This is a genomic window from Dermacoccus nishinomiyaensis (assembly GCF_900447535.1).
Classification (GTDB): Bacteria; Actinomycetota; Actinomycetes; order Actinomycetales; family Dermatophilaceae; genus Dermacoccus; species Dermacoccus nishinomiyaensis.
The window spans coordinates 113,909-343,471 of sequence record NZ_UFXX01000002.1; the positions used below are offsets into that span (position 1 = coordinate 113,909).

203 protein-coding genes, 2 tRNA genes, 1 other RNA gene and 2 pseudogenes (2 of these 208 only partly in view) are annotated in these 229,563 nt (G+C 70.1%); 63 read left to right on the top strand and 145 right to left on the bottom strand.

From position 1 onward, the window contains the following. On the bottom strand, positions 1-234 hold the 5' end (the start) of the coding sequence (locus DYE07_RS12355) for a proline--tRNA ligase (protein ID WP_115297187.1). The gene continues 1,530 nt to the left of window position 1, outside the view; only the first 234 of its 1,764 coding nucleotides appear in the window; its start codon is at positions 232-234; the stop codon falls past the left edge of the window. Positions 235-459: 225 nt separating this feature from the next. Here DYE07_RS12355 and DYE07_RS15435 point away from each other — a divergent pair. Continuing rightward, a pseudogene (locus tag DYE07_RS15435) lies at positions 460-855 on the top strand (AIM24 family protein); the annotation flags it as partial. A 175-nt stretch (positions 856-1,030) separates the two neighbouring features. Here DYE07_RS15435 and DYE07_RS12365 read toward each other — a convergent pair. From DYE07_RS12365 to DYE07_RS12395, 7 genes are all read right to left on the bottom strand, one after another. Then, complete coding sequence (locus DYE07_RS12365) at positions 1,031-2,710, bottom strand: acyl-CoA dehydrogenase family protein (RefSeq protein ID WP_006944872.1); 1,680 nt, start codon at positions 2,708-2,710, stop codon at positions 1,031-1,033. Between the two features lie 174 nt (positions 2,711-2,884). Next, positions 2,885-3,289, bottom strand: coding sequence for a DoxX family protein (locus DYE07_RS12370; RefSeq protein WP_006944879.1), 405 nt, complete (start codon positions 3,287-3,289; stop codon positions 2,885-2,887). 120 nt (positions 3,290-3,409) lie between these two features. Further along, a complete protein-coding gene (locus tag DYE07_RS12375; protein ID WP_006944855.1) occupies positions 3,410-4,345 on the bottom strand; it encodes a GNAT family N-acetyltransferase in 936 nt (311 codons plus the stop codon). 7 nt (positions 4,346-4,352) lie between these two features. Further along, positions 4,353-5,510: a flavodoxin-dependent (E)-4-hydroxy-3-methylbut-2-enyl-diphosphate synthase gene (gene ispG / locus DYE07_RS12380; protein ID WP_062257398.1), complete on the bottom strand. Its 1,158-nt coding sequence runs from the start codon at positions 5,508-5,510 to the stop codon at positions 4,353-4,355. 47 nt (positions 5,511-5,557) lie between these two features. Beyond that, entirely contained in the window at positions 5,558-6,880 is a 1,323-nt protein-coding gene (locus DYE07_RS12385) for a M50 family metallopeptidase (protein WP_074039832.1), read from the bottom strand. Continuing rightward, a complete protein-coding gene (gene dxr / locus DYE07_RS12390; RefSeq protein ID WP_115297189.1) occupies positions 6,880-8,067 on the bottom strand; it encodes a 1-deoxy-D-xylulose-5-phosphate reductoisomerase in 1,188 nt (395 codons plus the stop codon). Before dxr ends, DYE07_RS12385 begins: the two co-directional genes overlap by 1 nt. Positions 8,068-8,196: 129 nt before the next feature. Next, entirely contained in the window at positions 8,197-9,576 is a 1,380-nt protein-coding gene (locus DYE07_RS12395) for an L-serine ammonia-lyase (RefSeq protein WP_115297190.1), read from the bottom strand. 112 nt (positions 9,577-9,688) lie between these two features. Between DYE07_RS12395 and DYE07_RS12400 the strand changes: the two genes are divergently transcribed. After that, entirely contained in the window at positions 9,689-10,939 is a 1,251-nt protein-coding gene (locus DYE07_RS12400) for a saccharopine dehydrogenase family protein (protein WP_115297191.1), read from the top strand. A gap of 168 nt (positions 10,940-11,107) precedes the next feature. Here DYE07_RS12400 and DYE07_RS12405 read toward each other — a convergent pair whose 3' ends face one another. Further along, on the bottom strand, positions 11,108-13,015 hold the full coding sequence (locus DYE07_RS12405) for an acetate--CoA ligase (RefSeq protein WP_115297388.1): 1,908 nt from the start codon (positions 13,013-13,015) through the stop codon (positions 11,108-11,110). Between the two features lie 88 nt (positions 13,016-13,103). On the opposite strand from DYE07_RS12405, the gene DYE07_RS12410 reads away from it, so the two are divergent. Continuing rightward, complete coding sequence (locus tag DYE07_RS12410) at positions 13,104-14,207, top strand: LOG family protein (RefSeq protein ID WP_006944873.1); 1,104 nt, start codon at positions 13,104-13,106, stop codon at positions 14,205-14,207. A 90-nt stretch (positions 14,208-14,297) separates the two neighbouring features. On the opposite strand, the gene rlmN is transcribed toward DYE07_RS12410, so the two are convergent. The 7 genes from rlmN to rpsB form a co-directional block, all read right to left on the bottom strand. Continuing rightward, positions 14,298-15,482, bottom strand: a complete 1,185-nt coding sequence (gene rlmN / locus DYE07_RS12415) for a dual-specificity RNA methyltransferase RlmN (protein ID WP_115297192.1) — start codon at positions 15,480-15,482, stop codon at positions 14,298-14,300. Between the two features lie 17 nt (positions 15,483-15,499). Continuing rightward, entirely contained in the window at positions 15,500-16,333 is an 834-nt protein-coding gene (locus DYE07_RS12420) for a phosphatidate cytidylyltransferase (protein WP_006944862.1), read from the bottom strand. Between the two features lie 81 nt (positions 16,334-16,414). Next, positions 16,415-16,975, bottom strand: a complete 561-nt coding sequence (frr, locus tag DYE07_RS12425; protein WP_006944866.1) for a ribosome recycling factor — start codon at positions 16,973-16,975, stop codon at positions 16,415-16,417. 54 nt (positions 16,976-17,029) lie between these two features. Further along, positions 17,030-17,788 (bottom strand): UMP kinase, encoded by a 759-nt coding sequence (gene pyrH / locus DYE07_RS12430; protein ID WP_006944885.1) that lies wholly within the window; start codon positions 17,786-17,788, stop codon positions 17,030-17,032. Between the two features lie 71 nt (positions 17,789-17,859). Continuing rightward, on the bottom strand, positions 17,860-18,765 hold the full coding sequence (locus DYE07_RS12435; RefSeq protein WP_082740566.1) for a D-hexose-6-phosphate mutarotase: 906 nt from the start codon (positions 18,763-18,765) through the stop codon (positions 17,860-17,862). Positions 18,766-18,984: 219 nt separating this feature from the next. Then, on the bottom strand, positions 18,985-19,812 hold the full coding sequence (gene tsf / locus DYE07_RS12440; RefSeq protein WP_038568786.1) for a translation elongation factor Ts: 828 nt from the start codon (positions 19,810-19,812) through the stop codon (positions 18,985-18,987). A 117-nt stretch (positions 19,813-19,929) separates the two neighbouring features. Continuing rightward, a complete protein-coding gene (gene rpsB, locus DYE07_RS12445; protein ID WP_062256714.1) occupies positions 19,930-20,856 on the bottom strand; it encodes a 30S ribosomal protein S2 in 927 nt (308 codons plus the stop codon). A 359-nt stretch (positions 20,857-21,215) separates the two neighbouring features. Between rpsB and DYE07_RS12455 the strand changes: the two genes are divergently transcribed. Both DYE07_RS12455 and DYE07_RS12460 read left to right on the top strand, forming a co-directional pair. Further along, the gene (locus DYE07_RS12455) at positions 21,216-22,445 is read left to right on the top strand and encodes an aminotransferase class I/II-fold pyridoxal phosphate-dependent enzyme (RefSeq protein WP_074039824.1); all 1,230 of its coding nucleotides are present in this window, start codon (positions 21,216-21,218) and stop codon (positions 22,443-22,445) included. 317 nt (positions 22,446-22,762) lie between these two features. Beyond that, entirely contained in the window at positions 22,763-23,302 is a 540-nt protein-coding gene (locus DYE07_RS12460; RefSeq protein ID WP_172463018.1) for a M23 family metallopeptidase, read from the top strand. 89 nt (positions 23,303-23,391) lie between these two features. Here the strand turns inward: DYE07_RS12460 and DYE07_RS15300 are convergent, their stop codons facing one another. From DYE07_RS15300 to DYE07_RS12525, 13 genes are all read right to left on the bottom strand, one after another. Next, the gene (locus tag DYE07_RS15300) at positions 23,392-24,450 is read right to left on the bottom strand and encodes a tyrosine recombinase XerC (protein WP_115297195.1); all 1,059 of its coding nucleotides are present in this window, start codon (positions 24,448-24,450) and stop codon (positions 23,392-23,394) included. A 191-nt stretch (positions 24,451-24,641) separates the two neighbouring features. Then, entirely contained in the window at positions 24,642-25,958 is a 1,317-nt protein-coding gene (gene dprA / locus DYE07_RS12470) for a DNA-processing protein DprA (RefSeq protein WP_237723748.1), read from the bottom strand. Next, positions 25,955-27,490 (bottom strand): YifB family Mg chelatase-like AAA ATPase, encoded by a 1,536-nt coding sequence (locus DYE07_RS12475; RefSeq protein WP_172463019.1) that lies wholly within the window; start codon positions 27,488-27,490, stop codon positions 25,955-25,957. Before DYE07_RS12475 ends, dprA begins: the two co-directional genes overlap by 4 nt. Next, entirely contained in the window at positions 27,487-27,984 is a 498-nt protein-coding gene (locus DYE07_RS12480; protein WP_006944876.1) for a YraN family protein, read from the bottom strand. The genes DYE07_RS12475 and DYE07_RS12480 overlap by 4 nt, the downstream gene beginning before the upstream one ends. 221 nt (positions 27,985-28,205) lie before the next feature. Continuing rightward, complete coding sequence (locus tag DYE07_RS12485; protein ID WP_006944864.1) at positions 28,206-28,529, bottom strand: DUF2469 domain-containing protein; 324 nt, start codon at positions 28,527-28,529, stop codon at positions 28,206-28,208. A gap of 7 nt (positions 28,530-28,536) precedes the next feature. After that, a complete protein-coding gene (gene rnhB, locus DYE07_RS12490; RefSeq protein ID WP_074039817.1) occupies positions 28,537-29,238 on the bottom strand; it encodes a ribonuclease HII in 702 nt (233 codons plus the stop codon). 30 nt (positions 29,239-29,268) lie between these two features. Continuing rightward, a complete protein-coding gene (lepB, locus tag DYE07_RS12495) occupies positions 29,269-29,946 on the bottom strand; it encodes a signal peptidase I (RefSeq protein WP_115297196.1) in 678 nt (225 codons plus the stop codon). A gap of 26 nt (positions 29,947-29,972) precedes the next feature. Then, entirely contained in the window at positions 29,973-30,338 is a 366-nt protein-coding gene (gene rplS, locus DYE07_RS12500; protein WP_038571206.1) for a 50S ribosomal protein L19, read from the bottom strand. A 335-nt stretch (positions 30,339-30,673) separates the two neighbouring features. Further along, entirely contained in the window at positions 30,674-31,858 is a 1,185-nt protein-coding gene (trmD, locus tag DYE07_RS12505; RefSeq protein ID WP_006944894.1) for a tRNA (guanosine(37)-N1)-methyltransferase TrmD, read from the bottom strand. A gap of 4 nt (positions 31,859-31,862) precedes the next feature. Then, on the bottom strand, positions 31,863-32,435 hold the full coding sequence (gene rimM, locus DYE07_RS12510) for a ribosome maturation factor RimM (protein WP_062256701.1): 573 nt from the start codon (positions 32,433-32,435) through the stop codon (positions 31,863-31,865). A gap of 196 nt (positions 32,436-32,631) precedes the next feature. Then, positions 32,632-32,874 (bottom strand): RNA-binding protein, encoded by a 243-nt coding sequence (locus DYE07_RS12515; RefSeq protein WP_006944891.1) that lies wholly within the window; start codon positions 32,872-32,874, stop codon positions 32,632-32,634. Between the two features lie 5 nt (positions 32,875-32,879). Beyond that, on the bottom strand, positions 32,880-33,359 hold the full coding sequence (gene rpsP / locus DYE07_RS12520) for a 30S ribosomal protein S16 (protein WP_062256699.1): 480 nt from the start codon (positions 33,357-33,359) through the stop codon (positions 32,880-32,882). Positions 33,360-33,618: 259 nt separating this feature from the next. Next, on the bottom strand, positions 33,619-35,133 hold the full coding sequence (locus DYE07_RS12525; protein WP_050786492.1) for a helix-turn-helix domain-containing protein: 1,515 nt from the start codon (positions 35,131-35,133) through the stop codon (positions 33,619-33,621). A 198-nt stretch (positions 35,134-35,331) separates the two neighbouring features. Between DYE07_RS12525 and aceA the strand changes: the two genes are divergently transcribed. The 4 genes from aceA (at position 35,332) to DYE07_RS12550 (ending at position 39,613) form a co-directional block, all read left to right on the top strand. Then, positions 35,332-36,615, top strand: a complete 1,284-nt coding sequence (gene aceA / locus DYE07_RS12530; protein WP_006944896.1) for an isocitrate lyase — start codon at positions 35,332-35,334, stop codon at positions 36,613-36,615. A 250-nt stretch (positions 36,616-36,865) separates the two neighbouring features. Beyond that, positions 36,866-38,503, top strand: coding sequence for a malate synthase A (aceB, locus tag DYE07_RS12535; RefSeq protein ID WP_115297197.1), 1,638 nt, complete (start codon positions 36,866-36,868; stop codon positions 38,501-38,503). 173 nt (positions 38,504-38,676) lie between these two features. After that, positions 38,677-38,997: a putative quinol monooxygenase gene (locus DYE07_RS12540; RefSeq protein WP_038568821.1), complete on the top strand. Its 321-nt coding sequence runs from the start codon at positions 38,677-38,679 to the stop codon at positions 38,995-38,997. Between the two features lie 178 nt (positions 38,998-39,175). Then, positions 39,176-39,613: a hypothetical protein gene (locus tag DYE07_RS12550; protein WP_115297198.1), complete on the top strand. Its 438-nt coding sequence runs from the start codon at positions 39,176-39,178 to the stop codon at positions 39,611-39,613. Positions 39,614-39,691: 78 nt separating this feature from the next. Here the strand turns inward: DYE07_RS12550 and DYE07_RS12555 are convergent, their stop codons facing one another. After that, positions 39,692-40,036, bottom strand: a complete 345-nt coding sequence (locus DYE07_RS12555) for a hypothetical protein (protein ID WP_136788072.1) — start codon at positions 40,034-40,036, stop codon at positions 39,692-39,694. On the opposite strand from DYE07_RS12555, the gene DYE07_RS12560 reads away from it, so the two are divergent. Further along, on the top strand, positions 40,017-40,394 hold the full coding sequence (locus DYE07_RS12560; protein WP_115297200.1) for a hypothetical protein: 378 nt from the start codon (positions 40,017-40,019) through the stop codon (positions 40,392-40,394). The genes DYE07_RS12555 and DYE07_RS12560 overlap by 20 nt on opposite strands. A 131-nt stretch (positions 40,395-40,525) precedes the next feature. On the opposite strand, the gene DYE07_RS12565 is transcribed toward DYE07_RS12560, so the two are convergent. The 10 genes from DYE07_RS12565 to map all read right to left on the bottom strand — a co-directional run bounded on the left by DYE07_RS12565 (position 40,526) and on the right by map (position 55,623). Further along, complete coding sequence (locus DYE07_RS12565; RefSeq protein WP_115297201.1) at positions 40,526-41,449, bottom strand: GNAT family N-acetyltransferase; 924 nt, start codon at positions 41,447-41,449, stop codon at positions 40,526-40,528. A gap of 10 nt (positions 41,450-41,459) precedes the next feature. After that, entirely contained in the window at positions 41,460-42,551 is a 1,092-nt protein-coding gene (locus DYE07_RS12570; RefSeq protein ID WP_115297202.1) for an amidohydrolase family protein, read from the bottom strand. A gap of 114 nt (positions 42,552-42,665) precedes the next feature. Beyond that, positions 42,666-44,282: a signal recognition particle protein gene (gene ffh / locus DYE07_RS12575; RefSeq protein ID WP_006944856.1), complete on the bottom strand. Its 1,617-nt coding sequence runs from the start codon at positions 44,280-44,282 to the stop codon at positions 42,666-42,668. Positions 44,283-44,577: 295 nt separating this feature from the next. After that, positions 44,578-47,181 carry a [protein-PII] uridylyltransferase family protein gene (locus DYE07_RS12580; RefSeq protein WP_115297203.1) on the bottom strand — a complete coding sequence of 868 codons (2,604 nt, stop codon included), beginning with the start codon at positions 47,179-47,181 and terminating at the stop codon, positions 44,578-44,580. 287 nt (positions 47,182-47,468) lie between these two features. After that, positions 47,469-47,807: a P-II family nitrogen regulator gene (locus DYE07_RS12585; RefSeq protein ID WP_006943278.1), complete on the bottom strand. Its 339-nt coding sequence runs from the start codon at positions 47,805-47,807 to the stop codon at positions 47,469-47,471. Continuing rightward, positions 47,804-49,225 carry an ammonium transporter gene (locus DYE07_RS12590; protein ID WP_074041203.1) on the bottom strand — a complete coding sequence of 474 codons (1,422 nt, stop codon included), beginning with the start codon at positions 49,223-49,225 and terminating at the stop codon, positions 47,804-47,806. Before DYE07_RS12590 ends, DYE07_RS12585 begins: the two co-directional genes overlap by 4 nt. A 203-nt stretch (positions 49,226-49,428) precedes the next feature. Continuing rightward, positions 49,429-50,697, bottom strand: a complete 1,269-nt coding sequence (gene ftsY / locus DYE07_RS12595) for a signal recognition particle-docking protein FtsY (RefSeq protein ID WP_006943279.1) — start codon at positions 50,695-50,697, stop codon at positions 49,429-49,431. A gap of 68 nt (positions 50,698-50,765) precedes the next feature. After that, positions 50,766-50,963, bottom strand: coding sequence for a hypothetical protein (locus tag DYE07_RS12600; RefSeq protein ID WP_139023495.1), 198 nt, complete (start codon positions 50,961-50,963; stop codon positions 50,766-50,768). Between the two features lie 177 nt (positions 50,964-51,140). Further along, positions 51,141-54,812, bottom strand: coding sequence for a chromosome segregation protein SMC (smc, locus tag DYE07_RS12605; protein ID WP_115297204.1), 3,672 nt, complete (start codon positions 54,810-54,812; stop codon positions 51,141-51,143). Between the two features lie 10 nt (positions 54,813-54,822). Beyond that, positions 54,823-55,623: a type I methionyl aminopeptidase gene (gene map / locus DYE07_RS12610; protein WP_062257681.1), complete on the bottom strand. Its 801-nt coding sequence runs from the start codon at positions 55,621-55,623 to the stop codon at positions 54,823-54,825. A gap of 389 nt (positions 55,624-56,012) precedes the next feature. Between map and DYE07_RS14825 the strand changes: the two genes are divergently transcribed. Continuing rightward, on the top strand, positions 56,013-56,186 hold the full coding sequence (locus DYE07_RS14825) for a hypothetical protein (RefSeq protein ID WP_160126215.1): 174 nt from the start codon (positions 56,013-56,015) through the stop codon (positions 56,184-56,186). A gap of 139 nt (positions 56,187-56,325) precedes the next feature. On the opposite strand, the gene DYE07_RS12615 is transcribed toward DYE07_RS14825, so the two are convergent. From DYE07_RS12615 to DYE07_RS12655, 9 genes are all read right to left on the bottom strand, one after another. Continuing rightward, positions 56,326-57,540 carry an IS110 family RNA-guided transposase gene (locus tag DYE07_RS12615; RefSeq protein ID WP_115297205.1) on the bottom strand — a complete coding sequence of 405 codons (1,215 nt, stop codon included), beginning with the start codon at positions 57,538-57,540 and terminating at the stop codon, positions 56,326-56,328. A gap of 948 nt (positions 57,541-58,488) precedes the next feature. Beyond that, positions 58,489-59,535 carry a bifunctional DNA-formamidopyrimidine glycosylase/DNA-(apurinic or apyrimidinic site) lyase gene (gene mutM, locus DYE07_RS12620; RefSeq protein WP_040014157.1) on the bottom strand — a complete coding sequence of 349 codons (1,047 nt, stop codon included), beginning with the start codon at positions 59,533-59,535 and terminating at the stop codon, positions 58,489-58,491. Beyond that, positions 59,528-60,310 (bottom strand): ribonuclease III, encoded by a 783-nt coding sequence (gene rnc, locus DYE07_RS12625; RefSeq protein WP_172463021.1) that lies wholly within the window; start codon positions 60,308-60,310, stop codon positions 59,528-59,530. The genes mutM and rnc overlap by 8 nt, the downstream gene beginning before the upstream one ends. Before the next feature lie 53 nt (positions 60,311-60,363). After that, the gene (rpmF, locus tag DYE07_RS12630) at positions 60,364-60,558 is read right to left on the bottom strand and encodes a 50S ribosomal protein L32 (protein ID WP_006943268.1); all 195 of its coding nucleotides are present in this window, start codon (positions 60,556-60,558) and stop codon (positions 60,364-60,366) included. Between the two features lies 1 nt (position 60,559). Further along, positions 60,560-61,141, bottom strand: a complete 582-nt coding sequence (locus DYE07_RS12635; RefSeq protein ID WP_006943286.1) for a YceD family protein — start codon at positions 61,139-61,141, stop codon at positions 60,560-60,562. Between the two features lie 129 nt (positions 61,142-61,270). Next, entirely contained in the window at positions 61,271-61,756 is a 486-nt protein-coding gene (gene coaD, locus DYE07_RS12640; protein WP_006943276.1) for a pantetheine-phosphate adenylyltransferase, read from the bottom strand. After that, positions 61,753-62,424, bottom strand: a complete 672-nt coding sequence (rsmD, locus tag DYE07_RS12645) for a 16S rRNA (guanine(966)-N(2))-methyltransferase RsmD (protein ID WP_006943265.1) — start codon at positions 62,422-62,424, stop codon at positions 61,753-61,755. The genes coaD and rsmD overlap by 4 nt, the downstream gene beginning before the upstream one ends. Further along, a complete protein-coding gene (locus DYE07_RS12650) occupies positions 62,424-64,613 on the bottom strand; it encodes an ATP-dependent DNA helicase RecG (protein ID WP_115297206.1) in 2,190 nt (729 codons plus the stop codon). The genes rsmD and DYE07_RS12650 overlap by 1 nt, the downstream gene beginning before the upstream one ends. Next, the gene (locus DYE07_RS12655; RefSeq protein WP_115297207.1) at positions 64,606-66,072 is read right to left on the bottom strand and encodes a DAK2 domain-containing protein; all 1,467 of its coding nucleotides are present in this window, start codon (positions 66,070-66,072) and stop codon (positions 64,606-64,608) included. The genes DYE07_RS12650 and DYE07_RS12655 overlap by 8 nt, the downstream gene beginning before the upstream one ends. A 409-nt stretch (positions 66,073-66,481) precedes the next feature. Here DYE07_RS12655 and rpmB point away from each other — a divergent pair, with 409 nt between their 5' ends. After that, the gene (gene rpmB / locus DYE07_RS12660) at positions 66,482-66,676 is read left to right on the top strand and encodes a 50S ribosomal protein L28 (protein ID WP_006943284.1); all 195 of its coding nucleotides are present in this window, start codon (positions 66,482-66,484) and stop codon (positions 66,674-66,676) included. A gap of 152 nt (positions 66,677-66,828) precedes the next feature. Here the strand turns inward: rpmB and DYE07_RS12665 are convergent, their stop codons facing one another. The 3 genes from DYE07_RS12665 to DYE07_RS12675 all read right to left on the bottom strand — a co-directional run bounded on the left by DYE07_RS12665 (position 66,829) and on the right by DYE07_RS12675 (position 70,413). Continuing rightward, positions 66,829-67,218 carry a hypothetical protein gene (locus DYE07_RS12665; RefSeq protein WP_231729491.1) on the bottom strand — a complete coding sequence of 130 codons (390 nt, stop codon included), beginning with the start codon at positions 67,216-67,218 and terminating at the stop codon, positions 66,829-66,831. 12 nt (positions 67,219-67,230) lie between these two features. Beyond that, the gene (locus tag DYE07_RS12670; RefSeq protein WP_074045547.1) at positions 67,231-68,910 is read right to left on the bottom strand and encodes a sodium:solute symporter family protein; all 1,680 of its coding nucleotides are present in this window, start codon (positions 68,908-68,910) and stop codon (positions 67,231-67,233) included. A 252-nt stretch (positions 68,911-69,162) separates the two neighbouring features. After that, positions 69,163-70,413, bottom strand: a complete 1,251-nt coding sequence (locus DYE07_RS12675) for a thiamine-phosphate kinase (RefSeq protein ID WP_083607197.1) — start codon at positions 70,411-70,413, stop codon at positions 69,163-69,165. Positions 70,414-70,616: 203 nt separating this feature from the next. On the opposite strand from DYE07_RS12675, the gene DYE07_RS12680 reads away from it, so the two are divergent. Together DYE07_RS12680 and DYE07_RS12685 are read left to right on the top strand one after the other, a co-directional pair. Then, entirely contained in the window at positions 70,617-71,687 is a 1,071-nt protein-coding gene (locus tag DYE07_RS12680; protein WP_074045546.1) for an ISL3 family transposase, read from the top strand. Between the two features lie 240 nt (positions 71,688-71,927). Next, positions 71,928-72,506 carry a hypothetical protein gene (locus DYE07_RS12685; RefSeq protein WP_074045545.1) on the top strand — a complete coding sequence of 193 codons (579 nt, stop codon included), beginning with the start codon at positions 71,928-71,930 and terminating at the stop codon, positions 72,504-72,506. Between the two features lie 87 nt (positions 72,507-72,593). On the opposite strand, the gene DYE07_RS12690 is transcribed toward DYE07_RS12685, so the two are convergent. Next, a complete protein-coding gene (locus tag DYE07_RS12690; protein WP_074045544.1) occupies positions 72,594-72,776 on the bottom strand; it encodes a hypothetical protein in 183 nt (60 codons plus the stop codon). A 733-nt stretch (positions 72,777-73,509) separates the two neighbouring features. Between DYE07_RS12690 and DYE07_RS12695 the strand changes: the two genes are divergently transcribed. Then, positions 73,510-73,968: a DUF3515 family protein gene (locus DYE07_RS12695; protein ID WP_006947505.1), complete on the top strand. Its 459-nt coding sequence runs from the start codon at positions 73,510-73,512 to the stop codon at positions 73,966-73,968. Positions 73,969-74,085: 117 nt separating this feature from the next. Here DYE07_RS12695 and DYE07_RS12700 read toward each other — a convergent pair whose 3' ends face one another. After that, entirely contained in the window at positions 74,086-75,207 is a 1,122-nt protein-coding gene (locus DYE07_RS12700) for a D-alanine--D-alanine ligase family protein (RefSeq protein ID WP_074045542.1), read from the bottom strand. Positions 75,208-75,286: 79 nt separating this feature from the next. Here DYE07_RS12700 and DYE07_RS12705 point away from each other — a divergent pair, with 79 nt between their 5' ends. Next, the gene (locus tag DYE07_RS12705; protein ID WP_170957148.1) at positions 75,287-76,402 is read left to right on the top strand and encodes a trans-sulfuration enzyme family protein; all 1,116 of its coding nucleotides are present in this window, start codon (positions 75,287-75,289) and stop codon (positions 76,400-76,402) included. A 72-nt stretch (positions 76,403-76,474) separates the two neighbouring features. Here the strand turns inward: DYE07_RS12705 and DYE07_RS12710 are convergent, their stop codons facing one another. After that, positions 76,475-77,476 carry an NAD(P)H-dependent glycerol-3-phosphate dehydrogenase gene (locus DYE07_RS12710; protein WP_074045540.1) on the bottom strand — a complete coding sequence of 334 codons (1,002 nt, stop codon included), beginning with the start codon at positions 77,474-77,476 and terminating at the stop codon, positions 76,475-76,477. 91 nt (positions 77,477-77,567) lie between these two features. Next, a complete protein-coding gene (locus DYE07_RS12715) occupies positions 77,568-78,338 on the bottom strand; it encodes a lysophospholipid acyltransferase family protein (protein ID WP_115297209.1) in 771 nt (256 codons plus the stop codon). Between the two features lie 171 nt (positions 78,339-78,509). Here DYE07_RS12715 and DYE07_RS12720 point away from each other — a divergent pair, with 171 nt between their 5' ends. Next, positions 78,510-78,734, top strand: coding sequence for a cold-shock protein (locus DYE07_RS12720; RefSeq protein ID WP_115297210.1), 225 nt, complete (start codon positions 78,510-78,512; stop codon positions 78,732-78,734). 21 nt (positions 78,735-78,755) lie between these two features. Here the strand turns inward: DYE07_RS12720 and DYE07_RS12725 are convergent, their stop codons facing one another. The 3 genes from DYE07_RS12725 to leuC form a co-directional block, all read right to left on the bottom strand. Further along, positions 78,756-79,082 carry an HU family DNA-binding protein gene (locus tag DYE07_RS12725; RefSeq protein WP_038568864.1) on the bottom strand — a complete coding sequence of 109 codons (327 nt, stop codon included), beginning with the start codon at positions 79,080-79,082 and terminating at the stop codon, positions 78,756-78,758. A gap of 292 nt (positions 79,083-79,374) precedes the next feature. Continuing rightward, entirely contained in the window at positions 79,375-79,968 is a 594-nt protein-coding gene (gene leuD, locus DYE07_RS12730; RefSeq protein ID WP_038568866.1) for a 3-isopropylmalate dehydratase small subunit, read from the bottom strand. 25 nt (positions 79,969-79,993) lie between these two features. Continuing rightward, the gene (gene leuC, locus DYE07_RS12735) at positions 79,994-81,385 is read right to left on the bottom strand and encodes a 3-isopropylmalate dehydratase large subunit (protein ID WP_006947513.1); all 1,392 of its coding nucleotides are present in this window, start codon (positions 81,383-81,385) and stop codon (positions 79,994-79,996) included. 119 nt (positions 81,386-81,504) lie between these two features. Here leuC and DYE07_RS12740 point away from each other — a divergent pair, with 119 nt between their 5' ends. Further along, positions 81,505-82,257, top strand: coding sequence for an IclR family transcriptional regulator (locus tag DYE07_RS12740; RefSeq protein ID WP_038568870.1), 753 nt, complete (start codon positions 81,505-81,507; stop codon positions 82,255-82,257). Between the two features lie 235 nt (positions 82,258-82,492). Here the strand turns inward: DYE07_RS12740 and DYE07_RS12745 are convergent. From DYE07_RS12745 to clpS, 5 genes are all read right to left on the bottom strand, one after another. Next, positions 82,493-82,565, bottom strand: a tRNA-Glu gene (locus DYE07_RS12745). Positions 82,566-82,691: 126 nt separating this feature from the next. Continuing rightward, positions 82,692-82,763: transfer RNA gene (locus DYE07_RS12750), tRNA-Gln, on the bottom strand. Positions 82,764-82,931: 168 nt separating this feature from the next. Beyond that, positions 82,932-84,494 (bottom strand): glutamate--tRNA ligase, encoded by a 1,563-nt coding sequence (gene gltX / locus DYE07_RS12755; RefSeq protein WP_062257662.1) that lies wholly within the window; start codon positions 84,492-84,494, stop codon positions 82,932-82,934. A gap of 35 nt (positions 84,495-84,529) precedes the next feature. Continuing rightward, on the bottom strand, positions 84,530-85,171 hold the full coding sequence (locus tag DYE07_RS12760; RefSeq protein ID WP_074041187.1) for a DUF2017 domain-containing protein: 642 nt from the start codon (positions 85,169-85,171) through the stop codon (positions 84,530-84,532). After that, positions 85,171-85,491 carry an ATP-dependent Clp protease adapter ClpS gene (gene clpS / locus DYE07_RS12765; RefSeq protein ID WP_006947542.1) on the bottom strand — a complete coding sequence of 107 codons (321 nt, stop codon included), beginning with the start codon at positions 85,489-85,491 and terminating at the stop codon, positions 85,171-85,173. Before clpS ends, DYE07_RS12760 begins: the two co-directional genes overlap by 1 nt. Before the next feature lie 15 nt (positions 85,492-85,506). Here clpS and DYE07_RS12770 point away from each other — a divergent pair, with 15 nt between their 5' ends. Then, positions 85,507-86,838 (top strand): nicotinate phosphoribosyltransferase, encoded by a 1,332-nt coding sequence (locus tag DYE07_RS12770; protein ID WP_115297211.1) that lies wholly within the window; start codon positions 85,507-85,509, stop codon positions 86,836-86,838. Continuing rightward, positions 86,835-87,440 carry an isochorismatase family protein gene (locus tag DYE07_RS12775; protein ID WP_115297212.1) on the top strand — a complete coding sequence of 202 codons (606 nt, stop codon included), beginning with the start codon at positions 86,835-86,837 and terminating at the stop codon, positions 87,438-87,440. Before DYE07_RS12770 ends, DYE07_RS12775 begins: the two co-directional genes overlap by 4 nt. Positions 87,441-87,534: 94 nt before the next feature. Here DYE07_RS12775 and DYE07_RS12780 read toward each other — a convergent pair whose 3' ends face one another. After that, the gene (locus DYE07_RS12780) at positions 87,535-88,377 is read right to left on the bottom strand and encodes an RDD family protein (protein ID WP_115297213.1); all 843 of its coding nucleotides are present in this window, start codon (positions 88,375-88,377) and stop codon (positions 87,535-87,537) included. Between the two features lie 142 nt (positions 88,378-88,519). Next, positions 88,520-90,292, bottom strand: a complete 1,773-nt coding sequence (locus tag DYE07_RS12785; RefSeq protein ID WP_062257651.1) for a DEAD/DEAH box helicase — start codon at positions 90,290-90,292, stop codon at positions 88,520-88,522. A gap of 209 nt (positions 90,293-90,501) precedes the next feature. On the opposite strand from DYE07_RS12785, the gene DYE07_RS12790 reads away from it, so the two are divergent. Then, a complete protein-coding gene (locus tag DYE07_RS12790; RefSeq protein WP_062257649.1) occupies positions 90,502-90,741 on the top strand; it encodes a hypothetical protein in 240 nt (79 codons plus the stop codon). Between the two features lie 184 nt (positions 90,742-90,925). Here the strand turns inward: DYE07_RS12790 and DYE07_RS14560 are convergent, their stop codons facing one another. Then, complete coding sequence (locus DYE07_RS14560) at positions 90,926-91,429, bottom strand: MFS transporter (RefSeq protein WP_147286940.1); 504 nt, start codon at positions 91,427-91,429, stop codon at positions 90,926-90,928. 168 nt (positions 91,430-91,597) lie between these two features. Between DYE07_RS14560 and DYE07_RS12800 the strand changes: the two genes are divergently transcribed. Beyond that, on the top strand, positions 91,598-91,963 hold the full coding sequence (locus DYE07_RS12800) for a hypothetical protein (protein ID WP_115297214.1): 366 nt from the start codon (positions 91,598-91,600) through the stop codon (positions 91,961-91,963). Positions 91,964-91,975: 12 nt separating this feature from the next. Here the strand turns inward: DYE07_RS12800 and DYE07_RS12805 are convergent, their stop codons facing one another. The 4 genes from DYE07_RS12805 to DYE07_RS12820 form a co-directional block, all read right to left on the bottom strand. Further along, on the bottom strand, positions 91,976-92,311 hold the full coding sequence (locus tag DYE07_RS12805) for a DUF3039 domain-containing protein (protein WP_050786634.1): 336 nt from the start codon (positions 92,309-92,311) through the stop codon (positions 91,976-91,978). A 68-nt stretch (positions 92,312-92,379) separates the two neighbouring features. Continuing rightward, positions 92,380-92,943 (bottom strand): YqgE/AlgH family protein, encoded by a 564-nt coding sequence (locus DYE07_RS12810; protein ID WP_237723749.1) that lies wholly within the window; start codon positions 92,941-92,943, stop codon positions 92,380-92,382. 102 nt (positions 92,944-93,045) lie between these two features. After that, entirely contained in the window at positions 93,046-95,937 is a 2,892-nt protein-coding gene (locus DYE07_RS12815; RefSeq protein ID WP_115297216.1) for a DEAD/DEAH box helicase, read from the bottom strand. 264 nt (positions 95,938-96,201) lie between these two features. Then, on the bottom strand, positions 96,202-96,555 hold the full coding sequence (locus DYE07_RS12820; protein WP_115297217.1) for a VanZ family protein: 354 nt from the start codon (positions 96,553-96,555) through the stop codon (positions 96,202-96,204). A 110-nt stretch (positions 96,556-96,665) separates the two neighbouring features. Here DYE07_RS12820 and DYE07_RS12825 point away from each other — a divergent pair, with 110 nt between their 5' ends. Beyond that, the gene (locus tag DYE07_RS12825; RefSeq protein WP_115297218.1) at positions 96,666-97,316 is read left to right on the top strand and encodes a hypothetical protein; all 651 of its coding nucleotides are present in this window, start codon (positions 96,666-96,668) and stop codon (positions 97,314-97,316) included. Between the two features lie 20 nt (positions 97,317-97,336). Here the strand turns inward: DYE07_RS12825 and DYE07_RS15490 are convergent, their stop codons facing one another. From DYE07_RS15490 to ssrA, 3 genes are all read right to left on the bottom strand, one after another. Beyond that, positions 97,337-97,699, bottom strand: coding sequence for a HipA domain-containing protein (locus tag DYE07_RS15490; protein WP_186322174.1), 363 nt, complete (start codon positions 97,697-97,699; stop codon positions 97,337-97,339). Continuing rightward, positions 97,608-98,375 carry a HipA N-terminal domain-containing protein gene (locus DYE07_RS15495; protein ID WP_115297219.1) on the bottom strand — a complete coding sequence of 256 codons (768 nt, stop codon included), beginning with the start codon at positions 98,373-98,375 and terminating at the stop codon, positions 97,608-97,610. The genes DYE07_RS15490 and DYE07_RS15495 overlap by 92 nt, the downstream gene beginning before the upstream one ends. A 352-nt stretch (positions 98,376-98,727) precedes the next feature. Continuing rightward, positions 98,728-99,094, bottom strand: a transfer-messenger RNA (tmRNA) gene (gene ssrA, locus DYE07_RS12835). Between the two features lie 407 nt (positions 99,095-99,501). Between ssrA and DYE07_RS12840 the strand changes: the two genes are divergently transcribed. Beyond that, positions 99,502-101,082 carry an MFS transporter gene (locus DYE07_RS12840; protein WP_115297220.1) on the top strand — a complete coding sequence of 527 codons (1,581 nt, stop codon included), beginning with the start codon at positions 99,502-99,504 and terminating at the stop codon, positions 101,080-101,082. Positions 101,083-101,310: 228 nt separating this feature from the next. Beyond that, the gene (locus DYE07_RS12845) at positions 101,311-104,691 is read left to right on the top strand and encodes a pyruvate carboxylase (RefSeq protein ID WP_115297392.1); all 3,381 of its coding nucleotides are present in this window, start codon (positions 101,311-101,313) and stop codon (positions 104,689-104,691) included. Between the two features lie 129 nt (positions 104,692-104,820). Here DYE07_RS12845 and DYE07_RS12850 read toward each other — a convergent pair whose 3' ends face one another. The 13 genes from DYE07_RS12850 to DYE07_RS12910 all read right to left on the bottom strand — a co-directional run bounded on the left by DYE07_RS12850 (position 104,821) and on the right by DYE07_RS12910 (position 116,304). Beyond that, entirely contained in the window at positions 104,821-106,695 is a 1,875-nt protein-coding gene (locus tag DYE07_RS12850; protein WP_006943850.1) for a DUF2207 domain-containing protein, read from the bottom strand. 68 nt (positions 106,696-106,763) lie between these two features. Further along, complete coding sequence (smpB, locus tag DYE07_RS12855) at positions 106,764-107,240, bottom strand: SsrA-binding protein SmpB (protein ID WP_006943848.1); 477 nt, start codon at positions 107,238-107,240, stop codon at positions 106,764-106,766. A gap of 94 nt (positions 107,241-107,334) precedes the next feature. Further along, positions 107,335-108,567 (bottom strand): M23 family metallopeptidase, encoded by a 1,233-nt coding sequence (locus DYE07_RS12860; RefSeq protein ID WP_115297221.1) that lies wholly within the window; start codon positions 108,565-108,567, stop codon positions 107,335-107,337. Between the two features lie 2 nt (positions 108,568-108,569). Then, entirely contained in the window at positions 108,570-109,481 is a 912-nt protein-coding gene (ftsX, locus tag DYE07_RS12865; protein ID WP_115297222.1) for a permease-like cell division protein FtsX, read from the bottom strand. Beyond that, entirely contained in the window at positions 109,478-110,329 is an 852-nt protein-coding gene (gene ftsE / locus DYE07_RS12870) for a cell division ATP-binding protein FtsE (RefSeq protein ID WP_115297223.1), read from the bottom strand. The genes ftsX and ftsE overlap by 4 nt, the downstream gene beginning before the upstream one ends. A 56-nt stretch (positions 110,330-110,385) precedes the next feature. Continuing rightward, positions 110,386-111,498: a peptide chain release factor 2 gene (gene prfB, locus DYE07_RS12875; protein ID WP_006943864.1), complete on the bottom strand. Its 1,113-nt coding sequence runs from the start codon at positions 111,496-111,498 to the stop codon at positions 110,386-110,388. Positions 111,499-111,551: 53 nt separating this feature from the next. Beyond that, entirely contained in the window at positions 111,552-111,995 is a 444-nt protein-coding gene (locus tag DYE07_RS14835) for a hypothetical protein (protein WP_156445003.1), read from the bottom strand. A gap of 95 nt (positions 111,996-112,090) precedes the next feature. Next, entirely contained in the window at positions 112,091-112,633 is a 543-nt protein-coding gene (locus DYE07_RS12885; RefSeq protein ID WP_136788093.1) for a pilus assembly protein, read from the bottom strand. After that, the gene (locus DYE07_RS12890; protein ID WP_006943860.1) at positions 112,630-113,022 is read right to left on the bottom strand and encodes a TadE/TadG family type IV pilus assembly protein; all 393 of its coding nucleotides are present in this window, start codon (positions 113,020-113,022) and stop codon (positions 112,630-112,632) included. Before DYE07_RS12890 ends, DYE07_RS12885 begins: the two co-directional genes overlap by 4 nt. 17 nt (positions 113,023-113,039) lie before the next feature. Next, on the bottom strand, positions 113,040-113,261 hold the full coding sequence (locus DYE07_RS12895; RefSeq protein WP_006943854.1) for a hypothetical protein: 222 nt from the start codon (positions 113,259-113,261) through the stop codon (positions 113,040-113,042). A gap of 60 nt (positions 113,262-113,321) precedes the next feature. Further along, the gene (locus DYE07_RS12900; RefSeq protein ID WP_006943844.1) at positions 113,322-114,209 is read right to left on the bottom strand and encodes a type II secretion system F family protein; all 888 of its coding nucleotides are present in this window, start codon (positions 114,207-114,209) and stop codon (positions 113,322-113,324) included. Further along, on the bottom strand, positions 114,206-115,078 hold the full coding sequence (locus tag DYE07_RS12905) for a type II secretion system F family protein (protein WP_006943852.1): 873 nt from the start codon (positions 115,076-115,078) through the stop codon (positions 114,206-114,208). The genes DYE07_RS12900 and DYE07_RS12905 overlap by 4 nt, the downstream gene beginning before the upstream one ends. Then, positions 115,075-116,304, bottom strand: a complete 1,230-nt coding sequence (locus DYE07_RS12910) for a TadA family conjugal transfer-associated ATPase (RefSeq protein ID WP_006943851.1) — start codon at positions 116,302-116,304, stop codon at positions 115,075-115,077. Before DYE07_RS12910 ends, DYE07_RS12905 begins: the two co-directional genes overlap by 4 nt. Before the next feature lie 183 nt (positions 116,305-116,487). Between DYE07_RS12910 and DYE07_RS12915 the strand changes: the two genes are divergently transcribed. Together DYE07_RS12915 and DYE07_RS12920 are read left to right on the top strand one after the other, a co-directional pair. Further along, positions 116,488-120,015: an FtsK/SpoIIIE domain-containing protein gene (locus DYE07_RS12915; RefSeq protein WP_170957152.1), complete on the top strand. Its 3,528-nt coding sequence runs from the start codon at positions 116,488-116,490 to the stop codon at positions 120,013-120,015. 12 nt (positions 120,016-120,027) lie between these two features. Beyond that, positions 120,028-120,888, top strand: a complete 861-nt coding sequence (locus DYE07_RS12920; protein WP_074040685.1) for a hypothetical protein — start codon at positions 120,028-120,030, stop codon at positions 120,886-120,888. Here DYE07_RS12920 and DYE07_RS12925 read toward each other — a convergent pair. Next, positions 120,852-121,283, bottom strand: a complete 432-nt coding sequence (locus DYE07_RS12925; protein WP_006943863.1) for a hypothetical protein — start codon at positions 121,281-121,283, stop codon at positions 120,852-120,854. The two genes, DYE07_RS12920 and DYE07_RS12925, sit on opposite strands and share 37 nt — an antisense overlap. A gap of 225 nt (positions 121,284-121,508) precedes the next feature. Between DYE07_RS12925 and DYE07_RS12935 the strand changes: the two genes are divergently transcribed. After that, positions 121,509-121,757: a WhiB family transcriptional regulator gene (locus DYE07_RS12935; protein ID WP_006943843.1), complete on the top strand. Its 249-nt coding sequence runs from the start codon at positions 121,509-121,511 to the stop codon at positions 121,755-121,757. A gap of 264 nt (positions 121,758-122,021) precedes the next feature. Here DYE07_RS12935 and DYE07_RS12940 read toward each other — a convergent pair whose 3' ends face one another. Both DYE07_RS12940 and DYE07_RS12945 read right to left on the bottom strand, forming a co-directional pair. Further along, the gene (locus DYE07_RS12940) at positions 122,022-123,701 is read right to left on the bottom strand and encodes a sensor histidine kinase (protein ID WP_074045524.1); all 1,680 of its coding nucleotides are present in this window, start codon (positions 123,699-123,701) and stop codon (positions 122,022-122,024) included. Between the two features lie 5 nt (positions 123,702-123,706). Continuing rightward, positions 123,707-128,617, bottom strand: a complete 4,911-nt coding sequence (locus DYE07_RS12945; protein WP_115297227.1) for an NAD-glutamate dehydrogenase — start codon at positions 128,615-128,617, stop codon at positions 123,707-123,709. Positions 128,618-128,826: 209 nt separating this feature from the next. Between DYE07_RS12945 and DYE07_RS12950 the strand changes: the two genes are divergently transcribed. Continuing rightward, positions 128,827-129,408, top strand: coding sequence for a hypothetical protein (locus DYE07_RS12950; protein WP_062258533.1), 582 nt, complete (start codon positions 128,827-128,829; stop codon positions 129,406-129,408). Between the two features lie 27 nt (positions 129,409-129,435). Here DYE07_RS12950 and DYE07_RS12955 read toward each other — a convergent pair whose 3' ends face one another. From DYE07_RS12955 to DYE07_RS12965, 3 genes are read right to left on the bottom strand one after another with little or no spacing between them, the layout of a single operon-like run. Further along, positions 129,436-129,843, bottom strand: a complete 408-nt coding sequence (locus DYE07_RS12955) for a DUF6912 family protein (protein ID WP_006945782.1) — start codon at positions 129,841-129,843, stop codon at positions 129,436-129,438. 37 nt (positions 129,844-129,880) lie between these two features. Then, positions 129,881-131,167, bottom strand: coding sequence for a CpaE/TadZ family protein (locus DYE07_RS12960; RefSeq protein WP_062258536.1), 1,287 nt, complete (start codon positions 131,165-131,167; stop codon positions 129,881-129,883). Further along, positions 131,164-131,844, bottom strand: coding sequence for an SAF domain-containing protein (locus DYE07_RS12965; protein WP_131941310.1), 681 nt, complete (start codon positions 131,842-131,844; stop codon positions 131,164-131,166). The genes DYE07_RS12960 and DYE07_RS12965 overlap by 4 nt, the downstream gene beginning before the upstream one ends. Before the next feature lie 118 nt (positions 131,845-131,962). Between DYE07_RS12965 and DYE07_RS12970 the strand changes: the two genes are divergently transcribed. Further along, complete coding sequence (locus tag DYE07_RS12970; RefSeq protein WP_006945776.1) at positions 131,963-132,178, top strand: helix-turn-helix domain-containing protein; 216 nt, start codon at positions 131,963-131,965, stop codon at positions 132,176-132,178. An 81-nt stretch (positions 132,179-132,259) separates the two neighbouring features. Here DYE07_RS12970 and DYE07_RS12975 read toward each other — a convergent pair whose 3' ends face one another. Next, positions 132,260-132,823, bottom strand: coding sequence for a hypothetical protein (locus DYE07_RS12975; RefSeq protein ID WP_131941312.1), 564 nt, complete (start codon positions 132,821-132,823; stop codon positions 132,260-132,262). Positions 132,824-133,023: 200 nt separating this feature from the next. Between DYE07_RS12975 and DYE07_RS12980 the strand changes: the two genes are divergently transcribed. Both DYE07_RS12980 and DYE07_RS12985 read left to right on the top strand, forming a co-directional pair. Next, on the top strand, positions 133,024-134,136 hold the full coding sequence (locus DYE07_RS12980) for a LysM peptidoglycan-binding domain-containing protein (protein WP_172463022.1): 1,113 nt from the start codon (positions 133,024-133,026) through the stop codon (positions 134,134-134,136). Beyond that, positions 134,133-134,684: an Rv3235 family protein gene (locus DYE07_RS12985; protein ID WP_074040679.1), complete on the top strand. Its 552-nt coding sequence runs from the start codon at positions 134,133-134,135 to the stop codon at positions 134,682-134,684. The genes DYE07_RS12980 and DYE07_RS12985 overlap by 4 nt, the downstream gene beginning before the upstream one ends. 13 nt (positions 134,685-134,697) lie before the next feature. On the opposite strand, the gene secA is transcribed toward DYE07_RS12985, so the two are convergent. The 8 genes from secA to mtrA form a co-directional block, all read right to left on the bottom strand. Continuing rightward, positions 134,698-137,421: a preprotein translocase subunit SecA gene (gene secA, locus DYE07_RS12990; protein WP_074040678.1), complete on the bottom strand. Its 2,724-nt coding sequence runs from the start codon at positions 137,419-137,421 to the stop codon at positions 134,698-134,700. Between the two features lie 97 nt (positions 137,422-137,518). Next, entirely contained in the window at positions 137,519-138,133 is a 615-nt protein-coding gene (locus DYE07_RS12995; protein ID WP_115297229.1) for a helix-turn-helix transcriptional regulator, read from the bottom strand. A 127-nt stretch (positions 138,134-138,260) separates the two neighbouring features. Next, positions 138,261-138,902, bottom strand: a complete 642-nt coding sequence (gene hpf / locus DYE07_RS13000) for a ribosome hibernation-promoting factor, HPF/YfiA family (protein WP_038568925.1) — start codon at positions 138,900-138,902, stop codon at positions 138,261-138,263. 223 nt (positions 138,903-139,125) lie between these two features. Beyond that, positions 139,126-139,911: a ComF family protein gene (locus DYE07_RS13005; protein ID WP_172463023.1), complete on the bottom strand. Its 786-nt coding sequence runs from the start codon at positions 139,909-139,911 to the stop codon at positions 139,126-139,128. 219 nt (positions 139,912-140,130) lie between these two features. Beyond that, positions 140,131-141,048, bottom strand: coding sequence for an LpqB family beta-propeller domain-containing protein (locus tag DYE07_RS13010; RefSeq protein WP_172463024.1), 918 nt, complete (start codon positions 141,046-141,048; stop codon positions 140,131-140,133). Next, positions 141,045-141,956 (bottom strand): LpqB family beta-propeller domain-containing protein, encoded by a 912-nt coding sequence (locus tag DYE07_RS13015; protein WP_147286941.1) that lies wholly within the window; start codon positions 141,954-141,956, stop codon positions 141,045-141,047. Before DYE07_RS13015 ends, DYE07_RS13010 begins: the two co-directional genes overlap by 4 nt. After that, entirely contained in the window at positions 141,953-143,611 is a 1,659-nt protein-coding gene (gene mtrB, locus DYE07_RS13020; protein WP_237723750.1) for an MtrAB system histidine kinase MtrB, read from the bottom strand. Before mtrB ends, DYE07_RS13015 begins: the two co-directional genes overlap by 4 nt. Positions 143,612-143,711: 100 nt before the next feature. Next, a complete protein-coding gene (gene mtrA / locus DYE07_RS13025; protein WP_115297234.1) occupies positions 143,712-144,398 on the bottom strand; it encodes an MtrAB system response regulator MtrA in 687 nt (228 codons plus the stop codon). Positions 144,399-144,635: 237 nt separating this feature from the next. Here mtrA and DYE07_RS13030 point away from each other — a divergent pair, with 237 nt between their 5' ends. Continuing rightward, positions 144,636-145,058 (top strand): hypothetical protein, encoded by a 423-nt coding sequence (locus tag DYE07_RS13030; RefSeq protein ID WP_074041356.1) that lies wholly within the window; start codon positions 144,636-144,638, stop codon positions 145,056-145,058. Positions 145,059-145,204: 146 nt separating this feature from the next. Continuing rightward, positions 145,205-146,074 (top strand): DDE-type integrase/transposase/recombinase, encoded by an 870-nt coding sequence (locus DYE07_RS13035; protein WP_131941356.1) that lies wholly within the window; start codon positions 145,205-145,207, stop codon positions 146,072-146,074. Between the two features lie 408 nt (positions 146,075-146,482). Here DYE07_RS13035 and ahcY read toward each other — a convergent pair whose 3' ends face one another. The 3 genes from ahcY to DYE07_RS13050 form a co-directional block, all read right to left on the bottom strand. Then, positions 146,483-147,943: an adenosylhomocysteinase gene (ahcY, locus tag DYE07_RS13040; protein WP_074040674.1), complete on the bottom strand. Its 1,461-nt coding sequence runs from the start codon at positions 147,941-147,943 to the stop codon at positions 146,483-146,485. 158 nt (positions 147,944-148,101) lie between these two features. Continuing rightward, positions 148,102-149,061 (bottom strand): DUF808 domain-containing protein, encoded by a 960-nt coding sequence (locus DYE07_RS13045; RefSeq protein WP_115297235.1) that lies wholly within the window; start codon positions 149,059-149,061, stop codon positions 148,102-148,104. A gap of 137 nt (positions 149,062-149,198) precedes the next feature. Continuing rightward, positions 149,199-150,278, bottom strand: a complete 1,080-nt coding sequence (locus DYE07_RS13050; protein WP_115297236.1) for a cation diffusion facilitator family transporter — start codon at positions 150,276-150,278, stop codon at positions 149,199-149,201. On the opposite strand from DYE07_RS13050, the gene DYE07_RS13055 reads away from it, so the two are divergent. After that, entirely contained in the window at positions 150,277-151,521 is a 1,245-nt protein-coding gene (locus tag DYE07_RS13055; RefSeq protein ID WP_115297237.1) for an ornithine cyclodeaminase family protein, read from the top strand. The genes DYE07_RS13050 and DYE07_RS13055 overlap by 2 nt on opposite strands. 111 nt (positions 151,522-151,632) lie before the next feature. Here DYE07_RS13055 and mtr read toward each other — a convergent pair whose 3' ends face one another. Further along, positions 151,633-153,006, bottom strand: a complete 1,374-nt coding sequence (mtr, locus tag DYE07_RS13060; RefSeq protein ID WP_006944436.1) for a mycothione reductase — start codon at positions 153,004-153,006, stop codon at positions 151,633-151,635. Between the two features lie 111 nt (positions 153,007-153,117). Then, positions 153,118-153,759 carry a response regulator gene (locus DYE07_RS13065; RefSeq protein WP_040014450.1) on the bottom strand — a complete coding sequence of 214 codons (642 nt, stop codon included), beginning with the start codon at positions 153,757-153,759 and terminating at the stop codon, positions 153,118-153,120. A 57-nt stretch (positions 153,760-153,816) separates the two neighbouring features. Between DYE07_RS13065 and DYE07_RS14570 the strand changes: the two genes are divergently transcribed. The 3 genes from DYE07_RS14570 to DYE07_RS13070 are packed head-to-tail and all read left to right on the top strand — an operon-like array spanning position 153,817 to position 156,078. Next, a complete protein-coding gene (locus DYE07_RS14570; RefSeq protein ID WP_131941318.1) occupies positions 153,817-154,128 on the top strand; it encodes a hypothetical protein in 312 nt (103 codons plus the stop codon). A gap of 20 nt (positions 154,129-154,148) precedes the next feature. Beyond that, positions 154,149-154,553 carry a hypothetical protein gene (locus DYE07_RS14840; protein WP_006944433.1) on the top strand — a complete coding sequence of 135 codons (405 nt, stop codon included), beginning with the start codon at positions 154,149-154,151 and terminating at the stop codon, positions 154,551-154,553. Next, the gene (locus tag DYE07_RS13070; RefSeq protein WP_172463025.1) at positions 154,501-156,078 is read left to right on the top strand and encodes a GAF domain-containing sensor histidine kinase; all 1,578 of its coding nucleotides are present in this window, start codon (positions 154,501-154,503) and stop codon (positions 156,076-156,078) included. Before DYE07_RS14840 ends, DYE07_RS13070 begins: the two co-directional genes overlap by 53 nt. A 104-nt stretch (positions 156,079-156,182) precedes the next feature. On the opposite strand, the gene deoC is transcribed toward DYE07_RS13070, so the two are convergent. The 5 genes and pseudogenes from deoC to DYE07_RS13095 form a co-directional block, all read right to left on the bottom strand. Beyond that, positions 156,183-156,905: a deoxyribose-phosphate aldolase gene (deoC, locus tag DYE07_RS13075; protein WP_006944421.1), complete on the bottom strand. Its 723-nt coding sequence runs from the start codon at positions 156,903-156,905 to the stop codon at positions 156,183-156,185. Between the two features lie 116 nt (positions 156,906-157,021). Further along, a complete protein-coding gene (locus tag DYE07_RS13080; protein WP_006944416.1) occupies positions 157,022-158,275 on the bottom strand; it encodes an SIS domain-containing protein in 1,254 nt (417 codons plus the stop codon). 114 nt (positions 158,276-158,389) lie between these two features. Beyond that, complete coding sequence (locus DYE07_RS13085) at positions 158,390-158,617, bottom strand: Trm112 family protein (protein ID WP_006944432.1); 228 nt, start codon at positions 158,615-158,617, stop codon at positions 158,390-158,392. Further along, entirely contained in the window at positions 158,614-160,065 is a 1,452-nt protein-coding gene (locus tag DYE07_RS13090; protein ID WP_050786465.1) for a phosphomannomutase/phosphoglucomutase, read from the bottom strand. The genes DYE07_RS13085 and DYE07_RS13090 overlap by 4 nt, the downstream gene beginning before the upstream one ends. A gap of 121 nt (positions 160,066-160,186) precedes the next feature. Further along, positions 160,187-160,567 (bottom strand): annotated as a pseudogene (locus DYE07_RS13095) (DUF3499 domain-containing protein); the annotation flags it as partial. A 46-nt stretch (positions 160,568-160,613) separates the two neighbouring features. Between DYE07_RS13095 and DYE07_RS13100 the strand changes: the two are divergent. Both DYE07_RS13100 and DYE07_RS13105 read left to right on the top strand, forming a co-directional pair. Continuing rightward, on the top strand, positions 160,614-161,045 hold the full coding sequence (locus DYE07_RS13100) for a metallopeptidase family protein (protein WP_006944419.1): 432 nt from the start codon (positions 160,614-160,616) through the stop codon (positions 161,043-161,045). After that, the gene (locus tag DYE07_RS13105; RefSeq protein ID WP_081873698.1) at positions 161,042-161,899 is read left to right on the top strand and encodes an SDR family oxidoreductase; all 858 of its coding nucleotides are present in this window, start codon (positions 161,042-161,044) and stop codon (positions 161,897-161,899) included. The genes DYE07_RS13100 and DYE07_RS13105 overlap by 4 nt, the downstream gene beginning before the upstream one ends. Positions 161,900-161,994: 95 nt before the next feature. Here the strand turns inward: DYE07_RS13105 and DYE07_RS13110 are convergent, their stop codons facing one another. Genes DYE07_RS13110 through DYE07_RS13120 form a run of 3 tightly spaced genes read right to left on the bottom strand, consistent with a single transcriptional unit; the run spans position 161,995 to position 166,939 of the window. Then, a complete protein-coding gene (locus DYE07_RS13110; protein WP_062258058.1) occupies positions 161,995-163,419 on the bottom strand; it encodes a DUF5719 family protein in 1,425 nt (474 codons plus the stop codon). Continuing rightward, positions 163,416-166,673 (bottom strand): glycosyltransferase, encoded by a 3,258-nt coding sequence (locus DYE07_RS13115; protein ID WP_172463026.1) that lies wholly within the window; start codon positions 166,671-166,673, stop codon positions 163,416-163,418. Before DYE07_RS13115 ends, DYE07_RS13110 begins: the two co-directional genes overlap by 4 nt. Before the next feature lie 5 nt (positions 166,674-166,678). Then, positions 166,679-166,939 carry a WhiB family transcriptional regulator gene (locus DYE07_RS13120; RefSeq protein WP_167539850.1) on the bottom strand — a complete coding sequence of 87 codons (261 nt, stop codon included), beginning with the start codon at positions 166,937-166,939 and terminating at the stop codon, positions 166,679-166,681. 487 nt (positions 166,940-167,426) lie between these two features. Between DYE07_RS13120 and DYE07_RS13125 the strand changes: the two genes are divergently transcribed. Beyond that, positions 167,427-168,290 carry a 2-phospho-L-lactate transferase CofD family protein gene (locus DYE07_RS13125; protein WP_062257254.1) on the top strand — a complete coding sequence of 288 codons (864 nt, stop codon included), beginning with the start codon at positions 167,427-167,429 and terminating at the stop codon, positions 168,288-168,290. A 25-nt stretch (positions 168,291-168,315) separates the two neighbouring features. On the opposite strand, the gene DYE07_RS13130 is transcribed toward DYE07_RS13125, so the two are convergent. From DYE07_RS13130 to DYE07_RS13160, 7 genes are read right to left on the bottom strand one after another with little or no spacing between them, the layout of a single operon-like run. Continuing rightward, positions 168,316-169,485 (bottom strand): DNA-3-methyladenine glycosylase family protein, encoded by a 1,170-nt coding sequence (locus tag DYE07_RS13130; RefSeq protein ID WP_115297241.1) that lies wholly within the window; start codon positions 169,483-169,485, stop codon positions 168,316-168,318. Then, a complete protein-coding gene (locus DYE07_RS13135; protein ID WP_115297242.1) occupies positions 169,472-170,575 on the bottom strand; it encodes a hypothetical protein in 1,104 nt (367 codons plus the stop codon). The genes DYE07_RS13130 and DYE07_RS13135 overlap by 14 nt, the downstream gene beginning before the upstream one ends. Continuing rightward, entirely contained in the window at positions 170,575-171,498 is a 924-nt protein-coding gene (locus tag DYE07_RS13140) for a glycosyltransferase family 2 protein (RefSeq protein ID WP_115297243.1), read from the bottom strand. Before DYE07_RS13140 ends, DYE07_RS13135 begins: the two co-directional genes overlap by 1 nt. A gap of 58 nt (positions 171,499-171,556) precedes the next feature. Continuing rightward, complete coding sequence (locus tag DYE07_RS13145; protein WP_115297244.1) at positions 171,557-172,015, bottom strand: hypothetical protein; 459 nt, start codon at positions 172,013-172,015, stop codon at positions 171,557-171,559. A 47-nt stretch (positions 172,016-172,062) separates the two neighbouring features. Further along, complete coding sequence (locus tag DYE07_RS13150) at positions 172,063-172,821, bottom strand: SDR family NAD(P)-dependent oxidoreductase (RefSeq protein WP_006943602.1); 759 nt, start codon at positions 172,819-172,821, stop codon at positions 172,063-172,065. Next, a complete protein-coding gene (locus DYE07_RS13155) occupies positions 172,814-174,100 on the bottom strand; it encodes an AMP-binding protein (protein ID WP_062258258.1) in 1,287 nt (428 codons plus the stop codon). The genes DYE07_RS13150 and DYE07_RS13155 overlap by 8 nt, the downstream gene beginning before the upstream one ends. Continuing rightward, a complete protein-coding gene (locus DYE07_RS13160; RefSeq protein ID WP_006943595.1) occupies positions 174,097-174,351 on the bottom strand; it encodes an acyl carrier protein in 255 nt (84 codons plus the stop codon). Before DYE07_RS13160 ends, DYE07_RS13155 begins: the two co-directional genes overlap by 4 nt. A gap of 173 nt (positions 174,352-174,524) precedes the next feature. Here DYE07_RS13160 and DYE07_RS13165 point away from each other — a divergent pair, with 173 nt between their 5' ends. After that, positions 174,525-175,043, top strand: a complete 519-nt coding sequence (locus tag DYE07_RS13165; RefSeq protein ID WP_006943601.1) for a GNAT family N-acetyltransferase — start codon at positions 174,525-174,527, stop codon at positions 175,041-175,043. After that, on the top strand, positions 175,040-176,104 hold the full coding sequence (gene pseI, locus DYE07_RS13170) for a pseudaminic acid synthase (RefSeq protein WP_062258250.1): 1,065 nt from the start codon (positions 175,040-175,042) through the stop codon (positions 176,102-176,104). The genes DYE07_RS13165 and pseI overlap by 4 nt, the downstream gene beginning before the upstream one ends. Before the next feature lie 27 nt (positions 176,105-176,131). Here the strand turns inward: pseI and DYE07_RS13175 are convergent, their stop codons facing one another. The 4 genes from DYE07_RS13175 to DYE07_RS13190 form a co-directional block, all read right to left on the bottom strand. Next, the gene (locus tag DYE07_RS13175) at positions 176,132-178,492 is read right to left on the bottom strand and encodes a glycoside hydrolase family 65 protein (RefSeq protein WP_115297245.1); all 2,361 of its coding nucleotides are present in this window, start codon (positions 178,490-178,492) and stop codon (positions 176,132-176,134) included. Continuing rightward, on the bottom strand, positions 178,489-179,223 hold the full coding sequence (locus DYE07_RS13180) for a beta-phosphoglucomutase family hydrolase (protein WP_115297246.1): 735 nt from the start codon (positions 179,221-179,223) through the stop codon (positions 178,489-178,491). The genes DYE07_RS13175 and DYE07_RS13180 overlap by 4 nt, the downstream gene beginning before the upstream one ends. A 106-nt stretch (positions 179,224-179,329) precedes the next feature. Beyond that, complete coding sequence (locus tag DYE07_RS13185; RefSeq protein ID WP_115297247.1) at positions 179,330-180,865, bottom strand: hypothetical protein; 1,536 nt, start codon at positions 180,863-180,865, stop codon at positions 179,330-179,332. Continuing rightward, on the bottom strand, positions 180,844-181,683 hold the full coding sequence (locus DYE07_RS13190; RefSeq protein WP_062258244.1) for a hypothetical protein: 840 nt from the start codon (positions 181,681-181,683) through the stop codon (positions 180,844-180,846). Before DYE07_RS13190 ends, DYE07_RS13185 begins: the two co-directional genes overlap by 22 nt. Before the next feature lie 154 nt (positions 181,684-181,837). Here DYE07_RS13190 and DYE07_RS13195 point away from each other — a divergent pair, with 154 nt between their 5' ends. Beyond that, positions 181,838-183,625 carry a glycosyltransferase family 2 protein gene (locus DYE07_RS13195; RefSeq protein ID WP_062258241.1) on the top strand — a complete coding sequence of 596 codons (1,788 nt, stop codon included), beginning with the start codon at positions 181,838-181,840 and terminating at the stop codon, positions 183,623-183,625. A 27-nt stretch (positions 183,626-183,652) separates the two neighbouring features. Next, positions 183,653-185,659 (top strand): glycosyltransferase family 2 protein, encoded by a 2,007-nt coding sequence (locus DYE07_RS13200; protein ID WP_172463027.1) that lies wholly within the window; start codon positions 183,653-183,655, stop codon positions 185,657-185,659. A gap of 92 nt (positions 185,660-185,751) precedes the next feature. On the opposite strand, the gene DYE07_RS13205 is transcribed toward DYE07_RS13200, so the two are convergent. Then, positions 185,752-186,882 carry a DegT/DnrJ/EryC1/StrS family aminotransferase gene (locus DYE07_RS13205; RefSeq protein ID WP_115297249.1) on the bottom strand — a complete coding sequence of 377 codons (1,131 nt, stop codon included), beginning with the start codon at positions 186,880-186,882 and terminating at the stop codon, positions 185,752-185,754. 10 nt (positions 186,883-186,892) lie between these two features. Further along, positions 186,893-187,882 (bottom strand): UDP-N-acetylglucosamine 4,6-dehydratase (inverting), encoded by a 990-nt coding sequence (gene pseB / locus DYE07_RS13210; protein ID WP_062258232.1) that lies wholly within the window; start codon positions 187,880-187,882, stop codon positions 186,893-186,895. Between the two features lie 150 nt (positions 187,883-188,032). On the opposite strand from pseB, the gene DYE07_RS13215 reads away from it, so the two are divergent. The 3 genes from DYE07_RS13215 (at position 188,033) to DYE07_RS13225 (ending at position 191,505) form a co-directional block, all read left to right on the top strand. Then, entirely contained in the window at positions 188,033-189,154 is a 1,122-nt protein-coding gene (locus DYE07_RS13215; RefSeq protein ID WP_147286942.1) for a PseG/SpsG family protein, read from the top strand. Between the two features lie 72 nt (positions 189,155-189,226). Continuing rightward, positions 189,227-190,759 (top strand): aldo/keto reductase, encoded by a 1,533-nt coding sequence (locus tag DYE07_RS13220; protein WP_074040658.1) that lies wholly within the window; start codon positions 189,227-189,229, stop codon positions 190,757-190,759. Then, positions 190,759-191,505: a TIGR03089 family protein gene (locus tag DYE07_RS13225; protein WP_115297251.1), complete on the top strand. Its 747-nt coding sequence runs from the start codon at positions 190,759-190,761 to the stop codon at positions 191,503-191,505. Before DYE07_RS13220 ends, DYE07_RS13225 begins: the two co-directional genes overlap by 1 nt. 124 nt (positions 191,506-191,629) lie before the next feature. On the opposite strand, the gene DYE07_RS13230 is transcribed toward DYE07_RS13225, so the two are convergent. The 3 genes from DYE07_RS13230 to DYE07_RS13240 all read right to left on the bottom strand — a co-directional run bounded on the left by DYE07_RS13230 (position 191,630) and on the right by DYE07_RS13240 (position 194,422). After that, positions 191,630-192,406: an ABC transporter ATP-binding protein gene (locus DYE07_RS13230; RefSeq protein WP_006943597.1), complete on the bottom strand. Its 777-nt coding sequence runs from the start codon at positions 192,404-192,406 to the stop codon at positions 191,630-191,632. A gap of 1 nt (position 192,407) precedes the next feature. After that, complete coding sequence (locus DYE07_RS13235; RefSeq protein WP_074040692.1) at positions 192,408-193,271, bottom strand: ABC transporter permease; 864 nt, start codon at positions 193,269-193,271, stop codon at positions 192,408-192,410. A 110-nt stretch (positions 193,272-193,381) separates the two neighbouring features. After that, positions 193,382-194,422 carry a glycosyltransferase family 2 protein gene (locus tag DYE07_RS13240; protein ID WP_006943585.1) on the bottom strand — a complete coding sequence of 347 codons (1,041 nt, stop codon included), beginning with the start codon at positions 194,420-194,422 and terminating at the stop codon, positions 193,382-193,384. Between the two features lie 541 nt (positions 194,423-194,963). Here DYE07_RS13240 and DYE07_RS15265 point away from each other — a divergent pair. Together DYE07_RS15265 and DYE07_RS13255 are read left to right on the top strand one after the other, a co-directional pair. After that, positions 194,964-196,700 carry an LCP family protein gene (locus DYE07_RS15265; protein ID WP_237723751.1) on the top strand — a complete coding sequence of 579 codons (1,737 nt, stop codon included), beginning with the start codon at positions 194,964-194,966 and terminating at the stop codon, positions 196,698-196,700. A 161-nt stretch (positions 196,701-196,861) separates the two neighbouring features. Beyond that, positions 196,862-197,455: an NAD(P)-dependent oxidoreductase gene (locus tag DYE07_RS13255; RefSeq protein ID WP_237723752.1), complete on the top strand. Its 594-nt coding sequence runs from the start codon at positions 196,862-196,864 to the stop codon at positions 197,453-197,455. 151 nt (positions 197,456-197,606) lie between these two features. Here the strand turns inward: DYE07_RS13255 and DYE07_RS13260 are convergent, their stop codons facing one another. From DYE07_RS13260 to DYE07_RS13285, 6 genes are all read right to left on the bottom strand, one after another. Beyond that, positions 197,607-198,776 (bottom strand): acyl-CoA dehydrogenase family protein, encoded by a 1,170-nt coding sequence (locus tag DYE07_RS13260; RefSeq protein WP_115297253.1) that lies wholly within the window; start codon positions 198,774-198,776, stop codon positions 197,607-197,609. Between the two features lie 105 nt (positions 198,777-198,881). Then, on the bottom strand, positions 198,882-199,499 hold the full coding sequence (purE, locus tag DYE07_RS13265) for a 5-(carboxyamino)imidazole ribonucleotide mutase (protein ID WP_038568991.1): 618 nt from the start codon (positions 199,497-199,499) through the stop codon (positions 198,882-198,884). Beyond that, positions 199,496-200,731, bottom strand: a complete 1,236-nt coding sequence (locus DYE07_RS13270; protein ID WP_038568993.1) for a 5-(carboxyamino)imidazole ribonucleotide synthase — start codon at positions 200,729-200,731, stop codon at positions 199,496-199,498. Before DYE07_RS13270 ends, purE begins: the two co-directional genes overlap by 4 nt. Positions 200,732-200,776: 45 nt before the next feature. Beyond that, a complete protein-coding gene (locus DYE07_RS13275) occupies positions 200,777-201,604 on the bottom strand; it encodes a winged helix-turn-helix domain-containing protein (protein ID WP_051806030.1) in 828 nt (275 codons plus the stop codon). A 201-nt stretch (positions 201,605-201,805) separates the two neighbouring features. After that, complete coding sequence (locus DYE07_RS13280; protein ID WP_006947388.1) at positions 201,806-202,807, bottom strand: adenylate/guanylate cyclase domain-containing protein; 1,002 nt, start codon at positions 202,805-202,807, stop codon at positions 201,806-201,808. 27 nt (positions 202,808-202,834) lie between these two features. Beyond that, positions 202,835-203,761: a biotin--[acetyl-CoA-carboxylase] ligase gene (locus DYE07_RS13285; RefSeq protein WP_147286943.1), complete on the bottom strand. Its 927-nt coding sequence runs from the start codon at positions 203,759-203,761 to the stop codon at positions 202,835-202,837. Positions 203,762-203,784: 23 nt separating this feature from the next. On the opposite strand from DYE07_RS13285, the gene DYE07_RS13290 reads away from it, so the two are divergent. Beyond that, positions 203,785-205,428, top strand: a complete 1,644-nt coding sequence (locus DYE07_RS13290) for an acyl-CoA carboxylase subunit beta (RefSeq protein ID WP_074041074.1) — start codon at positions 203,785-203,787, stop codon at positions 205,426-205,428. Then, complete coding sequence (locus tag DYE07_RS13295) at positions 205,425-205,643, top strand: acyl-CoA carboxylase epsilon subunit (RefSeq protein WP_198274712.1); 219 nt, start codon at positions 205,425-205,427, stop codon at positions 205,641-205,643. Before DYE07_RS13290 ends, DYE07_RS13295 begins: the two co-directional genes overlap by 4 nt. Positions 205,644-205,712: 69 nt before the next feature. On the opposite strand, the gene DYE07_RS13300 is transcribed toward DYE07_RS13295, so the two are convergent. Next, on the bottom strand, positions 205,713-206,414 hold the full coding sequence (locus tag DYE07_RS13300; protein WP_237723754.1) for an MOSC domain-containing protein: 702 nt from the start codon (positions 206,412-206,414) through the stop codon (positions 205,713-205,715). A 4-nt stretch (positions 206,415-206,418) separates the two neighbouring features. Here DYE07_RS13300 and DYE07_RS13305 point away from each other — a divergent pair, with 4 nt between their 5' ends. From DYE07_RS13305 to DYE07_RS13335, 7 genes are all read left to right on the top strand, one after another. Beyond that, positions 206,419-206,601: a hypothetical protein gene (locus tag DYE07_RS13305; RefSeq protein ID WP_147286944.1), complete on the top strand. Its 183-nt coding sequence runs from the start codon at positions 206,419-206,421 to the stop codon at positions 206,599-206,601. A gap of 76 nt (positions 206,602-206,677) precedes the next feature. Beyond that, entirely contained in the window at positions 206,678-208,366 is a 1,689-nt protein-coding gene (locus tag DYE07_RS13310; protein WP_006947330.1) for a DUF885 domain-containing protein, read from the top strand. 195 nt (positions 208,367-208,561) lie between these two features. Then, positions 208,562-210,973 carry a GNAT family N-acetyltransferase gene (locus tag DYE07_RS13315; RefSeq protein ID WP_115297257.1) on the top strand — a complete coding sequence of 804 codons (2,412 nt, stop codon included), beginning with the start codon at positions 208,562-208,564 and terminating at the stop codon, positions 210,971-210,973. Between the two features lie 230 nt (positions 210,974-211,203). After that, on the top strand, positions 211,204-212,868 hold the full coding sequence (locus DYE07_RS13320; RefSeq protein WP_006947397.1) for an L-lactate permease: 1,665 nt from the start codon (positions 211,204-211,206) through the stop codon (positions 212,866-212,868). A 77-nt stretch (positions 212,869-212,945) separates the two neighbouring features. Then, a complete protein-coding gene (locus tag DYE07_RS13325) occupies positions 212,946-214,826 on the top strand; it encodes a Na+/H+ antiporter (RefSeq protein WP_115297258.1) in 1,881 nt (626 codons plus the stop codon). A 42-nt stretch (positions 214,827-214,868) separates the two neighbouring features. Further along, entirely contained in the window at positions 214,869-215,552 is a 684-nt protein-coding gene (locus tag DYE07_RS13330; protein WP_115297259.1) for a Maf family protein, read from the top strand. A gap of 196 nt (positions 215,553-215,748) precedes the next feature. Next, positions 215,749-217,050, top strand: a complete 1,302-nt coding sequence (locus tag DYE07_RS13335) for a hypothetical protein (RefSeq protein ID WP_115297260.1) — start codon at positions 215,749-215,751, stop codon at positions 217,048-217,050. Between the two features lie 69 nt (positions 217,051-217,119). Here the strand turns inward: DYE07_RS13335 and DYE07_RS13340 are convergent, their stop codons facing one another. Together DYE07_RS13340 and DYE07_RS13345 are read right to left on the bottom strand one after the other, a co-directional pair. Then, positions 217,120-218,295, bottom strand: coding sequence for a serine/threonine-protein kinase (locus DYE07_RS13340; RefSeq protein WP_115297261.1), 1,176 nt, complete (start codon positions 218,293-218,295; stop codon positions 217,120-217,122). A gap of 191 nt (positions 218,296-218,486) precedes the next feature. After that, a complete protein-coding gene (locus tag DYE07_RS13345; RefSeq protein ID WP_115297262.1) occupies positions 218,487-219,344 on the bottom strand; it encodes an aldo/keto reductase in 858 nt (285 codons plus the stop codon). Positions 219,345-219,476: 132 nt separating this feature from the next. Here DYE07_RS13345 and DYE07_RS13350 point away from each other — a divergent pair, with 132 nt between their 5' ends. Continuing rightward, entirely contained in the window at positions 219,477-221,267 is a 1,791-nt protein-coding gene (locus DYE07_RS13350; RefSeq protein WP_062257026.1) for an acetyl/propionyl/methylcrotonyl-CoA carboxylase subunit alpha, read from the top strand. A gap of 130 nt (positions 221,268-221,397) precedes the next feature. Here the strand turns inward: DYE07_RS13350 and DYE07_RS13355 are convergent, their stop codons facing one another. Further along, positions 221,398-222,039: a TetR/AcrR family transcriptional regulator gene (locus tag DYE07_RS13355; protein ID WP_115297263.1), complete on the bottom strand. Its 642-nt coding sequence runs from the start codon at positions 222,037-222,039 to the stop codon at positions 221,398-221,400. Between the two features lie 16 nt (positions 222,040-222,055). After that, on the bottom strand, positions 222,056-223,462 hold the full coding sequence (locus DYE07_RS13360) for an NAD(P)H-quinone dehydrogenase (RefSeq protein ID WP_006947339.1): 1,407 nt from the start codon (positions 223,460-223,462) through the stop codon (positions 222,056-222,058). A gap of 175 nt (positions 223,463-223,637) precedes the next feature. Here DYE07_RS13360 and DYE07_RS13365 point away from each other — a divergent pair, with 175 nt between their 5' ends. From DYE07_RS13365 to DYE07_RS13375, 3 genes are all read left to right on the top strand, one after another. After that, the gene (locus tag DYE07_RS13365; RefSeq protein ID WP_006947398.1) at positions 223,638-224,474 is read left to right on the top strand and encodes a purine-nucleoside phosphorylase; all 837 of its coding nucleotides are present in this window, start codon (positions 223,638-223,640) and stop codon (positions 224,472-224,474) included. 46 nt (positions 224,475-224,520) lie between these two features. Next, positions 224,521-226,254 carry a phospho-sugar mutase gene (locus DYE07_RS13370; protein WP_115297264.1) on the top strand — a complete coding sequence of 578 codons (1,734 nt, stop codon included), beginning with the start codon at positions 224,521-224,523 and terminating at the stop codon, positions 226,252-226,254. Positions 226,255-226,361: 107 nt separating this feature from the next. Continuing rightward, positions 226,362-226,982 carry a uridine kinase family protein gene (locus DYE07_RS13375; protein ID WP_038571323.1) on the top strand — a complete coding sequence of 207 codons (621 nt, stop codon included), beginning with the start codon at positions 226,362-226,364 and terminating at the stop codon, positions 226,980-226,982. An 82-nt stretch (positions 226,983-227,064) separates the two neighbouring features. Here the strand turns inward: DYE07_RS13375 and DYE07_RS13380 are convergent, their stop codons facing one another. The 3 genes from DYE07_RS13380 to DYE07_RS13390 all read right to left on the bottom strand — a co-directional run. Beyond that, complete coding sequence (locus tag DYE07_RS13380; protein WP_074041065.1) at positions 227,065-228,258, bottom strand: adenosine deaminase; 1,194 nt, start codon at positions 228,256-228,258, stop codon at positions 227,065-227,067. A 107-nt stretch (positions 228,259-228,365) separates the two neighbouring features. Next, positions 228,366-229,235, bottom strand: a complete 870-nt coding sequence (locus DYE07_RS13385) for a DDE-type integrase/transposase/recombinase (protein ID WP_131941356.1) — start codon at positions 229,233-229,235, stop codon at positions 228,366-228,368. 146 nt (positions 229,236-229,381) lie between these two features. Continuing rightward, a protein-coding gene (locus tag DYE07_RS13390) for a hypothetical protein (RefSeq protein ID WP_074041356.1) crosses the window boundary here: on the bottom strand, positions 229,382-229,563 show its final stretch. 241 nt of this gene lie beyond the right edge of the window; only the last 182 of its 423 coding nucleotides appear in the window; its start codon lies beyond the right edge, outside the window — the gene reads right to left on this strand; the stop codon is at positions 229,382-229,384.

Below are 229,563 nucleotides of genomic sequence, written 5' to 3' on the forward strand. Positions count from 1 at the left end.
CGGCAGCAGCGCGGGGAAGCTCAGCTCCTGCGCGCCGATGGCCTCCATCTCCTCGCGGACGATGGTCTCGACGTTACGCAGCACCTTGAGCCCGAGCGGCAACCACGTGTACACGCCGGGCGCGGCGCGTCGGATGTAGCCGGCGCGCACGAGCAGCTTGTGGCCCGGCAGCTCAGCGTCCGCCGGATCCTCGCGAAGCGTTCGCAGGAACAGGTTGGACATGCGCTGGGCCACGGTCTCTCCTCGGGTCGTGTCGCGGTCGCTCCGCGTGACTCGGCCCCACACTATCCCGGCCCGCCCAGGGCGTGCACGGCCCGCATCCACCCGACGCTCGGGCCGCGAGGCCTTCCTGAGATCCATGCAGATTCGACTGCGTCACAATCCGTCCTTCGCCGTCTCCCGTCTCCTGCGCACTCGCCCGGCGTGCAGATCTCCAGCAAGGCCGCGAGCGGCGGCATCATGAAGGGGCTCAAGCGCTCCGTGCTCTGCGGTGAGTCCTTCTTCTCGACGACGTACACCGCCCCCGCCGAGGGCGGGTGGGTCGACATCGCCGGCGTCCTGCCCGGCGACATGTTGCCGCTCGAGACCCAGCCCGATCGCCCCTGCTTCGTCATCAGCGGCAACTGGATGGCCAGCAGTGAGGGCATGGAGGTCACCTCGCAGTTCGGTGGCATGAAGAACCTCTTCGGCGGCGAGGGCGGCTTCGGCCTCGAGGCCAGCGGTCAGGGCCTCAGCGTCTACGGCGCGGTCGACGTCATGGACCTCGCTCCGGGCGAGCGTGACGTCATCCACACCGGGCACGTCATCGCCTACGACCTGGGGATGCAGTTCACAACGCGTCGGGCGGTCGAAGGACGCTCGATCCAGTCGATGAAGTCCGGTGAAGGGCTCGTTTCAACTTCGTCGGGCCCGGGCGCGTGCTCCTGCAGTCACGCAACCCGCAGGCGTTCGCGGAGTGGGCCGCCAAGCTCATGCCCTCGACGAACGAGCAGGGCGGCCTCGGCGGGCTGTTCACCTGACCGCCAGGGCGTCAGGGCCGCGGCGTCGCGCGTCGGGCGATGGCGGCGCTCGCGGCCGACGTGCCGAGGGTGCCGAACACGCCGCCCCACTCCCCCTGCACGCGGCTCGCGATGAACGCGTCGCTGACGCTCGACGGCGCGCTGCGCAGCAGCAGGCTCGCCTGGAGGACGACGGCCATTCGAGCGCTGATGTCGCGGGCGCGGTACTCCGCGTCGTCGGGCGTCAACGACACGACGTCGGCGAGCACCTGTTTCGTCGCGACGTCGAGCCCGGGGTGGTCGCCGCGGGTCACGTCGAGCTCGCGGCTGAAGGCCTCGAACGCCTCCGGCGAACGCGTCAGGGCGCGCAGGACGTCGAGGGCGTTGACGCTGCCCGAGCCCTCCCAGATCGAGTTGAGCGGCGACTCGCGGAACAGCAGCGGCATGCCCGACTCCTCGACGTACCCGTTGCCGCCGAGGCATTCGAGGGCCTCGGCGACGTGCATCGGCGTGCGCTTGCACACCCAGAACTTTGCGAGCGGCAGTGCGAAGCGACGGAACGCGCGCTCGTGCTCGCTGCCGGGATCGCCTGATTCGATACGGTCGACGCTCGCCGCGAGGCGCATGCCGAGCGCCGTCGCGGCCTCCGACTCGATCGCGAGATCGGCGAGGACGTTCTGCATCGCGGGCTTGTCGGCGAGGACGCCGCCGAAGGCATGCCGACGCGCGGTGTACCAGGCCGCCTCGCTCGTCGCGCGACGCATGAGCCCGGCCGAGCCGAGGACGCAGTCGAGCCGCGTCGCGCTCACCATCTCGATGATCGTGCGCACGCCCGCACCCTCGTCACCGAGGCGAGTGGCGTAGGCGTCGTGGAACTCGAGTTCGCTGCTCGCGTTGGAGCGGTTGCCGAGCTTGTCCTTGAGCCGGACGATGCGCAGCGCGTTGCGAGTGCCGTCAGGGTGCACGCGCGGCACGACGAAGCAGGTCAGCCCGCCGGGAGCCTGCGCGAGGACGAGAAACAGATCGTTCGTCGGCGCGCTCGTGAACCACTTGTGCCCGCGCAGCGAATAGACGGCGGCGCCGTCGTCGTCGAAACCCGACGGGGTGGCCTCGGTGACGTTGGTGCGCACGTCGGAGCCGCCCTGTTTCTCCGTCATCCCCATCCCCGCGAGCAGCCCCTCCTTGCTCGCCGCGGGCAGATCGCCGGGCTCGTAGACGCTCGCCGCGAGGCCGTCGGCGTAACGCTGCGTCAGCGCCTCGTCCGCGCGCAGGGCGGGGACGGCGGCATGGGTCATCGTCAGCGGACAGACGTGCCCGGGCTCGACACCGGACCACGTGATGAAGCCCGCTGCCCGCCGCAGGTGAGCGTCCGCCGACGCGTCCTGCCAGGGCGCGCCCGCGAGACCGAACTCGACGCCGCGGCGCATGAGCCAGTGCCAGGACGGGTGGAACTCGACGGCGTCGGTACGCGCGCCGAACCGGTCGACGGCGCGATGCCGCGGCGTGAACGTGTTCGCAGCCATGCCGTGTTCGCGAGCCTCCTCGCTGCCGGCCATGACACCGAGCTCGCGCAGGGGGCCGAGAACGTCGGCATGCTCGTGCGAGGCGAACGCGCTCGCCGCGTCCTTGAGCGCCTCGTCGGCGTCGACGGCGTCAAACCCGGCCATGACGTCGGCCTGATTGGTTGGTGTGAGCGCGAACACGTCAGTCATGCCGCCACTGTAGATCGCCGGCCCGGTGCCCGGGCGGCGTCTGCGCGCAGGAGTCTACGCCGACCGCACGGCGCGGGCCCGCCAATGCGGCGCGGGCCCATCAGTCCGGCGCGAACCGTCACCCACAGTGACGGCGACCCACGCACGGCGCACGGTCGGCCTCGCGAGCCCTCGTCAGCGGCGAGCGATGTCGAGGCTCGCCTTGATGAGCGGCCACTGCGCCGGGACCCGCGCGAGCATGCCAGCGAGGCGCGCCTGCTTGCCCGGCGTGGAGCGGCGTCGGACACTCGCCTGCGCCTGACGCGCCATCTCGACGTTCGCGGGCAGCACGGCGACGAGCAGGGCGGCAGAGGCGTAACCCGCGGCTCGGCGCGTCGCAGGGTTGACGAGACCCGCGGCGCAGACGAGTTCGGCGACACCGCTGAGGTAGACGAGTTCGCGCGCCTTGGGTAGCTGCGGCGGAATGGTCGGCTCGAACACCTGCGGGCGCACGAGGTGCGTCACGCCGGAGACGACGTACGCGCCGACGAGCCCGCGCATCAGGGGCGGAAGTTCACGAAGACCGGTGACAGGATTCATGCCCCCACCCCATCACATCGCCCTGACAACGCCGTTGAAACGGGTCGAAGTGCGGGGGCAGGGCGCTCGTCCCATCGATAAGCGGTGCCACCGCGTCGCCTCTGCGACGGCGCCGCCGCATCAGAGGATGACGGTCGCGAACGTCCCGACGCGTTCGAACCCGGCGCGTTCGTACGCACGCAGCGCGGGGGTGTTGTACCCGTTGACGTAGAGGCTGACGGTGGGCGCGAGCTCCGCCTCGACCAGGTCGACGACGCGCGCCATGCACGGTGCGGCGAGCCCGCGGCCGCGCCAGGCGGGGTCGATCCACACACCCTGAATCTGTGCCACGCCCGAGGCGAGCGATCCGACGTCGGCCTTGAACCGTACGCGCGCACCGTCCATCAGGACGAAGGTGCGCCCACCCATGACGAGGCGCTGCACCCCGGCGCGGTAGGCCGCGGCACTGCCGACGTAGGGCGCGTAGCCGATCTCCTCGGTGAACATCGCCGCGGCCGCAGGCACGATGGCGTCGACCTCGTCGAGTCGGGCCAGGCGCACGCGCGGTTCGGGCTCGATGCCCTGACGCTCGCGCGCCTCCCGCGAGGCGACCATGAGCGGCTGCTCGGGGCGGAACGAGCGCGCCGGCGCGTACGAACGCGACACGAGCTGCCACAGCGGCAGCACCTGCTCGGCCGGCCCGAACAGCGAACTGACGCGGCGTCGCGCACACTTGACGCGGGCCGCGTAGCGTTCCAGATCGTCAGGGCTCGCCTCGACGGGGACGAGATTCGCCGACGCCCACAGCATCGAGCGCAGCGGCCGTTGACTGGACTCGAGCGAGCGAGCGCCGCCTCGACCCAGCCCGTCGGCATCGAACCCCGAAGAGTCCGCCCCTGCCGCGAGTGGCTGGCCAACGTCACCGTCGAGACCGAAGGCAGCGCTCGTCGAACCGAGCGCGCCCTCGTCGAGGCGGGCGGCGACGAAGACGTTCGTCACCGGGTCGAGGTCGCACAACGCCCGCGCGCCGGCGCGGTCGCCGGCGTCGAGGGCTCGCACCCCCGAACGTCGCAGCATGCCGGCGTCAGCCGACCGAGACGGTGGGGCCGGCGCCGTCGGCGCCCGCGTCCTCGCCCATCTCCTCGGCGATGCGCATCGCCTCCTCGATGAGCGTCTCGACGATCTGGCTCTCCGGCACCGTCTTGATGACCTCACCCTTGACGAAGATCTGGCCCTTGCCGTTGCCGGAGGCGACGCCGAGGTCGGCCTCGCGCGCCTCACCGGGGCCGTTGACGACGCAGCCCATCACGGCGACGCGCAGCGGCACCTCCATGCCCTCGAGGCCCTTCGTCACCTGCTCGGCGAGGGTGTAGACGTCGACCTGCGCGCGCCCGCAGCTCGGGCAGCTGACGATCTCGAGCTTGCGCGGCTTGAGGTTGAGCGACTGCAGGATCATGTTGCCGACCTTGACCTCCTCGACCGGCGGGGCCGAGAGGCTGACGCGGATCGTATCGCCGATGCCGCGGCTCAGCAGCGCGCCGAACGCGGTCGCCGACTTGATCGTGCCCTGGAACGCGGGCCCGGCCTCGGTCACACCGAGGTGCAGCGGCCAGTCGCCCCGCTCGGAGAGCATCTCGTAGGCGCGCACCATGACGACGGGGTCGTTGTGCTTGACGGAGATCTTGAAGTCGTGGAAGTCGTGCTCCTCGAACAGCGACGCCTCCCACACGGCCGACTCGACGAGCGCCTCGGCCGTCGGCTTGCCGTACTTCTCGAGCAGTCGCTTGTCGAGCGAACCGGCGTTGACACCGATGCGGATGGAGACCCCGGCGTCCTTCGCCTCCTTGGCGATCTGCTTGACCTGATCGTCGAACTTGCGGATGTTGCCCGGGTTGACGCGCACACCCGCACACCCCGCCTCGATCGCCGCGTAGACGTACTTCGGCTGGAAGTGGATGTCGGCGATGACGGGGATCTGCGCCTTGCGAGCGATGGCGGGCAGCGCCTCCGCGTCGTCCTGGCTCGGGCACGCGACACGGACGATGTCGCACCCGGTGGCCGTCAGCTCGGCGATCTGCTGGAGCGTGGCGTTGATGTCGGTCGTCGGCGTCGTCGTCATCGACTGCACCGAGATGGGGGCGTCTCCCCCGACCTCGACCTTGCCGACCTTGATCTTGCGCGTCTTGCGACGAGGAGCGATGACCGGCGCGGGCGCCGAGGGCATACCGAGAGAAACCGACATGAGCCCATCTTACGACTGCCGCGCGACGCCCTGGGCTGGGCCGAGACTCACTGGATGGTGATGGGTTTCACGACGTCGGCGTAGATGAGCAGCACCGACATCCCGATGAGGACGAGCGAGACGGCGTACGCGACCGGCAGCGCCTTCGTCACGTCGACGTAGACGGGGCCGGCGACGCCGCGCGCCCGCGCGATGGGCCGCTTGATCGCCTCCCACAGCGCACCCGCGATGTGGCCGCCGTCGAGGGGCAGCAGCGGGATGAGGTTGAACACGAACAACGCGAGGTTGAGGGAGGCGAGCAGGTTGAGCAGCAGCAGCACCTTCTGGCCGAGTTCGACCTTCGACGACTCGGCGACGTCGCCCGCGATGCGCGTCACCCCGACGACGGAGATCGGCCCGTTCGGATCGCGCGCCTCGTCGCTGAACGCCGCCTGCGCGACGCCCTTCATCTTCTCCGGTATGTGCAGCACGACGCCCGCCGTCTGCTTGATGCTCGTGCCGAGCATGCCGGGGACAGCACCCGGGCCCTGACGCTGCAACGTGTACTGACCGATCGACAGCCCGACGTACCCGGCGTCGATCATGACGTTCTGGCCACCCGCGTCGGTGACGGGGTTGCCGTCGGCGTCGAGTTTCGCCACCTTCGTCGTCCTCGGCGTGACCTGCAGCGTCTGCTGCCGGCCGTCACGCTCGACGACGAACGGGATCTTCTCGCCGCCGTGCGCGCGGATGACGCGGGTCGCCTCGAGGTTGCTGTTCACCTTCTGCCCCGCGACCGAGATGATGACGTCATCGAGCTTCAACCCGCTCGAGGCCGCCGGCGCCTCCTGCCCCGTCGGGCACTTCTGACCGGGTTCGACCTTCGTCAGGCACGTCGTCAGCGACGTCACCTTCGTGCCGGTGAGCTTCGGCAGGCCGACGCCGCACACCATGACGGTCATGACGACCGCAGCGATGACGAGGTTCATGAACGGCCCACCGAACATGACGGTGACCTTCTGCCACGTCTTGAGCTTGTAGAAGACGCGGTTCTCGTCACCGGGGCGCAGCTCCTCGAAGGTCTGCTCACGCACCTCGTCGGCGAGCTGGCTGAACCGACCGGTCGACGAGGCGCGCACGGAGCCGTCCGGGTCGCCCGCCTTCGGCGGGTACATGCCGATCATGCGCACGTAACCGCCGAGCGGGATGCCTTTGACGCCGTACTCGGTCTCGCCGCGCTTCTTCGACCACAGCGTCGGGCCGAAGCCGATCATGTACTGCGGCACGCGGACGCCGAACTTCTTCGCGGGCACCATGTGCCCCATCTCGTGCAGCGCGATCGAGGCAGCCACGCCGACGATCATGAACAGCACCCCGAGGACGAACAGCATCAGCGCAGCCCCTTCTCGATCAGCGTGTGCGCGGTGCGGCGCGCCCATGTCTCTGCGGCGAGGACGGCGTCGACGTCAGGTTCGCCGCTCTCGGGCGCGTGCTGGTCGACGACCTTCTCGACGGTTTCGACGATGTCGAGGAAGCCGATGCGCCCGTCGTGGAAGGCCTCGACGCACTCTTCGTTGGCCGCGTTGTAGACGGCCGGGTACGTCGAGCCGGCCTCACCCACCTGACGGGCGAGGCGAACGGCGGGGAACGCCTCGTCGTCGAGAGGTTCGAACCGCCAGTCCATCGCCTTCGTCCAGTCGATCGGTGTCTCCACGCCCGCGATGCGGTGCGGCCAGTCGAGGCCCATCGCGATCGGCACGAGCATCGTCGGCAGGCCGAGCTGCGCGACGACGGCGCCGTCGACGAACTCGACCATCGAGTGGATGTACTGCTGCGGGTGCACGACCGTCTCGACACGATCGATCGGGATGTCGAACAGCAGGTGCGCCTCGATCACCTCGAGGCCCTTGTTGACGAGCGTCGCCGAGTTGGTGGTGATGACCTTGCCCATCGCGAAGTTGGGGTGCTTCAGGGCTTGTGCGGGTGTGACGTCGGCCAGCGCGGCGCGGCTCATGCCGCGAAACGGCCCTCCACTGGCAGTGACGACGAGTTTGCGCACCTCGTCGTGCGTACCGGAGGTGAGCGCCTGCGCGATGGCCGAGTGCTCCGAGTCGACGGGCACGATCTGCCCGGGCCTTTCGAGACGCTTGACGATCGGGCCACCGACGATGAGCGACTCCTTGTTCGCGAGCGCCAGCGTGCTGCCCGCCTCGAGCGCTGCGATCGTCGGGCGCAGACCGATCGAACCGGTGATGCCGTTGAGCACGACGTCCGCGCCGACGCTCGCGACCTGCACCGACGCGTCGTCACCACTGACGACGCGGCTGACAACCTGCTTGCCTGCGCCCGACGCCGCATCGGCGATGAGCGTCTCGAGCCGTGCCGCGTCACCGGAGGCGATACCGACGAGCTCGACGTCGAACTCGACGGCCTGACGCGCGACGAGCTCGAGGTCACGCCCGCCGGAGCTGAGCGCGACGATGCGGAAGCGCTCGGGGTTGTTCCGCGCGATCTGGCACGCCTGGGTGCCGATCGAACCGGTGGAGCCGAGCAGGGAGACGGTGCGCTGGGTGGTCACGCCCCCATTGTGTACGAGACGTCTGACAACCGCCCCCGAGCCCGCTGCGACGAACCATCGCTCACGACGCGAGGCGTCGCCACTCAGCGCCTCAGTGAGACGCGGTGACGGCCGCCGCTCGCCCGGACGTCAGCACTCGATGACGTTGACAGCCAGCCCGCCGCGTGCCGTCTCCTTGTACTTGACGCTCATGTCGCGGCCGGTCTCGCGCATCGTCTTCATCGCCTGGTCGAGGCTGACGGTGTGCTTGCCGTCACCGCGACGCGACAGGCGAGCGGCGTTGATCGCCTTCATCGAGGCGATCGCGTTGCGTTCGATGCACGGGATCTGCACGAGCCCGCCGACGGGGTCGCACGTCAAGCCGAGGTTGTGCTCGATGCCGATCTCGGCGGCGTTCTCGACCTGCTCGGGGTTGCCGCCGATGACCTCGCACAACGCACCGGACGCCATCGCGCACGCCGAACCGACCTCGCCCTGGCAGCCGACCTCGGCGCCCGAGATGGAGGCGTTCTCCTTGAACAGGATGCCGATGGCCGCAGCCGTCAGCAGGAACCGGACGATGCCGTCCTCATCGGCGCCGGGGACGAACTTGACGTAGTACTTGAGGACGGCGGGGATGATGCCGGCCGCACCGTTCGTCGGCGCGGTGACGACGCGGCCGCCCGCGGCGTTCTCCTCGTTGACGGCCATGGCGAACAGGTTGACCCAGTCCATGACATCGAGCGGGTCGATCGGGTAGCCGGGCTCGACCTGCTGCTGCAGCGCACGGTGGATGGCGGGGGCGCGGCGCGGCACCTTGAGCCCGCCGGGGAGGGTGCCCTCGGTCGAGAAACCGTTGGTGATGCACTGATCCATGACCGACCACAGGTGCAGCATGCCCGAGCGCACCTCCTCCTCGGTGCGCCACGACAGCTCGTTGCGCATCATGACCTCGCTGATCGGCAGACCCGTGCGCGCACAGATCTCGAGCAGTTCCTTGCCCGTGTTGAACGGGAACTCGACGGGCGTCGTGTCCTGCACGACACGGTCGGCGCCGAGCGCGTCCTCGTCGACGACGAACCCGCCTCCGACGGAGTAGTAGACGCGCTCGAGAAGCACCGATCCGTCAGCGTCGAGCGCCCGAGCGATCATTCCGTTCGGGTGCCCGGGCAGCGTCTTGCGGCGGTGCAGGACGAGGTCGTCGTCGTCGAGGGGCACCTCGCGCAGGCCGCCGAGCAGGAGACGGCGGGTCTCCTTGACCGCGTGGAAACGCGCGTCCGCGGTGTCGGTGTCGACCGTCTCCGGGTCCTCACCCATCAGGCCGAGGACGACCGCCTTGTCGGAGCCGTGCCCGTGGCCGGTCTGCCCGAGCGACCCGCACAGTTCGACCTGGACGCGCGCGACGTCGTCGAACAGCCCTGCCTCGCGCAGAGATTCGAGGAACCGCCCCGCGGCTCGCATCGGACCGACGGTGTGGGACGACGAGGGTCCGATACCGATCGAGTACAGTTCGAATGCACTCAGCGCCATGCCACACCATCCATCATGCGGACAGATTCGCACACAATGTGGCCACACGAGTAATCGAGGCCCCCCTCAGGTATGTGGGCAGCGCAGGTGACTCACCGGTAGCCTGCGGAGCATGACTGATACGACGCGAGAATTCGACATCGTCCTCTACGGCGCGACCGGGTTCGTCGGCCGGCTCGTCGCGAAGCACCTCGCCGAGCACGCGCCGAATGACATCCGCATCGCCCTCGCCGGACGCACCGCCTCGAAGGTCGAGAAGGTGCGCGACGACCTGAGCACCGAGGCCGCAGCCGCCGCCGGTTGGGGCATCGTGACAGCCGACTCCGGCGACGAGGCGTCGCTGCACGCCCTCGCGAACCGGGCACGCGTCGTCATCTCCACCGTCGGCCCGTACGCGCGCCACGGCCTGCCGCTCGTCGGCGCCTGTGCCGAGGCCGGCACCCACTACGTCGACCTCACCGGCGAGGTGCTCTTCGCCCACGACTGCATCGACCGCTACGACGCGACGGCCCGCGCGAACGGCGCACGTATCGTCAACTCGTGCGGCTACGACTCGGTGCCCTCCGACCTCGGCGTCTTCCTGCTCGCCCAGACGGCGCGTGAGGCCGGTGACGGGGAACTCACGGCGACGACCGAGTACGCGTCGATGAAGGGCGGCATGAGCGGCGGGACGATCGCCTCGGCGATGCAGCAGGCCGACGACATCGCCGACGACCCCGCTCGCCGCAAGATCGCCGGCGACAAGTTCTCCCTCTCCCCCGACCGCTCGCGCGAGCCGAGCGGCGAGTTCAAGGACTCGCTGTCGGTGTGGTACTCCGACGACGTCGACGCGTGGGTCGCGCCGTTCCTCATGGCCTCCTACAACACGCGCATCGTGCGCCGCAGCAACGCGCTGCTCGGCCACGCGTACGGCTCGGGTTTCCGCTACCGCGAGGTGATGAAGGCCGGCAAGGGCGTCAAGGGTCGCGCGATGGCGTACGCCGTCGCGGGTGCGCTGGGGGCGGGCTTCGGCGCGATGGGCGTCAAGCGTCTGCGCCCGCTGCTCGAACGCCTCGTCCCCGCGCCGGGCAGCGGCCCGAGCGAGGAAGCGCGCGAGAAGGGCTTCTTCCGCATGGACATCCGCTCGACGACGACGAGCGGCGCCCGCTACCGCTCGATCGTCGCCTCGCAGGGCGACCCGGGCTACAAGGCGACGGCCGTCATGCTCGGCGAGGCGGCCGTGACGCTGGCGCTCGGCGACCTGCCGACGCTGCCCGGCGAGGCGGACGGCGGCGTCCTCACGCCCGCAGTCGCCCTCGGGGCGCCGTACGCCGAGCGCCTGCGTCAGCACGGCGTGACGCTCGAGGTGACGAAGCTCGGCTGATTTCGAAAGCTCGGCTGAGTTCGAGTGACGTAGCGTTCGTCCCCGGGACCGATGCGGTGCCGGGGACGAACCGTTCTCGGCATGCGCCGAGATCGGCAGCCGCCGCGCCGAGGTGCAGCACCAGCTCGTCATAGCCGGCGCGGACGACGCCGCGCGGCGTCGCGAACGTCACGAGTGGTGGCGCAGCACCTCACCGAGAGCGTCGAGGACGCTGGCATCCTCGATCGTGCCGGGCACCTGGGGCGTCTCACCGTCGGCCATCTGGCGCATCGTCTTGCGCAGGATCTTGCCCGATCGCGTCTTCGGCAGGGCCTGGACGACGTCGACGTCGCTGAGCGAGGCGAGCGCCCCGACCTCGGCGCGCACGCGCGCCTTGAGTTCGTCGCGGACGGTGAGCAACTCGTCGTCGGTGTACTCCCGCCCGGCCTCGAGCACGACGAGCGCCCGCGGCACCTGGCCCTTGAGCTGGTCGGCGACCCCGATGACGGCGCACTCGGCGACGGCGGGGTGCTCCCCGAGCGCGGCCTCGAGGGCGCCCGTCGACAGGCGATGCCCCACGACGTTGAGCACGTCGTCGGTGCGGCCCATGATCCACACGTACCCGTCGTCGTCGATGTAGCCGCCGTCACCGGTGAGGTAGTAGCCCTCGAACGCGGACAGGTAGGAGCTGACGTAGCGCTCGTCGCCACCCCACAGCGTCGCGAGCGTACCGGGCGGCAGCGGCAGCTTGAGGCACACGGCGCCCTCGACGCCTGGTTCGACGGGCGAGCCGCCGGTCGCGAGCACCTGCACGTCGTAGCCGGGCAGGGGCTTGGTCGCCGATCCGGGCTTCGGCGCGAACGACTCGATGCCGACCGGGTTCGCGACGATGGGCCACCCCGTCTCCGTCTGCCACCAGTTGTCGACGACCGGCACCCCGAGCTTGTCGTGCGCCCAGGCGTAGGTGTCGGGGTCGAGGCGCTCACCGGCGAGGAAGAGCGTCCGCAACGACGACAGGTCGTGCTCGGCGATCAACGAGCCGTCCGCATCCTCCTTCTTGATCGCGCGGATCGCCGTCGGCGCCGTGAACAGGCCCGCGACGCCGTACTGCTCGACGATGCGCCAGAACGCGCCGGCGTCCGGGGTGCCGACGGGCTTGCCCTCGTACAGCACCGTCGTCAGGCCCGCGAACAGCGGCGCGTAGACGATGTAGGAGTGGCCGACCACCCAGCCGACGTCGCTGGCCGTGAACCACACGTCACCCGCCTCCATGCCGTAGACGTGCTTCATCGACCACGTCAGGGCCACGGCGTGGCCACCGTTGTCACGCACGATGCCCTTCGGCCGCCCCGTCGTGCCGGAGGTGTAGAGGATGTAGAGCGGGTCGGTGGCCGCGACGGCGACGCAGCCGGCGGGCTGCACCGCACCAGGCGCCATGACCTGCGCCCAGTCGAAGTCCTTCTCCCCCAGGCTCGCCTCGCACTGCGGGCGCTGCACGATGACGCAGTGCCCCACCTCGTGCGACGCGCGGGCGAGTGCCGCGTCGAGCATCGGCTTGTACTCGATGACGCGGGTGCGCTCGACGCCGCAGCTCGCGGACAGCACGACCTTGGGCTGGGCGTCGTCGATGCGTGCGGCCAGCTCGGTGGGCGCAAAGCCGCCGAACACAACCGAGTGCACCGCCCCGATGCGCGCGCAGGCGAGCATCGAGATGACGGCCTCCGCGATCATCGGCATGTAGATGACGACCCGGTCGCCCTTCTCCACCCCGAGCGCCTGGAGCACCCCGGCGAGGCGGGCGACCTCGTCGAGCAGTTCGGCGTAGGTGTACGTGCGGCTCGTGCCGGTGACGGCGCTGTCGTGGATGAGCGCCGGCTGATCGGCGCGGCCGGCGATGACGTGCCGGTCGAGCGCGTTGTAGCAGGTGTTGAGCCGCGCGTCGGGAAACCAGCGGTACAGCGGGGCGCTCGAGGCGTCGAGCGCCCCCTTGGGTCGGGTGATCCAGTCGACGCCGCTGGCGGCCTCGAGCCAGAACCCCTCGGGGTCGTCGAGGCTGCGCACGTGGAGTGAGGCGTGGTCGAACGTGACGTCGGTCATACACCCATCTTGCCTCGTGATCGCGAGGTTCCGGGTGAGTTCGCCGCCGTGCTCGGCGACGAATCGCTCGTGTGCCACGCTTGGCCTCATGCTTCGTGAGATCCACTCGGCCGACGAGCTGCTCGCCCATCTGCAGGACGGCGGAACCGTCAGCGGTCTGCGGCTGCAGGGCGTCGACCTCGCCAGCGCTGCCGGCGAGGCGTTGATCGCTCTGCCGAACCGCTTCGACGGTCTCGTCGTGCTCGGCGGCCACGTGCCGGCGTCCACGGCTCGGACGTTGACCGACCGCGGCGCCATCCTGTTTCCCAGCGATCCGCACCTGCCGATCGACCCCTACCGCGCGCGTCTCTACTCCGCCGGCGAGCTCTATGCTGGCCTCGAGCGCGGCTACGAACACACCCCTGACGCGCAGGCGTATCGCTGGTCGCGTGACTGCCGCGTGGCGCATGACGCCTATGCGGGCGCCATGCGCGGGCTGCACGACGAGTCGATGCGCGACGCCCTGCACGAGAGCCTCGAGGGCCGACGAACCGTCGGCATCATGGGTGGTCACGCGATGGGACGCACGAGTACCGCGTACGCCGAGATCGCCCGGTTGGCGCGTGATCTCGCCGGCGGCGGCCACGTCGTCCTGACCGGCGGCGGGCCCGGCGCGATGGAGGCTGCGAACCTCGGCGCGGCTGACCGCGTCGGCGGCCTCGACACGGCGCTGGAGTGCCTGGCGAGCGTCGAGTCGTTCCGTCCGAGCATCGACGCCTGGGCGCACAGCGCTTTCGCGTCGCGCGAGCTGCTGGGCGTGGCTGATGGCGCGGGTGACGACGTGCGCAGCGTCGGCATCCCGACGTGGTTCTACGGCCACGAACCGCCCAACGTCTTCGGTGACGTCATCGCCAAGTTCTTCTCCAACGCCCTGCGCGAGGACGACCTGCTCGCCGGCGCCAGCGGCGGCATCATCGTCCTCGAGGGCGCCGCGGGCACCGTGCAGGAGATCTTCCAGAGCGTCACGCCGCTGTACTACGCCGCCGACGACGTGCCGCTGCCGCACCTCGTCCTCGTCGGGCGCGCACAGTGGACGGACGTCGTCCCCGTCTGGCCGGCGCTCACCGCGCTCGCGGCGGGGCGACGCTTCGCCGACCACCTCCACCTCGTCGAGACGCCCGCGGAGGCGTTCGCAGTGTTGACGGGCGCCTGAGCTCATCGCAGCCTCAGGCTTGACGCATCATCGGCCCAAACGCATCACGAATGACGCATTTGGGGCGACGATCGGGGCGAGCTGCTCGTGTCAGGCCGTCTTGGCGGCGAGCTGCCCGCACGCTCCGTCGATGTCGGAACCACGCGTGTCGCGCACCGTCGTCGGGATGCCGCCCGCGCGTAGGCGCTCGACGAAGTTCTGCTCGACGCCCTTGCGCGACGCCGTCCACTTCGAGCCCGGCGTCGGGTTGAGCGGGATCGGGTTGACGTGCACCCACCCCTTGCCACGCGCGTTGAGCTTCTTCGCGAGCAGATCCGCGCGCCAGCCCTGGTCGTTGATGTCCTTGATGAGCGCGTACTCGATGCTGACGCGACGCCCCGTCGCCTCGAAGTAGCGATGCGCCGCATCGAGGGCCTCGTCGACGCTCCAGCGCGTGTTGATGGGCACCAGCTCGTTGCGCAGTTCGTCGTCGGGCGCGTGCAGCGACAGCGCCAGCGTCACCGGAATGCCCTCGGCCGCGAGCTTGTCGATGGCCGGCACGAGACCGACCGTCGACATCGTCACGCCGCGAGCCGACATGCCGAGCCCCTCCGGGGCGGGCGAGACGAGCCGCTTGATCGCGTCGATCGCCTGGCGGTAGTTCGCAAGAGCCTCCCCCATGCCCATGAACACGACGTTGCTGACGCGCAGCGGCGTCTCGCGCTCGTCGTCGTCGAGGCCGGGCAGCTCGCCGGAGCGCAGCAACCGCGCGCCGGCGACGACCTGCTCGACGATCTCCGCCGTCGTGAGGTTGCGCGTCAGCCCTTCCTGCCCGGTCGCGCAGAACGGGCAGTTCATGCCGCAGCCGGCCTGGCTGGAGATGCACATCGTGACGCGGCCGGGGTAGCGCATGATGACGCTCTCGACGAGCGCGCCGTCGAACAGGCGGTGCACCTGCTTGAGCGTGTTGCCGCCGTCGGCGACGAGCGTCTTGATGCTCGTCAGCAGCGTCGGCATGAGCTGCGCGACCATCTCCTCGCGCCCGTTCTTCGGCAGGTCCGTCATCTCGGCAGGGTCGGCGACGAAGCGTTCGAAGTAGTGGTTCGACAGCTGCTTGGCGCGGAACGCGGGCAGCCCGAGCTCCTTCGCTAACGCCTGACGCCCGGCGAGGTCGAAGTCCGCCAGGTGCTTCGGCGGCTTGCCGCGCCGCGGCGCGGTGAACGTCAGCTGGCCCGGAACGGGACGCTTCGTCGTCGGCTCTGGCAGGTCGGTCGTGGTCGATTCGGTGGTGCTCAATGGAAGAACTCCTCGCCTCAGCTGGCGAACGCGGTGAGAACGGCCCAGGTGACGGGGGCCGCGAGAACGAGCGAGTCGAGGCGATCCATGAGACCGCCGTGACCCGGGATGAGGTTGCTCATGTCCTTGATGCCGAGATCGCGCTTGATCATCGACTCGCACAGATCGCCGACGGTGGCCGCGACGACGACGAGCGAGCCGAGCAGGATGCCGACCCAGAACGGCGCGTGCAGGATGAGGGTCACCGTCAGCACGCCGATGACGACGCAGCTCAGCCACGACCCGGCGAAGCCCTCCCACGACTTCTTGGGGCTGACGGTCGGCGCCATCGGGTGCTTGCCGAACAGCACGCCGGCGACGTAGCCGCCGATGTCGCTGCCGATCGTCACGAGGATGAACGTGATGATGCGGCTGACGCCGTCGTCAGCATGCAGGAGCATCATCGCGAACGACACGAGCGCCGGCACGTACAGCGCGATGAGCGCCGCCGACGCGGTGTCGGGCGCGAGGCGGTTGCTCGCCGCACCCCAGACGATGAAGACGAGGACGCTGCCGACGAGCGCCGCGAGCATCGCCGACGGCCCGAGCAGGTACGCCGCGACGGGGATGACGGCCGCCGAGGCGAGAGCGGGGATCCACGGCGGGCGGAACTTGGCCGGCGGCATCGCCATGAGCAGCTCGCGCGTGCCGACGACGGACGCGGCCGTCGCGAGGACGACGAACGCCTCCTTGCGGATGAGCAGAGACGCGAGGACGAGCACGCCGAGCACGAGTGCAGCCGTGATGGCGGCCTTGAGGTCGCGCCCGGCCTTGTTCTTCTTCGCGGGGGCGGGCGCGAGCGTCTCGGACACGACCTTCGAGCCCACCCCCGGCGGGGGTGGGCTCGAAGGCTGCGCCGAAGCGGGCATGCCGAATGCGAGCGTGCGTCGAGGTCAGACCTCGAGCAGCTCGGCCTCCTTGCCCTTGAGCAGCGCGTCGACGGTGTCGACGCGCTTCTTCGTCATGGCGTCGAGGTCCTTCTCGGCGCGGGCGCCGTCGTCCTCGCCGACCTCCTTGTCCTTGACCAGCTTGTCGATGTCCTGGTTCGCCTTGCGGCGCACGTTGCGCACGCTGACGCGGCCGTTCTCGGCCTTGTCCTTGGCCATCTTGATGTAGTCCTTGCGGCGCTCCTCGGTGAGGGCGGGCAGGATGCAGCGGATCTGGTTGCCGTCGTTGCTCGGGTTGACGCCGAGGTCGGAGTCGCGCAGCGTCTTCTCGATCTCGGAGATGGCCGACTTGTCGAACGGGATGATGAGGATCGTGCGCGCCTCGGGCGTCTGGAACGACGCGAGCTGCTGCAGCGGCGTCGGCGCACCGTAGTAGTCGACCGTCAGGCGGTTGAACATCGCCGCGTTCGCACGGCCGGTGCGGATCGAGGCGAAGTCCTCCTTCGTGGCCTCGATCGCCTTGTCCATCTTCTCCTCGGCCTCGAGGAGGATCTCGTCAATATCCATGGTTTCGCTCTCGTTTCTCGGACGTTCTCGGGAACAGCCACGTTCGGCCCCGCGTCAGGACGCGGAGACCACCGTGCCGATCTTCTCACCCTGCAGGGCGCGGGTGATGTTGCCTTCACCCTCCATGCCGAACACGACCATCGGCAGCTTGTTGTCCATGCACAGGCTGAACGCTGCGGCGTCGACGATCTTGAGCCCGCGCGCCAACGCGTCGGCGTGCGTGACGACATCCAGCTTCACCGCGTCGGGGTTCTTGCGCGGGTCATCGGAGTAGACGCCGTCGACACCGTTCTTCGCGACGAGCACGGCGTCGCACTTCGTCTCGAGCGCACGCTGCGCGGAGACGGTGTCGGTCGAGAAGTACGGCATGCCCGCGCCGGCACCGAAGATGACGACGCGGCCCTTCTCCATGTGACGGATCGCACGGCGCGGGATGTACGGCTCGGCGACCTGCGTCATCTCGATGGCCGACTGCACGCGCGTGTCGATGCCCTCCTTCTCGAGGAAGTCCTGCAGCGCCAGGCAGTTCATGACGGTACCGAGCATGCCGATGTAGTCGGCACGCGCACGATCCATGCCCTTCTGCTGCAGCTCGGCACCGCGGAAGAAGTTGCCGCCACCGACGACGACCGCGACCTGGATGCCGCTGCGCACGGCCGGCGCGATCTGGCGAGCGATGCCCCGCACGACGTCGGGGTCGACGCCGACGCTGCCGCCGCCGAAGACCTCACCGGAGAGCTTGAGCAGCACTCGGTCGTACCTGGGGATCGCCGGGGAGGCGTTCACCCTCTCGCTCGCGTCGGTGTCGCTCACTTCGCCTCCTGGCGCTTCGTCGGGCATGAGTCGGCCAATCTTTTCACACTGCTGAGGGCAGCCGAAAAACTTCAGTCTGCGAGCGGAGCGTACGTCGCGCCCAGTGCTGTGTCTTGCCCGGGGGTGAGGGTGACGGCGTCGTCCTTGATCGTGGCCGCCTCGACGCAGACGAACCGCGGCCACGCGTCGTCGGGCACGTCCGCGAGCGAGGCGGTCTTCTGCTGGGCGGGGTTCCACACGACCGCATCCGGCAGATTCTCGCGCTCGATGCGGTAGATCGGCGTCCGCCCCTCCGTCCGCCCCTGGACGACGGTGATGGGCTGTTTCGGCGCCGTGACGACGACGTCGACCTCGCCGTCGAACGTCAGGTCACCCTCGACGCGTGAGCGCTCCCCGCTGGCCTGATCGAGCATCGACGCACCCGTCAGCCCTTCGACACGCACCGTGCGCACGTCGTCGACCGCGAGATACGTGTGCAGCGCTGCCTCGAACGTCAGCGGGTCTGAGCCCTCGTTGCGCACGACGAGGCGCAGCCCGAGAGCATCGCCGAACGTGATCTCGAGGGTTGCGAACAGCCCCAGCGGCCAGTGCTCGGCGCCGTCGAGCTGCGCGACCGCCTCGGGAGTGACCACGAGCGAGACGATGACCGCCTCGCCCTCCTCGCGCACCGAGTGCAGCCTCCACCGCGCCCGACGCGCCAGGCCGTGCGACGGCGACAGCCCGCCGTCACGGCCCGCACCGAACCACGGGAGACACACCGGGACGCCGCCGCGGATCGCCGTCGACGGACCCGCCTGTGCCAACGGACTCAGCCACAACAGCTCACGCCCACCACGCGGCACGAAACTCGTCACCTGACCGCCGTGCAACTGCACGACACCCGACGACCGCGGCCCTAATACCTCCAGCGCCGGCAGGCCCGAGACCCCCTCGACGCGACGCACGCACTCCGGCAGATCCACCATGAAGCCACTCATGGACACACGCTAGTCCCTCCAGCGACGTGACGAGCCCCCACCTCACGCTGCGAGGCCCGGACGCGCTGCGCGCGATCCGGGCCTCGTCTGGCGCCATGCGGTGAGTTGAACGAGCGGTGCCAGACGCCATTCTTTCTGGCGTCTGACTTCGCGCTCACCTACGGCCGAGGCCCGGACGCGCTGCGCGCGTCTGGGCCTCAACCTCCGGTTCCCGCTCGGTCACACACCGACCTTGAACCGCGCAAAGCCCGAAACCTCCGCGCCTGCCTCATCAGCGACCTTCTTGACCGTCTTCTTCGCGTCCTTCGCGAACGGCTGCTCCAGCAGCACGTTCTCCTTGAAGTACCCGTTGACACGGCCCTCGATGATCTTCGGCAGAGCAGCCTCCGGCTTGCCCTCCTCCTTGGCCGTGGCCTCAGCGACACGACGCTCGTTCTCCACGACCTCGGCGTCGATCTCGTCGCGCGTCAGCACCGACGGGGAGAACGCGGCGATGTGCATCGCGATGTCACGAGCCGTCGCCTCGTCGCCACCCTTGAGTGCCACGAGAACACCGATCTGCGCCGGCAGGTCAGGGCTCGTCTTGTGCAGGTACGCCGTCACGTTCTCGCCCTCGAGACGCGCCACACGACGCACCTCGATCTTCTCGCCGATCGTCGCGTTGGCCTCGTCGAGAACCTCCGCGACCGTCTTGCCGCCCATGTTGCTCTTCAGCAGCGCATCGGCGTCAGCGGCCTCGACCGCGACAGCCTGGTCGAGAACCTGCTCGGCGAGGGCGATGAACTTGTCGCCCTTCGCGACGAAGTCGGTCTCGCAGTTGACCTCGACCAGCGTGCCGACTCCGTTCTCGACCTTCGCGGCGACGAGGCCGTTCGAAGCGGAACGACCCTCGCGCTTCGTCACGCCCTTGAGGCCCTTGACGCGCAGGATCTCGGTGGCCTTGGCCTTGTCGCCGTCAGCCTCGTCGAGTGCCTTCTTGACGTCCATCATGCCGGCGCCGGTAGCTTCGCGCAGCGCCTTGATGTCAGCGGCGGTGTAGTTCGCCATGAGTGTTTCGCTCCTCTGAGTCGAAAGAATGCAGGGGGTTTACGCTCCCCCGGCGCCGACACTGCCACGAGCAGTGCCGGCGCCGGGGGAAGACGTCATGAACGTCGAGCCAGTTTCTCAGGCCTGGGAGTCGGCGACCTCGGTCGCCGTCTTCTCGTCGACCTCGGCCACGGCAGCGGCCTCGTCAGCGTTCGTCGAGTCAGCGGCAGCCGTCTCGTCAGCAGCCTTCTTGATCGACGACGGACCCGTCTCGGTGTCCGTGTCAGCGGCGGCCTTCGCGCCGGCGTCGGAGGCGAGCAGCTCGCGCTCCCACTCGGCCATCGGCTCGGCGGCCGACTCGCCCGACTTGCCGGACGATCGGGCGACGAGGCCCTCGGCGACGGCGTCGGCGATCACGCGGGTGAGGATGCCGACCGAACGGATGGCGTCGTCGTTGCCCGGGATCTTGTAGTCGACCTCGTCGGGGTCGCAGTTCGTGTCGAGGATCGCGATGACCGGCAGGCCCAGCTTGCGCGCCTCGTCGACGGCGAGGTGCTCCTTCTTCGTGTCGACGATCCAGACGGCCGACGGGATCTTCGACATCTCACGGATGCCGCCGAGGACGAGCTCGAGCTTCGCCTTCTCACGCGACAGGAGCAGCAGCTCCTTCTTCGTGTAGCCGGAGCCGGCGACGTCGTCGAAGTCGAGAGCCTCGAGCTCCTTCAGGCGCGCGAGGCGCTTGCTGATCGTCTGGAAGTTCGTGAGCATGCCACCGAGCCAACGGTGGTTGATGTACGGCATGCCGACGCGGGTGGCCTGCTCGGCGATCGACTCCTGAGCCTGCTTCTTCGTGCCGACGAACAGGATCGTGCCGCCGTGGGCGACCGTCTGCTTGACGAACTCGTAGGCGTCGTTGATGTAGGTCAGCGACTGCTGGAGGTCGATGATGTAGATGCCGTTGCGCTCCGTCATGATGAAGCGCTTCATCTTCGGGTTCCAACGACGGGTCTGGTGTCCGAAGTGGACGCCGCTCTCGAGGAGCTGGCGCATGGTGACGACGGCCATGCCGAAGTCCCCTTTCATGTCGAGGTTTCAGTTCGTGCAGCCGGATTGCTGCCCTGGCGGCCCGACCATCACCCACCGTCGGCCATTCCCCTCACAGAGGTTCACGATCGACGGACCGAAGGGCGAGGGCCCGCGACGTACGCCCTGCGAGAGCAGGATGTACGAGGCGTGAGGCCACGCGAATTCGTCTCGCGGCCCGCCCACACATCACCTCTGCTCGACCCGGCTCTCGAGACGGAACTCGAAGCCGGAGGTGCGATCAGGTGGGCGACGCGCATCAGGGCACACAAGACGTGCCTCCATCCTACCGGCTCGAGGGGGCAACCCGAAATCGCCGCCAGGGGTCCTAGATTGGAGCGATGAGCGACTCGACGACGCCAGCACCGCAGACCTCGCCCGCGCCCCGTGCGGGCCGACGCAGCGCCATCCGCCCCGCCGGCGGGCAGACGATCTTCTCGCGCATGACGGCGCTCGCGGCCGAGACCGGCGCGCTCAACCTCGGCCAGGGCTTCCCCGACGCCGACGGCCCCGAGGCCGTGCTCGCAGCGGCCCGCCAGGCCATCGCCGACGGCGCGAACCAGTACCCGCCGGCGCGTGGTGAGCGGACGCTGCTCGAGGCGATAGCCGCGCACCAGCACCACTGGTACGGGCTGGAGGTCTCCCCCGACACCGACGTCCTCGTCACCGTCGGAGCGACGGAGGCGCTGGCGAGCGCGATCCTCGCGTTCGTCGAACTCGGCGACGAGGTCGTCGTGTTCGAACCCACCTACGACTCCTACGCCGCTGACATCGCGCGTGCCGGCGGCGTGCGGCGCACGGTGCCGCTACGTTTCCCCGACTTCGCGCTCGACGAGGACGCCCTCGCCGCGGCGTTCAGCGAGCGCACCGCGCTCGTCCTGCTCAACACGCCGCACAATCCGACCGGCAAGGTCTTCACCGCGGCGGAGTGCGCGACGATCGCCGAGCACGCCGCGCGCCACGACGCCGTCGTCATCAGCGACGAGGTGTACGAACACCTCGCGTTCGCGCCGCACGAGCACATGCCCTTCGCGAGCACCCCCGGCATGCCCGAGCGCACGCTGACGATCAGTTCGGGTGGCAAGACGTTCAGCACGACGGGGTGGAAGATCGGGTGGGTCAGTGGCCCTGCCGACCTCGTCGCCGCGGTGGCGAGCGTCAAGCAGTTCTTGACCTTTGCGAGCGGCACGCCGCTGCAGCACGGCATCGCGGCCGGGCTGTGCCTGCCCGACGCGTTCTTCGCCGAACAGCGCGCCGAGATGGCGGCCCGCAGTGCTCTGCTCGTCGACGGACTGACGCGCGCCGGGTTCGACGCCGTTGCGCCACAGGGCGGCTATTTCGTCCTTGCCGACGCGGCGCCCCTCGGCGTCGACGACGCAGCCGAGTTCGCGCTGCGCCTGCCGACGGAGGCGGGGGTCGTCGCGATTCCGGCGTCGGCGTTCTGCGACGATCCGGACGCCTCCGGCATGACGAGTGTGCTGCGCTTCGCGTTCTGCAAGCAGCGCTCCGTCATCGACGCTGCGATCGAGCGGCTTGTGGATACCTACGGCCGCAGCGCGCGAACGACGTGATCTGCAGGCCCGTCCACAGGGTCTCGGGCTGACGCCGCGGCCCCACGGCGTGTGCGCTGCAGACTGCCGACATGGCCATCCTGCGCATCGTCTCGTCCCTGCTCGCCGTGGGTTCCGCCGGCCTCGTGGGGTTCGCCGTGGTGAGCCCGTCGGTGGTGGGATCGTCGGTGGTGGGCCCCTCTGTGGTGGGCGGGGCTGAGAAACCGAGGGCCTCGATGCCCGTCCGGCCGCGGCTCACCCGGCCAAGGGTCGAACGCCCGGGCGTTGCGCCGCTGCCGCCACGACGTTCGGCACCACCGCAACCGTCGCTGGAGCCCATGGCGGTCGTCGGCACGCACCGCGGAGAGCCCATCACGCAGGCCCTCACTCAGGCGAGCGTCGACACGAGCCGGAAAGCAACCACCGCGCAAGCGCTCGCCCGACCCGGCGTCGGCGCGCTGGACGATGCGCCCAGTGCCGGGTTCGCCTGGCCGGTCACGCCGCACGAGGTCGTGCGTCGCTTCGACCCGCCGGAGGTCGTGTGGGGCGCCGGTCACCGCGGCGTCGACCTGCGCTCGTCACCGGGAGCACCCGTCGTCGCGCCCTCTGACGGGGTCGTCACCTTCAGCGGCAGTGTCGCCGGGCGCGGCGTGCTGACGATCCGTCACCCCCAGGGGTTCGACACGACCTACGAACCTGTCAGTCACCAGGTGTCCAAGGGGGCGAGCGTGCATCGCGGGGAGCACGTGGCCGATCTCGAACCCGGGCACTGCGAGCCGGCATGCCTGCACTGGGGTTACAAGGTGGGGCCGAAGAGCTACCGCGACCCGCTGACGCTCATCGCGCACCGACGCCCCGTACTTCTTCCGCCCCTGTGAGCATCTGGCCTCGTCGGCGGCGCCGACACGTCAGGGGGCTTGGGTTGGCCCCCGCGGCACCAGAGACGCGGTTTCTCGACACGCGCGCCTCACGCGCGTGGGTGGGCCTGTTCGAACCCGGCCCGGAGGCGTTCGGCGGAGACGTGGGTATAGATCTGCGTCGTCGCGAGCGAGGCATGGCCGAGGTATTCCTGGACGGTGCGCAGGTCGGCGCCGCCCTCGACGAGGTGCGTGGCGGCACTGTGTCGCAGAGCGTGCGGCGACAGCGTCGGCGCGCCGTCGACGGACGCTGTCGCGCGGTTGACGAGTTCCCGGACGATGCGTTGGTCGATCCGACGCCCCCGCACCCCGACGAACAGGGCTCGCTCCCCATCGGCCGCGAGCGCCCCACGGCACCTCAGCCACCGTTCCAGTGCCTCCCGCGCAGGCAGACCGTACGGCACCATCCGTTCCTTGCGGCCCTTGCCCATGACACGCACGAGCTGGTTCGCCTCGTCGAGCGCACTCACGTCGAGGGAGGCCAGCTCGCCCACGCGCATGCCGGAGGCGTAGAGCAGTTCGAGGACGGCGGCGTCCCGAGCCCTGACGGCGCGCTCTTCGGGACCGGCCGCAGGTGTCGGTGCTGACTGATGGGGCGAGACGGTCTCCGTCGGCGCTGCCCCTGCCTCACCCGCTTCGGAGCCGACGTCGACGGCCGCCTCAACCGACTGGCGTGTGGCGGAGCCGGCATCAGCGGCTGTTTCACCGCAGCCGCGTGCGGCGGGGACGGCCGCGGCCGCTGCCTCGTCCGCCGCATCGAGGATCGCGGCGGCCTGATCGACTCGCAACACCTCGGGCAGTGACGTCATGCGGCGCGGCGCGCTGAGTCGCACCGACGGGTCGGTCGCGATGACGCCCCTGCGGCGCGCCCAACGACAGAACGTCTTGACCGTCGACACCCGTCGAGCCAGGGTGCTGCGCGAGTTGCCCGCCTCGCTCTGCGCGGCCAGCCAGCTGCGCAGGTCGTTGAGGGTGAGGTCGGACCACGAGGCGACGTCGGCCCCCGTCAGGTGGAGGCGCAGGGACGCCAGGTCGACGGAGTAGGCACGCACCGTGTTGGTCGAACGGTCGCGTTCGGCGCTCAGGTGATCGAGGAACTGCTCGATCACCCGTTCACTCGGCCCACGTGGCTGGCTCGGTCCACTCACCCGACGAGAGTACGTCCCGCCGCGTCACACCGCTCGCAGCACACGTCGCAGGAAGCGCGCCTCGCCCCTGGTCCCGCGCCGGGGGCGTTCCCACGAACGACCGCGAAAGTGGCGTTCGCGATCCCCTGGTGCTGTGTGGGTGGGCGATCCGTTCACGCCTTGCGCCACCCTCCGTCCTCACGCGCTGCCAGACCGGCTGCGAGCAGCTCCCCGAGGGCTGAGACGACCTCGCGCTCCGGGCGTCCCGCGGTGCGCGCCACCCGTTCCAGGGAGGTCGGCTCACGCAGCGGCAGCGCGTCCCAGACCAGGCGCGCCCGCGGGCCGACGGCGTCCTCGGGCCGCGCGAGCACGGGCAGCGTGTCACGTGTCGTGGCGCGCGGGCCGTAGGAGCCGACGAGTTCCATGACGTCCTCCGCCCCGGTGACGAGCACGGCGACTCCGTCACGCACGAGCTCGTGGCAGCCGGCGCTCGCCGCTGACGTGACCGGGCCGGGCACCGCGCCGACGACGCGGTTGAGTTCCTCCGCTCGCCGGGCCGTGCTGAGCGATCCGGAACGCAGCCCCGCTTCGACGACGACCGTCCCGGGAGCTAGCGCGGCGATGAGCCGGTTGCGATGAAGGAAACGCTGGCGCATCGGCGCGAATCCCAGGGGCATCTCGCTGACGATGACGCCGCGCTCCCTGACGCGCGCGAACAGTTCTTCGTGCGCCGTGGGATACACGCGATCCACGCCTCCCGCGACGACGCAGACGGTGTCGGCGTCTCCGGCGAGCGCCCCGCGGTGCGCCGCGGCGTCGATGCCGAAGGCTCCCCCGGACACGACGCTCACCCCGTGCGCGCCGACGCCCAGCGCGATCTGCGCCGCGATCCGCTGCCCGTAGTGCGTCGCGGCGCGCGCCCCGACGAGCGCGACGGAACGTTCTGCGGCGCAGGCGAGATCCCCCTCCCCGATGACGAAGAGTGCGTGCGGCGTCTCGGGTAGCTCGTCGAGCCCGGTGGGCCACTCCTCGTCGCCGGGTACGAGCACCCGCGCTCCCACGACGTCGAGGCGCCGGCGTTGCTCGTCGAGGTCGAGGGCGCGTAGCCGCGTCGTGAAGTTCTCCCATTTGTCAGGGGATTCCTCGACGGCGGAGAGCGCCTCCTCGTGCCCGAGGGCGTCGACGAGGGCGTGAGCCTTGGGATCGCGCGGTTCCGCGATGTGGGCCCACACGAGGCGCGCCGCCCGCTCGCCCGCACTCATGGCCGGGGCCGGCGCATCGTCGCGCGCCCCCGCTCGATCCGCTCGCGCAGCCGCGTGGGCAGGGCCGGGATCGAGGCAGGCCCCCAGGGTTGTCGACTCGGTGACGGAGAACAACGCCCCGCCCAGGGGCGCTGCGCGCCGGGTTTGGGGATCGAGCATCGAGGCATCGAGCGTCGCAGCGCCGAACGCCGAGATGCCGTCGTCGGGAACAGGGTCGAGATCGGTCATGACTCGGGGTGTCCTTCTCTGAGGGTGAGGGCCGTGAAGACGTCCTCACGGGTGGGGCGGTTCGCTCCACGCAGGTCGCACAGCGTCCACGCGAGCCGCAGGATGCGGTCGTAGCCACGCAACGTCAGGGAACCGGTGTCGAGCGCCTGGTCGAGCACCGCGATGTCGCCCGCCTCGAGCGCCCAGGGTGACGAACGCAGCACGGCGCCCGGAACCTGAGCGTTGAGGCGGTGCCCGAGCGGCGCCCATCGGGCGGCGGATCGCTCGCGCACCTCGAGGACCCGGTCGGCGACGCTCGCGCTCGCTTCCCCCGGCCCGGCCGCGAGGTCGCTGCGGGTGACCGCGTTGACCTGGAGGTGGACGTCGACGCGATCGAGCAGCGGGCCGGACAGTCGTTTGAGGTAGGTGCGGCGCGCCTTCGACGTGCACGTGCAGGCCGCGCCGCGGCCGATGTAGTGCCCGCAGGGGCACGGGTTGCTCGCAAGCACGAGCTGGAAGCGGCACGGATAGCGCACGACCTGCTCCGACCGCGCGATCGTCACGCTGCCGCGTTCGAGTGGCTGGCGCAGGCTGTCGAGCACCTCGCGACGAAACTCGGGGGCCTCGTCGAGGAAGAGGACGCCGGCGTGTGCCTGCGTCACCGCCCCGGGCCGTGGGCGCCCTGGCCCACCGCCGATGAGGGCGGGCATCGTCGTGCCGTGGTGCGGCGCGACGAACGGAGGTTTCGCGACGAGCGGCCCGCCGCGGAAGACGCCCATGACGGACTGAATGCTCGTCACGGCCATCGCCTCCTCCCGCGTCAGGGGCGGCAGGATGCCCGGCAGCCGGCTCGCGAGCAGCGTCTTGCCAGCACCGGGCGGTCCGATGAGCGAGACGTTGTGCCCGCCGGCCGCCGCCACCTCGAGGGCGGTTCGCGCCTCGTACTGGCCGACGACGTCGCGCATGTCGTCGCTGGGCGGGGCCTCGACGTCGTCGTCGGCGGGCTCCGGCCAGGGCAGGTCGAGAGTGCGTCCTTCGGCCCTGACTCGGTGGAACGCCACGACGTCCGACAGCGAGCGCACCGGGTGGATTCTCAGCCCCCACACGAGAGCGGCCTCGGCCGCGTTCGCCGTCGGCACGATCACCTCCCGCTGCCCGGCCTCCAACGCCGCGAGGCAGGCCGGGAGCACACCGTGGACGGGCCGCACCGTGCCGTCCATCCCCAACTCACCGATGTGCATGACGCCGGCCGCCTCGGCAGGACCCACCTGCCGGGTCGCGGCGAGCACGGCCACACCGATCGCGAGGTCGAGCCCGGCACCGGCCTTGGGCAGCGACGCGGGCGCGAGGTTGATCGTCAGGCGCGTGTCCGGAAAGGCGAGCTCCGACTGGATCATCGCCGAGCGCAAACGGTTCGGCGACTGCGAGATCGCCGTGTCCGGCATCCCGGAGATGATGACGCGGGGCAACCCCTGCCCGACGCTCACCTCGACGTCGACGACGGTGCCCTCGATGCCGGAGACGACGACGCCCTTCGTCATCCCGAAGCTCACAGGATCACCCGCCGACGATGGTCGACGCGGACGCCGGTGGCCAGCACGTCGACGCCGATGACGTCGATGCGCACCGCGGCGGCGGACACCTCGCGCTCGCGGAGCCACAGGCAGGCCAGGCGGCGCAGACGCAGGTGCTTCTCGTGCGTCACCGCCTCGACCGCGGGCCCGAAGCGTTGCGAGCGTCGCGTCTTCACCTCGACGACGACGATCTCGCGCCCGTCACGCGCGACGACGTCGATCTCACCCTCGCTGCATCGCCAGTTCGTCTCGAGGATCTCGTAGCCGAGCGAGGCGAGGTAGGCACAGGCATGACGCTCGCCCTGCGCACCGAGCGTGCGCCGCGGGTCCGGCGGTGATGCGGCGCCCGTCGAGGGGGTCGAACGGGCCGCGGCCGGGGCCTCGCGCGTGGGTCGCGCCCGCCCGGCAGGTCGGGCGAGTTCGTGCTCAGTCGTGGTGCTCCCGGCGCGTGGCCGCGTCGAATTGTCGGTCATGGTGACCACCTCCGCACCCCAGCGAAGCGGGTGCGGGCACCTCAGCGCTCGTCGCCGGAGGCCACCCTGTGGAACAGGGGTGCAGCACGGTCCGATCAGCCCCTGCAGCCGTCACCGTCCCCAGGAGCGAGACGCGCCAGGCCGCCGACCCGCCCGTCGACACCGGCGCCACGCGAGCGGCGGCGCACAGCGCGAGCGCCACAGGGTCCAGGCCGGGCGGTTCAGTTCGTGAAGCCCGGCCCGTCGGGGATCTCGAGGTCGTTCTTGGCGAGTTCTTCGACGTTGACGTCCTTGAACGTCACGACGCGCACGTTCTTGACGAACCGCGCAGGGCGGTAGATGTCCCACACCCACGCGTCCTGCATCGTCACGTCGAAGAACACGTCGGCGCCCTCACCGCGCACCGTCATGTCGACGGCGTTGCAGAGGTAGAAACGTCGCTCGGTCTCCACGACGTAGCGGAACAGGCCGACGACGTCGCGATATTCGCGGTACAGCGCCAGTTCCTGCTCGTTCTCGTACTGTTCGAGATCCTCAGCACTCATCGGGATCTCACTCCTCGTCGCTCGTCGGGGCGGGCACCGCGCCCGTGTCGCGGAAAGTCTTCCACGAGCGTCGATGCAGGTCGCATGCGCCGTGCGCGGCGATGGCCGCGAGGTGGTCGGGCGCGGAGTATCCCTTGTTGATCCCCCAGCCGTACACCGGGTGGTCGCGGGCCGCGTCGACCATCATGGCATCACGCTCCACCTTGGCGAGCAAACTGGCTCCGGCCACCGACGAGCACCGCATGTCGGCCTTGATCTGGGTGACGACGTGCCACGTCGGGGCGCTCTCCGGCTCGAGCAGGCCCAGCAGTCCGACCGTCTCGGGCTCGCTCAGCCAGTCGTGCTTGCCGTCGAGGATGACGACGTCCGGGCGCACGCTCAGCTGCGCGAGGGCGCGGGTGCCGGCCAGGCGCAGCGCGCGCGTCATGCCGAGCGCGTCGATCTCGGCGGGCGAGGCGTGGCCGACGGCGCCGTCTAACGCCCAGCGCCGAACGCGGCGCGCGAGATCGGGGCGCCTCGGCTCGGGCACGAGCTTGGAGTCCTTGACACCCTGCGGCACCGTCGACGTCGCCGCATCGACGACGCTGACGCCCACGCTGACGGGGCCCGCGAGCGCACCGCGTCCTACCTCGTCCATGCCTGCGACAAGTGTGTACCCCGTGCGCAGCAGCTGACGTTCGAGGCGCAGGGTCGGGGTCGAACTCGTCATGCGTGCGTTCCCGTCATCGATCGTGCCGTCTCATCGTGCGCTCCAGTACGTGTCGGCGACGGTGCCGATCACGGATTCGAGTGGGACGAACCCTCCACCCGGGTCACCGAGGTGTCCGCGGGAGTCATCCGAGAAGTCGCGGTTGTCACCGAGGACGAACAGGTGATCGGCTGGGACCCGCACCGAGAACGGCTCCGCCGAGGCGCATCGCTGCCCCTGGGGCAGATACGGCTCGTCGACGACGCGCCCGTCGACGCGCAGCCTGCCGTCGTGGCCGACGCTCACCGTGTCTCCGCCGACCCCGATGACGCGCTTGAGGTAGTCCTGGTCGTTCGGGCGGAACCCCAGCCACCCCGCGGCGGTGTCGAGTGCGCCGAGCACCCCGTCGCGCGGTGTCTGCTCGTAGAACACGTCGGCACCGGAGAAGACGATGACGTCACCCCGCCGTGGATGATCGTGCAGCTTGTCCACCACGATGCGATCCCCCACCTGATACGACGGCTGCATCGAACGCGACGGCACGGTGAACGTCTCCGCGACGAACGCGTGGACGAGCAGCAGCGCGACGAGGACGCCCGACAACACCCACCCGAGCACGCGCCGCAGCGAACGAGGACGCAGCGAACGCGTGCGTCGGGATGCGCCGAAGGCGCGGCCCCGCGTGGGGGTCGCGCCTTCGGGGTGATGCTCGTCGTCCATGGACGTCATGAGCCGTCTGGGAGCTGTGCGCGTTCTCAGGCCTTCTTGGCGGGAACCGCGTCGCGCTTCTCCTTGATCTTGGCTGCCTTGCCGCGCAGGTCGCGCAGGTAGTACAGCTTGGCGCGGCGCACGTCACCGCGCGTCACGACCTCGATCTTCTCGATCACGGGCGTGTGGACGGGGAACGTGCGCTCCACACCGACGCCGAAGGACACCTTGCGGACGGTGAAGGTCTCGCCGACGCCGCCGCCGTGGCGACGGATGACGACGCCCTTGAACACCTGGACACGCGAACGCGTGCCTTCGATGACCTTGACGTGGACGTTGAGCGTGTCGCCGGCGCGGAATTCCGGGACGTCGGAGCGCAGGCTCGCCGCTTCGATCGCGTCGAACTTGTTCATGTCGATCTCTCGTATCTGTGGCACGCGCAGGTTGCCACGGTCAGTTCCGGCCATGGTGGCCGGAAAGCTGTTCGGAACGTGCGGCATGTCGAGTCTCATGACCCGCGTGATCGGCGAGGTGATGCCCGGGATGATCTACATCGAAACCCCGGGGGTACCTGCCGCACGAGTCACTCCCCCTGCGGCGGGGACTCATGGCGACATGACGCAAGGGTTCATCCTGCCAGGAACGGCTGCCATGAGGAAATCCGCAGCCCCGGCGCCCCGGCGAAAGATGCCCCCCTGCCCGCCGGGCAGGCAGGGACGTGGGTACATGGAGAGGCGCGGTACGACGCTCAGCGCCCCCGGCGACGCTTGGTGAACACGACCGTCGTGCCGTTCGGCTGCACGACACCGCGGAACCCGGCCTTCGTGTAGAGCTTGAGGTTGTGCTCGCTGCCCGTTCCGGTGAAGAGCTCGAACCGCGTCGCGTCGCTCGGGGCGACCTCCTGGATGAACTCCAGCAACGCGCGCCCCAGGCCGCGTCCGTGCAGGTCGGGCACCACCATGAGCCGGCCGATGTGCCAGGTGTCGTCGACGAGCTTGCCCCGCACCGAACCGATGAACCGGCCGTCATGACGCAGGACGTACGTGTCCCACTCATGGAGCGACGCCGTGAGCGATTCGACCGTCTCGTGCTGTGCGGGGATCGTCAGCGTGTCGTTGAGGATGCCCTCACGCAGCCAGCACGCGTGCGTGCACGTCAGCAGATCGCCGACGTCGGCGGGCGTCGCCTTCGCGATCAGGGCACCGCCCCAGCGATCGTCGACGCCACCGGGCGTCAGGGCCGAGGAGGCGTGCAGCAGGTCGGGACGACGCGCGGCCGTCCGCTCGAGGCGCTGCTGGTGTCGCCACGCGGCGACCTTGCCGTGATCGCCGGAGAGCAGCACCGGCGGCACCTCACGTCCCTGCCAGGTCGCGGGTTTCGTGTAGACGGGGTACTCGAGCAGACCGTCCTCGTGCGACTCCTCGACGAGCGACTCTGCGTTGCCCATGAACCCCGGCAGCAGCCGGGCCGCGGCCTCGATCATCGCGAGGACGGCGACCTCTCCCCCGTTGAGCACGTAGTCACCGAGGGAGATGACGCGCACCGGCATGACGTCGGCCGCAGCCTCGTAGACGCGTTCGTCGATACCCTCGTATCGGCCGCACGCGAAGATCAGCCAGTCCTCGTCTGCGAGTTCGCGCGCGAGCCGCTGCGTCAACACCTCACCACCGGGGCCGGGGACGATGAGCGTCGGCGTGCCGTCGCCCAGGGTGCGCACATGCTCGAGCGCTTCCCACCACGGCTGCGGCTTCATCACCATGCCGGCCCCACCGCCGTAGGGCGTGTCGTCGACGGTGCGGTGACGGTCGTGCGCGAAGTCGCGCAGGTCGTGCACGGCCACGTCGAGCAGGCCCTTGCGCTGCGCCTGACCGGGCAGGCTGAGCTTCAGCGGTTCGAGGTATTCAGGGAAGATCGAGATGATGTCGCAGCGCACGAGTTCAGTTCGCCTCCGCCGGATCGGTGGCCTCGAGCGCGGCGCTGTCGTCGGGGGCGTCGGGCGCATCGGGACGTGCGAGATCGAGCAGCCCCGGCGGGGGCGTGACGACGACGACGCGCGCGTCCTCGTCGATCTCGGGCACGATCTCCTCGACGAACGGCACGAGGATGTCGTAGCCCTCGACACCGTCGACGACGAGCAGATCCTGCACCTCGCGTGATTCGAGCGCCTTGACGACGCCGACCTTCTCACCGGCGACGACGACGTCGAACCCGAGCAGGTCCTCCTCGTACCAGGCGTCGTCCTCGTCGAGGTCGTCGGCCTCGGCGAGCAGCTTGATGCCGCGCAACCCTTCGGCGGCCGTGCGATCGGGCGCCTCGTCGAAGGCGAGCAGGTGGAGGCCGTTGTGAACGCGCGCCGAGCGCAGGGTCAGCGGGCCGCGTGAGGCCGGTTCCGTCTCGAACGTTTCGCCGGGCACGAACCGCTGCTCCGGCGAATCCGTGTGCAGCTGCACGGTCACCTCGCCCTTCAACCCGTGAGCCTTGCCGATCCGTGCCACGACGACGTCATCCATGCCGCCTATTGTCGCATCGCACCAGCACAGCCCTGGCGCCCGTGTCGCGGGCGCACCCCGCAGGTCCGCCACCGGCCCGACGCGCCCAAGCCCTTCGCGGCGCGACCACACCCCGGCCGCTCGCCCGGCCGACGCATCCGGCAATACGAAACCGCCCCCACCGTGACGGCGGAGGCGGTTTCGTCGGTGCGACAGCTCAGCGGGCGCGGTCGGTGTCGACGATGTCGACACGAACCGGGCGACCGCCGGCCAGCGCGGAGACCACGGTGCGAAGGGCGGAGGCGGTGCGACCGGAGCGGCCGATGACGCGCCCCAGGTCGTCGGGGTGCACGCGAACCTCGAGGAGTTCGCCGCGGCGCCCGTCCTTGTGACGCACGACGACGTCGCCGTCGTGGTCGACGATGCCCTTGACGAGGTGCTCCAGTGCTTCTTCGAGCACGAGGATCAGGCCTCTTCGGTCTTCTCGGCCTCGGCAGCCGGAGCGTCAGCGGCGGGGGCCTCGGCGGCGGGCGCCTCGGCCTTGGGGGCGTCAGCCTTCTTCTTGGCCGTGGTGGCGCCGTCCTTCGAGGAGTCCGTCGCGTTCTGCGCAGCCTTGAGAGCGGCCTCGTAGAGGGCCTTCTTGTCGGCCTTCGGCTCGGCCTTCTTCAGCGTGCCCTCGGCACCCGGCTCGCCCTTGAACTTCTGCCAGTCACCCGTGATCTTGAGCAGCGCGGCGACCTGCTCGGTCGGCTGCGCGCCGACGGAGAGCCAGTACTGCGCACGCTCGGAGTCGATCTCGATGAGGCTCGGCTCCTCCTTGGGGTGGTACTTGCCGATCTCCTCGATCGCGCGGCCGTCACGCTTCGTCCGGCTGTCCATGACGACGACGCGGTACTGGGGCTGACGGATCTTGCCGAGGCGCTTGAGGCGAATCTTGACTGCCATGGTGGCGGTCTCACTTTCTGTTCGTGTGAACCACGGCAAGACCGAAGGGGGTGTGACGGCGAGCGTTGTACGGACGCACACCGAACCTCGCGGGGAACCGTGACTCGGGGTAGGCGCGCATCTGCGGTGGCAGACACACGGGTACCCCGCCATTCTGCCAGAGGGCGCCAGCTACGCCCAATCGCCGCGTTCCCTCGTGATGTCGCCCGGGTTCTCGGGCGCGGGCGCCCGAGAACCCGGGCGACATCAGGAAGGGACGTCAGCTCTCGCGCGCGTGGCGTTCGAGGAACTGGTACACCTCGGTGTCGTCGACGCCCGGAAACGTGCCGGGCGGCATCGCGGCGAGCAGGTGCGAATGCACGCGAGCACTCGGCCAGGCGTGCCCGCCCCAGCGCGCCGTCAGCTCCCCCGGCGGCTGTGTGCAGCACGACGGGTCGGGGCATCGCGACTGCGAGCGCGACGTCGTCTCGCGCCCGCGGAACCACTTGACGTGCTGGTACGGAGTGCCGACGTTGACGCTGAACAAGCCCGACGAGGTGCGATCGACGGACGCCGAGCACCAGTACGTGCCCGAGCGCGTGTCCGTGTATTGCTGGTACGAGCGCGACAGATCGGGCTGGTCGAACACGACACGCGCCGTCCAGTGCTTGCACACCCGCTGGCCCTCGATGGCGCCTGTCGCGTCCGCCGGGAAGACGATGCCGTCGTTCTCGTACGCCTTGTAGATGACGCCGTCGGCGCTGATGCGCATGAAGTGGACGGGGATGTCGAGCACCTTCGTCGCGAGGTTCGTGAACCGGTGCGCGGCCGTCTCGTAGGAGACGCCGTACGCGTCGCGCAGGTCCTCGATAGAGATGTCCTTGGCCGCCTTGGCCTCGAGCAGCCGCGCCCCCAGCTCCTTCTCCGGCATGAGGACGGCCGCCGCGAAGTAGTTGATCTCGACGCGCTGGGAGAGGAACTCGGCGTAGTCGGCCGGCACCTCGTGGCCGAGGACGAGGTGCCCGAGCGCCTGCAGCGCGAGCGAACGCGCGTCGTGCTGGCCCGCCTCCGGCTGCGGCAGGTAGATCCGGCGATTGGCCAGATCGCTGACGGTGCGCGTCGAGTTCGGCAGATCCGAGGTGTGCACGAGCGAGAACCCGAGGTGCTCCGCCATCCGATCGACGGAGGTGCGCGAGACCGGCCCGCCCGCATGCCCGACGCCGGCGAGCAGGTCGGCGGCTGCCTGCTCGATGTCACCGAAGTAGTTGTCGGCCTCCCGCATGCGCGTGCGGAGTTCGGCGTTCGCACGCCGGGCGTGCTCGGGCGTCGCGGCGCGCTCGCTCTGCATCGACGCGAGCGCCTCGTGCATCCCGACGAGCGCCTCGAGCGCCTCCGTCGGCAATCGCGGCCCGACCCGAACCGTCGGCAGCCCGAGCGCCGAGTACTGCTCGGCGCGCTGCGCGCGTTCGAGTCGGATCTCCAGCGCGGCACGCCGTGACGGCGGCGCGGTCGCGAGCAGGTCGGCGAGGGGGACGTCGAGCACCTCGGCCAGCGACGTCAGCACCGATAGTCGCGGCTCGCGCTTGCCGTTCTCGATGAGCGAGAGCGCCGACGGGCTCATGCCGACGGCGGCCGCGACGTCTCCGAGCGTCCGCTCGGCGCCCTGACGTACGTGACGCAGGCGGCGTCCGATCGTCAGGGCGTCGGGTGCGGCGCGCTCGGGTCGGGTGGCCGTCTCGGTGGAGACGTGGGGGCGCGACAGCCGCCCCTCGCGCGGTGCGCTCGTGTCGCTCATACCGTTCACCTTCGCCCGCGCCATGCGTCACCTCGTGCTCACTCGGGGCCAAAGACCCCGAAAAACCTGTCGATGTGTCAATAATCGCAGATCTTTATCGGAAAACTCTTGTTACTTACCAGTTCGATCGGCCAGAGTGGACACATCGAGCCCCACCGCCACCCGGCTGAGGCTTCACCGAGGAAAGGACCAGGAGCCATGACTGGCGAGAACATCCAGGCACGCGCCGCCGAGATCCAGAAGGACTGGGACACCAACGAGCGCTGGAAGAACGTCAAGCGTGACTACAGCGCTGAGGACGTCGTCCGTCTCCAGGGCAGCATCCAGGAGGAGTTCACCCTCGCCAAGCACGGCGCCGAGAACCTCTGGGAGAAGCTGCACACCGAGGACTTCGTCAACGCCCTCGGCGCGCTGACGGGCAACCAGGCCGTCCAGCAGGTCAAGGCCGGCCTCAAGGCCATCTACCTGTCCGGTTGGCAGGTCGCCGGTGACGCGAACCTCGCCGCCCAGACGTACCCGGACCAGTCGCTCTACCCGGCCAACTCGGTGCCGCAGGTCGTCCGCCGCATCAACAACGCCCTGATGCGCGCCGACCAGATCGAGTTCTCCGAGGGCATCAAGAGCGTCGATGAGTGGCTCGTGCCGATCGTCGCCGACGCCGAGGCCGGCTTCGGTGGCCCGCTCAACGCGTACGAGCTCATGAAGTCGATGATCGCCGCCGGCGCCGCCGGCGTGCACTGGGAGGACCAGCTGGCCTCCGAGAAGAAGTGCGGCCACCTCGGTGGCAAGGTGCTCATCCCGACGAAGCAGCACGTTCGTACGCTGAACGCCGCCCGCCTCGCCACCGACGTGTCGAACACGCCGACCGTCGTCATCGCCCGTACGGACGCCGAGGCCGCGACGCTCATCACGTCCGACGTCGACGAGCGCGACCAGCAGTTCCTCACCGGCGAGCGCACGAACGAGGGCTTCTACAAGGTCAAGAACGGCATCGAGCCCTGCATCGAGCGTGCGAAGGCCTACGCGCCCTACGCCGACCTCATCTGGATGGAGACGGGCACGCCCGACCTCGAGCTCGCGAAGAAGTTCGCCGAGTCCGTCAAGGCCGAGTTCCCCGACCAGATGCTGGCGTACAACTGCTCGCCGTCGTTCAACTGGAAGAAGCACCTCGACGACGACACGATCGCCAAGTTCCAGCGCGAGCTGGGCGCGATGGGCTTCAAGTTCCAGTTCATCACCCTCGCCGGCTTCCACGCTCTCAACTACTCGATGTTCGACCTGGCCCACGGCTACGCCCGCGAGCAGATGAAGGCGTACGTCGAGCTGCAGGAGCGCGAGTTCGCCTCCGAGAGCCGCGGCTACACGGCCACGCGTCACCAGCGCGAGGTCGGCACGGGCTACTTCGACCTGGTCGCCACGACGCTCAACCCGGAGTCGTCGACGACCGCGCTGAAGGAGTCGACGGAGAGCGCTCAGTTCTGAGCTGCTCCCGCCACTGAACCGGCCCCCACCCCCGCGCGATCACCTGGCTCCGATCGCGTGGGGGTGGGGGCTCACCCCTACCCCCGTCGCGCCGCGCACCCTGATCGCCCGATCCCGCGACCATGCGTGCCGCGGCCGTGTCCGCGTCGCGAGCGCCGCCCGCCCGGGCGTCGCGATCGGTCATGATGGAGTCCAAGCCCAGCCCAGCCGTCGCCCCGACGACGCCCACAGCGCACCCGAAGGAGGGCTCATGAGCTCTTCCCCCACCGTCCGCGGTCAGCTGCACCCTCGGTTCGAGGAGATCCTGACGCCCGGCGCCCTCGCCTTCCTTGGCCGGCTCGACGGAGCGTTCGCCGGGCGTCGCGCCGAACTACTCGCTCAGCGTCGCGACCTGTCACGCCGCATCAACACGGGCACCGACCTCGACTTCGACCCCGCGACGCAGTCCGTGCGTGACGACGCGTCGTGGCAGGTCGCGCCCGCCGCGCCGGGGCTGCTCGATCGCCGCGTCGAGCTCGTCTCCCCCGTCACGCGCTCGATGACGCAGCACGCGATGGAGTCGAACGCCTCGACGTGGCTCGCGGACCTCGAGGACGCGACGTCACCGACGTGGTTCAACATGATCGAGGGCCAGATCGTGCTCGCCGACGCGGTGCGCGAGTACCGCGCGCACCCGGAGCGCAAGCGTCCAACGCTCATCATGCGCCCGCGCGCCTGGCACCTGTGCGAGAAGCACCTGACGGTCGACGGCCGCCCGATCTCGGCGACGCTCGTCGACTTCGGCCTGTTCTTCTTCCACAACGCGCAGACTCTCATCGACGCCGGGTTCGGCCCGTACTTCTACCTGCCGAAGATCGAGTCGGCGGCCGAGGCGCGCCTGTGGAACGACGTCTTCGTCGAGGCTCAGGACGCCCTCGGCATCGAGCGCGGCACGATCCGTGCGAGCATCCTCATCGAGACGCTGCCCGCCGCGTTCGCGATGGAGGAGATCCTCTACGAACTGCGCGAGCATGCCGCCGGTCTCAACGCGGGCCGCTGGGACTACATCTTCAGCTACGTGCGTACCTTCGCCCACCGCGGCGACGAGTACGTCCTGCCCGACCGCGAGCGCATCACGATGACGACGCCGTTCATGCGCGAGTTCACCGAACTGCTGGTCGCGACTTCGCACAAGCGCGGCACGCACGCGATCGCCGCGCCCGCCGCGAACAACCCGACGCTGCAGGACGACGACATGCGTCACCGCGTCCTCAACGTCGTCCACACCGAGAAGGAGCGCGAGGCCGAGGAGGGTTTCGACGGTTCGTGGGTCGCCCACCCCGCGATGGTCGACACGGTGCTGTCCGCCTTCACCCACGTCCTCGGCAACAAGCTCGACCAGATCGACGTCAAGCGCCCGCAGCGCTTCGACGCGGCGGCCCTCGTCAGCCTCGAGGGCACGATGCAGACGACGAGCCTGCAGGGCGTGCGCCACAACGTCAGCGTCGCGCTGCAGTACCTCGCGGCGTGGATCGACGGCAAGGGCGCCGTCGCCATCGGCAACTTCATGGAGGATGCGGCGACCGTCGAGATCTGCCGCGCCCAGCTATGGCAGTGGCTGCACCACTCGACGCAGCTCGCCGAGGGCCCGCAGGTGACGCGGGAGCTGCTCGGGCGCGTCATCGACGAGGAGATGACCAAGCTCAAGCGCACCGCCGACGCCGACGAGTCCGAGCGCCTCGACGAGGCCCGCGAGGTGCTCGAACGCAGCGCGCTCACCGACGAGCTGCCCGGATTCTTCTCCAACTACGCCTACGTCCGCTTCCTGCTCGACGAGGGGCTGCGCATGCCGCGCAGCATCGACTCCGACGACCTTCGTCAGTCGGAGAAGGTCGACGAGGTCGCCTGAGCTCGGCCGTGTGACGCAGACGGGTACGGCGAGCGATCTGCGTGCGCGTGAGCGCGTCGAGCCGTCGCCCGGGGGCGTTGTCGGTATGAGGTGATAGAAAGATGACGTGGCGTCGCGCAGGTGCACGCCACGTCATCGTCACGTCCAGCGGGCGCACTCGAGAGGTACTCACCATGATCTTCATCGTTGTCAAGTTCGACGTCCGCCCCGACAAGGTCGACGGGTGGATGGACCACGTCGCCGACTTCACCGCGGCCACGCGCGCCGAGGCGGGCAACCTGTGGTTCGAGTGGAGCCGCAGCGTCGAGAAGCCGAACGAGTTCGTGCTCGTCGAGGCGTTCCAGGACGACGCGGCCGTGGCGCACGTCTCCTCGGACCACTTCAAGGCCTTCACGTCGTCGACGGCTGAATGGCTCACGGCCACGCCCAAGATCGTCTCGCGTCAGGTCGAGGGCGACGGCTGGGACGAGATGGGCGAGATCAGCGTCGACTGACGCCGATCACGAGGGGGGCGACCTCGCCTGCGCGACCACGGTCAAACCGGGACGCAAGGTGAAGATGCGTGTGCTCAAGGACGGCGAGGAGCTGACGTAGCAGACCGGCGACGTCGGCAAGCCCGGTTCGGACGGCGAGGTCGCACTGAGCGGCGACATCGGCGTCGCTCCGCCCGCCATGCCCGCCAGCATCTACGCGTGCGAGTTCACCGTCGACGGCGCCAAGCCGGTGAGCGGCTCCGTCAAGGTCAAGGGCCCACAGGGCGCCGACGGCGCCAGCCAGGTGCGCATGCGCACCCAGATCAAGGACACCCCGGGGCACAAGAAGAAATCGCTCTCGTGCGCCGAGACCTCTGATGTGATCCAGCTCGAGCGCGGCAAGGGCCTGCAGTGCTCCGCCGTCGTCGCGGGGGCGAAGGGGTCGCCACTGCGCGTCCGGATCCGCAAGGGCACGCGGGTGTTCGACTTCCCGTTCGAGGCAGGGCGCGTCGACAAGAACCTCGGGGTGGTGACGGCGAGCATCACCGTCGCGGGCAGCGATGACGCCCGCTGCGAGGTCTACAAGGGCGAGAAGCTGCTCGTGCGGCGCGACTTCCGGGTCGTCGTGAACGGCTGAGACCAGGCCGCATTCAGGATCTATCGAGGCTTCATGAATTCTTTGCTCCGAGATGGAACCGGATCCGGGTCCAACGCATCAGAATGATGACACCGACAACCAGGAGGAAGCCATGAAGATCAGCCGAACCATCGTTCCGACGCTCGCACTGGCCTCGCTCACGCTTGCAGGATGCAGCACCGTCGAGAGCGGCGGCAGCTCATCGTCGGGCGCCGCTGTGCCGAGCAACCCCATGTCGTCGAGCCCCACGGCCGCCCAGTCGCAGGCCACGTCGGCTGCGCCCGAGACGTCGAGCGCCGCTGAATCGTCGCCCGAGTCGTCGCCCGCGACCTCGGAGACGAGCTCGTCAGCATCGACCGACTCGTCTTCGTCGCCCAGCTCGCAGGCAGCCAGTTCTGCAAAGGTGACGAAGAGCGACATCATCGGCTTCGCCTCGAGCCACGAGACGCGTTCGTGCCTCAGCAAGAACCTGGCTTACGTGTCGTCGGCTCAGTTCTGCAAGGAGGACGCGAGCAGCATCGACGCCTCGTACAAGGGCCAGCGGGTCTACTTCACGACAGCCGTGCAGTTCAAGTCCAGCGCGAAGTACAGCTATGAGATCTCGAACGGTTCACAGTCGAAGAAGGGCACGCTCGACTCCAAGGGCACCGCGAACGCTGACGGCCAGGCTGTCACGCTGACCGTCAAGGTACCGATGGAGCAGTCGGGCACCTACTCGATCAAGTTCCTCGAGAACGGCTCGCAGTTCGCTTCGGACTCGGTGAACGTCACCGTCAAGTGACGCGCTGACCGAGCATGCTGCCGGGCCCTCACCACACGCGTGGTGAGGGCCCGGCAGCATGCTCGGTGTGGCGCGACCTCAGCGTGGCTCGACGTCCGGTGTGGTTCGGCGGGGAACGCTCGAAGCGGTGGTCAGCTGAGACGCGGACGCAAGTTCAGCGCCTGCTGGACGAAGGCTCGCGCATCGTGGGGACTGTCGTTGAGTTTCCGCAGTTGCGCGGCAGTGACGTCATCGGGCCGCGCGGCGCGCACGCCGCGAGCCGTCAGATCGACGAGGGCGCGCTCAGCTGAGGAACCCGCGCACCACACGATCGGCGCACCGGCGTACGCAGCGACGTCGAGGGCCGCCGCGTAAGGCAGTCCGAACAGGGCCACCGCCGTCAGCTCACGCGCCAGCGCAACGGCGACCAGTTCACTGATCGCGTCGTCGAGGACGATGACGCCGGCCGGAGAGTCATGCTCGGCGTAGGCGCGTGCCGGCCATTCTTCGCGGGTGATCGCGTAGGAGTCGTGATCGCGCCAGGCGTTGGCGCCCGACGGGCCGTCGGCGAGCCACAACATGCGGCGGACGGTGCGTTCGCGTCTGAAACCGAGCGACCGCAGGACGCCCGCCGACGTCGCGTTGGCCGTGCGCACGTTCGCCTCGACGCGGTGCAGGCCCATGCCCGACGGGGTGGGGCGCAGAGCGATGTCGACGACGAGCGCGAGACCTTCGCGGAACAGCCCCCGCCCGACGTACGGGTCGAATGCGTTGTACCCCATCGTCGCGCTCATGAACCGCCCCTGCACGACGTTCGACACGTTGACGCAGCCGACGAGACCGGCCGTGTCGTGCGGGGCGCGCACGTCGTCATGGGCGCGGATGAGGAAGGTGCGGTGCTTCTCGGATTGCGCCGCGAGGTGGTGGACGAGATCGCCCGGATTGACGGGGTTCCACGAGCCGATGCGTGCCGCGGAGCGCGTCATCGCGCGTCGGTAGGGCTCGATGTCGGCTCGCCGGGCAACGCTGACGCTGACACGTTCGCCGTCGGCGTGGAGGAATTCGGCGCTGCTCATACGTTTGGCCTCACTCGACGATGCGTCCGCGCAGGACGACGTGGCGCGGCGCGGCGAGGACGCGCACGTCGTCGCGCGGGTCAGCGTCGAGCATCACGATGTCGGCCGGCGCACCCTCCGTCAGGCGTTCGTGGCCGAGCCATTCGCGCGCGCCCCACGTCGCCGTCGCGAGTGCTTCGCTGTTGCTCATCCCGGCGTTCGTCATCTCGGCGACCTCGCTCGCGATGAGGCCGTGCGGCAGTTGACCGCCCGCGTCGGTGCCGGCGTAGATGCGGATGCCGGCGTCGCGGGCCGCGCCGATCGTGGTGTACCGGCGGGCGTGCAGGTCGCGCATGTGCGCAGCGTAGGCGGGAAACGCGGCCTCGCCGGCAGCGGCGAACGTCGGGAAGTTGTCGAGGTTGACGAGGGTCGGGACGATCGAGATGTCGCGCTCGGCGAACAGTGCGATGGATTCCTCGGTGAGGCCGCTCGCGTGCTCGATGCAGTCGACGCCGGCGTCCGCGAAGTCGAACAATGACTGCTCGCCGAAGCAGTGCGCGGTGACGCGCGCGCCCTCGGCGTGGGCGGCGTCGATGGCGGGTTTCAGTGCCTCTGCGGGCCAGCACGGGGTGAGGTCGCCGGCGTCGCGATCGATCCAGTCGCCGACGAGCTTGACCCAGCCGTCACCGCGGCGCGCCTCCTGGCGCACGTACGCGACGAGATCTTCGGGCTCGATCTCGTGGGCGTAGTTGCGGATGTAGCGCTTGGTGCGGGCGATGTGGCGGCCGGCGCGGACGATGCGGGGCAGGTCGTCACGTTCGTCGATCCAGTGCGTGTCGACGGGTGAGCCGCAGTCGCGCAGCAGGAGCGCGCCGGCCGCGCGGTCGGCGAGGGCATGCTCTTCGGCGCGTTCGGGCGGCACTCCCCCATGCGACTCGAGCCCGACGTGGCAGTGCGCGTCGACGAGCCCCGGCAGGAACCAGCCGTCGAGCTCGACGGCGTCGTCGAGGTTCGTCTCGGGACGCGCGTAGGTGATGCGTCCGTCGACGACCCAGGCCTCCCCCACCTCATCGTCAGGCCCGGCCAGGATGCAGCCGGTGAGGTGAAGCACATCGTCATTCATGAACCGACACTATCGCGCGACGTCGGCGCTGATCGCCCGAGAGGTCGTGCATGTTCGCGATACCGGTCGCACGAACCTGCACAACTCCTCCGGGCCGAAGGACGACCGACGCGGTTAGTCCTTGTCCGCCCCCGGGCCGAGGAACTTCTCGAAGCCCTTCGGCAGCTTCATGTTCGAGTAGTCGGGCTCGTCGTTCATCTGGCCGAAGGCGTTCTCCATCGCGGCCGCACGCGCCGCTTCGGCCTTGGCCGCTGCGGCCGCCTCTTCCTGCGCACGCTTGGCGGGGTTGCCGCTCTTGCCCTTCTTCTTCGGCTGGCTCTTCGCCTTCTTGCCACCGCCGCCACCAGGCATCGCACCCATGCCCGGCATGCCCGGCATGCCGCCGCCACGCTTCAGCTGACGCATCATCTTCTGCGCCTCGCCGAAACGCTGCAGCAACTGGTTGACCTCGGAGACCGAGACGCCCGAACCTCGCGCGATGCGCGCGCGTCGCGAACCGTTGATCTGCTTCGGGTGCGTGCGTTCGAACGGCGTCATCGAGCGGACGATGGCCTCGACACGGTCGAACTCGCGCTCGTCGAGCGAGTTGAGCTGGTCACGCATCTGACCCATGCCCGGCATCATGCCGAGCAGGCCCTTGATGTTGCCCATCTTCTTGATGGCCGACATCTGCTGGAGGAAGTCGTCGAACGTGAAATCCTCCTCGTCCATGAACTTGCGCGCCATCTCGGCGGCCTGGCGCTTGTCGAACGCGCGCTCCGCCTGCTCGATGAGCGTCAGCACGTCACCCATGTCGAGGATGCGGCTCGCCATGCGATCGGGGTGGAAGACCTCGATGTCCTTCACGCCCTCGCCCGTCGAGGCGAACATGATCGGGCGACCCGTCACCGAGGCCACCGAGAGGGCGGCACCACCGCGGGCGTCACCGTCGAGCTTCGACAGGACGACACCCGTGAAGTCGACGCCGTCCTGGAACGCGATCGCCGTCTCGATGGCGGCCTGACCGATCATCGCGTCGATGACGAAGAGCACCTCGTTCGGCTGGATCGCCTCACGGATGTCGGCGGCCTGCTGCATGAGGTTCTCGTCGACAGCGAGACGACCCGCGGTGTCGACAATGACGACGTCGTACTGGCGTACCTTCGCCTGTGCGACACCGGCCTGGGCAACCCAGACGGGGTCGCCGTGGCTGCGTGTGCCCTCGCCCGTCTCCGAGACCGCGTCGTGGCCACCCTCGTTGCCACGCTCGGGCGCAAACACCGGCACGCCCGCACGCTCACCGACGACCTCGAGCTGACGCACGGCGTTCGGACGCTGCAGGTCGGCGGCGACGAGCACCGGGAAGTGACCCTCGTCGCGCAGCCGACGCGCGAGCTTGCCCGCGAACGTCGTCTTACCGGAACCCTGCAGACCGGCGAGCATGATGACGGTCGGGCCCGTCTTCGCGTACTGGATCGACCGCGTCTGGCCGCCGAGGATCGCGACGAGCTCCTCGTTGACGATCTTGACGACCTGCTGGCCGGGGTTCAGCGCCTGGCTGACCTCCGCACCGAGCGCACGCTCACGCACCCCCCGCGTGAACTGCTTGACGACGGGCAGCGCGACGTCGGCATCGAGCAACGCCATCCGGATGTCACGGATGGTCGCGTTGATGTCTGACTCGGTGAGACGCCCCTTGCCCTTGAGGTTGGCGAAGGTCGCTGTCAGGCGGTCTGAGAGGCTATTGAACACCGGCCCAGATTACCCGCTCCCATGCGGCCCCGTCAGATCGACCGTGCAGTGGCGCCGATGCCGAGCCCGTCGCGTCGGCGTTCGTCGATGTCGACGCTCGGTCTCGGCGGGAATGCCCTCGAGGAACGACGCATCGTGGCGACTGTCCCCATCTGCGATGCTCGTCCACATGGGCGTAGATGCAGATGTAGACGAAAATCGCAGAGGGGGACGGGATTCGCGGATGGGGATGCAGATCGTCGATGGGGACGGGTGCCGGAGTTCCTCGAGGTAGCGGTTCGAGCGAAGAGATGCGTCAGCCGGCGGTGCCGACGGCGTCGAGCACGGCGCCAATGACGCGCGCCGCGTGCGGTGGCGCCAGCGGCGAGCCCTGCTCGTCCGTGACGTAGAAGGTGTCGGCGCTGCGTCCCGCATATGTCGCGATGTGCGCGGAGCGCACGGAGACCCGCTCGGCGGCGAATGCCGACCCCACGTCGAACAACAATCCGAGACGGTCGGCGGCGCGCACCTCGATGACGGTCGCGTGCTGCGATGCACCCGGGACGACGAACGCGGACGCCCGCGGCATCGTCGCGCGTGACGGCCCCGCGGCGGCGCGACGGCGCGCGTCCGCCTCGAGGGCACGCAGCGGCAGGCGCTCGCCCTCGCGCAACGTTCGCAGCGACCGCGCCAGGTCGCTCGTGCGCGGCACGTCGCCGTGCGGCACCTCGACGACCCACGTGTCGACGGCGAGGCCGTCGATCGTCCGCAGGTTCGCCGACCGCACGGACGTGCGTCGCAGCCCGAGCACGCCCGCCATGTCGGCGAAGAGGCCGAGCCGGTCGACGTCGACGATGCGGACGGTCACAACGCCGCTCACGCCCTCCAGCGGCTCGATCTCGACGACCACCTCCCCCGCCGCGACGCTTCCCCGCTCGTCCGCGCTCACGATGCCCGACGGGCTGCCAGCGTCGACCTGCGCCTGCACCCCGTCGCCTTCCGCGACCGAATCGGTCTCGCCCAGGGCCTGGGCTGACGCCGCGGGGGCGCGACTTGAGGGTCGAGAGACCGCAGGAGGAGAACCGACGCGTCCGGTCGCCACGTCCTCGGACGGCCGCTGCTCGGCCGTCGCCCCGGGCGATGACCTGTCGGGGGACGAGGCACCCTCGAAGGTCGCGGCAGGTGCGGGCACGCCTGCGACCGTCTCCCCCGACGCGAAACGCCTGCGTGCTCGCGCGGCGAGGTCGCGCACGAGGCCGGCGCGCCACGTCGTCCATGCCTGTGGTCCCGCTGCTCGCGCGTCGGCCTCCGTCAGCGCGTCGAGCAGGTCGAGGCCTTCGGCGCTGCCGGCCGCCTCGCAGAGCATCCTGACGGTCGCAGGGTCGTCGGGGTCGCGTTTCGTCGCCAGATCGACGAGCGTGAGGTGTTCGCGCACGAGACGTTCGACGAGGTCGCAGTCGGCGCGATCGAAGCCCATGCGCTGGCAGATCGCGCGCGTGACGGGTGCGCCCTCCGCGCTGTGGTCACGCGCGCCTGCGACCTTGCCGATGTCGTGCAGCAGCGCGGTGACGAGGAGCAGGTCGGGCCGTGCCACGTGCTCGCGCAGGCCCGCCGCGATGACGACGGCCTCGATGCTGTGTCGGTCGACGGTGAACTGGTGGATCGCGTTTCGTTGCGGGCGCGAACGCACCGTCGACCACTCGGGCAGCCAGACGTCGACGATGCCGCTCAGATCGAGGCCCTCCCACACGTCGACGATGCCGGGCCCGCTCGCGAGGAACCCCACGAAACCCTCCCGGATCTCTCGCGGCCACGGGGCGGGCAGCGGCCCGCAGCTCGCGACGAGGTTCGCGAGGGTCGTCGGCCCGATGAGCGCACCCCGCGAGGCCGCCGCAGCGGCGGCGCGCAGCAACGTCAGGTGCCCGCCGTCGCGGCGCCCCGCGCCGAGGACGACCTCGCCGTCGTGCAGGTGCAACCCGTGCCCGAGCGACGTCAGCGACGGTCGGCGCGGCCCGACGCGCAACGCCCGGGCTCGCTGCGACTGGCCGGCCGCGCGCACGGCCGCGTCCGTCACGTACGTGATCGTGCGCGCCGCGTCGACGACGCGCGTCAGCAACTCGTCGCTGTCGGAGCACCCGAGCAGCGCCGCCACGGCGTCCTGATCCTGCAGGCTGAGCCGCTCCCGACCCCGCCCGGTGACGACGTGCAACGCGTCGCGCACGTCGAGCAATTGCGCTCGGGCGCGTTCTGCGCTGGCGCGGTGAGGGTCGGCGAGCCACGCCGTCGTCAGCGCGCCGACGAGGCTGAGGTCGCGCAGGCCTCCCCCGGATTCCTTGAGGTCCGGATCGAGCGTCGTCGCGATGTCACCGAAACGCGCGTGCCGCGCCCGCAACGACTCGACGACCTCCGGCAGCCGCTTGCGCGCGGCACCGCGCCAGTCGGCGGCGATCGCCTGGCGTACCCCGGCGACGAGGACGTCGTCACCGGCCACGGACGCGATGTCGAGCATGCCGACCGCAGCGGCGAGGTCTGACGACGCGGCCTGGCGGCACTGCGCCAGCGTGCGCACGGAGTGATCGAAGCGCACCCCTGCATCCCACAACGGGTACCACAGGGCGCCCGCGAGCTCGGTGATGCGTTTCGAGCCGACGCTGCGCCCGTCGTGCAGGAGGACGAGATCGTAATCGCTCAACGGCCCCGCATCGCCCCGGGCCTGCGAGCCGACGACGGCGAGCGCCACACCGCTCTGACGCTCGGGCAGCCCCGTCGCCGCACACGCATCGCGCCAGGCCTGCGCCATGAAGGCATGGGCCGACGCCGCGAGCCGCTCCCGACGTGCGGGGCCCGCGCCGGGTTGCTCGAACTCGCGCGTGCGCGCGAGGTCGAGACGTGCGGCGTAGTGGGCGGAGACGGCGCTCATGGCTGCATCGTCCTCTCTGGGAGGGCTGGGCGGGGGTTCTGCGCCGTCGATGGCTGGGGTTGTGCGTCTACGGCGACTACGACGGCGTGGCGCGCGGCGCGGTGCGCCTCACGAAGCGGGACGGACGCCGACGAACGCCGGGCCGGCGATCCTCGCGTAGCGACGGCGTTCGTCAGGGTCTCGACCGAACCGGGGCGGCCGACCGTCACCGTCGGCACTCGGACCACGAGGACTCGTACGCCACGTCGGCGAGGCTCACGTCGTCGAGGCTCACGTCCCAGGGGCGCTCAGACCGCGGCAGCGCCGGTCTCGCCGGTGCGCACGCGCACGATGTCGTCGACGGGAACGGTCCACACCTTGCCGTCACCGATGCGTCCCGTCTGAGCGGCACGCACGACGGCGTCGACGACGGCGGGCGCGTCGGCGTCGTCGATGACGACCTCGATGCGCAGCTTCGGCACGAAGTCGACGCTGTACTCGGCGCCGCGGTAAACCTCGCTGTGGCCGCGCTGGCGGCCGTAGCCGCTGACCTCGCTCACCGTCATCCCGGCGATGCCAAAGGCCTCGAGGGCTTCCTTGACGTCGTCGAGCTTGAACGGCTTGATGATGGCGGTGACGAGTTTCATGCCTGCACTCCTCGCGGGTCGTTGTGTTCTGCGCCGGTGGTGCTGCCACCGAGGGGGCCGTGGCCGGACGGCAGTAGGCCGTGGCCGACGCGGGTACCGGAGGCGAACCCACCGAAATCGTAGGCGGATTCGGCGTGCTCGGCGGAGTCGATGCCCGCGAGCTCGTCGTCGTGGTCGATGCGCCAGCCCATCGTCGCCTTGAGGGCGAGACCGATGACGGCGGTGAGCACGCCCGTGAACGCGACGCAACCGAGCGCGATGACGATCTGCACGACCGTCTGCTCGTAGCCCTTGCCGTAAAGCAGGCCGTTCGTCGTCGACAGCAGGCCGGCGCCGATCGTGCCCCACAGGCCGGAGACGAGGTGGACGCCGACGACGTCGAGCGAGTCGTCCAGGTTGAACTTGAACTTCAGGCTGACGGCCAGGGCGCTGAGGATGCCGGCGACCGCGCCGAGAATGAGCGAGCCGACGGGGCTGAGCGCACCACAGGCGGGGGTGATCGCGACGAGACCGGCTACGACGCCGGAGGCGGCACCGATCGACGTCGCCTCACCGTCCTTGATCTTCTCGACCGCGAGCCAACCGATCATCGCCGCACACGTCGCGGCGGCCGTGTTGACCCACACGAGGGCCGCCGAACCGTCTGCGGCGAGCTCGGAACCCGCGTTGAACCCGAACCAGCCGAACCAGAGCAGACCGGCGCCGAGCATGGTCAGCGGCACGTTGTGGGGGCGCATGGGCACGCGGCCGAAACCGGCGCGGCGCCCGACGATGAGAGCGAGGACGAGGCCCGCCATGCCCGCGTTGATGTGCACGACGGTGCCGCCCGCGAAGTCGATCGGTGCGAACGTGGCCTTGCCGTCGGTCGAACCGAACATCGTCGCGGCGACGCCCTGGTCGGTGCCGCCGAGGAACCCGCCGCCCCACACCATGTGCGCGATCGGGAAGTACACGATCGTCGCCCAGATCGCGGAGAAGACGAGCCACGTCGAGAACTTCACACGGTCGGCGATGGCGCCGGAGATGAGCGCGACCGTCAGGCCCGCGAAGGTGAGCTGGAAGCCCACGAACGCGAGCTCGGGGATGTTTCCGTAGCCCTCGTACCCGAACGAGTTGAACACGTCGGCGACGTTGTGCAGACCGAACTTGTCACCCGGGTTCGCGATCAGCCCGGCGATGTCGTGGGTGCCGAACGACATCGAGTAGCCGTAGAGCACATAGATGATGCCGACGACGCCGAGGGCGCCGAACGACATCATCATCATGTTGAGCACCGACTTGGAGCGCGTCATCCCGCCGTAGAACAACGCCAGCGCGGGCGTCATCATGAGCACGAGCGATGCGCACACGAGGACGAATGCGGTGGCCGCATAGTCGAGTTTCGGGGCGGCCTCTGCCGCCAGAAGGTGTGCGTTCATGCTCAGTGATCCTGCCCTCGCCACGTTTCAGCATGCGGCTCGCGATGTTTCGCCTATGTTTCGGATGCGGCGCTGACGTGAAATCGCGGTCACATCCTGAGGGTATGCACGCCATGTGAGACGTTTCGTGTCGAAGCGTGGACGCACGAGCGCCCACCGGCCGTGACGGCGGGTGGGCGCTGCGGGGCTCGAGCCCGGCCTGCTCAGTCGAGCACGGCGTTGACGTAGGCCTCCGGGTCGAACGGCGCGAGGTCGTCGGGGCCCTCGCCGAGCCCGACGAGCTTGACGGGCACGCCGAGCTCACGCTGGACGTTGACGACGATGCCGCCCTTGGCGGTGCCGTCGAGCTTCGTCAGTACGACACCCGTGACGTCGACCGCCTGGCCGAACACCTCGGCCTGACGCATGCCGTTCTGGCCGGTCGTCGCGTCGAGGACGAGCAGCACCTCGTCGATGGGGCTGCGCTTCTCGATGACGCGCTTCATCTTGGCGAGCTCGTCCATGAGACCGACCTTGTTGTGCAGGCGCCCCGCGGTGTCGAGCAGCACGACGTCGCACTCGTTCTCCTGACCGGCCTTGACAGCGTCGAACGCGACGGCGGCCGGGTCGGCGCCCTCCTTCTCGGAGCGAACGGTGGGCACGCCGACGCGGGCGCCCCACGTCTCGAGCTGGTCGGCTGCGGCGGCACGGAACGTGTCGGCCGCGCCGAGGATGACGTCCTTGTCCTCGGCGACGAGAACGCGCGCGAGCTTGCCGACGGTCGTCGTCTTGCCCGTGCCGTTGACGCCGACGACGAGGACGACAGCGGGTCGATCGCCCACACGGCTCGCCGCGATGCGGCGATCCATGTCGGGGCCGACCTGCGCGAGCAGTTCCTCGTGCAACCAGCCGGAGACGGTTTCCTCGTCCGTGGCACCGTGCACGGCGATGCGGCGTTTGAGGTTGTCGACGATCTGCGTCGTCGCCTCGACACCCAGGTCGGCCTGCAGCAACGTGTCCTCGACGTCCTCCCACGCCTCGTCGTCGAGGCTGCCGCCGGACAGCAAGGCGAGCAGGCCCTTGCCGAGCGCAGTGTTCGAGCGCGACAGTCGCTCACGCAGGCGCACCATGCGCCCACGGGCCGACTCGGGGCGCTCGAGCGCAGCCGGTTCGGGCGCGGGCGTCTCGTCGACGACGTCAGCGGGCTCGACGACCTCGGGGGCGGGCGCTTCATCGCGCGGTGCGTCGACGACGTCGGTCTGCGCGTGCTTCGCCGGGGTGGGCGCCGCCGACTTCGACGTGTCGATGCGCACACCCGAACTCGGCGTGTACTGCGTCTTCTTCGGTGGCGTGCGCGGAATCTCGACGGATTCCTCGCGCGCCGGAACCTTCGGAGCCTTGCGCGAACGGCTGCGGACGAAGGCCACGAGGCCCATGACAGCGGCGACGAGCGCTACGGCGACGACACCAAGAATTTCCCAGAGCTGATCCACGCCGCCATCATTGCAAACGGCACCGACAACCGCCCAACGAGGCGGCGACGGCACGCGTCAGCTGGGGATCAGGAGCGGCGGATCCGACCGCCGCGCTCGGCCGCGCGCTCGCCGTCCTTGACCGTCGCGGCGCGCGGGGCGGCTGGCGCGTGACCGACACGGAAGAGCTTCTCGCCACGCGTGGTGAGCACCGGACGGCCCGCCCGTCGCGCCGGCAGCGCGACGATGCCGACGACGAACGCCGCCAGAACGACGGTCAGCGTCATACCGAGCACGATCCAGAACACGAATCCTCCGAGGGGTGGGTGTGACGCGCGGATGGCACGTCGGGTGGGAGCGAGCGCATGAGGCCTGCTCCGCCACGATTGTTGCCGAACCGTCCTGACGGCGCCAGTCGACGCGCCTCAGGCGGCCCTCGCGTCGCACAACGGCCAGCGGCGCCGTCAGGACGCCTCGGCCGGCTCGGGTGCGACCCGCACGTCGGCGAGACGCTGTGAGACCACCGTCGTCACGCCGTCACCGCGCATCGTCACGCCGTAGAGGGCGTCGGCGACCTCCATCGTCCGCTTCTGGTGCGTGATGACGATGAGCTGGCTCGAGTCACGAAGCTCCTCGAACAGCGTGATGAGGCGGCCGAGGTTCGCGTCGTCTAGGGCCGCCTCGACCTCGTCCATGATGTAGAACGGGCTCGGGCGCGCCTTGAAGATCGACACGAGCAGCGCAACGGCGACGAGGGAGCGCTCGCCGCCGGAAAGCAGCGACAACCGCTTGATGCGTTTGCCCGGCGGGCGCGCTTCGACGTCGAGGCCCGTCGTCAGCATGTTCTCGGGGTCGGTCAGAACGAGCCGCCCTTCACCGCCGGGGAACAGGCGGGAGAAGACGCCTTCGAACTCGCGCGCCACGTCGTGGAACGCCTCGGTGAAGACCTGCTCGACGCGCGCGTCGACCTCGCTGACGATGGACAGCAGGTCCTTCTTCGAGCCGCGCAGGTCGGCGAGCTGCTCGCTGAGGAACGTGTGCCGTTCCTCCAGGGCCGCGTACTCCTCGAGGGCCAGCGGATTGACCTTGCCGAGCTGCTTGAGGTCGCGTTCGGCCGTGCGCAGCCGCTTCTCCTCCAGGGCCCGCTCGAACGGGCGGCTCGCGACGGGCTCAGGACCGCTCGGGGGGCCGCCGTCTGCGTCGTCGCCCTCGCTCCCCTGCCCTGACGGAGCGCGTCCCGACGATGCCTGGGTGTCGGCCTTTTCGCCGGCGGTCATACCGGCGCGGGCCTGGAACAGCGTCACCGGCAGATGCGGCCCGAATTCTTCGACGAGGACGTCAGGGTCGATGCCGAGTTCCTCGACCGCCCTCGTCTCCAGCGCCTCGATGCGCAGCCGCTGCTGAGCGCGCGCCATCTCGTCGCGGTGGACGGAGTCGGTGACCTCGCGCAGTTGGTCGCTGCATTCCTGCAGGCGGACGCGGGCGGCGCGCAACGCCCCGTCCCGAGTCGCCTTGCTTGCCTGCTCGGCGTCACGCGCCCGGGTCACCTCATCGCGCGCGCGATGCACCTGCTCGCGTGCCAGTTCGGCGGCCCGTTCGACGGCCTGCGCCAGGGCTGCGGCCTCCCGACGTCGGACGCGGCGCGCCTGCGCCCGTTCGCGCGCGGCGACCTCCGAGCGTGCGGCGGCCTCGAGGGATTCAGCGCGCCCAGCGATCGCGCGGACTCTTTCCTGAAGCGTGCGAAGCGTCAGACGTTGCTCGGTCTCCTGCTCGCGCGCCGTCGCGGCGAGCGTCGCCAGACGGTCTCGTTCGGCGACGGACGGTTCGCTCTCACCCGGTTCGGCCTGCGCCTCGTCGAGACGCATCTCGAGTTCCATGAGCTCTTCACGGTTCGCATCGAGCGCGACGCTCGCCTGCTCGATCGAGTCGTTGATGCGGTCACGCTCGCGGGAGGCCGCGGCGATCGCCTGATGGTGACGCGCGAGCGCCGCCATGAGTTCCTCGATGCGCGCGTCGTTCTCGGCGAGCGCCGCCGCAGCATCGTCCGCCGCGTCCTGCGCGGCCGCGAGTGGCTGCGTCAGGGCTTCCAGGGCGTTTTCCGCGTTCTGCTCGGCGTCGGCTGCGATCTCCGCGTCCCGGACGGCCTGCTCGTGCGCCGCGCGCACCTCGAGGCGGGAGCGCCCAGGGCGGCCCCCACCACGCACCGCGGTGGGTTCGTAGACGTCCCCGTCGAGGGTGACGGCCCGCGCACCGGCGTGGACGAGCGCGGGCGCGCCGTCGGCGTCGGGAACGATCGCGAGTCGGTCGACGAGGACGTCGAACGCGCTCTGCATCGTCGCCGGTACGCTCGCGACGTCGCGGCCCCAGACGCCACCCTCGGGAAGGGTCGGCCAGTCGTGGGTCGTGACGTCGTGCGGCGCGTCTCCCGCGACGAGGAGAGCGACGCGGCCGCCGTCCTGCGCTCGCAGGGCGGCGAGCAGAGCTGCGGCGTCGGTGTGGGAGTCGACGAGCAGGGCCTCGGCAGCCCACCCCAGAGCGAGCGAGACGCCGGCTTCGTGACCTGGCTCCACCTCGAGGCGGCTGACGACGTCGCCGAGCACGCCCGACGCTTCGGCGGGGAGGTTCTCGAGCCCCGCCGTGTCGGAACCGAGCGTCTCATCGAGCGCCTGCGCGCGTGCGGCTGAGGCGCTGCGGCGTTGGGCTGAAGTATTGCGCTCGTCGCGCAGCACGCGACGACGTTCGAGCAGGGCAGCGTGATCCGCCCTCAGCTTCTCCGCGGCATCATTGAGCGCCGCTTCGGCGGCTTCCGCGTCGCTCAGCGCCTCCTCGAGAGGCGCCAGCTCCTCCTGGGCCTCGGCCACTCGCGTCGCGGACTCCCCGATGCTGGCGCGCAACCGCGCGAGTTCGGCCTCGCCTGCTTCCACGCGTGAACGCCGAACCTCGACCTGACCGTGAAGCTTGGCCAGACCCTCGCGTCGATCTGCGGCTGCCCGCGCGATCCGCACGAGTCGCTGCTGCTCGACCTGATGTTCACGTTCAGTCTTCTCGCGCACCTCGACGGCGGCGTCGAGCGCCTCCTGGGCTCGCTCGACCTTGGCCTGCAGCTCCAGCTCTTCCCCCCGGACCCGCTCGGCCTGACGCCGCAGCTGCTCGGGATCCCGGCCCGAACCGGGCGTCTCGTCCTGCGCCGCCGTCAGCGAGGTGGCTCGTTCCGCGGCGAGCCGGCGCGTCGAATCGAGTTTCTCCTCCAGTGACGACAGCGCGTACCACTGCGACTGCAGCCGTTCGAGCACCGGAGCGCGGGCTGCCATCTCGGCCTCGATCTCCTCGACGCCGGCCTTCGCGGCGCGCACCGCGTCGTCGAGTTCGGCGCGACGCCGCACCATCGCCTGTTCGTCCGCGACGTCGGCCTCGAGCCGCGCGCGCTGCTGGACGAGGTCGTCGGCGAGCAGCCGCAGCCGTGCGTCACGCACCGTCATCTGGATGGCTTGCGCCCGACGCGCCGTCTCGGCCTGGCGTCCCAGCGGCCCGAGTTGGCGGCGAACCTCGGCCGTCAGGTCGGCGACGCGCGTGAGGTTGGCCTCCATGCCGTCGAGCTTGCGCAGCGCCTTCTCCTTGCGACGGCGGTGCTTGAGCACGCCGGCCGCTTCTTCGATGAACCCGCGACGTTCCTCGGGCGTCGCGCGCAGCACCGCGTCGAGCTGGCCCTGGCCGACGATGACGTGCATCTCCTTGCCGATGCCCGAGTCGCTCAGCAGCTCCTGGATGTCGAGCAGTCGGCACGGCGTGCGGTTGATCGCGTATTCGGAGCCGCCGCCGCGGAACATGGTGCGGCTGATCGTCACCTCGGTGTAGTCGATCGGCAGTGCGCCGTCGGAGTTGTCGATCGTCATCGTCACCTCGGCGCGCCCGAGCGGCTGGCGCCCGGAGGTGCCGGCGAAGATGACGTCGTCCATCTTGCCGCCGCGCAGGCTGCGAGCACTGCCCTCGCCCATGACCCAGGCGAGCGCGTCGACGACGTTGCTCTTGCCGGAACCGTTCGGACCGACGATGCAGGTGATGCCCGGTTCGAGGACGAGGTTCGTCGCCGACGCGAACGACTTGAACCCCTTGAGGGTCAGCGACTTGACGTACACGGCGTGCGGTTCAGGCCGTCGGCTGCGGCGCGCCGGCGGCAGCCGTGTCGCGCGCCGTGAGGACGAGCGGGCCCTCGGCGGTGATCGCGACGGTGTGCTCGGAGTGCGCGCCACGGGAACCGTCGACGCTGCGCAGCGTCCACCCGTCCCGGTCCTGGATGATCTGGTCGGTGCCCGCCATGAGCCAGGGCTCGATCGCGATGACGAGGCCAGGCTTGAGCTTGAGGCCGCGGCCTGCACGACCGTCGTTGGGCACGTGCGGTTCGCCGTGCATCGTGCGGCCGACGCCGTGGCCGCCGAACTGCGTGTTGACGCGGTATCCGGCGCCTGCGCAGACGTCGGCGATGGCGGCCGAGATGTCGCCGAGCTTGTTGCCGGGCTGCGCGGCCGCAATCCCTGCGGCGAGGGCTCGCTCGGTCGTGTCGATGAGGCGCAGGTCGGCCTCGCGCGGCGTGCCGACGACGAAGGAGATCGCCGAATCGCTCACCCAGCGGTCGAGTGATGCGGCGAAGTCGACGCTGAGCAGGTCGCCGTCCTTGAGGGCGTAGTCGTGCGGCAGGCCGTGCAGGACGGCGTCGTTGACGCTCGTGCACAGCACCTTGCCGAACGCGCTCGCGCCGAAGCTCGGGTGGTAGTCGATGTAGCACGACTCCGCACCGGCGTCGGTGATCATGCGGTGCGCCAGAGCGTCGAGTTCGAGCAGGTTGACGCCGACGTCGGCGGCCTCGCGCAGGGCGGTCAGGACGGATGCGACGAACGCCCCGGCGGGCTTCATCTCGTCGATCTCTCGGGGCGTACGCAGTTCGATCACCCGACTACGGTAGTGCAGCCCGCGCCCGGACACCGTCGAGCCTCGCGAAGCGTCAGCGGTAGATCGTGTCGCGACGGCCTGTCGCGACGACCAGGATGACGACTGCAGACGAACCCGCGTGCCGGTGGGGAGGGTGTGATCAGTGGTTCGTTTCATGGCCGGAGCTGAAACCGGAACGTCCACCACTCGCCTCCCCCGGTGGACCGGTGGGCGACTCTCACGGTCGGCAACCATGAGGTCGATCACCGCACCGTCAGCACGAACGAACCGATGGACAGGTGCGCGAACGTCGAGGGGCTCCTGGAGATCGAAGCCGATGCTCTGAACGGCTCGCGCGGCTTCGCCGCACGAAGAAACCCTGATCTCCACCACCAGCCACGGCTTCGAGCGTGTCGAAGGGGTCGCAGAGCACGAGCACGCTCCTCGATCGCGCGGCCGGCGGCGGCGCTCACGCGAGCGTCCCCGAGCAGATACGTGTCGATGAGTGTGCGCGCGATGCGATCATCGCGCACGGGTCGTTCGACCACCCCGACTTTCTCGTTCACGTCTACGCGCACATCTGAGGCGTACTCGAATTCATCGAGATCGACGACGCGACCGAAGCGCAGCCAGCTCCGCTTTCCGACGACACCGAACTGATGCAGGTCAGCACGACTCGGGCCGATCGGGTCGATGTCCAGGGGGGTGTCCCTATGGTCTTCGTCAAGCGGCGATCGGTGTGACGGGGCGGCCTGGTTGGTAGGTCGTGCCGTCGCGCAGCATGGCGTACAAGACGTCGCAGCGGCGGCGCGCGAGGCAGATCCGGGCGGCGTTGTGGCGTTTACCTTCAGCTCGTTTGCGGTCGTAGTACGCGCGTGAGGCGGGGTCTTTGAGCGCTGCGAACGCGGCGAGGAAGAACGCTCGTTTGAGGTTCTTGTTGCCCGACCTACTGGGATGCTCACCGCGGATCGAGGTGCCCGAGCGGCGCGTGACGGGCGCAAGCCCGGCGTAGGCCGCCAAGTGCCCTGGTGTGGCGAAAGAGGAGGCGTCGCCGACTTCGAGCAGGATGCGCGCACCGGTCCTGACACCCACGCCGGGCATGGACGTCAGGACCTGGGCAAGAGGGTGCGCATCGAGCATTTCCTCCACCTGCGTCGCTGCCTCCGCGCGCTGCGCGAGCAGGCCGGCGAGTTGATCGGCGAGTTTCGGTAGGACGAGGTCAGCAGCCCGCGTGCCCGGCACCGTGACTGTTTGCTCGTCCAAGGCAGTCATGATCGCGTCGACGAACGCTTGGTACTTGCGGGGCGCGCGGGGCTTCGCGACCGCGAGCAGGCGTCGGCGTCCGGCGGTGCGCAAGCCACTGGGCCCACCGAAGCGGGACAGCAACTCAAGGACCGCCGGGTGGTGCAGGCTCCCGCCGATCGCGCGTTCCAGGGCGGGGTGGATCTGGGTCAGCAGGCCGTGGACGCGGTTGGTGACGCGAGTGGTTTCGGTAGCGAGGTCGTCGTCGAACCCGACGATCACTTCGAGGTCGGCCAGCGCGTCGTCACCGACGTCGACACGGCGTAGCGCGTGGGGCAGGGTGCGTGCGGCATCAGCGATGACGTACGCGTCGCGGGCGTCAGTTTTCGCGCTGCCGGGGTGTAGGTCGGCGATTCGGCGCATCGCAAGGCCGGGCAGGTAGGCGACCTGAATATTCATCGAACGGGCGACGGCCACGGGGAGCGCACCGATCGAGGCGGGCTGGTCGACGACGACGAGGACGTCACCGTGCACACTGAGGTCAGTGAGTAGGTCACGGATGCGTTGCTCGTCTTGCGGCAGCGTCTTGTCGTGCAGTCGTTTTCCTGCTGGATCGAGGGCGCAGGCGTGGTGGTGTTCTTTGCCGACGTCGAGGCCGAGGTAGACCGCGTAGGTGCGCTCGGGTAGTCCGTTCATCAGGGCCCTCCTTCGAGGCGGTGCACGGTGTTCAACCCGTGCTGGCCGCGTGGCGGGCGAGGGGTGCCGGCAGCCACGTTACGAAGAGACCTTCATGCTTGAGGCCGTGTCCCTATGAGCGGTCATCCGACGCCACTAGCGCCCGGCGACAACACCCCCCGGATCATGCGTGCGACAGGGGCAGTCAGTCATACCGGGCCTAGCGGCCAGCATCCCCATCATCGGGGACACGAAGAAGGTAACGGACATCGGACCGATACCTCGCCCACGATCCGAGTCCCCCACTCGCATGGGCGATCTGACGCGCCGTCATCCGGCGGAGCCGAGCCGTCAATCGTGACCTCTCGGATCCGCGGAGCTCAGCGGTAGCGCCCGACGTGAGAAGGTCGAGCGCCGCATTTCGGCCCGCCTCGTTCCACGTGCGCCCCCGCGCGGCAGAGCGCTGCCAAGCTTGCGCTGCGAGATCATCGACGACGAGGGCACGTTCGACGCGGCGATGCGCAGAAAGGGACCCATCGACGACAGCAGCCTGCGCGGTTCGGATCGCGCATCCTTGACGGCGCGCCACGTCGGCCAGCGTCATCTCCATGACACATCTCTTCGCGTATGCGCATATTTGTGTCATCGGTTCACTTTGATGCAGATGCGCCATCCGGCGCGGAATTCGGTTGTCACCCGCGGGCACGAACTCGTGCTTCGTCCATGTCCTCAAAGCATCCGTGGCCGCGTCATGTCGGCGACGTCGTCCTGCGCGATCCCGTCGCGTGGGACGACGACATCATCGCCGGCTTCCGCAACGACCCCGCAGTCACACAATGGTTGATCGTGACGGAGGAAAGCCCGCAGAACTGGGACGCCGCTGGATGGGGGTCGCGGCGAGCGAGTCGGACTTCGCGCGCATCGCGGAGGTCGCCGGCATCGGAGCGCGTGCGGTGATCGACCCGTTGTTCAGGAACGGTTCATCGTCCGGGGCGGCTTCTGGCACGTCGGGCAGAAGTGCGACGAGCGGTTCATGAACTGCTCCCTGACGATCAGCGTGCCGCAGCGGCGGCACGGCTTGCCCTGCTGGCCGTAGGCGTCGAGAGAGCGATCGAAGTAGCCGCTCGCACCGTTGACGTTAACGTAGAGGGCGTCGAAGCTGGTGCCGCCATGATCGAGCGCAGAACGCATGACGTCCTGCGCCGCCGTGAGCACGCCGATGAGCTGCGTCTTCGTCAGCATGCGCCCCGGGCGTCGACCGTGCACCTGCGCGCGCCACAGCGCCTCGTCGGCGTAGATGTTGCCGATACCGCTGACGATGCCCTGATCGAGCAGCATCCGCTTGATCGCGACATCCTTGCTGCGCATGAGCCGCGCGGCGGCGCCCGCGTCGAACGCCTCCTCGAGCGGGTCAGGCGCGATGTGCGCGATCGACGCGGGCACCTCGCGCCCGTGCGCCACCGTCAGGTCGTCGAGGAACAACCCGCCGAACGTCCGTTGGTCGACGAAGCGCATCTGCTGGGCCGATGGTTCCGAGCGCGGCCTCTCCGATGCGTCAGTCACCCCCGGCGCATCCACCGCCTCACCCGAGCCAGCGCGCTCCCCCGACTTCCTGGGCGGCGAGAGCTTCACAGGCGCCGACAGGTCGAACACCGCATGCGCATGCTTCTCCAGCGGCGAGTCGGCGCTCTCGACGAGCACCTGTCCACTCATGCCGAGGTGGATGACGAGGGCGTCGTCGGCCACCGCACCCTCGCGCCGGTCCAGCGGCACCGTCGCGTCCGCCGAGCCATCAGAACCAGGCGCGGCGTCTTCGAACGTCATCCACAGGTACTTGCCGCGCCGTTGGGCCGACGCTACCCGTCGTCCGAGCAATGCGTCGGCCAGATGCTGCGGCCCCGGCAGGTGACGGCGTGCGACGCGCGAGCCCGTCACCCGGGACGTGACGAAGGCCCGGCCGACCACGTGGTCGTCCAGGCCTCGTCGTACGACTTCCACCTCGGGAAGCTCAGGCATGCGCACCGTCCGTGACGGCGACCGCGTCCGCCTCGTCGCATACGACGTCACCGCCGGCCGAACCGGCGTTCTTCGCCGCTTCGTCGCGCAGGCTCACCCACGCGTTCTCGGCGGCGATCATCTCGGCCGACTTCTTGTTGCGCCCCGTACCGGCACCGAGGGTGCGCCCGTCGACGAGGACGGTCGCGGTGAAGACCTTGTCGTGATCCGGCCCTTCACCCTCGACGACGTACGTCGGCGCACCGAGACCGGCCGCAGCGGTGGCCTCCTGCAGCGACGTCTTCCAGTCGAGCGCGGCACCCATCGTCGACGATCGGTTCATCAACGGATCGATGAGGTGGTGGACGATGCGTCGCCCCGCCTCGATGCCGCCCGAGAGGAACACCGTGCCGATGACGGCCTCCGTCGTGTCGGCGAGGATCGAATCCTTGTCGCGCCCACCCGTGGCGAGCTCGCCACGCCCGAGCAGCAGGTACTCCCCCAGCTCGAGACCGCGCGCGACCTCAGCGAGGGCCCGCGAGTTGACGACCGCCGCCCGCTGCTTCGCGAGGTGCCCCTCCGGCGCGTCGGGCTGATCCGTGTACAGCGTCTCGGTGACGACGAGGCCCAGCACGGCGTCGCCGAGGAACTCCTGGCGCTCGTTGTGCGGAATGCCGCCGTTCTCGTACGCGAACGAACGGTGGGTCAGGGCGCGACGAAGCAGCGACTCGTCGACGTCCACACCCGAAACCTCAGAGAGGATTCGGACGAGGTCGCCGACGGGCCGCTGCGACACGTCAGCAGCTGACCGCTTCGAAGACTTCTTGCCCACGGTCTGCGAACGGCCGATCAGGCCTGGTGCTCGGTGCGCTCCGCTGCACCGTAGTGGCGGCCGTTGTACGTACCGCACGCCGGGCACGCCATGTGCGACTGCTTGTTGGCACCACACGCGGGGCACGCCTGCACGGCGACGGGCGTCGCCTTCCAGTTGGCTCGGCGCGAGCGGGTGTTGGCGCGGGACATCTTCCGCTTCGGGACAGCCACGTCAGTTCCTCTTCTCGTCTTCTGCCGATCCAGCCTCGGTCAGGTTGACCAGGGCCGACCAGCGGGGGTCGATAGCTTCGTGATGGTGATCGGGGTCGTCATCGAGTCGTGCACCGCATTCGGAGCACAACCCGAGGCAGTCCTCGTGACACACCGGTTGGAACGGCAGGGTGGGCACCACAGCGTCCCGCAGCACGGGCTCGAGGTCGGCGTCGTCGCCATCGAGCTCGTGCAGTTCGTCCTCATCATCGCCGCCTGCCACCTCACGGTGGTGCGCAGCACGATCGGCGTAGACGAACAGCTCCTGAAAGTGGACGTCGACCGGGTAGGTCACGTCCTCCAGGCACCGCACGCACGCGCCGGTTGCCGTCGCCTCGACCTCACCGGTGATGAGGACTCCTTCCATCACCGATTCGAGACGCAGGTCGAGCCCGACGGGCTGACCCTCCTCGATGCCGATGACGTCGGTACCGAAATCTGCCGGAGCCTCGACGTCGCGGTGGAGGCGCAGCGAATTTCCGGGTCGACGACCGAGCTCCCTGGTGTCGAGCACCAGCGGGCGGCGGGAATCAGCCTGGGTCATTACCTTGCACTCTTCGTCGGTCGAGAACTTCGAACATCTTTCGGCCACAGCGATGGCGTAGGCCGACGTGCAAGTCTACGCCGCGGGCGCGCACTCTCCCAAATCCCAGAATGTGCGGGCCTGCGCAGGTCAACGCGACGCGCCGACACGCTCGAGCAGCGGGCCGATGACGGGCTCCGGAACCATGCCCGTGACGTCGCCGCCGAGGCCCGCGACCTGCTTGATGAGCGAGCTCGACAGGTGATCCATGCCCGGGTTTCCGGGGATGAACACCGTCTCGAGACCCGATAGCGCGCGGTTCATCGTCGCCATCGGGGTCTCGTAGCTGAAGTCGGTCTCCCCGCGGAGCCCCTTGACGACGAGCGGTGCGCCCAGCTCACGGCACACGTCGACGAGCAGCGTGTTGGCGTAGGCCGCGGCACGGACGTTGTCGAGATGCGCGACCGAGCGCTCGATGAGGTCGACGCGCTCGTCGGCGCTGAATGTCCCCTGCTTGTCGGGGTTGTGCAGCACCGTGACGACGACGTCGTCGAACAGCGCCGCGCACCGCTCGATGACGTCGAGGTGTCCCAGCGTCAGCGGGTCGAACGAGCCGGGGCAGACGCACGTCGTCATGATGTGACCTTCGCGATGTCCTCGGGCGTACCGGTGACGACGATCTCGGGCACGACCTGATCGAGCGTCGCGACGACGGCCTCGACGTCGTCGGGCTCGGGCGCGTCGTCCTGGGCGAGCTCGGCGAACCACATCGTCGTCTCCCCGTAGACGCGCGGCTCCCAGGCCTCCAGGCGCGGGTGCCACGTCGGCTGCGGCGAACGCGACGAGCGTTCGACGACGACGAGAGCGCGCTCGGCGAGCCACTCCCGCTCGACGAGCAGGTCGATGGCCTGCCGCAGCTGCTCCTCGCTCACGCTGTACGGCGGGTCCATGAGCACGAGCGCGGCCTTGACGCTCGGCGGGCCCTCGAGAAACTTCTCGACGGCCTGCGTCACGACACGCACCGGCGAGAACCCGAGGTTGCGCACGTTCGTGCGGATGACGGTCGCGACGCGGCGGTCGACCTCGACGAATGTCGCGGACGCGGCGCCGCGGCTGAACGCCTCCAGCCCGAGCGCGCCGGAGCCCGCGTACAGGTCGAGCACGTCCGCGCCGAGCATCGCACCGAGATGCTCCAGCCGGGAGAACAGCGCCTCACGGACGCGGTCGGACGTCGGGCGGGTGCCCGCTCCGGGGGGCGTGTCGAGCCTGCGGCCACCGGCGGAGCCGGCAATGATGCGCGTCATCAGCTTCTTTCCAGAAATTCGGCCTGCGACGCGTCCACGCGGGCATGCGCGGCCTGCGCCAGCAGGGGATGCTCGGTCAGAGACGGATCCGCTTCGACGATGGCGGCGGCCTCGGTGCGCGCGGCCTCGATGACGGCGAGATCGGACGCCTTCGTCAGCTCCAACCAGTCGAGAGACGATCGCCGTCCGCTCTGCGCGGCGCCGAGCACGTCTCCTTCCCGTCTCAAGTCTAGATCCAGATCGGCGATGGCGAATCCGTCGTTGGTCTCCGCGACGCGCCGCAGACGCTCGAGCGTGTCGGGGTTCTCGTTGCGTGTCACGAGCAGGCACAGCCCGCCGTGCTCGCCTCGCCCGACGCGTCCGCGCAGCTGGTGCAGCTGCGACAGGCCGAACCGGTCCGCGTCGACGATGACGATCATCGACGCGTTCGGCACGTCGACGCCCACCTCGATGACGGTCGTCGCGACGAGAACGTCGACCTCGCCGGCGCCGAAGCGGCGCATGACGTCGTCCTTCTCCTCGGCGGGCAGCCGGCCGTGCATGAGATGTATCCGCAGCCCAGCGAGCGCAGGCAGGCGGCGCATCTCGTCGATGAGGTCGACGACGCCGATGGGGCGCGCCGCGGCATCGCCCTCCCCGGCGCCATGAGCGTCGGGCCCGTCGACGAGGCCCGGCGCGACGGGCTCGCTGCCGTCACCGATGCGTCCGGCGACGACGTAGACCTGACGCCCGGCGCCGCACTCCTCCGCGATGCGCTCCCACACCCGGTTCATCCACGACGCGACGTGCGTCGGCACGACGTGCGAGACGATCGGCGCACGCCCACGCGGCAGCTGACGCAGCGTCGAGACGTCGAGGTCGCCGAACGCCGTCATCGCGACGGTGCGCGGGATCGGCGTGGCCGTCATGACGAGCACGTGCGGCGGGCGGTGCGCCTTCGAGCTGAGCGCCGCGCGCTGCTCGACGCCGAATCGGTGCTGCTCGTCGACGACGACGAGACCGAGGTCGGCGAACTCGACGTGCTTCTGCAGCAGCGCGTGCGTGCCGATGACGATGCCCGCCTCGCCCGAGACGATGTCGAGCAGCGCCTGCGTGCGCGCCGAGGCCGGCATCGAGCCGGTGAGCAGCGTGACGCGGGTGCCGTCGTCCGCGCCCCCGAGGCGTCCGCGTTCGGCGAGCGGGCCGAGCATCGCGCGCATCGAGGCGGCGTGCTGGGCAGCGAGCACCTCCGTCGGCGCGAGCAGTGCGGCCTGCGCGCCCGAGTCGACGACGGCGAGCATGGCGCGCAACGCGACGAGCGTCTTGCCCGAACCGACCTCACCCTGCAGCAAGCGGTGCATCGCGACAGGCTCGGCGAGATCGCGCGCGATCTGCTCCCCCACCTCGCGCTGGCCCTCGGTGAGCTCGAACGGCAACGTCGCATCGAAGCGTTCGAGCAGACCGCCGGGCTTCGCAACGCGCGGTGTCGACGGCTCGGAGCGCGCCTCGTGGCGCCGCTGGGCCAGCACGATCTGGGTGGTGAACGCCTCGTCGAACCGCAGCCGCTCACGCCCCGCCTGGACGTCGGCCATGCTCGCCGGCAGGTGCAGACCGCGGTAGGCGCGGGTCGTCGTGACGAGACCGTGACGCGCGCGCAGCGGCTCGTCGAGGGGGTCGGGAATCTCGCCGAGCGCGTCGAGGACGGTGCTGATCGACAGGGTGAGGTTGAGGTTTGTGATCTTCTCGACCTGCTTGTAGACCGGCACGAGGCTGCCCGGATACACGCTCATGTCGGCGTCGTCCATCAGCGTGTACTGCGGGTGCGACAGCTGAAGCTGCTTGTTGAACAGGCCGAGCTGGCCGCTGAACAGCGCGCGTTTGCCCGGGCGCAGGACGTTGTAGTGAGGCTGCGCACTGAAGAACGTGACGGCGGCGCGGCGGCCCTCGTCGTCGACGATGACGGCGTTCGCCATCGAACCCTTGCGCGTCTGCATGCGTCGTTGCGTCATCGTCTCGACGCGGGCGGTGAGCACGACGTGCTCGCCGAGTTCGAACTCGCCGAACGTGCTGCCTGCGTGCGCGTCGATGTAGCGGCGCGGGAAGTAGTCGAGCAGGTCGCGCACCGTCACGAGGTCACGCGCCTTCGCGAGCTTCTTCGCGCCGGATCCGAGGACGGCGAGCAGTGGCGACTCGAGCGTCACCTCACCCATGGGTCACCTCCATGAGGACGAGCGAACCGGCATCGAGACGCATGACGTCGATGCTGCCGCCGTCACCGACGCGCGTGCGAGCGAGCGACAGGAACTTCTGCGCGGCACTTTCGTCGGCGCCGGGCGCGAGGCACACGAGCACCGCCTCGGCGCCGGGGAGATGCAGACGGGCCAGGTCGCGCGCGGCCCGCCACGAGTCGGCCCGCAGGAATTCGACGTCGTCACCGGGGTCGTCGTCCTCCCGGACGGCCGCTTGCTCGCCCTCCCAGTCACCGAACGGCGAGGCTGCATCGTCGAGTCGTTCGAGCAGCGCGAGGAGGTTGCTCGAGCGCGCGCCGTCACCGGCGTCGACGTCCGCGAGAACGTCACCGGCTGCGTGGCCCCACGGCGCTCCCGGCTCCCGCGAATCGCGCGTCTGCGCACCGAGGGCGAGCGCGTAGGCGCGCACCGCCTCGTCGCGCGCGGCGACGAGCAGGGGTTCACACCCCGGCAGCGGGCCGTCGAAATGCGTCATCGTGACGGCGCTGATCGTCGCGCGCTCACGCATGACGGAAACGGCCGTCAAGGGCTCGTCCGTGTGCAGGTGGACGCGATGCAGCCGTTCCTCGCCCGCGACGACAACCGAGTCGCCCCACCGCGCAAGCCCGTCACCCAGCGCCGAGGCGCCCTCGTCGTCGAGGCCCTCGGCGACGCACACGACCTCGAAGGCCGGGCCACCCGCGGCGACGTGACAGCCCGCGTCCTCCTCCAACGACGTCGTCCGACGCGCGTCGAGCCACGAGCGGGTGTTCGTCCGGGGCAGGCCCCCCGCACCCGAGGCGACGCGGTCGAGGGCATCGAGGACGAGCAGCAGACCCGCACCCCCGGCGTCGACGACGCGCGAACGAACGAGCGCCTCCAACTGTGCGGGCGTCGCGTCCAACGCCTCCTGCGCAGCCTGGTGTGCCGCCCGCGCCACCTCGGCGGCATCGGCCTCGCGTCCTGCGCCCGCGGCCTCGTCGACGCATCGACGGGCGGCGAGGGCCGCGGCCTGCGCGACCGACAGGATCGTGCCCTCCACCGGTTCGCCCACCGCGCCGCGGGCGCAGGCCGAGGCGGACCCGAGCGCCTCCGCGAGGCCCGGACCGTCGAGGCCGACCTCGAGGACGGCGGGATCGGCCAGCAGCACGCGGACGAAACCGCGCACGTATTCGGAGAGGATGACGCCGGAGTTGCCCTGCGCCGCCCGCGTCATGCCGGTGACGAACGCCTTGGTGCGCCCACGCGGCGCGTCGTCCGAACCGGTCTGTGAGAGTGCGACGAAGCCCGCTTCGAGGCTGGCGCGCATGTTGGTGCCGGTGTCGCCGTCGGGCACGGGAAAGACGTTGAGCGCGTTGAGCGTCGACTCCGCCGACGACAGTTCGACGCGTGCGGAGACGAGGGCGCGGGCAAGGTCACGCGCACTCAGGCATTGCGTCATGCACCCTCCTGCCTCTCGCTCCGGCGACCGCCGCGGGCGTCTCCCGCGAGACGTGAATCGTCATCGCGGCATGTCACGAGTACCTTGGCACACGGGTCTGACAACCTCGGCAGGACGGGGTGAAAAGCCGTCCGCGCCACTCGGGCGGACGCCCCACGCACGGCGAACCGGCGACGCTCGGGCGGCTCCCCATGCGGCGCGCCGCGCTCGACCGGCCGGCCTCCAAGCACCCGACCGCGGCGCCGTTTTGATCCCACCCGCTGCCTCCGGCTATGCTGTGCAGGTTGCCCCCATGACATCACGCGCATCATCTCGACGCTGCGGATCGATGGGGGCGAGCGAGACCGTCAGGTCTTGCGCGAAGCAACCGAAGGGCATCCGCCCGAACACATCGACTTCAGGAGAAACCGTGGCTGCCACCTGCGACGTCTGCGGCAAGGGACCGGGCTTCGGTCACAACATCTCGCACTCCAACCGCCGCACGAAGCGTCGTTGGAACCCGAACATCCAGCGCGTTCGCGCCCTGGTCGGCGAGGCTGGCGTGACCCCGAAGCGTCTCAACGTCTGCACCTCCTGCCTCAAGGCAGGCAAGGTCAAGCGCTGATCTCGGCACTTGTTCGAAAAACCCGGCTTCGGCCGGGTTTTTTGTTGCCTGCTCGACGCCCGCGAATCGACGAATCCCCGGCCTCCTCGAAGGAGACCGGGGATTCGTCGAACCAGGCCACGCGGAAGCGCTCAGACCCCCGCGCGAGGCGTTCAGTGCGCGGTGGGCTTGCCCTGACGCTCGGCGGCGGCCTTGTCGGCCTCCAGCTCGCGCTCGTCGACGACGATGGGGCGCGTCACGGCCCACGCGATGAGCGCGGCGCCGATGACGATGAGGCCGATGCCCGTCCACAGGTTGAGGTTGACGCCGTCGGCCTTCGCCTTGTCGGCGGTGCTCGTCGTGAAGCTCGTGACGAGCAGGATGAGGCCGTAGAGCGCCATCAGCAGCCCGATGATGTTGCGGATGTCGAACAGGCCGGCGCCGTGACGGGCCGAGTTGCCGGCCTTGGTCGTCGTCACCTCGTCCGCGCCGTCACGCCCGGTGTGCACGGCGTCGTCACGCCCGCGCGGGGCGTCGTGCGCGTCGTTGATCGGTGTACTCATGATCGATGCCCCTTAGTGGAAGACGACGTTGAGGATGATGACGAGCAGCAGCGACAGGCCCGCGAGCTTCGTCGGCGACTTGAAGAACGACGTGTTCGTGTCTTCCTCGAAGTCCTCCTTCGGCGTCTCGCTGTAGACGAGACCGCGCAGGCTCTCCGCCGGTTTCGGCTGCGTCATGAGACTGACGATGACGCTTACGACGATGTCGACGACGAACGCCGTACCGGCCGCGACGAACGACGCGCCCTGACCACCGATGTGGATGACGTCCTGCGACAGATCGCCGAGCGCGTTCTCCGACAGGATGGCGACGACGAGCGCGCCGACCGTACCGGAGACGAGGCCGGCCCAGCCGGCCGTCGGCGTCATGCGCTTCCAGAACATGCCGAGGATGAACGTCGCGAACAGCGGCGCGTTGAAGAAGCCGAACAGCGTCTGCAGGTAGTCCATCGCGTTCGAGTAGCTTCGCGCCAGGAGGGACGTGCCGATCGCGATGATCGTCGCGACGACTGTCATGATGCGGCCGATCTTGATGTAGTACGCGTCGTCACGATCCTTGACGACGTACTCCTGCCAGATGTCGTAGCTGAACACCGTGTTGAACGCCGAGATGTTCGCGGCCATGCCGGCCATGAACGCGGCGAGCATGCCCGCGATGGCCACACCGAGAAGACCGTTCGGCAGCAGGTCGCTCATGAGGTACAGCAGGGAGTTGTTGTAGTCCGGGTTGCCGCCGCTGGCCTTCGCCTTCGCGATCTCCGGCACGAGCGCGCCGGCGATGATGCCCGGGATGATGATGATGAACGGGATGAACATCTTCGGGAACGTGCCGATGATCGGCGCGCGACGCGCGGAGTTCATGTCCTTCGAGGCCATGACGCGCTGCACCTCGACGAAGTTCGTCGTCCAGTAACCGAACGACAGCACGAAGCCGAGACCGAAGACGATGCCGATGACGGACCACACCGAATCGGTGAAGCCGGTCAGCGAGTTGCCCGGCCACGACGACAGCTCGCCGTCCGTGCCCGCGGCCTTCATCTTGGCCTGCAGCCCGTCCCAACCGCCGACCTTGTGCAGGGCGGCGAGCGTCAACGGCAGCAGCGCCGCCACGATGACGAAGAACTGCAGCACCTCGTTGTAGATCGCGGCCGAGAGGCCACCGAGGGTGATGTAGCTGAGGACGATGACAGCGGCGACGATCGTCGAGACCGTCATGTCCCAGCCGAGCAGCATGTTGACGATCTTGGCGAGCAGGAACAGGTTGACGCCGGCGATGAGCACCTGCGCGAGCGCGAACGAGATCGCGTTGACGAGGTGGGCGCCCGTGCCGAAGCGACGCTTCATGAACTCAGGCACCGAGCGCACGCCCGAGCCATAGTAGAACGGCATCATGACGATGGCGAGGAACAACATCGCCGGGATCGCGCCGATCCAGTAGTAGTGGAACGTTGGCATGCCCATCTTGGCGCCCGACGCGGACATGCCCATGATCTCCACCGCACCGAGGTTCGCGGAGATGAAGGCGAGGCCGGTGACCCAGGCGGGCAGGGATCGGCCGGACATGAAGAAGTCGATGCTGGAGCTCACCTGTCGGCGGGCCAACAGGCCGATGCCGAGCACGAACACGAAGTACAACGCGATGAGCACGTAGTCGACCGGCCCTGCGTCGAGGCGCAGAGCTGAGGAATCCATAGGCAGCAAGGCTGGCTCCCGGACAGTCGTGGAGGAAAGTGACCCCCGACGGTAACGCCAGACTCGCACCGCGCGCCATGGTGAAGGGGCTCACACTCGGAATCGAGACCCGTTTGCAATGTTCGGCGCCGCGCCCGGGTGGCGTCTCGCGGCTACGGCACGCGCGCTGCGCCGGCGCTGAGGTGCTGGAGCGGCATGGGGCCCTCGACCCGGACGGCCGGCGCACGGCGCCCGCGTGACGAGCCAACGCCGTCAGTCGGACGACGGGGGGCGCGCCCGTTCGTAGTGCGACCAGCCGCGTTCGACGACGTCGACGCTGTCGAGCGTCACCGCGGCCCGCCGGCCGGACGTGCTTGCTGCGGGTGCGACGACGCGACCGATGACGTGCCAGCCCGGCGGCACCGCGTCGGCGTCGCAGGTGCCGAGCAGCGCGTGCTCCTCGCCGCTCGCGAGGACGCAGTCGAGCGCTCGATTCCCCAGCAGCGGCCGCAGCGGCGCCGCCATGCGTTCCAGCGCGGCGCGATCGAGTTCGATGCCGACGCCGGACGCCGCGGCCAGACGCGCCGCGTCCCGCCCCAACCCGTCGGAGACGTCCATCGCGACGCCGATCCCCGCGCTCACGGCCTCGTCGCCTGCATAACGCGGCCGGGGTGCGCGATGGAACGTCACACACTCGCGTGCGACGGCTTCGGCCGCCCCGTTCGCGGCTGCGGGGGGCCCTGCACCCACGGCTGCGCGGGACGCGGCCTCGCCGTCTGTGGGGGGCGCTTGGCGATCGTCTGCGCATGTGCGGAGCGCTTGGTTCGCGTCTGCGTCTGCGTAGGGAAATTCGTCAGCGACGGACGGGCCGGGATCACGACGGGCCGTCGCCCCCGCATCTCGTGGCGGCCAGGCCACCTCGCCGCTGAGAACGAGCAGACCGGCTTGCGAGCGTCCCAGCCGGTCGGAGACCACGACCACCTGGCCGGGCCGGGCGGCGGAGCGTGTCAGCGCCGGCGCGCCGGGGGCGAGTTCGCCGAGCGCGGTGACGGTGATGACGGCGGTGCCTGCGGGCGCGCCCGACAGGTCGCCGCCGAGGGATCCGCAACCCGCGCGACGCAGTTCGTCAGCCATGCCGTCGGTGAGCTCGACGAGCCAGTCGACACGCGTGCGCTCCTCCGTCGCGAGCGCCACGACGACGCCGGTGGGCCGCGCGCCCATCGCGACGACGTCGGCGAGGTTCTGGGCGATCACCTTGACCCCGACGTCGTGGGCGCTCGACCAGTCGTCGCGCCAGTCGAGATCGAGCACCATCGAGTCGGTCGTGACGACGGTACGGCCCGTCGCGAGGGGCAGGACGGCCGCGTCGTCACCGGGCCCGATCTCGGCGTCGGCCGCCGCGAGGTGGGGGGTGATCGCCGCGAGCACGCAGGCCTCCCCGACGTCGGCGACGGTCGCCGCGTCGCCGCCGACCCGCGGTGTCCAGGTCGGTCTGAGCCACGAGGGGGTCGCGAGGTCGGTCACCACGCCATTCAATCAGCCGCTGCATCCTGACGACGGCGCGAGCACCCCGCGCAGCACATGGAGATCTTCGAAGCTGAAACCGGCTCTTCACAGATGAGGGTGTAGCGCGTAGTCAAGGATCGAACGGCGTGGCGCTGCCCGGGTAGGCGTCGAGGCCTTCCGATGATGGAAGTTCTCACACTGCCCATCTGGAAGACCTCGACGTGCCTGACGCTACCTTCACCGACCCTGACCTGACCATGTTCTGCCGCTTGAATGAGCTCGGCCTTGAGGCCACCGGTCAGCGCCTCGAGCCCGCCGGTGCGGTCCTGGCCTGTCGAGTCGTCGAACCCGACCGCTGGTGCCGACGCTGTGGCTGTGAAGGAACCGCGCGCGGCACGGTTGTCCGCCGGCTGGCCCACGAGCCGTTGGGGTGGCGTCCGACGACGTTGAAGGTCACGGTCCGCCGCTACCGGTGCACCGGCTGCGGCCACGTCTGGCGGCACACACGCAAAGGCGACAAATACGTGACCGCGATCATCGACCTGACCCCGATCCGCGACCGCAGCGGCCCAGCACGACTGCTGGACATGGTCGAGGGCCGCTCCAAGCGAGTCTTCAAGGAGTGGCTCGCCGCTCGCCCTCAGGCATGGCGTGAGGCCATCGAAGTCGTCGCGATGGATGGCTTCACCGGGTTCAAGAGCGCCACCGCCGAGGAACTGCCCGACGCGGCTGCGGTGATGGATCCCTTCCACGTCGTGCGCCTTGCCGGTGATGCCCTCGACCAGTGCCGACGCCGAGTCCAGCAGGAACTGCACGGGCACCGCGGCCGCAAAGACGACCCGCTCTACCGTGCGCGTAGAACGTTGCACACCGGCGCGGGCCTGCTCACCGACAAGCAGCAGACCCGCCTGCAGGAGCTGTTCGTGCTCGAGGAGCACGTGCCCGTCGAGGCGACCTGGGGGATCTACCAGCGGATGATCGCGGCCTACCGCGAGAAGGACCGATCCCTCGGCCGCGCGGCGATGGAGGCGCTCATCGAAGCCGTCAGCCAAGACGTCCCCGCCGGGCTGGACGAGTTGCGCAAGCTCGGTCGGACCCTGAAGGCTCGCGCCACCGACGTGCTGACCTACTTCGAGCGGCCTGGCACCAGCAATGGCCCCACAGAGGCGATCAACGGACGCCTGGAGCACCTGCGCGGCTCGGCCCTGGGCTTCCGCAACCTGACCAACTACATCGCCAGATCCCTGCTCGAGTCCGGCGGATTCAGACCTCAACTACACCCTCATCTGTGAAGAGCCAGTCATCATTCGGCGATGGGTCGTCTTGCCTGGGATAGCACAGGCCCCCTATGCTGCCTAACGTAAAGACCTACTCAATCCTTTACTAGACGGGGGAATTTCATGACTGAGCGCAGCGGGGCCTTAGACCGACGGACCATTGCAAAGGGGGCCGCTTGGGCGGTACCCGCCGTTACTATCGCAGCAGCTGCACCCAGCTTGGCGGCGTCTGTCCCGGTCCGTAAGGACCCAGGCGTGAACGGGTGGGTCGCAAACACGGCAAGGTCCAGCGGCAGCTGCAGGTGGACGCTCGAAGTCGACTCAACGGCGACCGGCGCCACCCCCGACGGCGCACCCTACGGCCTTTACCTCTACGACATCACCCCGGAGTCGACCGTGGCCGACGCGGCCCTGATCTACTGGATCATCGGAAAGCAGAGCGCCACCTGGGCGAACCTGAGTGGTCACTCCACCTGCTGGTCCGGCCCCACCCGCGGTGTGGCGCAGACGAAGTCGGACGGCTTGGACTACACGCCTTACACGTGGAAATACACCTGCCCGATCCTCGCCGCCGACGTCAAATCCGACGGCCGCCTGTATTTGGGTGGCTTCCATGTCCGTGCGTCCTTCACGCAGAGCCAGGACTACTGCAACGACGTCACCTACTGGACCCAACGCTCAGTCATAGTCGATCCTGACGGCGCCGGCTCACAAGCCGCGCAAACATTGACCTTCGAGCGACGCAACGGTACCCGAGGCCCGGCGACCAGCGCCCAGATCGGCGCGCGCTCGCGCTCGGCAACAGTCTCCGGCGAGAGTGCTCAGTTGACCTGAGTCGCAACCCCGAATGACAAGACAGCCCCCCTTGGCCACCTCGTAAGAGGCGAGCGAAGGGGGCTGTTGGTGCAGCACCGGATGGAATCAGGCGGTGTCGTCGTCGGGCTCACCCGGGTCGGCCGGCGGGAGCGGGGCGGGCAGCGCAGACCCGTCGATCTTGAGCCGCATGAGCCATGACGCGAGGACGGTCAGGGCGGTCTTGCCGACGGACACGCCGAGCACGAGCCACGACTCGCCGGCGGTGAGGGTGGCATCAGGCAACCACATGGCCAGGGCGGTGCCGACGGCGATGAGGACGTCAATGGCGAGGCCTTGCAGGAGGGTGCGGGCGGCGCGGTTCTTCGCGTCAGCCTTGAGTGCGCGGGTGGGTCATGATGCTCCGATCGATCGGGTCAGTCGCAGCCCGGCCCACGCGAGGACCAGACAGCCGGACAAGATGAGGCCCAGGCAGCGGGCGAGGACGCTGGGCTGGGTGCGGTAGATGTGGTCAGCGACGGCGTGGCCGATGGTGGTCACGGCAGCTTGAACTTTCCCGCGAGCACGCCACGGTTGAGGTAGCGCTGGAGTGCACGGATCGAGTTGGGGCCGAAGTCGCCGTCAGCAGGGGACTTGACGATCCGCTGGAGGGCGCGGCTGGTGGGAACTGCTGCACGGAGAGGTGACAGTCGGTAGTCACGCAGCCTGATCGGCTCGTGTGGTCATGGTGGGCGCGGCTCCGCCCTGGGCTTCCGCAACCTGACCAACTACATCGCCAGATCCCTGCTCGAGTCCGGCGGCTTCAGACCCCAGCTGCACCCTCATTTGTGAAGAGCTCTGAAACCCCGTCAGGCAGGATCGCAGCTCGCAAGCACGCTCCCGGGAGCTGAAACTCTGTTAGGCGGGATCGCAGCTCCCAAGCATCTTGGGTCCCCCGATCAGCCCCGGGCGCCGGTGCGAGTTGGATGGTTGCGGGCCGGGCAGGCGCGGGGTGGGCAGACGAGGGTTGGATAGCCTATGGGTCATGTCAGCACGCGTCGCTCTCACTCTCGCTGGTGCCGCAACGCTGGCGCTCACCGCATGCGGTGACTCGCCCGTCGCTGCGAAGCCTGCTGCGCAGGCGTCATCGTCCGAGTGCGCGGCTGTCGCGAAATCGTGGCCGAAGACGGTCTCGGGGCTCGATTCCTACCCCGACTCGGCCGACTCGCCGACCGTCCACGCCTGGGGCAAGAACGCTGACGACGTCCTCATCGCGCGCTGCGGCGTCACCTCACCCGGCCCGACGAGCGACGCCTGCTTCTCCGCGAACGACGTCGACTGGGTGCAGATCCCGGTCTCGGGCGGCACGCGGTACGTCACCTACGGTCGTGAGCCGGCGATCGAGGTGCTCGTCCCGTCGTCGGCGAACCTCGACGGCACGCTGCTCGCCGCGTTCGCCCCCGCGGCGAAGAAGATCGCTCAGGGTCCACACCGCTGTTCCTGACAGGCGGCGCCGATTCGGTTCGGCTCCGGTTCACCCCCGACCCGGCCATCGTCGCCGCGTCACCACCCACAAGCCCCCCGGACTCCCCCAGGGGACCCCGCGGACGCGGGGCTGCCGTCAGCGCAGACCGGTCTTGCGCTCGCGCGCCAACTCGATCAGGTCGGTGATGAGGTCGGTGTAGTCGAGGCCGCTCTCGCGCCACACGGCCGGGAACATCGACACGGGCGTGAAGCCGGGCAGGGTGTTGATCTCGTTGAGGAAGAGCGTGCCGTCGGCGGTGTAGAACCAGTCGACGCGCGCGAGGCCCTCGCAGCCGGCGGCGTCGAACGCCTTGATCGACAGCTCCTTGATGCGCGCGGTGTCCTCGGCGCTGACATCGGCGGGGCACGCGAGGCGCAGCCCGTCGTCGTTGAGATACTTGGCCTCGAAGTCGTAGAAGGCGTGCTCGCCGATCTCCTCGATCTCACCGAGTTCGGACGCGCGCGGCAGGTCGCTGCCGTGGCCTTCGAGCACACCGCATTCGACCTCGCGGCCCACGATGCCGGCCTCGATGACAACCTTCGGGTCGCTCTCGCGCGCCAGTTCGATGGCGGCCTCGAGCTGGTCGCGCGAATCGACCTTCGAGATGCCGACCGACGAACCCGCGCGTGCCGGTTTGACGAAGACGGGGTAGCGCAGCGGTGTGAGGCTGGCCATCGCGGCGTCCTTGTCGCGGCGCCACTGCTTGTCGGTGATGACGACGTAGGGGCCGACGGGCAGCCCGGCGGCCTCGAACACGATCTTCATCATGTGCTTGTCCATCATGACGGCCGACGCCGTGACGCCCGAGCCGACGTAGCGCAGGTCGGCGAGTTCGAGCAGGCCCTGCAGGGTGCCGTCCTCACCGAACGGCCCGTGCAGCAGCGGCAGGACGACGTCGACGGACGTCAGTGCCTGCGGGGTCTGCCCCGCATCGAGCACGAGGATGTCGTGCTGGTCGGGCGACGGCGCGATGACGACCTCGCGGCCGGCGTCGTTCGTCACCTCCGGCAGCTTCTTGCCCTGGATCGCGAGCGCCGACGGGTCGTCGGGCATGAGCACCCACTGGCCGGCCTTGCTGATGCCGATCGGCACGACGTCGTAGCGCTCACGGTCGATCGCGGCGAGAACGCCGGCGGCGGTGGCGCACGAGATGGCGTGCTCGGAGGAGCGCCCACCGAAGACGACGGCGACGCGGGTGCGGGGCTGCGAAGTGCTCATCGCGGCCAACAATAGCGCCCGCGCGGTCAGTCGCCGGACGCCACGGCGCGCGGTGGCGCCGCCGTGCCAGGGTGTTCGCATGGTTGCGCACGCCGATCGTCCCGCCCGCCCGCTCGCTGCTGCGACGCGCCTCGTCGGCGGTGGACGCCCTGCCCGCGCGCCGGGCGCGAGCGTCAGCCCGGAGCTCACGCTCACCTCGACCTACGTGGCCGGCGCCGACCTCAACTACGCGCGGGTCGGCAACCCGACGTGGAGCGCGTTCGAGACGACCCTTGCCTCCCTCGAAGGTGACGCCTCGACGACCGCGCTCGCCTTTGCCAGCGGCATGGGCGCCATCTCGGCCGCGCTGTCCCTCCTGCCGCACGGCGGCGGCCGTGTCATCGCGCCGCGACACTTCTACAACGGCACCTCCGCCGTCCTCGACACCTGGCACGAGGCCGGCCGCGCGCACCTCACGCGCGTCGACCTCGCCGACGACGGCGCCCTCGACGCCGCCCTAGCTGCCGGGTGCGATCTCGTCTGGGTCGAGTCGCCGAGCAACCCGATGCTCGAGACGTGCGACGTCGCCGCCGTGACGCGCCGCGCCCACGCGGCGGGCGCGCTCGTCGTCGAGGACAACACGTTCAACACGCCGCTCGGGCGCCGCCCCCTCGACGACGGCGTCGACGTCGTCGTGCATTCGGTGACGAAGTACCTCGCGGGCCACAGCGACGTCCTGCTGGGCGCGGCGGTGACGAACGACGCCGACCTCGCCGCGCGGCTGCTCACAGCACGCACGCTGGGCGGCGCCATCCCCGGCCCGCAGGAGACGTGGCTCGCGCTGCGAGGCATGCGGACGCTGCACCTGCGCTGGGAGCGCGCCTGCGCGAACGCGGCGACGCTCGCTGCGAGATTGCGCGAGCACGACGACGTCGCGCGCGTGCGCCACCCGGGAACGGGCGCAATGATCGCGCTCGAACTGCGCGGTGACGCAGACGCCGCACGCGCCGTCGAACAGCTCGTCGAGGTGTGGTTGCCCGCCACGAGCCTCGGTGGCGTCGAGTCGATGCTGGAGCGCCGCCGTCGACATGCGCTCGAACCGGCCAGTGTTCCGGAGAACCTGCTGCGTCTGTCGGTCGGGGTCGAGGACGTCGAGGATCTGTGGACGGACCTCGACGACGCCCTGCGCCGGGCGCACGCCGCGTCAGCCGACTGACCCGGTCACACGACTGCCCCGCCCAGGCTGCCCCGGCCGACGCCCGAAACAACGGGCGCGCCTGGCCGGCCGTCAGACGCGTTCGCTCTTGCGCGAACGCGACATGAGGGCGCGCACCATCTCCTGCGGGCCCCACCCTTCGTAGAGGATGGCGTGCACGCCGTCGCAGATCGGCATGTCGACGTCGACGCTGCGTGCGAGTTCGACGATGGAGCGGCACGACTTGACGCCCTCGGCCGTCTGGCTGACCTGTGCGGTCACCTCTTCGAGCGTCTGCCCCTCGCCGAGGGCCAGCCCGAAGGCATGGTTGCGCGACAGGCGCGAACTGCACGTCGCGGCCATGTCGCCCACACCGGCGAGACCGAGGAACGTCTGCGGGTCGGCGCCGAGCGCCGCACCGAGGCGGGCCGTCTCCGCGAGACCGCGCGTCAGGAGCGTCGCCGTCGTGTTCTCGCCGAGGCCCAGGCCATGGGCCATGCCGACGGCGAGCGCGATGACGTTCTTCACCGCGCCCGCGATCTCCGTGCCGACGACGTCCGCGTTCGTGTAGGGGCGGAAGTACGGGGCGGCGCAGGCCTCTGCCACCTTGGCGCGCAGCCCGTGATGCGGCGCTGCGACGACGGCGGCGGCCGGCTGCTTCTGCGCGATCTCCTTCGCGAGGTTCGGCCCGGAGACGACGGCGACCTGCGCGAGCGGCACGCCGGCGACCTCCGCGATGACGTCGCTCATCCGCAGGTGCGTGCCGAGTTCGATGCCCTTCATGAGCGACACGAGCGGCGCGCCCTGCGGCAGCACGTCGCGCCACTGCTCGAGGTTGCCGCGCAGCGACTGCGACGGGACGGCGAGGACGACGAGGTCGGCGCCCTCGAGCGCCTGCGCGGCGTCCGCCGTCGCGCTGATGCGCTCGTCGAGCTGCAGCTCGGGCAGGTAGGCGACGTTGCGGCGCTCGGTGTTGATCGCGTCAGCAGCCTCCGCACGGCGCGCCCACAGCGTGACGTCGGTGCCTGCGTCGGCCATGACGGCGGCGAACGCCGTGCCCCAGCTTCCGGCCCCCATGATTGCGGCGCGTGTCATCGTCTCGTCCTTTCGTGGAGTTCGGTGCGGTCGGACAGATCGGCGCTGTGAGGCAGGTCGGCGCGGAGGCCACTGGGCCAGGTCGGCGCGTTCATCGCGAGCCTCGCGCGTCGGTCGGGCGCGAGACGGTGCGCGGGTTGTCGAGCGGCGGCGCGCCGGGTCGCTCGCCGCGGATCTCGCACAGCAGCTCGAGGATGGCGGCCATGAGGCGCCTGGTGGCCTCCGTCAGCACCTCGGTGTCGAGGTCGCGCCCGCGCAGATCGTCGAGGTCGACCGGCTCGCCCGCGACGACGGTGACGTCATGACGGCGCGTCAGCAGGTGCGGCACGACGTGGCGGGCGCGACTGGTCGGCGGGATGATTCGTTCGGGCCCCCACATCGCGACGGGGACGAGCGGGACGCCCGTCGTCAGCGCGATGCGCGCGGCGCCGGACTTGCCCGTCATCGGCCAGAACGCGCGATCCCGCGTCAGTGTGCCCTCCGGCAGCAGGCAGACGAGGCGGCCGGCCGCGACGGCGTCGACGGCTTCGACGAAGCTGTCCTTGGCCCGTGCGGTGCCGCGGTGGACGGGGATCTGCCCGGCGCGGCGCAGCAGCGGCCCGAGGACGGGGACGGCGAAGACCTCGGCCTTGCCGAGGAAGTGCGGCAGGCGACCCGCGCCGTAGAGGAGGAAGCGGCCGATGACGAACGGGTCGGAGTAGCTGAGGTGGTTCGCGGCGATGACGGCGCCGCCGGTGGCGGGAACGTGCTCGGCGCCTCGCCACGTCTCACGCAGCCACGGCGCCACCGCCGGGCCGACGGCTTTCGTGATGACGGAGACGACGGCGTTGCGCTCTCCCGCATCGAGCGAGATCTTCGCCATGGGCACCTCCTGTTCGTCTCGCACTCTAGTGGCACGACACGTCCAGGGCATTCGTCGCAGCGTTGCGATCCATGAGGCCGGGGCATCTGGCAGCATGGGAGGGATCGCTGTGAGAGGGTACGAGACCCGCGCACCTCGCCGTCACCGGTCCGAGCCGCCGAAGGAGCCGCCATGACCCATCACACGCAGGCCAGCGTCCACCGCTTCGACGAGGCGACGTTCACGGGTGAGCTCATCACCGACGCCGGCCGGGTGCTGCCGTTCGACGCCGACGCCTTCGCGCGCAGCGGCCTGCGCACCCTGCGCGTGGGGCAGCGTCTCAATGTCGATCACGGGCCAGGCGGAATCCGCCGGTTGTGGATCGAGGGCATCGGGACGGGCCAGCAGATCCGCTGACGCCGCCCGACGCGGTGCGTCTCAGCGCTCGACGCGCGCGCGACCACCGGCGTTGCCGGAGCGGGGCAGCTTCGACGGGTCGGCCGTGACGGCCTTGAAGTTCGTACCAGGGGTGAACTTGGGCACGGAGGTCGCACCGATGCGCACCGCTTCGCCCGTGCGCGGGTTGCGGCCCGTGCGGGCGGCGCGGTCGACGCGCTCGAACGTGCCGAATCCGGTGATCCCTACCTTGTTGCCGGCAGCGACCTCTCGGATGATCACGTCGACGACGGCCTCCACGGCCTCCAGTGCGGCCTTCTTGCTGCCGAGGCGCACCTCGAGGCGATCGACCAGGTCTGCCTTGTTCATCTTTCGTCCTACCCCTTTTCGTCCGTCCGTCACGGCTCGATCCCGTCCTGCGTCTCGACGTGGGCCAACGGTACCGAGTGGTTGCATCCCCGTCCATTGGGTGAAGTCTTCGTCGTCCGCCGTGCGGCGCCCACGCACCGAACACGCGTAGGCCGATCGTCATAGATCAGCATGACGGTCGCCGACCATGTTGCGGCCGTAAGCGATTCGCAGACACCTCCCCGGGCGCCGCACCTCACACACGCGCGCCACGAGCGCGAGGCCTCCCGCGCGGCGGTCAGCGCGATCTCACCTATCGGACGAGCGTCGACGGCTTCCAACTCGGACGAGCGTCTTCGAACGCTTCGATGTCGTCCTCGTGACGCAGCGTCAGCGAGATGTCGTCGAGGCCCTCCATGAGGCGCCAGCGGATGTAGTCGTCGACAGCGAACGGCACGACGAGCTCCCCCGCGTGGATCGTGCGCGAGCCCAGGTCGACCGTGATCTGCGCGCCCGGTTCGTTGTCGAGGTACTTCCACAGCAGTTCGACGTCGCCCTGCTCGACCTGCGCGGTGAGCAGGCCGGCCTTGCCCGAGTTGCCGCGGAAGATGTCGGCGAAGCGCGAGCTGATGACGACGCGGAAGCCGTAGTCCATGAGGGCCCAGACGGCATGCTCGCGCGAGGAGCCCGTCCCGAAGTCGGGGCCTGCGACCAGGACCGAACCGTCGCGGTAGGCCTCGGTGTTGAGTACGAACGACGGGTCCTTGCGCCATGCGGAGAACAGCCCGTCCTCGAAGCCCGTGCGGGTGACGCGCTTGAGGTAGACGGCTGGAATGATCTGGTCGGTGTCGACGTTGCTGCGGCGCAGCGGCACCCCGACGCCGGTGTGGGTGGTGAACTTGTCCATCGATGTCTCCTGATGGCTCAGCGGGTCACAGATCGGCCGGCGAGGCAAGCGTGCCGGTGACGGCGGTCGCGGCGGCGACCTGTGGGCTGACGAGGTGCGTGCGTCCGCCCTTGCCCTGGCGCCCTTCGAAGTTGCGGTTCGAGGTCGACGCGCTGCGCTCCCCCGGCTCGAGCTGATCGGGGTTCATGCCGAGGCACATCGAGCAGCCGGGCAGGCGCCACTCGGCGCCGGCGTCGGTGAAGACGGCGTCGAGCCCCTCCGCCTCGGCGTCGAGACGCACCTTCGCCGAACCGGGCACGACGAGCATGCGCACGCTGTCGGCGACCTTGCGCCCGCGCAGCACGTCCGCCGCGGCGCGCAGATCCTCGAGACGCCCATTGGTGCAGGAACCGAGGAAGACGGTGTCGATCGCGATCTCCTTGAGCGGCTGACCGACGCTCAGCCCCATGTACTCGATGGCGCTCGCGGCGGCATCCTTCTCCGAGTCGTCGCCCATCTGCTCGGGGTCGGGCACGGCCGCCGTCAGCGGCAGGCCCTGGCCCGGGTTGGTGCCCCAGGTGACGAACGGCGCGAGCTTCGTCGCGTCGATGACGACCTCGGCGTCGAACACCGCGTCGTCGTCGGTGCGCAGCTGCTTCCACGCCTCGACCGCGTCATCCCACTCGGCGCCCTGCGGCGCATGGGGGCGGCCTTCCAGGTAGTCGAACGTCGTCTGGTCGGGCGCCACCATGCCGGCGCGGGCGCCCGCCTCGATCGACATGTTGCAGATCGTCATGCGCGCTTCCATCGACAGCGCTTCGATCGCCTTGCCGCGGTACTCGAGGACGTAGCCCTGGCCGCCGCCGGTGCCGATCTCGGCGATGACGGCGAGGATGATGTCCTTCGCGCTGACGCCGTCCGGCAGGTCGCCCTCCAGGGTGATCGCCATCGTCTTGAACGGCTTGAGCGGCAGCGTCTGCGTCGCGAGGACGTGCTCGACCTCGCTCGTGCCGATGCCGAACGCGAGCGCGCCGAACGCACCGTGCGTCGAGGTGTGGCTGTCGCCGCAGACGATCGTCGCGCCGGGCTGGGTGAGGCCCAGCTGCGGGCCGATGATGTGGACGATGCCCTGCTCGGCGTCGCCCATCGGGAACAGGCGGATGCCGAACTCCTCGCAGTTGCGGCGCAGCGTCTCGACCTGGGTGCGGCTGACGAGGTCGGTGATCGGGCCCGGCGTCGTCGGGACGTTGTGGTCCTCGGTGGCGAGCGTGAGGTCGGTGCGACGCACGGTGCGCCCCGCGAGCCGCAGCCCGTCGAACGCCTGCGGGCTCGTGACCTCGTGGAGCAGGTGAAGGTCGATGTAGAGCAGGTCGGGCTCGCCCTCCGCGCTTCGCACGACATGCTGCTGCCACACCTTCTCGGCCAACGTGGAACCCACGTCATCCTCCTTCGATCGACGGGTCGTCCGACCCACGAGACACCGTTCTGCGACAAGCGTTACCCTTTTACCGGCGGACCGGACTTGCGTCTCGGTTCATGAGACTGCAATATCAGTACATGGACAATTCAAGTGGCGTCGGAGTCCTCGACAAGGCTGCAGTCGTGCTCTCCGCCCTCGAGGCAGGGCCCTCCACCCTCGCCCAGCTCGTCGCAGCCACCGGCCTCGCTCGCCCGACCGCCCACCGCCTCGCGGTCGCGCTGGAGCATCACCGCCTCGTGGCCCGTGACATGCAGGGACGCTTCGTCCTCGGCCCCCGACTCGTCGAGCTCGCCTCCGCCGCCGGTGAGGACCGCCTGCTCGCCGCCGCCGGGCCCGTCCTCGGCGCGCTGCGCGACCACACGAACGAGAGCGCCCAGCTCTTCCGCCGCCAGGGCGACCAGCGCATCTGCGTGGCGGCCGCCGATCGCCCGATGGGTCTGCGCGATTCCATCCCCGTCGGCGCGACGCTGTCGATGCAGGCCGGCTCCGCGGCCCAGGTGCTGCTCGCCTGGGAGGAGCCCGACCGTCTGCACCGTGGCCTGCAGGGCTCCAAGTTCACCGCGACGATGCTCTCCGGCGTGCGCCGCCGCGGATGGGCTCAGTCGGTGAGCGAGCGCGAGCAGGGCGTCGCGTCAGTCTCCGCGCCGGTGCGCTCGCCCAGCGGCCGCGTCATCGCCGCCGTCTCGATCTCCGGCCCCGTCGAGCGCGTCTCCCGTCAGCCCGGGCGGCTGCACGCCGCAACGGTCGTCGCCGGCGCCAACAAGCTGACGGAGGTGCTCGCGCGCGCCGCCGCGCAGCAGAAAAGCGTCGCGCCACCCACGACGCGCTGATCCACCCCTGACGACGATGCCCTGCCGCCCCAGACGGGGCGGCAGGGCATCGTCGTGTGCTTGGGCAGGTGCACGTGACCTGCGGCCGTCCGGTGGCGATTCCTGGATCCCGCATTCGAGCGCACGAATGATCAGGACCCGAAAAAGGTCGGTCTGAGCCGAGACGGCGACAGAAAGAGAAGGCAAACAAGAAATCCCCACCGCATTTCTACGGTGAGGATTTCTTGTCTCGATGTAGCCCCGACGGGATTCGAACCCGCGCTACCGCCTTGAGAGGGCGGCGTGCTAGGCCACTACACAACGGGGCCATGGCCTGCTTCGTCAACCTTTCGGCCCTTCAGCAGCGAGGAAAACTTTAACTCATGTCATCGTTTTCCCGAAATCACTCTGTGAGCGCGTGACGCGGGCGTCACCTTCTGCACAAGCGATCTGCGCTGGGGTACCAGGACTCGAACCTAGAACAAATGAACCAGAATCATCCGTGTTGCCAATTACACCATACCCCAATGGGGGTTGCAGTGATCGAACAGCGCGCCTCGCGAGGCCTTCCGTTCGTTCCCCGAACCGAGTGAAAACTTTACCGGAGGTTTCCCGGGACGACAAATCGACCGGCGCCCTGCCGCGCCGGCCCTGACGCATCCGTCAGGGCCGACAGGCAGGCGCGCCCCGGTCGATCACAGGCTCGCGCGCAGGTTCTTCAAGCGTTCCATCGTCGAGTGCTTGCCGAGGATCTCCATCGACTCGAACAGCGGCGGTGAGATGCGCTGACCGGACACGGCGGTGCGCAGCGGGCCGAAGGCGAACTTCGGCTTGATGCCCAGGCCGTCGACGACGGCCTCGCGCAACGCGGCCTCGATGCGCTCGTGCACCCACTCGATGCCCGTGCCGTCAGGCTTGCCGAGCGAACCCGAGATGGGCTCCAGGGCCGCGATGGCGGCGTCTAGCACCTGCGGGGCCGTCTCCTTGAGCTGCGCACGGGCGTCGTCCGCGATGGGCAGCTCGGCGTCGTCGGTGAAGAACGGTGCGACGAGCGGCGTCGCCTCCGACAGCAGGTTGATGCGAGTCTGGATCAGCTCGGCGACGAGGTTGAGGCGACCCAGCTGCGGCAGCGACGGCTGCTCCGGCAGCACGCCGTCCGCGACGAGGAACGGCAGGATACGCGCGGCGAAGTCGCGAGGCTCGAGCTCGCGGATGTAGTGACCGTTGAGCCAGTTCAGCTTGTCGAGGTTGAAGATCGGGCCGACGGTGTTGACCTTGCTCCACTCGAAGTTCTCGCTGAACTCCTCGAAGGTGAACACCTCGCGCTCGGTGCCGTCCGCCTCGATGATCGGCGGGTAGCCGAGCAGCGCGAGGAAGTTGAGCAGCGCCTCCGGCAGGTAACCCTGCTCCTTGAACCACGTGAGGCGCGCCCACGGGCTCTTGCGCTTGGAGATCTTCGCCTTCTTCTCATCGCGCAGCAGCGGCATGTGCGCGAACTTCGGCGGCTCGAGGCCGAGGCCCTGGTAGAGCAGGATGTGCTTCGGCGTCGAGCTGATCCACTCCTCACCGCGCACGACGTGCGTGATGCCCATCTCGTGGTCGTCGACGACGACGGCGAGGTGGTACGTCGGGAAACCGTCGGCCTTCATGATGACCTGATCGTCCGGGCGGGGCGCCTTGACCTCGCCTCGGATGAGGTCGTCGAACACGAGCGGCGCGTCGTCGGGGATGAACATGCGCACGACGGGGTTCTCGCTGAAGCCGGGCTCGGCGGCGCGCTCCTCACGCGACTTGCCGTAGCACATGCGGTCGTAGCCGGTCGGCAGCTTCTGCTTCTGCTGGAGCTCGCGCATCTCGGCGAGCCGCTCGCTCGTGCAGTAGCAGTAGTAGGCCTTGCCCTCGTCGATGAGCTTGTCGACGTACGGCTTGTACGTGTCGAGCCGCTCACTCTGACGGTACGGCGCGTACGGGCCGCCGACGTCGGGGCCCTCGTCCCAGTTCAGGTCGAGCCAGTGCAGCGTGTCGAAGATCTGCTGCTCGGAATCGGCCTGGAAGCGCGCCCGGTCGGTGTCCTCGATGCGCAGGACGAACTTTCCGCCCTGCTGACGCGCGAACGCAAGGTCGAACATCGCCATGTAGGCGGTGCCGACGTGCGGGTCACCCGTCGGCGACGGCGCGACGCGCAGACGGACGGCGCCGGGGCTCGTCTCGCCGGGCGTCGAGGGGGTGGGGGCTGAGGTGGCAGTCGAGTCGCTCATGATGTCTCCATCGTAGACGGCCGTTGCGCTGCGCCTCAGGCCTCGCGCATCACCGCGAGCGTCACCGATTCGGCGAGCCAGGTGAGGAAGTCGTAGTAGGCGGCCATGAGCTGTTCCTCGTCGCTCGGCACCTGCCCACGCTCGACCTGTTCGACGAGTGCGTCGGCATCCGCATCGGTGCGCACGCCGAGGCGCTCGGCGAGCACGAGCCGCACGTCCGTCAGCGCCATCATCGTCGCGCGCGCCTCGGCCTCGTCGAGGACGACGTCGCGGGGTTCGCCGGCGCTCATCGTCTGCGCGAGGTCGACGTTCGCACCCGCGCGCTCGAACGCCGTCATCGCCGTAGCGAGGTTACGCAGCTTGCGATCGCGCAAGGAGGCCTCGGTGAGGCGGCGGAACTCGGCGGCCGCGCCGTCATCGTCCTTGACACCGTCGGGCAGCAGCCGACGAAGCGCCGGGTCGCGTGGAGCCTCCCGGGCGCTCATAGAGCGTCCGAGCGCCGCGAACAGCTCGTCCTCGTCGGTGCCGCGCGGCGCGTCGGGTGCGTCGTCACTACCGTCGGAGAGCAGGACGCTCGTCTGGTGCATGAGATCGACGACGACGGCGCGTTCGACGTCGTCGAGACGTCCGACGATGCGCCGCTCGTCGGACGGGTCACGCCGGAATGCCTCGGCCATCAGCCCTCCTGCTCGTAGGTCGCCCACAGGCTGTAGCCGTGCATGGCGATCGTGTCGGCCTCGGCCTTCTCGCGGCTGCCCTTGCTGACGACGGCGCGGCCCTCGGTGTGCACCTGCATCATGAGCCGCTCGGCCTCCTCGCGGGAGTAGCCGAAGTAGTCCTGGAACACGAAGCTGACGTAGCTCATGAGGTTGACGGGGTCGTTCCACACGAGCGTCACCCACGCCCGCTCCCCCACGTCCTGGGGGTCGGGGTCGGCGAGCTGCTTGGCCAGTTGCTCGAAATCGATGTCTGGAGGCGCGATCGACACGTCAACCACCTTAGAGTTCGATACGTGACTTCCACCATCTCGGCCTCGACGGCCCTGCTTACCGACCACTACGAGCTCACGATGCTCCAGGCGGCGTTGCGCTCCGGTGCGGCCCACCGCAAGAGCGTCTTCGAGGTCTTCGCCCGCCGCCTGCCCGACGGCCGCCGCTTCGGCGTCGTCGCGGGCACGGGTCGTTTTCTCGAGGCGTTGAAAGAGTTCCGGTTCACCGAGGCCGAGATCGACGACCTGCGTCGACGCGCCGTCGTCGATGAGCCGACGCTCGAGTGGCTCGCCAACTACCGCTTCTCCGGTGACATCCACGGCTACGCCGAGGGTGAGTGCTACTTCCCGGGCTCGCCGCTCGTCGTCGTCGAGTCGACGTTCGCCGAGGGCGTGATCCTCGAGACGTTGATCCTGTCGATCCTCAACCACGACTCAGCCGTCGCCGCCGCTGCGTCGCGCATGGTGCTCGCCGCCGACGGCCGTCCGTGCATCGAGATGGGCTCGCGTCGCACGCACGAGGAGGCAGCGGTCGCAGCCGCGCGCGCCGCGTACATCACGGGGTTCGCGGCCTCCTCCAACCTCGAGGCGGGACGTCGCTACGACGTGCCGACGACGGGCACGTCGGCGCACGCGTTCACGCTGCTGCACGACGACGAGCGCGCCGCGTTCACCGCGCAGGTCGACTCGCTCGGCAAGGACACGACGCTGCTCGTCGACACCTACGACGTGAAGAACGCCGTCAAGATCGCCGTCGAGGTCGCGGGCCCCGAACTCGGTGGGGTGCGTCTGGATTCCGGCGACCTGCTCGTGCAGGCCCGCGAGGTGCGCGAGCAGCTCGACTCACTCGGTGCCACAAGCACGAAGATCGTCGTGACGAGCGACCTCGACGAGTACGCCATCGCCGCCCTCGCAGCCGGGCCGGTCGACGCGTACGGCGTCGGCACCTCCCTCGTCACCGGCTCCGGCGCGCCGACGGCCGGCATGGTCTACAAGCTCGTCCAGCACGCGAGCGACGACGGCCAGATGATCGACGTCGCGAAGAAGAGCAAGGACAAGATCTCCGTCGGCGGACGCAAGTGGGCGCTGCGTCGCCGAAACGCACAGGGAGTGGCCGAGGCCGAGATCATCGGCATCGGCGAGCAGCCGGTCGACGACGGCGACGACCGTGCGCTGCTCGTCCCGCTCGTCAGGAACGGCGAGGTCGTCGCGCCGACGGACGCCGCGAGCGCCCGCGCGGTGTACGAGCGTTCCCGCGCGGAATTGCCGGCGAAGGCGCGTCAGATGTCGCGCGGTGAGCCCGTCATCCCGACCCGGTACGAGGGTCCCGGTTTGGGCGGGGTGACGCAGCGATGAGCGCGCCGAACGTTGATGCCGGCACGCGCCGGGCACTCGTCGTCGTCGACGTGCAGAACGACTTCTGCGAGGGCGGTTCGCTCGCCGTGGCCGGGGGCGCCCAGGTCGCCGCGGCGATCGCCGACTACGTCGCGCTCGCCGATTACGACGTCGTCGTCGCGACGCAGGACTGGCACGTCGACCCCGGCGAGCACTGGAGCGAGACCCCCGACTACCGCGACTCGTGGCCCGTGCACTGCCGCGCCGAGTCCGACGGCGCGGCGTTCCACGACGGATTCGCGCCCGCCGTCGATCGGCTCGACGCGATCTTCCCCAAGGGCAGGTACGCCGCGGCCTACTCAGGATTCGAGGGGTCTTTCGCCGGTGGCGATGAGTCGCTCGCCTCCTGGTTGCGTGACGCGGGCGTCGGCAGCGTCGACGTCGTCGGCATCGCGACCGACCACTGCGTCCGCGCGACCGCGCTCGACGCCGTCAGCGAAGGTTTCGCCACGCGCGTGCTGCTCGGCATGACGGTCGGCGTCGCAGCCGACAGCACCGACGCGGCGCTCACGACCATGCGCGACGCGGGCGTCGAGCTCGTCGGTCAACCCGTCGTCGGCTGAGAACGCGGCCTGCGTGCCGGGCACGAAGATGGACGAGAATCGCCGATGTGGACGCCATTAGCGAAGGTGGACGAAAATCGCAGGTGGGGCGGGGTCAGCGGGTGCGGCGCACGACGCTGCGGGCCGCGAGGTCGTCGAGGCCCTGACGGAGGCGGTTGCTCAGCGCCCACAGCAGGATCGCGATCTGCAGCAGGCCCGCGATGCCGGCGAGCACGGCGACGAGCGACATCAGATCCGGCACGTACTTGATGAGAGCGCGCACGGCGCTGCGTGCCATCGGCAACTTCTGCGGCGAGCGGGGGTCGCCCTCCTCGATGGGCGCCACGCGGATGCCGAGCGCCGACTTGCCGAGCGTCGCACCACGCAGTGACGTCATCAGGGTGTCGTAGACGAATCCGGCGACGAACAGCGCGAGCGCCAACGCGAGCGGCGGCGACGTCAGGTCGTCCGGGAAGGCCGGCATCTGCCCACCGTTGCTCGCGGCGGTGCTCGCCTCGTCGATGAAGTCGCGGAACTCGTCGATCCACGAGTGCAGGAACGGCAGCATCGCGAGGGTGACGGGCACCCCGAAGATGATGCGGTCGAGGAAGTAGGCGAAGAAGCGGCGCCACACCCCCGACGGCTCCCCCGCGCTCGTTCCGAACGCCGTCGGGCGCTGATCATGAGCCCGCGGCTGCGGGGCACCGAAGCGATGCTGCTGCTCCCCGCTGCCCTCGGGGCCCCAGTGAGCCGGATAGGTGCGCGGCTCGCCGTCACGGCGCGGCGGTGCGTCGAGGTGCTGGACCGGGTGAGCCTCCCCGACGTGGTCGAGGCCCGGGCGCAGCTTCGGCATGGTGCGCTCGGTCCACAGGATGCCGTCCCAGTACCTCAGCTGGGTGGCGTCGCGGGGGTCGTCGTACCAGCCCGACGAAACGGGCGCGTGCGGCTGCTCAGTCATGCGTCTACCCTATCCGCCCCGGCATGACGCGCCGGGCGCGATGAGCCGTGCGGATGAGCCAGGCAGGCAGTGCCTCGTACCGCACTGCATCCCACATGACACCCGCATGCTGAGGGCCTCGCGGGCTGAGGGCCTCGCAGGCTCAGCGCCGACCGACGAACCAGCGACGGATCAACTCGATGCGTTCGCCGACCTGTTCGGAGGAGGCCTTGTCGAGCGTCGGCCCCCCGCACTGCTGACGCAGATCGTTGTGGATGACGGCATGCGGCTGGCCGCTCTTGCGCGCGTACTGCGCGACGAGGCCGTTGAGCTCCTTGCGCTGCTTGGCGAGGGCACGGTGTGCGGCGACGGGTTCGTCGTCGTCGGTGCGTCGCGTGCGCCCGGCCTTGGCCTGCTTGGCCTGGCGTTCACGCAGCAGGCTCGCCATCTGATCGGGTTCGAGCAGACCGGGCAAGCCGAGGTATTCCTGCTCGTCCTCGCTGCCGACGTCACCGCCCATGCCCCACTGCTGCGCGTCGAACAGGACGTGGTCGAACTCGGCCTGCGACTCGAGCGCCTCGAAGGTGCCGTCGTCGGCGAGCATCCCGGAGGCCTTCTCCTCACGGTTGGCCTCGGCGAGCAGCCCCTCCTCCTCCGACCACATGTTGTCCTCGGGGTTCTCCCCCGCGCGCTGCGGACGGTCGAGGGCGTGGTCGCGCTGCTCCTCGAGACGCGAGGCGTGCTCGAGGATGATCGGCACGGTCGGCAGGAACACCGACGCCGTCTCGCCGCGCTTGCGGGCGCGCACGAAGCGTCCGACGGCCTGGGCGAAGAACAGCGGCGTCGACGTCGACGTCGCGTAGACGCCGACGCAAAGACGCGGCACGTCGACACCCTCGGAGACCATGCGGACGGCGACCATCCACCGCTCGCTGCTCTTGGCGAAGTCCTCGATCCGGGAGCTCGCGCCGGCGTCGTCGGAGAGCACGACGGTCGGTTTGGTGCCAGTGATCGCCTCGAGCGTGCGCGCGTAGGCGCGCGCGGCCGTCTGGTTCGAGGCGATGACGAGGCCGCCCGCGTCGGGCACGTGACGTCGCACCTCCGACAGGCGCTTGTCGGCGGCCTGAAGCACGGACGGGATCCACGCGCCGTTCGGGTCGAGCGCGGTGCGCCAGGCGCCTGCAATGGCGTCCTTCGTCATCGGTGTGCCGAGACGCGCCGCGATCTCGTCGCCGGCCCGGGTGCGCCATCGCATGTTGCCGCCGTAGGCCATGAACAGCACGGGCCGGACGACGCCGTCGGCGAGCGCCTCGGCGTAGCCGTACGCGTAGTCGCTCGCCGAGCGACGGATGCCGGCGTCGTCGACCTCGTAGCGCACGAAGGGGATGGGGCTCGTGTCGCTGCGGAACGGGGTACCGGTGAGGCAGACGCGTCGCGCGGCGCCGTCGAATGCAGTGCGCAGCGCCTCGCCCCAGCTCTTGTTGTCGCCGCCGTGGTGCACCTCGTCGAGGATGACGAGCGTCGGCGTGCGCTCGGTGCGGATGCGGTGCACCTCGGGGTTGCTCGCGACGCCCTGGTAGGTGAGGGCGACCCCGTCGTAGTCGGACGCCTCATCGACCTGACGGTTCGTGAACCTCGGGTCGATCTGGATGCCGACGCGCGCGGCCGCGTCGGCCCACTGCGTCTTGAGGTGCTCGGTCGGCGCGACGATCGTCACCTTCTTGACGATGCCGCGCCCCAGCAGCTCCGTCGCGAGGCGCAGCGCGAACGTCGTCTTGCCGGCGCCGGGGGTTGCGACGGCGAGAAAATCGCGCGGATCGGTGCTCAGGTACCGCTCCAGCGCACCGGCCTGCCAGGCGCGCAGCTTGCCCGCGGTACCCCACGCGGCGCGCTCCGGGAAGGCGGGTGAGAGGTGCTCTGCAGCCGAGGTACTCATAGGCCGAGCAGTCTACCGGCGCCGAACGAACTCCCCGACCTGGCCGCCGCCACCGACCGTTCAGGCCGGCCGGAACGCGCGCGACAGCCCCCACGAGGCCGGGGACGAGCACCATCGGGACGGCGAATCCGTAGCGCAGGGACGTGTCGCCGAGCGCGCCCGTCCCCGTCAGCACGGCTCCGAGCAGGGCGCCGACGTAGTTGAACTGGTTGAAGCGCGCGTTGATCGCGTCGCTGCCGGCTTGGACGGACGCCGCGTCCGCCTCCGGGTGTGCGTCGCGGGCGAGGCGCGCGGCCACCGAGTACGACAACGGCGCGACGAGCGCCGCGGGGCCGAGCCGCGCCGTCAGCCAGTCGCCGCAGCTGCGGCTGAGCAGCGAGCACACGAGGTACGGCAGGGTGGCGACGGCGACGAGCGAGGCCGGTGAGGCGAAGGTGTGGTGCAGGTAGGTGGGCGCCCACGTCGTCACGGCGATGTCGACCATGTAGAACACGACGAGCGCGAGGGCGAGGGTGAGGATGCGGCGCCAGGGCAGGCTGCGCGCGGCGGGGGCGTCGGCCCCGGATGCGATGGGCGCCGGTTCCGGCCGCGCGTGCGGGACGTACGGCGCGAGCGTCGCGGCGGCGGGCAGGATCATGAGCACCGCGGCGGCGACGCGAAGCCCCAGCGATGCGTCGCGAGCGCGATGAGCGTGCCGAGGACGCCGCCGCGCGTCCACGCCCCGTGGAACGTCGACATGAGCGGGCGCCCGTAATGGTGCTCGATGGCGACGGCCTGCATGTTGCACCCGGCGTCGACCAGGCCGAGGCCCAGGCCATACGCAGCCATCACCGACTCCAGTGCGCCGACGCCGTGCGCGAGGCCGATGTGCGGCAGCGCGACGACGATGGCGGCGAAGCCGACGCGCAGGCTGCGCGTCGTGCCGCCGCGCGCGGCGAGGAACTCCCGCGCCACCGAACCGAGCCCCCGCGCACAGCACGAGCGCGATGGGGGCAGGCTGCCACCGCCGGAGCCCACTCGTCGCCGCTTCGTCGCTTCACCCAGCAGGCTCCCAGCTGACGAGACGGGCTGGGTCGCGACGGCGCGTCGAAGGGTGTCGGAGGCGCGCCGGGCGACGGCGGAGGGTGGGGTGAGCATCACACCCTGGAGTTGAGTAGCGCTCAACCCACCATGCGGGGCGTCCGCGCGCCTAGGGTGGAGTCAGTCATGGACATCGAGCACTCGATGGCCCCGGCGGCGCGTCGCCGCTCGGTCCATCGAGGCCGCTCACCCCTGGCCGGGGCTCGCAGGGAAAGGACGAGAGTCATGGTTCGCACGAGAGCCCAACTCACCGATGCTCAACGCGAGAAGCTCAGCGCCGTCACTGCGGCGCGCGAAGCGCGTCTCGCCGCCGAAGCGGAGTACCGGCGGGCGGTCGCCGCCGCCGATCAGGCGAAGGTGACGAAGAGCGCCATTGCCGAGGCGGCCGGCGTCAGCGTCGAGGCCGTCCGCACGGTGCTCATCCGCATGGCCGAATCGCACGCGCCCGCAGTCGAGGTTCGTGAGCACCTGACGGGGGTGGACGGCGGCTCCGCGACGGCGTCCACCGCCGCGGGAGTGGTCGTCACCAGCGCCGTTGGTGCGGCCCCGGTCACCGGCGACGTCAGGCAGCCTGTCGCGAAGGCGAGCTGACGCCCGTCCGCGTCACTCCCCGCCGTCCTGCGGCGGACGCAGGCCCTGGTAGATCTCCTTGCACGTCGGGCACACCGGAAACTTCTCCGGGTCGCGGCCCGGTACCCACACCTTGCCGCACAGCGCGGTGACGGGCTCGCCCGACAGCGCCGACTCCATGATCTTCTCCTTGCGCACGTAGTGCGCGAAGCGCTCGTGATCGCCGGGCTCGGAGAGCTGGTGGTCGACCTGCTCTCGCTCCAGCACCGCCGTCGACGTGCCCGGCCCTCCGAGGCCGCCCGGGCCGTCGGGCGCGCCGAGGGGCGATGACGGGTCGTCGATCGAAGAGTTCCACACAACCGGGTTCATGGGCGCCAGTGTAGGCGCGCCGCCCGCGGCGGGCCAGGGGGCAGCGAGCCGAGGCGTCAGGCGGCGGGTCAGTTGAGCGTCGGGTCGTCGGGGAACGACGCCAGGAGGCACGTCGGGATGGGTTGGCGTGCGAGGACGCGCGCCCACAACGTCTCGGGGTCGGCGTCGAACAGGTCCGCGATCTCGGGTTCGGCGCGCACCCACCACCCGTCGGCGAGTTCGACGTCGAGTTGGCCCGGCTCCCAGCCGCAGTTGCCGGCGAACACGCGCAGCCCCGACAGCTGCGGGGCGACGATCTCCGGCGGCGCGTCGAGGTCGACGACGGCGAGCGAACCGAACAGTCGCGTGGCGCCCACGACGTCACCGCGCCCCGGCACGCCCGCGAGCGCGACCGCCGTGTCGAGGCCGACGGGCCCGCCCTGGAAGAGACGATCGGGCGTCGAGCACGCGGACTGCCACCCCGGAAGGACCGAGTCGACACCGGCCTCGAGCGGTTCGGTGAGCACGACCCCCTGGGCGCCGTCGTCACCGTGGTGGAGGACGAACACGACGCTACGGGTGAAGATGTCACCCTCGTCGCGGTCGTGGGCACGAGGCACCGCGACGAGCAGTCGGCCGGTCAACGAGGTCACCCGTCCATTGTGGAACACGCCCGCCCCGAACGCGATGTTGCCCGGTGATCGGGGCACGGGGCCCCGGATCACCGGGCAACATCAGCGCAGATTCAGTCGGCGTCAGTCGCGGTTGCCACGGTAGCCACCACGGTCGCCGCCGTACCCACCACGACCCCCCTGGCCGCCGCGACCACCGAAGCTCTGACGACGGTTCTCGCGCTCGAAACCACCGTCGATGTCGTCGCGGTAACCGCGCCCGCCACCGAAGCCGCGGTCGTCGCCGCGTCCGCGGCCCTGGCCACGGTCGTCGCGGTCGTTGAAACGTCCACGACCACCACGGTCGAAGCCGCCGCCACGGCCGTAACCGCCGCGCCCGCCGTCACGACCACCGCGGTCGTAACCACCCCGGCCACCGCGCTCGTAGCCACGGCCGCCGCGACCACCACGGTCGTTGCGCGGCGCGAGGGTGCGACGCAGGTCGTCCTCGGAGATCGAACGGCCCTCGGGCGTCGAACCGCCCGCGGCGACGATCGCCTCGTCACCGGGGCGCGTGCGCACGAGGCTCACGTCGACGCCGGCGGAGTCGAGTAGACGCTGCATCGAGCGGCGCTGGTGCGGCAGCGCCAGGGTGATGACGGTGCCCTTCTCCCCTGCGCGGGCCGTACGGCCGGCGCGGTGCAGGTAGTCCTTGTGGTCGGCCGGCGGGTCGACCTGGAGCACGACGCCGACCTCGTCGACGTGGATGCCGCGCGCCGCGACGTCGGTCGCGACGAGCACGGGCACACGCCCGTCCTTGAACGCCGACAGGACACGGTTGCGCTGACCCTGGTTGAGGCCACCGTGCAGCGCGGCAGCCATGACGCCCTGCTCGCGCAGCTCTGCGGCGACACGGTCGGCGCCCATCTTGGTGCGGACGAACACCACGGTGCGTCCCTCACGGTTCGCGACCTCGGCCGTCACGACCTTCTTGTCGCGCGGCTCGATGAGCAGCGCGTGGTGCTCCATCGTCGTGACGGTGGCGGTGCCGTCGTCCGTCGAGTGCGTCACCGGGTCGACGAGGTACTTGTCGACGACGGTGTCGATGCCACGGTCGAGCGTCGCGGAGAACAGCAGGCGCTGGCCGCCTTCGGGCACGAGGTCGAGGATCTCGGTGATGGCCTCGAGGAAGCCCATCTCGGCCATGTGGTCGGCCTCGTCGAGCACGGCGATCTCGACGCGGCTCAGGTCGGCCGCGCCACGCTCGATGAGGTCGGACAGGCGACCCGGCGTGGCGATGAGGACGTCGACGCCGCGCTCCAGCGCGGACAGCTGCGGCTCGTACGGCATGCCACCGGCGACGAGCTTGTGCTTGAGACCGACGACGTGGACGAGCGGCTGCAGCGCATCGCTCACCTGCATCGCAAGTTCACGCGTCGGCACGAGGACGATGGCGCGCGGCTGGTGCGCGCGAGCCTTGCCGCCCTCGGCGAGACGCGCCAGCATCGGCAGACCGAAGCCGAGCGTCTTGCCCGAACCCGTGCGACCGCGGCCGAGGACGTCCTTGCCGGCCATCGCGTCGGGAATGGTCGCCGCCTGGATCGGGAACGGCTTCGTGATGCCGTCACGCGCCATGCGCTCGACGAGCGCCTCGGGCAGCCCGAGCTCGGTGAACGTCATGATGACGCTCTCGTCGATCTCGTCCGACTCGCTCTCGTCGAAGCCCGCGTGCTCGCCGTCGGCCGTGCCCGCGGTGGCGTTCGTGGCGTCGGCGGGGTCGGTGTTCTGCGCGTCGGTGTTGTCGGCGTCAGAGTTGGTCGTGTCGGAGTCGGCGGCGTCAACACCGTCGCGCTCGGCGTCCGTGGCGTCGGCGGTGGGAGCGTCGTCGACGCGGACGTCACCCTCGACGTCGCCGTCGACGTGGACGCGCTCGTCGGGGTTCTGTTCGCCGACGACGTCGACGTTCTCGCGCTGGATGTTCTCGCTCGTGGCCGCGTCGGCCTCGACGGTGGTCGCCGCGACGTCGGCGTTCGCCGCCGTCACGTTCTCGACCTGCGCGTCCTCGACGCGGGACTCGTCACGCACGGGGGCGTCGTCGAACGAGCGGTCGGGGCGCCCGAAGCGCTTCTCGCGGTCGAAACCGCCCTCACGGCGGTCGTCGCGGCGCTGGAAGCCGCCGTCACGGCGGTCGCCACGGTTGAAACCGCCGCGGTCGTCGCGACGCTGGAAGCCGCCCTCGCGACGGTCGTTGTCACGGTTGAACCCACCGCGCCGGTCGTCACGGCCCTGGTAGCCACCACGACGGTCATCACGGTTGAAGCCACCGCGACGGTCGTCACCGCCACGGAAACCGCCCTCGCGACGATCGTTGTCGCGGTTGAAACCACCACGACGGTCATCGCCACCACGGTTGAAACCACCGCGGTCATCGCGACGCTGGAAGCCACCCTCGCGACGCTCGTCGCGGCCCCCGAAACCACCACGACGGTCGTCGCCACCGCGGTTGAAACCGCCACGGCGGTCGTCGCCGCGGAAGCCGCCGTCACGTCGGTCGTTGTCGCGGTTGAAACCACCACGACGGTCATCACCGCCGCGGAAGCCGCCCTCACGGCGGTCGTTGTCACGGCTGAAACCACCACGGCGATCATCACGGCCCTGGAAGCCGCCACGGCGCTCGTCGCTGCCGCGGTTGAAACCACCACGACGGTCGTCGCCGCCGCGGAACCCGCCCTCACGGCGGTCGTTGTCACGGCTGAAGCCACCGCGTCGCTCATCGCGGCCGCGGAAACCACCGTCACGGCGGTCGTCACGGGCCTGGAAGCCGCCACGACGCTCGTCACCGCCGCGGAACCCGCCCTCACGGCGGTCGTTGTCACGGCTGAAACCGCCGCGTCGCTCGTCGCGTCCGCCCGCGGCGCCGTCGCGGCGTCCTCCGAAGTCGCGGCCGCCGGAGCGGTCCTGGCCGCGCTTGGCGCCGGCCTTGTCGGCGTGCGACCAGCGCGGCTTCTTGCCGTTGTTGTTGTTCGTCGAAGACATGGGTGTGAACCTCTCGGTCGAGAGCACCGAAGGCGAGCACGCCAGAGAGCCCGTGGAGCACGTGGGCTGGAAGGATTGCGTACTGGGTGGATCGGCGCTGTTGCGTGGGATCTCGGCGCTCACATGACGGCGTCACATCGTGGGTGACGCTCAGAGAACGGGCCTACTCTCACCACCACGTGCCGTCACAGGGAGTAGCTGCGGGCACGCTCAAACCGAAAGCAAACCTACTGAACGCAAGATCAATGGTCCCCCAAGTCTACGTCACGCCCGGCGGCGCAGCTGACGCGTCAACCCCCACGCCAGGATGATTCCTGTCACATCGGCGAGTGCGTCGCGCCAGTCCGCGTCGCGCTCCACGACGTCCGTGCCCTGGATCAGTTCGGAGATCGGCGCATAGAACGCGAGCATGAGCGCCACCCATCGCCACCGTCCGAGCAGTGCCAGGAGGGCGGGTCCGCCGAACATGCAGGCGTGGACCACCTTGTCGGCGTGGGGGAACAGCTCACCTTCTGCCCCGCTCGAATGGAACACGTACAGGAGGTACGTCTGCAGTGCGAGGGCGAGCACGAGCAGCGCGCGGCAGGCGCGGACGAGGCGGGAGTCGGAAGGGGACATCCCGTGCAGTATCGCACCGCGCACGTCCGGCGCCCTCTCGGCGGGTTCTCAGGCTGTCGGCCTAGCTTCGAGCGGCTGCGACGAGGCAACCCCGCGCCCAAGGAGCTCTCATGACGGTGTACTTCGATCACGCCGCCCACGTCGCGACGATGTGGCTGCCGCAGCTGTCCCCCACCCACGCGACGGTCGTCTCGACGCTCGCCGCGCTCGCGTTCTGCGCCGTGCTGATCGGCGCGATCGCGTGGATGTTCGCGTCGATGTGCCTGGAGCAGGCCCACCCGTGGCGCTTCGGCGTGATCGCGGCGCTCGCCGTCGTCGCGCTCGTGGCGGCGGTGCCGTCGATGCGTCATCGCGTGGCGGGCCCGGCGCCCATCGCGTCGGCCACGGCGACGATCGAGCGCGCCGACGCGTTGAGCGCAGCGCGTGCCGCCGCCGTCCCTGAGAAGGACTGGCGCCCGGAGGCGAAGGCCGTCGCCGCGCCGGCCTCGAGTGACGTGACGTGGTCGCCCGATGACCTGCACGCCCTCAGCGTCGCCGCGCAGAAGAAGAACGGGCTGACAGAGACGAACGCGCGAAGCCGCATCGAGGTCGACTCGACCGGCCAGGACACCGCGACGATCGCCGCGCACGGCACGACCTACCTGACGAAGGACGACAAGCGCGTCCGCTGCGTTGCACGCGTCAAGCACGTCGTAAAGAACAACGTCGGCCGGCCGCTGGCCGCCGACCTCGACCAGGTGGTGTGCGTCCCGGCGGCCTGAGGACACTGCGTTCTGCTGCCTCACACGGCCCGTGCCCCTTTCACGGCTCGACCCCGACGCTCACACCTTCTTGGAGCATTCGGGGCCGGAGCCACGTGCAATGGACTCCGGTGAGCGAAGCGGGCGCCCACAGACACGGCATCGCCCCACCGATCCAGCGGAGGCGTCATGTGGGGCGAGATCCAACACGACGGGGCCGGGCGCTCCCCCAACACCTCGCGGGTTCGCTGCCTCATCACACCGTCGAACCCGTCGCGCACGGCTCGATCGTGGTGCGGTTGGAAGCCGTGGTTACGCAGGTGGTTGTCCTTGTTTCCCACGAGGAGGTTCAGCACTGTGCGCTTCCACAGCTCCGCGAGATCCACACGGCCGGAGGCGGCCATGTGCGGTTCGAACGCTTCGGCCACCGCCACCAACGGTGATCCCAGCGTGTGCGGCGATGTCCAGGCAGACCTTCTCCCATGCGACGACGTCGGTGTCGTCCTTGGTCGAGGTGAACTTCGCCAACATGAGGTGCCCGTTCTCGTCCACGACGACGGCCTTGGGGCGCGCACCACCCATCGACGAACCCGCATCGAACGGTTCCTTGATGTCCGCGTCGCTGTCCGTGTGACTCTCCGCTCGCTGCGCCACCGCCTCGAGGTGAGCCATGTCAAGCATCTTGGGCACGCCTGCGCTCTCGCTCATCTCGACTCCGTCGCGCGCGAAGCGAAGTGCGCCCATCCGTAGCCGGTCGCGCACGGCGAGAAGGACGTCGACTGCGCCAGGCACACCCCTGCCGTCGGCCTGCCACGTCCGTTCGATGATCTGCCGGCCCCACCGAGCAGGTGCGCTGTCCGAGAAGACCAGCGGCAGGGCCCCCTTCTCGGCATATGTCACCTGAGGCGCACTGCCTGCCAGCACGGGCAGCGCCGGCGACAGCGAGTAGCCGTATTCAGCGCCCGCCCACGACTCCTCATAGCGGAAAGTGCCACCGCTTCGTGGATGCGGATGCCACGTACCGACCGTCATGTCCTCACCGTCGACCGACGTCGAGACGCTGATGGCGGCGCCGCTCATCTCTCAATCCTCCAGCGGCGCAGAGCTGGCCAAAGCCCTCCCGCGTGCGTACTGGTGGTGGGGATCGGTGGACGCCACGAGCTCGTCCATGGGCGATCTATTGATCGAGAAGTCGGGCGGGACGGCCATCAACCCGGCCGGTTTTGTCGCGATCTATGACGCCGATCGTGCAGCGGTGGCTCGGCATCGGCGAGTGGTGCGCGCCGGACCGCACGACGTGCAAGAGCCCGCCGTCACCCCTCGAGAGGGATGACGGCGGGCTCCGTGCCACACGCGTCACGCAGCAGCCTGATTCACGCTGCGTGACGAGTTCTGCGAACAGCCGCTCGGCCTCGCGACCGATGCATGGAGGTGGTGGAGATGGGGGGAATTGAACCCCCGTCCATCGACGGCGATCCAGGGCTTCTCCGGGCGCAGTCATCCTGCGGATTTTCTCGGCCCCGCGGCAAGGAATGACACATTCCGCGACAGGCCCAGTCGAGTGAGAGTCCCACAACGCCCCTCGACAAGACGTTGCAGCAAGTTCTCTAGCTGATGCCAGACACTGAGTCGAGAACTAGCTCAGGCTGACAGACTTCGGGCTCGCTCAGGCGGCGAGGGCGAAGTCGGTGCGCTTGGAATCGGCACCTATAAGTTTGCAGAGAGCGTTAACGAGATAACTCTGCATCCTCGGCCCGCTTCCCCTGGGACGGCGACCGATGTCGAAACCGATCATCCCCATGGAAACTGTTCGCTCTGTGGAGTTGTGCTTGCTGACGAATCAGCGTCCGTCAGTCTAGCGGTTCAACAGCGAAGGACGCGAGCGCATTCCCACCCGCTGCGCCTCTGCCGTGTCATGCGCCACACGAGGATCGCTTGGCGCCTCACCCCGAGAGGTCTATCGTTGTTCCTCGGTCGTTGCATCTTCAATCACCTCGCCGCACGGACACGTTGCGTCGCGCCACGGCCGATCCCATCCCGACGAACGGCGGCCAACGCGCGGCTGCACTCCCCCAGGGCAGCGCCCGATCGCCCTGCTGCCCGCGTTCGATCCCGCGCGCATCACACTCCGTCGGTTCCTCGCCGGCCTCTCCCCCCACGCCTGCCCCGGCCCCTCAAGGGCGCCAACTCGAGAAAGGAGGGGCTGATGTCGACTGCTGCTGTCAGCACTCACGGCCCCGACGCACCCCTGGAGTCATCCACCGACAACCCCGCGAAGCCCAACCTCAGCCTCGCGCTCTTCGTGATCGCCTGCGCCCAGCTCATGATCGTGCTCGATGGGACGGTCGTGAACATCGCACTACCCCACATCCAGACCGATCTGCACTTCAGCCAGTCCGGCCTTCAGTGGGTCGTCACCTCCTACGCGCTGGCTCTCGGTTCGCTCCTGCTGCTGGGCGGGCGCCTCGGCGACATCTTCGGACGCCGCCGCATGTTCACCGTCGGCATCGCCGTGTTCGCTCTCGCCTCGCTGCTCGGCGGCATCGCGCCCAACCCCACCCTCCTGCTCGCCGCGCGCGTGCTCCAGGGTGCCGGTGCGGCGCTGGCTCAGCCGGCGGCACTGGCCCTCGTCAACACGACGTTCCCGCCCGGCAAGGAGCGCAACCGCGCCATGGGTGTCTATGCCGCGATGTCCGGCGCCGGTGCAGCGATCGGCCTCATCCTCGGCGGCGTGCTGACCGAGATCGACTGGCGCTGGACGATGCTCATCAACGTGCCCATCGGCATCGCCGTCGCCGTGCTCGCACCCCGCGTGCTCGTCGAATCCGACGGTCACGAGGGCACCCTCGACATCATCGGCGCCGTCACGGCGACCGCGGGTCTGTTCGGCATCGTCTACGGCCTGTCCAACGCCGCGTCCCACTCGTGGGGCGACACCTGGACCCTCGTGCCGCTGATCGTGGGCACGCTGCTCGTCATCGCGTTCGCTGCCATCGAGAGCCGCACCGAGCACGCCCTGCTGCCGATGCGCATCCTCGCCGACCGCACGCGAGGCACCGCCATCCTCGCGATGCTCATCATGGGTGCCGCGATGTTCGCGATGTTCTTCTTCCTCGGCCTGTACATCCAGCAGGTGCTCGGTTATTCGCCGGTCAAGTCCGGTTTCGCGTTCCTGCCGTTCAGCCTCGGCATCGTCATCGCCGCGGGCCTGTCGCAAAACCTCGTCACGCGCATCAAGCCGCGCTACCTCTCGGGCTTCGGCGGCCTGCTCGCAGCAGCGGGCATGTGGTCGTTCACCCAGCTCGACACGCACTCGAGCTACGCGACGCACCTGCTGCCCGGCATCTTCGTCATGGCCCTCGGCATGGGCTTCGTCTTCATCCCGATGACGCTCGCCGCCTCCCACGGCGTCGAAGCGAAGGACTCGGGGGCCGCCGCCTCCGCGCTCAACACCGCGCAGCAGATCGGTGGTTCGATCGGTCTCGCCGCTCTCACCACGGTGTATTCGCACTATGCGACGCAGCGTGCCGACGAGCTCAAGGCCGCCGCCGCTGCCGCGATGGCGAAGGTGCCGACGTCGGTGCAGGAAACGGCTGAGTTCAAGTCGAAGATGCAGGCCCAGCAGGCAGCCGGAGCGCTCGACGTGCAGACCTTCGCCTCGACGCACGGGTTCTGGGTGGCCTCCGGCATGCTTCTCGTCGGAGCCCTGCTCATCCTGATCTTCATCACGATTCGCAGCGACGAACTGCAGACCGACGGGGCAGCGCCCACCGCGCACGTGGGCTGACGCGGTCGCTTCAGCTTGCACACCCTCGCCTCTGGGCGGGCTCGACCCTGCGTCGGGCCCGCCCAGAGGCTTTTCTCACGTCCGGTGTGGTGCGAGACACGCGTGTGTTGCCAACTGTTCGCTATTGGTCGGTTTTGCCGCGAAACTCTGCGGTTTTCAGCCCTGAGCGACCGGTAGTGTCAGCACCAACTGCGCCGCCGCGGCGCCCCACCCCGAACGGAGATGTGCATGTTCCGCAAGGTCCTGGTCGCCAACCGAGGCGAGATCGCCGTGCGCGCGTTCCGCGCCGCCACCGAGCTGGGCGCCACCACCGTCGCCGTCTTCCCCCACGAGGACCGCGGCAGCGAGCATCGTCTCAAGGCCGACGAGGCCTACCAGATCGGCGAGGTCGGCCACCCCGTGCGCGCCTACCTCGACGTCGACGAGATCATCCGCGTCGCCCGGGAATCGGGCGCCGACGCGATCTACCCCGGCTACGGCTTCCTGTCCGAGAACCCGCTGCTCGCCGAGGCGTGCGCCGACGCCGGCATCACCTTCATCGGCCCCAAGCCCGACGTGCTGCACATGACGGGCAACAAGGCGACGGCCATCGCCGCGGCCAAGCGTGCCGGCCTGCCGACGCTGCGCAGTGTGCCGCCGTCGTCCGACATCGACGAACTCGTCAAGGGCGCCGACGACATCGGCTACCCCGTCTTCGTCAAGGCCGTCGCCGGCGGCGGCGGGCGCGGCATGCGTCGCGTCGAGAAGCCCGAGGCGCTGCGCGAGAACCTCGAGGCCGCGATGCGCGAAGCCGAATCCGCCTTCGGTGACGCGACCTGCTTCATCGAGGAAGCCGTCGTCGACCCGCGCCACATCGAGGTGCAGATCCTCGCCGACGGTGAGGGCGACGTCGTCCACCTCTTCGAACGCGACTGCTCCGTGCAGCGACGCCACCAGAAGGTCGTCGAGATCGCGCCGGCACCGAACCTCTCCCCCGAACTGCGCGAACGCATGTGCGCCGACGCCGTCGCGTTCGCGAAGGAGATCGGCTACTCGTGCGCCGGCACCGTCGAGTTCCTGCTCGACACCCGCGGCCGCTACGTGTTCATCGAGATGAACCCGCGCATCCAGGTCGAGCACACCGTCACCGAGGAGGTCACCGACGTCGACCTCGTCGCCGCGCAGATGCGCATCGCCTCCGGCGACACCCTCGACGACCTCGGCCTCGCTCAGGAGAACATCCACCTGCGCGGCGCGGCGCTGCAGTGCCGCATCACGACCGAGGACCCGGCCAACGGCTTCCGCCCCGACACCGGCACGATCACCGCCTACCGTTCCGCGGGCGGCTCGGGCGTTCGCCTCGACGGCGGCACGATCCACATGGGCGCCGAGGTCAGCGCCCACTTCGACTCGATGCTCGTCAAGCTCACCTGCCGCGGCCGCGACTTCGCGACGGCCGTGCGCCGCGCCCGCCGCGCCCTCGCCGAGTTCCGCGTGCGCGGTGTCAGCACGAACATCCCCTTCCTGCAGGCCCTGCTCGAGGACCCGGCATTCATCTGCGGCAACGTGACGACGTCGTTCATCGAGACCCACCCGCACCTGCTCGACGCGCGCACCCCCGGCGATCGCGGCACGAAGCTGCTCACCTACCTCGCCGAGACGACCGTCAACAAGCCGTACGGCGACCACTCAGCACTCGCCATCACGGCGCGCGAGAAGCTGCCCGCATTCGACATCAGCGGCCCCGTCCCGCCCGGCGCGCGCGACCGGCTGATCACCGAAGGGCCCGAGGCGTTCGCCCGCGCTCTGCGCGAGCAGCAGGCCGTCGCCGTCACCGAGACGACGATGCGCGACGCCCACCAGTCCCTGCTCGCGACGCGCATCCGCACCCGCGACCTGCTGCACGTCGCGCCGTACGTCGCACGCATGACGCCGCAGCTGCTGTCGATGGAGGCCTGGGGCGGCGCGACGTACGACGTCGCGCTGCGCTTCCTGTCCGAAGACCCGTGGGACCGCCTCGCGAAGCTGCGCGAGGCGATGCCGAACATCCCGATCCAGATGCTGCTGCGCGGGCGCAACACCGTTGGCTACACGCCGTACCCGACCAAGGTGACCGACGCGTTCGTCACCGAGGCCGCGCGCACGGGTGTCGACATCTTCCGCATCTTCGACGCCCTCAACGACGTCGAGCAGATGCGTCCCGCCATCGAAGCGGTGCGCGAGACGGGCACCGCCGTCGCCGAGGTGGCCCTGTGCTACACCGGCAACCTCGCCTCCCCCGACGAGAAGCTCTACACGCTCGACTACTACCTCGCGCTCGCCGAGAAGATCGTCGACGCCGGCGCCCACGTCCTCGCGATCAAGGACATGGCGGGTCTGCTGCGCGCCCCGGCGGCGCGTACCCTCGTCACCGCGTTGCGGGAGCGCTTCGACCTGCCCGTGCACCTGCACACCCACGACACGGCCGGTGGCCAGCTCGCGACGCTGCTCGCCGCCATCGACGCGGGCGTCGACGCGGTCGACGTCGCGAGCGCCGCGATGTCGGGCACGACGAGCCAGCCGTCGATGTCGGCGCTCGTCGCGGCGACGGACGGCACGGACCGTGCGACGGGGCTCGACCTCGCGAACGTGTGCGACCTCGAGCCGTACTGGGAGGCCGTGCGCACCCTCTACAAGCCGTTCGAGTCGGGCCTCGCCGCGCCGACGGGTCGCGTGTACCGTCACGAGATCCCGGGTGGGCAGCTGTCGAACCTGCGCCAGCAGGCGATCGCGCTCGGCCTCGGCGACCGCTTCGAGGCGATCGAGGACATGTACGCCGCGGCCAACGACATCCTCGGCAACGTCGTCAAGGTGACGCCGAGCTCGAAGGTCGTCGGCGACCTCGCGCTCGCGCTCGTCAGCGCGAACGCCGACCCGAAGGACTTCGAGGCCAACCCGCAGAACTACGACATCCCGGACTCCGTCATCGGCTTCCTCGGCGGCGAGCTCGGCGACCCGCCCGGTGGCTGGCCCGAGCCGTTCCGCACGAAGGCCCTCGCCGGACGCACGGTGCGCCCGCGCGTCGAGGAGCTGAGCGCCGATGACGAGGCCGACCTCGCACGCGACCCGCGCGGCACGCTCAACCGCCTGCTGTTCCCCGGCCCGACGCAGGACTACGCGCGCGCCCGCGAGCTCTACAGCGACCTGTCGGTGCTGTCGACGAAGGAGTTCCTCCACGGCCTCGCGCCCGGGCAGGAGCACGAGGTCGACCTCGAGCCGGGCAAGAAGATCCTGATGTCTGTCGCGTCCGTCTCCGAGCCCGACGAGCGCGGCATGCGCACCGTGCTCGCGACGCTCAACGGCCAGCTGCGCCCCGTCCAGGTGCGCGACCACGCCGTCAAGGTCGACGTCGCCGCCGTCGAGAAGGCCGACCCGAAGAACGTCGGCCACGTCGCCGCGCCGTTCGCGGGCATGGTGTCCGTCAGCGTCGCCGAGGGTGACGAGGTCGCGGCAGGCGACACGGTCGCGACGATCGAAGCGATGAAGATGGAGGCCTCCATCACGACGCCCGTCGCGGGCACCGTCAAGCGCGTGGCTCTGACGCACGAGACGCAGGTCGAGGGCGGCGACCTCGTCATCGTCATCGAGTGATGTCCGCCGCCGTGACCTGACGGCTCGCGGCCTCCGCTCGGGCCCGTCAGGTCGTGCGGCGCATGCGAAAGGGGCGCCCGTCTCGAGTCGAGACGGGCGCCCCTTTCGGCGTCGTTCAGGCGGGCCGGCTCACCAGCCCCCGCCACCACCACCGCTGATGCCGCCGCCGGAGAAGCCTCCCCCGCCGGAGAAGCCGCTACCGCCGCTCGAACCGGGCGTGGACGACAACGCGGACGACGCCGCGTCGCTGAAGGCCTCCATCGAGGCGCCGAAGTTGTCGAAGCCCCCGAAACCGCCGCCGAAGCCGCCGTACGGCACGTACCAGTAGGGCATGACCATCGGGTAGCCCTGCGCCTGCGCGGCAGCGGCGACCTGGCCGAAGACCTTCGCCCAGCGGTCGGCGAGACCGAGCACGACCGCGTACGGCATGTAGCGGCTGAAGATCTGCTCGGCTTCCTCGAACTTGATCTGCTTCGCCTCAGCCGTCTTGAGATACAGCTCGAACCCGCGCGTCTGGTCGTACACCGCCGAGCCGACGGGCGTGCGCGCGGCAGCGTTCTTCGAACGCACGAGCGCGAGGACGGCGACGATCGCGAAACCCGCACCGAACAGGAAGCCGTTGAGGTGGAAGTGGTTCGCGACGAAGAACGAGACGACGGCGAGCACTGCGAACAGGCTCGCGAGGCCCTTGGCCCCGGCCTCACTCGTGCTGGGGCGCTGCTTGAACCAGCCGCGCGCGACGGCCTCGTCCTCGATGCCCTCCTTCGCGTTCGCCAGGTGGCCCGCGAAGTGGTTCTTCAGATCGGACAGGTACACCTGCGAGCCGTCGGAGAACAGCGCGTTGAGTAGGTCCGCCTCGTAGGCCAGCAGATCACCGGCAGGGGGCTGCGGGTTCGAGATGAGCAGCCAGTCGCTCTTGTCGACCTGTTCCATGCGCAGGTACCCGCGCACCGCGAGGTCGACGATGGTGCCCGCGACGTCACGGTTGTCGGCGCGACGGTCGATGACGAGGCCCGCAAGGCCCGCGGTGGCGTCGTTGGGCGGCTCGAAGCGCACGGCGACCTCCGGGTCACCGGTCCGCTCGACCGGTACCTCCTGGCCGGGCGCGGGGAGCTGACCGGGTGCGATTCCGCTGTAGCGCTCGTCGGCGTTGCGCCGACGGTCGCGGACGAACCACAGCCCGCCGAGCCCGGCGAGTGCCGCCGCCAGAGCCCCGCCGCCGATGTTGACGGCCTGGCGCTGCGAAGACGTCAGCGGCCCGTTGACGCCGAACGCGTCCTCGGCCGAGCCGTCCTTGAGGATGGGGGCGGTGTTCGTGAACACCGACGTCGGCAGGTCGGCGTCGATCGTCATGCCGCGCCCGTTGCCGACGTTGTTCGCCGAGAACGACGCCTCCGTCCCCGGCGTCGCCCTGCACTCCTGCTTCGAGTTCTTCTCGCCGTACCAGCACTTGGCCCGAGAGACGGCGCCCGGGCCCTTGACGGTGACACGCGCGGTGTCGATCGGGATCTTCCAGTCGTTGCCCGTCGCGTTGATCAAGAACTCGGTCGACGAGTTCGACTGCTTGTTGACAACACCGGCGAGGTGGTACTTGAGCGTGTAGTGCTGCGTGCCGTACACGGTGCGGTTCGGGCTGCCGATGCGCAACCGCTCAGCGCCGCCGTCACGGGAGCGCTGCAGCTGCGTCGGCGCTCCCGTCGAGGAGGTGACGGAGACGTTCGTCATCGGGTACTCACGGTGCTGGGTGTCGCTCACGCCCTGGCCGGTGATGACGATGCGATCGAGCCCGTGATGACTGCTGTCGCTGAAGCGGACGTCGAGATTCTCCGTGACGTCGACGCCACCGTCGGCGCCCACGTCGTAGCGGATGTCGTAGTTCGTGATGCGGATGTTGTCGTTGCTCGCGGCCTGAGCGGGCGCTGCGCTCATGGCGACGAGCGCGACGGCGGCGGCGCCGAGTGCGGTGCGGGCCGACGGTGTAGGTGCTCCCCTGAGACGACTCATGCCCCTACCTTGCCACGTGGGCGAGGCGGGGGCGTGCCGGCGGGTCAACCGGCGCGCTCGCTCGGTTCTCAGCCGCCGCGCTTGAGGCGTACCTGCATCTCGCGCTGCGCCTCGAGGTTGTCCTGACGCTCGCGCAGCGTCTGGCGCTTGTCGTGCAGTTGCTTGCCTCGCGCGAGGGCGATCTCGACCTTCGCGCGCCCGTCCTTGAAATACAGCGACAGCGGCACGATGGTGTACCCCTTCGACTGCGCCTTGTTCGCGAGCTTGAGGATCTCGGCCTTGTGCAGCAGCAGCTTGCGTCGCCGACGCGCGGAGTGGTTCGTCCACGTGCCCTGGAGGTACTCGGGGATGTGGACGTTCTCGAGCCACATCTCACCGTCGCGCTCGAGCACGTAACCGTCGACGAGGGACGCGCGCCCCATGCGCAGGCTCTTCACCTCGGTGCCCATGAGGGACAGCCCGGCCTCGAGCGTTTCCTCGATGTGGTAGTCGTGGCGCGCCTTCTTGTTGTTGGCGATCACCTTCGTGCCGTGTTCCTTCGGCATGGGCTCACCCCCTTCTGCTTCGATGCGGTCGCGTTCGGCGTGGTCGACGTCGGTGAAGACAACATCGCAGGCATGCCGGGCATTTCCGAAGCTGTCACTTTATCCACTTCAGCGGGTTGACGGCCACACCATTCTCGCGGGTCTCGAAGTGCAGGTGGCAGCCGGTGACGCGCCCCGTCATCCCGGAGACCCCGATCTGCTGGCCCTTCTTGACCTTCTGCCCGACGCTGACCGACAGGGACGTGAAGTGCATGTAGGCGCTCGTCAGCTGCGCACCGTTGACGGTTCCGTGGCTGATGTAGACGTGATTGCCGGAGACGTCGTTGTAGTTCGCCTCGATGACGGTGCCGTCACCCGCGGCATAGACGGGCGTGCCGCACGCGAACGGGAAGTCGTCGCCCTCGTGCAGCTTGTTGATCTTGAGGACGGGGTGGAAGCGGTAGCCGTAGCCCGATACGATTCTCGAGATCTGGCCCGGGGAAGCGAGGAAACCGGTGCCCTGCGGCACGTCGTGGACGCTGGTGTCGACATCCTTGCTCGTCGTCGTGACGTTCTTCAGGCGCGTGCTCTCAGCCTGCAACGCCGCGAGCTTCGCCTCCTCCTTCTTCTTCTCGGCCTCGAGCTTCTTCTTGTCGTCCTTCTGCGTCTTCTGCAACGCCACGAGACTCGCCTCGGCGGTGTCGGCGTCAGTCTTCGCCGTGCTCGCGGCGGTGACGGCGGCGTCCTGCTTCGTCTTCGCCAGGCTCGCACGACGCCGGATCTCCGCGAGACGTGTCGCCTCGCTCTGCCCGGCTGCGGCCGAGCTCTTGAGATTCGTGATGACGCCCTGCTGGCGGCGCATGACGATGTCGGCGAGCGCCATCGTGCCGGAGACACCCGAGTTCGAGGTGAGCACCTCGATGGTGAACGTGAGGTCGCCGAGCCCGCCCGTCTCGAACGCGTTGCGCGCGAGGCCACCGACCTCGGTGCGTGCCTTCGCCTGGTCGGCGCGGTTCGTCGCGAGGGCGGTGCGCGAGGCGTCCTCGTCGGCCTTGGCGACGTCGTAGTCGGACGCGGCGTCACGCTGCTTCTGCTGGGCCTTCGTCAGGGCGCTCTTCGCGTCCTTCGCCTTCTTGTCGGCGGCCGCGACGGCCTTGTTCGTCTCCGTCAGCGTCGCGTCGGCGTCGGCGAGCGACTTCGAGATGTCGTCGATCTCGGACTTGCTGTTCTTGATCTTGTCGTCGACGTCGTCACCGACGGCGTGGCTCGACCCGGACGCGACACCGAGCGCGCAGGTCGCGGCGAGGGCTGCGGCGCAGAGTCGGCGACGGGATCTGGTGGGCGCCATCGTCACACCTTGAGGTAGCGACGCAGCGTGAGCCACGACGTGACGACGGCGAGCAGGAGCGCGCCGAGGTACAGCCACGGCACGACGGCGAGGACGTCGCCGTCCCCGACGAGATTGACGAAGCCGCCCCCGGAGCCGGCGAGGCTGCTCACGCCGAAGTGGACCATCGCCCACAGCATGGCCGAGGCAAGGGTCGCGCCGACGAGCGAGGCGAGCAGCACCTCGGCCACGAACGGCAGGTAGATCGTCGCGCTCGAGGCACCGACGAGGCGCATGATGCCGACCTGCCGGCGCCGCGTGAACGCCACCTGCCGGATCGTCGTCACCATGAGCAGCACGCAGCACACGACCATGAGCGTCGCGATGATTGCCGAGCCGACGCCGAGCATCGTGAGGAACGAGAAGAACGGCGCGAGCACCTCGTGCAGGTTGCTCACGTGCGCGACGCCCGGCATGCCGGTGAATCCGCTCGCTATCTCGTCGAAACGCCGTGGGTCGTCGAGGCGCACCTCGAAGAATGCGGGCATCGACGAGGCGTCGACGCTGCTGACGTACGGCGAGTCGTGGTACTGCTCGCGGAACATCGCGACGGCCTGCTCGCTCGTCCTGTAGTCGACCTTCGTGACGAGCGGCGCGAGGTTCGTCAGGTTGCTGCGCACCGTCTCGGTCTGCGCTGCGCTCGCCTTGCCGCCGGCGCACGAGGCGACGCCCGTGTCGGAGTCGGTGCACAGGAACACGAACGCGTGGACCTTGTCATACCAGTCGCCCTTGGCGGCCTCAACCTGACGCTGCGCGAGCAGCCCGGCACCGACGAAGATCATCGACACCATCGACACGAGTACGACCGAGGCGATCATCGAGGTGTTGCGACGCACCCCCTGACCGACCTCGGAGGCGAGGAAACGCAGGTTCACGACGCAGCTCCCGTGATGTCGCGCCCCCGGCGCGTGGCGCGGGCGCCCGGGATTGCGGTGGTCGTGCCGTCGAGAGCTGACGGATCGTCGTGGGCGTCGTGACTGTCGCGGCCGCCCTGTTCTGCGACGGCGTCGAGGCGGCGCGCGCCGGAGCGTCGTGAGGTGGCCTCGGAGCGGTAGCCGCCGGTCGAGTCGCGCACGAGACGGCCGTCGCTCATCTCGATGACGCGCCGCTGCAGGCGGTCGACGAGCGAGTTGTCGTGCGTTGCCATGACGAGCGTCGTGCTCGTGCGGTTGACGCGGTCGAGCACGCCGACGACCTCTTCGGAGTTCTCGGGGTCGAGGTTGCCGGTCGGTTCGTCTGCGAGCAGGATGGCGGGCTGCTTGACGACGGCGCGCGCGATGGCGACGCGCTGCTGCTCACCGCCGGAGAGTTCGTGCGGGAAGCGGCGCGACTTCTCGGCGAGGCCGACGAGTTCGAGCGCCTCGGGCACGGCCGTGCGCACCGCGCCCCGACGCCAGCCGAGGATCTCGAGGACGAACGCGACGTTCTCGGCGACCGTCTTGTTCTCGAGCAGCCGGAAATCCTGAAAAACGACGCCGATGTCGCGGCGCAGCGACGGCACCTTGCGGCGCGGCATCGTCATGAGGTCTCGCCCGGCGATGTGGATCTGGCCGGACGTCGCCGTCACCTCGTGCGTCATGAGACGCATGAGCGAGCTCTTGCCCGAGCCGGACTGGCCGACGAGGAAGACGAACTCGCCGCGCTCGATGTCGAAGCTGACGTCGTCGAGCGCAGGCGCCAGCTTTCTGCCGTACGTCAGACTCACATGGTCGAAACGAATCATGGCTCCCCCGCCGTGCTCGATGCGTGCTCGCTACCTACCCCGCGTGTGAGCCGGTGTCACTCGGCGTCGCGAGCGGCGGCGCGCTTCCAACGGATGCCGGCCTCGATGAACCCGTCAATGTCGCCGTCGAACACGCCGGAGGTGTTGCCGACCTCGTACTCGGTGCGCAGATCCTTGACCATCTGGTAGGGGTGCAGGACGTAGGAGCGCATCTGGTCGCCCCAGCTCGCCTTGATGTCGCCGGCGAGTTCCTTCTTCTGCGCGTCCTCCTCCTGCTTCTTGAGCAGCAGCAGGCGGGACTGCATGACGCGCAGCGCGGCGGCGCGGTTCTGGATCTGGCTCTTCTCGTTCTGCATCGACACGACGGTGCCGGTCGGGATGTGCGTCATGCGCACAGCCGAGTCGGTCGTGTTGACGCTCTGGCCACCGGGGCCCGAGGAGCGGAACACGTCGATCTTCAGCTCGTTCTCGGGGATCTCGATCGTGTCGGTCGTCTCGATGAGCGGCACGACCTCGACGGCGGCGAACGACGTCTGACGTCGGCCCTGGTTGTCGAACGGCGAGATGCGCACGAGACGGTGCGTGCCGGCCTCGACCGACAGGTTGCCGAACGCGTAGGGCACGTTGACCTCGAACGTGACGGACTTGAGGCCCGCCTCTTCGGCGTAGGAGGTGTCCATGACCTTCGTCGGGTAGCCGTGACGCTCGGCCCAGCGCAGGTACATGCGCATGAGCATCTCGGCGAAGTCGGCGGCGTCGACGCCACCGGCGCCGGCGCGGATCGTGACGACGGCCTCGCGCTCGTCGAACTCGCCGTTGAGCAGGGTGCGCACCTCGAGTTCGCCGACGGCCTTCTGCAGCTTCTTCAGTTCGCGCTCGGCCTCGGCGAGGGTGTCGGCGTCGTTCTCCTCGGTGCCCATCTCGACGAGCACCTCGAGGTCGTCGATCGCCGCGTCCATGTTCTCGACGCGGTCGTTCTCGGCGTTCGCGCGCGACAGCGCGGAGGTGATCTTCTGCGCCGCATCCGGGTCGTCCCACAGATCGGGGGCCGCGGACTGCTCCTCGAGGTCGACGATCTGCTTCTTCAGCTTCTCGAGGTCGAGCACCTCGCGCACCGACGCCATCGTCGTGCGCAGGTTCTTGATTTCGTTGGGAAAGTCGACAGCCACGCCTTCCAGAGTATCGCCTGTGACGGGCCGCGCCCCAACCGGCGAGTGAACACTCATCGTTCGAAGTGCGCTTCGGCCCGCGTGGTGACGTGAACGGTGATCGGTGCACCGAGCGCAGACAGCGCTCCCCCGACCGCCGGCGGGTCGACGACGGCCGCGACGGCGAGCACGAGATCCTTGCCGTCGACGCTCGCCGACGTCAGGCTCCACGACGTGACGTGCGCCGGGCGCTCGGTAGCGGACAGCGCCGCCTGCGCCTCGGCGCGCACCGATGCCGCGTCGAGCTGCGGCGCCTCGACGCCGTGAGCGTAGGCATGCGCGACCGAGATGCGGTCGGCGGCTGCGGCGCCCGCATGGTCGGCGGCGTCGAGGACGTCGACGCGCGCCACCTGCGCGGTGTGCACGCAGATACCGCCGAGCAGCAGCATGACGACGCACGTACACAGCCCGATGCCGAGAAGGGCGATCCCGCCGTCGTCGGCGCGCGTTCGGTTCACGAGGGACGAGGCGAGCTGTCTGAGCCTCGCCGGCATGTGGCGCAGGGGTCCGCTGAGGGCGTCACGCCTCGTGGCGCACGCGTCAGGTGCGGGAGTCACCGTTGCCCTCCGTACTGTTCGACCTTCTCGACGTGCCGAGAGCTCAGGTGGATCTCGAGCCCCGCGGGGCCGCTGAGCCATCGCGGCACGAACGGCAGGCCGACGCTCGTGCGCGCCGTCGCACTGACCTGAGCGCCGGGCGTCAGGCACGGGCTCGCCGTGCAGGTGATCGTCGCCGTGCCGACGGGGCTGCGCTGATCCTCGAACGCGAGACGCGCCGCGACATTCGCGCGCACGCTGCCCGCGCCCGAAGAGGGCGCCGTCACGTATGTGCGCGCCGCCTCACGGGCCGCCGAGCGCACCGCGAACGACGCCGCCTCGACACGGACGAGAGACGTCGCGACCCACAGCAGCGGCAACAACAACACCGCGATGACGACGATCGCCTCGACGAGCGCCGACCCTTCGTCCGCATCGAGGCCATGACCTCTCGTGTCCGCTACGCCGCCTTCTGCGCCACGCTGGTCAGGACCACCGGGGCTTCGTCCCAGGCGGCCCGCACCTTGGGCCGCGGCGGCCACGTCTCGACGGGCCCTCATGGGCCGCGGTCCTCGATGACGGCTCGCCCGCTGGTGTGCAGGTCGAGTCCGACGCCGAACGGGCCGAGCACGGGCACCTGGGCGGTGATGTCGACGCGCATGACCGCGACGCCCGCCTCGCTCGTCGACCCGGCGCTCACGCGTGCGTGCCGGCCGCCACCCTCGGCGAGCAGGTCGCGTGCCTTCGCCTGAGCGGCGTCGACGCCTCCATCGACGCGAGCGCCCGCGCGGGCCGCTTCGGCCGCCGCCATCGTCAGCGACGACCGCACGTGCGCGGCGTAGGCGAACTGGCATACGAGCAGGAAGACGGCGACGATGACGACGCTCGTCATCGCGTTCTCGGCGACCGCGGATCCGCGCTCGTCCCGCCACGCGACCCGGAAGCGCATCGCGGCCGTGATGCGGTTCAGCCGCCGGAGACCTTGCTCATGGCGCTCGTGAACATCGTCTGCAGCAGCGGCCCGGCCGTCTGCCACAACAGCGTGACGAGGCCCGCCGTCATGAGCGTGACGAGCACCCAGCCCGGCACGTCGCCGCGCTCGCCGTCGCTGTCCGTCCCGTTCACCGGTCGGAGGGTGAGCGCGACGCGTCGTCGCAGAGCAGAGCGGGCACTGAGGATGCGGTTCATGGGAGGTGACCTTTCGTCGGGGTGTGGCCCGCGAGCGTTCGCGGGAGTCGTGGGGAGGCATCACAGCGTCAGATCGAGAGCTGCGAGCCCGGGGTACACGGCGAACAGCACCGTGACGGGCAGGACGAGGAAGACGACGGGCGCCATCATGACGACCTCCTTGCGGCCGGCTTTCTCGACGAGCTCGGTGCGCACGCTCTCGCGCGCGTCCTGGGCCTGCGCGCGCAGGACGTCGGCGAGTGGCGTGCCACGCTCGAGTGCGACGATGACGCCCTCGACGAAGCGCGCCACGCTGACGACGCTCGTACGCCGCGCGACGCCGGCCAGCGCGTCGGACAACGGAGTACCGGCGCGCGCCTGCTCGAGGGCGGTGCGCAGTTCCTCGGCGAGGGGGCCGCGGCACAGAGTCGTGACGTGTTCGAGCGCGCCGAGCGGGCCCTGGCCGGCGGCGACGGCGAGGGCGAGCATGTCGGCGATCGCGGGGAACTCGACGATCATGCGGGCCTCGCGCCTCTCGGCGAGCCGGGTGAGCTGCTGATCGCGCAGTACGACACCGAACCCGGCGGCGAGCAGCACGAGCGCCGAGGCAGACAGCGGTCCGCGCGTCGAGTTGCCCGTGACGAGGACGATGCACGCCGCGCCGGCGAAGCCCGTCATCGCCCACAGGGCCTGGCTCGTGCGGAACGTGTCGACGTCCGGGACGAGGCCCGCGCGCTCCATCCGGGAGCGCACGTGATCGGCGCCGCCCAGGACCCGCCCGAGCAGGCGCGCCAGGGCCGCCGCGACGGCGTCGAGACCGCGACGCGGCGCGGCGGCGGGTGAGTCTACGGCGAGCATTGCCTCGAGACGCTGCTCGAGTACGCTGACGCGCGGGCGCGCCACCCAGATGCCGACCAGTGCGAGCCCCAGCCCGATGGCGGCGGCCGACAGCGCGGCTGGTGTCGTCATCGCATGACCCGTTCCTCGTGAGGCAGACGCCCGATGGCCTTCATCGCGACGTACGCGATCCACGACACGAGCGCTCCGGCGACGAGCACGAGCACCCCCTGCGGTGTGCGGTAGGCCGCCAGCCCCTCACCGCGGAAACCGACGACGCACAACGCGAGCCACGGTGCGGCGAGCGCCAACCGTGCCGCGCTCACCGTCCAGCTCTGCTTGGCGGCGAGTTCGGCGCGCGTCGAGGCGTCCTCACGCAGGAAGGAGCTGAGGGTGCGAAGCAGGCGACCGACGTCGCTGCCGCCGACGTTGCGGGCGAGGCGCAGCGACTCGATGAGCCGATCGGCGGCCGGGTCGGCAAGGCGGGCCTTGAGGACGTCGAGCGAGTCGTCGAACCGGCCGTGCGCCGCGTCGTGGCGGGCGAAGGCGGCGAAGTCCTCACGCAGCACCTCCGGGCCGTGCAACGACAGTTGGCGCAGCGCTTCGGGGATCGACAGGCCGGCGCGGACGGCGGAGGCGACATGGTCGACGGCATCGGGCCAGGCCTCACGCCGGCGGCGGCGCAGGCTCGTCGCCCGGCCCCGGACGAATGCTGCAGGTGCCCACCCACCGACGCACGCGAGGACGACGGCGAGGGCTGGCACGCCGGTGATGACGAAGCCGAGGCAGAAGGCCACGGTCGCCGCGCCCAGGCACGCGGCGACGAGAGTGCGCACGCGCCAGGTGACGAGCCCGGACTGGTCGAGCAGTTCACGCACCGCGGCGTACCGGCGGCTGCGGCGCAGACCGTGAAGGGGGCGCGGCGGAGCCGGGGACGTCATCGCCCGCCACATGAGCAGTAGGGCGGTGCCGACGGCGGCGGCGCTGAGCAGGCGCGTCACGCGGCGTTCACCTCGGCGGCGAGAGCGGCGACGTCGATGCCGGCGCGAGCGAAGCGAACCTCTCCGTCGAGCGCGGGCAACAGGCGCGGGAAACCGACCTGGCCCTCGGTGAACAGCGGGATCGTCTCGACGGTGTCGCCCTCGACTCGTCCGGTGACGCGCACGACCTCGCGCACGGAGCGTCGCCCGTGCCGATCGAGGCCGAGGTGGACGACGACGTCGATCGCCGACGCGACCGTCGGGACGACGAACGAGGGCGAGATGTTGGGGCCCGCGAGCAGCGGTAACGTGCAGAGTTTCGTGAGCGCCTCGCGGGCCGAGTTGGCGTGCAGCGTCGCGAGACCCGGCAGACCCGAGTTGAGTGCGAGCAACAGGTCGAGCGACTCGGCCTGACGAACCTCCCCCACGACGAGTCGCGACGGCCGCATGCGCAGCGCCTCTTTGACGAGCATGCGCAGCGTCACCTCGCCCGAACCCTCGAGGTTGGGCTGACGGCACTGGAGCGCGACCCAGTCACGCGCCGCGAGCTGCACCTCGAAGACCTCCTCGCACGTGATGACGCGCTCGGTCTGCGGAATGGCACTCGCGAGGCAGTTCAACATCGTCGTTTTTCCGGCCTGCGTCTGACCGGAGACGAGGACGTTGAGCCCTGCCTTGACGCACGCCGCGAGGATGGCCGCCAACCCCGGCGACAGTGACCCGCGGTTGACGAGCTCGTCCATCGAATGACTCGTCGCGACGAATTTTCGAATGTTGATCGCCCAGTACTCGCGGGTCACGTCCGGAATCGCGACGTGAAGGCGCGAGCCGTCCGGGAGCGAGGCATCGACGAAGGGCGAGCTGAGGTCGAGACGCCGCCCCGACGTGCGCAGCATTCGTTCGACGAGAACGCGGATCTGGTCATGCGTCAGGATCGTCGGCGTCAGTTCGGAGACCCCGGAGCGCGCGACGAAGACCCGCGCGGGTTCGTTCAACCAAATTTCCTCGACGCTGGGGTCGTCGAGGTACTCCTGCAGCGGCCCGTAGCCCGCGACGGCGTCGAACACGGCCTTCGCCTCGCTCGTCGAACGCGACGACGCCGGCAGACCCGCCCGGGCGCGGGCGACCTCCGTCGCGGCGACGACGTCGGCGATGACGCCACGCACCGCCTCGGGGTCGGCTCCTGGGTCGATGGCCTTGGCGCGCAACTGCTCCCGCACCTCGTCCTCGATGAGCGTGATCGTCATCGTCTCTCCTCTTCGATGCCTGCTCTCAGGAGCCATCAAAGAGGCCGCGCGGGGCCGAAGGGGGTTTCGGAAAAACTCTTACCAAAGTCTTACCAAAGCACCCGTTCTGGCTCCGGCACGAGCGTTGTCCACAGGTGCAGATCAGTTCCGACGGCGCGATGTCGCAGGCCGCAGGCTGGACAGGTGAGCACCAGCATCCGCCTGGCCGTCGTCACCGCTGACGGCTCCCCCAGCGACCCGATCGTCGTCGATGCCCCCGACGGCACACCCTTCGCCGCGATCCGCCCCGCACTCGACCTTCCCTACGCGCCGACGCACGCCGGTCGAGCGATCCGTGACGACGACGTCCTCGGCCGAGCACCGCTCGTCGACGGCGCGCTGCTCGAACCACCCCGCCGCCCGGACGAGGAAGAGCACGCGGCCATCCTGACGCTCGTCAGCGCGAGCGGCCCGCATCAGGGCTGTGCGCTCCCCCTCGCCGCCGGCCACGTCACCCTCGGACGCCACCATCACCTGCTCGGCGACGATTCCCTCGCTTCACGTCGACACGCCCTCGTCAGCGTCGCGCGCGGGCAGGTGACGATCACCGACCTCGGCAGCAGCAACGGCGTGACGAGCCGCGGGGCGCGCCTCCAACCGCACGTGGGCCACCCCTGGCGTGTGGGCGAATCAGTGCGTCTCGGCGCCAGCGTGCTGCGTCTCGACCTGGCGAATGCTGAGCCAGCACCTCCTGACCTTGCGGGGTCCGATCTCTCCGGCATCAAACCTGCGGAAACCGACCCCATGAGTGCCGCCCCTGCAAACGCCGGCTCAGCCCTGCGCGCCGGGACGTCGAACTGTCTGCCCGAACCGCGGACGTTCGAGTGGCCCGCGGCCCCGACACCCCCACGTCGGGTGCCGCTGCGCTGGATCGCGGTGCTCGCCCCGGTGCCCGTCGCACTGGTTCTCGCGATCGTCATGCACGCGGCCTACATGTTGTGCTTCATGCTCGTGGGCCCGCTGGTCATGGTGGCCACGCACCTCGACGACCGCCGTCGCGGACGTCGAGGTGGGCGCAGCGCAGCCCGCGACCATGCGCGCGAAGTGCAGGACGTCGGCCGGCGCGTCGCTGATGCGCTCGACGCGGAAGTCGTCACTCTCCTGCGCCTGGCGCCGAGCCCCGACCAATTGCTCGCCGTCGCCGCCGGCTCCCGCGACGGGCTCGGCCTGCGACGCGGGCCGAGCGCACGTCTGCTGCGTCTCGGGTACGGTGACGCGCCATCCGCACACCGCCTCGCCCGCAACGGCTCGGCACGCCCGCTCGGGCTCAACGAGGCACCCGTCACCCTCGTCGTGGCGCCGGGCGGCCTCGTCCATCTCGACGCCGATGCGGCTACGACACCGCAAGTCCTCGAACTCGTCGTCGCGCAACTCGCCGTCCTGCACGATCCGACTGACGCCCCGCCCGTCGTCGTCACCCGGCAAGCGGCGTCGCGACGCTGGGCCTGGGCGCTCGATTCGGCGCGTGTTCACGTCCACACGAGCGTGCCGGAGACCCTCCTCGCACGACTCGACGACGGGGTGCGTCGCCCCGGCAGTGACGACCTCCCCCTCGTCGTGCTCGAAGCCGGCAGCGCCGACGCTACGCGCCTCGCGCGACGCCTCGTCATCGCCGGCGCGGCCGTCGTCTGGGTGGGGGCTGCGCAGCCACCCAGCATCGAGACGGGCGTGACGACATTGGCCGCGACGGTCCGCGTCACGTGCGCCGCGGGACACCGCGCCGCCCGCCTGCCGGGCGGGCACACGTTCACCCTCGACAGCCCGGGTGAGACGTGGTTTCCCGCTGTCATGCGGCTGCACCGCCGCTGGGCTGCGGGCGCCACCGGTGGCAATAGCGCGCCGCTGCGCGCCTCGACGAGCGCTGCCCTGCTGCCGTCCGACGTGGCCGGCGCGTGGCGCACCCCGAGCACGAACGTGCCGATCGGCCACGATCACGACGGCATCATGACGCTCGACCTCGCCCGCACCGGGCCACACGCCCTCGTCGCGGGCACGACGGGATCGGGCAAGTCCGAGTTTCTGCTCACGTACCTGCGCGGGCTGTTCACGCTCAACTCCCCCGAGCACGTGAACGCGCTGCTCATCGACTACAAGGGAGGTGCGACGTTCGGCCCGCTCGCGCGGGCCCCGCACGTCGTCGGCGTCGTCACCGACCTCGACCATGGTCTCGCGACCCGTGCTCTGACGGCGTTGCGCGCCGAGATCGGGCGCCGCGAGCATCTGCTCGGGCGTCACGGGCTGACCTCCTACCGTGACTATCTCGCCGCCGCGCCTGCCCACCTAGCGTTGCCGCGGTTCTTCGTCGTCGTCGACGAATTCCGCGTGCTGGCAGACGAACTGCCCGATTTCGTCGCCGGTTTGGTGCGTCTGGCGGCCGTGGGACGGTCGCTCGGCATGCACGTCATCCTCGCGACGCAACGCCCCGGCGGCGCCGTCAGCGCCGACATGCGCGCCAACCTCGACGTCCGCGTCGCGCTGCGGGTGCGTGAACGCTCCGACAGCATCGACGTCATCGACTCGCCCCTGGCCTCCCGCATCTCCGCGCGCACCCCCGGGCGCGGGTACCTCGCGACGGCCGGTGAGGCTCCCGTCGAGTTCCAGAGCGCCTACAGCGGTGCGCCGCGCGAGCTCGGCACCACCGCGGCAGTGCACGTCCACCCCACGGTCGTGACTGCCTCGGGGCTGGACGAACTGCGCGACGGATGTGATGCCTGCCGCCCCGGACGGACGAGCGCCCGCAGCGACCTCGGGATGTTCGTCGACGAGGCCCTCGCCGCCGCACACCAGCTCCCACCGATCCACCGACCCGTGCTGCCGCCGCTGCCCGAGAATGTCGACGAACTTCTCGCCGAGACGAAGATCGTCGTCGGTCTCGACGCACTGACGGGTGAGCGACCGACGCCGGCGCCTCACTCGAACACGGCGGTGTGCGACAGGAGCGAATCCCTTTTCGGCGCATCGTCTTCGAGCGACGGGCATGATCGCGCGAAAGCAGCCGACGCGTTTGCGACGGACGACGGCCTGGCGCACGTCGTCGGCATCGCCGACCTGCCCGGTGCGCAGAGCCAACCCGCCGTCACCGTGCCGGCCGGGGTGCACGTCGGCCTCGCGGGAGCCCCTCGCAGCGGACGGACGAACGCCGCCGCGGCGCTCGCCCGGGCGGCGGTGTGCGGCACGGCCGCGGGCGCGACGACTCGCACAGCATCGACGTGGTGGGTCGGCCCCACCGACCCGATCGCGGCCGACGTCCACGTCGCATCCGACGACGCGGACGCCGTCATCCGCCTGCTCACGCACCTCGCCGAGGCGCACCCCGCGGGGCCGTCGAGCGTCGTCGTCATCGATGGATGGGAGGACCTGCACGCGACGCTGCTGCGTATCAACCACGGCCTGGCCGCCGAAGACCTGCTGAAACGCATCAGCGAAGGCCACCGTCACGGACACACGTTCATCGTCACGGGTGGTCGGCAGGTGCTCGCCTCGAAGCTCAGCGCGCTGCTCGACGTCAGGCTGGTGCTGCGCCAGAACGACGCGACGGAGTACTCACTCGCAGGACTGCGTCCCGCTCAGATCCCGGCGTCGATGCCGCCCGGGCGCGCGCTCGTCCTGCCCCACGGCCACCAGGTTCACCTGCGGCACGAACCTCAGCCGAACGGGCGGGCCACGATGTGACAGGCTTGAGGCATGTCAACCCGCGCCAAGATCGCCGTCGCCGGCCTCGTCGTCGCCGCCCTGCCCGTCGTCGTCGCGACGACCGGTTCGGCCGAGACGTCGCCGGCCTCCTCCCCCACCGCGGCGACGAGCACGTCCGCTGCGACGCCGTCGTCCGCGACCACGGGCGCGTCGCCCAGCGCCTCGTCGTCGGGATCTGCCTCCTCGTCGGCCGCCGCTGGGTCGACGCACGTCGACAAACCGCTGCAGCTACGCCTCGACGGCAAGACGGTCGACCCGTCCTCCGTGCCCGACGCGACGTCACTGTTCACCCGCGGCGAGCTCGCGCCGATCATCCCGCACCTCGACGGGGTGAGCGGCAGCGACGACACGCTCGAGTTGAACATCGCCGGTGAACCCTCTGACGACCGCAGCCACTTCGTCATCGCGCTGCCGCACACCGGTGAGTGGAAGGACGTCGAGGCCGCCTGGAAGCGTGACAAGGCCCTGCACGAGAAGCGCGCCCAGGCCAACCGCGGTCTCTACACGTTCTACGGCGAGGGCGCGCACGGCGTCAGCGATTCCTTCACCGACGGGACGACGACCTATGCGCTCGTGCGCACGGGGGAGGCTGCGGCGGTCGTTCGTTTCTCCGGCATCGGTTTCTCGACGCTGGCCGACTCGCACGCCGATTCGCGCCGCGCGTACACGACGAAGACCGTGCCCGCGCTCCTCGACCTGCTCGGCGCGAAGCTGCGAACCGGTGAGTCGACGAAGGATGCGGGTGCGTCGTCGAGCGCGACGAGTTCTGCGACGTCCCGCGGCTCGGCGAGTCCCCCGACGTCACCCGCCGGCTCTCAGAGCGCCGCGCCGTCCTCGACGTCCGCCTCGTAGCGCGGTAGCGGCAGCGCGACGACGAACGTCGCCACAGCAACGACGACGGTCGCGATGCCGAGCGCGGCGGCACCGCCGTCCATGAGGCTGAAGCCGATCGGCACGAGCATGGCGTTCCACAGCAGCGTCGGGGTCTTGACCAGTGACTTGGCACGCACCAGGCCGACGACGAGGGCCAGCACCGCTCCCCCGAGGACGACGAGCATGGCCGCCTCCGTGAGGGCGCGCGTCGTCGTGCTGGCCGATCCGGTGACGGCGCTCACGACCGACATGACGGCCATGACGAGGATGGCGGCCGCCGAGATCGCCGTGCCCGTAGCGGCGGCGAGCCAATGGGCGCGCGAGCCCTTCCAGGTGGGAGCGGGGATCGATGACGTCGAGCGGGTGGTGTCCACGCTTCCACTTTACGCCGCGACATTTACGAACATCGTGTGAGCAAAAGCTCACATAAGCACACAAAAAGTTCGGGCAAACCCCTTGTGCTCGCCCGCGCCAGGTGTGAACCTATAACGGAACACCTCCGCAGCGCGTCCCAGCGTCGCACTGTGGACACGCCGGCACCCCGGCAGCGTTCGAACCGACCCCGCCGGTTTCAGCGGAGACATCAAGGAGCAAGCCACATGGATTGGCGCAATCGCGCTGCGTGCCTGGACGAGGACCCGGAGCTTTTCTTCCCGATCGGCAACACCGGCCCTGCCCTGCAGCAGATCGAAGACGCCAAGGCTGTGTGCCGACGCTGCGAAGTGATCGACACCTGCCTGAAGTGGGCTCTCGAATCCGGTCAGGATGCAGGCGTCTGGGGCGGCCTCTCGGAAGACGAGCGTCGCGCTCTCAAGCGCCGCAACGCCCGCGCCCGCCGCGCCAGCTGACCTGAGCCCCGCGTCGACGACTGGCGGCACACCCTGGGTGTGACCGCCAGTTCTGTCATGTCCGGGCCCGGCTGCTGGTGCTGGGATCTGCGCGCCGGCGGGTGAACACGGCGATGAGCGACTGTGACCGATGATCGCACATGGGCACGAACATCGCCGATGGGGACGGGATTCGCGAAGGTAGACGAAAATCGCCGATGGGGACGGGATTCGCACACCGGGTAATGGTTGAGAATCGAGGACTTGGGGCGCGGCTGACGTAGGTCAGTTCGACGCAGGGACTGGACGCAGACGGGCGCTGAAGTGCGCGTCGGTGCCGCCGCCCTCGAGGCGATGCCAGGCGATCTCGCCGTGCAGATCCTCGACGAACGTCGTGACGATCTGCGTCCCGAGCCCGCTGCGCACGCGTGCTGACGCACCTGTCGGCGCGTCCGGGCCGGTACCGCCACGCTCGCCGCCGGGCGCACCTCCGCGCTCGTAGCCGCGGCCGTCGTCGATCACGTGGACGTCGAGCCGGTCGCCGTCGCGACGTGCCCGCACGGTGACGTTGCCGCCGGCGTCCCCGAGGCCGTGCTCGACGGCGTTCTGCACGAGCTCGCCGAGGACCATCGCGAGGGACGTCGCGTCCTCGCTCGAGAGCACACCGAAGGAGCCGTCGAGGTGGGAGGCCACCGAGGCGTCCGAGCGGCGGGCCACGTCGATGCTCGAGGCGAGGCCGCGGGCAGCGACGTCGTCGAAGTCGACCGTGCCACCGAAGCCCTCGCTGAGCGACTCGTGAACCGCGGCGATGACGCCGACACGGCGCCCCGCGTCGGCGAGGGCCTGACGGGCCTCCTCGTCGGGCAGCCGGCGCGCCTGCAGGCGCAGCACCGCGGCCACCGTCTGCAGGTTGTTCTTGACGCGGTGATGGATCTCGCGGATCGTCGCGTCCTTCGTCAGCAGTTCGCGGTCGCGACGGCGCAGCTCGGTGATGTCGCGCAGCAGCAGCGCCGCGCCGAGGCGGCGTCCGCCGGCCACGAGCGGCACGGCACGCACCATGACGGCGGCCGAGCCGCGCCGGAACTCCGCCTGCCAGGGGGCGCGGCCCGCGAGCACGACGGTGGCCTCCTCCGGCCCGTCGCTCGCCTTGACGCCGCGTTCGTCGAGCGCGGTGGCGAGAAGCAGGCCGGGGATGTTGCTCTCCACCCCGAGCCTGCGGAGCGCCGAGACCGCGTTGGGGCTCGCGTAGGTGACGCGACCGCTCGCGTCGAGCTCGACGACACCGTCGCCGACGCGCGGCGCACCTCCCCGACCGCCCATGACGCCGCCGCCGTCGGGAAAGGTGCCCTCGGCGATCATGCGGAACAGCGCCTCCGCGAGCGCCACGTAGCGCGTCTCCAGGCGGCCGCGGCGACGCACGTTGCCCAGGCGCATGTGGCACCCGAGAACCGCGATGACGCGTCCGCCGCGCCGCACGGGCACGAGGCGCCGTGAGACCGGCTCGCCTTCGACCACGATGTCCACGCGCGTCTCCGCACCCTGGAGGCGAGCGCGATCGAGGCCCACCTGCAGATCGTTCGAACGGGCGGCGTCCTCAACGCCGTCACTCACGTCGGAGGCGTCCGCGCGGGCTTCACCCTCACGCAGCCCCCGCTCGACAGAGGTGCCTGCGCGAGCAGCAACCTCAGCGACGCCACCACGATCGGCATCGTCCTGTGTCTGCGACGAGTCGAGTTCCTGCGGCCTGGCGCCGACGAGGTCGTCGGCGAACAGGCTGACGCCCGTCGTCGGGCGTACGTGCGCCGCGACCTGCCACCCGGCGTCGCCGCGCACCCACATCATGAGGTCGCCGAAGGCGAGGTCGGCGAGCAGCTGCCAGTCGCCGACGAGCAGGTGCAGCCACTCGTGGTCGGCCTCGTCGAGTGACGAGGCCGACCCGAGGACGTCCTGCATCGTCGCGTTCACCGCGCTCAGTCGCGCTCCCCTGCCGCAGCGCGCGTCAGTGAGCGCATCGTGCGCAGCGCCACCGACATCGGGGCCAGGCGGGCCGCCGAGTTCTGCACGCCCGTCACGGCGGCGCGGGCACGCTCGACGGCGAGCGAGTGGCGCTGCGCCCACTGCTGCCAGCGCTCCTGCGTCGTCTGCGATGCCTCCGACTCGGCGAGCACATCCCGTGTGAGGTCGGCGAGCACCGCGTACGCGTCGTCGCGCACGGCGCCGCGCGCCAGCGCGTCCCAGCGGTCGTCACGCGGCAGCTCGGCGATGGCGTCGAGCATGCGGCCGAGGCCGATCTGGGCGCCGCCGTAGTAGTACGCCGCGGCGACATCCTCGACGTCCTCACCGAGGTCACGCGCGAGCTCGACGATGTCGAGCAGGACGAAGTCGTCGAGCAGGGCCGCCGCACGTCGCGCGAGCGCCGTCGGGACGCCCTCGCCGACGAGCTGGTCGACCTCGGCCTCGAACTTCTCGCGCCCGACGCCGACGACGAGGTCGGGCACCTTCGGCGACAGCTGCTGCACGGGTCCGCGGTAGCGCTCGACGAGCGTCTCGATCGGCGTGTGCTCCACCTCGTGGTGGACGAACCAGCGCGTCGCCCGGTCGAGCAGGCGGCGCAGACGCAGCAGCAGCCTTGACTGCACCTGCGTGCTGATGACGTGGTCGAGCGCCTCCACGTCGTCGATGAAGCTCTGCGCGTCGAACACCTCACGCGCGACCACGAAGGCCTTGACGATCTCCTCGGCCCGGGCGCCCGTCTCCTCGACCGCGCGGTGGACGAAGGTGATGCCGCCGCGGTTGACGAGGCCGTTGACGAGCGAGTTCGTGATGATCTCGCGCCGCAGCGGGTGGTTCTCCATCGTCGTGGCGTACGGCTCGCGCAGCGCCTCGGGGAAGTAGCCGAGCAGCTCACGCACGAGCCACGGGTCGTCGACGAGCTCGCTCGCGCCGACCTCGTTCTTCAGCCGTAGCTTCGAGTACGCGAGCAGCACGCTGAACTCCGGCGACGTCAGCCCCTCGCCGGCCTCGAGGCGCCGATCGATCTCGGCCTCGTCGGGCAGGAACTCGAGCTCGCGGTCGAGGAAGCCGTCCGACTCGAGGTCGGCGATGAGCCGGCGGTGCACGTGCAGCATCTGCGGGCCCTGCACGCGAGCGTTGCCGAGCAGCGTGTTCTGGTCCGTGTTGTGACGCAGCACCTTCGAGCCGACCTCGTCCGTCATCGAGGCGAGCAGCTCGTTGCGCTCCTCGAGCGCGAGCGCACCGTCGCGCACGGCGTCGGCGAGCAGGATCTTGATGTTGACCTCGTGGTCGCTCGTGTCGACGCCGGCCGAGTTGTCGATGGCGTCGGTGTTGACGCTGACGCCGTGCTGTGCCGCCTCGATGCGCCCGCGCTGGCTGACGCCCAGGTTGCCGCCCTCACCGATGACGCGCACGCGCAGGTCGCGACCGTCGACGCGCACGGCGTCGTTGGCACGGTCGCCGATCTCGGCGTTCGTCTCGTCGGAGGCCTTGATGTACGTGCCGATGCCACCGTTCCAGAACAGGTCGACGGGGGCGAGCAGCACCGCGCGCATCAGATCGTTCGGCGTCATCGTCTCGACGCCGTCGTCGATGCCGAGCGCCTCGCGGATCTGCGGTGTCAGCTTGATCTGCTTGGCCGAGCGGGAGAAGACGCCGCCGCCCTCGGAGATGAGGTCGCGCGAGTAGTCCGACCACGACGAGCGCGGCAGCTCGAACAGGCGGCGCCGCTCGGCATACGACGCGGCAGCGTCCGGGTTGGGGTCGATGAAGATGTCACGGTGGTCGAAGGCGGCCACGAGTCGGATGTGCTCCGACAGCAGCATGCCGTTGCCGAACACGTCACCACTCATGTCGCCGACGCCGACGACGGTGAAGTCGTCGCTCTGCGTGTCGTGGCCCAGCTCGCGGAAGTGGCGCTTGACCGACTCCCACGCGCCGCGGGCGGTGATGCCCATCGCCTTGTGGTCGTAGCCGTTCGAACCGCCCGAGGCGAAGGCATCGTCGAGCCAGAAGCCCTCGCGACGAGCTACGGCGTTGGCCTTGTCGGAGAACGTCGCGGTGCCCTTGTCGGCGGCGACGACGAGGTAGGGGTCGTCGTCGTCGTGGCGCACGACGTCCTGCGGCGCGATGATCGTGTCGCCGTCACGGTTGTCGGTGACGCTGAGCAGACCGCCGATGAAGGCCTCGTAGGCCTCGACGCCCGCGGCGAGCCATGCCTCGCGATCCGCCGGGTCGGGTAGCTGCTTCGCGACGAAACCGCCCTTCGACCCGGTCGGCACGATGACGGCATTCTTGACCATCTGCGCCTTGACGAGGCCGAGGATCTCGGTGCGGAAGTCCTCGAAACGGTCGCTCCAGCGCAGCCCGCCGCGCGCGACGAGCCCGAAGCGCAGGTGCACACCCTCGACCTTCGGGCCGTAGACCCAGATCTCGAACATCGGCACGGGCGCGGGGATGCCGGGAACGTCGGCGCAGCGGATCTTGAACACGAGCTCCGCACACTCACCGGAGAGCAACTTCGGCGTGTACGCGTTCGTGCGCACGATCGCCATGATGACGCCCTCGAGTGTGCGCAGGATGCGGTCGTGGTCGAGGCTCGCGACATCCGCGAGACCGTCGGCGAAGCGCTGGCGGACGGCCTGCGTCTGCGCCTCTCGCTCGTCGGCGTCGAGGGAGGGGTCGAAGCGCGCCTCGAACAGGCGCACGAGCAGCGACGTCAGATCCGTGTTCGCGAGCAGCGCCGCGACGACGTACTCGTAGCTGAGCGAGAACCCGATCTGACGCATGTAGCGCGCGAGCGCCCGCAGATGGTTGATCTGACGCCACGACAACCCGGCCGCGAGGACGAGCTGGTTGAGCGCGTCGTTCTCGGCCTGCCCGCGCCAGGCGGCGAGCACCGTCTCCATGACGTTCGTGCGCCGACGCGCGCTCTCCTGCGGCGTGTTGCCCCACATCGCCGTGCGATCGGCGACAAGGCCGAAGTCGTAGACGTGGCAGGTGGAGCCGTCGGCGCGCGTCAGCGTGTACGGACGCTCGTCCGAGACCTGCACGCCGAGGTTCGTGAAGATCGGGAATACCTCGGTGAGCATGAGCGGCTCGTTGCGGAAGATCTTGAGGCGTCGCTCGCGCGAGTCGACCTTGTCGGTGCCGTACAGCGTGAGCGCCGCGTCGTCGTCACCGAGGCGTTCGAGCCGGCGCATGTCGGCGACGGCCTGACGGGGGGTGAAGTCGTCGGAGTAACCGGCCGGGAACCCGTCTGCGAAGGTCGAGACGAGCTGGCGGGCATCGACGTCCGCGAGCCCCTCCTCCGCGTGCGCGGCCTGCGTGACGCGCTCGCTCCACGTGCGCGTCACCTCGAGGACGGCGGCGCGGATGTCGTCCGCACTGACGTCCGGGATCGCCGTCCCACGCGGCAGGCGCACCGTGTAGTAGATGCGTGCGAGCGCCTCGGAGGTGACGCGGGCGGTGTAGTCGACCGTCTCCGAGCCGTACGCCTGGGCGAGGTGCTGTGCAATGGCCTCGCGCACGCGGGTGTTGTAGCGATCGCGCGGCAGGTAGACGAGGACGGCGACGAAGCGGCCGTAGTCGTCATTGCGCAGGAAGACGCCGACGTGACGGCGCGCCTGCAGGCGCACGACCTCCGTGGCGATCTCGTAGAGGCGCTCCGAGGAGGTCTGGAACAGCTCGTCGCGCGGGTAGCTCTCGAGCACGTGGAGCAGGTCGCGGCCCGAGTGCGAGTCGGGCGAGTAGCCCGCCCGGCGGATCACCTTGGCGACGCGCTCGGCGACGATCGGGATGCTCGACGGCGACGCCGCGTAGGTGCGGGCGGTGTGCAGGCCGAGGAAGCGACGCTCGCCGGTGACGTTGCCCGCCTCGTCGAATGTCTTCACGCCGACGTAGTCGAGGTAGGCGTCACGATGCACGCGCGAACGCGAGTTGGCCTTCGTCAGCGTGAGCAGCTGCGGCGAACGCGCCGCGGCGCGACTCTGCGGCGTCATCCGCTCGAACCCGCGCGGCGCGTCGGAGGCCGAGCGCAGGATGCCGAGGGCGCTGCCGTCGACGGGACGCAGCACGTCCTCGCCGTCGACGACGTCGAGGGCGTACTCGCGATAGCCGAGGAAGGTGAAGTTGTCCTCGGAGAGCCAGGTGAGGAAGCGGCGCACGTCGGCCGTCGCGAACTCCGGCACCGACACGGGCGGGTTGGCTCCGAGGTCGTCGACGATGGCGAGCGCCTGGTCGCGCATGCGCTGCCAGTCGTTCGCGGCGGCGCGCACGTCGTCGATGACGTCGCTGATCGTGCGCTCGATCTCGTCGGCGCCCGTGAAGTCGCCCAGCGGCGAGATGTGCAGGTAGACCCACGACTCCTCGCTCTCGCGCTGGCCCTCCGGCACCGTGTCGGTCTGGCCGGGCAGGCGCACCGCGCCGGGACGCTTACCGCTGCGGCGCGCGAAGCACAGCTGCCCCGAGGCGTCGCGCCGCACCGCCATCTGCGGGTGCAGCAGGTCGCCGATGCCGGCGCCACGCGAGGTGACGGCGGCGACGATCGAATCGACGACGAACGGCATGTCGTCCGTGACGACGCGGATGACGGCGCCCGCAGTGAGACGGTTGACGCCCCCGTGCTCGACGGCGTCGTCGATGAGGGAGGCGGGCAGATCCCCCTCGACCTCGACGATCGAGTGCGCACCGGCGCGGCGCTGCGCGGCCTGCATCTGGCCCTCGACCACCCAGGCCAGGTGGTCGAGCGACTTGCCGGCCAGCTCGGCCGGAGGGATGTCGCCCAACACCCCCTGGACGATCTCGAGCGCGACCCCGGTGCGGGCCTCGACGTCGGACAGAGCAGGCGTTGGAGCCTCGGCAGACATGACCTCTCCTGGCAGAGCGACGGGCGGTACGACGCTGTACCGCTGCCGTCGACTCTAACGCGCCCCGGCGACGTCGACGGCCTTCGGCGACGTCGACGGCCTTCGGTGTCGCAGACTTCACCGACGCGCCAGGACGCCTCGCGTCGTCGTCCACAAGCTGGGGGCTCGGGCTCGGCACGTTGTCGGTGCCGGCGCCTACGGTGGGGTTCATGGAATCACTCACCGCCGCACCCACGGACGTCGCCCCGCAGCTCACCCGGGCTGCGCTGCGACTGCTCGACGTCACGTTCGAGCCTGCGGCGGTGTGCAGCGGTGAACGCTTCGATCTCGTCGTCGAGGCGTTGAGCGATCAGTTGAGCGACACCGCGACGGCGCTGCTGGCCACCGCTCCCCTGCCACCGTTCCGCGCGCCCGAGCTGCCTCATATCGCCGGGGCGACGACGCGTCGCGCGGGGGTGACGTTGCGGCGCGCCGTCGAGGAGGGCACGCTGCCCGGCAGCGGCCGCTCCTTGACCACGAGCCGTGACGATCTGCTCGACGTCGAACGCTCGATCCGCGACCTCGTGAGCACGCACCCACAGCTCGCGTCCACGGCAGCGCTGCCCTGCGCGGACGCGGTGGGGCGCCTCGCGCGCGTCGTCTCCACCTACGCCCACGGCTACGCGCGGGTGGCTGCCGCGCTCGCACGGCCCGGCTGCTCTCGTGAGGCGGCCGCCGACGCGGCGGCCCGCACCGAACGAGCGCTCGTGCGCTGCCTCGATCGCTGCGGTGACACGCGGGCCCTGCGCTGAGCGCGGGCACGCTCCGCCGGGGGCCGCTCAGAGCAGTGCGCGTACCGCGTCGATCTCGCTCGCGTCGTACCAACTGAGTTCGAGGTCGGCGTCGTCGCTCACCTGCTCACCCTCGTCGCCGACGAGGAAGCACGCGACATCGCGCAGCGTCACGTCGCCGTCCACGACGACGCGGCCGGGGAGTGCGCCGCCACCGGTGGAGGCCGCGGGCCTCACTCGAGCGTCCGGCACGTCGACGACCACGACGACGACGCGGCGCCCGGCACAGCCTGCGGCTGCGAGTTGCGTCGCGATGTGCTCGTGCAGTTCCTCGTCGCCGTGCGGGGCGAGCGCGCGCACGTCGTCGGTGACGGCGAACGCCGCCTCCACCGTCAGAGCCGAGGTGGCGAGCGCCGCGACACCGTCAGCGGTCACGGGGCAGTACAGGCGAGTCATCGGAAAGCCTTTCGAGCGGTGGGGCGACGCCTCGAGCCTAGCGGCGCCGCCATGCGCGACGACGACGCGTCGCATGCGGTGCCACGTCGGCGCCCAGCTCGCTCGCGAGATCGCGCACGGCGGCGAGGTACGGTGCGCCATCAGCGCCCTCGAGCAGGGTTCCGCGCAGCACCGCGGCGTCCAGCGCATCGCGCACGTCGGGCAGCACCGCCACGGGTCGCACACCGAGGAAGCGTTCCAACGCGTCCGCGACGACCGACGAGGCGCTCCCGCCGACCGCTCGTTCGCGGGCCTTCGACACGACGACGCGGACGTCGTCGTGCAGGTCGATGATCGCCGGCGCGTGTTGCACGAACCGTTGCAGCGAGACAGGGTCGCAGCCGGCGAGCGCGACGACGTGGTCGGCGCGCGCGAACGCCTCACTCGAGACCCCGACCCGGGAGGGAGCGACGGTGTCGAACAGCAGGCTCTCGTCGGCCTCGACCTCGGCCGCCACGTCGATGACGACCCAGCGGTAGTGCTGGGCGGCGAGATCGAGGACGCGGCCGAGGTGAAATCGGGTCAGCTCGTGCCAGCGCCCGGAATGCCCTATGCCGGTGAGCACGTCGAAGCCGGGCGTGACGTGCGCGGCGATGGAACGTAACTGGTGCAGGTTGAGGGTGCCCGCATCGACGAGACGCGCGGCCGCGAGCACGCCGGGTGCCTCGTCGAGCAGCCCGAGATGCGCCGAGCAGGACGGCGCGACTGTGTCGGCGTCGACGAGCAGCGTCGGCCCGCTCTCGCTCAGGGCCTGCGCGAGATGGGTGGCGCACGTCGTGCGCCCCGGAGCGCCGGGCGGGCCCCACACGACGACGGTGGTGCTCGTCGGCGATGACGCGGCCGCTGCGCCGTCATCGGGCCCGTCGGTGGCCAGGCTCGTCTCGGCCTGTTCTGCGGCGGCCGAGAGCTCGTGCTCGGCGGGGCCGGTGTGCGCGAGGGTCTCGAAGGCCTGCTCCAGCTCGCCCGATCCGACGACGTGGGTCCGTCGCAGGGACCACGCCTCGCACTGGCGAGCGTCCAGAGCGGATGTGGCTGAGACGACACCGAGCACCGACGCACCCCGCACGGTCAGTTCCGCGACGACGCTGCCGTTCATGCCCGGGAAATCAGGGCTGATCGCGGCGACGGTGACGGCGCCCGACTCGGCGGCGCTGAGTAGTTCGGTGACATCGGCGCAGCGCCGCACGAGGGTCGCGTCCTCGACGGAGGCGAGCTCCTCGGCGAACCGCGCCTCGAGACGCGCCGAGATCGCGGTCGCGACGGTGCACACCGTCATCGTCGTCACGAGCGGGCCGCCGAGTCGAGCGGCACCAGCGTGATGCGCGCGCCCGAGTTGACGGCATCGATCATTGCCGGCAACGACTCGCGCGGGACGAGGATCTCGACGGGCGAGCCGTCGGCGACGGCGACGACACCGCCGCTGCGCGAACCGACGTGCGACACCAGGGCCCGCTCGACGCTCTGGTGCGGCTTGTCGAAGCCGGTCGAGCCGGCGCCCTCCTTCTTGTCCGAAACCCAGACCTCGACGTCCCCGCCGGAGCGGATGACGTCGGCCTGCCCGCGCTCGACGTTGACCGACAGGGCGCGAACCGTCACACCGGAGGCGTCCCCGACGGCGTTCTTCGGCACGAGCTCCCCGGCCCCGACGGCGCGCTGGACGACGCCGCCCGGCTGGGTCGCGCTCGACAGGTACTGCCCGCCGCGATCGTCGAGACGAACCCTCGTCGGCACGAGGTCGGACGAGGTGAGGCGCTGACCAGGCACGAGGGCGCTCTTCGCACTCCACACCTGCACCGAATCGTCGAACGAGCCGATGACACGCAACGTGCCGAGCACGCCGAGGGCGAGCAGCACGATGCCTACGACCCAGCGCACGTCCTTCATGCCGGTCGGCACGAACCGCCGCGCCGCCTGCGCCCCCGGCGAGACGTCCTTCAACCTGCGTACCCCACGCTCACCCACGATGTTCCTCCTCGTTCGTCCACAGCCGAGATCCATCGTCACGCGGGCGAGCGGGCCCGACGCCTAGAATGATCGTCAGGTTTTGGTAAGAATCTCCGCACCCGTCGAAAGGCACCCCATGGCGCAGCGCTTCGTCCAGATCGCCGACGTGGCGGAGACCCTCAACGTCTCGGCGCGGCAGGTCTACGGACTCGTCAAGTCGGGTGAGCTGCCGGCGATCAAGATCAACAACCAGTGGCGCGTCGAGGCAGCCGAGGTGGAGCGCTACATCGAACGCGCCTACGCCGCAACGCGATCCGCCGTCGCCGCCGGCGGAATGGGCGAGGACTTCTGAGGGCTCGACGTTCGTCCACGCGCGCCTGATCACCTGCTCGGGGGGCCGGCGTGAGGTGTGAACTCAGTCAGCGGCAGCGGCTCAGCGTCCGCTGGCGTTGACGTCGATCCACGCGAGATGGGCGAGCGGGAGCACGAGACTCGCCGCGCCGCGCGCCGGGGTGAGGACGACGTGATCGGCGCTCACCGCGTCGATCGTCCCGACGATCGTGTGCCCGCCGAGGCGATGCCAGGCGAGAGGGGCACGTGAACGCGCCATGGCACGCAGCACGCTGCTCCATCCGCGTCCGATCGACGAACCGTCGGCCGCGACGTGGGGGCGCCCCAGCCCGCTGACGCAGGCGATCGCACTGACGGGCACGAGACGGAGCCCGGCACGCACGAGGTCGTCGACACCGTGCACCGCATGCACGCCGTCACGATCGAGAGCGAGCCAGCCCTCCCCCACGTCGAGGAGGTGCCCGCGCAGAGTCTCGGTGCCGACGCTCAGTGCGACGACACTGCCGATCCCGGCACGCAGCCGGTCGACCAGCGTGACGCCGGCGTGCTCGACGCGCACGCTCTCAGCGACCTCTGCCCGCGCCTCGGCACGTTCCTGTGCCTCCTGGGCAGCCTCGAGGTCGGCCAGCAATCGCTCCATTCGCATGGCTCGACGCTAGAGCAGCGAGGAGCTCGGACGGGCGAAAAAAGTTTTTCATCTTCCACGCCCCCACTCGACACGATGTGTCGTTACATTGCATTCATCGACATCACACGTCACTGAACGTCATCGTTCGTCATGGATGTTGATCGGCGGCGACACGAGTCGCGCCGAGGCGCATGACGCGACGACGAAGGCGGAACGCGATGATCACGACGACCAGGGCGAGCACGTCGAACCCCTCGAACACACCTGTCACGCCGCAGCAGCTGAGGAGCGCCGGCATCCTGGCGGGCCTCAGCGCACCGCTGCTCGCGACAGCAGCCGTGGCCGTCGCCGTCACGACCCGACGGGCGCTGCCCGGGCCCGGCGCGACGAGCGAGGACGTCATCGGCGTCGCCGCGGGCGCCGTCCTCACGCTCGCGCTGGCCCGCCTGGCGTGGCTCAGTCTTCGCTCTGCCCTCGACCTGCGGTGCGAGGCACGGCTGCTCGTGGCGGGCGACCTCGAGTGTGGCCGATCGGCGCTCGTCCGAGTTCAGGTCTGCGATTCGCGCTCTGTCGTGGCGCGCTCTGCACCGGTAACGGCGGACGCGACGGGGTCGAGAACCCGCACGGCGAGTCTGTTCCTCGCCGTCGCGGCACTCATCACCGTCGGCGCGCAGTCGGCCGGGGCCGCCGAACCCGCGCCGCGCCCGTCGTTCTCCGTCTCGGCCGAGGTGATGCCGCCCGCCTCGGCCTCTGTCACCGACGCAGCGGCCCCTTCCGGGGCGGTCTCGCCAGCGGCCGCCACTCCCTCGGGCGCGGCACCTGCGTCTGGCACAACCAGCTCGCACTGGCCCGACCGCGAGGCCCCCGACGTCGACGCCCCGGACTTCGAAAACCCCGACCTCGACGCCCCTGACCTCGACTCCCCCGCGTTCGGTTCCCCAGCGTCCGTGTCGGCCCCGTCCGAGGCACGCACATCCGACTCGGCCACGTCCGACACGCCCCAGCCAGCGGTGCCGCGTCCCGGCTGGACGCCGAATCCGTTCAGTACCTCGAACGAGCTGTCCGCCATCGTGCTGGGCACGCCGCGCGGTTCAGGCACGGCCGCGGAACACAGGACGCACGTCGTCGTGCGCGGCGACACGCTGTGGAGCATCGCGGCGTCCTACCTCGCCCCGGGCGCACCGGCGGAAGACGTCGCGGCGTCCCTGCCGGGCTGGCTCGAGGCCAACCCGCTGCTGCGGCTCGATCCGGACACGATCGAGGTCGGCCAGCAGCTCACCCTTCCTGCGTCCTTCGTCTCGACCACCTCAGCGTTCGGAGCCCACCGATGACCACCCTCACCCTCGAACGAGCGAGTGTCGCACCCCCGCGCGCGGCCCACGAAATGCCGCGTGAACTCGATCTGCACGAGATCGGCGGGTTGCTCGACGGCTCGCTGCGCGTCGCCGACGTGCCGGCCATCAGCGCGCGCCTCGCGGTCGACGTCAGCCGCGAGCGCCTGCCGCACCGCGGCGAGCACGACGAGATCTTCGGCCCGCAGCACACGGCGACGTCCGCGTTGCCGGACGCACGGGTGTGGACGCAGCGCTTCGCCCTGGCGCTCGTCGAGGCTCTGGCGGGGCGTCGCTCACCGACGCAGCTCACGCCGCACACGAACACGGACGTGCTGGCGCGCATCCAGCGACGCCACCGCACGACACTGCGTCGCGGTGCCGCGCCCGGACCGACGGGCGTGCGGCGCGTTCAGGTGTGCCAGCCGTGCGACGGCGTCGTCGAAGCGGCCGTCGTCGCCCGCGTCAACGGCCGTGCGACGCCGATCGCCCTGCGCCTCAACGGGGTCGACGGGCGCTGGCAGGTCACCGTCCTCGAGCTGATCTGAGCGTGTCCGCGCCTCAGCGCTTGCGCTTCTTACCGCCCTTGCTCTTGCGGCTGCGCGCTGCGGAGCGACGCTGTTCGCGCGACATCTGCTCCTCGTCGTCCATGACGTGCCCGTCCTTGGCGACGACGTGATCCTCAGCGAGGCCCTCCTCGTTGGGCGCCGTGAAGTGCAGCTGCTCCTGCTTGGGTGCGGGCGTGGATGCCTCGACCTCGGCGGGGTCGACGTCGACGTGGAAGAACAGCTGCGTGGACTCCTCCTTGATCGACTCCGTCATCGCCTCGAACATCTGGAAGCCCTCGCGCTGGTACTCGACGAGCGGGTCGCGCTGAGCCATCTGCCGCAGGTGGATGCCCTCCTTGAGGTAGTCCATCTCGTACAGGTGCTCGCGCCACTGGCGGTCGAGGACGGTGAGCACCACGCGTCGTTCGACCTCGCGCGCAACGCTCGAACCGAGGAAGGCGACGCGGTCGTCGAACGCGTGCTGCGCATCGGAGCGCAGTTCCTCGCCGAGGATCTCCGGCGTGATGCCGGCGCGCCCGCCGAGCTCCGCCTCGAGCTCCTCGAGACCGATCGTGATCGGGTAGAGCTCCTCGAGGGCGCCCCAGAGTCGCTCGAGATCCCAGTGCTCGGAGAAACCGTCCGCGGTCGCCGTCGCGACGTACGTGTCGATCGTGTCGTTGATGAAGTGGCGCATCTGGCCGTCGATGTCACCCTCGAGCACACGCTTGCGTTCGGCGTAGATCGTCTCACGCTGACGGTTGAGCACGTCGTCGTACTTGAGGACGTTCTTGCGGATCTCGAAGTTCTGGCCCTCGACCTGGCCCTGGGCGGACTGGATCGAGCGGGAGACGATCTTGTTCTCGATCGGCTGGTCGTCGTCCATGCCGGAGCCCGACATGAACCGGTCGACGAGCGCCGCGTTGAACAGGCGCATGAGGTCGTCCTGCAGCGACAGGTAGAAACGCGACTCACCGGGGTCGCCCTGGCGACCGGAGCGTCCGCGGAGCTGGTTGTCGATGCGGCGCGACTCGTGACGCTCGGTGCCGAGGACGTACAGGCCGCCGAGTTCCTTCACCTCGTCGTGCTCGGCCTTGACCGCGGCCTCCGCCTTCGCGAGGGCCTCGTCCCAGCTCGCCTCGTACTCCTCGGGCGTCTCCTCCGGGTCGAGGCCCCGCTGCTTGAGCGCGGCGACGGCCATGAACTCGGGGTTGCCACCGAGCATGATGTCGGTGCCTCGACCGGCCATGTTGGTCGCCACGGTGACGCCGCCCTTGCGCCCGGCCTGCGCGACGATGGCGGCCTCACGCTCGTGGTGCTTCGCATTGAGCACCTCGTGCGCGACGCCCTTCTTGCGCAGCAGCTCCGACAGGCGCTCCGACTTCTCGACGCTCGTCGTACCGACGAGGACTGGCTGGCCCTTGCGGTGACGCTCGGCGATGTCGTCGGTGACGGCACGGAACTTCGCGTCCTCGGTGCGGTAGATGCGGTCGGGCTGGTCGACGCGCTGCGGCGGGTTGTTCGTCGGGATCGTGACGACGCCCAACTTGTAGATCTGGTACAGCTCGGCGGCCTCGGTCTGGGCCGTACCCGTCATGCCCGACAGCTTGTCGTACATGCGGAAGTAGTTCTGCAGCGTCACCGTCGCGAGCGTCTGGTTCTCGTTCTGGATCTCGACGCCTTCCTTGGCCTCGATCGCCTGGTGCACACCCTCGTTGTAGCGACGTCCGGCGAGCATGCGGCCGGTGTGCTCGTCGACGATGAGGATCTCGCCGTTCATCGCGACGTAGTCCTTGTCGCGCTTGAACAGTTCCTTCGCCTTGATGGCGTTGTTGAGGTAACCGATGAGCGGCGAGTTCTGCGCCTCGTAGAGGTTTTCGATGCCGAGCAGGTCCTCGACCTTCTCGATGCCCGGCTCGAGCAGGCCGACGGTCTTCTTCTTCTCGTCGATCTCGTAGTCGCCCGGCTTCGTGATCTTGCCGTCCTTGCCCTTCTCCGCGCGCGTCAGGTGCTCGACGATCGAGGCGAACTCGACGTACCACTTCGTCGCCGCGTCGGCAGGGCCGGAGATGATGAGCGGCGTGCGGGCCTCGTCGATGAGGATCGAGTCGACCTCGTCGACGATGGCGAAGTTGTGGCCGCGCTGCACGAGCTCGTCCGTCGACCAGGCCATGTTGTCGCGCAGGTAGTCGAAGCCGAACTCGTTGTTCGTGCCGTACGTGATGTCCTTGTTGTACTCGTCTCGGCGCTGCGCCGGCGTCATCGACGACAGGATGCAGCCCGTCTCGAGCCCGAGCGCGCGGTGCACGCGGCCCATGAGCTCGGACTGGTACTCGGCGAGGTAGTCGTTGACGGTGACGACGTGGACGCCCTTGCCTTCGATCGCGTTGAGGTAGCTCGGCAGTGTCGCGACGAGCGTCTTGCCCTCACCGGTGCGCATCTCGGCGACGTTGCCCATGTGCAGCGCGGCACCACCCATGATCTGCACGTCGAAGTGACGCTTGCCGATCGTGCGCTTGCTCGCCTCGCGCACGGCGGCGAACGCCTCGGGCAGGATCTGATCAAGGCTCTGCCCGTCCGCGAGTCGCTTGCGGAACCGGTCGGTCTCCTCCCGCAGTTCGGCGTCGGTGAGCTTTTCGAAATCCTCTTCGACGATGTTCACCTGAGCGGCGATCGCCTCGAGCTTCTTGAGCGTTCGTCCTTCGCCGGCGCGCAGAACACGTTCGACAACCTTGGGCACGCGAGCCTCCGTAAATCGTTGATCGATCACCTCGGGCGACGGGCCGTTCTCACGGGCCCTCACGCGAGGTGGCGCCCGACGCGCGGGCACAGTTCCCCTAAGAGTAATGGGTGAGCGGCGGCGCCGCCCCGTCAGAGTCCGCTGGGTCGGGTGCGTCTGCGGTTGCCTGTTCCCCCGGCGCCTGAAGCAGCAGCGCGCGCGCCTCGGCGCGCGAGGACACCCCGAGCGTGCGATAGATCCGGGCAAGGTGGTTGCGCACGGTGTTCTCCGACAGGAAGAGCGTCGCGGCGATGCTGCGGTTCGAGCGGCCACGAGCCACAAGGTCGAGCACCTCGCGTTCGCGCGCGGACAGGGCATACGTCGGGTGGGGCGCCCGGGCGAGGGCGCATGCCACCGCCCACACCTGAGCCGCTCGCTCGGGTGCCACGTACGGCTCGTCGGCACGCAACATCCGGGCGAGCGCCGCTTCGTCGAGTGGCGTGGGCACCTCGGCGAGCACACCGTGAACACCGCAGCGGATGGCGGTGGCGAGGATGTCGTCGTCCTCGGTGACGACGAGCAGGTGCTCGGGGGTGGCGTGTTCGAGCTGCGCGAGCAGCTCCGCGGCGCTGCGCGGCGCACACCACCGCCACGGCACCTGGCCGCCGGTGATGACGCCGGCATCAGGTCGGCGACCCCTGAGAAGGTCGCGCGGCGCGCCGGCGACGTTCATCGTTCGAGCCTGTTGGACGAGAGCGCTCGCGTGCACGAACCCGACCCCATGGAGGCGTCAGGGCGCGTTCGCCGGGCGGCGGGCGGTCCGTGACGCACCCGCAGCCCGGCGTCATCGGGCGCGCTGCTCAGGCTGTCTCCTCCAGCGTGTCCGGTGCTTCGTCGACGACGTCGAGGTGGATCACTCCATAGCTCCACCCACGGCGGCGGTAGACGAGGCTCGGACGACCGCTGCTCTTGTCCTGGTAGAGGTAGAAGTCGTGGCCGACGAGTTCCATCTCGCGCAGGGCCTCGTCGACGTCCATGGGCGCGCTCGCGTGCACCTTCTCGCGCAGCTGCACCGGGCAGTCCGGATCCTCACCGAGCTGGGCGGCCTCCGGCGCGTCGTCGCGCGTGTCGGGCATGATCTCGAGCACCGGCAGATCCGCCGTCGCCTCCGCGACGGACATCGTGCGGTGCTGGCCGCGCTGGATACGACGACGGTCGTGCTGGCGGCGCAATCGCTCACCGAGCTTTCCCATGACGAGGTCGAGGGCCGCGTACTCCTCGTCCGCCGACGCCTCCGCGCGCACGACGGACCGCTTCGAGCGGCACGTCACCTCGACGCGGTAGGCCTCCTTGGCGCGGCGCGGGTTCGGCTCGTGCGTGATGACGACGTCGCAGCGCATGACGCGCGGGTCGAGCTGCGGAACCTTGGCCAGCTTGTCCTCGACGTGTCGCGCGAGGCGGGCAGGAACCTCGACGTGTCGGCCGGTCACGGTGATCTCCATGGAAATCGACTCCTCGGATCGAGAGAAACTTCGGTGAGAAATCGGCCCCGTCAGCCCGGCTGCAGGCGTCGGGAGCCGCTTCGTGCGCGCCACCACCTCCTGCGGGGATGCTTGTTCGATGTCCTCCAACCTAACCCCCCATCGACGCCCGGGGAAGGGTTCGGGAACGGTCGATTCCGGCCGCCCCCGCTGCGGGCGCCGGCGGGGTGTGATCGTCCCGCGGTCAGCCTGCCGAGCGGGCGTTCGGCTCGTGCGGCGTCGCCGCGAGCGCCGCGACGGCGACGACCCGCACGCCCGCTCGTTCCAGCGTCGCGTGCGCCGCGGCGAGCGTCGCGCCGCTCGTCACGACGTCGTCGAACAGGACGACGCGCGCGCCGGCGCGCACGAGACGCTCCGCCGTCCGCGGCTCGATCCTGAAGGCCCCTTCGACGTTGCGGCGTCGCTCGGCGAGAGTCAGCCGCGCCTGATCCGCGACGCCCCGATCGCGGTGGCGCAGCAGTCTCCGTCCGCTGACGAGGCTGGTGCCCCGACACACGGCGTCGCACAGTTCGCCCAACGGAAAGCGTCCCCGCTCACGGTAGGCCGCGGCCCGGGACGGAATGGGCACGAGGACGAGTGGCCCGGCGCCGGCCGATGGCCGCGCGCCCAGCGCGGCATCTTCGAGTGTGGCGTCGGTGAGTGCGCGAGCGAGCGAGCGGCGCGCGAGGCGCACGAGGACGTCGAGGCCGTCGCTGCGTCCACGATCCTTGAACGCCGTGATGGCCTCGCGCAACGGCCCGTCGAACGCCGTAGCGACGGCGACGTCGAGTTCGGGGGCGTGATGGGCTCGCACCGTGAACGCTTCACGGCACAGACCGGCGTCGCACGTCGCGCACCAGCTCGGGCCCCATGCGCCGCAGCCGAGACAGTTCGACGGCCACGCCAGATCGACGACGTCACGCAGCGCGCCCCTCACCCACGCGACCGGCGGCGTGAGCCGGGCGCCGACGTCGCGAGACTGGCGGGGCACACCCGCGATGATGCCGCCCGCGCGACGACGTCACCACCGACACGCGCTCGCCCCTGTGGACGAGAGTGCGCCGCAGCGCTCCCCCGGGCCACAGCCGTCACCGGTTGTGGACGACGGAGTCTCGGCCCACGCTGTCCGGCGCGCTTTCGACCACCTCATCCAGAGCGACGAGCACGTTCGGCGCGCGCCGAACGACGGCGTCCCAAGCGGAGACGGGTGTCAGGATCGCGGGGCGATGAGGTCGCCCCGGGTGAGGAAACTGCTCCACGAGGAGCCCTGGCGCGTGAAGACGGTGTTCGCGTCGGTTCGCACGAACAGGCCGCTTCGCCCGTCGAGAGTAGACACGAGGCTGCTCGCGCCCGTGACGCCGCCGAGGGGCACCGGGGCGTCGTCGAGCGGCACGAGGGTCGGTTGCAGGAGACCGTCGCTCGTGCCGAGGACGGCGAGGGACGTGCCGTCCGCCCACACGACGTCCTTGACGTCGTGCACGCCCGGCGCGATGTCGTGCGCCGGGCCGAGGGAGACAGGTCGACCGCGCTCGTCGCGTTCGACGGCTGCGACGACGGCGCGCGCGTCGTCGCCGTCACGGATGGTGAGAGCGACGCGGGAGCCCTCGGGCGACACGCTGAGCGATGTGACGGAGGACGCGCCGAGCCACGGGACGTCGAGGGCTGTGGGTGTTCGCGTCGGCGAGGTCGACGTCGTGTCGAGCGCCCACAGCGCGGCGCTCGAGGTGTCGCCTGTCCTCTTCGACCTGGACGCCTGCGACGACGGTGTTGATGCCGACGACGTGCGGCCTGCCACCCACAACCATCCGGAGCTGTCGAACGCGGGACGCACGAGCTGGTTTCCGAGATCGGGGACGGTGACGTCGGTGCCGTTGAGCCAGCGTCGTACCGACGTGCGGTCCTTCGAGATCGCCGCGATCTGCCGCCCGCCCTGGCCGGCGGCGAGCAACGACCAGTCGGCCGGCACCGCGGGCAGCACGGGGCGTCCCTGCGCCGCGCGGGCGTCGGTGCCCGAGACGGAGTCGTTCGCCCGGGCGTGCGTCCAGGCGAGGTAGGCGCCACTGCGGGAGATGACCTCGTCGAGGCTGTCGGCGGTGATCGAGTAACCGACCTGGCTCGGGTCGCTCACCTGAGCAGGCAGGTTATCGGTCTCCAGACGCGCGCCGCCGACGCGCACCGAGACCGAGCGCACCTCCGCGCCTGCATGACGGTCGCTGTCACCGACGCCCACAGCGCGGCGCGCGCGGGGTTGTCGGCGGCGCTCGCGCGCCCCGAGAGCGCGACGTCCGCCTCGCCGTCGCGCACGGGCACGGCGTCGACGGCGAGCGCCGTCCCCGTCGGCAGGCTCGTCGCGATGGCGGGGCGCAGCCATTGCGGTGGGGCGGAGAGCGCCGCGCGCGCGAGCGCCGTCGCGAGACCCTGGCGCGGCAGCAGGCGCGGGTCGGGTACGAGCGAGCGTCCGTAGGCGGCCGGGTAGTACACGTTGACGCGGCTGAACAGGCGCGCGACGTCCGTGCTGCTGATCCACACGCCCAGCCCGTCGGGCACCTGGCTGAGGCGCCATCCCCCGGCCGTGGAACTCACCGTGAAGCGCAGGTCGCGGCGGGTCGTCGACGGTTGGCGCACGAGGTGGCCATCGGCGTCGATCGTCGCGACGACGGGGACGCTGAGACGCACCGTCGTCGTGTCGGGGCGGGTGGCCGTGATGTCGCTGTCGCCCGCGAAGACGGTGACGGCGGTGCCCGGTTTCCAGCGACGGCTCGCGTCGCCGGTGAGGAAGGTGCGGGCAGCCTGGTAGTCGTCGTGCGCGGACATCTGGGCGCGCAGGAAACCAGTCGCGATCTGGCGCGGATCGTCGTAGGCCGACGCCGTCAGCGGCTCGACGGCGAGCGGTTCGCTGTCGTCCTTCGCGTCGACGGCCTTGCCCGGCGCGACGCTCGACGTCGAGGGCAACCCGACGCACCCGGCGGTCGCGAACACGCTCGCCGCGGCAGCCACGGCCACCAGGGCGCGCGGCGGCCTGCGTCGCGGGCTCATCGTGGGTCCTCGGCGTCGACGGCGCCCTCACCGTCGATGACCTGGGGCAGCGCGTTCGAGCGCTTCTTCGCATCGATCGCGACCGGGTAGCCCGACGCGAGGCGTGCCCCGCCGTCGGAGGTGCGCATCGTGCCGCTCGAGATCTGTTTCGTCCTCGCGGTGAGGCCGGGCTGCAGCGGGCCCGGACTCGCGGCGATGGCGACGCCCTGCACGCGCGGCAGCGTCAACCGGAAGCAGGAGCCCTCGCCGGGTGCGCCCCACGCCTCGAGAAAACCGTCGTGCAGGCGGGCGTCCTCGAGAGAGATCGACAATCCGAGGCCCGTGCCGCCCGTCGTGCGGGCGCGGGCGGGGTCGGCGCGCCAGAACCGGTCGAAGACCTTGTCCGCCTCGCCCTCCTTGAGTCCGATGCCGTAGTCGCGGACGCTGACGCTGACGGCAGTCGAGTTGGCGCGCAACGTCACGACGACGGGCTGGCCCTGGCCGTGCTCGATGGCGTTGGCGACGAGGTTGCGCAGGATGCGCTCGACGCGGCGGCGGTCGACGTCGATCGTGACGTCGTTCGGCGCGTCGAGCACGAGGCGGCAGCCGAGCTTGTCGGCGAGCTGCGCGTGCATGTCGTTCACCTCGGCGCACAGCTGGCGCATCGACGTGGGTGTGCGGCTCAGCACGGCGCCGCCGGCGTCGAATCGGCTGATCTCGAGCAGGTCCGCGAGCAGCGACTCGAAGCGGTCGAGCTCCTTCGACAGCAGTTCGGAAGAACGCGCGACGTGCGCCGCGAAGTCGCCGCGTGAGTCGTGGATCATGTCGGCGGCCATGCGGATCGTCGTCAGCGGTGTGCGCAGTTCGTGCGAGACGTCGGAGGTGAAGCGTTGCTGCAGGTGCGACAGGTCCTCGAGCTGGCCGATCTGACGTTGCAGGCTCGAGGCCATGGCGTTGAAGCTCGTCGCGAGGCGCGCGATGTCGTCCTCTCCGCGCACCGGCATGCGTTCGTCGAGGTTGCCGGCGGCGAGGCGCTCGGAGACGTGCGCGGCGGAGCGGACGGGGGTCACGACGAGGCGCGTCGCGAGGTAGGCGCAGGCGCCGAGGAGCAGGATGAGCGCGAGGCCGCCGGCGGCGAACGAGGTGCGCACGATGCTGAGCGAGTCGGCTTCCTTGTCCATCGGGAAGATGAGATACAGGTCGTACGCGCCGGCGTTGGGGATGCTGACGCGTGAGCCGACCATGACGGCGGGGATGTGGCGGCCGGTCGCGTCGAGGGAGATGATCTTCGTCTGCTGATGCGCGGGGTCGCGGGCGAGGGCGCCGCGCACGTCGGCGGGTGGGGTGAAGCCGCGCGCACGGGCCGTCGCGACGAGGGGGATGCCGGGGCGCGTGTTGTCGCTGGCGCGCATGAGGATGACGAGGCGCGCGGAGTCGTCGAGCGGGCTCGCGATGCGTTGCACGGAGTCACGCGAGAGGTTGTAGAGCGTCGTCATGTCGGTCTTGTCGGTCGCGTCGAACGCGCTCTGGACGTCAGCGGTCTCGCTCAGCGCGATCTGTTGCGCGGACGCGGTCTTGCTGCGCACGAGCCCGTCGGCGATGCCCTGGTACATGAGGGATCCGACGGCGATGACGACGGTGAGGCCCATGAGCATCGTCAGGCTGATGACGCGCACGTGCAGGCTGCGTCGCCAGCTGCGCACGCAGAACGCGACGAGGCGCCTGATTGCGCGGCGGGACGCGTCGTAGGCGCGTCGTAGGACGCTGCGGGGTGCCTCAGGTGGCGGGTGTGCTGGCACCGGCCTTGTATCCCACACCTCGCACGGTCACGACGATCTCGGGCCTCTCCGGGTCCTTCTCGACCTTGGCGCGCAGGCGCTGGACGTGCACGTTGACGAGGCGCGTGTCGGCGGCGTGGCGGTAACCCCAGACCTGTTCCAGCAACACTTCGCGACTGAACACCTGCCATGGCTTGCGGGCGAGGGCGAGCAGGAGGTCGAACTCGAGGGGAGTGAGGGAGATCGGGGTGCCGTCGCGGGTGACGGAGTGGGCGGCGAGGTCGATCGTCAGGTCGCCGATGGTGACGGTTTCGGGTTCGGCGTCGCCGCGGCGCAGGCGGGCGCGGACGCGGGCGACGAGTTCGGCGGGTTTGAAGGGCTTGTTGACGTAGTCGTCGGCGCCTGCTTCGAGGCCGGCGACGACGTCGAGGGTGTCGGTGCGGGCGGTCAGCATGACGATGGGGACGTCGGATTCGGCGCGGATGGCGCGGCACACTTCGACGCCGTTCTTGCCGGGCAGCATGACGTCGAGCAGGACGAGGTCGGGTTTCGCGTCGCGGAACGTGGCGAGTGCTGACGTGCCGTCGCCGCAGTGGGTGACGTGGTAGCCCTCGCCGCGCAGAACGATGCCGAGCATCTCGGCGAGTGCCGGGTCGTCGTCGACTATCAGCACACGGTTCATCACGTGGGGGCCCCTTCCTTCGTGCGGCGCGTGCGCCCGGTGGGGCGCCGTCCTCGGCTCATTGTCACACATGCCCGCGGGCCCTCCCCGGACCTCTTCGCGCGTCCTGCCGTCCCCGGGGACGTTCGTTGCCACTCTGCCTGCGCGTGCGTTCTGTCTGACCGAACGTGAACGTGATTCGCGCAGGTGGACGATTCCCTAAGTGCCAGCCTGGTCGTGAGTCACTTGTGTTGAGGAGGCGTGGTGTTCACGGTCGAGGAAAAGCGGGATGCGGTAGTGACGTATCTGGGGTTGGCGTTCGGGCAGAAAACGGCGTGGTTGGCGCAGCAGCCGTTCACGGCGAGTCAGTTACGTCGCTGGCGTAGTGAGTATGTCCGTGGTGATCTTGACCGTGGCCTCACGCCGCGTCAGGGTGGCTCGATGGACCATATTCGCTCTGATCAGATGCGCCGGCTGGAAGAACAACTCGCCGCGCAAGAACGCCGCCACGCCACGGAAGTCGCGCGGCTACGGACCGAGGCTGACGGGCTACGTCAGGCGAACGAGTCGCTGGGAAAAGCTATCGGGCTCTTGCAACACTGGCACGCGCACGAGCCCGATACGCCCCCGACGACGCCACCCGAGCGTTCATCGCAGCCGAGAACGACCTCATCCGAGACCTGAGCGCGCTGGCGGGGTTCAGTCAGCGCCGTGCGCTGCAGGTCGCTGGTGTCTCGCGTGGCACGTGGCACGCCCGCCACCACCATGGCCGTGACGTTGCTGCGGCGGTATCGCCTGTGCCGCAGCGTGAGCGGGAGCAGCCAGCGAGGTTGAGCGCGTCGGTGTGCGCGCGGGTCGCGGGTTTCATCAGTGCGGGGCGCACGGGCGGTTTGGGTGTCGCGGGCGCGTTCGCGAAGGCGTGGGACGAGGGCTTCATGGAAGCGAGTCTGCGTTCGTGGTGGCGTATCGCCGCGCGCGTGCGCCGCGAGCAGGCCACAGTCGAGCAGGCCACAGTCGAGCAGTCGGGCGCGGCGGGTGAGCGGGCGGTGGCGCGGGTGAAACCGCAGGTGTTGGCGACTGGCGCGAACCAGGTGTGGGCGTGGGACATCACCGACCTGCCCACCGCGTTTCGGGGTGTGGCGTTCAAGGCGTACGCGATCATCGACATCTTCAGCCGCAAGGTGATCGTCGCGAGTGTGCACCAGCGTGAGAGCACTGCTGATGCGATGGCGTTGTTCATGGCCGCGATCGCGGCGGAGGGTGGGTGCGTGCCGCAGGTCGTGCACGCCGACAACGGCGCGGTGATGCGTTCGAACCTGCTGAACGAGTTCCTCACGGCACATGGCATCGAGGTGTCGCACTCGCGTCCGCGGGTGTCGAACGACAACCCGTACATCGAGTCCGAGTTCCGCACCCTGAAGAATCGGGCGTCGTATCCGGGCGTGTTCGCGTCGCTGGTGGAGGCGAGCACGTACGTCGCGCAGCACGTGCACTGGTACAACCATGCCCACCACCACAGTGGGATCGCGCTGTACACGCCCGCGCAGGTGCACGACGGGTCGTGGAAGATGCTGCACGCTCGCCGCCAAGTCAGCCTCGCCTACTACCAGGCGCGTCACCCCGAACGTTTCCGCGGCCACCGCGCGCCAGTGCCCGCCCCGAAAGCGTGGGCCGGAATCAACCATCCCGGCCCTGAGTGACTCACCACAGGTTGACATCCACCGATTGTCGCGAAGGTGGACAGGATTCGCGAATGTGACTGTAAATGGCAGGTGTGCACACCCCGCGCGCACGGTTGAAACGGCGACAGCCACGCGGGCCGCACCACGTCGCAACGTGGACGGCCTCCGTGTCGCACCGAGCGAGGCCCCCCGGGCCGAGCCGGAAGACGCGGCGAACAGGATCGGAGCCGGAACGCGCCGAGACTGGACCGGCGAGCTTGCGAGCCGGCCAGCATCGGCACGTTCCGGATCCTGCGGGCCGTACCACGTCGCAACGTGGACGGCCCGCGTGTCGCAGTGAGACGGGCCCGCCAGGGCCCGGCCACAAGACGCGCCAGAGAGAATCAAGCCGGAGCACTCCCGCTACTGACGCGCGCTTGCGCGCGGTCAGTAGCGGTAGTGCTCCGGCTTGTACGGGCCGGCAACGTCCACGCCGATGTATTCGGCTTGGTCCTTGCGCAGTTCGGTGAGTTCGACGCCGAGGGCGTTGAGGTGGGCGCGGGCGACCTTTTCGTCGAGGTGCTTGGGGAGCGTCTTGACGAGGGGTTTGCCTTTGTCGGTGTAGGCGTTGCCGTTGGTCCACAGTTCGATCTGGGCGATCGTCTGGTTGGCGAACGAGTTGGACATGACGAAGCTGGGGTGGCCGGTGGCGTTGCCGAGGTTCATGAGGCGGCCTTCGGACAGCACGATGATGGAGCGTTCGTCGTCGGCGCCCTTGTCGAACGTCCATTCGTGGACCTGCGGCTTGATCTCGACCTTTTCGATGCCGGGGATCTTGGCGAGGCCGGCCATGTCGATCTCGTTGTCGAAGTGGCCGATGTTGGACACGATGGCCTTGTTCTTCATGCGTGCCATGTGGTCGGCGGTGATGATGTCGAAGTTGCCGGTCGTCGTGACGAAGATGTCGCCGTACTCGCAGGCCTTGTCCATCGTCGTCACCTGGAAGCCTTCCATCGCGGCCTGGAGCGCGCAGATGGGGTCGATCTCGGTGATGACGACGCGGGCGCCCTGTCCGGCGAGGGCGGCGGCGACGCCCTTGCCCACGTCACCGTAGCCGGCGACGACGGCAACCTTGCCGCCGATGAGGACGTCGGTGGCGCGGTTGAGGCCGTCGATGACGGAGTGGCGGGTGCCGTACTTGTTGTCGAACTTCGACTTCGTCACGGAGTCGTTGACGTTGATCGCCGGGAACAGCAGTTCTCCCGCGCGCGCGAGTTCGTAGAGGCGGTGCACGCCGGTGGTCGTCTCCTCGGTGACGCCCTTGATGCGCTCGCCGACCTTCGTCCACTTCTGCGGGTCGTCGGCCATCGTGGAGCGCACGAGGGCCTTGAAGACGCTGAACTCCTCGGAGTCGGCTTCGGTGGTGGGCGGCACCTGGCCGGCCTTCTCCCACTCGGTGCCCTTGTGCACGAGCATCGTGGCGTCGCCGCCGTCGTCGAGGATCATGTTGGGGGCGTCGTCACCGGACCAGGTGAGGATCTCGTTCGTGCAGGCCCAGTACTCCTCGAGGCTCTCGCCCTTCCAGGCGAACACGGGGACGCCCTTCGGGTCCTCGGGCGTGCCGTCGGGGCCGACGACGACGGCGGCGGCCGCGGCGTCGTCCGTCGAGTAGATGTTGCAGCTCGCCCAGCGGACCTCGGCGCCGAGCGCCGTCAGGGTCTCGATCAGGACGGCCGTCTGGACGGTCATGTGCAGCGAGCCGGCGATCTTGGCGCCGGCGAGCGGCTGCGACTCGGCGTATTCCTCGCGCAGGCTCATGAGGCCGGGCATCTCGTGCTCGGCGAGGCGCAGCTGGTGGCGGCCGGCCTCGGCGAGGCTGATGTCGCGGATCTTGTAGTCGAAGGACATGGGGATGTCGTTCCCTTCGGTTGTCGAATGACGTTCTCGATCAGGCGTCGCCGGCGCGCCCCTCTGGGCTGCTTCGCGCATGGGTCATCACCCACGCCGAACGCGTGCTCGTCAGTCTATCCGCCATCACTGACAGGCCGCCCGGGGCGCCGCATCGCTCAGTGCGCGGCGGCCACCTCGCCGCTGCGGCGGGCGAGCGCGGGCGTCACGAGGGCGAGACCGACGAGGACGCCGACGATGGCGCTGATGAGGGTGTTCGTCAGCCAGGCGAGCACTCCCCCGAGCGCTCCGGTGGCGTCGGCCACGGCGTGCTCGACGTGGTGGACGGCGTCGTACGGCGCGTGCCAGCCCAGTTCGGCGGAGTTCGCCAGCAGGATGTGCCCACCGACCCACAGCATCGCCACGACGCCCAGCGTCGACAGGAACGACATCACCTTGGGCATCGCCGTCACGAGTCCACGGCCGAGCTTCTCGTTCTTGCCCGACTCGACGAGGTGCAGGCCCACGTCGTCCATCTTGACGATCAGTGCGACGACGCCATAGACGAGCGCGGTGATGAGGAACGCGACGACGATGAGGACGATGGTGCGGGTGAGGAAGGGTTCGTGATCGACGGTCTGCAGCGAGATGACCATGATCTCGGTCGACAGGATGAGGTCGGTGCGGACGGCCTCGGCGATGACCTTGTTCTCGTCGACGGACTCGGTGGCGACGTCCTCGGCCAGGTGCTCGGCCGGGGTCTCCTCGCGGTGGGCGCGGCGGTGCGCGAGGGCGTGATGGATCTTCTCCGCGCCCTCGTAGGACAGGTAGAGGCCACCGAGGATGAGCAGGATCGTCACCGCGATGGGCAAGAACTGTGACAGCACGAGGATGACGGGCAGGATGATGAGCAGCTTGTTGCGGATCGAGCCCTTCGCGATCTTCGCGATGATCGGCAGCTCGCGTTCCGCGGCGAGACCCTGCACGTAGCGCGGCGTCACGGCCGTGTCGTCGACGACGACGCCCACGGCCTGCGTGCTCGCCTTGCCGGCAGCGGCGGCGACGTCGTCGACGGACGCCGCAGCCATGCGCGCGAGCGCGGCAACGTCGTCGAGCAGTGCGAACAGTCCGCCCGCCATCAGCGCACCTGCGTGCTTCGGTGCGACGGCGGCATGGCGTCAGGCCTCGGGTGCGGAGCGGCGGGCATCATGCGCACAGCCTAGAGAAACCTGGGAGGCTCACGAAATACGCTGAGGGAAGCTATCGACTCCGAGCTTCAGCCCTCGATGCGCGTCGCACCGTGCTGGGTGGAGCCGCCGTCGTTCACCCGCTCGTCGGGCAGGTCGGTGTGCACCGCGGACGAGCGGTGCCCGATACGGCTGCCGACGCGCCCGAGGTCGATGTCGGGTTCGAGGTACATGAGCAACTTCATGTCGGGCTTCGCGGCACGTGCCGCCTGTTCAGCCATGTCGATGGCGTGGGCGATCTCCTCACCCGTGTCGCTCTTGTCGACGGCGAACTTGACGGCGACAAGCAACTCCTCGGGGCCGAGGTGGCTCGTCTTCATGTGGATGACGCGGTTCACGCCGTCCGCCGACTCGATGGCACGTCGGATGTCGCGCACCGTCTCGGGGGTCGCCGCCTCGCCGAGGAGCATGGACTTCGTCTCACGGAACAGGAAGATCGCGACGAGGATGAGCAGGATGCCGATGAGGCCGGCGCCCACGGCGTCCCAGATGCCGTTCTGCGTGACGAGGGCGAGCGAGACGCCGACGAGGGCGAAGACGAGACCGGTGACGGCCGCCGAGTCCTCGCACAGGAGCACGGGCAACTCGGGGCTCTTCGCCGACTTGAGGAACTGCCCCCAGCTCTGTTCGCCCTTCTGCTCGCGTGCCTCCTTGGCCGCCGTCATGAGGGAACGGCCTTCCATGAGGATCGCCAGCACGAGCACGACGATCGGCACCCACCACCAGGCCTCGTCCGTCGACGGCTGCTTCGCGCCGGGCTCGCGCATCTGATGGAACTTCTCGTACGCCTCGAACAGCGAGAACAGGCCACCGAGGGAGAACACGATGATGCTGACGACGAAGCCCGCAAGGTAACGCTCACGCCCGTAACCGAACGGGTGATCCTCGTCCGCGTCCTTCTGGGCCTTCTTGCCGCCGATGAGCAGGAGGATCTGGTTGCCCGAATCGGCGGCGGAGTGGATGCCCTCGGCGAGCATCGAACTCATGCCGGTGAGCAACCACGCGATGATCTTCGTGACGGCGATGCCCAGATTGGCGGCCAGCGCGGCGAAGATCGCCGTGTTGTTGCCGCTGTGCCCGCCCGATCCGGCTTCCTTCTCGTCACTCATGCCCCCGAGAATAGGTGGCGACTCTCGCGCCGCCAACCGCGACGGCGCCGTCACACCCCCTCGATCCAGCGAAGAACCCGCCGCGCCGACTCTGCTCTACCTCAGCGAATCCGACGTCCGGGCAGCGTTCACGGCAGACGTCGCGCACGCCTCGCAGCACGCGGCGTTCATCGCGCTCGGACGCGGAGAGGCGCTGCTGCCCGCACGTCTGCTGCTGCCGGGGCGCGGCGACGACGTCGCGTTCTGCTACGCCGCGCGGGCCGAGGCGAGCGCACCGGCCGTCAGCAAGTTCGGTTCGGTACACGCCGGCAACGTCGACGCGGGGCTGCCCGCGGTGCACGCGCTCGTCACGGTGCTCGACCCGACGACAGGTGTGCCGACGTGCGTCATGGCAGGCACGACGCTGACGACACGCCGCACGGCGGCAGCGAGCGCCGTCGCGATGGAGGCGTTGTGGTCGCCTGACTCGAGCGGGCGCGACGACGTCCGTGTGGCCGACGGCGCAGGTGTCGGTGCCCGGGACGGCACCGGTGTTCATGTCGCGATCGTCGGGAGCGGCGTGCAGGCCGAGGCGCACGCGCACGCGTTGTGCGCCGTCGGCGGTGAGCACACGGTGGGTCGCATCCGGCTCGCGGCGCGCGACCGCGCGAGTGCCGACGAGTTGGTCGCGCGCTGGCATACGACGAGGCCCGAGGGCGCACCCGACATGGAACTCGTCGACACGGTCGAGCAGGCGTGCGCGGACGCCGACGTCATCGCGGTGTGCACGACGTCGACGACGCCCGTGCTCGAGGCGACCTGGGTGCGTGACGGCGCCCTCGTCATCTCCGTGGGCTCGTTCACCGCCGAGCGATCCGAGGTGCCGAGCGACCTCGTCGCTCAGGCACGCGTCGTCGTCGACGACCGCGAGACGGCACTGGCCGACAACGGGTGCGTCGTCGCGGCCCTCATGGCCGGGGTGCTCGAGACCGGCAGCGTCGAGACGCTCGGCGAGGTGCTCGTGCGCGACGCCGCACATGCCGATGACGATGACGCAGAACGTCACGTCTGGAACGACGACTCCTCGAACAACGGCGTCACCAACCACGGCGCCGCCGACAGCGACGCAGGCGCCCACGGTGAGCGTCGCCCGCGCGTGACGCTCTACGCCTCGGTCGGGATCGGGTTGCAGGACGCTGCCGCGGCCGTCGCGGTACAGGAGGCCGCCCAGCGCGCCGGGGTCGGGACGCCGCTGCCGCTCTGACATCGCTGCCAGGGCTCACTCGCCGTCGCACCCCGGGGTTCATTCGGGGCGCATCCTGGGGCTCAGTCTCGCCGTCGCACCCCGGGGTTCATTCGGGGCGCATCCTGGGGCTCAGTCGAATTCGAGCCCCAGCAGCGCGTTCTCGAGCACCTCGGTGAGCGCCGGGTGAATCCAGTACTGCCCGCGTGCCATCTCGTCGGCGGTGAGCCCGAACGACATCGCCTGGACTGCAGGCTGGATGACGATCGAGGCCTCCGGGCCGACGAGGTGCACGCCGAGCAGCTTCTTCGTCGCCTTGTCGGCGATGACCTTGCAGATGCTCGTCGTGTCCTCGAGGGCCCAGCCGTAGGCGATGTCGCCGTACTTCTGCACCTTCGTCGTGATGGCGTGCCCGCCCTCGCGCGCCTCGTCCTCCGTCAGCCCGACGGTGGCGACCTGCGGGTGCGTGAAGACCGCCGCCGGCACGACGTCGTGCGGGAACGCGCGCAGGTCGTCGGGGTGGACGAGGTTGTGCGCGACGCAGCGCTCCTCGGCGTTGGCGACGTGCTTGAGCTGGTAGCGCGAGGAGCAGTCGCCGAGTGACCAGACGCCGTCAGCGCCCGTGCGTCCGTACTCGTCGACGACGATGCGCCCGTCGTCGCGCACCTCGACGCGGGTGTTCTCGAGGCCGAGGTCGTCGGTGTTGGGGATGCGGCCCGTGGCGACGAGGAGCATCTCGCCCTCGACGACGCGCCCACCTCTCAGCGTCACGCGGATCGTCCCGTCGCGCTGTTCGATCGACTCCATGACCGCATCACGTTCGAGAGCCCACTGGTCGGTGGCGGCGTGGGTGAGGACGCGGCTGACGTCGTCGTCGGCGTGGCGCAGCACGCGCTTTCCGCGTGCGAGCATCGTCACCTCGACGCCGAGGGACGAGAACACGTGGGCGAACTCGAGGGCGATGTACCCGGCGCCGGCGATGACGAGCGAACGCGGCAACTTCTCGATGCGCATGATCGTGTCGCTCGTCTCGTAGGGCACGCCGCTGTCGGTGACGACGGGCGGGATGTTGGGACGCGCGCCGGTCGCGATGACGATCTGGTCGCCGCTGATCTCCTCGTCGTAGCCCTCGACGCGCAGCGTGCGGTCGCCGGTGAAGCGCGCGTGGCCGCTGAACACGGTCGTGTTGCCGTCGTCGCTGCCGCGCTCGCGGTACGCGCGTCCGCCCGCGGAGATCGCGTCGATGCGCTCGAAGACGCGGTCGCGGATGTCGTCCCAGCGCACCTGATCGACGTGCGCGTCGACGCCGAGGCGCGACGCCTCCCGCGCGCTGCGCGCCACCTCGGCGGCCTGGACGAACATCTTCGTCGGGATGCAGCCGACGTTGAGGCAGGTGCCGCCGAAGACACCCTTCTCGATGACGGCGACGCGCTTGTCGGCGAAGTCGGGCGTCACGAGCGAGTTGCCCGAGCCGGTGCCGATGATGACGAGGTCGAAATGAGCCATGCCCCAACCCTAGGCGCAGGCGGGGACAACCCCGGAACGCCGGGCATTTCTTCTCACGGACCTCTCTGCGCGAGCGAGCCTCCCGAGCCTCGAGGCGTCGAACGATGGGCGTCAGTGCGGGTGGCGCAGGCGCTCCATGAGGACGGCCGCCTGCGTGCGCGATTCGAGGCCGAGTTTCGCGAGCAGGCTGGTGACGTAGTTCTTCACCGTCTTCTCCGCGAGGTGCAGGCGCCCCGCGATCTGACGGTTCGTGTACCCCTGCGTGATGAGGTCGAGCACGCGCTTCTCCTGCTCGGTGAGCGCGGCGAGTTCGGGGCTCTCGAGGGCACCGTCACCGCGCAGGCGCGCGCGGATGACGTCGGCGTCGGCGGTGTCGAGCAGCGACTCCCCCGCCGCGACGCGTTCGATCGTCTCGATGAGGTCGGCGCCGCGCACCTGCTTGAGGACGTACCCACTCGCGCCCGCGAGGATCGCGGCGAGCAGGGCCTCGTCATCGTCGTAGGAGGTGAGGATGAGGCAGCGGATGTTCTCGTCGACGCTGCGCACGGCGCGGCACACCTCCATGCCCGTGCCGTCTGGCAGCCGGCCGTCGAGGATGGCGACGTCGGGGCGCGCCGCCGGGATGCGCCGCGTCGCCTCCTCTGCGCTGCCGCTCTCGCCGACGACCTCGCAGCGCCCCGATGACGCCAGCAACTCGGCCAGGCCGCGACGGACGATCTCGTGGTCGTCGAGCAGATACACGCGCACAGTCATGACCCCATTGTGGCCGCTGCGTTGAGTTCGCGCCGCGCGCTCCCCCAGGATGGGCGCATGACGGACTTGACCCTGGTCTCGTTCCAGCCCGTCAGCCGCGTCGGCGTCACACGCCACCCACGCGATCTCGTCACGATCGCGGAAGATGAAGCCCTCGACCGGCCCGGGCAGCGGCCACCGCACCGGATACCCCGACACCGGCTGCTGCTCGCACAGCAGCCGCACGAGCGCGTCCCGATCACCGTCGTCACGCAGCCGAATGTCGACGCCCATGCACAAAACACGGCGCTGACGCCGCGTCAGCTCAGGAGGTTCCTGCCACATCACCGGCGCGCAGGTGAGGACGAAGGTCCCCGGGCGCTGCGGTGAGGCGCGGGTGAGGATGAAGCATGCCCTCACCGAGCGAACCGACACCGGAGCAGATGCTCGATGCCATGGGACGGACCGGTCGGGCGCACGTCAGCGTCTCGCGGGGTGCTCTTCCGTTCGTCATGCCCTGTGGCGTGCGTGTTACGGGTGGCGACGTCGTCGTCGAGACGGCCCACCCGAGCGTCACACGCGGCGCGCAGCGACGCGACATCGCGGCCGTGCAGGTCGAGGCGCTCATCGACGGAACGTGCTGGTCGATCAGCGTCACCGGCCCGCTCGCCATTCGCTCGACGTCGGATGCACCGCAGCGCGGCGATGTCGTCCTGCCGACGCGGGAGGCTCTGTTCAGCGTCGAGTGCCTATCATCGGCGCATGGTCACCGCGTCGATCCGCTCCTTCGATCCGGTCTTGCCGAACGAGCCTGACGAGGCTCTGCTGGCCGCCGTCATCGAACTGAGCAAGGATCTCGAGCTCAAACCACTGCTGCGCCGATTCGTCGAGACCGCAGCGGAACTCACCGGCGCCCAGTACGGGGCGCTCGGCGTGCTCAACGCCGAGGGGCGCTTCGACGACGTCGTCATCCACGGCATCGACGCCGAGACGGCCGCACTCATCGGCGACGGCCCCCACGGCGAGGGCGTCCTCGGCGCGATCATCGCCCACCCGCACACGCTGCGCGTGCCCGACATCGCCGCGCACGAGGCGAGCGTCGGCTTTCCCGAGCACCACCCGCCGATGTCGTCGTTCCTCGGCTGCCCCGTCGTCATCCGCGGGCAGGTCTACGGCAACATCTACCTGACGAACAAGCGCGACGCCGAGGAGTTCTCCGCCCGCGACGAACGGGTGCTCGAGGCGCTCGCGTCGGCCGCGGCGTCCGCCATCGCGCACGCTCGGACGCTCGCCGAGGCGGGGGCCCGCGAGCGCTGGCACCGCGCGGCGGCCGAGGCCGCGCAGCTCCTCTCGCAACTGCCGCCGGCGCAAGCGTGGCCGCAGGTCGTCGCGCGGTTCGACTCGATCCTCACCGCCAACCACGTCGAACACGTGCCGGGTCACCGCAGCGCAGCGCGCCTCGGCGACCTCGCCGAAGAACTGCTCCTCGCGCCGCGCGCACGATTCTTCACGCACGACGTCGCGGCGCGCCTCGTCGACGAGCGCATGCGCTGCGCGATGGTCGTGCCGCTCGCCAGTGACGGCGAGAACCCGGAGCTGCTGCTGTTCGCCTGGGACCGCCCGACGCTTTCGCTCGACCCCGAACCCATGGAGGCCATCGGGCAGACGATCGCGGACCGACTCTCGGTCGCGACGTTGCTCGCCTACCGGCACGCCGAGGCCGAACGCGTCGCCATCCTCGAAGATCGCGACCGCATCGCGCAGGACCTGCACGACCACGTCATCCAACGCATCTTCGCCGCCGGCATGCGCGTGCAGAGTGCGCTGCCGCGCATCGACGACGAGGTCGCCGTCGAGAAGCTCGACGCCGTCATCACCGACCTCGACGAGACCGTCACCGACGTGCGCCGCGCGATCTTCGACCTGCACACCGGTGGCGCCGCGTTGGCGCTCGCGCACACCGTCGACCAGCTCGCCGCGCAGGCGCAGGACGCCCTCGGATTCGCGCCGAGCGTCAGCGTCAGTGGTGCCTACTGGACGCTCGACGACGCCCTCGTCACCGACCTGCTCGCCGTGATGCGTGAGGCACTGAGCAACGCGGCGCGGCACGCGCACGCGAGCGCCGTGCGGGTCGTGCTCGACGTCGGCGACGAGGTGCTCGTCAAGGTCACCGACGACGGACGCGGCCTGCCCGAGCACCTCGAACGACGCTCGGGGATCGCCCACCTCGTCGCGCGGGCCGAGCGACTCGGCGGCACCTGCGTCATCCGCGCGATGCGCAGTGGCGGCACGGCCGTCGTGTGGCGCGTGCCGAACCGTCGCGCGGCTGTGACGCCCTGACGGGCTGGGCTCAACCGCAGCGAGACGTCACCCTTCGCGCGAGCGCGGTCGGAGTTCGGGCGCTTCAGGCATGGCGTGACGCCTGACGTACTGGCCGCGGCGGGTCAGTAACCGGCCGCGGCCTGCGGGGCGTCCGCGCCGGTGGCGTCGCCGTCGAGCCCGTCGAGAACCACCCGAGTACCCGAGAGGCCGAGACGGCTGGCACCGGCCGCGATCATCGCGTGGGCGGCGGCAGCGTCGCGGATTCCGCCGCTGGCCTTGACGCCGATGTCGGGGCCGACGGTCTGGCGCATGAGGCGGACGGCGTGCTCGCTCGCACCGCCGGCGGGGTGGAAGCCGGTGGACGTCTTGACGAAGTCCGCGCCCGCCGCGACGGCAGCACGGCAGACGGCGACGATCTCGTCATCGCTCAGTGCTGCGGATTCGATGATGACCTTGAGCACGCGGCCCTCGGTGGCCTCGCGCACGGCCCGCACGTCGGCCTCGACGTCGTCGAAACGCCCGTCCTTCGCGGCGCCCACGTCGATGACCATGTCGACCTCGTCAGCCCCCCGCGCCACGGATTCTGCGGCCTCTGCGGCCTTGACGGCGCTCGTGTGCTTGCCGCTGGGGAACCCGCAGACCGTCGCAACCTTGACGCTCGTCTCCACGGGGAGCATCGACGGCGACACGCAGATCGAGTACGCGCCGAGCGCCTCGGCCTCACGGGCGAGGGCGTCGACGTCCGCGCGCGTCGCCTCCGGCTTGAGCAGGGTGTGGTCGACGATCGACGCGACGTGCGCGCGGTCGAACGGGGAGCCTGATGAGGACGAAGCAGCGGTGTTCATACCACTCAGCCTACCCAGTGACGGGACGGGAGGATGCGCCCGTCGCAGGCCGCACTCCGCCTCGTCGGCCGCGCCTCGGGCATATGGGTCTGACCGCGAGCCCGCGCGCTCGGACGTCAGCGGCCGAGCCGGTCGCGCAGTTCGGTGACGTGACGCGAGACTGCGGGGTCGAGGCCCTGCCCGAGCGCGAGGTACGTCGCAGTGAAGTCGACGCGGTGCATGAGCTGCGCGGCCCGCGCGATGGCCGGGCCGGCGTCGGGATGCATCTCGACGACGACAGCTCCCGCCGCGCGAGCGCTCTCCTGGATGCCGCTCGCGACCCAGGCCAGTGCTCCCACGCCACCGGTGCCGTTGCCGCCCAGCCCACTCGCTCCGCCGGGCGCATCGCTGACGAAGAAGCCATCGGCTCCGTCACGCGCCGCGCCGGACCCGCCCGTCGCGTCCGAGTGCAGCGTGAGGAACCCGAGGCTCGGTTGGCGCGGGGCGTCGAGGAACGGGTCGGCGAAGATGTCGTCCGGCGCGGAGACGGCGCCTTCCCCCGCGCCGGCAGTGAACGGGCCGTCGAGCGTCGCGACGAGGTCGGCCGCGTCGTCGGGCAGCTCACCCCACGTCATCGGCACGCGCGCCGTGCGGGCGAACATCGACGAGGCCCGACGCGCCGCGAGCGCCGCGACAGGGCCGTCGGCGAGGGCGACGGGCACCGTCCCGGCGAGCTGGAGCGCGGCGAGCTTGGCCGGGTTGACGAAGTGCTCCGACGACGGTCGCAGCGTCTCCGATTCGGCATCCAGCATCGCGGCGGCGACGAGCAGGTCGTCGTCGCTGACGTCGACCAGCCCCAACCGACGGGCGCCCATGAGCACGGGGGTGAGCAGCGACCACAGCGAGGTCCGGCTCGAGACCCGCCCGCGGCCGACACCGATGTGCACGCCGCGAGCGCGGGCACAGACGTCGGCGAGCGGCGAGTCGTCGGCACCGACCGTCAGTAGCGACGCGCCCCGCCGTGCCGCCTCCGCAGCGAGTGCGAGCGGCCCCTCAGCGCGCCCGGACAAGGAGACCGCGATGACGAGGTCGAGCGGCCCGACCCAACCGGGCAGCGGCACGTCGCGCCGCGTCATGACGGGCACCGGCGAACTCGGCTGCGCGAGAGTCTGCAACACATCGCCGACGCGCTCCGACCCGCCGAGCGCCCCTACGAGAACCGAACGCGGTCGTTCGTACCCGGCGACGTCGTCGATGCCCGCTTCGCGCGCGAGCGTCAGGGCCTCACGCACCTGCGCGCCCGCCGTGGCGAGCGCACGCAGCGATCCGCGTGAGTCGCAACGTTCGAGGTGGCCGGCGTCGTCGAGCCAGCTCTCGTCGAGATGGGCCATGACTTCTCCTCGGCTCGGGGGTTCGTCTCAGACATTCGGGGCGCGGCGACGCCGCCGTCGTTGCTCACGTCGAGCGTGTTCGCGGGCCGCGCGGTCGATGACCGCGCGCGAGCGTCAGGCGGGCAGCACGCTTGCGTCGTCGGCGAGCAGGACGGGGATGCCGTCGCGTATCGGGTACTGCAGGCGCCCGCCGCGTTCTGCGTCGACCCCGGTGCTGACGAGGACGGGCGCGCCCGAGGCGTCACTCGCGTCCTCCAGCTCGGTGCCGGTGACGGGGCAGCGCAGGATCTCGCGCAGCCACGGGTCGATCGTCAGGGGCCGGCGGCTCTTGTCGTCGTTCACTGAGCTTCTCCTTCGCGGACGGCGGCGAGCGCGGCGTCGCGCACGCGCTCCATGGTGGCGGTGTCGGCGGCCTCGACGTTGAGGCGCAGCAGCGGCTCGGTGTTGGACGCGCGCAGGTTGAGCCACCACATCGGATCGCTCTCCCCCGCGCCCTCGTGGACGAACGTCACGCCGTCGAGCGCGTCCTCGGTGAACTCGCCCTGCGACGCGACCCACGTGCGCACGCGGCCCGTGGCCGCGGCGGCGTCGCTCACCGTCGAGTTGATCTCCCCCGACGCCTCGTAGCGCGCATACGCGGCGACGAGCTGCGACAACGGTGCGTCCCGCTCCCCCAGCGCCGCGAGCACGTGCATCGCGGCGAGCATGCCGGTGTCGGCGAACCAGAAGTCGCGGAAGTAGTAGTGCGCGCTGTGCTCGCCACCGAAGACGGCGTCGTGCTCGGCCATCTGCGCCTTGATGAACGAGTGCCCGACGCGCGTGCGCACCGGCTGTGCGCCGTTCTCGGCGATGACCTCGCCGACGGCGCGGCTCGAGATGAGGTTCGCGACGACCTTGACGTCGGCCGCTGCGGCCCCCCGCGCGACCTCCTTCGCGATCTCGCGCTCCGCGACGAGCGCCGTCACCGCGGACGGCGTGACGGGCTGGCCGCGTTCGTCGATGACGAAGCAGCGGTCGGCATCGCCGTCGAAGGCGAGGCCGATGTCGGCACCGTGCTCGACGACGGCCTGCTGCAGGTCGACGAGGTTGGCCGGCTCGAGCGGGTTGGCCTCGTGGTTGGGGAACGTGCCGTCGAGCTCGAAGTACAGCGGGACGATGTCGAGCGGCAGCTGCGCCAGGCCCGCGTCGGTGCCGAGCACGGCCGGGACGGTGTGGCCGCCCATGCCGTTGCCCGCGTCGACGACGACCTTGAGCGGGCGTCCGCCCGACAGGTCGACGAGACCGCGCAGGAACTCGGCGTACTCGCGCAGCATCTCGCGCTCGGTGACGCTGCCCGCCGGGCCGTCGAACGGCACACCCTGACCGCGATCGAGCGCCCATTGCGCGAGGTCGCGGATCTCGGCGAGACCGGTCTCGAGGGAGACGGGGCGAGCGCCCGCGCGGCACAGCTTGATGCCGTTGTACTGCGCCGGGTTGTGGCTCGCGGTGAACATCGCGCCCGGCAGATCGAGCGCACCGGAGGCGAAGTAGAGCCCGTCAGTCGAGCACAGCCCGATGAGGGTGACGTCGACGCCGTACGCGGCGGCGCCGTCGGCGAACGCGCGCGACAGCTCTGGAGAACTCGGGCGCATGTCGTGCCCGACGACGATGGCGTTCGCGCCCTCGGGGCGCACGACAACCTGCGCGAACGCGGCGCCGAGCTCGCGGGCGACGCGCGGGGAGAGCTGGTCGGGCACGAGGCCACGCACGTCGTAGGCCTTGATGAAGTCGTTGAGCGCGGGTGCAGTCACGACGTTCACTCTACCGGCGCGAGGGCCCTTCCCGACCGTCGAAGGGCCTGTCGAACCGGCCCCCGTCGGCGTCGTCGTCATCGGAAGCGTCAGAGAGCGCGTCCGCGGGCGTCTGACCGGGCAGCACCCGAAGGTGACGGCGGCGCTCCGTCGCCGACAGCAGCGTCGGGTCACTCGCGGCGACGCTGCGCGTCGAACGGCGCGTCGGCTCGGGCTCCCCCGGCGCCGGGCGTACCGCCGCCTGACGCACGGCCTCGGCGAGCGCGACGAGATCGTCGGGCGTCGGCTCGGGCGGCGTCATGTCGACGACGAGGCGGACGATGTCCCACCCGCGCGGCGCGGTGAGGCGCGTCGCGTGGTCGGCGCACAGGTCGTAGGTGTGCGGCTCCGCGTATGTCGCGAGCGGGCCGAGCACGACCGTCGAATCGGCGTAGACGTACGTCAGCGTGGCCACGGCGGGCTGGGAGCAGGCCGATCGGGAACACTGTCGCATCAACGTCACGAGGCACAAGGGTACGCCACGGCGGGCACCACGTTAGGCTCGCCGGGTGACTCCTCGCCCCACCCCACGCGCGCCGCGCGGGGACGCCCCGACGCGGCGCGATCGTCACGGGCGCCGCCATCGTGGGCCGCTCGCGTGGCCGCCCACGCCGTCGATGCTGTCGCGGGCGCGCTCGTTCGACGAGGCGGTGCTGCGCAGCGTCGAACGGCTCGAGGCGCGTTGGGGCGAGAGCCTGGAGCACATCGAGATCGGCGTCGAGGAGGTGCCGCCGTCCGATCCGAGCGCGTGGGAGGACGCCGTGCCGCTCGGGCGCGCCTTCCCAGCCGAGGGCAAGCACCGCGCGCGCATGGTGATTTATCGCCTGCCGATCCAGACGCGCTCCGCCGACCTGTACGAACGCGACCTGCTCGTCGAGCACGTCGTCACCACCCAAATCGCGGCCCTGCTCGGGCGCGAACTCGACGAGGACGACCAATGAGATTGACGCCCACCGCCGCCCCGCTGCTGCCCGCCGACATCCTCGTCGCCGGGCGCGCACCCGTGCTCGTGACGGGCGCGTCGGGGGTGCTCGGGCGCTGCGTCGTCGAGGAGCTGCTCACCTCCTCCATCCCCGTGCGCGCGCTGACGCACCGACGCGACGTCGACCTGCCCGAGGCGGCGGCCGGCATCCCGGCGCGCCTCGAGCACGTCACCGGCGACCTCGGCACCGGCGCCGGGCTCGACGCGGCGCTCGACGGCGTCGAGGCCGTCATCCACTGCGCAGGCAACCCGAAGGACGCGCGCCGCGTCGACGTCGAAGGCACGAGACGCCTCGTCGACGCGCTCGACGCGTGGGCACCGAGCGCGCACCTCGTCCACGTCTCGATCGTCGGCTGCTTCGAGAACCCCTACCCCTACTACCGGGCGAAGGCCGACGCCGAGAACGTCGTCGAGGCCTGGCACGGGCGCGCGAGCATCGTGCGCGCCACCCAGTTCCATCCGTTCGTCGCGCAGCTCGTGCGCGGCGCGGGCGCTCGCGCCCTGGGCGCCGTCGAGGACATCGAGGTGAGCCCCGTCGACCCGCGCTGGGTGGCGACGAAACTCGTCGACGTGGCGTCGCTGCTCACGAGCCTGCCCACGCCGATGGAGCTCGCCGGGCCGGAGACGTTCACCCTCGCCGACATCGCGACGCTCACCGCACACCTCGATCGCCGACGCGCGCCGCGCACGGCCCCGCTGCCGACGATCGGGGCGACGATGCGCGCCTTCACCCGCGGCGCGCATCTGCCGAGCGAGCAGACACAGATCGGTGGACGCACCTACGCGCAGTGGCTCTCGGCCGAAGAACACTGACCTACCGGTAGGACGCCGCGCCGCGTTCAGGCGGCGGCGTGGTTCGGTGTCGGGGAAGCTCGGGAGTGAGTTGCTGCGGCTCGGCGGTTCGCGCCTCAGCGCTGGGTGACTTCGACCGGCGCGCGCAGCCACGGCGTCGGCACGAGCGGCACGCTCGTCACCGGCTGATCGGCGCCCACATCGCGGACGAGCACCGCGGCGTGGACGGGCGCGGCGTCCGCTGATCCGTCATCTCGCAGCAGCCACACCGTGGCGTTCTTCGGCACGTCCACACTCGCCCAGCCGTTCGCCGGGACGTCGAGACGTCGGCGCGTCGCTTTCCCGGACGGATCGCTGACGACGAGCGTCACCGACGTCGCCCTCCCTTCGCCCATGACGACGAGTCGGCCGGCGTGGCGCGCCCCGTCGAGACTGGCACCGGCTGCGGCATCAAGCGCCGGGGCGGCGGGCACCCAGGTGAAGTCGCGCGATTTCTTGGACGCCGAGGACGCAAAGGCGGAGGCGATGATGTTCTCCTGCGAGCTCGCGCGCACCGCGGCGACGTCGTCGTCGATGCCGTCGAGCGTGACGTCGAGGCTGCGCCCGACGGGCACCGTCACGACGCGTTCACTCACGTCACCGGCGTCCTTCCCGGACGCCTGGAGGCGCACGACGGCCGCGCGGGAGCCTGGCGCCGCGAGACGCACACGTACGGAGCGGTCGACGACCGGCACGCCGGGCATCTCCTGCACCGGCGCGGGCGGTGCGTACTGGGCGGCGACGTCGTCGCCCTTGCGCTCGGTTTCGCCGACGCGGTCGCGGACACTCGCGACGACCGCACCATCCTCACTACGGACGTGAACGACGACCGCAGCGTGCGCGAGAGCGTCCGCGGGGATGTTGACGCTGACGCGTCCATGCGCGGGCACGGCCTTGTCGGCGATCGCGGCGGAGTCGAGCGCGCCGTCAGCCGCGCGGACGTCGACGTCGACGGACCCCGCGCGTGCGCCCGGGTTGACGAGGGTGACGGTGAGCAGCCTGCCGGGTTGCTTGTCCCCCACCGGAATCCACGCCTCGGCCGTGGCCTGGGTGCAGGCCTGCGCGCTCACGGCGCCGTTCGCCTCGTGGAACTGCGTTGCCGTGATGCCGGGCGCCGAGGCGCCTCGCGCGACGACGTCGAGGGGCCCGTTCTTCCAGGTGCGGGTCATGCTGTGGCCGCGCGCGAGCGTCACGGCTGAGCTGTGACCCGCCTCGTTCACCTGCAGCTGCCCCCCGCCGCCGAGCATCGACGACAGCTGCATCGGCGCCGACGCGAGCGCCAGCGTCGCCGCGTCCTTGCCCTCGCCGCCCGGGCACACGAGCGACGCCGCGTCGACGGGCATCGCGGCGGCGCGGGCCGTCGGCGCCGCTGCCTTCGGCGGGTGGACGGGCGCGGCCTGCGCTGCCAGGACGACGGCGCCCGTCCCGGCGGCAAGGACGCCGGCGCGGATCCACCCCTGAGCGCCCCACGTGCGTGGCCGACTCGTGCGCGAACGGCTCATGCGCGCTCCTTCTTCCGCGTTCCGAACGGCAGCGCGAGGAACGCGACGACACCGAACAGGCCGAGCTGCGCCCAGCGCCAGCCGCGCCACGCCGTCCCGGGATCGATCTCCAGACGACCGCCCGCAGCGCCCAGTTCGTGGGTCGGCAGGTCGCCTGCGACGTGCCGCAGGGGGCGGCCGTCGAGCGTCACGCTCGCGTGCTCGGCGAAGCCCGGCCCAGCCGCGACGGCCACGCGTCGCGCGGCAGCGCCCGCGGGCAGCGTCGTCGAGACGCGCGCATGGTCGCCGCTCACGGGCACGATCGTGCGATTCTCGCCGTCCGTGACGACGACGCGGGCGGCGCGCTCGGCGCCCTCTCCGTCGACGTGGTAGAGCGAGGTGCCGGCGGTGCTCGCCATGGGCGTGAGGCCGTCCACGCCGTCGAGTTCGAGCGAGCGTGCCCCGGGCTCCTGGGTTGCGCTCACGTACGCGACGCCGGCTTCGCGCAGCGCGCGCGCCGCGTCGGATCGATCGGCCGTGGCGTCCGTCAGCGACCCGATCGCCCGCGTGACGGCGGCGGGGGTCCGCATCGTCGGGACGCCGGCGTCGGCAGCCGGCAGCCCGGCCTCGCGGCTGCGGACGGTGAAGTCGGCGGCGTCCGCACGCGCGTGAAGTTCGAGCACGAGAGCCGCGCGGGCGCTGTGTGCCTCGTGGGCGGCGATGGCCGGCAACGGGTCCTCGACGCGCATCAACCGCGTGGTCGTCGGCGACGTCCAGGCCGCGCAGGCCGCCGTCCCGACGGTGACGAGGACGGTGCCCGCGGTGGCCCAGCGCAGCGGGGTGCCGCGCGCTGCGCGGCGGGTACGCGGAGCGGTGGTCTCGCCGGCCGCGACGAGCGCGAGGGCGAGCAGGCAGGCGACGAAGGCCAGCAGCGGCAGGCCGGCCCACACGTGCCAACCGGGGTTCGCGCCGAAGGAGTGGCGCGGCACGATCATGGCCGCCCCCAGCGACGCGAGGGCACCGCCGACGAGCACCCACCGCGCGGCGGCGAACGAGCGTCCGCGCACGGCGCCGAACAGCCCCGCGAGCAGCACGGGGATGCCGAGGACGAGCGGCGTCGACCCGGGCCCGCCGGGGTGGGCGAACAGCATCGCGACGGGGTCGGTGGCCGCCTCCTGCGTGAGGGTGCCGGGGCCGGCGACGAGCCGGGCGGGGTGACGCCACACCTCGACGCTCCAGTGCCCCAGCAGCAGCGGCACGAGGACGGCGACGGCAAGCGCCCGCCATTTCGCCGCGCGGCGACCGAACACGACGATGACGAGCAGGAGGACAGTGAGCGCCGGCAGGAAGGGCGGGGCGAACGCGACGAGCACGGTCGCGGCGAGAGCGCATGCGGCCACCGCACCGGCGCCGCCCGAGCGACGCGCGATCGCGGCCAACCCGGCCAGCGTCAACGGCACCATGATCGCGGCGACGAGGGCGCCCAGACGCCCGTCCGCCATGGCCCCCGTCAGCGGCGCGGCGCTGCCCCACAGCAACGCGACGACGGCACGCGGCCAGGGACGCCGCGTCACGACGCGGCCGGCCCAATAGGCGGCGAGGCCGGCCAGGACGGGCGCGGCGAGGAACAACCACGTGAGCGCGGCCTGGGCGCTCGCGGCGTCATCCGTCCACGGGAACACCGAGACGAGCCACGCGCCCGCCGCGAGGAACGGCAGATACGGCGCCGACGAGGCGGGATGCCCGTACCCGTCGCCCTGCCAGGCGTCGCGCCACGCGTGCCACCACGCGCTCGCGGAAGTGAAGCTCGGCTCGAGAGCGCCGCCCGCCAGGCCCGCTCCGCCACTCAGCAGGTCGGTGTCGAACGTGCGACGCGCGAGCACGGCGCTCAGTGCGATGAGAGCCAGGAACAACCACAGGCCGGGGTGACGCAGGCCGCGCGCGACGATGCCGCGCGGAGCCGTCAGGTCCTCGGCGTCCGAGGACGTGGGCCCGGTCTCCGACGACGCCGGGCTCGCACCGGCCGTCCGCGAACCGCTAGGCGTGACGGCCTCGACGAACGCCTCCCACGCGCGGGCGCGGCCGACGGAGGCGGGCACGAACAACGACCGCAACTGCGCAGTGCTGACGACGGCGCGGCCGCGGAAGCGCCGGCGCGCGCCGAAGATGCGGGCCAGGCCGAAGGATGCGCTCGCCTGCCCCAACTCGGCCGCGGCACGCCGCGGCCGCTTGACGAGCAGCAGCGCGAGCGCGAGCAGCAGCGACGTCAGCGTCGTCCAGACCATCGCGAACGGCAGGCGCCACGCCGGTGTGCGCGCGAGGGCCACCTGACGGTGACGACGCAGCGTCGCAGCCGAGTGCGGCGCAGGACGATCGGGGTCACCCGCACGGCGCGACAGCGCACGTCGCTCGCGGCGGGTAGGGCGCGAGCCACCCCCGTCGATGGAGCGCAGCAGGTGCGCCGCGTCGAGATCCTGATGGGCGACGGCGTCGGGGATGACGGCCACCGCGTGCCCGGCGAGGTGGGCGCGCCAACACAGGTCGAGCCCGTCGCCGTCACCGTCGAAGGCGGGGTCGAATCCGCCGAGTTCGAGATAGACGTCCTGGCGCACGAGCATGCCGGAACTCGCGACGGCGACCACGTCGCGGCGAAGATCGTGCTGGCCCTGGTCGAGTTCGCCGTCATGCGTGCGCGCGACGTGACGGCCGCTCGTCGTGACGTCGATGCCCACGTTGACGAGCCGGTCTGGGCGGTCGAGTTCGTGGATCTTGCAGCCGAGGATGCCGAGTCGTTCGCTGCGTCCGGCCGCCCTCAGCTGGGCGGCGAGGGCCGTCGGCAGCGGCGCCGAATCCTCGTGGAGCAACCAGAGCCAGTTGTACCGGTCGTTCGGGTGACTCTCGCGGCGACGTGCACGGCGTCGGGTGCGTAGCGCGACGACGTGGTCGCTGGAGCGTGCGGGCAGCGCCTGGACGGCGCGGTCGACGAGCGCGGCGAACGCCTCGTCGTGCGAGGCGGTGACAACGGTGACGTCGAGCGCCCGCAGGTCGGCGCGCTCGCGGGTCATCGCGTCGAGGGTGCCGCGCACGCGTCCGGCGGCGCTGCCGTCGACGATGACGAGGCGGTCGGGGCGGCGCGTCTGCGCGCAGACGGCGGTGACGGTGGCGTCGAGCCAGGGCTGATGGGCGTCCCGCGCGATGAGGACAGCGGTGACGAAGGGGTGTGCTGGGGAGCCGTCGTGCAACTCGTCGACGCCGTTGACCTGGGTCGCCGACACTTCGCTCAGACCGCGCGCTTCTTCAGCTTGCGGCGTTCGCGCTCGGACAGCCCGCCCCAGATGCCGAATCGCTCGTCGTTCTCGAGGGCGTACTCGAGGCATTCGGAGCGCACCTCGCACCCGACGCAGACGCGCTTCGCCTCACGGGTCGAGCCGCCCTTCTCGGGGAAGAAGGCCTCGGGGTCGGTCTGCGCGCACAGGGCGCGCTCCTGCCACGACAGCTCTTCCGTGTCGTCCAGGGCGTCGTGCAGGCTGATCAACTGCATGAATTCCTGCATGTCCGTCCTTTCGTGGTCGGCGGTCGCGGCGGGTGGGCCGGGCTCTGCGGTACGTCCCGATCATCGGCACGTCGGTCGTGTGGTCATCGTGATCCGCCGCTCGCGGCGGCCATATCACCGAGCGGTGACAACCCCCTGGTGACGCGACGATCCAGCCGATGATCCGCCGATGGCGAGCCGTCGAGAAGGTCGACGGTGACGCCCGGACGAAGGGCGTCGTGCGCAGCGGGCAGGTGGCAGCGAGAGCGAAGCGGTGGCGAGAACCAACGGTGTTATTACATCGGTGTCATTCGAGTGAGTCAAGCCGAACGGGTGACCCCGATCAGCCCTCGGCGGGGGTGGTCGAGGCCCTGCTGCGCCCCCGTGTCACACTGACACAATGCATGTGAGCGTCCTATCTAGTGGTCCCCTCTCCCGCCCGGCACTAGATGCGCTGTTCGGGCGAGAGTCCATCACCAACACGCCTTTGCTCGATGTGATCTACGTCACCAACACGTCGCATGACATCAGTCTCGCAGGTCTCAGGTTCTGCCCCAACCTCGACGCGGTGTGCCGAAGTGCGGACGATGCGGTGCCGGGGACGCGCACAGCGGTCGTCTCTCTGCGGGACGCCGGTCTCATTCCGACCGGCGCGTGGGGCTGGCTCGACGATGAGGCCCTCGCCCAGGCCGTGGCCCGCACCTATCGCCACGCGCGGGGCACCGGCGCCGTCGCCGCAGCTCAGCAGCAGTGGACGCAGTGCCGCGGCGCGCAGAGCGAGACGGCTGCCGTCCTGCCGCTCACCGAAGAACCCATCGAACTGCACGTGCTCGAACCCGACGGCGACGGTGGGCAGGTCAGCCGTCACGCGCTGCGCTGGATCGAGGACACCGACCGCCGCGAGCCCGAGGGGTTCGTCGTCGCCGGCGTCGATCACGCCGACGCCGCGCCCGGCGTGCTCGACGCCGTGCGCAGCGCCGACGTCGTCGTCCTGCCGCCGATGTCGCCGATCCTCGACATGGCCGGATTCCTCGCGGTGCGCGGGATCCGCGACGCTCTGCGCGGCACGTCGGCGCGCGTCGTGGCGCTCAGCCCCATCGGCCTCGACGGGCACCGCCCCGCCGGCGTCGACGCCGCGAGCTGGCGACTCACCGGGGCGACTGCGTCATCAGCAACCCTCGCCCACCTGTACGCCGACTTCGTCGACGCCCTCGTCATCGACGACGCCGAGGCGCCGACGCGCTACCCGTCGTCACTCACCGTGACGCGAGCGCCCATGCGGGCCGCCCTCGCGGGTGACGTCGACGCCGCCGCCCGGCTGCGCGCCGTCGTCCTGGGTGACGCTGCCCTGTTGTCGTAGTCAGCTCCCCCGCGGCGGATGCGTTTCACCAGGTGCGCGTCGGCAGGTGCGACGGCAGGGTCATGCGTGCGCCGCGGCGTGGGCGCGGCGGGCCGCCGGCGAGGATGAGGCGCTCGGCGCGAAACCGGTGCCCACGGTATGGCTCCAGCAGGCGCGCCATGCCGGCGTCATCGGTGTCCTGGCCGATCAGCGCGTGCCCGATCTGCTTCGCGACGTGGTAATCCCTGAACGTCGGCGCATCGGCGTCACCCCAGGCCGTCTGCGCGACCTTGGCACTCGTCCACACTCCGAGCCCGGGCACGGACCGCAGGCGAGCGTGGGCCTCGGCGTGCGGCAGGTCCGCCGTCCGCTCGAGCGCGTCGGCGTGGTCGAGCGCTCGCATGATCGTGCGCGACTGCGGTGGCTCGACGCCGGCCTGCAACCACGCCCAGGACGGGATGCGTCGCCACCCCCGTGCGTCCGGCGCGGCGTGCATGCGGGCGACGGCATGCGCCTGCGGGCCGGCTGCGCGCACGACCTCCGCGGGCGTCGGGATGGGCGTGCCGTAGCGGCGTACGAGCACCCGAAACCCGCCGAACGCCTGCTTGCCGGTGACCTTCTGCTCGAGGATGCTCGGCACGAGCGAGGTGATGACGAGCCCCGTGCGCGGGGCGCGCCAGTGACGATGGTGCGGCTGGCGCAGTGCCGCCGTCACCCGGTCGTGACGGGCCACGAACCCGGACGGGTCGTCGTCACCGCCCAGGATGCGAGGCACCCGACCCTGGAACCACGCCGCACCCGGGCCGTAGGCCCGCAGCTCGACGCGGTCGGGACGCTCGGCGCGCGCGCTGCCATCGGGCATGGCGGCGGTTCGCGGCTCACACCCCGCCATCCCACCGAGGCCCGGCCTATCCGCTCGTGCGGCTCCGGGCGTCGCTACGGGTGTACCGCCACGCACGGGCATCGAGCGCCACCACGTCAACGCCGGCCCGAGGGGCGTCGTCACGGCCCACCACAACTGCCGTTCGCCGATGACCATGCTCGGGTCGCCCACGCCGCGGCGCAGGGCCCCGAGGATCTGCGCTAGCGGCACCGGCCGGCCGGGTTCCCACACCTCGAACAGGTCGGCCGACATGGCGCCGGGCGCGCCCGCCCCGTCGGCCCCGTGGACTGTGTCGCCCCCGCCGGCCCCCTCGGCCGCGTCAGCGACGTCCATCAGACCCACGCTCCTCGAGGCCGCGGGAGACCACAGCACTCACCTCGCGCTCCACCTCGTCGAGTGGAACCCGCTCACCGAGGAACGCCTCGAAGATCCCGGCTTGCTCGGGCGAGACGTCGGTGTCGAGGTGCGCCACGCTCGGCTCACTCACCCACACGACGGGCATGCCGACCATGGCCGACAGGTTGATGAGGGCCGTGCTCGGCCCGCCGAGCGCCAGGCTCGCACGCACGACGTCCGGGTCGAGCTCGGCGGTGCCCCGCGAGAGCATGATGTCGAACTCCGCGTACCGGGCGCGATCTTCGGCGGGGTGCGGACGCACGAGCGGTCGCAGCCCGGCCGCGGCCGCGGCGTCCGCGAGGCGTCGCACGTACGCGAGGTAGGCCTCCGGCGAGCACCAGCCGAGGTCGACGACCGGCTGGGTGAGGATGACGGCGCTCGCGTCGCTGCCGGGGCGCGCGTCGCCCAGCTCGCGTCCGAACTCGGCGGCGACGGCCGGCAACACCTCCCACGATGATCCGACCGAACGGAACGTCGGCCACCGCAGCGTCGTGCAGGCGCGCGCGATGGCCGCGGTGACGAGCGTGCGCGCTGCGGCCTTCGCCGCCGGGGTGCCGTGACGCTCCAGCGCCGCCCGCCGCGAGTCACGCGAAGCGTAGGAGCCGATGCCCTCGTCCGTGACGACGACCTCGATGCGCCGCGTCGGGTTGGCTCGTCGCAGCCGGGCGACGGCCTTGAGCCCCGGCGCGCCCACGGCGACGTAGAGGCAGCGGGCCGCGTCGTCGAATCGCCATCCGGGCATCCCGTCTTCGACGGTGACGCTCCCGCCCTGAGGCAGCAGCTCGCGCGCGTCGTCGACGGTGACGGCGTCGGAGGAGAGGAACGCGGGCGCGGCGATGAACGAGACGCGGATCGGCGTGACCCCGTCGACGAGGGTGCGCACGTAGGAGGCGATGTAGACGAGGTGACTGCGGTTCTTCACCCCGGTGATGGCGACGTGGATGCCCCGCGTGCCCTGCGCGTCGAGCGACGCTGGGCGGCCGCTCGAACGAGCGAGCCTTCGACGCAGCGAGGTTGCGGCCCCCATCACAGCACCGGGGGCCGGCCGAGACGCGTCAGCCGTGCGACGGTCGACCACGACATGACGCGCCGCTCCCCCGCGTCGGTCCGCACACCCTCGACGAAACCGCCGAACCAGGTCTTGAGTGCGTCCTTGTCCTTGACGCGCAGCACCGTGATGGCGGCCCAGTTGCCGAGGTAGAGGGGCACCAGCGGCGCCGGTAGGTTTCGCTTGGCGACCCACACCCGGTTGCGCGCGTTCATCCGGTAGTACACGGCGTGGCGCGCGGGGCTCGTCGCGGGGTGATGGACGGTGATGCTCGGGACGTACTGGATGACCCAGCCGGCGTCGATGAGGCGCCAGGCGAGGTCGATGCCCTCGTGGCCGTAGAAGAACTCCCCTGGCCAGCCGCCGACTTCCTCGAATGCGGTCCGCCGGGACAGGTGGATGCCTTCGAGGAACCACGTCGCGGGCCCGGGCTTGCCGCCGCCTTCGACACGCAGGCGCGGAATCCATCGCCGCGGCGTCGGCTTTCCCGTCGGATCCTGTCCCAGCGGGCCGATGACGGCGTTCTTCGGGTCGCGTTCCATCTCACGCACCATGTCGGCGAGGACGTGATCGTTCGGCAGGGTCGCGTCGTCGTCGAAGAAGAAGAGGTAGTCGCCGCGCGCCTTGGCTGCCCCGACGTTACGCCCGCCCGGGATGCCGAGGTTCTCCGGCGAGTACAGGGGGCGCACGACATCGGGGAACGGCCACGGGTTCTCGGCCGGATCCCACCCGTTGCCGAGCAGCACGACGTCGAGTTCGACGTCGCGCTGGGCGATGAGCGAGTCAAGCGCCGCCCGCAGATCGTCGGGGCGGTTGCCCATCGTCATGAGGACGACGCCGACCCTCGGCAGCGCCCTGCCCTCGGACGAGCCCGGTTCCGCACCCGGTTGTGTCATCGTCATGTCTTTCCTCCGTCGTGAGAAACCGTGGCGCTCACCGCACCTCGACTCTGCTGCCAGGCTAGAGTGCGCCGCCGACAACCCCGGAATCTCGGAGTTTTGCGCCGCTCAACGCCGCCGCGCGCGTCATGACGACGTCACCTCGAACCTCCATGCGCCACGCCACCCGACCCACCGCGGCATCCTCCAGCACGTCGGCCGGCACGGCGAGCCCATGGCGCGAGAGCCACGTGATGATCGGGACGTCGGCGAGCTTGGCCAACGCTTCGGCGCGCGTCCAGGCCCCGGCGAACTCGACCGGGTCGTCCACCCCGAACCGCCGCACCAAGGACGCCCGCACCGGCGCGACGATCTCGGCGTCGATGACGAAACGCGCGCCCTCCCGGAGCCGCTCGGGCACGTGCCAGGCGAGCCCGGTGCCGTCGGCGAGGTAGCTGCGCGCGGCGTCGGGAAACGTCGTCGCGTTGACGTCGGCGGCGCGCACGACGTCGCCGTCACGCACGGCGGCCTCGAGCACCACACATGCGGGTGAGGTGTTCGAGGCCGATGGCCGCGTCGTGGGGTCGCTCAGATCGAGCCGCCGCCGTCGATCGTCAGCACCATGCCGTTGATGTTCGTGTCTTCGAACAGCAGCATGCGCAGCGTCGGCGTGATGTTCTCCGGCTCGACGAGACGGTTCGTCGGCGTCCGGCGGGTGATCGTCGACAGCTGCTCGGTGCCGAGCACGGAGCTCATCTCCGACGCGAAGAAGCCGGGCGCGATCGAGTTGACGAGGAATCGCCCGTGCATCTCCCGCGCGAGCGAGCGCGTCGCGGCGTCGAGGCCACCCTTCGTCGCCGAGTACGCGACGAGGCCGGCGTAACCGCGCTGCGCGCAGACGCTCGTCACGTTGACGATGCGGCCCTTGCCGACCTTCGCCATCGCGTGACGCATGAACGCGCGCGTGACGAGCAGCGTCGCCGTCAGGTTGGTCGAGATGATGTCCTCGATGCGCTCCGGCGTCGTGTGCAGGTGCAGCGAGTCCTGACCGATCGCCGCGTTGTTGACGAGCGCGTCGATCGGGCCGAGCACCTTCGCGGCGTCCTTGATGAACGACGTGACGGCCTTCGAATCCGTGATGTCGACCGAGCCGACGTACACGCGCTCCGGGTTGGCGTCCATGAGCTGCTGCAGTTCGGGCGTGACGGTGCGGGCGAACGCCGCGACCTTCGCGCCGTTCGCGAGCACCTCCTCGACGAACGCGAGGCCGAGGCCGCGCGAGCCTCCGGAGATGAGGACGCAGGAGGCTGCGGGGATGACGTTCGGCTCGTTCGTGGTCTCAGACATCGCTCTTCAGGCTCTCTTTGATCGGGATCTCACTCAGGTACTTGACGCGGCGTGGCACCGCGTATTCGGGCAGTCGCTCGGCGCACCACGCCTGCAGCGCAGCCTGGTCGGGCGCACCGGGGTCACCCTTGGCGAGGCCGTCGCGCAGGACGACGTCCGCTGCGACGACGTTGCCGACGAGCGGCGCCTTGCGCCCGCGCACGGCGGCCCAGGCGACGTCGGGGTGCTCGAGCAGCACTGCCCGCACGGCGCCCGCGGACGCCTTCGACCCGCCGACGTTGATCTCGTCGCTCGCGATGCGGCCGGTGATGACGACGCGTCCTTCGGCGATCTCGACGTGGTCGCCGGTGTGGATGACGGCGTCCATGCCCTCGGCGGCCTTCGGCGAGGCGATGAGCAGCTCACCGTCCTCGACGCTCAGGCGCGGGCGCCCGGCGACCTCGCGCTCCAGCCAGGTCTCGGGGAATCCGGCGAGCCCGTCGTGGACGGCGATCGCCGCACCGGCCTCGGAGCTCGCGTAGATCCATGAGATACGTGCGTCGGGGAAGACCTCACGCAGTCGGTCGAGGATGCCCTGGTCGACGGGTTCGCCGCCGAGCGTGATCTGTTCGAGCTTCAGCTGGGCGAGCACGTCACCGTTGCGCCACAGCGCTTGACGCCAGAACGTCGGCGTGCCGGATGCCGCCGTCACGCCCGCCGCGAGCGCCTGCTGCGGCCACTCGTCGAGCTGCGAGGGTTCGACGAAGACGACGTCCTGCCCGGGCATCGTGAGCGAGAGGGTGACGACCTGCCACCAGGCGTAGGCGCCCGGGGTGTAGGGGCACAACCAGGTGCGCGCAGGCTGCTGCCCCCCGACGGTCGTCAACGACTCCAGGGTGTGTGCCACCTGCTTCGGACGCCCGGTCGAACCGGACGTCAGCAACCAGATGCGGCCCGCCTCGGGCTCGCGCGGCGCCGTCGCGGCCTCGAGCGTGACGCCGCCGGCGCTGTCGCGCACGAGCGTCAGCCCCCCGTCACGCAGCTGCGCCGCCTGCTCGTCCCCGATGCGCGACGCGGTCGCGATGAGCGTCTCGCGGCCCGGGTCGAGCGCTGCGTTCCAGGCGGCCTGAGCCGCCGCGCGGTGCCCCGAGACCAGGCAGGCCGCGGCGGGCGGCAGCGTCGGTGTGTCGGACGATGCGCCGTACGGCGCCTGCGCCAACTCAGCCCACGTGCCGTCGAACTCGCCGACGACGACGCGGTTGCCCGCGCCCGCAGGACGCGAGTCGAGCACCCCCGTCATTCGGCCTTCTGAAGCTCGTCGATGAAGTCGAGGACGTCTCCGACGGTCTCGATGGAGCGCAGGCCGGGCGCGTCGAAGTTGAGTTCGGTGTCGAGCTCGTCCTCGACCTGCAGGGCCAGTTCGGAGAAGTCGAGCGAGCGGAAGCCGATGGTGTCGAGGCGCGCACCGTCGTCGGCGGGCAGTTCCTTGCCCTGGGCGGCGAGGACCTCGCCCATCATCGTGCGGACCTGATCGCGGCTGAGCGTGCTCATGACTTCACCTTTGCTCGATGCTGTGACGGCCCGGCGCTCACTCTGCGCGCCGCTGGGGGCGCAGCATGCCTGCCGTGGCCTGTTTCCTTACGGGGTAGTCTAGACATTCCGGCTGTCTGCGCCATTTCGTGCGTTTCGGCACCCGGCCCAGCCGTATTCGAGGGAGATCGACGATGCTTCGTCCCGCCACCGACGCCGACCAGGAGAACGTGCGCACCTGGCGCAACCATGACGAGGTGCGAGCCGTGTCGCTGACGCAGCACGTCATCAGCGCTGACGAGCATGCCGCGTGGTGGGCGAACACGAAGGACAACCCGTCGCGTCACGTGCTCATCTACGAACGCGGTGGCGTGCCGTCGGGCGTCGTCACCTTCTTCGACCTCGACGTCGACGCGAAGACGTCGTGGTGGGGTTACTACCTCGACAACGACGGCCTCACCGCGCGCGGTGAGCTGCTGCCGGCGTGGATCCAGATCCAGCGCGAGGCCGTCAAGTACGCCGACGCCGAACTCGGTCTGGACTCTCTCGACGCCGAGGTGCTCGAGATCAACGAGGGCGTGCGCCGGTTCAACAAGCGCAACGGCTTCACCGAGCTGGAGACGCAGAACCGAGAGATCGGCGGCGAGAACGTCGCCGTCATCCACGTGCGCCGCGAGCGCCCCCGCACCGACCGCCAGGAGCCGACATCATGACGCAGAACCCGAACCAGAACATCCGCATCGGTGACGTCGAGGTCGGCCCAGGCGCCGAGCCGTACATCATCGCGGAGATGTCGGGCAACCACAACGGCAGCCTCGAGACCGCGCTCGACATCGTCCGCATGGCCGCAGCACAGGGCGCGCACGCCATCAAGCTGCAGACGTACACGGCCGACACGATCACGATCGACGTGCGCACCGACGAGTTCAAGATCTCCGGCGGGCACGAGCTGTGGGGCGATCGCTACCTCTACGACCTCTACACGGAGGCGCACACCCCGTGGGAGTGGCACGAGCCGATCTTCGCGCTCGCGAAGGAGCTCGGCATCCACGCCTTCTCCTCCCCCTTCGATCCGACGGCCGTCGACTACCTCGAGAACCTGGACGTGCCCGCGTACAAGATCGCGAGCAGCGAGATCGTCGACCTGCCGCTCATCCGGTATGCGGCAAGCAAGGGCAAGCCGATCATCATCTCGACGGGGATGGCCTCGCTGGGTGAGATCAACGCGGCCGTCGAGGCGGCGCGCAGCACGGGCAACGAGCAGGTCATCGTGCTCGCCTGCACCGCCAACTACCCGGCCGACCCGAGCGAGTCGAACCTGCGCGGCATCCCCGTCATGCGCGACGCCCTCGGCACGCTCATCGGCTACTCCGACCACACGATGGGCATCGGCGCGGCCGTCGCGTCCGTCGCGCTCGGCGCGGTTCTCGTCGAGAAGCACGTGACGCTGAACCGCGAGGACGGCGGCGTCGACTCGGCATTCTCCTCCGAACCGGAGGAGCTGAACCAGCTCGTCACGCAGACGAAGATCGCGTGGCAGTGCCTCGGCGAGCCGCGCATCGGCGCCCGCGCCCAGGAGAAGGAGGGCCTGCGCTTCCGCCGCAGCCTCTACGTCGTCGAGGACGTCAAGGCCGGCGACGTCGTGACGGCGCAGAACGTGCGCTCCATCCGCCCCGCGAACGGCCTGCCCACCGACACCTTCGACACGCTCGCGGGTCGCACCTTCACTCAGGACGCTCCCAAGGGCACCCCCATGTCCTGGGATCTCGTCTGAGCCCGACGCACCGCGGCACGCGCCGATTCACCCCGAGGTGATGGGTTCCCGGCCGGCGGGCTGCTGGGGCGTCGGGGTCAGGGGGATGCGCTCCTGCGACGGTCGGCTGACGGGTTCCGTCGTCGTGAGCGTGAACGTCTCCCCCGCGTGGACGAGGTCGACGTGCCCGTCGCGCCCATCGACGTCGTCCTCCAGCGTGTAGGTGACATGGTCGCGGGTGATCGCGACGTGCACCTGCCACCCGCGCCAGCGCACCGCGAACCGCAGCGAGCGGATGGCCTGCGGTAGCGCCGGGTCGAAGCTCAGCACACCGTCGTGGTCGCGCATGCCACCGAAACCGCACACGAGGGCGAGCCATCCGCCGGCGAGGGAGGCGACGTGCACACCGTCGCGCGTGTTGTGCTCGAGGTCGCGCAGATCCATGAGCGAGGCCTCGAGCAGGTAGGCGTAGGCGAGGTCGAGATGCCCCACCTCTGCCGCGACGACGGACTGCGTGCACGCCGACAGCGACGAGTCGCGCACGGTCAGGCGCTCGTCGTGGTCGAACGCGCGCGCCTTCTCCTCCTTCGAGAAGCTGTCCCCCATCCAGTGCAGTGCGAGGACGAGGTCGGCCTGCTTGATGACCTGCTTGCGGTACAGATCGAAGTACGTGTAGTTCATGAGCAGCGGGTAGGCGTCGGACTCGGCGCTCTCGGCAAAATCCCACACTTCTCGATCCGTCGACCCGGCGAACTGCTGGTGGACCCCGCGCTCAGCGTCGTGGTGCACCGCCATCCGCTCCGCCGCGTCACGCCAGCGTGCGAGGTCGTCGTCGACGACGCCGAGGGCTTCGGCCGCGTCCTCATGGCGTTCGGCGACGTCCGCCGCGTAGCGCAGGTTACGAGCCGCCGCCAGGTTCGTGTACGTGTTGTCGTGGACGATGGCGCTGTACTCGTCAGGCCCGGTCACTCCGCTGATGTGGAAGCACCCGTCGTCACCGTGATAGCCGAGCGACATCCACAGACGTGCCGTCTCGACGAGCAGCGGCAACGCGATCTCCCGTTCGAACGTCGTGTCCGCCGACCACCAGGCGTGACGCATCGCGGCGAGGGCGATGTCGGCGTTGATGTGCATCGCGGCCGTGCCCGCCGGCCAGTATCCCGAGCACTCCTGGCCGCGGATCGTGCGCCACGGGAACGCCGCGCCCTCGAGCTTGAGCGTCGTCGCACGCTCACGCGCCAGGTCGAGGCAGTCGCGGCGCCACATGAGCGCGTCACGGGCCGCCTCGGGCGCCGTCGCGCTGAGCACCGGCAGGACGAAGGCCTCGGTGTCCCAGAAAGAGTGACCGTCGTACCCGGGCCCCGTCAGGCCCTTCGCGGGTATCGCGCGCCCCTCGGCGCGGGCCCCGGCCTGCAGGACGTGCCACAGCCCGAACCGGACGGCCTGCTGTACCGCCGGGTCACCGTCGATCTCGACGTCGGCGCCGCGCCAGAACTCTTCCAGGTACGTGCGCTGCTCGTCGACGAGGGTCTCCCAGCCGGTGTGCAGGGCGGTCGAGAGCGAGCCGTCGACCTGATCGCGCAGTGACGCCCAACTGCGGCGCGACGACCAGCCGTAGGCGACGAACTTCGTCACGCCGAGACGCTGACCGGGCGCAAGGCTCGTGCCGATCGTCGTGCGCGACCAATCCGGTTCGGCGTACGTGTGCAGGCTGGCCTCTCCGTGCAGGACGTGGTCGCATGCGACCGCCATGCGCAGCCCGCTTGTGCGCGTGGCGTGCATGAGCAGTGAGCGGGCACCGTTGCTGCTGTGGCACTCGGGCACGAGCACGTCGTGCAGGGCCGCCGCGACGCGCGGATCTTTCGACGTCTGGGGCAGTTCCTCGTTCGCGACGAGCTCGCTCTGGATGACGATGCGCACGGGTGCGTCGACGGCTTCGACGGTGTAGTCGATCGCGAGGACGGCCCGCTGGGTGAAGCTCACGAGGCGGGTCGAGGTGACCTTGACGGTGCGGTTCGTGGGCGAGCGCCACACGACCTCACGGCGCAGCACGCCCGCGCGCAGGTCGAGGGTGCGCTCGTGGGAGATGATCGTGCCATACCGCATGTCGAAGGGTTCGTCGTCGACGAGCAGACGGATGATCTTGCCGTCGGTGACGTTGACGATCGTCTGCCCCACCTCCGGGTAGCCGTAGCCGGCCTCCGCGTACGGCAACGGTCGTTCTTCGAAGAACGAGTTGAGGTAGGTGCCGGGTAACCCGGCCGGGTCTCCCTCCTCGAGGTTGCCGCGCACGCCGATGTGCCCGTTCGACAGCGCGAACAGGCTCTCGGACTCGGCGAGGTCGTCCTCGCGCAGGCCCATCTCGCGTACCTGCCACGGTTCGACGAGCAGGCGCGCCCCGCGCGTCATCGCGCGTCCTCGACGAGTTCGCCCAGGTCCGTGACGACGACGTCGGCGCCGTGGGCGAGCAGTGCGTCACCCTGGCCGACGCGGTCGACCCCGATGACGTACCCGAACGACCCGGCTCGGCCGGCCTCGACACCGGACAGGGCGTCCTCGAACACGGCGGCCTGATTCGGGCGGGCTCCTGCGAGCTTCGCGCCCGCAAGGAACGAATCGGGAGCCGGCTTGCCCGCGATGTGCTGCTCGGCGAGGGTCACGCCGTCGATGCGCCCCTCGATGAACTCGGCGAGCCCGGTGACGTCGAGCACGGTGGCGGTGTTGGCACTCGAACTGACGACGATGCGGTGCAGCCCCGCTTCTCGCGCCGCCTCGAGGTAGCGCCGCGAGCCGTCGTAGACCGTGACGCCGTCGCGGCGGATCGTCTCGATGACGGCCTCGTTCTTGAGGTTGCCGATGCCCCACACCGTCTGCGTGCCCGGAGCGTCGCAGCGGGAGCCGTCAGGCAGGGTGAGGCCACGCGAGGCGAGGAAGTCGCGCACCCCGGCCTCGCGGGGCTTGCCGTCGACGTGGTCGAGGTAGTCGCGCTCGGCATCGAACGGCGTCTGGTCGGGATGGTGTTCGGCGAGGTAGGCGTCGAAGGTCGTCTTCCAGGCGGCGCGGTGCACACTCGCGGTGTCGGTGAGCACCCCGTCGAGGTCGAAGAGACACGTGGTGATGGATTCGGGCATCCCGAGCATGGCGACATCTTCCCTGGTGACGAACGCTGGACCGCCCCAGTGTGTCGGCAAACGCGGGTGCCGGCCAGGGCTTCGCCCTCGCCGGCACCGGGGATTCATCGGATGTTCAGCGGGACAGGCCCTTCTTGACCGTCTTCTTACCCGTTGTAACGATCCGCTTGCTCGCGACCTTCGGCAGAGCCTTGCCGTGCCGCTTGGCGTAGCGCACCGTCTTCTTGACGTTGGACTTCGCGACGAACGCGGCGTAGTCCTTCTCGTCCCACTTCCAGCGCGCCCAGACGCTCTTCAGCTCGTCCTGCTGACGCTTGACGACGGCGAGCAGTTCTTCGCGGGTCTGACCCTCGTCACGCACCGTCGTCACCCACTTCGCGAGGTCGTCGGGTCGCGGGGCGCCCGCCATTGCGCCGAGGGCGGCAAGACGCGTCATGCGGTTCATCGCGGTCGGCCAGGGGTGCTTGAGGCCGTGAACCTGCAGGGTCGACAGGTAGTCGCTCAGCGCGCGCCACACGACGTCCTCGAGCGGAGCCGGCGCGGCGGCCGGCTCGAGGAAGACGACGTCCTCGCCGTCGAGGTAGACGTTGCGCAGCCGGGCGTCCGCGTGCGAGGCCGGCACCTGGCCGTCTTCGGCCACGGCGAGCAGAGCCGCGTACCACTGCTTGAGGATCGCGCGCATCGACGGCGTGTCGGAGTCCGCCGCCATCTCGATGAGCTCCATGAGCATCGTGCGGCCCGCCGGCGGCAGGCGACGTTCGGTACCGTCCGCGTCGCGAAGGGCCTCGCCCGAGGCGTCCCAGACGCGCACCTCACCGTGCTCGCTCGCCGTGCGCAGCACGGGTTGGGACGGCACGTCGAACGCGACGATCCACCCTGCGGCGACCTCGTCCATGACGTCGGCGAGGGCGGCGGAGCGCACCGGCAGCGGCGAGGCGTAGCCGCGCAGGGCGTACGCCGCCGCGGCGTCGCGCAGCGCCGGCGATGTCGAGGTGACCTGCGTGAGGGCATCGACCCGCACCCACGAGGGGTAGAGACCCCAGGCCGACGCCTGACGCCCCGTCCCCTTGATCCACCGCTGCAGCTGGGCGAGCGTGCGCGGGCGGGTGGCGTCCCACGTGCGGAACGGCGTCCAGTCGCGGTCGAAGTTGGCCGCGTACGTGTCGATCTGGCCGGACGTGCGGTGCAGGCCCCGCTCGTTCTCGAGGGCCATCATGACGGTGGCACCGGGCGCGGCGATGTTGAGCAGGGTCATCGCCATCTCGTGCCACGTGCGGTCGGGCGCCTCTGCGGAGAGAACGCGCGAGAAGTCGTCGACCATGAGGACGGTGTCGTACGACTCGCCCGCCGCGATGACCTGCGGCAGATCGCCGGCGAAGATCTCCGTGCCCGGCAGGAGCGTCGCGATGGTGCCGGCATCCTGAGCGGCGCGCACGACGACCGTGAGCTTCTCGGCCTCACCGGCGATGCGCTCAAGCAGGCCGAGCTCCATCGGGCCGACGACGAGGACGCGGCCACGCGCCTGCGGCACGAGATCCGCGACGAGCGGGCGCCACGACGGGCCGTCGACGTCGAGGTCGACCCAGTTCTGCATGACGCCCCGGCCGAGCAGGACGTTGTCGTACTGCTTCAGTTCGACGATTCGAGCCATGGTTCATCCCATCCGAGGGTGTAGCGGAGTTCATCCGGGGACATGAGGTGGTCGGTGCCGAGCTCGGCCCGTGACGTCTCGAGGGCGTGCTCGATGTCGAGGTGCTCGCCGAACATCTCCGGGTAGAGGGCCTCGAGCAACCCCGCGCCGTTGAAGCCGGCCTTCACGCCGACGAATTCCATCGGGTCTCCGTACACGGCAGGCTCGCACCCGGCGGCGGCACCGTAGAAGACGGCCGTCGTCAGTCGATTGGAGATGACACGCTTGTGTTTCTTTTGCTCCTCGAGCTGACGGAAGAGGAAGAAGCGGTCGGTCCCCTTCCACTGGTTGCCGCGCCGGCCGTGGGTGATGACGCGAAAACCGGAGTCCTCGTAGTGCTTGCGGATCTCCGGGTCGTCGTACTCGACGTAGTAGAGACAGGCGGTGACGGGGCCGTCCTCGACGGCCTTGACCTGCTCGATGAGCTTGTCGTGGCTGCCCATGACCGACTCGTAGTCGTTGGTGCCGTGGAAGGGATAGAAGATGGTGCCCTCGCGCTCGGGCGCCGGCTCGTCCTTCTTCAAATCCATGAGGTAGAGGTACGGCGCACCGATGACGGCGAAGTCGCGCCAGCCGATGACCTGACCGCGGCGTCGGTTGCGGTCGTTCCACACCAGCTTGGTGAAACTGTGGTCGTTGACGTGGCCGTACCCGAGGCCGTGCGCGAAGTTCCAGCCATGCTGGATCACCCCGCGGATGGGGGGCGGGGACGCAGGATCGAGGCCGCAGTACTCGGCCAGGATGTGCGCGTGCCCATACCAGTGATTGGTGTGATCCACGCGAGGACCTCCCGCACCTAGGGGTAACGAACGTCCGAAGGATACCAGCCGGCAGGTGCCGGCCCGGCGCCGTCACACCCGGCCCGGGAATCCGGGCGGAACGCTCGACTAGACTCCTGATCCAGTACGTCTCGCATCGATCCGAGGAGGTCGGATGGGTCCGCTGGTCAGCGCGATCGTCCCGTTCTACAACGTCGAGGAGTTCCTCGACGGCTGCCTTGCCAGCATCACAGCCCAGACCTATCCGAACTTCGAGTGCATCCTCGTCGACGACGGCTCCCCCGACGGCTCACGCGCCGTCGCCGAGCGCTGGGCGAGCCGGGACGAGCGTCTGCGCATCGTCACCCAGGAGAACCAGGGGCTCGGCGCAGCGCGAAACACGGGGACGGCGCACTCGCACGGCGACTACCTCATCTTCCTCGACAGTGACGACCTGCTGGCGCCGCGAGCGTTCGAACAGTTCGTCACCTCCTTGGAGGCATCCGGCTCGGACTTCGCGGCGGCCCACGTGTGGCGTCTGCCCCTGACGCGCCCGGTCGAGCCCTCCTGGGCCCACAGCGAGCCCTTCGCGCAGCGACGCATGCGCACCTCGATCCGCGAGGTGCCGCTGCTCATGCGTGACCGCATGGCGTGGAACAAGATGTGGCGCCGCTCGTTCTGGGAGGAGGGCGGCTACGCCTGGCCCGAGATGAAGTTCGAGGACTTCCCGGTCTCCATGCGCGCCCACCTCGAGGCGACGGCCGTCGACACGCTGAGCGACCCCGTGTACGTGTGGCGCGAACGCCCCGTCGGCCAGTCGATCTCCGGTCAGGGCAAGGCCCTCGACAACGTCCAGGACCGAGTGCGCGCCGCGATCATGGTGCTCGACACCGTCGACGCCTCCGGCTCGCCCGAGCTGCGCGAACTCGTCCACTCCCACCTCGTCGACGTCGACCTGCGCGAGGTCATGGGTTCGATGACGAGCGGTCACGCCGACGACCAGCCCACCATCGAAGCCCTCGCGCACGAGCTCGCCCAGCGCATCGACCCGGCACGCATCGTCCTGGCCGCACCCGACCTGCAGAAGGCCTACCGCGCGGCTCGCGAGAACGACATCGAACTGCTTCGTTCTCTCGCGACGGCGCGCCAGGCGTCGTCGCCGCAGCGTTCCACGCTGGATCGCGCCAGGCGCGCCCCCAAGGCGCTCGTCAGGCGCGCGACCACGATGGCCGAGCAGGTGAGCTCCCCCCGCCCGCGCACCGCCACGCTGGTCGAGGCCGACTTTGGCGACGAACTCATCACCCACCGCATCCGCATCAAGCTCGACGAGCGCCTCAAGCGTCGCGCGACGGTCACCGCGAAGATCGGTGAGAAGGAGATGAAGGTCATCACGGCAATCACCTCCGAGGGCCTCATCTGCGACCTCGAGATCGAGCCCCTCACCGTGGCGCGGCACGGCGGGTTCAATCCGGTCACGCTCGCGGTCGAGGCGGGCCCGGTGCACTTCGAGGGTCACGTCGTCGCCCCGAGCGACCTGCTGGGGGGCTTCCACCGCGCGGGCTACCGTCTGCAGGGCCTCAACCGCGGTGGGCGCTACGGCATCGAACGCAAGCGCGACGCCGATCTCGTCACCGACCTCGTCCTCGACGGCGAGACCCTCCACGTCCACGTGAACCGCCAGCAGGGCGAGCTCGTCGTCGAACAGCCGTGGCCGACGACGCAGCGCACCTACCCGATCATCGACGGCGTGGCGAACGTGCCGCTCGCGGAACTCGTCGCGGCCGATCCTGCGGACAACCCGGTGACGAACGTCGCCTCCCGCCGCCTCAGCGTCACCGACGGCGTCACGACGATGCCGCTGCTGCTCGCGTGCGACGGGGTGCGCGCGCCGATCGCAGGTCGTGACGTCGAGGTGCGTCGCGCCGACGACGCGAGCGCCTTCCTCGTCCACCGCCCGGCCTGAGTGCTCGAACCGAAACCGGAGATCATCTTGGACACCTTCACCACCCCCCTGCTCTCGGTGGTCGTCCCGTTCTACAACGTCGAGGCGTACATCGGTGACTGCCTCGAGTCCATTCGCACCCAGCTGCTCGACGACATCGAGGTCGTCATGGTCGACGACGGCAGCAAGGACGGCTCGATCGAGGTGGCTCAGCGCTACGTCGACATGGATCCGCGCTTCCGTCTCGTGCGTCAGGAGAACCAGGGCCTCGGCCCGGCACGCAACACGGGAACCGCTCACGCGCAGGGCAAATACCTGACGTTCGTTGACAGCGACGACCTCGTCGCGCCGCGCGCCTACACCCTCATGGTCGATTCCCTCGAGGAGACCGGGTCGTCGTTTGCCGCAGGCAACGCCTACCGCTTCTCCTCGGCTAAGGGCGTCTACCAGTCGTGGACGCACCGTCAGCCGTTCGGCAAGACGAAGATCGCCACGACGATCGACGAGACGCCCGTGCTCATGCGCGACCGCATGATCTGGAACAAGGTCTACCGTCGCTCGTTCTGGGACGCGGGTGGCTACGAGTTCCCGGCCATCCGGTACGAGGACTACATGGTGACGCTGCGCGCCTATCTCGAGGCCCCCGCCGTCGATGTCTTCAGCGACCACGTTTACTTCTGGCGCGACCGCGAATCCGGTGACTCGATCACCCAGCAGGCCGCCCGCGCCGACAACGCGCTCGACCGTTTCCTCTCGGCCATGATGGTGCTCGACGTCCTCGACGACCACGACGCCTCGAAGGAGGTGCGCGAACGCGTCCACGCGTACTTCATCCACATCGACCTCGTCGCACTGTCCGAGTCGATGGTCAGCGTGCCCGCCGAGGATCGCCCCGACCTGGAGAAGATGGCGCTCGAGCTGGCGCACCGCCTGCAGCCGGGCATCGGGTACGAGACGACGCGCCTCGCCCGCCTGGTCCACGAGAGCCTGCTCGCCGGGGATCTGCCGATGGTGGCCAACCTCGCGACGTGGCGCTTGTCGGGCGACACGAAGACGTTCGGCAAGAAACTCGCGCGTCATCCCCGCCCGCAGGTGATCCCGACCGCCCTCGGCGCCGTCGTCAGCCGGCGTAAGCCGCAGAGTCCGTTCAAGGCCCGCAAGCTGAAGACGTCCGCGACGTCCGCGACCTGGGACGAGCAGGTGCTCACCGTCACGGCGTCGACGACGCTGCGCCCGCAGCTCGCGCACCGCGCGGACGTCATCGCGCAGTTGAAGTGGGGCCTCGACATCGTCGCCGATGTTCCCGTCGCCGTCACGAAGACGACGAAGGGCCTCGACCTCACATTCACCATCGACTCGCGCGTCCTGCGTCAGCTCGGCGACGAGTGGAAGATGGCGATCCTGTGGGTCGAGCTGCGTCTCACGGGGCTGCTGTGGCGCGGCCAGGTGCGCTTCTCGACCGACGCGTGCCCCGGCATCCGTCAGATCAGTGACGGCACGTGGGTGCAACCGCGCGGTATTGGCTGGTGGTTCGGGCTGCAGCGCCTCACGCATCCCACCGTCATCGAGCGCGTCGAACTGGACGGTGGCGTCGCGCGCGTCATCCCGGCCGTCGGCAACCTGGAGCGCCCGCTCGAGGTGCGCCGACCGGCGCCGAGCCCGCTCATCGAGTTCCGGCTGGCCGACGGTGACGCCGAGATTCCCGTCGCCGCACTGCTCGACGGCGACCCGGCCGACAACCTCGTCACCGGTGTGGCCGAACGCACCGTGGTCCAGGTGCTCGAGCGCCGCATGGAGCCCCTCTGGCGCTTCAACGAGGTCAACGAGAACAAGACCGACCTCAGCGAGTTCAAGCGGTACTACGACGAGTACACCTACCTGGCCGGTGACCCCGTCACGACCGTCGTGGGCGATCGTCGCCTCACGATCGGACGCGGGTGGTACGGCATGCTCGTCGTGCGTCAGGAGCCGGTGGGCGAACACGTCGAGGGGCTGACGCCGATGGAGGAAGCAGAGGGCACGGGCGAGGACGCCGAGATGGCCGAAGCGTTGTAGGCCTCCCGTCGCCGCGGCATGACGAAGGGCCCACCGAACGCTGGTTCGGTAGGCCCTTCGCCCGTTCGTGCTCCGCTCGAAAAGCGGTGAGCTCACGCCCCGCAGAACGTCCGAATGATCTCGATGACCCGATCGACGTCCGAGTCGGCGAGGTCGGGAAACATCGGCAGACTGATTTCCTGCTCGTAGTAGGCCTCGGCCCTCGGGCACATGCCGCGCTTGTAGCCGAGATCGGCGAAGTACGGCTGCCAGTAGACCGGGATGTAGTTGACCTGCACACCGATGCCCTGCGCACGCAGATGGTCGAACAGCTCGCGGCGTCGGCCGTCGGTGATGCGCAGCGGATAGAGGTGCCAGACCGGTTCTGCGCCCGCGCGGTGGCCGGGCAACGTCAGCTGCTCGATGCCCGCGAGACCCTCGTTGTAGCGGTCCGTCAGCTCCTGACGGCGCGTCTTGAACTGCTCCAGTCGCGTCAGCTGGCTCGAGCCGAGCGCGGCCTGCAGGTCGTTGAGCCGGTAGTTGAGGCCCAGTTCGGGCATCTCGTACCACCACGCGCCCTCGTCGGGATGACGCAGCTGGTCGGCCTCGCGCACCATGCCGATGCCCTTGAACCGGCGCGCGCGCTCGAGGACGTCGGCGTCCTTCGCGACGACGGCGCCGCCCTCACCCGTCGTGAGGTTCTTCGTCGGGAAGAAGGAGAACGTCGTGATGTCCGCGAGGGAACCGACCGGCACACCGTTCAGGGAGCCGCCGACGGAGTGCGCCGCGTCCTCGAGCAGGTACGCGCCCGCATCCTTCGCGACCTTCGACAGCGCGGGGGCGTCGACGGGGTGGCCGCCGTAGTCGACGCCCGCGATCACCTTCGTCGAGGCGGTGACCTCGGCGGCGGCGGCCTCGGGGTCGAGGTTGCCCGTGTCCTCGCTGATGTCGGCGAAGACGATCTTGGCGCCCAGCAGCGCCGCCGTCGTCGCCGTTGCGAGGAACGTCAGCGGGGTCGTGATGACCTCGTCGCCCGGGCCGACCTCGGCCGCGGCGTACGCGACGTGCAGCGCAGCCGTGCCGGAGGTGACGGAGACCGCCGGCTCGGCGACGCCGGCCAGTTCGCCGATCTGCTTCTCGAACGACTCGACGTACGGGCCGGTGGTCAGCCAGTCACCCGACAGCACCTCCTGCACGGCGGCGATGTCGGCGTCGTTGATGGACTGACGGCCGTAGGGCAGCATCCGCGCGCCCTCAGATGCCCGAGGCGAGCATCTGCTGCAGCTGCTCGATCGTGTACCACTGGTCGTTGTCGCCCGAGGAGTAGTGGAAGCCGTCCTCGACGGGCTTGCCGTCCTTCGGCGGCTCGTAGCCCCACGTCGCGAAGTCGGGCTGCAGGACGAAGTACTTGCCGTCCTTGACGATCACCGCGCGGCGGCCCTCCTCCGGGGAGATCATCTCCTCGTGCAGCTTCTCGCCGGGGCGCAGGCCGACGTCGTGCATCTGCGCGCCGGGGGCGATGGCCTGCGCGAGGTCGGTGACCTTCATCGACGGGATGCGCGGCACGAGCAACTCGCCGCCCTGCATGAGGTCGAAGGTGTCGAGCACCATCTGCACGGCGTCGTCGAGGGTGATGAAGAAGCGGGTGCAGCGCAGATCGGTGATCGGCAGCGACTCGCCGGCCTCGTGCATCGCCTTGAACTTCGGGATGATCGAGCCGCGCGAGCCCATGACGTTGCCGTAGCGCACGACGGCGAAGCGCGTCGGGTAGGCGGCGGCGTAGTGGTTGCCGAGGATGAACAGCTTGTCGGCCGTCAGCTTCGTCGCGCCGTAGAGGTTGATCGGGCTAGAGGCCTTGTCGGTCGACAGTGCGACGACCTTCTTGACGCCCGCGTCGATGCACGCCTCGATGACGTTCTGCGAACCGATGACGTTCGTCTTGACGAACTCGTACGGGTTGTACTCGGCCGTGTCGACCTGCTTGAGCGCCGCGGCGTGCACGACGTAGTCGACGCCGTGCATGGCGCGCTTGAGACGGTCGAGGTCACGGATGTCACCGATGAACCAGCGCAGGCGCGGGTCGTCCTTGAACAGCGCGCGGCACTCCCACTGCTTCAGTTCGTCGCGCGAGTAGATGACGACGCGCTTGGGGTTGTGCTCGGCGAGCAGCTTCGTGATGAAGGCCTTGCCGAAGGAACCGGTACCACCGGTGACCAGGATGGACGAACCGTCAAGAATGCTCACGCGGGCTCCCAAATCATGTCGTACGTCGGTGACGCCGGAGCAAACACCACGCGACGTGGCGCCTCACCGTTCTGCTCGATATCGGGTCAAGGCTAGCACCCGGGCCGTAGGCGCCCCCCGACCGTGCAGGCGGGGTGAGAGCATCGACGCATGGACGCTTCTCGTTCCCCGTCTCCCGCTGCGTGGCCCGGCGAGCCCGCCGCGACGACGCCTTCCTCCCCCACCCGTCGCGTCGTGCTGCGCGCCGATGCCACACCGACCATCGGCGTCGGGCACGCGATGCGATTGCTTGCGCTCGCGCAGGAGTTGCGCGGACGAGGCATCGAGGTGCACCTCGCGGGCGATCTCGATGTGGCATGGGTGGCGTCGGCCTACGCCGAGGCCGGCGTTCTCGTGCACCCCTGCCCCACCGACCCCGACGACCTCGTCGCGCTCGTGCTCGATCTCGACGCGCGGTGGTGCGTCCTGGATCGCTACGACCTGGGTCCGCGCTGGGGCGTGTGGCTGCGGCGAGCCGGCGTCGTCGTCATGGCGATGGTGGACGGGCCGTTCTCGGCTGATCAAGACGCCGACCTCTACGTCGACCAGAATCCCGGTGCGACGCCTCGTGCCGTCGGCGCGGGACAGCTCGCCCTCGCAGGGGCGGACTACACCCTCTTTCGTGACGACGTGCTCGCGCTGCGCCGCCCCGTCGGTGACGTCGCCGTCGAGGACGTCGCCGACGAGGAGCAGCGCCCGCTGCGCGTGCTCGAGGTGTTCGGCGGCACCGACCCGTGCGGCGCGGCGCCCGTCGTCACACCTCTCGTACTGCAGGCATGCAGCGGCCTGGCCGCCGACATCACCGTCGTCACGCCTGACCCGACGTGGGTCGCCCCCCTCGCCGCGGATGCACCCCCCGGTGTCGAACTGCGTGCGAGCGGACCGGTGAGCGACCTCGCCGCGCGCGCCGCGGCCTGCGACCTCGTCGTGACCGCGAGCGGGTCGTCCGTGTGGGAACTCATGTGCCTCGGTGTCCCGCTCGGCGTCGTCTGCGTCATCGACAACCAGCGCCCGGGTTACGACATGGTGGCCGATGCAGATCTGGCGCTCGGGCTCGGCGACCTCGAGATGCTGCGACGCGACGATGACGCGCGCGCCGCGGCCGTGAGCGCGCTGCGCGAGGCGTTCACCGACCGCGACGTGCGCGTCGAGCGGGCCGCACGGGCTCAGGAGTTGCTCGACGGTCGGGGTCGCGCCCGCGTGGCGGAGGCTCTTGTCAGCCTGGCTCGCTAGGCTGGCGAACGCACCCTCGTCGAATCGGCACTGTTTCGAACAGCACCGTCCCAGCAGCTCCGGAGGCTCACCGTGACCCGCACCCGCGTCGTCATCCAATCCCGCCTGAACTCGAGCCGGCTGCCCGGCAAGGCGCTCATGACGATCGGCGGGATGCCGCTGATCGAGCTCGTCGCGCGCCGGGCCTCGCGTGATGGCCACGAGGTCGTCGTCGCCACCAGTGAGGAGCAGTACGACACCCGCATCTTCGACCACCTCGCCCGCGTCGACATCCCTGCGATGCGTGGCTCACTCGACGACGTGCTCGGCCGCTTCGTCGAGGCGACGAAGGACATGGACGACGACGACCGCGTCGTCCGCCTGACCGGCGACAACCCCGTCGGCGACTCGAGCCTCATCGACGAACTCGTCGAGGCCATGGATGCGGGCGGTTACGAATACGGCCGCAACGACGTCTCACACATGCCCGAGGGGCTCGGATGCGAGGTCTTCCGCGTACGCGATCTGCGGCGCGCCGCCGCATCGACGAGCGACCCGTACGACCGCGAGCACGTGACCCCGTGGTTGCGCCGCAACGTCAAGACCCTCGACTTCGTCCCCGCAGCGAACCCCGGCGACCCCGAGCGCTTCCGCTGCACCGTCGATGTCCTCTCCGACTACGACCGGGTGTGCCGCCTGTTCGCCGACAAGGCCGACCCCGTCGCCGTCCCATGGACGGACCTCATCGCAGAGATCGGCGGGCCCGCCTTCACCGCCGGTCCCAGCGTGCCGCGCCGCGACGACAGCGAACTCGATCAGTCCGTCATGATCCTCGGCGGCCAGGCGTTCGCCGGCCCCAACGCGCCGTCGGCCGCGGAGATCCGCGCGATGCTCGCGACGGCCGTCAACCGCGGCGTCAACCACGTCGAGGTTGGTCGAGGCGACCACAACGCCGAGGAGATCCTCCACAAGTGCGGCGAGCCGCAGCTGACACAGCGGCTGCACTTCATCTCCCGCCTGCGCGAGATGCGCACCAACGACCCGCGGCTCGCGGCCGCCGTCATCGAGGCCCAGCTCGAACGCTCATTCGCCGAACTCGGCCGGCGTCGGGCGTCCGCCGTGCTCATGGCGAACGTCGACGAGGCGCACGACGCCGACGGCGCCGGCTGGCACCGCCTGCGCGACTACCAGGACAGCGGCGAGGTCGGCCGCATCGGCGTCAACGTCGAATCGCTCGAAGAACTCGAACGCGCCCTCGACCTCACCGGGCTCGGCTACGTGCAGTTCCCGCTCGGTGTCGCCGACCGGCAACTGCGCGCGGCGGGAGAGCTGCTCGGAGGGCGCGACGTCGTCGTCACGACGCACGCGACGTTCGCCGGCGGCACCGTGTTCGACCCGAGCGAACTCAACCGTCAGCTCGTGCTTCTTGCACACGAACTGGGACGCGCCAACGTCGCCGACCTGTGCGTCGCCTACAGCTTGTCGCACCAGTTCGTCGACTCCCTCGCGATCGGCACCCGCAGCAACCAGCAGATGATCGACGACCTCGCCTACTGCCTCAACGCCCCGCTGACGGCCGACGAGCGCGACGCCGTCGAGGAACGCCTCGACGCGGTGGTGTCCTGATGACGACCCGCACCCCGTGGCAGGTGCTCGAACACCTCGTCGCGACGGATCAGACGGCACCACGGGTGACGTTCTACGAACGCACGCCCGGCCCCACGCAGGGTGAACGCATCGAGTTGTCGGCCAAGGTGCTGACGAACTGGGTGAGCAAGGCCGCCAACCTCTTGAGCGAGGAGCTCGACGTCGACGCGTCCTCGAGCGTCGTCGTGCACCTGCCTGCTGCTCACTGGCGCACGGCCTATTGGTGCCTCGCCGTGTGGTCGCTCGGAGCGCAGGTCGTCTTCGTCGATGCCGACGACGACGATGGCGCCCTGCCGTCTGCCCCCATCGTGCGGGAGGCCGACGTGCTCGTCACCTCGAACCCTGCGGACGAGGTCGACATCGACATCGTCGTCGTCACGCTCGCGATGCTTGCGCGTCGATCGTCCGCTCCCCTGCCAACCGATGCGATCGATGAGGCGCAGGAGCTCAGCACCTTCGGCGACGTGTTCACCCCGTTCGATGTCCCGGCGCCGACGGCCGCCGCGCTGACCGTGGTGACGGGCGCCGGCGACGAGCGTCAGACGTCGTACGCCGACCTCACGACGCCACTCACCGACGCCGGCCGGCACTTCCTGGCCTCGCCGTCGCCGGAGCTTCTCGCCGGCGTCCTGGCGGGCGGCGGCAGCGTCGTGCTCGTGCGAGGCGACATGGAGGCCGCTGACCTGGCGCGCCTACTGGAGCAGGAGTCCGCGCAGCCTCGATGAGGCGTCGTCGCCAGGCGTGCACGAAGGTGGACGAAATTCGCCGAGGTGCACGGAAATCGCGAAGGTGGACGCGATTCGCGAATGTGGACGAAGATCGCCGATGGGGACGGGAATCGCAGGTAGGTCAGCTGACGCCGGCGTCGAGATCCTTGTTGTAACGGTCGATGATCTCCTTCATCGGCCCGTCGCCGACGAGGGTGCCGCCCTGCAGGTAGATGCCGCGCGTGCAGAAGCGCGTGAGGTCACCTTCGGAGTGGCTGACGAGGAACAGCGTGCGTCCCTCGGCGAGAAGCCCTTCCATCCGCTCGTAGCACTGCTCGCGGAAGGCACGGTCGCCGACGGCGAGCACCTCGTCGACGAGGAGGATGGGCTCGTCGAGCTGCGTGATGACGGAGAAGCCTAGCCGCACCTGCATGCCGGAGCTGAAGTGGCGGAACGGCAGGTCGAGCCCCCGCTGCACCTGCGGCCCGGCGAACTTGACGATGTCGTCGAATCGCTCGTCGACCGTCTCCTTCTTCATGCCGTGCAGGCCGGCCATGAGGTAGATGTTCTCGCGAGCCGACAACTCGCCGATGAAGCCACCGGTGAGTTCGATCATCGGGGCGACGCCCTCGTGGATGCGCGCTGAGCCCTCGTCGGGAAGCAAGGTGCCGGCGATCATCTTGAGCAGCGTCGACTTGCCGCCACCGTTGGCCCCGACGAGACCGACGGCCTCCCCACGGCCGACGTCGAACGAGACGTTGCGCAGCGCCCAGAACGTCTCCTTGTCGTAGGAGGTCTTGCGCTTGTAGATGATCTCGCGCAGCGACAGGTTGCGCTTGCGGCCCTTGAGGAACTCGACGCCCAGGTCGTCGACCTCGATGACCGGCTTGCCCTCGGGGGTCTGCCATTCGACGGGCATCTCAGATCTCCTTGAGGATCGCGGGCTCGAGCTTGCGGAACACCCAGGAGCCGAAGGCGAGCCACCCGAGCGAGAGGACGAAGGCGAAGATCCAGCTGTGCCAGTCGGGGCCGTGCTCGCTGACGAAGCCCGCCCGGTACATGTCGATGATGCCGGTGAGCGGGTTGATCTGCATGAGCGTCGTCGCCCAGCCGAACCCGTGCTGCGAGGCCTTCTCGGCGAGCAGATGGATCGAGTAGATGATGGGTGTCAGGTAGAACAGCACGCGCAGGATGATGCGGACGATCCGGATGAAGTCGTCGACGAGCGCTGCCACCGGGGCGATGACGAGGCCCATGCCCATGAGCAGGATGAACTGGATGAGCAGCGCCGGGATCCAGTACACCAGCTCCCAGCTGAGCTGCACCTCCCCGTTGGCCCAGTAGTAGAGCATGAATCCGATGAGGATCGGCAGTGACAGCAGGTGCTCGATGCCCTTGGAGATGACCACGCGCGCCACCCACAACTCGCGCGGAAGGTTCGTCGAGCGGACGAGCAACCGCTCCGCGTAGAGCGCTCGCGCGCTCTCGTTGATGACGTTGTTGAACCAGTTCCAGGCGAGCATGCCGGCGACGATGAAGAGCACGATCGGCACACCGTCGGTGTTCTTGAACCGCTGAGCCATCGGCTCACCCGGTGAGGGGTCGCTCGCCCAGATGACGCCGAAGACGAACGAGTAGACCAGCGCCATGGCGAGGGGGTCGATCAGGGTCCAGAGGTAACCCAACGCCGAGCGCGAATAACGCACGCGAAGGTCACGTCGGACGAGGGTGTCGAGCGTCGCTCGATGGTCCCAGATCCGCGCCAAGCGGTTCGATGAGTTCATGTCTTCCTTCATGCTGACCAGCTGCTTCGCCCACCGGCTCGAGGGCAGCGGCACCTGGCGGTGCCACGACGCAGGCATCTCAGCCTACCGAGCACGCGCTGGGAGTTCGCTCAGGCTCGCGGGGCCTGCCCCGGTTCGGCGGGTTCGAGCTCGACGCGGGAGGTGAGGAAGCCCAGGCCCCAGGCCAGGTGCATCGTCGCGAGCACGGCCGGCATGCGGACGACGACGGCCGCGTCGCGCCCGCGCGCCGCGTGCACGCCTCCGGCGGTGACGAGGGCCGCGTACCCGAGCGGCGCTGCGAGCGCCGGGCGCCAGAACGCGCCGAGCGCAGCACCCCCGACGACACCGACGACCGCGACGGGCGGCGCGAGATAGCGCAGGTTGATCGACCCCTTGTGCTGACGCGCGACGACGCGACGCCACATGCCGTACTCGAAGTACTGCTTGGCGAGCGCCTTGAAGCTCGCCCGCGGACGATAGGTGACGCGCAGTTCGGGGGTGAACCAGACGGTGCCGCCCGCGCGGCGGATGCGGTAGTTCATCTCCCAGTCCTGTGCCCGCGTGTAGCGCGGGTCGTACATCCCGACGCGCTCGATCCACTCGCGCGCGAAGTTGCCGAGGTAGACCGTCTCGACCGCGCCGGCGTCACCGCCTTGCTTGAACTTCACGCCCCCGACGCCGATCTTCGACTTCATCGCGCACTCGACGGCCTGCTCGAAGTCGGTCGTTCCCTCAGCGTCCATGATGCCGCCGACGTTCGCGGCGCCCGTCTCGGCGAGCAGCCGCTCGACCGTGCGCAGGTAGCCCGGCGAGAGGATGCCGTGGCCGTCGACGCGTACGAGGATGTCGTGGCGCGTCGCAGCGAGCGCGGCGTTGAGGCCGTCCGGCGTGCGGCCCGTGGGGTTCTCGACGAGGGTGATGCGATCGTCGGCGTCTGCGAGCTCGCGCGCGACGTCCCACGTTCGGTCGTGGCACGGCCCGATGGCGAGGACGACCTCGAGCGGGCCGTCGTATTCCTGCGCGAGGATGGCGCGCACCGACTCGGCGAGGTGCTTCTCCTCGTCGAGGATCGGCATGAAGACGGAGATGCCGCGACGTTCCCCGTCGTCGGCTCCGGCCGGTTGTGCGGCGGGCGAATGCTCATCTGACACGGAACGACGTCTCCTGATCGAGCTCGGTGCGCCGTCGGCGGCCCCGTCCTGGGCCCACGGCGGCGCGGATGCGTTCGTCAGCCTACCGGGGGCCAGGGCGCGGGCGGCGGGGCCCCGACCTGCTCGCCCCGCGTGGCGCTGCCCCGAAAATCACAGCGCAGTTGTCTAACCTCGAGGGGTGCCGCAGCCGAATGATCCCCGTGACCCTCGTCAGCCCCGCCCCCGCCCCGACGGGCATGGCGGCCCTCGCGAGCACGACGCGTTCGTCGTCGACACGCGCCGTTCGAAGGGCAATCGACGCGCGATGCCGAAGCGCGCTGACACACCGCGCGACGCCGAAGGTCCCCGCCGCGGGGCCGAACAACCTCAGCGGCGGCCCGACGCATCCCGTCGCGCGCCCGATGCCGACCGTGGGCCGGCCGCACCCCGTGACGCCGTCGCCCGACGTCCCCACCCACAGGAGCAGCTTCCGCCGCAGGAACGCCCGACGCCCGGCGGCAGGCCCCGAAACCAGGACGTCGCAGGAGCCCAGGCGATCCCCGTGCGCAGCGCGCGGCGCGACAACGCGGGCCCCGCAGGCCGTTGGAGCGATCCCCGCGCCTCGAACGCCCGCCCGACCGAGGCTCGCATCGGCGAGCGCCGTGACGGCGACGCCCGCACCGGTGACGGCCGCCCGGCGGGGCGTCTTCCGAGGCGTCCCGGTGGCGCTGCCGCGGCGGGCGCAGGTGCTGCAGGCGCTGCCGCGGCGGACGCAGGTGCTGCAGCCGCAGGTTCGGCGGGCGCAGGTGCTGCAGCCGCGGGTTCGGCGGGCGCAGGTGCTGCAGCCGCAGGTTCGGCGGGCGCAGGTGCTGCAGCCGCGGGTTCGGCGGGCGCAGGTGCTGCAGCCGCAGGTTCGGCGGCCTCCGCCGACGAGCGCCGCCGCACCTCACCCGACGCCCCGGACCGCGACTCGACCCGTGCCATGCCGCAGGAAGATGCCCCGGGCCGCGACTCCACGCGCGCCATGCCGCAGGAGGATGCCCCCCGCCAGGGCGTGCGACGTCGCGTCATCGGAGGTGGTGCGGCGGCCGGGGCCGCGGGCGCCGCCGCGTCCGGGCACGCTCGCGCCGCCGGTGTGAGGCCCGATGTCCGTGACGTCGACGCCCAGCGCGGCCCCCACCGCGACCTCCGTCCTGGCGGCCCTCACGGACCCGCCGGAGCCAGCGGCCCCGTCGGACAGGGCGGCCCCGTCGGACAGGGCGGCCCCGGCGCACAGGGTGGCCCCGGCGGGCCGGGCGACTCGGGCGAGGAACCGCCTCGTCCACGCGGCCGGTTCGGGCGCGGCAAGAAGATCGTCGCAGGGGTGCTCGTGCTGCTCCTGCTGTGGGTCGGCGGCCTCGTCTGGGCCGGCATGTCCGCGTGGGGCAAGGTGCAGAAGGTCGACGCGATCCCCTCGGAGCACCTCGCCGATTCGGGCGCGGGCCACAATACGCTCATCGTCGGATCAGACGGGCGCAGTGGCCTCACGACCGAGCAGAAGAAGAAGCTCGGCACGGGTGACGCGGAGGGCCAGCGCACCGACTCGATCATGATCCTGCACACGGGCGGCGACAAGCCGACCCTCATGTCGATCCCGCGCGACAGCTACGTCTCCATTCCGGGGCACGCGAAGAACAAGATCAACGCGTCGTTCTCGATCGGCGGCCCGCAGCTGCTCGTCAAGACGATCGAGACGAACACCGGCATCCACATCGACAACTACATGGAGATCGGTTTCGGCGGGTTCGCCTCCGTCGTCGACGCCGTCGGCGGTGTCAACATCTGTGTCGCCCGCGACATGAACGACCCCAAGGCCCACATCAACCTCAAGAAGGGGTGCCAGCAGATGGACGGGCCGACGGCCCTGGGGTACGTGCGAGCCCGTTATTCCGACCCGGAGGGCGACCTCGGGCGCGCCAAGCGTCAGCGTCAGTTCCTCGCGGCGCTCATGAAGGAGATCAGCTCGCCCTCCAACCTGCTCGTGCCGTGGAGGCTCAAGGGCCTCGGCGAATCGGGCGCGCAGGGGCTCTCGGTCGACAAGGGCATGTCGATGATGCAGGGCCTGCAGACGATGTGGAACCTCAAGAAGTTCTCCGGAGACGGCGGCAACTCCGTCGTCGTGCCCACCGGCAACGCGGCGCTGCCCACCCCCGCCGGCGAGGCCGTCGAATGGGACGCGACGCGTTCGGCCGAGCTGTTCAAGGCCATCAAGGAGAACGGCGACACCTCCTCCTTCGTCAAGAAGACGACGGCGAACTGAACCTCGTGACGGTGGCCTCACCCCGCTCGGGGTGGGGCCACCCTCGTCGGTCGGTGTCGCCTGAGAGCGGTGGGACGACGAGGCGCGTCGTCGGCCGGCGGGGAACAATCCACCCCAACTGGTGGTTGGTGCTGTCATTCATCCCCACGAAGGAGATCACCATGAAGATCGCAGTGTTCGGCGCCACGGGCATGCTCGGCTCGGCCATCGTCAGCGAGGGTGGCTCGCGCGGCCACGAGATCGTCAGCGTGTCGACGCGGCCCGGTGCGGGTGACGTCGTCGCCTCGATCGAGGACACGGACGCCGTCGTCCGCCTCGCGAAGGACGTCGACGCAGTCGTCGTCTCGGTGCCGCCCGCACGCTCGACGAGCGCCGAGGCGTGGCTCGCGGCGCACGAGCGTCTTGCGGCGACCCCGCTCGAGGCCCGCCTGTTCATGGTCGGCGGCGCCGGTAGCTCGCTCGACGCGAACGACCGTCCGCTGCTGGAGGGCGAGGATTTCCCCGCCGACTTCCGTCCCGAGGCGGAGGCCGCGAGCACGGCCCTCGCGATGTTCCGGAACGGTTCGCCCGAACCGACCTGGACGATTGTCTCCCCCGCTCCCGTCCTCGCCCCCGGCGAGCGCACGGGCCACTACGAGACGTCCGACGACCACATGATCGGCGTGAGCGTCTCGAGCCAGGATCTGGCCGTAGCGATCATCGACGAGCTCGAGAACCCCCGGCATTCGAACAAGCGGTTCGTCGTCTCCAACTGACGCCACTCCTGTCCGTGACGCGGCCGGCAGGACACCGGGTCGCCCCGTGAGGAAGAATATCGGTGCGTCGTCGCAGCGCGCGAGGCACGGAGGACGAGTGCGGGCCGCAGCTGAGGTCAGCTGCGGCCCGCACTCGTCGTCAGGGCTGGGTTCAGTAGCCCTTGAGTACCGCGCGGCCCATGACGAGACGCTGGATCTGGTTGGTGCCTTCGTAGATCTGCGTGATCTTCGCGTCGCGCATCATGCGCTCGACGGGGAAGTCCTTGACGTAGCCGGCGCCGCCGAGCAGCTGGACGGCGTCGGTCGTCACCTCCATCGCGACGTCGGAGGCGAAGCACTTCGCAGCGGCGCCGAAGAACGACAGGTCGGCGTCCTGACGCTCCGACTTCGCGGCCGCGACGTAGACCATCTGACGGGCCGTCTCGACCTTCATCGCCATGTCGGCGAGCATGAACTGGATGGCCTGGAACTCGGCGATGGCCTTGCCGAACTGCTGACGCTCCTTGACGTAGCCGACGGCGTAGTCGAGCGCGCCCTGCGCGATGCCGACGGCCTGCGCACCGATCGTCACACGCGTGTGGTCGAGGGTGCGCAGCGCGATCTTGAGGCCCTCGCCCTCGGCGCCGACGATGCGGTCGGCGGGGATGCGGCAGTTGTCGAAGTGCAGCTCGCGCGTCGGCGAACCCTTGATGCCGAGCTTGCGCTCGGGCTCACCGAAGCTGAAGCCCTCGTCGCTCTTCTCGACGACGAACGCGGAGATGTTGCGCCCGCGCTCACCCTCGGGGTCGGTGACGGCGAGGACCGTGTAGAACTCGGATTCGCCGGCGTTCGTGATCCACGATTTCTGGCCGTTGAGGACGTAGTGGTCGCCGTCGCGCTTGGCCTTCGTCTTCATCGACGCGGTGTCGGAACCGGCCTCGCGCTCGGACAGACCGTAGGAGAACATCGCCTCACCGGAGGCGAGCTTCGGTAGGTACTTCGCCTTGATCTCCTCGCCGCCGCCGAGGATGACGGGCATGGAGCCGAGCTTGTTGACGGCCGGGATGAGCGAGGAGCTCGCGCAGACGCGGGCCACCTCCTCGATGACGATGCACGTGCCGAGGGCGTCGATGCCCATGCCGCCGTACTGCTCGTCCACGTGCGGCGCCTGCATGCCGGCCTCTATCAGGGCGTCGAGGGCCTCCTGCGGGAAGCGCGACTTGTCGTCGACGTCGGCCGCGTGCGGCGCGATCTTGTTCTCGCAGACGGGGCGGATGGCCTCGCGGAGCGCCTCGTGCTCCTCGGAGATCTTGTAGAGGTCGAAGTCAGGGTTAGCAGCCATACCGGCATGCTACCCGCCAGTACGTCGCGGCGGCAGCCCCTCTCCGTCGATGTTGCCCGGGTTTCGGGGCGCCGGCGCCGCCAGGCCCGGGCAACATCGGGGCACTCAGGCCTGACGTCCGGCGACCTCGCGCCGCAGCGCCTCGCCCTTGGCGTGGGCCTCGTCGCGCAGGCTCGCCTGGAACTGCATCATCTGGGCGGCGATGCGACACGCCTCGTCCGAGTCACCGACGCCGAGGATGCGCGCCGCGAGCAGGCCCGCGTTGCGCGCACCACCGATCGAGACCGTCGCGACGGGCACGCCGGCGGGCATCTGGACGATCGACAGCAGCGAGTCCATGCCGTCGAGGTGTTTCAGCGGCACGGGCACCCCGATGACGGGGAGCGTCGTGACCGACGCGAGCATGCCCGGCAGGTGCGCCGCTCCCCCGGCGCCGGCGATGATGACGCGCAGGCCGCGCTCCGCGGCGCGGGTGCCGTACTCGACCATCTCGTGCGCCATGCGGTGCGCCGAGACGACGTCGGCCTCGTAGCCGATGCCGAACTCGTCGAGGACATCGGCGGCCGCGGACATCGTCGGCCAGTCCGAGTTGCTGCCCATGACGAGCCCGACGACGGGCGCCTTCGCCGGCTGCGTCGCGCTCGTGGGGGTCGTCGAGCTCGTGGCCGGGGTCGCCGAACCCGCAGCGTTCGTCGTCACGTCGGGGGTGGTCGCGTCGCTCATTCGGTCACCGTTCCTTGGAGGTAGTCACAGGCGTGGCGGGCTCGTGCGCGCAGGCCGACGAGGTCGTCGCCGAAGACGTTGACGTGCCCGATCTTGCGGCCGGGGCGCACACCCTTGCCGTAGAGGTGGATCTTGAGGCCGGGATCACGTGCCATGAGGTGCTTGTAGGTGGGGTACAACTCCTCGTACTCGCCGCCGAGCACGTTGCCCATGACCGTCCACGGTGCCCGCGCGCGCGTGTCGCCGAGGGGCAGGTCGAGGACGGCGCGTAGGTGCTGCTCGAACTGACCGGTGACGGAGCCGTCCATCGACCAGTGTCCCGAGTTGTGCGGGCGCATCGCGAGCTCGTTGACGACGAACTCGCCGCCGCCGACGTCGAACAGCTCGACGGCCATGACGCCCGTGACGTCGAGTTCGCGCGCGATCGTGATGGCGGCGGAGGTGATGCGTTCGGCAGCGTCGTCGCTCAGGTCCGGGGCGGGGGCGAGGACCTCGGTGCAGATGCCGTCGACCTGAACGGTCTCGACGACGGGCCACACGGCGACCTGGCCGCTCGGGCTGCGCGCGATCATGACGGCGATCTCCCGCTCGAACGCGACGGCCTCCTCCGCGAGCAGCGGCGCGCCGTCAGCCTGCGCGAACCAGGCGTCCGCGTCGTCGGGGGTGCGCACGAGCATGACGCCCTTGCCGTCGTACCCGCCCGTCGGGGTCTTGAGCACGAGCGGCCAGCCATGCTGTTCGCCGAACGCGCTCAACTCGTCGCTCGTGGAAACGGGAGCCCAGGCGGGGCACGGCACGTCGAGGTCGCTGAGGCGCTGACGCATCGCGAGCTTGTCCTGGGCGAAGCGCAGCGCACTCGGGCGCGGGTGCAGCGCGACGCCGTCGGCCTCGAGCGCAGCGAGCACGTCGGCGGGCACGTGCTCGTGATCGAACGTCACGACGTCGCACCCGCGTGCCCACTCGCGCACCTGCTCGGCGTCGCGGTAGTCACCGACAGGCGCATGCGGCACGACGAGCGCGGCTGCGGCGTCGTCGGACTCGGCGAAGACGGACAACGTCAGCGCGAGCTCGGCCGCGGGGGCGGCACACATGCGGGCGAGCTGGCCGCCGCCGATGATGCCGACGACGGGAAATCCGCCCGGCGCGCGGCGCGCCTCGCGGGCGGGCTGGGTGTCGGGCGTCGCAGCGTCCGGCTCGGTGGCGTTGCGCGCATGGGGCTGGGGTTGGTTCACGCGCCAAGATTATCCGGCGGATTCGTCACGCGCGTGGCGCGGTCGTCAGGCGGGCGTCGCCGGGTGGGCGAGGCCCACCCCCACCGACTCGAGGGCCTCGCCCTCGCGCCGCGTCAGGACGAAGCCCGCGCCGCGCACCGTCTCGATCTGCCACTGCCCGCCCGTCGCGACCCGCAGCTTGGGGCGCAGCTTGGCGATGTGCATGTCGACCGCCTTGGGTGTGCCACGCCACTGGCCCGTCCACAGCGCCGCCTCGAACTCTGCGCGACTGACGACGTCATCCCGCCCGACGAGCACCCCCATGACGATGGCTTCCTTCGCGGTCATCACCGCCCGCCCGCCGGCGCCGACAAGCTCGCGCCGCGCCGCGTCCACGTGGGGTGGGCTCCCCTCGGCGGCGTTCGCCACCAGCCGCGGTCCGCCCTGCGCCCGGTTGACCCGGCGCACCGCGGCGCTGACCCGCGCTTCGAGCTCCGCCGGCGTGATCGCGCACGAGATGACGTCGTCGGCCCCCGCGTCGAGCAGCGCGACGGTCGCGGCCGCGCGTTCGACGTCCCCGACGAGCGCCGCGTCGTCGAGCACAGCGACGAACGCCACACCCGGATGCCGGCGGGAAGAGGTGCGCACGGCGGCGGCGCTCTCGCGCACCCCGTCGGGCGCGGCCGTGGCGCCGCCGCCCAGGTCGGCGTCGCCGTCGACGCGGCGGCAGTTCGCCGCGAAGACGATGCACGCGGTCGCCGTTCCGACGGATTCGGGCGTCACGGTTTCGAGCGTGCCCTCCACGGTGCGGACCGAGAGGTGTGCTGCGTGGCTCATGCGCATGAGAGCCGTGTCGTCGCCGAAACCCCCGCGGGCGACCAGGACGTCGTTCATGAGCACGACTATAGGCAGCCCGGCATACCCTGCGGTGCCTTGCGGACCGACGAATTGTCAGTTGCCCATCCAGCCGACTTGACAGAAATGTATACAGCAGGGCTTTGTCGCCGAATCGTCACCTGGCGTTCACCCGCAGGCGTCCGACGCCCGATCCGTCCAGCAGGATTCGTCCTGAGCAGAGTGCTTCAGAAAGGTCCGTCAGAGCAGGATCCAGGCCGCGCTGAGGCCGATACCCGCGAGTTCCAACGGTTCGTGCGCGCGCAGCGTCGACTCCGGGTCGTGACGCAGCGCGTCGGCCGTTGCCTCGTCGACGAGGATCTGACTCGCCGCGGCGGCGTTCGTCAGGCGTGCGGCGCGGTTGACCGTCGTGCCGTAGATGTCGCCGAGACGCGCGAGCACACGACCCGTCGACAGACCCACGCGCATCTGCGGCAGCAGGTCGTCGACCTCCGACATCTCCTTGAGCGCACGCGCGATGCGCGAGGCGCCCTCCGGGTCCTGGTGCGAGAAGAGGATCTCGTCACCGACCGTCTTGACGACGGCGCCCCCGTGCTCGCTGACGATGTCCGAGGCGACCGCCTCGAACCGCGTGACGAGCGCCGCGAGATCACTCTCACTGAGCTGACGCGCGAGGCGCGTGAAGGAGACGAGGTCGGCGAAACCGACGGTGCGCACGACACCGAGGTGCGTCTCGGGCTGCGCGTCTGCCAGCAGGCGCGCGAGGGCGACGCCGACGTTGCGGCGCCACACGTAGAGGAGCAACGGCTCGAGGTCGTCGACGAGGCTCGCCATCTCCTCCGCTGCGGCGCGGGCGAGGGGCTTGCCGCCGCGCGGGCCGCCGTCACGCTGCGCGAGCATGTCGACGACGAGTTGCACCTGCCACATCGCGAGTCGATCGGTCGTGCGCCCCAGCGCACGCGCCAGCCCGAGGAGGGTGTCGACGTCGAGATCGTGCGCGGCCGTCATCGCGGACACCGCGCGCAGGGCGTCGAGGTCGGTGTCGGAGAACGCGACGTCCGCCTCACGCGAGTTGGCGAAACCGAGAGCGCGCCACACGCGACGGGTGTCGTCGGCGTCGACCCCGGCGTGCGTCGACAGGTCACGGCGCTTGTAGCGGCGCGGCGCGCCCATGAGGCGTCGCTCGACCGCGTCGATGAACATCGAATCGTCGGAATCGAGGTGGGACACCGGGTCAGCCATCACGTCTCGCCTTCTGCCTCGTACCGATCACTCGTCGGCGTTCCGCCCGTGTGGCTCGCCGGCCTCCGCGCGGCCGCCCAGGCGGGCATGCACGACGTCCGCCACCGAGTACGCCATCGTAGGCGCTGAGCCTGGACGCTCGCCGGGAGCGGTCGTCACGAGCCGCCCGCCGTCGTCGATGCCGACGCCTCGCCGCCGCGCCACCTTGCCGTCGGGGGTGTGCACGTCGACGAGGCTGCCGATCGTGCGACAGTGTCGACGCACGCTCTCGCGGGCGGCCGCGAGCACCACGGGTTCGCACCAGGCACGCGCGGCACGGGCGACGTGCGCAGCGACGGCCGCGAGCACCTCGTCACGCGCGGCGTCCAACCCGACGAGTGACGTCGACGTCGCCGTGTCGACGGGCAACTCGCCGCGCTGCTGAGCCACGTTCACCCCGACGCCCGCGACGACGAGGTTGCCCGACGCCACCTGACACAGGACGCCGGCGACCTTGCGCCAGTCGCCGCTCGCCCCGCCGGTGCCCGGGCCGGCGTCGGCGTCGGCGCCGCTCTCGACGCCGTCGTCATCCCACACCAGGACGTCGTTGGGCCACTTCGTGACGAACTCGACGTCCGCCCCGCGCTCGTCGGCCAGCTGCGCGAGGGCGGCGCGCACGGCGTCACCGACGAACAACGGCACCCAACCCCACGTCGCCGCGTCCCGTGGCAGCGGCAGCGTCATCGAGACGGTGACGGCGGCGCCCGCGGGCGTCACCCAGGCCCGATCGAGGCGTCCGCGCCCGGCGCGCTGGCGATGGGCGGCCACGAGGTGCCAGCGCTCGGCGGCGTCGAGGGCGACCACATTCGTCGAATCGACCTCGTCGAACAGGTCGACGCGAGCCCACCCGTCGGCACGCAGATCCCGCGCCATCCCTGGCGAAAAGGCTACTGACGAGTTCGTGTTCGAGGTCACGTGACAAGGTTAGGCTGTCGCCCATGACGCTCGACGACGTGCCCCCGGACACCTCCCTCGATCTGCACACCACGGCCGGAAGGTTGAAGGATCTGGCGAACCGCACGGAGGAGGCGGTGCACGCCGGTTCGGCCCGCGCGGTGGAGAAGCAGCACGCCAAGGGCAAGCTGACGGCTCGTGAGCGCGTCGAACGGCTGCTCGACGAGGGCTCGTTCGTCGAACTCGACGCCCTCGCGCGTCACCGCTCGACGCAGTTCGGGCAGGACAAGAACCGCCCCTACGGTGACGGCGTCGTCACCGGCTACGGCACGGTCGACGGGCGCACGGTCTGCGTGTTCAGTCAGGACTTCACGGTCTTCGGCGGCTCCCTCGGTGAGGTCTTCGGCGAGAAGATCTGCAAGGTCATGGATCTCGCGATGAAGCTCGGCGCACCCGTCATCGGCATCAACGACTCGGGCGGCGCGCGCATCCAGGAGGGCGTCGTCGCGCTCGGTCTCTACGCCGAGATCTTCCGTCGCAACGTGCACGCGAGCGGTGTCATCCCGCAGATCTCGCTCGTCATGGGCCCCTGCGCCGGTGGCGCCGTCTACTCCCCCGCGATCACCGACTTCACCGTCATGGTCGATCAGACGTCGCACATGTTCATCACCGGCCCTGACGTCATCAAGACGGTGACGGGTGAGGACGTCGGCTTCGAGGAGCTCGGCGGCGCGCACACGCACAACTCGCGCTCCGGCGTCTCGCACTACATGGCGAGCGACGAGGACGACGCGATCGAGTACGTCAAGGCGATGCTCGGCTACCTGCCGAGCAACAACATGGACCCGGGGCCCTCGTTCGAGGTCACCGCCGACCTCGAGATCACCGACGCCGACCGCGCGCTCGACACGCTCGTGCCCGATTCGGCGAACCTCGCCTACGACATGAACGACGTCATCGCCGCCGTCGTCGACCCCGCGGATCCTGACGATGCGGGCTCCGGCCCCGACTTCCTCGAGGTGCAGCCGCTGTTCGCACCCAACATCATCTGCGGGCTCGCGCGCGTCGAGGGGCACAGTGTCGGCATCGTCGCGAACCAGCCGGCTCAGCTCGCCGGCACGCTCGACATCAACGCGAGCGAGAAGGCGGCGCGTTTCATCCGCTTCTGCGACTCGTTCAACATCCCGATCCTCACGCTCGTCGACGTGCCCGGCTTCCTGCCCGGTACCGACCAGGAGTGGGGCGGCATCATCCGCCGTGGCGCGAAGCTGCTCTACGCCTACGCGGAGGCGACGGTGCCGCTCGTCACCGTCATCACGCGCAAGGCGTACGGCGGTGCGTACGACGTCATGGGGTCCAAGCACCTCGGCGCCGACATCAACCTCGCGTGGCCGACGGCGCAGATCGCCGTCATGGGTGCGCAGGGCGCGGCCAACATCGTGTACCGCAAGGAGCTGACGGCGGTCGCCGAGAACGGCAGCGCCGAGGACGTCGAGAAGCGTCGCGCGCAGCTCATCGCCGAGTACGAGGACACGCTCGCCAACCCGTACATCTCAGCCGACCGCGGCTACGTCGACGCGGTCATCCCGCCGCACGAGACGCGCGTCCAGGTCGTCAAGGCGTTGCGGGCGCTGCGTCACAAGCGCGAGGACCTGCCGCCCAAGAAGCACGGAAACATCCCGCTGTGAGCGAGGCAACCGAGAGCCCGCGCCCGACGATCCGGTTCGTCAGCGGCGCGCCGACCGACGAGGAGATCGCCGCCGTCACTGCTGTCGTCCTGGCGCGAGCGGCTGCGGCGTCGGGCACTGAATCACCCGCCCCGGTGCGTTCCATGTGGGGACGCCCCGCGCACGTCCGCCACGCCCGTCCGCGCAGTTGGGCCGAATCGCGCCTGCCGCGCTGAGGCTCGCCTTCGGCGGATGATCGTTGCCCGGAATCGCGTCAGAGATGCGGCGATTGCGGGCAATGACGCTCAGCGCAGCTTGGCTTCGAGCTTGGCCTGGTAGCGCGGCGCCAGCACGCCGGCCGCGACGACGCGTTCGATGATCGCGCGGGCACCGCCGGTGTAGGCGCGGAACACGTCGACGACGGTGACGCCGTGCTCGGGCATGTCGACGACGTCGACCATGTCGCCCGCCGTGATCGTTCCGGGCTCGACGACGCGGGTGTACGCGCCGGGCCGTCCGTGGTCGGTGAAGCGCTTGACCCAGTGCGGCTCGTCGATCGCCCAGGCGAAGGTTCGGCAGGGAACGCGGGGGCCGGTCACCTCGAGCAGCGCCGTGCCCATGCGCCAGCGGGTGCCGATGACGGCGTCGTCGACGCGGACGCCCCGCGTCGTGACGTTCTCGCCGAAGGCCCCGTCGGGAATCGAACGCCCCAGCTCGGCGCCCCAGTGGTCGAGCTCCTCACGCGCGACCACGTACACCGCCTGCTCGCTGCCCCCGTGATGCTCGAGATCACCGACGTGGTCACCGCTGACGCCGCTGCGACCACCCGCCTCGCGCGTGCCGGGGTCGGCGACGCCGATGCTCGCGACGGGTCGCTTGCGCATCCCCGTGAGGTGCTTCTTCGCATCCCACACCTCTGGTCGGCCGATCTGGACACCGACGACGACGAGCTCTCCACCTGCGGTGGGTGACGTGGCGTCGGCCCGCGCCGCTGAGGTGGAAGCCAAGTCCGTGGACGCCGCGGTGGAGCTCGCGGACTCCGCCGAGCCGGATGTCGGTGACGCGGCCGTCGTCGCGGTGGATTTCGCCTGCTCCTCCGAGCCCGATGCCGAGGCCTCGGCCGACGCCCTCTGCCCCGCTGCCGCTGCCTTCACAGCACCCGCCGCAGCGGGCCGGGCGTCAGGATCGGCGTGAGATGGACTCATCGGCGGCGTCGTCATGGGCGTCAATGTACTTGCGCGCTGTGACGTGCGTCGCGTTGGATCGGTACATGAGCACCTCGAGCGAGCCCCGCGCCACGACCCGTCTCGACGAGATCGCGGACGGCTACCTCGACGCGTCCGTCGCGCTGTCGCCGATCGAGGCAACGGCGCTCGGCATCCCGGGCCAGGATCATCTGCTCGACGACTTCTCCCCCGACGGTTACGCGGCCGCGTCCGATCTGCGTCGCTCGACGTTGTCGGCGCTGCGCACCGCGTCGGCGCAGGACGACGTGGACGCCGTGACGCTCGCCGCGCTGCAGGAGCGCCTCGAGCTCGCCGAGGAGATCCATGACGCCGGCTACGACCTCGCCGACCTCAACGTCATCGCGTCGCCGCTGCAGATGATGCGCGACACCTTCGACCTCATGCCGACCGACAGCGACGAGGACTGGGAGACGATCGCGCACCGGCTGCGCGCCGTCCCCGAGGCGCTCGACGGCTGGTTCGCGTCGCTCGATCACGCCGCGTCGCAGGGCATCGTCGCGGCGCAGCGCCAGATCGAACGCTGCAGCGAGCAATGCGCCGAGCACGGCGGACGCGACGGGTACTTCCTCTCGCTCGCCGAGCGCGCCGCCGTCGAGGGTGGTGGCGATGCCAGCGCGGTGCAGGACGAGGTGCGCGAGGCTGCCGCGCTCGCCGCGCGGGCCTACGCCGACGCAGGGGCGCGGCTGCGCGACGAACTGCTGCCGCGCGCGCCCGAGCACGACGGGGTGGGGCGTGAGCGGTACGCGCTGCACAGCCGCGAGTTCCTCGGCGCGCGAGTCGACCTCGAGGAGACCTACCGCTGGGGTCAGGACGAACTCGCGCGCATCACCGACGAGATGTCGCGCCTCGCCGAACGCATCGCGCCCGGCGCCGGCGTCAAGGGCGCGATGGCCGCCCTCGACGCCGACGACGCGTACGCCCTGCACGGCACCGACGCGCTGCGCGCCTGGATGCAGGCGAGCGCCGACGCCGCCGTCAGCGCTCTGGCGGACACGCACTTCGACATCCCCGACCCGGTGCGTCGCATCGAGTGCATGATCGCGCCCACGTCCTCGGGCGGCATCTACTACACCGGCCCGAGCGAGGATTTCTCCCGCCCCGGACGCATGTGGTGGGCGGTGCCGAAGGGCGTCGAACGGTTCGGCACGTGGCGCGAACTGACGACCGTCTACCACGAGGGCGTCCCCGGCCATCACCTGCAGATCGGGCAGACGATGTACCGCTCGGGCCTGCTCAACCGGTGGCGCCGCATGGGGTCGTGGACATCCGGGCACGCGGAGGGCTGGGCCCTGTACGCCGAGCGCCTCATGGACGAGCTCGGCTTCCACACGGACGACGCCACCCGCCTCGGCATGCTCGACGGGCAGTCGCTGCGCGCCGCGCGCGTCATCGTCGACATCGGCGTGCACTGCGGTTTCGAGGCTCCCGCCGAGGTTGGTGGGGGCGCCTGGACGTACGACAAGGCGTGGGCATTCCTGTCGGCGCACGCCGACATGGCCGAGGGCTTCCTGCGCTTCGAGCTCGACCGCTACCTCGGCTGGCCGGGGCAGGCGCCGTCGTACTCGATCGGCGAGCGCCTGTGGCTGTCGCTGCGCGAGGAGACGCGTCGTCGCGAGGGCGCAGCCTTCGACCTCAAGGCCTTCCACCGTCGCGCCCTCGACATCGGCGGCGTCGGCCTCGACGTCCTGCGCGACGCCATCCTCGCCCCCTGACCCACCTGCGATTCCTATCCACCTTCGCGATTCGCGTCCCCATCGGCGAACCGCGTCCACCTTCGCGCCTCTGAGCGAATGTGAACGAAAAACGCAGATGGGGCGGGCCCCATGCGTGCCTGACGGGGTGGGAGCGGGGGCGCCGGTAGGCTGGCGGCAAGCCGATGTCCCCAACCTTCGGAGCGCTACGCCACCATGTCGCCCACCCAGTCGAGCCTCGCCACGACCTCGCCCTACTCGATCGTCGCCGTCGACGCTGACGAGTTCGTCCGGACGATCCACGACGCGGGCGCGCGCGTGCCCGTCGAGCAGTCGCCCGAGTGGGCGCGCTACGACGATTCGCTGCCGGGCCGCCGTCACTGGCGCTACCTGCTCGTCCACGACGCCGCGGGCGCCCACGTCGCCGCACTGAGCCTGACGGAGTTCGCCGGCCGCGCGCTCGTGCAGCTGTGGGGCAAGTTCGCCCCGATCTGGCTGACGCACGCCGCGCCCAGCGCCGCTGAGGAGCGTGCCCTGCGCGACGCCCTGGCCGCGTACGTCAAGGCCGAGCACCCCAAGGCGGCACTCGTCCGCCTGCACGCCACGCACGCGGCGCCCGACCTCACCGAGCCGCTCACCGAGGTCTTCTACGACCGTACGCTCGTGCTCGACCTCTCGCTCAGCGAGGACGAGCTGATGGTGTCGATGTCGAAGAACGGCCGCCGTGACCTGCGGTACGGGCTCAAGAACGACGCCCTGGTCTTCACCGACGAGACGGGCATCAGCGAACAGGACTTCGCTGAGCAGGTCTTCCCCGTCTTCACCGAGACCGCCGAACGCGGCCACTTCGACCTGCGTCCCGCGCAGTTCTACTTCAACATGCTCTCCCAGCTCGGCCCCGACATCTGCCGCCTCTACACGGTGCGAGACACCTCTGCGGGCGGCGCCGTCGTCGCGTGGGCGCTCGTCACCATCTATGACGGCGAGGCGCGCTACTTCTACGCCGCGACGAGCGCGGCCGCCCGCAAGAGCTTCGCTGCCAACCGCATGGTCTGGGAGTGCATGCTCGCGGCGAAGAGCCGCGGCGCGTCGACGTTCGACTTCATGGGTCTTGGCAGCGACCGCGCGCCCGCGCTCAGCTCGCTCGACGGTTTCAAGCTCAAGTTCGGCAAGGACGGCGCGCGTGACGTCCCGGGCCCGTGGGATCTCGTCGTGCGCCCGCAGGTGCTCTCCGCGTACCGTGCGTCGACGAAGGCCAAGGCCCTCGTGCGTGACGCCCGCAGCAAGGGTCCGAGCACCGTTCACAGCCTGCCGTCGCGGACGATGCGCACCGCCTCGTGCGCCGCCACCGCCCTCGCCGCGAAGGTCGCCGGCCCCGCACGCGGTGCGACGCCGGGTCAGGGCGGCACTCCCGCGGTGCTGCCGGTCGTGCTCGACTTCACCCTCTCGGGCTACGCCCTGGCGCGCGCGTTCCACGAGCGTTACGGCCTGACGAGCGTCCTCGTCGTCCCGTTCACGACGGGCGCGACGGCCGACTCAACGCTGTTCCACGACACGCGAGAACTCGGGTTCGCCGCGATCAACGACCACGACCTCGTCCTCACCGAGATCCGCCGTATCGCCGCTGAGAACCCCGATCTGACGATCATTCCGCTGACGAACAACGACGGCTACGTGCAGTCGTTGTCGGCGAAGCGCGACACGCTCGGCACCAACGTCGTCGTGCCACACGAGAGCCCCGCGATGCTCGAGCGCATCTCCGACAAGAACCACTTCAACGCCGTCTGCGCCGAGGCGGGCGTCGCGACGCCGGGCACCGTCGTCCTCGACTTCGCCACCGGGCGCCCGAGCGCCGACGACGTCACCTTCCCCTACCCGATCATCGTCAAGCCCGCCGATTCGGCACTGCACAACGCCTTGTCGATGCCGGGCAAGAAGAAGCTGTACGAGGTCGACTCGCGCGACGAGCTCGACGCGCTCATCACCCGCCTCGTCGACGCGGGCTTCACCGGCGAGATGCTCGCGCAGGATCTCATCCCCGGCGACGAGATCCTGTCGGTCACGATGTACCGCGCGAAGAACGGCGAGATCACGCTGGCGCGCACGTCGCGGGTGCTCCTGCAGGATCCGCGTCCGGCCTACCTCGGCATCCCCGACGTCCAGGTCGTGCAGGACATGCCCGACGTCGTCGAAGCCTCGCGCCGCATCCTCGAGACGGCCGACTATCACGGCTTCGCCAACCTCGACGCCATCCGCGACCCGCGTGACGGTTCCGTCAAGTTCTTCGAGGTCAACCCGCGCTACGGACGCAACTGCTACTACGCCACCGGTTCGGGGGCGAACGTCGCCGAGCAGCTCGTCAGCGACCTCGTCGAGAACTCCCCCGTCACCGCGCCGGCGCCGTCCGACGACCTCGTCTACACCGTCCTGCCGCCGCAGACCATCGCGCGTCTGCTGCCGAAGGGCGCAGAGCGCGACGCCGCCGCGGCGCTCGTCAAGCGCGGACGCTGGGCCGACCCGCTCAAGTACGACGGGGAGCGCAACCCGAAGCACAAGGCGTACGCGCAGATCGCGGCGTGGAACCACGTGCGCGCCTACCGCGGCGCGCCGCGCATCGTCGGGGGCTGACGCCGCACGCAGTCTGTCGCTCACCCACTCGCCGCCCGGTCGAGCCCGGCATCGGTCCTCACTGATGCCGGGCTTCGTCATGCTCGCGCCGGCCGCGCCACAACCCTCCCCGTCCGAGACGCAACGAGAGCTGCATCACGTCGATGTGACCTGCATCATGTACAGTTTGGTCTGACCAATAATGGTCCGACCAAAGCTGAGCCAGCCTCCCCACCCCGCAAGGAGTCCGCGTGATCACCTACACCGCGACCCCCGACGCCGTCGGCGACAGCCTGGCGCTGTCCGCTCTCGTGGGCTCGTTGCCCCTCCTCACGTTCTTCGCGATGCTGTTGATCGCCAAGGCCAGCGCCTACGTCGCAGGCCTCGCGAGCCTCGTCGTCTCGCTCGTCATCGCCGTCGTCGCGTTCGGCATGCCGACACACCTCGCCCTGCTGTCGGCGACACAGGGCGCCGTCTACGGTCTCGTGCCGATCGTGTGGATCGTCGTCATGGCGCTGTGGTTCTACCGGGTCACCGTCATCTCGGGCCGCTTCAACGACCTGCGCTCGATCTTCGACGCGATCGGCGGCGGCGACATTCGCATCCAGGCCATGCTCATCGCGTTCTGCTTCGGCGGCCTTCTCGAGGCCCTCGCCGGGTTCGGCGCGCCGGTCGCCATCACGGCGACGATGGTGCTCGCCCTCGGGCTCAAGCCGCTCAAGACGGCCGTCGTGTGCCTCATCGCGAACACGGCGCCGGTGGCGTTCGGCGCCGTCGCCATCCCGATCACGACCGCCGGGAACCTGACGGGCCTCGACCCCGCGCACATCGGTGCCGTCGTCGGCCACCAGGCACCGTTCTTCGCGATAGCCGTTCCCTTCTTCCTCATGATGATCATCGACGGCAAGCGCGGGCTCGTCCAGGCGTGGCCCGCTGCGCTCGTCACCGGTGGCGCGTTCGCGATCGCGCAGTGGTGGTGTTCGACGTACTTCTCGTACGAGTTGACGGACGTCGTCGCCTCGCTCGTCGGGCTCGCGGCCGCCATCGTCCTGCTGCGCTTCTGGAAGCCCAAGGGCGCCGACGACGTGCGTCGCAGCCTCGACATCGAAGCGCCCGTTCCCGCCGAGGCGCTCAGCGCCTCCCGCATCTGGATGGCCGTGCTGCCCTATCTGCTCGTCGTCGTCGTGTTCGGCATCGCGAAGCTGTGGAAGCTGGGCGTCGACATCCCTGCGAAGCTCAGCGCCACCGACGTCAAGATTCCCTGGCCGGGCCTCAACGGCGAGCTCGTCAACGCCAAGGGCAAGTCGATCTCCTCGACCGTCTACACGCTGCAGTGGCTGTCGAGCCCGGGCACGCTGCTGTTCCTCACCGGGCTCATGGTCGCGATCGTCTACTCCCTGCGTGACGGCGGCGGCCGCTTCCCGCTCACGCTGGGTGAGGCGTTCAAGGAGATCGGGCGTTGCTTCTACACGATGCGCTTCTCGGCGCTGACGATCGCGTCGGTGCTCGCGCTCGCCTACGTCATGAACTTCTCCGGCCAGACCATCGCGATCGGCACGTTCGTCGCCGGGCTGGGCGCGTGGTTCGCGTTCCTGTCGCCCGTGCTCGGCTGGGTCGGCACCGCCGTCACCGGCTCGGACACCTCGGCGAACGCCCTGTTCTCGACGCTGCAGCAGACGGCCGCGGAGAAGGCCGGGCTCGACCCGCACCTCATGACGGCGGCCAACACCTCCGGTGGAGTCGTCGGCAAGATGATCTCGCCACAGTCGCTGGCCATCGCGGCGACAGCCGTCGGCCTGCAGGGCAAGGAGTCGAAGATCTTCCGCGCCGTCGTGCTGTGGTCGCTCGGCATGCTGCTCGTGCTGTGCACGCTCGTCTACCTGCAGGCGCACGCCCTGTCGTGGATGCTGCCCTGAGTCACCTCATCCTCTGAGCCCCGCATGACGGCCGGACGTATTCTGCGGATCCGCTCGCCATCCGCGACAATGTCGACGTGCACATCGCTCTTCCCATCTTCCTGCTCGTCGCGACGACGATCAGTGTCTCCGTCCTCGCGCGCCGCGTCGGCCTGTCGGCGCCGCTGCTGCTCGTCGCCATCGGCGCGGTGGCGTCGTACCTGCCGCAGGTCCCCGAGGTCCACGTCGACTCCGAAGTGATCCTGCTCGGGTTCCTGCCGCCACTGCTGTACGCGACGGCGATCCGCACCTCGATCATCGATCTCAAGCGCGACGTGTTCCAGATCGTCCAGCTGTCGATCCTGCTCGTCCTCGTGACGGCGTTCGCCGTCGGGCTCGTCTCGTGGTGGCTCATGCCCGTCGGGTTCGCCGCCGCGATGGCGCTCGGCGGTGTCGTCGCTCCCCCGGACGCCGTCGCCGCGACCGCCGTCGCCCGCCGCATCGGGTTGCCGCGACGTCTCGTCGCCGTCCTCGAGGGCGAGTCGCTCTTCAACGACGCGACGGCCCTCGTCACCGTCGGCACCGCCGTGAGCGCGCTGACGGGGTCGTTCTCGGCGAGCAGGGCCGGCCTCGCCTTCGTCATCGCGGCGCTCGGCGGCATCGTCATCGGTGTCATCGCGTTCTACGTCGTGGAGTTCGTGCAGAAGCACATCCGCGACGCCGTGACGAGCGTCGCGATCAGCATCATCACGCCGTGGGTCGCCTACCTCCCGGCGGAGGCGATCAAGGCATCTGGTGTCATCGCCGTCGTCGTCACCGGCGTGCTGCTCGGCTTCAAGGCGCCGTACTACAACACGGCGCAGGCGCGGGTCGCATCGCGGATGAACTGGAACTCGATCCAGTTCCTGCTCGAGAACATGGTGTTCCTGCTCATCGGCCTGCAGGTGTCGATGATCATCGACCAGGTCCAAACATCGGACCTCGGCCTCGAACGCACCAGCCTGTACGCGGTCGCCGTCCTCGTCACCGTCATGCTCGTGCGGCCGATGTTCATCATCGCTGCGACCTGGCTCGGCAAGGTCTCGCGCTGGGATTCGCGCCCCCTCAGCCTGCGCGAGGGCGCCGTCGCCGGCTGGGCGGGCATGCGCGGAGTGGTGACGCTCGCCGCCGCGTTCCTGCTGCCGCCCGAGACGCCGCACCGCGAGTCGCTCGTCTTCATCGCGCTCGTCGTGACGATCGGCACGCTCGTCATCCAGGGCTTCACCCTCGGCCGCGTGGCCAACCTCATGAAGCTACGCGCGCCCGACCCGCGTGAGGACGCCCTCGCGCGCGCCCAGGTCATGCAGGCCTCCGTCGATGCCGGTGAGGCGGCGATGCGCAAGGCCCTCGCGGACGACCCGGAACTGGCGGACACCCCCGAGGCAATCATCAAGTCGCTGCAGAAGCAGGGCATGCGCCGCGCGAACCTGCAGTGGGAACTGCTCGGCAACAACGACACGATGGGACCGACGCAGCAGTACCGCATCCTGCGTCAGAAGATGATCGACGCCGAACGCGAGAAGGCGCTCGAGATGCGTAACGAGGGCCGCGTCGACCACGAGGTCATCGACAGCATCATGATGCAGCTCGACATCGAGGAGTCGATGATCGTCACCGCCGAGGAGCGCGACGCCGGGCTGCGCGATGCAGGCCCGCTGCTCACGCCGGAGGTTCGTCAGGGCGGCTGCGAACACCTGGAGAAGGCCGCGCGCGACGACGCCTCACCCCAGTCGCACGACGGCTGCCAGGGCTGCCTGGAGGAGGGTCGGACGTGGCTGCACCTGCGCATGTGCACCGAGTGCGGGTACGTCGGCTGCTGCGACTCCTCCGCCGGTCAACACGCGACGAAGCATTTCCGCGCGACCGGTCACCCCGTCATGCGCTCGTTCGAGGCGGGCGAGGAATGGCGTTGGTGCTTCGTCGACAACCTGCCGGGCTGACGGGCGTCCGGCCCGCCTCACCGCGCCGATATTCTTGAGCCCATGACCGTCCTCGTGCTCGCCTCGAAGTCCCCCGCCCGCCTCGCGACCCTGCGCAGCGCCGGCATCGAACCGTTCGTCCTCGTCTCCGACGTCGACGAGGACGCTGCCGTGGTCGCCGCCCGCGCGCAGCACGACGGGCCGGACGAACTCGCCGCCGAGGACGTGGCGCTGCTGCTCGCGAACGCGAAGTGCGAGGCCGTCGCGTCGGTGCTCGCGCAGGACGAGGTTCCGGCCGAGACGCCCGACGCGTTCATCGAGGACGGCGGCATCATCCTGGGGTGCGACTCGGTGCTCGAGTTCGACGGTGCGATCCTCGGCAAGCCCGCGGACGCCGCCGACGCCCGCGCGCGCTGGCAGGCGATGCGGGGGCGCAGCGGCACCCTGCACACCGGTCACTGGATCGTCGACGACCGTGTCGAGGGCACCGGCGCGACGTTCGGTGCCGTCTCGTCGACGATCGTCCACTTCGCCGACCTTGACGACGCGGAGATCGACGCCTACGTCGCCACCGGCGAACCGCTGTGGGTGGCGGGCGCGTTCACGATCGACGGCCTCGCGGGCGCCTACGTCGAACGCATCGAGGGCGACCCGCACACCGTCGTCGGCCTCGGTCTGCCGCTGCTGCGCGAGATGCTCGCCGAGATCGGCGTCGCCTGGCACGAGCTGTGGAACATGGCAGCCTGACCTGGCTCGGTCAGCAGGGACCACCGCACGGGCGCGTGGGGAAACCCTGATCCGCCGCCCTGTCGTCAACCCCTGACGGCGAGAGCTGGCCGCACCGCGTCCGGCGCAGGGCGACGCATCGAAAGGCCGCTTACGGCCCCCGTGCGCCTGATCACCTGAGACACTGTCAGCGCACGAACTCATGGGGAGGAACACGATGGGCAACTCGCGCGTCGCGGCATCGCTGACGGCACTGACGTGCGCGGCCGCCTTCGCGGCAGCACCGGCGTACGGCGAGGACGCCGCGACGAACACATTCGTTCCCGGCGGCCACGCGGTCGAGTTGTCCCTCGCCTCCGGCCAGGGCACGCCGCTGGCGCCGGGGCTGTACTCCTCGACGCTGCCCGTCGATGCGACGTCACGGTACGTCGAGGTCAAGCGCGGCGAGGGCGAGCGCCTCAGCGTCAGCATCAACGGCTCGGCGAGCTGGAAGGGCAACGCGTGGTCCGTCGACTCCGGCTCGCAGGGCCTGCAGCTCACGCTGACGACGGAGGACGGCGCCACGACATGCGGTTCCGACTCGGATTCGCTGACGAGCAGCGGCACGCCCGGGTTGCTCGCGACGCACGTCGACGTCGACGAGGCCAAGACGGCGCGCACGTCGTCATCGCTCGGTTCGGGCGCTGACGCCTGCCTGGCCGCGACGTCGTATCGGCTCGAGATCAAGCGCACCATCGACGGCGACAACGCCACGCCCATGCCCGTGCAGATCGCCGTGAAGCGCACGCCCCGCGTCAACGGCACCGTCAAGGTGCCTGCGGGCGAGGTGCCCGACATGACGACGCAGGCGCTCGAGGCGTCCACGACGGCGACGGCCGGTGACGGTTTCGCCAGCGCCACGATCCTGCGTCCCGGCGGGTACACGGTGAAGACGCCCATCGGCCGGCGCTTGTTCTTCCGCGTGCATCTGTCGTGGGGTCAGCGCATGTCGTTCGGCTGGCAGGCGCCGAAGAACGGCACGACGTACAACCCGTCGCAGGATCTCAACCTGTCGATGCAGATGTTCAACCCCTCCCTCGTCTCCGCGACGCTGTCGGGCGCCGGGACGTCGTCGGGTTACCTGTTCGAGTCGTCGTCGGATTCGGGCTCGAAGGATCTTGGCGTCTACACCGCTCCGATCGACTACGGCAACGCGAACGTCGACTCGAGCGGCTCGGACGCACTGCAGTGGCACAGCGACCCGGGCTGGTATTACGTGGTGCTCGACGTGACGCCGTCGTCGTCGACGCCGAAGCCGAAGCTGCAGGATTCCTCGGAGTTCGACAGCGTCCTGTCCGTGCGCGTCACGGGGACGCCGAACGCGGGCCCGTCGATGGCGGTGCAGCAGCCCGAGCCGGGAAACGTCAGCGGCGTCGGCAAGTCGTCGGCTAACCCGCTGCTGTGGGGCGGCGCACTCGTCCTCGGCATCGGCGCGGTCGTCGGGCTCGGGTACGTGCTGCGACGCCGCGAGAATCACTGACATTTGCCAGGCGCCGTCAGACACGCTCGCTCTGGCCGCGTGAGGCTGCAGGTCAGCGCCTCGCCGGCGTCAGCCCTGCCAGGAGTACGAGCCGTCCTTCTCGGTGCAGGTGAGGGTCTTGCCGCTCGTCGTCTGGGCGGTCGTGCCGGCGTCGGCGTAGGCGCAGACGCCGCCGGTGTTGGCGAGCTGCGGGTCGTACGCGCCGTCGCCCGCGCCCCACGGCTGCCAGAGCGCGAACGCTGCCGCGATGGCCGCCGCCAGAGCGGCCGGAGCCGCGATCCACGCCTTGACGGTGGGGCGACGGCGCACCGCTGCGCCGTCGATGACCGTGGCGGGCGCCGCGGAGGAGTCCGTGAAGCCGTCGAGGGCGCGGGCGGCCGCACCTGCCTCGAGGCGGACGAACTCCCCTGACGTCGTCATCTCGGGCAGGCGGTCGGGGATCGGGCGGGCCGCCCATTCCTGCCAGGCGTTCTCCGGGAGCATGAGCCAGCTGAGGGCGTCGCGCGCGTTGGCGGGCCGCCGGTCGGCGACGGGATCGGCGAGGGCGACGAGCAGGTTCCACAGCGAGTAGGGGATACCCTCGGGGCGCGGGGGCACGTCGTCCTTGCGGACACGGATGCTCGCTCCGGGTTTGATGCCGGTCAGCATGTGCAGGCCCATCATTCCGGCGGAGTACAGATCCTGACGGGGGTCGGGATCGTCGCCCTTGGCCTGCTCAGGCGACATGTAGCCCGGTGTGCCGAGAACCATCTCGTTGCTCGTGAGGCGGGGCGCGTCGACGCTGACGGCGATGCCGAAGTCGGTGATCCACGCGGAGGGGCGGCCCATGCCGGTCGCTTCGAGCAGGATGTTGGCGGGTTTGATGTCGCGGTGCACGATGCCGGCGCTGTGGCAGGCGTCGAGTCCGTCGAGGATCTGGCGCATGAGTTCGGCGACCAGCGGGTAGGGCAGGGCGCCGTTCTCCTTGACGAGTTCGCTGAGCGAGCCACCGTCGATGAGGGGCATCGTGAAGATGACGCGGCCGTCCTCGCCGGCCCAGCCGAGGGGGGTGACGACGTGATTGTGCTCGATGCGCATGCCTTGTTCGCGCATGAAGCGCAGCAGCGATCCGGCGTCGGACTGGCGCAACAGTTTCGCTGCGACGAGGCGGCGCGACTTGTGGTCGTTGACGCGCCACACGGACCCCATGCCGCCCTCACCGATCTGGTCGATGAGTTCGTAGCGTCCAGCGAACATCTCACCCATGGGTTCGTCTGCCTCCCCGCAGCCTGCTCGAATGTGGTCTCAGCTTACGTGACCACAACCAGGAACGAACCCGTGTCGCACCGAGACAGGCCCCCAGGGCCTGGCCGGAAGATGCGGCAGAAAACATTTGATCGATGATGTGACGAAGCCCCACGCGAGCTTGCTCGCGCGGGGCTCCGTCACATCATCGATCAATTCAGGTCGTTCGGGTGCGAGCCGATGCGGCCGTCCTTGTCGTCGAGGTCGCTGATGGCGTGGAGGTCGTCTTCGGTGAGTTCGAAGTCGAGGACGTCGAAGTTCTCGGCGATGCGGGCGGGCGTCACGGACTTGGGGATGACGACGTTGCCGATCTGCAGGTGCCAGCGGATGATGACCTGCGCGACGGTCTTGCCGACGCGTTCGGCGATTCCTTCGAGCACGGGGTTGGTGAGGATGTCGCCGCCCTGGCCGAGGGGGCTCCAGGCTTCGACGACGATGCCGTTGTCAGCGCAGAAGTCACGGACGGCCTTCTGCTGGAACTTGGGGTGCAGTTCGACCTGGTTGATGGCGGGGAACTCGCCGGTCTCGTCCTTGAGGCGCTGCAGGTGCTCGGGTTCGAAGTTGCAGACGCCGACGGCGCGGATCTTGCCGGCGTCGCGCAGTTCGAGCATCGCCTTGAAGGTGTCGACGTAGGTGTCCTTCTCGGGCGTGGGCCAGTGGATGAGGTAGAGGTCGAGCGGCAGGATCGATTCGCCGCCGAGGCGTTCGATGGAGGCGTCGAAGGCCTTCTTCGTCGAGTCGGCCCCCTGGTCGTCGTTCCAGACCTTCGTCGTGAGGAAGATGTCGCTGCGCGGCACGTCGGAGGCGGCGATGCCATGCCCGACGCCTTCTTCGTTGTCGTAGATGCGGGCGGTGTCGATGCTGCGGTAGCCGACCTTCAGGGCTTCCTGCACGGCGGCGGATGCGCCGTCGTTCTCGACCTGCCAGACACCGAAGCCCAACTGCGGCATCTCGATGCTCGCCGAGCCGGCCTGGAGGGTCACGGTGGGGACGTTCGTGTTCTCAGCCATGTCAGCGGTAAACCACGCCGCGCGCTCTCGTATTCCGGCGTTGAGCGCTCGGATGACGTCGGTCCCGGCGCCTGAGGAACCTACCGCCGGGTATTCTCGCCGGTCACCCCCCGCGGCGATAAGGTCACGGACATGAGTTCTGTCACCAAGGTCCTGATCGCCAACCGTGGCGAGATCGCAGTCCGTATTGCGCGAGCGGCGAAAGACGACGGCATCGCCTCCGTGGCCGTCTACGCCGAACCCGACCGTGACGCTCTGCACGTGCGCGTCGCCGATGAGGCCTACTCCCTCGGCGGCTCGACGCCCGGTGATTCCTATCTCGTCGTCGACAAGATCCTCGACGTCGCGAAGCGTTCCGGCGCTGACGCCGTCCACCCCGGGTACGGTTTCCTCGCGGAGAACGCCGAGTTCGCGCAGTCCGTCCTCGATGCGGGCCTGACGTGGATCGGGCCGTCGCCCGCCGCCATCGACTCGCTCGGCGACAAGGTCAAGGCGCGTCACATCGCGACGAAGGCCGGCGCTCCCCTCGTGCCCGGTACGAAGGATCCGGTCGACGACGCGGACGAGGTCGTCGCGTTCGCGAAGGAGCACGGCCTGCCCGTTGCCATCAAGGCCGCCTACGGCGGTGGCGGACGCGGCCTCAAGGTCGCGCGAACGATCGAGGAGATCCCGTCGCTGTACGAGTCGGCTGTGCGCGAGGCCGTCACGGCGTTCGGGCGCGGCGAGTGCTTCGTCGAGCGCTTCCTCGACAGCCCGCGCCACGTCGAGACGCAGTGCCTCGCCGACAACCACGGCAACGTCGTCGTCGTCTCGACGCGTGACTGCTCGCTGCAGCGCCGCAACCAGAAGCTCGTGGAGGAGGCGCCGGCGCCGTTCGTCAGTGACGAGCAGCACGCCGAGCTGCTGCGGGCGTCGAAGGCGATCCTGCGCGAGGCGGGTTACTCGGGTGCGGGCACCTGCGAGTACCTCATCGGCACCGACGGCGTCATCAGCTTCCTCGAGGTCAACACGCGCCTGCAGGTCGAGCACCCCGTCTCCGAGGAGGTGACGGGTATCGACCTCGTGCGCGAGCAGTTCCGCATCGCCCGCGGCGAGGAGCTCGGTTATGACGACCCGACGCCGCACGCACACTCGATCGAGTTCCGCCTCAACGGCGAGGACGCAGGCCGAAACTTCCTGCCGGCGCCGGGCACCGTCGAGAAGTTCGAGGCGCCGAGCGGGCCGGGTGTGCGCGTCGATTCGGGTGTCGTCTCCGGCGACGTCATCGGTGGCGCGTTCGACTCGATGCTCGCGAAGATCATCGTGACGGGCCGCACCCGCAAGGAAGCGCTCGAGCGCTCGCGCCGCGCGCTGGACGAGACCGTCATCGAGGGCATGCCGACGGTGCTGCCGTTCCACCGCGTCGTCGTCGAGGATCCGGCGTTCGCGCCCGAGTTCACCGACGCCCCCGACGCGCCGTTCAGCGTGCACACGCGCTGGATCGAGACGGAGTTCGACAACCAGATCTCGCCGTACGATGGCACGCCCGAGGCCGCGGCCGAGCAGGCTGCCCGTCAGAGCGTCGTCGTCGAGGTCGGCGGCAAGCGCCTCGAGGTGTCGCTACCGGGCGCCCTCGCCGTGAGTTCCGGAGCGGGCAAGGGCTCCTCGGCCGGCCCGCGTCGCGCCGCACGCAAGGGCGGTGGCGGCGCCGCGGCGAGCGGTGACTCGCTCACCGCGCCGATGCAGGGCACCGTCGTCAAGGTGGCCATAGAGGACGGCACCACGGTCGAAGCCGGCGACACGATCGTCGTCATCGAGGCGATGAAGATGGAGCAGCCGATCACCGCGCACAAGGCGGGCGTCGTCAGCGGCCTCGCCGCGACCGTCGGCGAGACGGTGACGGCCGGCACGGTCCTCGCGCAGATCAAGGACGTCGACGCCTGACGGCTCCGACGTTCGAACGCCCCGGCACGCCGAGCGTGCCGGGGCGCCTGCGTCTCACGGGTTCCTACGTCTCACGATGGACGCGAAACGCTGGTTGGCTCGATGCCCCGTAGCTCAGTGCGCCCGTAGCTCAGTGCGTGGGGCGCGCGTCCTCTGGCGACGCGGTGCCGAGCAGCACCATGCGCAGCGTCTTGTCGATGTACGGGCCGCGACGCTCCGCAGGCTGCGCGAGCGCCGACAGGACGATGCCCTCGATGCTCGCGACGGCCGTCTCGGCGCGCAGACGCGAATCGGAGCGCGCGCCGGTCTCCGAGGTGCGGCACACGATCGTCTCGACGATGCTGACGAGCTCGCTGCGACACTCCCCCACGGCCGGCGCGAGCTCGGGCGTGCGCAGCGACTCGAGGGACAGTTCGAGGATCGCGACCATCAACGCGCCGTCGTCCTGCGTCACCCAGCGTTCGAGCAGGGCCGTCGCGAACGGTGCGGTGGCGAGCGGGTCGTCGGTGCCGGACGGGATCTGCTCGCCCAGCGCGCGGACCTGCACGGCCACGCGGGAGCCGACGTGCGTCGTCAGGCCGGCGAGCAGCGCGGCGCGCGTGCGGAAGCTGACCGAGCACGTGCCCTCGGGAAAACCCGCCTGACGATCGACCGCCCGGTGCGTCAGCCCACGCAGCCCACTCGTCGCGAGGACGCTCGTCGCTGCGTCGAGCAGCGCCGCCCGGCGTGGGTTCTCGCAGGCGGCATCGCTGGGCGCGCTCGTCCTCGTCATCGCGTGCGGCGAGGGATCAGAAGACGTCGCTGCTGTGCAGACGACGTGCGGCCTCGGCGATCGAACCCGTCATCGACGGGTACACCGAGAACGTGTTGGCGACCTGGTCGACCGTCAGGCGGTTCGCGACGGCCATGCCGATCGGGTAGATCAGCTCCGAGGCCTGCGGCGCGACGACGACGCCGCCGATGATCGTGTTCGATCCCGGGCGGGCGAACAGCTTGACGAAGCCGTCGGTGATGTTGCGCATCTTGGCGCGCGGGTTCGTCGAAAGCGGCAGCGTGACGACGCGCGCCTCGATCTTGCCCTCCTCGACGTCGGCCTGGCTGTAGCCGACCGTCGCGATCTCGGGGTCGGTGAAGATGTTGGCCGTGACGCCGCGCAGGTTGAGCGGCTGCACCGCGTCGCCGAGGGCATGGTGCATGGCGACGCGCCCCTGCATCGCTGCGACGGACGCGAGCGGGTAGACGCCCGTGCAGTCGCCGGCGGCATAGATGCCCTGCGCGCTCGTGCGCGAGACGCGGTCGGTGACGATGTGGCCCGAGTCGGTGAGGTCGACGCCCGCGGCCTCGAGGCCGATGCCCTTCGTCTGCGGGATCGAACCCACGGCGAGGATCGCGTGCGTCCCTTCGACCTTGCGTCCGTCCTCGAGCGTCACGACGACCGTGTCGCCTTCACGCGTTGCGGCCATGGCGCGGCTGCGGTTGAGGACCGTCATGCCGCGGCGGCGGAAGACGTTCTCGATGACGGTGGCCGCGTCGGCGTCCTGGCCGGGCAGCACGCGGTCACGCGAGCTGACGAGCGTGACGTCGGCGCCGAGGCCGAGGTAGGCGTGCGCGAGTTCGGCACCGGTGACACCAGAACCGACGACGATGAGCTTCTCGGGGACCTCGGTGAGGTTGTAGATGTCCTTCCACGTCAGGATGCGCTCGCCGTCGGGCTTCGCGGTGTCCATGACGCGCGGGGTCGTGCCCATCGCGAGGAGGATGACGTCGGCGCGGATGTCCTCGGTCTCGCCGTTCGTGAGCTCGGCCTCGACCCACCCGTGGCCCTTGACGCGGCCGGTGCCGCGCCGGATGCGCACGCCGACACTCTCGAGCTGAGCCTGGATGTCGACGGACTGCGCCTTCGCCAGGCGCAGGATGCGCTCGTTGACCTGGCCCAGGTTGGCGTGCGCGTGCTGGTTCTCCTCGTTGCCCTCGAAGCCGACGCCGAGGCGGCCGGCCGCCTCGAAGCGCGAGAGGAAGTCGGAGGTGGCGATCAGGGTCTTGGAGGGGACGCAGTCGGTGAGCACCGCGGCACCACCGAGGCCGTCACGGTCGATGACCGTGACCTGCGCACCGAGCTGGGCGGCGACGAGCGCGGATTCATAACCGCCCGGGCCACCACCGATGACGACGACAGACTTCTTCCGTGAGCTCACCCCCCTATCCAATCACTTGACGTCAAGAGACTTCGAATCGCGGGCACGTCGATGCATGTGGCGCGAGCAGGGCACGGCGGTAGGTGCGCCTGCAGGTGCGTCGGCGGGCGCATCGGCAACAGGGACGTTCGCGCGGTCCGCACCGGTTGTCGGCCTCGCCACGTACCCTGAAGGGGTGACTCAGCAGACCACTTCGCCCCTGTCCGATCCGAGCGTCGATCCCTTCGAGATCGCGCGTGACGCCGCGCGCGTCATCGCCGAACGCACGGGCGTCGAGAAGCACGACGTGGCGCTCGTCCTCGGCTCCGGCTGGGGCCAGACCGCCGACCTCATCGGCGAGGTCAAGGCGACGATCGACAACACCGACGTGCCCGGGTTCGGCGCGGCGGCCGTCGCTGGTCACAGCGGGCAGATGCGCTCGATCGAGATCGAGGGCAGTGGCAAGCGCGCCCTCGTCTACGGCACGCGCACGCACTTCTACGAGGGCAAGGGGGTGCGCGCCGTCGTCCACGGCGTGCGTACCGCCGCGGCGGCCGGGTGCGACACCGTGGTGCTGACGAACGGGTGCGGCGGCCTGCGCCCGGAGTGGGGCCCGGGCACGCCCGTGCTCATGAGCGATCACATCAACCTGACGGCCACCTCGCCGCTCGAGGGCGCGACGTTCGTCGACCTCACCGACCTGTACTCACCGCGCCTGCGCGACGTGGCGCGTTCGATCGACTCCTCGCTCGACGAGGGCGTCTACGCGCAGTTCACCGGGCCGCACTACGAGACGCCCGCCGAGGTGCGCATGGCGAAGACGCTCGGCGCCGACCTCGTCGGCATGTCGACGGCCCTCGAGGCCATCGCGGCGCGTCACGCGGGCCTCGAGGTGCTCGGCATCTCCCTCGTCACGAACCCGGCGGCGGGTATCAGCCCCACTCCGCTCGACCACGCCGAGGTCATCGAAGCCGGGCGGGCAGCGGCCGAGCGGTGTGGGCAGTTGCTGTCGGGCATCGTCCGGGCGCTGTGACGGCGCCGACCACCGAATCGATCACCGACGCGAGCGAGGAACGACGATGACGACCGACACGGCCCACCTGCTCGACCAGGCACGTGCCTGGATCGCCGACGACCCCGACGAGGTGACACGCGCAGAACTCGAATCCGTCGTGGCGGCAGCCGAATCCGGCGACGCTGCGGCGCTCGATGATCTGGCCGATCGATTCCGCGGACTGCTCGCCTTCGGTACCGCGGGCCTGCGCGGCGCGCTCGGAGCCGGGCCCAACCGCATGAACCGCGTCGTCGTCCTTCGTGCTGCGGCGGGGCTCACGCGCTACCTGCAGACCTCGCTCGGCAAGCGGGACGTCACGGTCGTCATCGGGTACGACGCGCGCACGAACAGTGACGTGTTCGCCGCCGACACCGCGGCCGTCGTCACCGCTGCGGGCGGGCGGGCGCTCGTCCTGCCGCGTCCGCTGGCGACGCCGGTGCTCGCGTTCGCGATCCGGTACGTCGGGGCTGATGCGGGCGTCATGGTGACGGCGAGCCACAACCCGCCGCAGGACAACGGCTACAAGGTCTACCTCGGCGACGGCAGCCAGGTCGTCCCGCCCGCCGACGCCGAAATAGCCGCGGCGATCGACACGTTCCCGTCCGCGGCGTCGATCGAGCGTGCCGAGGACGGCTGGGAGACCCTCGGCGACGACCTCGAGGCCGATTACCGCGACGCCTGTGTCGCCTCGATCACCCCGGGCGGACCGCGCGACGTCGCCGTCGTCCACACGGCGCTGCATGGCGTCGGGTCGACGACGCTGCTCGCGGCGTTCGAGCAGGCCGGTTTCGCGCGCCCGACGCCCGTCGCGTCGCAGGAACAGCCCGACCCGCGCTTCCCCACCGTCAGCTTCCCGAATCCAGAAGAGCCCGGCGCGATCGACGCGGCGCTCGACCTCGCGCGCGAGGTGCGGCCCGACATCGTCATCGCCTCCGACCCGGACGCCGACCGCTGCGCCGTCGCCGCGCCCGACCCGAGGTGCGCGTCGGCTGAGGACCCCCAGGGGTGGCGCATGCTGCGCGGTGACGAGGTGGGGGTGCTGCTCGGGCAGCGTGCACTCGACCTCGCTGCGACCGGCGCGCTGCACGGCGTCGACGGGGGCGCGCCCGTGCTCGCCAACAGCATCGTCAGCTCGCGCCAGCTCGGCGCGATGGCGGCCGATGCGGGCGTCGCGCACGTCGAGACGCTGACCGGGTTCAAGTGGATCGCCCGGGTGCCCGACATTGCCTACGGCTACGAGGAGGCGCTCGGGTACTGCACCGCGCCGTCCGTCGCGCGCGACAAGGACGGCATCTCCGCGGGCCTCGCCGTCGCGGAACTGGCGGCCGGGTTGAAGGCCGAGGGCCGCACCCTCGTCGACCTGCTCGACGACCTCGCCCGCCGCCACGGCGTGTACGCGAGCGACTCGTTCAGCATCCGCGTCGCCGAGCTGGCGCAGATCCCCGCCATCATGGCGGCCCTGCGCGAACGACCTGCGACGCAGATCGGAGACGTCGTCGTCGCGCAGTTCCACGACCTCGCCCTCGGTGACGGCGGCCTGCCGCCGACCGACGGCCTGCGCTACCTGCTCGCCGACGGCACCCGCGTCATCGTGCGCCCGAGCGGAACCGAGCCGAAGGTCAAGGTCTACCTCGAGGCGATCGTGCCCGTGGACGACCTGGCGCCCGGCGTGGACGACGCCCTGGCCGCGGCGCGTGCGGAGGCGGCCCGCCGTCTCGCCGCGACGCGGCGTGCGATGGAGGAGCTCACCGCACTGTGACGTCTCACGAGAGCGCCGCCGAAGGGGCCCTTCCGACGAGCGACGTTGCCCCCGAGAAGGTTTCGACGACTCACCCGCCGGCTCCGGCTGACGCAGACGGGCCTGTCGTGGGCGCGCGGGGAGCGCTCGCCCGCGTCATCGTCGTGTCGGGGCCGTCGGGCAGCGGCAAGTCGCGGCTGGCTCGCCAGTTGTGCGCGAGCCACGGGTGGCCGTTCGTCAATCTCGACGACTTCTACCGCGATCACGACGCGCCCGATCTGCCGCGGTTCGCCTCGGGCGAGATCGACTGGGACAACGCCGGCACGTGGAACGTCGAGGCCGCTGCGCAGTCGCTGGAGCGGTTGTGCCGCACCGGTGCCACCGACGTGCCGCAGTACTCGATCTCGCAGAGTCGTGCGACGGGCACGCACTCCGTCACGCTCGACGGAGCCCGGTTCGTCGTCGCCGAGGGCATCTTCGCGCCCGACGTCATCGCCCCGCTCGCCGAGCGCGGTGTGCTCGGCGAGGCGTGGTGCCTGCGTCGCAACCGGACGGTGACTGCGGCCCGGCGGTTCATCCGCGACGTGGCCGAGCGCCGCAAGCCCCCGCTCGTCCTCGTGCGGCGTGGGGCGCGGCTGTGGCGGGACGAACCCGAACTCGTCAGAGCGCACCTGGCGCGCGGCGCCCAACCCGTCACGTTCTCCGAGGCCGTGCGCCGCGCTGCGGCGCTGCAGTCGTCAGCGATCTGACGGGCGCACCTGGGCGGCGCTCAGGGTGCACGTGCTCGGCCACCGAACGCAGCAGCGTGGGTCACCGACCAGGTCAGGCACGTCAGGCGCGGGCCGCGGCGAACCCGGGTTTGATGACGTCCATGATGATCGCGAGACGCTCGTCGAACGGGATGAACGCCGACTTCATCGCGTTGACGGTGACCTTCTCGAGGTCGTCGAGACCCCAGCCTGCCTCGCTGACGAGCCCGGTCATCTCCTTCGTCATCGACGTGTCGCTCATGAGGCGGTTGTCGGTGCTGAGCGCGACGCGGAAACCGAGTGCCAGCAGGAACGAGATGGGGTGGCTGCGCAGCGACAACGCCGCACCCGTCTGCAGGTTCGAGATCGGGCACACCTCGAGCGCGATGCGCCGATCGCGGACGAAGGCGGCGAGGCGCCCGAGGCGGACGTCGGCCTCCCCCGCCCGAACACGCTCAGGCAGCGCGGCGCGAGCCGGCTCGTCGAGTTCGGGGTAGGCGACGCCGTCGATCGTGATGTCGTCGGTGATGCGCACGCCGTGCCCGAGCCGTTCGGCGCCGCAGTACTGGATGGCCTCCCAGATGCTCGGCAGCCCGAATGCCTCACCGGCGTGGATCGTGAAGTGCGCGTTCTCGCGGCGCAGGTACTCGAACGCGTCGAGGTGGCGTGTGGGAGGGAAACCGGCCTCGGCGCCGGCGATGTCGAAACCGGCGACGCCCTGGTCGCGGTAGGCGACAGCGAGTTCGGCGATCTCGACGCTCTTCGCCGCGTGGCGCATCGCCGTCAGCAGGGCGCGCATGACGATGGGCCTGCCCTGCTCGGCGGCGCGTTCGGCACCGCGTCGGAAGCCTTCGAGCACAGCGTCGACGACCTCGGTGAGGGCCAGACCCTTCTCGATGTGCAGCTCCGGCGCGAAGCGGACCTCGGCGTAGACGACGCCGTCCGCCGCGTGATCCTCGGCGCACTCGGCGGCGACGCGGACGATGGCGTCGCGGGTCTGCATGACGCCGACGGTGTGCTCGAACGTCTCGAGGTAACGCACGAGCGAACCCGAGTCGGCGCTGTCACGGAACCAGCGCGCGAGTGTCTCGGCGTCGTCGGCCGGCAGCGCGTCGTAGCCGGTCTTGCGCGCGAGTCCGAGGACGGTCGCCGGACGAACCCCACCGTCGAGGTGATCGTGCAGCACGACCTTCGGCAGCGCCGCGACGACGTCCTGTGTGAGTGCCCGCGCCGCCGTTTCGTCCAAGCTGTGTGTCGTCGCAGAGGTGTCAGTCATGGCCCAAGTGTAGGGCTCACCTGCCCCGTCCCCATCTGCGATTCTTGTCCACATTCGCGATTTTCGTCCACCTCTGCGAACGGCGGTGGATGTCAACCTGTGGTGAGTCACTCAGGGCCGGGATGGTTGATTCCGGCCCACGCTTTCGGGGCGGGCACTGGCGCGCGGTGGCCGCGGAAACGTTCGGGGTGACGCGCCTGGTAGTAGGCGAGGCTGACTTGGCGGCGAGCGTGCAGCATCTTCCACGACCCGTCGTGCACCTGCGCGGGCGTGTACAGCGCGATCCCACTGTGGTGGTGGGCATGGTTGTACCAGTGCACGTGCTGCGCGACGTACGTGCTCGCCTCCACCAGCGACGCGAACACGCCCGGATACGACGCCCGATTCTTCAGGGTGCGGAACTCGGACTCGATGTACGGGTTGTCGTTCGACACCCGCGGACGCGAGTGCGACACCTCGATGCCATGTGCCGTGAGGAACTCGTTCAGCAGGTTCGAACGCATCACCGCGCCGTTGTCGGCGTGCACGACCTGCGGCACGCACCCACCCTCCGCCGCGATCGCGGCCATGAACAACGCCATCGCATCAGCAGTGCTCTCACGCTGGTGCACACTCGCGACGATCACCTTGCGGCTGAAGATGTCGATGATCGCGTACGCCTTGAACGCCACACCCCGAAACGCGGTGGGCAGGTCGGTGATGTCCCACGCCCACACCTGGTTCGCGCCAGTCGCCAACACCTGCGGTTTCACCCGCGCCACCGCCCGCTCACCCGCCGCGCCCGACTGCTCGACTGTGGCCTGCTCGACTGTGGCCTGCTCGCGGCGCACGCGCGCGGCGATACGCCACCACGAACGCAGACTCGCTTCCATGAAGCCCTCGTCCCACGCCTTCGCGAACGCGCCCGCGACACCCAAACCGCCCGTGCGCCCCGCACTGATGAAACCCGCGACCCGCGCGCACACCGACGCGCTCAACCTCGCTGGCTGCTCCCGCTCACGCTGCGGCACAGGCGATACCGCCGCAGCAACGTCACGGCCATGGTGGTGGCGGGCGTGCCACGTGCCACGCGAGACACCAGCGACCTGCAGCGCACGGCGCTGACTGAACCCCGCCAGCGCGCTCAGGTCTCGGATGAGGTCGTTCTCGGCTGCGATGAACGCTCGGGTGGCGTCGTCGGGGGCGTATCGGGCTCGTGCGCGTGCCAGTGTTGCAAGAGCCCGATAGCTTTTCCCAGCGACTCGTTCGCCTGACGTAGCCCGTCAGCCTCGGTCCGTAGCCGCGCGACTTCCGTGGCGTGGCGGC

Coding starts and splice junctions, on each gene's coding strand:
- DYE07_RS12365 (WP_006944872.1), bottom strand. CDS start 2,710: ATGACTGACGTGTTCGCGCTCACACCAACCAATCAGGCCGACGTCATG.
- DYE07_RS12370 (WP_006944879.1), bottom strand. CDS start 3,289: ATGAATCCTGTCACCGGTCTTCGTGAACTTCCGCCCCTGATGCGCGGG.
- DYE07_RS12375 (WP_006944855.1), bottom strand. CDS start 4,345: ATGCTGCGACGTTCGGGGGTGCGAGCCCTCGACGCCGGCGACCGCGCC.
- ispG (WP_062257398.1), bottom strand. CDS start 5,510: ATGTCGGTTTCTCTCGGTATGCCCTCGGCGCCCGCGCCGGTCATCGCT.
- DYE07_RS12385 (WP_074039832.1), bottom strand. CDS start 6,880: ATGCTGTTCGTCCTCGGGGTGCTGTTCATGATCGTCGGCGTGGCTGCC.
- DYE07_RS12395 (WP_115297190.1), bottom strand. CDS start 9,576: ATGGCGCTGAGTGCATTCGAACTGTACTCGATCGGTATCGGACCCTCG.
- DYE07_RS12400 (WP_115297191.1), top strand. CDS start 9,689: ATGACTGATACGACGCGAGAATTCGACATCGTCCTCTACGGCGCGACC.
- DYE07_RS12405 (WP_115297388.1), bottom strand. CDS start 13,015: ATGACCGACGTCACGTTCGACCACGCCTCACTCCACGTGCGCAGCCTC.
- DYE07_RS12410 (WP_006944873.1), top strand. CDS start 13,104: ATGCTTCGTGAGATCCACTCGGCCGACGAGCTGCTCGCCCATCTGCAG.
- frr (WP_006944866.1), bottom strand. CDS start 16,975: ATGGATATTGACGAGATCCTCCTCGAGGCCGAGGAGAAGATGGACAAG.
- DYE07_RS12435 (WP_082740566.1), bottom strand. CDS start 18,765: ATGAGTGGCTTCATGGTGGATCTGCCGGAGTGCGTGCGTCGCGTCGAG.
- tsf (WP_038568786.1), bottom strand. CDS start 19,812: ATGGCGAACTACACCGCCGCTGACATCAAGGCGCTGCGCGAAGCTACC.
- rpsB (WP_062256714.1), bottom strand. CDS start 20,856: ATGGCCGTCGTCACCATGCGCCAGCTCCTCGAGAGCGGCGTCCACTTC.
- DYE07_RS12455 (WP_074039824.1), top strand. CDS start 21,216: ATGAGCGACTCGACGACGCCAGCACCGCAGACCTCGCCCGCGCCCCGT.
- DYE07_RS12460 (WP_172463018.1), top strand. CDS start 22,763: ATGGCGGTCGTCGGCACGCACCGCGGAGAGCCCATCACGCAGGCCCTC.
- dprA (WP_237723748.1), bottom strand. CDS start 25,958: ATGACCGATCTCGACCCTGTTCCCGACGACGGCATCTCGGCGTTCGGC.
- DYE07_RS12480 (WP_006944876.1), bottom strand. CDS start 27,984: ATGACCGACAATTCGACGCGGCCACGCGCCGGGAGCACCACGACTGAG.
- DYE07_RS12485 (WP_006944864.1), bottom strand. CDS start 28,529: ATGAGTGCTGAGGATCTCGAACAGTACGAGAACGAGCAGGAACTGGCG.
- rnhB (WP_074039817.1), bottom strand. CDS start 29,238: ATGACGAGTTCGACCCCGACCCTGCGCCTCGAACGTCAGCTGCTGCGC.
- lepB (WP_115297196.1), bottom strand. CDS start 29,946: ATGACGTCCATGGACGACGAGCATCACCCCGAAGGCGCGACCCCCACG.
- rplS (WP_038571206.1), bottom strand. CDS start 30,338: ATGAACAAGTTCGACGCGATCGAAGCGGCGAGCCTGCGCTCCGACGTC.
- rimM (WP_062256701.1), bottom strand. CDS start 32,435: ATGGATGACGTCGTCGTGGCACGGATCGGCAAGGCTCACGGGTTGAAG.
- rpsP (WP_062256699.1), bottom strand. CDS start 33,359: ATGGCAGTCAAGATTCGCCTCAAGCGCCTCGGCAAGATCCGTCAGCCC.
- DYE07_RS12525 (WP_050786492.1), bottom strand. CDS start 35,133: ATGAGCGACACGAGCGCACCGCGCGAGGGGCGGCTGTCGCGCCCCCAC.
- aceA (WP_006944896.1), top strand. CDS start 35,332: ATGACTGGCGAGAACATCCAGGCACGCGCCGCCGAGATCCAGAAGGAC.
- aceB (WP_115297197.1), top strand. CDS start 36,866: ATGAGCTCTTCCCCCACCGTCCGCGGTCAGCTGCACCCTCGGTTCGAG.
- DYE07_RS12540 (WP_038568821.1), top strand. CDS start 38,677: ATGATCTTCATCGTTGTCAAGTTCGACGTCCGCCCCGACAAGGTCGAC.
- DYE07_RS12550 (WP_115297198.1), top strand. CDS start 39,176: ATGCCCGCCAGCATCTACGCGTGCGAGTTCACCGTCGACGGCGCCAAG.
- DYE07_RS12555 (WP_136788072.1), bottom strand. CDS start 40,036: ATGATGTCGCTCTTCGTCACCTTTGCAGAACTGGCTGCCTGCGAGCTG.
- DYE07_RS12565 (WP_115297201.1), bottom strand. CDS start 41,449: ATGAGCAGCGCCGAATTCCTCCACGCCGACGGCGAACGTGTCAGCGTC.
- DYE07_RS12570 (WP_115297202.1), bottom strand. CDS start 42,551: ATGAATGACGATGTGCTTCACCTCACCGGCTGCATCCTGGCCGGGCCT.
- DYE07_RS12580 (WP_115297203.1), bottom strand. CDS start 47,181: ATGAGCGCCGTCTCCGCCCACTACGCCGCACGTCTCGACCTCGCGCGC.
- DYE07_RS12585 (WP_006943278.1), bottom strand. CDS start 47,807: ATGAAACTCGTCACCGCCATCATCAAGCCGTTCAAGCTCGACGACGTC.
- DYE07_RS12590 (WP_074041203.1), bottom strand. CDS start 49,225: ATGAACGCACACCTTCTGGCGGCAGAGGCCGCCCCGAAACTCGACTAT.
- DYE07_RS12600 (WP_139023495.1), bottom strand. CDS start 50,963: ATGACGCTGACCGTCGTTCTGGCGGCGTTCGTCGTCGGCATCGTCGCG.
- DYE07_RS12615 (WP_115297205.1), bottom strand. CDS start 57,540: ATGAACGGACTACCCGAGCGCACCTACGCGGTCTACCTCGGCCTCGAC.
- mutM (WP_040014157.1), bottom strand. CDS start 59,535: ATGCCTGAGCTTCCCGAGGTGGAAGTCGTACGACGAGGCCTGGACGAC.
- DYE07_RS12635 (WP_006943286.1), bottom strand. CDS start 61,141: ATGACCCAGGCTGATTCCCGCCGCCCGCTGGTGCTCGACACCAGGGAG.
- coaD (WP_006943276.1), bottom strand. CDS start 61,756: ATGACGACGTGCGTCTGCCCCGGCTCGTTCGACCCGCTGACGCTGGGA.
- rsmD (WP_006943265.1), bottom strand. CDS start 62,424: ATGACGCGCATCATTGCCGGCTCCGCCGGTGGCCGCAGGCTCGACACG.
- DYE07_RS12650 (WP_115297206.1), bottom strand. CDS start 64,613: ATGGGTGAGGTGACGCTCGAGTCGCCACTGCTCGCCGTCCTCGGATCC.
- DYE07_RS12655 (WP_115297207.1), bottom strand. CDS start 66,072: ATGACGCAATGCCTGAGTGCGCGTGACCTTGCCCGCGCCCTCGTCTCC.
- DYE07_RS12665 (WP_231729491.1), bottom strand. CDS start 67,218: ATGAGTACACCGATCAACGACGCGCACGACGCCCCGCGCGGGCGTGAC.
- DYE07_RS12670 (WP_074045547.1), bottom strand. CDS start 68,910: ATGGATTCCTCAGCTCTGCGCCTCGACGCAGGGCCGGTCGACTACGTG.
- DYE07_RS12690 (WP_074045544.1), bottom strand. CDS start 72,776: ATGTGGTTGCCTGATGCCACCCTCACCGCCGGCGAGTCGTGGCTCGTG.
- DYE07_RS12695 (WP_006947505.1), top strand. CDS start 73,510: ATGTCAGCACGCGTCGCTCTCACTCTCGCTGGTGCCGCAACGCTGGCG.
- DYE07_RS12700 (WP_074045542.1), bottom strand. CDS start 75,207: ATGAGCACTTCGCAGCCCCGCACCCGCGTCGCCGTCGTCTTCGGTGGG.
- DYE07_RS12705 (WP_170957148.1), top strand. CDS start 75,287: ATGGTTGCGCACGCCGATCGTCCCGCCCGCCCGCTCGCTGCTGCGACG.
- DYE07_RS12710 (WP_074045540.1), bottom strand. CDS start 77,476: ATGACACGCGCCGCAATCATGGGGGCCGGAAGCTGGGGCACGGCGTTC.
- DYE07_RS12715 (WP_115297209.1), bottom strand. CDS start 78,338: ATGGCGAAGATCTCGCTCGATGCGGGAGAGCGCAACGCCGTCGTCTCC.
- DYE07_RS12720 (WP_115297210.1), top strand. CDS start 78,510: ATGACCCATCACACGCAGGCCAGCGTCCACCGCTTCGACGAGGCGACG.
- DYE07_RS12725 (WP_038568864.1), bottom strand. CDS start 79,082: ATGAACAAGGCAGACCTGGTCGATCGCCTCGAGGTGCGCCTCGGCAGC.
- leuD (WP_038568866.1), bottom strand. CDS start 79,968: ATGGACAAGTTCACCACCCACACCGGCGTCGGGGTGCCGCTGCGCCGC.
- DYE07_RS12740 (WP_038568870.1), top strand. CDS start 81,505: ATGGACAATTCAAGTGGCGTCGGAGTCCTCGACAAGGCTGCAGTCGTG.
- gltX (WP_062257662.1), bottom strand. CDS start 84,494: ATGAGCGACTCGACTGCCACCTCAGCCCCCACCCCCTCGACGCCCGGC.
- DYE07_RS12760 (WP_074041187.1), bottom strand. CDS start 85,171: ATGGCCGAGGCATTCCGGCGTGACCCGTCCGACGAGCGGCGCATCGTC.
- DYE07_RS12775 (WP_115297212.1), top strand. CDS start 86,835: ATGAGCGCGCCGAACGTTGATGCCGGCACGCGCCGGGCACTCGTCGTC.
- DYE07_RS12780 (WP_115297213.1), bottom strand. CDS start 88,377: ATGACTGAGCAGCCGCACGCGCCCGTTTCGTCGGGCTGGTACGACGAC.
- DYE07_RS12785 (WP_062257651.1), bottom strand. CDS start 90,292: ATGAGTACCTCGGCTGCAGAGCACCTCTCACCCGCCTTCCCGGAGCGC.
- DYE07_RS14560 (WP_147286940.1), bottom strand. CDS start 91,429: ATGCTCACCCCACCCTCCGCCGTCGCCCGGCGCGCCTCCGACACCCTT.
- DYE07_RS12800 (WP_115297214.1), top strand. CDS start 91,598: ATGGTTCGCACGAGAGCCCAACTCACCGATGCTCAACGCGAGAAGCTC.
- DYE07_RS12805 (WP_050786634.1), bottom strand. CDS start 92,311: ATGAACCCGGTTGTGTGGAACTCTTCGATCGACGACCCGTCATCGCCC.
- DYE07_RS12815 (WP_115297216.1), bottom strand. CDS start 95,937: ATGTCTTCGACGAACAACAACAACGGCAAGAAGCCGCGCTGGTCGCAC.
- DYE07_RS12820 (WP_115297217.1), bottom strand. CDS start 96,555: ATGTCCCCTTCCGACTCCCGCCTCGTCCGCGCCTGCCGCGCGCTGCTC.
- DYE07_RS12825 (WP_115297218.1), top strand. CDS start 96,666: ATGACGGTGTACTTCGATCACGCCGCCCACGTCGCGACGATGTGGCTG.
- DYE07_RS15490 (WP_186322174.1), bottom strand. CDS start 97,699: ATGGCCGCCTCCGGCCGTGTGGATCTCGCGGAGCTGTGGAAGCGCACA.
- DYE07_RS15495 (WP_115297219.1), bottom strand. CDS start 98,375: ATGAGCGGCGCCGCCATCAGCGTCTCGACGTCGGTCGACGGTGAGGAC.
- DYE07_RS12840 (WP_115297220.1), top strand. CDS start 99,502: ATGTCGACTGCTGCTGTCAGCACTCACGGCCCCGACGCACCCCTGGAG.
- DYE07_RS12845 (WP_115297392.1), top strand. CDS start 101,311: ATGTTCCGCAAGGTCCTGGTCGCCAACCGAGGCGAGATCGCCGTGCGC.
- DYE07_RS12850 (WP_006943850.1), bottom strand. CDS start 106,695: ATGAGTCGTCTCAGGGGAGCACCTACACCGTCGGCCCGCACCGCACTC.
- smpB (WP_006943848.1), bottom strand. CDS start 107,240: ATGCCGAAGGAACACGGCACGAAGGTGATCGCCAACAACAAGAAGGCG.
- DYE07_RS12860 (WP_115297221.1), bottom strand. CDS start 108,567: ATGGCGCCCACCAGATCCCGTCGCCGACTCTGCGCCGCAGCCCTCGCC.
- ftsE (WP_115297223.1), bottom strand. CDS start 110,329: ATGATTCGTTTCGACCATGTGAGTCTGACGTACGGCAGAAAGCTGGCG.
- DYE07_RS12885 (WP_136788093.1), bottom strand. CDS start 112,633: ATGAGGGCCCGTCGAGACGTGGCCGCCGCGGCCCAAGGTGCGGGCCGC.
- DYE07_RS12890 (WP_006943860.1), bottom strand. CDS start 113,022: ATGCGCTTCCGGGTCGCGTGGCGGGACGAGCGCGGATCCGCGGTCGCC.
- DYE07_RS12895 (WP_006943854.1), bottom strand. CDS start 113,261: ATGAACCGCATCCTCAGTGCCCGCTCTGCTCTGCGACGACGCGTCGCG.
- DYE07_RS12900 (WP_006943844.1), bottom strand. CDS start 114,209: ATGACGACACCAGCCGCGCTGTCGGCCGCCGCCATCGGGCTGGGGCTC.
- DYE07_RS12910 (WP_006943851.1), bottom strand. CDS start 116,304: ATGACGATCACGCTCATCGAGGACGAGGTGCGGGAGCAGTTGCGCGCC.
- DYE07_RS12920 (WP_074040685.1), top strand. CDS start 120,028: ATGTCAACCCGCGCCAAGATCGCCGTCGCCGGCCTCGTCGTCGCCGCC.
- DYE07_RS12935 (WP_006943843.1), top strand. CDS start 121,509: ATGGATTGGCGCAATCGCGCTGCGTGCCTGGACGAGGACCCGGAGCTT.
- DYE07_RS12945 (WP_115297227.1), bottom strand. CDS start 128,617: ATGTCTGCCGAGGCTCCAACGCCTGCTCTGTCCGACGTCGAGGCCCGC.
- DYE07_RS12950 (WP_062258533.1), top strand. CDS start 128,827: ATGGAATCACTCACCGCCGCACCCACGGACGTCGCCCCGCAGCTCACC.
- DYE07_RS12955 (WP_006945782.1), bottom strand. CDS start 129,843: ATGACTCGCCTGTACTGCCCCGTGACCGCTGACGGTGTCGCGGCGCTC.
- DYE07_RS12970 (WP_006945776.1), top strand. CDS start 131,963: ATGGCGCAGCGCTTCGTCCAGATCGCCGACGTGGCGGAGACCCTCAAC.
- DYE07_RS12975 (WP_131941312.1), bottom strand. CDS start 132,823: ATGCGAATGGAGCGATTGCTGGCCGACCTCGAGGCTGCCCAGGAGGCA.
- DYE07_RS12980 (WP_172463022.1), top strand. CDS start 133,024: ATGATCACGACGACCAGGGCGAGCACGTCGAACCCCTCGAACACACCT.
- DYE07_RS12985 (WP_074040679.1), top strand. CDS start 134,133: ATGACCACCCTCACCCTCGAACGAGCGAGTGTCGCACCCCCGCGCGCG.
- DYE07_RS12995 (WP_115297229.1), bottom strand. CDS start 138,133: ATGAACGTCGCCGGCGCGCCGCGCGACCTTCTCAGGGGTCGCCGACCT.
- hpf (WP_038568925.1), bottom strand. CDS start 138,902: ATGGAGATCACCGTGACCGGCCGACACGTCGAGGTTCCTGCCCGCCTC.
- DYE07_RS13015 (WP_147286941.1), bottom strand. CDS start 141,956: ATGAGCCCGCGACGCAGGCCGCCGCGCGCCCTGGTGGCCGTGGCTGCC.
- ahcY (WP_074040674.1), bottom strand. CDS start 147,943: ATGTCCTTCGACTACAAGATCCGCGACATCAGCCTCGCCGAGGCCGGC.
- DYE07_RS13045 (WP_115297235.1), bottom strand. CDS start 149,061: ATGGCGGGCGGACTGTTCGCACTGCTCGACGACGTTGCCGCGCTCGCG.
- DYE07_RS13055 (WP_115297237.1), top strand. CDS start 150,277: ATGCCCCCGAGAATAGGTGGCGACTCTCGCGCCGCCAACCGCGACGGC.
- DYE07_RS13050 (WP_115297236.1), bottom strand. CDS start 150,278: ATGAGTGACGAGAAGGAAGCCGGATCGGGCGGGCACAGCGGCAACAAC.
- mtr (WP_006944436.1), bottom strand. CDS start 153,006: ATGGCTCATTTCGACCTCGTCATCATCGGCACCGGCTCGGGCAACTCG.
- DYE07_RS13065 (WP_040014450.1), bottom strand. CDS start 153,759: ATGACTGTGCGCGTGTATCTGCTCGACGACCACGAGATCGTCCGTCGC.
- DYE07_RS14570 (WP_131941318.1), top strand. CDS start 153,817: ATGACGGACTTGACCCTGGTCTCGTTCCAGCCCGTCAGCCGCGTCGGC.
- DYE07_RS14840 (WP_006944433.1), top strand. CDS start 154,149: ATGCCCTCACCGAGCGAACCGACACCGGAGCAGATGCTCGATGCCATG.
- DYE07_RS13070 (WP_172463025.1), top strand. CDS start 154,501: ATGGTCACCGCGTCGATCCGCTCCTTCGATCCGGTCTTGCCGAACGAG.
- deoC (WP_006944421.1), bottom strand. CDS start 156,905: ATGAACACCGCTGCTTCGTCCTCATCAGGCTCCCCGTTCGACCGCGCG.
- DYE07_RS13080 (WP_006944416.1), bottom strand. CDS start 158,275: ATGGCCCATCTCGACGAGAGCTGGCTCGACGACGCCGGCCACCTCGAA.
- DYE07_RS13105 (WP_081873698.1), top strand. CDS start 161,042: ATGAGATTGACGCCCACCGCCGCCCCGCTGCTGCCCGCCGACATCCTC.
- DYE07_RS13110 (WP_062258058.1), bottom strand. CDS start 163,419: ATGAGCCGTTCGCGCACGAGTCGGCCACGCACGTGGGGCGCTCAGGGG.
- DYE07_RS13120 (WP_167539850.1), bottom strand. CDS start 166,939: ATGCAGTTGATCAGCCTGCACGACGCCCTGGACGACACGGAAGAGCTG.
- DYE07_RS13130 (WP_115297241.1), bottom strand. CDS start 169,485: ATGGACGTCGCTGACGCGGCCGAGGGGGCCGGCGGGGGCGACACAGTC.
- DYE07_RS13135 (WP_115297242.1), bottom strand. CDS start 170,575: ATGGGGGCCGCAACCTCGCTGCGTCGAAGGCTCGCTCGTTCGAGCGGC.
- DYE07_RS13140 (WP_115297243.1), bottom strand. CDS start 171,498: ATGACGATGACACAACCGGGTGCGGAACCGGGCTCGTCCGAGGGCAGG.
- DYE07_RS13150 (WP_006943602.1), bottom strand. CDS start 172,821: ATGTCTGAGACCACGAACGAGCCGAACGTCATCCCCGCAGCCTCCTGC.
- DYE07_RS13155 (WP_062258258.1), bottom strand. CDS start 174,100: ATGACGGGGGTGCTCGACTCGCGTCCTGCGGGCGCGGGCAACCGCGTC.
- DYE07_RS13160 (WP_006943595.1), bottom strand. CDS start 174,351: ATGAGCACGCTCAGCCGCGATCAGGTCCGCACGATGATGGGCGAGGTC.
- DYE07_RS13165 (WP_006943601.1), top strand. CDS start 174,525: ATGCTTCGTCCCGCCACCGACGCCGACCAGGAGAACGTGCGCACCTGG.
- pseI (WP_062258250.1), top strand. CDS start 175,040: ATGACGCAGAACCCGAACCAGAACATCCGCATCGGTGACGTCGAGGTC.
- DYE07_RS13175 (WP_115297245.1), bottom strand. CDS start 178,492: ATGACGCGCGGGGCGCGCCTGCTCGTCGAACCGTGGCAGGTACGCGAG.
- DYE07_RS13180 (WP_115297246.1), bottom strand. CDS start 179,223: ATGCTCGGGATGCCCGAATCCATCACCACGTGTCTCTTCGACCTCGAC.
- DYE07_RS13185 (WP_115297247.1), bottom strand. CDS start 180,865: ATGGCTCGAATCGTCGAACTGAAGCAGTACGACAACGTCCTGCTCGGC.
- DYE07_RS13195 (WP_062258241.1), top strand. CDS start 181,838: ATGGGTCCGCTGGTCAGCGCGATCGTCCCGTTCTACAACGTCGAGGAG.
- DYE07_RS13205 (WP_115297249.1), bottom strand. CDS start 186,882: ATGCTGCCCTACGGCCGTCAGTCCATCAACGACGCCGACATCGCCGCC.
- DYE07_RS13215 (WP_147286942.1), top strand. CDS start 188,033: ATGGACGCTTCTCGTTCCCCGTCTCCCGCTGCGTGGCCCGGCGAGCCC.
- DYE07_RS13225 (WP_115297251.1), top strand. CDS start 190,759: ATGACGACCCGCACCCCGTGGCAGGTGCTCGAACACCTCGTCGCGACG.
- DYE07_RS13230 (WP_006943597.1), bottom strand. CDS start 192,406: ATGCCCGTCGAATGGCAGACCCCCGAGGGCAAGCCGGTCATCGAGGTC.
- DYE07_RS13235 (WP_074040692.1), bottom strand. CDS start 193,271: ATGAACTCATCGAACCGCTTGGCGCGGATCTGGGACCATCGAGCGACG.
- DYE07_RS13255 (WP_237723752.1), top strand. CDS start 196,862: ATGAAGATCGCAGTGTTCGGCGCCACGGGCATGCTCGGCTCGGCCATC.
- DYE07_RS13260 (WP_115297253.1), bottom strand. CDS start 198,776: ATGGCTGCTAACCCTGACTTCGACCTCTACAAGATCTCCGAGGAGCAC.
- purE (WP_038568991.1), bottom strand. CDS start 199,499: ATGAGCGACGCGACCACCCCCGACGTGACGACGAACGCTGCGGGTTCG.
- DYE07_RS13275 (WP_051806030.1), bottom strand. CDS start 201,604: ATGAACGACGTCCTGGTCGCCCGCGGGGGTTTCGGCGACGACACGGCT.
- DYE07_RS13280 (WP_006947388.1), bottom strand. CDS start 202,807: ATGGCTGACCCGGTGTCCCACCTCGATTCCGACGATTCGATGTTCATC.
- DYE07_RS13290 (WP_074041074.1), top strand. CDS start 203,785: ATGACGCTCGACGACGTGCCCCCGGACACCTCCCTCGATCTGCACACC.
- DYE07_RS13310 (WP_006947330.1), top strand. CDS start 206,678: ATGAGCACCTCGAGCGAGCCCCGCGCCACGACCCGTCTCGACGAGATC.
- DYE07_RS13315 (WP_115297257.1), top strand. CDS start 208,562: ATGTCGCCCACCCAGTCGAGCCTCGCCACGACCTCGCCCTACTCGATC.
- DYE07_RS13330 (WP_115297259.1), top strand. CDS start 214,869: ATGACCGTCCTCGTGCTCGCCTCGAAGTCCCCCGCCCGCCTCGCGACC.
- DYE07_RS13335 (WP_115297260.1), top strand. CDS start 215,749: ATGGGCAACTCGCGCGTCGCGGCATCGCTGACGGCACTGACGTGCGCG.
- DYE07_RS13340 (WP_115297261.1), bottom strand. CDS start 218,295: ATGGGTGAGATGTTCGCTGGACGCTACGAACTCATCGACCAGATCGGT.
- DYE07_RS13345 (WP_115297262.1), bottom strand. CDS start 219,344: ATGGCTGAGAACACGAACGTCCCCACCGTGACCCTCCAGGCCGGCTCG.
- DYE07_RS13350 (WP_062257026.1), top strand. CDS start 219,477: ATGAGTTCTGTCACCAAGGTCCTGATCGCCAACCGTGGCGAGATCGCA.
- DYE07_RS13355 (WP_115297263.1), bottom strand. CDS start 222,039: ATGACGAGGACGAGCGCGCCCAGCGATGCCGCCTGCGAGAACCCACGC.
- DYE07_RS13370 (WP_115297264.1), top strand. CDS start 224,521: ATGACGACCGACACGGCCCACCTGCTCGACCAGGCACGTGCCTGGATC.
- DYE07_RS13380 (WP_074041065.1), bottom strand. CDS start 228,258: ATGACTGACACCTCTGCGACGACACACAGCTTGGACGAAACGGCGGCG.